The sequence below is a fragment of the Allobosea sp. P5_A5 genome (genome assembly GCF_056400625.1).
Genome location: NZ_JBFUKY010000002.1, coordinates 500,804 through 668,060, shown reverse-complemented (window position 1 = coordinate 668,060; position 167,257 = coordinate 500,804). Strand labels below are relative to the sequence as shown.

Below are 167,257 nucleotides of genomic sequence, written 5' to 3'. Positions count from 1 at the left end.
GCAACGCCATCCGCCGGCAGGTCGAGGAGAACGGCACCATGCCCAACATCCCGCCCAAGGCCAACCGGCGCTGGAAGAACTGCTTCTCCCCGGTCCTCTACCGCGACCGCAACGCCATCGAACGGATGTTCTGCCGCCTCAAGGATTTCCGCCGCGTCGCCACGCGATACGATCGAAACGCCGTCAACTTCCTCGCAGCAGTCTGCATCGCAGCGACCGTCAGCTACTGGTTATGAGTCCAGACCCTAGGGCGAATTCGTCCCGCGCCAACGTCCGTAACGCCAGGGCAGATACCATTTCGTCCGCAGCGGTAATTGCTCACAAACGATGTCGACACCTTGCGTACCCCACGGATGGCAGCGGCAGATCCGGGCGACCCCGACCCAGCCGCCGCGCCACAGCCCAAAGCGCAGGATCGCCTCGTCGGTATAGGCCGAACAGCTCGGCCAATGGCGGCAATGGCGGCCGACGAGCATGGAGAGGCTGAGCTGATAGGTACGGATAAGAAGATGCGCGGCACGACGCGGCAGCATCGCGATCATTCGCGGCAGCGAAAATCTTTGCTTAACAGAGACATGATCGAATAGATCGTCCAGCTTGTTTTGCCCTGCCGTCACCGCACCCGCTTCCGTGGCACCCGCTTTCCTCGATCGAACCAGAATATGATGCGCGCCTCAACTCTTCGCCATGCCCTCGCCGGCTGCGGTCTTCTGCTGGGTCTCGGCCTCGCCACAGCGGCAGGCGCGCAGCAGCGCGCTAATCTTTTGTGGCTCGATGGCGCCCATCTCGACGTCGCCAAGATCATCGGTCTGCCTCCGGCGCAGAATACGCCCGAAGCCAAGGCCGAATACGAGCAGGTGTTGAAGCTCAGCCTCGAACGCACGCCGGAGCGCGAGAAGCAGGCTATAGCCGACCAGCGCCAGGGCCTCGTCAACTTCCTCAGCGGCATCGACACGCGATATGTCGATAACACCCATCGCGAAGCCCGGCTTCTGTTCAAGGAAGCGCAGATCGAGCTGACGATCCTGCTGAAGAGCGTCCATCGCCTGACAAGCAGGCCTCGTCCGTTCAGCGTCTGGAACAAGGTCCGCGTCAAACCCTGCCCCGGCGCTCGTCCGGACGGGACGTCTTACCCTTCCGGCCATGCCGCCACCGCTGCGCTTTATGCCGATCTGTTGACGGCTGCAGCGCCCGAGCGGAGCGAGGCGCTGGAAGAGCGGGTGAAGAGCTATGATGAAAGCCGCCTGATCTGCGGTTTTCACTACCAGAGCGATCTCGCTGCCGGCGACAAGGTCGGCCGGGCGGTCGCCAAGGCTCTCCTGGCGGACAAGGCGTTTCAGGTTCGCTTCAAGGAGACGATCCCTGAGATCAGGGTCGCGCTCGGCGTGAAGTGATCAGGCTGCGGCTTCGCGCCGTTTGGCCTCGATCTGGTCGATCGCATCGACCACCGCGTCGAAGGTCAGCATGGTCGAGGCATGGCGGGCCTTGTAATCCCGCACCGGCACGAGCACTGCGAGATCGGCCCATTTGCCGTCCGGCGGCTCACCATTCTCCTTCAGGATCGCGCGCGCCTGCTCGCGAACCGCCCGCAATTCATCCGCCGTCGAGCCGAGGACATGGCTCGCCATGATCGAGGATGAGGCCTGCCCGAGCGCGCAGGCCTTCACCTCATGGCCGAAGCCGGTCACGACATCATCGGCCATGGTCAGGTCGACGGTCACGGTGGAGCCGCAGAGTTTCGAATGCGCCCGCGCGGTGGCATCCGGTTGCGGCAGTCGCTCGAGCAGCGGAATATTGGCCGCGAGCGAGAGAATGCGCTTGTTGTAGACGTCGTCCAGCATGGCAGGGCCCTGGTTGCGGGCTGGCAAGCCCGGCTTCGTCTCCCAATATAGGCTTGATCGCCGCGCTGCGGGAGGGCATGGACGCTTTCCTCTCGCCGCATGGCGGCGTGCCGCCGCGAGCGCCCGATTTCCAAGGCGCGACCGGCATCGAATACGAGGCGAAACGTGACCTCAGTGATCAAGACCCTGCCGCTCGACCGGGCATCGCCCGCCGCCGACAAGATCATCGGCCGGCGGCCGACGCGCGAAGAGGCCGAGGAGGCCGTGCGCACCCTGATCCGCTGGGCCGGCGACGACCCGGCGCGCGAGGGTCTTTCCGAGACGCCGCAGCGCGTGGTGAAAGCCTATGGCGAATTCTATCGCGGCTATGGCGAGGATGCGCGCGACATCCTCGACCGTGTCTTCGAGGAGGTCGAGGGCTATCGCGACATGGTGCTGGTGCGAGACATTCCATTTCATTCGCATTGCGAGCATCACATGGTGCCCTTCGTCGGCAAGGCGCATATTGGATATTACCCCTCGGACGGCGTGGTCGGCCTCTCCAAGCTCGCCCGCGTGGTCGAGGTCTTCGCCCGCCGCCTGCAGACGCAGGAGACCATGACGGTGCAGATCGCCGATGCGATCGAGGATGGATTGAAGCCGCGCGGCGTCGCCGTCCTGATCGAGGCCGAGCATATGTGCATGTCGATGCGCGGCGTGCAGAAACAGGGCTCCTCGACAATCACCAGCCAGTATCGCGGCCTTTTTCGCGATGACCCTGCCGAACAGGTCCGGTTTTTCACGATGGCGAAGGCAGCGGGACTGTGACGGATCGCTTCCCCGCCGCGGCCGACAAGCAGGCACTCGAAGAGGGCGCGGTTCTGAGCCCGCGCTTCGATGCCAGCGGGCTTGTCACCTGCGTCACGACCGACGCCACAACCGGCGATGTCCTGATGGTCGCGCATATGAACGCCGAAGCCCTCGCGCGCTCGATCGAAACCGGTGAGGCCTGGTACTGGTCGCGCTCGCGCCGCGAGCTTTGGCACAAGGGCGCGACGTCCGGCCAGGTCCAGACCATCGTCGAGATGCGGGTCGATTGCGATCAGGACGCGCTTTGGCTCAAGGTCAAGGTCGCGGGCGATGGCGGCTGCTGCCACACCGGGCGGCGCTCCTGCTTCTACCGCGTCCAGCCCCTGCGCGAGCAGGGCTCGGAGCCGCTTCGTTTCGCCTGACTCTTGTCTCACTTTCCAGAGATTTGCGATGTTCCCGCGCGCCTTCACCGGATCGTCAAAGGGTGGCGATAAGCGATGGTGCCCGGCGTTCACCATTCACTCATCCGGCTCTGCGATCCTGCTTGAACGAGCGGAGGGCACGAGCCGATGTTCTGGGACGGTGTCGCGAGGCGGGCTTTTGGTCTCGGCGGAGGCGGCGGTACCGCGATGAACGATATCCACGCGGTCAAGCCGGCCGAGCCGTCCCGTGCGTCCAATCGGTCGAGCCGGCCCCGCATCGGCCTCGCTTTGGGCGGCGGCGCGGCTCGGGGCTGGGCCCATATCGGCGCGCTCGAGGTCCTGATCGAGGCAGGCTTCGCGCCGCAGGTCATCGCAGGCACCTCCATCGGGGCGGTGGTCGGCGGCTGCTACGCCGCCGGAAAGCTCGATGAACTCAAGCAATTCGCCGTTGGACTGACCAAGCGCCGCGTCGTCGGCCTGATGGATTTCCATATCGGCGGCGCCGGGCTGATTTCCGGCGGCAAGCTCAAGCGCCTGCTGGAGCGCGATCTCGCCGAAATGCGGCTGGAGAACCTGCAGCAACGCTTCGTCGCGATATCGACCGAGCTCGGCACGGGGCACGAGATCTGGTTGACGCATGGCCCGCTGATCGAGGCGCTCAGTGCATCCTACGCCTTGCCCGGCATCTTCGATCCGGTAAAGCTCGGCGGCCGCTGGTTGATGGACGGCGCGCTGGTAAACCCGGTTCCCGTGACTGCTGCGCGCGCGCTCGGCGCCGATATCGTGATCTGCATAAACCTCAACAACGATCTCGCCGGTCGCGGCACCGTCATCCAGAACCATGGCTCGGAGCCCGATATCGAGCCGGTGGAGGAACTGGTCGCGGAGCTGGAGACGCGCCCTGCGTCGCATTGGTTCAACGGCCTCACCGGCGCCGCGAGGCGGGTCCGCAATCTGGTCGGCAGACCTAGCCAGAGCCGTCCCGGCCTGGCAGGCGTGATGATCGACGCCTTCAACATCACGCAGGATCGGATTTCCCGCTCCCGCCTCGCCGGCGATCCGCCCGACGTCATGCTGGGCCCGCGGCTGGGCCGCGTCGGCCTGTTCGACTTCCATCGCGCTGCCGAAACGATCGCGCTCGGGCGCCAGGCGGCCGAGCGCGCGCTCGACGAGATCGAGGCGGTGGTCGCCGCCAACCACCTGCCCCCGGGCTGAACTTCGTCCGGCGGCGTTAAGCCATCGCGATATATTCGCGCATCGCCTGGCTTTCGGCCTCGATCGACGCGACGCGATGCTTCACCACGTCACCGATCGAGACGATGCCGCTGACGCGGCCGTTCTCCACCACGGGGACGTGCCGGAAGCGGCCGGTCGTCATGATCTCCATCAGCTCGTCGACGCTGGTCTGGGGCCGGCAGGTCACCACTTTGGCGGTCATCACGCTCGACACCGCATGGTCCAGGGCGGCCCCACCCTTGGCCCCGAGTGCCCGGATGATATCGCGCTCGGAGAGAATGCCGACGAGCGCCCCGTCGGCGCCCATCACCACCACGGCACCGATGCGCTTTTCGCTGAGCGTCTTGATCGCCTCGGCCAGCGTTCGATGCGGCTGCACCGAGACGATCTCGTGCCCCTTGTCGTTGAGAAGCTGCTCGACATGCATCGAAGGATCCTCCTGTCAGACGCAGCCGTTGACCGGCGCGTTTTCCGCGGATGCTTCCCAGTCTGCCGGCGAACTCACGATGCCGGGCAGGCTCGGAAACGCGTCGCAATACGCATGAGTGTGGGCGAAGACGGCGGCGCAGGCAAGGCGCTAGCCGGCGTCAGACCTGCCGTTGCCCATGGTCCAAAAGGGGGAAAAGCAGGAGCCCGACGACGAAGCCGCCGATATGGGCCTGCCAGGCGATGCTCGTCTCGTCTCCGAAGATCGGCACCAGCCCGGCGCCGAATACGATGTTGGTGACAAACCAGATCGCGGTGAACAGCATCGCGCGCGAATTGCGCCAGAGCTGGCCGAGAGGCTCGATCGGGATGGCGCGCACGACGGCGTCGTTGCCGAGCGCGCCGAAGCGCAGGCCGGGCGCGAAGACGAAGCGGATCGCCGCCGCCGTCGCGCCCGAGATCCCGGCCGAGGCCCCTACGAGGGGCGCTACGTCGAGATCGCGAGTCCACCAATGCAGCAGCGCGCCGCCAATCGTCGAGAGCGCGAGCAGGTTGAGAAAGCGAACAGGCCCGAGACGTCTGGCGACGGGGCTGCCGAAGGCGGCAAGCCACAGCCCATTGGAGGCCAGATGCAGCCACGAGCCATGCAGGAACCCATAGGTCAGCACGGTCCAGAGCCGCACACCACCATCCGCGAGCAGCAGTCGCACCAGTTGCAGCCGGTCGGCGACGTCCTGTCCTGCGGTCGACTGGGCGATCGCATTGACCACCTCGTTCAGGCGATCCGGCGAAAGCCACAGCGTCAGCCGAGCCGGCACGAAGGCGAGCCAGGACATCACGACATAGTCGTCATAATCCGACAGGAGGCCCCTGGCGGCCTGGATCGCCGCGAGGATGGCCAGCAGCCAGACAATGACGGAGGGCAGGTTGAGCGCGGGCTCGCGTGCCGGCGGGCGGGGATCGTAAGGGGCCATCGGGTGCAACAGTTGCCGAAGCCGGGAGGTCGCGCAAGGTCAATCGAGCAGCACTCGCCGACGGCCATTGCGATGCATTTTATCGATCATCCACAACGTTAACGCGGGATTAACCCTAACGATCCGCTCGCCTCCTCCGACTTGCCCTGTGGTGGCAAGACGGCATGGCGAATGCGTCCTCGATTCCCTGAAGGACTGATTCGTCCCCCGATCGAACGATTCTGCACCGCTACGGTACGCAGGGCCGAACAGGAAGGAGGACGCTGGCTGAATTGGGCGATGATGAAGAATACAAGCACAAAGCTGGTCTTCGACTATTGGGACAAGCTGCGCGGAGAGCGCTCCGCGCCCGAGCGCGGCGAAATCGAGCCTGGCGAGCTGCGCCACGCTTTGGCGGACACGTTCGTGCTGGAAAACGAGCCGATCGGGCCGGTCTTCCGTCTCGCCGGCACGCGGCTTTGCGCGCTGATCGGCCATGAGTTGCGGGGCCGCCCCTTCACCGCGCTGTGGCCGGACGTGGAATCGCAGGCCGACATGCGCCGGCTGGTCCAGACGGTGATGGATGAAAGTGCCGGCGCGGTTGCGGGGCTTTCGGGCGAGACTGCTGCGGGCGTCCCTGTCTATCTCGAGCTGCTGCTCCTGCCGCTGCGCTATCGGGGCAGGACTCACGCACGCGTGCTCGGCTCGCTTTCACCGGCCTTGTCGCCGCACTGGCTCGGCCTCGACACCGTCGCGGGCATGCGGATGATCTCGCTGCGGATGCTGTGGCCGGCCGCGTCGTCGCGCCCTGCCAACCCCGAACCTCAGCGCGCCGGGCCTCCCCGGCTGGTGGTTTTGCCCGGCGGCCGCGCCTGATCGTAAACGCAATCGACGGCAACCACACGTTCCGTTAACCGCGAGTTCCTAGGATCGGCCTTGAATTCAGGCTGGTCATGATGTTGAGCGCGCTCCAAAAGCCCCGGACGACGGCCGTCCCGGCCGAACGCAGGCGGCACCACCGCATGAAGGTGGTGCTGCTCGGCCGCTATATGCTGCCGAATCGGATGGAGTATCCCTGCCAGAGCGTCGACATTTCTCCCGGCGGCCTTCATGTCGCCGCGCCGGCCAAAGCCGCACCGGGCGAACGCGTCATCGTCTATCTCGAACATCTGGGGCGCATCGAGGGCACCTGCGTGCGCACCACGATGGAAGGCTTCGCGATGACCATCACCGCGACCAGCCGCAAGCGCGAGAAATTCACCGCCCAGCTGACCTGGCTCGCCAATCGCGAGGAACTCGGCCTGCCCGAGGACCGTCGCCACGAACGCATCGTCCCGCGTAACCCGCGCACGACCCTGTTCATGGAAGACGGCACGGAGCTTGTGGTGCGGGTGATCGACATCTCGCTTTCGGGCGCGGCGATCTCGAGCGATGTCGCGCTTCCGATCGGCGCGTCTGTCCGCATCGGCTCGACTCCGGCACGCATCGTGCGTCCCTTCGACGGCGGGTATGGCCTGGAGTTCCGCTTCCCGCTCTCGCCCGATCTCCTGGACGAAAATCTCGAACTCTGAAGGTCGCTCCAGCGCGGCCTGAGCCTTCATGCCAGGGCGAGGTTCGTCTCGCCGGCGTTCCGGACGCTCGACGCCTTCCCGCTATCCTTCGACACGTGCTCAGGCAGAGGCTGCGCGGATAAGATCCGTTGAGGGCTCCTGAGCGCTCACGCATGCCCGAGCCGGCAGCTCCTGCAATCCTCACCGATAGCCGATGACCTGACCTGACCTGACTGACCTGAGCCTCAGGTCGGGCGACTGCCGCCCTGCGGCCAAATCCGACGGCTCCGAAAGCTCTGGACAAGTTCCGGAAATCCGCGTCCGCCTCTCGCCCTGTCGGTAACGATCAAGTAACTTAATCAAACCCTAAGGCGAAACCGATCCTCAATCGTTAATTTTGTATTGCGCGTTCGTCGAAAATCGTTACTTCGCGATTTGAAGCAGGTTGATGCTGATCGTCTTCTACGCATGACCAGCGGCGAATACAGACAATTTGATGGTTTCATTTCAAGTGAAGTCCATCGGCATCGCGCCATCGTCTCCCCGGGACAGAAAGGGGACGACATGTTTTCAACTGGATTTGAACGCCTCCGCAGCTTGGCCGGGGCTGCTCTTGCGGTGGTACTGGTCTTCGGTTCGACCGGCAGCGCCCAGGCACAGAGCGCGCCCGGCATCCCGGTCGCCAGCGCGCCGGCCACCGCCGTCGGCGAGGCACGCGCTCCTTATGCCTGGGTCGATTTCTGCAAGCGCATGCCGGCCGAGTGCCGTCTCGACACCCGCGAGGCCGACCGCATCGAGCTGAATGCGAAGAGCTGGAAGGCGATCGTCGCCATCAACGGCAAGGTCAACCGTGAGATCGAGCCGGTCACGGACGAGGAGCATTGGGGCGTCGTCGACCATTGGGATATCCCGACCGACGGCAAGGGCGACTGCGAGGATTACGTGCTCCTGAAGCGCAAGCGTCTGGCCGAGGCAGGCCTGCCGCGCCGCGCCATGCTGGTCACGGTCGTGATCGACGAGGAGAACGCCGGTCACGCCGTACTGATGATCCGCACCGACAAGGGCGACTTCATCCTCGACAACAAGCGCAACGCCATCCTGCCCTGGAACCAGACCGGCTACGTCTACGTCAAGCGCGAGTCGCAGTACCAGACCGGCTGGACCTCGCTCGGCGGCCAGCAGTCCCCGACGGTGGCATCCGTCCAGCGCTGACCGAATTATCCCGCTGTGCCCACGCGCTGCGAAACGAAAAGGCGAGACCGGGTCACGTCCCCACCCACCCGTCCCAGATCGGGTCTCGCTTGAAGGGCCGGCTTTCCACCGCAGGAAAGCCGGCCCGCTTCTTTTAGATCAATCGATTCGCCTCAAACCGGCCGCGAACTGCCGCCAGCGCGCCACATAGCCCCGCGCCGAAGCAGCGATCCCCTCAGTGGCTTCGGCGTCGAGTGTCCGGATCGCGCGGGCCGGAGAGCCGACGATGAGCGAATTGTCCGGAAAAACCTTGCCTTCCGTCACCAGCGCATTGGCGCCGACCAGGCTGTTGCGGCCGATGCTGGCACCGTTCAGTACCGTCGCTCCCATTCCGACAAGGCTGTTCTCCCCGATCGTGCAGCCATGAAGGATGGCGCGATGCCCGATGGTACAACCCGGACCGACCGTGAGCGGAAACCTCATATCGGTGTGCAGCACGCAGCCTTCCTGAATGTTGCTGTTCTCGCCGATGTCGATCCATTCATTGTCGCCGCGCAGCACGGCCCCAAACCAGATACCGACCCCGGCTGCGAGCCGCACACGACCGACGACATGAGCGTCCGGCGCCAGCCACCACGTTCCCTCAGTCGGCGTCTCGGGCCCCAGTCCGTCGAGCGTATACAGTGGCATGAGAGCGTCCCTTCAGAGCCGGAAAATGCCAGCTCGGCCCAGAGGATGGGCCGCAGCCGGCAGGCTCAGGATTGAAGCAGCCGCCGCGCCCTCGTCAAGCAGCGATGACTTGAAGCAGGTCTAGCACCACGCGGCCCGAGGCCATGCTCCATGCCCCCGCGATCAGGCTCGCCAGCATCACGAATAGGAACGGCCGCCCTTCGATACGGCTGCCCCGCACGGTGTTGCGCAGGATCAGGAAGGGCGCGCTGAAGATCACGACCGGTACGCTGGCGACGGCCGCCAGCCCTCCCGCCTGCAGCAGCTTGAAATCGGCCCTGCGCTCCGTGAACAACTCGAAGGCACTGGCGAGCAGCCCCGCAAAAGCGAATCCGATAACCAGCGATTTCAAAGCTTCGAACGCGGCGGGCTGGATGATCACGAGGCGGCCTTTCGCAGCGAACGAACGCCGGCACCCTGCCTCATGGTTTACAAGGAATGAAGCCAAGTCTTAACGAATGGTAAACGAACATCGTTAACGAATTCTTGGCAATATCGCGCCAGCGGCAAATAATCCTTTCGCGGATGCACTTCAAACGTGTTCGCGGCATCACAGTCGATTGCGAAATGCGGGGTTGTCGGTCTAGGTGCTTGACGAGCAAGGCGGTTCTGGTCCCGTAGCGTAAGGATCGCCACTGACTGATCAACAATGTCCGGCATCACGCTGCTTCTGGCTCAGGCCTTGATTTATTTCTCCGTGATGGCCGGGCTGTTTCGCCTGCGTCACGCGATGGGCCTCGGCGCGTTTCTCTGCGCGCTCGGCGTGATGCACTTCCTCGAAACCTACCTCGCCGCCGTCTTTTTCATCCAGTTGCCTTTCGGGCTGATCTCGCCGGGCTCGACCGTCTTGTTTTCCGGCAAGCTCGCGATCATCCTGCTGTTTTATATTCGGGAGGACGCGGAGATCGTCCGGCAGCCGATCTATGGCCTGCTGATCGGCAATTTCCTGATGGTCGCGCTGGTCCTGACGCTGCGGCTTTACGGCGCTCCGGTTTCCTTGCCCGGCTACAATCCCGATCTCGTCCTGATCGACCAGATGGGGGCCCTGATGATCTGGGGCACCTCGCTTCTGTTCGTCGATTCGATCGCGATCATCCTGTTGTACGAGAAGCTGCATGTCTGGCTGCCGCGCTCGGTCGTGATGCGGGCGGCGATCAGTCTCGCGCTGATCCTGAGCTTCGATCAGATCGGCTTCTTCATCGGCCTGCACTACATCGCCGGAACGCCTTGGGAAGCGCTCATCGGCGGCTGGATCGCCAAGATGGCTGCAGCTCTGGTCTACAGCGCGTTGATGGCGCTCTACCTGTCCGTCTTCGAGCGCAATGTAGTCGAGGCCCCGCCCTTGCCGCTGTCCGACATCTTTCACAAGCTCACTTATCGCCGCAAATACGAGGAGCTGCTGGGCACAAGCGGACGAGACGCTCTCACCGGCGCGCTTACGCGCGAGCGTTTCGACACGGTCGGCCTTGCCATGCTCGGCCGCGCGGCTGCCATGAAACGGCCGCTGACCTTGGCTCTCGTCGATGTCGACCACTTCAAGAGCATCAACGACCGCTACGGCCATGTCACCGGCGACGAAGTGCTGACACGGATCGTCGAATGCCTGCGCGCCGAGATGCGCAGCGAGGACCGGATCTTCCGCTATGGCGGGGAGGAGTTCGTCATCCTCTGCGAGAACATGCCGCACCCGGCCGCGATCGCCTATGCCGACCGGCTGCGAGCCTCCGTCCAGCGCACGCTCGCAGCCGAATTCGCAGCTGCGCCCACCGTGAGCATCGGTCTCGCAAGTTATCCGGACGACGCCGGCAATATGCGCGAACTGACCGCCCATGCTGACCGGCACCTTTACGAGGCCAAGCGGCAAGGACGCGACCGCGTGGTCGGGAATGCGGCGTCGTTACCGGCGATGAACGGCTGAGCCGTCGGCTTATGGTTTACGCCGCGTTAAGCGCGGAGTGATTCAGTGGCGGTGTTACCCGTTGCGAGATCTCCGGACATGACCGCGTCGCTTCCCCATCACCTACCCGGGCATCAGGCCGCAGCCCTGACCTCGATGGTCCGGATGCGCCTGCAACGCGCAGCCCCACCGCTGCCGCGCGGCGATAGCGCCCTGTTGAAAGCCGCGCTCCTGATCATGGCGGCAGGCGCGGGAGCAACCGCGCTTGCGGTCTACCTCACCCATCGCCGGCCGGAGCCTGTGGAGACCCTGCAGCCAGCCCGTGTCGGTGATGTCTCGCTGGCCATTCCAAAGGAACTGACCGGTCTCGACGAGAACGACGGCACCGGCAGGCTCGTGGGCATGGCGCGTTTGCGGCTCGACTGGCCCAGCCTCGGACCGGCCCATCCGCAAGACAAGCGTCGCCTGCTGATCACGCTTAGCCCGCCCGACAAGGTCAACGAGCCCGCCCGCCAGCTCGCCACCTATGCCCGCTTCCTGACTCCGACCGTGTGGTCCAATCCCGGCGGGCTCGTCGTGCGCGGCTTTCGCAAGGGCTCGCCGTTCGAGGGCGACGAGTTCTACGTCTCGGTGCCCGATGGGCGTGGCTTCGCGGCACGCTGCCCCGTCGACACCGGCAGCAATCTCGACGAACCCTGTCGCGTCACCTTCCAACATCGCGGCATGGACGTGAACGTCCGCTTTCCTCGCGGCATCATCGCAGACTGGGCAGTGATGCTCGGCGGTGTTCGTCGCACGCTCGACGGACTGATCCGATAGGCCCGCGAGCGCGCCTTAAACCTCGCCTTCGAGGTCGACGTCGAGGATCGCCATGGTGAAGTTGAACGAGCGATCACCGTCCTCGTCGTCGACATGGATGATGCCGATATACTCTTCGCCCATATAGACTTCGGCCGAATCGTTCTTCTTCATCCGCGCGCGCACGCTGATATTGCCGTTGTTGAAGGTCTTGCGGAGATAGTCCTGCAGCTTGGCGAGTTCTGTCTTGTCCACGGTTCAGGTCCCTTTCGATTGGCCGGAGCGATGCCATGCCAAGGCGGAGAGGGCAAGCAAAAGCGGGCAACCGCGCCCTTCGCTGACGCTGCTTGCGCCATGATCCATGACCCTTAGCATGACGTCAGAAACGCGCCTGCATGGATCAGAACCGATGAAGCCCTGGCTCCCTCCCGCCCTCTCCTATGTCGAAAGCTGGCTCGCTTTCCAACGGCGACTCCACGACCAGCCCGGCGTCTCGATCGCCATCACCGAGGGCACAGAGATCGTGCTTGAGGCCGCTTTCGGCAGTGCCGATCTTGCGACGGGCGAGGCTTTGACGCCGCGTCACGGCTTCCGGATCGCCTCCCATTCCAAGAGCTTTACATCCGCCGGCATCCTGCGCCTCGTCGAGGACGGAACGCTCCGGCTCGACGAAAAGGTCGGCACGTTGATCGACGGGCTTCACCCGGAGATCGCGGCCGTGACCATCGGCCAGCTCCTCTCCAACAGCGCGGGTCTCACCCGCGATGGCCCGGATGCCGGCCAGTTCCTCGACCGCAAGCCCTATTGCGAGAAGGCCGAGCTGCTGGCCGACCTCGCTGCGCCCCCGGTCTTCCCCGCCGCCCAGCGCTTCAAATACTCCAATCATGGCTTCGGCCTGCTCGGCCTCGTTATCGAGGCGGTGACGGGGCAGAGCTATCCCGAATGGATCACCGACGAGGTCGTCACCAAGGTGGGGCTGGCCGAGACCAAGCCCGATATCGAGCTCTGGGGCGGGCGCCCGATGGCGAAGGGCCATAGCGGCAGGGAGCCGCTTGGCCGGCGTGTCGTCATCCCCGGCGACAATCCCTGCCGGGCCATGATCTCGGCGGCCGGCTTCGTCGCCACCGCCGCCGATACCGCCCGCTATTTCGCCCAGCTTTCTCCAGAGTCCGAGCCGTCTATTCTCTCTCCGCTCAGCCGGCGCGAGATGAGCCGCCGGCTTTGGCCGGACGAGGAATCGGCGCTCGGCCGTCACTACGGCCTCGGCACGATCTCCGGCGGTGACTGCGACTGGCGCTGGTTCGGTCATTCCGGCGGCTTCCAGGGCTTCATCACCCGCACTTGCGTCTTCCCGAAGCAGGGCCTCGCCGTCAGCGTTTTGACCAATGCGATCGACGGCCTCGCCCATCCCTGGCTCGACGGGATCGCCCATATCCTCAAGACTTTCGCCGAGCGCGGCGCGCCGCCGGCCTCGACCGGCGACTGGCGTCGCCGCGGCTGGTCGATCTGGGGAGCGCAGGACGTCGTGCCGATGTCCGGCCGGATCCTGATCGCGAATCCCGCATTGTTCACGCCCTTCCTGGACGCCGTCGAGGTGACGCTGGAGAGCCCTGACAAGGGCAGCGTCACGCGGGCCTCCGGCTTTAGCAGCCCGGGCGAGCCGGCCTTCCTCGTCCGCGACGAAGCGGGCAAGGTGATTTCCGTCCGGCTCGGCGGCGGCCGTCTGGATGAGGAAGAGGCGATGAAGGCCGAGATGCTGACCCGTTATGGAGCCGCCGCCAACACCTGAAACCGAGGCCGTTCACGGGCTGATCCAGATCGGAGGCTGCTCTCGCGACGGCAAGGAAAGGCACGATCATGGAACACCTGACTGGTGGCTGCCGCTGCGGTGATGTGCGTTTCGCGGCGGAGGGCCGTCCCTATCGCGTCGGGATCTGCCACTGCCTCGATTGCCGCAAGCATCATGGCACGCTGTTTCATGCCTCGGCGATCTTTCCGCAGGATGCGGTGAAGGTCGCGGGCGAGACGCGGGACTATGCCGGCAGGCATTTTTGCCCGCGCTGCGGGTCGCAAATCTTTGCGCGAAGCGGTGACGAGATCGAGCTGAACCTCGGTGCGTTTGACGAGATCGACCTGTTCAAGCCGACCTACGAACTCTGGACTCTCCGTCGCGAAGGCTGGCTGCCACCTTTCCAACTGGCCCGGCATTACGAGCGCGACCGCGAGGGAACGGGCCGTTCCGAGGAATGACCGCGCTTCGGGGGCACGGCTGGCGCACCGCCCCGCCCGGCTGTAAGAGGCGGCAACCACGCCGGACCCGCTCATGACCGCCATCGACGACCTCATCACGCTGCGCGATCTGCTGCGCTTTGCCGTCTCGCGCTTCAATGCGGCGGGCCTCAGCTTCGGCCATGGGACTACCAACGCGCTCGACGAAGCCGCCTTCCTGCTGCTGGAAGCGCTGAAGCTACCGGTCGACGATATCAATCCCTGGCTGGACGCCCGCCTCACGCGCGATGAGCGCCGCCGTCTGCTCGATCTGATCGAGGCACGCGTCACCACGCGCAAGCCCGCCGCCTATCTCGTCGGCCGCGCCTATATCCACGGCCTCGGCTTTCGCGTCGACGAACGGGTCATCGTGCCGCGCTCCTATATCGGCGAATTGCTGATGCGCGGTGCTTTGGAGGCGGATGGGTTCGGCTTGGTGTCCGAACCCGAGGCGATCGGCAGCGCGCTCGATCTCTGCACGGGCTCGGCCTGCCTCGCCATCATCGCCGCCGGCCGCTTTCCGAACGCGACGGTCGATGCCGTCGAGCTGTCATCGGACGCGTTGGATGTCGCGAAGCTCAACGTCGCCGATTACGCCATGGGCGAGCGCGTGCACCTGCATCGGGGCGATCTGTTCTCCCCGGTGGACGGACGGCGCTACGATCTCATCATCGCCAATCCGCCCTATGTGACCTCGCAGGAGGTCGCCGCCTTCCCTCCGGAATATGCGGCGGAGCCCGAGATGGCCCATATCGCGGGCGCCGATGGGCTGGACCTCGTCCGCCGCATCCTCGCGCAGGCCAGCGGCTATCTTCATCCCGGCGGCGCGCTGCTCTGCGAGGTCGGCACCGGGCGCGAGGCGCTCGAAGCCGAATACGACCTCCCCTTCATCTGGCTCGACACCGAAGAGAGCGAGGCCGAGGTCTTCTGGATCACGGCCGAGGATCTGCCGGGCTGAGCGCTTAGCGCATGAAATGCAGCGTGCGGAAGCGCCCGCGAAACGCGGTCACATCCTTGGCCACCGCCTCGGTCGGGCGCGAGCCGTTTAGCCCCTCGGCGATGTAACCCGCAAGCTCGGGCATATCGCCCGCCGTCATGCCGAAGCGGACGATCTCCGGCGTCCCCAGCCGCAGACCGTTGACGTCTCCGGCAATGGGCGGCAGCGGCAACCCGATCCCGCATGACAGGATGTTGATCGCGCGCAGCTTTTTGGCCGCCGCCCGGCCGCCGCCATAAGGTGCAGCCTCGATGGCGAACTGATGCGAGGTCGTCATGCCGCGATCGCGGGCAAAGACCGGAACCTGGCGCTCGGCCAGGCCTGCCGCCAACGCCTTCGCCGTCAGCGCCATCTCTCGCGCGTAGTCTCGACCGAACGCCTTCCAGTCGAGCAGCGAAACCGCGAGCGAGGCCGATTTGGCTGCGTCGAAATTCGCTGTCAGGCCGGGATAGGCGATGGCATCCAGCTTCTCGGCGATGGCCGCGTCGTTGGTGACGATCAGTCCCGAGGGCGGGCCGCCGAGGCTCTTATAGGTGCTCATCGTCATCAGATGAGCGCCCTCCTCCAGAGGCTGCTGCCAGCCATGGCCGGCGATCATGCCCGACATATGCGCCGCATCGAACAGCACGAGCGCCCCGACTTCGTCGGCGATGGCGCGGATCTCGCGGATCGGATGGGGAAAGAGATTGAGACTGCCGCCGATGGTGATCATCTTGGGCCGCAGTCGCAGAGCGTCGGCGCGCAGTCGATCGAGATCGACGGTATAGTTCGTCGCATCGACCGGTGCCGGATGAGTGACGATACCGTAAAGCCCGGCTGCACCGGCGCCGTGATGCGTGACATGGCCGCCGATCTCGCCTGGCGGCGCGATGATGCAATCGCCGGGCTTTGCCGCGACCATGAAGGCATAGAGATTGGCGATGGCGCCCGATGGGACGCGAATCTCGGCGTATTTCGCGCCGAAGACCTCGGCGGCGAGCTCGGCCGTGATGATCTCGATCTGCTCGATCGCCTCCAGCCCCATCTCGTATTTGTCGCCGGGATAGCCGAGCGAAGGCCGCGCCCCGATCCCGGCCGAAAGCAGCGCCTCGGCCTTCGGGTTCATGATGTTGGTGGCGGGGTTGAGGTTGATGCAATCGCGTTCGTGAATGACGCGATTTTCCACCGTCAGGCTCGCGATCCGTTCCGCGATGGCATCAAGCGGCTGGCCGGCGGTCTCACTGGCAACGCGCTGGATAAAATCCTCGCTCGCCTGCGGCACCCAGCCACGTCGTTGAAGTGCCGTCATGCTCATCACCCTCGATCCCCTGCTCAAGTGCATAACAGCCCTTTGCAACACGGCGCGCAAATGAGTAATCGTCACGGGAAGGCTGAGGAATTCTCAGGCTGATCGAGGACCTCACCCTTGGCTGTCAGGCCGCCTGCCCCGCGCCTTCCTTCGCTGAACGGCCTGCGGGCTTTCGAGGCCGCGGCACGGCTCGAAAGCTTTGCCAAGGCGGCTGACGAACTCGGCGTGACCGCAGGCGCGGTGACGCAGCAGATCCGGCAGTTCGAGGCCTGGCTCGGTTTTCCCGTCTTCCGTCGCCTGCCTCAGGGCGTGGCGCTGACGGACGCCGCGCGCGAGGCGCTGCCACGCCTGACGCGCGGCTTCGACATGCTCGGCCAAGGTGTCCGCTCCTTGCGTCAGTCGGAGACGCTGCGCCCTCTGGCCATCGCCGCGCTGCCCTGCATCGCCCAACTCTGGCTGTCGCCCCGCCTGCCCGCCTTGCAGCAGGCTTTTCCCGAGCTTCAGATCTCGGTCACCGCCATGGAGACGCCGCCCGATCTGCGCCGCGAGCCTTATGATCTCGCGATCTTCTACGGCCTCGGTGAAGCGAGCGACGCCATTTTGCCGGTCTGTACACCGGCCCTGGCGCTGCGGCTCGCGAAGCCCGGAGACCTCCGGCACGAAACGCTGCTGCATGATGCGGTTTGGCGCGAGGATTGGGCTCGCTGGCTAGCGTTTGCCGCTCCGGACGAGACTGTCGACGCTGCGCGAGGGCCTGCGTTTTCGCTCTACAGTCTGGCTCTCGACGCCGCTTTGGCCAGCGCCGGCGTGCTGATGGGCCGCCTGAGTCTCATCGAACCGCTGCTGGAAGCGGGCAGGCTGACGGCGCCTTTCCGGCAGGCGATGCCGACACGGGACGCGCTCACGCTCGTTTGCTCCGCCGAAACCGGCGCCCACCGCGAACGCGAGGCGATTTCACGCTGGCTCTCGGCAGCAGGCCGCCCGATGCTCCGCCCTCAGATATAGGCGCCGCGATCCTCGACGATCTGGTCCATCGAGCGCGAGGGCTCGGCGCAACCGGCCTCGCCGACAACCTTGGCCGGGACGCCCGCGACGGTCTTGTTGCGCGGTACCGGCTGCAGCACGACGGACCCCGCCGCGACACGGCTGCACTGCCCGACCTCGATGTTGCCGAGAATCTTGGCGCCTGCGCCGATCAGCACGCCCTTGCGAATCTTGGGGTGGCGGTCGCCGCCTTGCTTGCCGGTGCCGCCGAGCGTGACGCCGTGAAGCATCGAGACATTGTCCTCGATCACCGCAGTCTCGCCGACCACGAGCCCGGTGGCGTGGTCGAGGAAGATGCCCTTGCCGATGATCGCGGCCGGATTGATGTCGGTCTGGAAAATTTCGGACGAACGCGCCTGCAGATAGAGCGCGAAATCGCGCCGGCCGCGCCGCCACAGCCAGTTCGCGAGTCGGTGGCATTGCAGCGCATGGAAGCCCTTGAAGAACAGAACCGGCTCGAGCACGCGGTAGCAGGCCGGGTCGCGGTCGAGCACCGCCGCGACATCCGCCCGCATCCCGGCACCGATGCTCGCATCGTCCGCCAAGGCCTCGCCGAAGGCCTGCTCGATCAGATCCGCCGCGACGGAGGGGTGGCCCAGCCGCGCCGCGACGCGATGGGCGACCGCTGCCTCGAAGCTGGATTGGTTGAGGACCGACGTCATCACGAGCGTGCCCAGCGCGGGCTCGGCAACGATGGCCGCCTCAGCCTCGTTGCGCAGCCGCGACCAGACCGGATCGACACGATCCAGCTCCTGAGCGGGGTGACGGAATTCTGCGACGGAGCGTCCGGCCGGCATGGTTGTTCTCCGATACGCGCGTTCGGCGGAACGGCACTCTAGCACCGCTTCGCGCCCTAGGGCCAAACACAAGTCGAGTTTGGCCTCGACTACAGATGATAACGTTGAATCAGATTGAAAGGCCGCCGCGACAAGGCTTTGCGGATTTTGACCTTTCGGGCGTCGAAAGAACCGATCTCACAGCTGCGCGAGAAAGGCGAGCACCGCCTGCTTGTGGCTCTTGTCGCCAACAGCGAGGTTGTGGTCGCGGCCTTCGATCGCGAAGGATTCGGCGTCCGGGATCAGCTTTGCCAGTTCCGGTCCGGAGCCTGAAACCTCGTCCGTGGTGCCCACACTGACCAGCGTCGGCATGGAGATCTGGCCGACCTGTTCGGCCGTCAACGTCTGGCGCGAGCCGCGAATGCAGGCCGCGAGTGCCTGAAGATCGCCGCCGGTCTGCTCGGCGAAGGCGCGGAACATGCGCTGCATCGGGTCGCTCAGCGTGGCCAGCGAAGGCGCCTCCATCGCGTCGGCGATGCCAAGCGGCAGGCCCACCCCTTCGACCAGATGAATGCCGAGACCGCCGAGCAGAAGCGCGTCCAGCCGCCGCGGATGAGACAAAGCGAGATGGGCGGAAATGCGCGCCCCCATCGAATATCCCATCACCACCGCACGCGGAATATCGAGATGGTCCATCAACCGGCGCACATCCTCGGCCATGATGTCGGAGGAATAGGCTGCGGGATCGTAGAGTTTTTCGCTTTGACCATGGCCGCGATTGTCGAGCGCGACGACGCGGTAGCCGGCATGGGTCAGCGTCTTCGTCCACTGCGTATTGACCCAGTTGACCGCGTGATTGGACGCAAAGCCATGAACGAGCACGACAGTCCGGTGCTGCGATATCTCGCCGGTCGGTGCCAGGTCGAGATAGGCGATCTCCACACCGTCGGAGGAAAAGCTCTTCATGGGTCGATCCGATCTATCGTTCGCGGATCTCCCTGCCATGGCGAGACGCCTTTGGGTAGCGGTGTCGGCGCGCCTTGCTTATGAGGCCGCCCCATGGGATCGACAGGCGATGACCGAGCCTGCACTCTCACCGCCCGCAGCGGCCTCGACGCCCCTCGTCTCCGGCGGGCGCTTCGCGATCGTCGATCTGGCGCGGGGCATCGCGCTGTTGGCGATGTTCGTCTTTCACTTCGCCTATGATCTCTCGAATTTCGGGTTCATCGAAACCGACATCGCGTTCGAGCCCGGCTGGCGCTGGTTTGCCCGCTGCATCGCGGGCTCCTTCCTGACCCTCGTCGGGGTGAGTCTGGTCCTGGCGACGCGCCGAGGATTGAACCGCGCCGCGTTCTTGAAGCGGCTCGCGATGGTCGCCGCCGCGGCCGCTCTCGTCACCATCGGCACGTTCTTCGCGATGCGGGACAACTTCATCTTCTTCGGCATCCTGCACCATGTCGCTGTGGCGAGCGTGCTGGCCCTGCCCTTCCTTCGGATCCCGATCGTCGCGGTCGTCGTTGCAGCCGCCCTCGCCTTCGCGCTGCCGGCCCTGATCGACACGCCGTTTCTCGACCAGCCTTGGACGGCCTGGCTCGGCTTCTCGCACGCCTCCATCCAGACGGCCGATTTTGTGCCGGTCTTTCCCTGGTTCGGCTGCGTGCTCAGCGGCATGGCGCTTGCGCGTCTCGCCTTGCCACGCGTCGAGGGCAGCGCGGCAGTGCGCTGGCGGCCGCGCCGCCTTCCGGCCCGCATCGTCGCGTGGGGTGGGCGCCATAGTCTTCTGGTCTATCTCATTCACCAGCCCCTCTTCATCGGGGCGATCATGCTGGCGACGCAGGTCATGCCGCCGGTTCCGCGCGAGGAGAGCCGCTTCCTGAGCGACTGCCAGGCCAGTTGCACCCGTTCGGCGGTGGCGGAGCAAATCTGTCGCGACGCCTGCAGCTGCACCGTCGCCGGGCTGAAACGGGAAAGCCTTTGGCAGAAAGCCCTCACCGATCAGCTTTCGACCGAGGACAGCACCCGCATGAGCCGCCTCGCACAGGCTTGCCTTCGCGAGCCCTGATGGCGGCTCGGGAATGGCGACGCTGGCGATCGCCTCTGGAATCCCGCATCGCAACACGCTAGGTTGCGCGACATTTCAGCCTGAAGAGCGATGACCATGGCCGAGCACGGCATTCCGCATTTCCAGAACGATTCCGGCGTCTCCACGATCAAGATCGGTGCGCATGAATTCATGTGTATCGGGGCCAAGCCGCCCTTCGACCACCCGCATGTCTTCCTCGACATGGGCGCGGATACCGAGATCGTCTGCCCCTATTGCTCGACGCTTTACAAATACGACTCAGGCCTGAAGGGCGACGAGACCAGCCCCGCCGGCTGCGCCTGGCACGACACGCCGAAAGCAGCCTGAAACGACCCTTTCGATCCGCAGGCGTCGGCGTTGAGGGGCGCTTGCGCTCCATAAATCCGCAGCGCCCGACGGCTGCGAACTGGAAAGCTCCCCGCCGTGTCCCCTCCTCATCTCGTCATCGCCGGCGCCGGCATCGGCGGCCTGACGACGGCTTTGAGCCTTGCGCGACGCGGCATCGGCATCACCCTCGTCGAAAAGCGCACCGGCTTCGGCGAGCTCGGCGCAGGTCTCCAGATTTCGCCGAATGCCGGCCGTGTCCTCGACGCGCTCGACCTGGCCTTGCCGCTGAAGCGCATGGCCGTGTCGTCGCGGGACGTGCGGATCAAGCGCTGGCGCAGCGACGCCGATCTGCTGACCATGCCGGTGGTGCCCGAGCCTGGCGCGCCGCCCTTCCGGCTGATCAAGCGCAGCGACCTGCACACCGTGCTGCTCGACGCCGTCCGCGCCATGCCGAACATCCGCCTGCTGGTCGGGCGCGGCGTGCAGGATGCGTCAGAGCATGATGAGGGCATCACCGTCACTCTCGACGGCAAGAGCGGTGAAAGCCTTCGCGCGCTCGCCCTGATCGGCGCCGATGGGAGCCGGTCCCGCATTCGCGAACTCACGGGGGACACCGCCCTGCCGAGTTTCACCGGATACGAAGCCTGGCGTACCGTCTTGCCCAATACGGGCCAGATGCCCGCCGGCGTGACGCTCCATCTCGGCGCCGGCCGCCACGCGGTGCATTATCCGGTCGCGGCGGGGCGAGAGATCAATCTGGTCATCGTCCGGCAGGCGAAGGACGCGCGCGAAGGGTGGTCCCGCGAAGGCGACCCCGCCATCCTGCAAAGCCATGTCGCGGGGGCATCGCCGGCCCTGCGCGGGCTTGCAGGCTCGGCGCCCGGCTGGCTGGTCTGGTCGCTCTTCGACCGGGCCCCGGCGGCGATGGCGAAAGGCCGGCTCGCGCTTATCGGCGATGCCGCCCATCCCGTCCTGCCTTTCCTCGCTCAAGGTGCTTCGCTTGCGATCGAGGATGCCGCGGTCCTGGCGCGCCATCTCGCCGCAGCCCTGGCCAGCGAAGGCAATGCCGGCGTAGCGCCCGCATTGTCAGCTTATGCATCAGTGCGCGCGGCTCGCGTGGCGCGGGTGCAGGCGGAGAGCCGCCGCAATGGCCGTACCTATCACCTCGGCCTGCCGCTCAGCCTCGGGCGCGATCTGGTCCTGCGCCATCTGGGACCGCAGGGCATGCGGACGCGCTATCGCTGGCTCTACGACTGGCGCGACGAAAGCTGATCTCGCACTTGCCGCAATTGATCCCTATCTCTCATGCGAGGGAAGGGACCGAACGCACATGATCCGCGCCAATCTTTTCGAGCAATTCAGCCGCCGCCAGGCCGGCATGCCCCGCTGGGCAGCCTGGCTTGCCATGGCCGCGAGCTTCGCCATCGGCATCACGCTGTTTCTCGTGGCGGCAAGCCTCGCGCTGATCCTGATCCCGGTCGTCGCGCTGGCCGGAGCCATCACCGTCTGGCGCCTCAAGGCGAAGCTCAAGGCGGCCGGCTTCGACCGCCGCGCAGGCCCTTTCGCCGGACAGGCCAGGTCACAAGAGCGCATCGAGATCATTGACGCAGAATATCGCATCATCGAGCCCGGCGAGCCGCCCCGGCGCTGACCCGTCCCGCAGGGGGCGCTCAGTCGATCCGGCTGAGCAGAATCTTGTCGATCCGCCGACCGTCGAGATCGACGATTTCGAAGCGCCAGTGATCTTTCTCGAAGGTTTCGCCGACATTCGGCAGACGGTTCATCTCGGCCAGGATGAGGCCGGCCACCGTCTGGAAATCGGCGTCGCGCGGCACCGGAATGCCGAACTCGTGCGAGAATTCGTCGACCTGCATCCAGCCGGCGACGAGATAGGAGCCGTCTTGCCGCGCCACGACGGCAGGCTCGCTCTCTTCCTCTTCCTGAAACGCCCCAGTGATCGCCTCGAGCACGTCGCCCGGCGTGATGATACCTTCGAAATGGCCGTATTCGTCGAAGACGAGAGCCATATGGACGCGGCTGACGCGTATCTCCCGCAGGACGACCAGCGAACTGGCCGTGTCCATCACGATAGGCGTCTCGTGGACATGCCCTCGCAGCGTCTTGCTATCGCCCTGCCCGGCCAGAAACGCGAGCAGTTCCTTGACGACCAGCACACCGACGATCGTATCCGATTCGCCATCCTGCACAGGCAGTCGCGAGCGGCGGGTCTCGCGCAGCTGGGTCCTGATCTCCTCGACGTCGTCGGAGAGATCGATGGTCTCGACTTCGCGGCGCGGCGTCATCAAAGCACGGGCCGACCGGTCGGCGAGCCGCATCACGCCCGAGATCATCTGGCGCTCGTCACGCTCCAGCACGCCGGCCGTCTCGGCTTCCGCGATGATGGTGCGGACCTCTTCCTCGGTGACTTTCTCGTCCGATTCACCTCTCTGGCCCAGCAGCCGCAGGACGGCCTTGCCCGAGATGTCCAGCAGGAAGACCACCGGTGCCCCGACCTTCGACATCATCGCCATGGTCGGCGCGGCGCGAGCCGCCACCTTCTCCGGATCACGCAAAGCGATCTGCTTGGGCACGAGTTCGCCCAGGATCAACGAGAGATAGGTGATGATGACGACGACAATGCCGACGCCGAGCGTATCCGAAACCGACTGCGAGAAACCGTGGCCGGACAGATATTCGGAGAGCCGCGCGCCGAGCGTGGCGCCCGAAAAAGCGCCCGACAGCACGCCGACGAGGGTAATTCCGATTTGTACGGTGGAGAGGAAGCGGCCCGGATCCTCGGCGAGTCGCAGCGCGGTCGCGGCTCCGGTGTTGCCCTGATCGCTAAGAACCTTGAGCCGGGCCGGTCTCGATGAGACGACCGCGAGTTCCGACATGGAGAGCAGACCGTTGATCACGGTCAGCGCCACGACGATCAGGATTTCGGTTAACAAGACCAGCCTGTATGCTGCGAAAGCCGCAACATTTGGCAGCTCGCTTCCGCGTCCCTTATACTCTATCGCCGCCCTGACGCGATGGTGTCGGCCACGAATCTTCGCGAGTGTTACCCTTTGAGCGACAAACCGACATTCTGGCACCCTGCCGAACAACCCCACGCCGACCATCCGGCCAAGCTGCGGGCGCCCGCAGCGGAACGCAATCGCGACGCGATTCTGGATGTGCTGCGTCAGGTCCTGCCGGCTGAAGGGCTCGTCTTGGAGATCGCCAGCGGCTCCGGTGAGCACGCCGTGCATTTCGCACGCGCTTTTTCCGCCCTCACCTTCCAGCCGAGCGACCCCAGCCGCGAAGCCCTCGCCAGCATCGCCGCCTGGACAGCTGAGACGGGGCTGAAAAATCTCCGCGCGCCGCTCCTGCTCGATGCAGCCAGCGAGACCTGGCCAGAGCTGGCAACCGATGCGGTCCTCTGCATCAACATGGTCCATATCGCGCCCTGGAGCGCGACCGAGGGGCTGTTCCGCAATGCCGGCACGCGACTGCGCGGAAACGCGCCGCTCTATCTCTACGGGCCGTTCCGCCGACCGGGGCGCCTTCTCGAGGAGAGCAACGAGGCCTTCGATCGGAGCCTGCGGGAGCGCGATCCGCGATGGGGGCTGCGCGATCTGGACGACCTCACCGCTCTTGCTGCCCGAAACGGCTTCGGCCCGCCTGACATTATCGAGATGCCCGCAAACAATCTGAGCCTGGTCTTCCGCAGGGGCTGACGGCCCTTGCATCGGCGCGCCCGCGCCGGTACCGCTCGAACTCATGCGGACGTGGCGAAACTGGTAGACGCAAGAGACTTAAAATCTCTCGGCCTCTGGCCGTGCGGGTTCGATCCCCGCCGTCCGCACCAAAACCGGGGCCCGCAGCCCGGTTTGCCTCGCCTCGACGGAACGACCGCCTGGGTTCGGCGTTCGAACCTCGACGCTCTCGGGCGGAGTCCGAGCAGCAACGGGGAAGCGAGCCGATCATGATCAAATCATCCTTGACCAGCCTCGCCGGCGTTTTCGTCGCGCGGGAAGTTGAGAAGGGCACGTTGCCGGAAATGCTGTCCGTGCCGCTGACGCTCTTGATAGCGCGCTTGCCGGCCCCCGCGCTCCTGCTCGGCGCAGCCGGCTACGGCGCCTATCGCCTCGTGACGGCGTCGCGCACCCCGCGCAAAGCCGCGCCACGCGCGAAAGCGAAACCGAGGCCCAGCCGGACGAGATCCGCTGCCGCTATCGCCAAACGCTGAGTTCGCCCTCTCCGATATCCGAAGTTCGAACCGGCTTGCGTCACGCGCGGGCCGGTTTTTTGCGCTCTATGGGCGATGGCGCGTCGATGTGATCCGGTCGCGCGGCTCGGATATGCCCTGGCCCGATGGTTGCTGAATCGTTATCGACGCAACCCAGGATGTCCACGGATGGCACAGAACTCTTCCAAAACGATCCCCGCCCCGTTGGGGGATCGCTCGCGCCGCATCGCGTCGCACCCGAAACGGAGCGCGCTGGCAGGCGGCGTTTGCGCGGTCGCCCTGTTGCTGTCGTCGGAAGGCCAGGCCGATTTCCAGTTCGACACGCGCTACCATCCAGACGGCCGCACGACGGTGGTTCGCCGCATCAAGCCGCTGAACTTCGCGGTGACGCGGACGCCGGACGGGCCCTCCCCGGCCAATGATTGCCCCGGTAGCGCTTTCGAGATCGTCAACCCGCGCTATTGGGAAGCCGCTTGCGTGGGCTACGTCGTACCCCGGCGCTGAACAGCCTGCAGCCTCAAGGCCAGCGCGCGCGAGGCGCTCAGTGCTTGTGCGCCGGCTTGTACCATTCGACGCCGTCCGGATCGACATAGAGCCCCGGCGGCACGTCGGCTCCGATCGATTCTTCCTTCATCGGCACCCGTTCGGTGTCGTCATGAATGCCGGCCGGGCTCGTCGCGGTCTCGGGCGTGTCGATGACATGGCGGCGTGAGCTGCGAGAGGCGTGGCTGGCAACGCCGATGACGGTCGCCTTGCCGTCGACTTTGTCCTGCAGCTCGCTGACGGACCGCACTGCGAAGGCAATCTTCGTAGCACCCTCAACAACCGGCAGCGCCCGTAGCGCGGAGCCTTCGCCGGTCAGCCGCACACCAACGAATCGCGGCACATAGCTCGCCCCGCCCTTGCCGAAGGATTCCCATCCGCCAGCGGAAACGATTTGCGCCGCGCAAGCTTTATGACGCGCTTCGCAGGCCGCTCGGGAGGCATAGCGCGGCGCCTTCTGTAAAAATTCGGCCCGCGCGTTGCGGTAGGCGAATTCGCATTGCGCGGCGGTAAGCTTGCCCGACGCGACGCATTCGTCACGCCTGACATAAACCGCGCCGGAAGCCTGCGCCGCAAGATCGGAGGGGCCAGCCATCGACAGGGCCGGCGCGAGCGTCGCGACACGCAGGACAGTGAGCACGGAAGCCGGGATCATCATCCGGCGCAACAACATCACGAATATGGCTTTAAAGCAGCGAGCGCCGTGACGCCGCGAGCTCGCGCGTCGCGCCATAGTCGATCTTGCCATTGCCGAGCACCGGGATGGCCTGTGTCACCAGGATCGCGCGCGGCACCCACAGTTCCGGAAAGCCCTGTTCCTTTGCCGCCTCCTGCAAAGCGGCGCGGTCGGCGTCCGGCTTCTCGGTGACGAGCACCAGTTGCTCGCCCTTGCGGACATCCGGCAGCCCGACCACGACATGGTTCTGGTCGGGCCAGAGCTTGGCGACCATCGTCTCCACGGCAGCCAGCGAGACCATTTCGCCGCCAAGCTTGGCGAAGCGCTTGGCCCGCCCGCGGATGGAGACGAAACCATCGTCGAGCACCACGATGTCGCCGGTGTCGTGCCAGCCCCCTTCCGGCGCGACGACGCGGCCGGGCTGCTCCGGGTCGAGATAGCCCGCCATGATATTCGGGCCGCGCACGGTGAGCCGGCCGCCCTCGTGGATGCCCTCGACCGGCCTCAGCTCGGCCTCGATGCCGGGCAGGAGCTGACCGACGGTGCCCTCGCGGATGGCTCGCGGCGTGTTGACCGCGATGACGGGGGAGCACTCGGTGCAGCCATAGCCTTCCAGAATGGTGGTTCCGTAGGGCTCCCACATCCGCTTCGTTTCGGCCTTCACCCGCTCGGCACCGGCGACCACGTAGCGCACGCTGCGCAGATCGTCCGGGTCAGCCGCGCGCGCATAGCCCTGCAGGAAGGTGTCGGTCGCCAGCAGGAAAGTCGCCTTCATGTCGCCGATCAGCTTCGGCACCTGCTTGTAGTGCAGCGGGCTCGGATAGAGCACCACCTTCATCCCGTGCAGCAGCGGCACCAGCAGCCCGGCCGTCAGCCCGAAGGAATGAAACGCCGGAAGCGGGTTCATGAACACGTCGTGCTCGGAAATCGCGCCGGCGGCATGCGCGAACACCTGTCGCGCATTCGAGACGAGATTGGCGTGGCTCAGCACGACGCCCTTGGGCGTCCCCTCGGTGCCGGAGGTGAACAGGATCACCGCCGGATCGTCCGGCTTCGCCTCGTAGCGCCGATGCACGGCTCCGGCGGCGAAGCTGCTCAGAGCGCCCCACGCCTTGTCGAGGCTGGTGATTTCCTTGCGCACGTCTTCAAGGTAGACCACGCGTCGCCCCTCGCCGAGGGCCGCGATCTCGTCGTCGAGCTCGCCCTTCTCGATGAAGCGGCGCGAAGTCACGATCGTCTTGAGCTGGGCCAGGTCGCCGGCCGCGCGCAGATTGCGGACGCCGGCCGTGAAGTTCAGCATGGCCGGCACGCGCCCATAGGCCGCAAGCGCAAACAGCGTCACGGCCATGCCCTGCATATTCGGCAGGAGCACGCCGACATGCTCCCGCTCGGCGGTGAGCGCGGCGAGCTTGCGCCCCAGCACCAGTGAGCCCAGCACCAGCCGGCCATAGGTGATCGGCTGTCGCTCGGGGTCCTCCAGCGCGATCCTGCTCCTGCCGTGGCGCGAAACGCTCTGCAACAGCGCGCGGAACAGGCTGATGCGTGCAGCCGCAGCGTCGAAAGTGGTGGCGGCCATGTTTGGCACGTCTCCCGTCGGCGTTTCCTTGGGCGGTCAACGTAGTCGCATGGCCGGAGGTTGCAATGAGTGCTGCCATCGTCATCAGGTCATCGGGATCAGGGCCGGCAGGTCTGAACGCCGATGGGCATTGCATCGGGAGCCATTGCCACCGGTCGGGGCGCCGGGCATAGCCGCGCTCCCCGCTTCCTGTCTATCAGGCTCCTCGATGTCTCGCCGTTCGCCGTGGCTCGGCATATTCAGCGGTCTCGGCTGCGCCCTGATCTGGGGCGTTCAGGCCGTCGTCTCCCGCCACGCCATGCTGTCTGGCCTGTCGCCTGCCGATGTCGCGATCCTGCGGTTCGTCGCGGCGTCCGTCGTGCTGTTGCCCTGGGCCCTGAAGCATATGCGCCCGTTCCCGGTCGGCAGGCTAGGCTGGCGGCGCGCCTGGGTGATGGCACTGCTGATCGGCCCGCTCTACAGCCTGCTTCTCGTCGGCGGCGCCTCTTTCGCGCCCGCGCTGCATTCCTCGATCATCGCGCCCGGCCTGATTCCGGTCTTCACCGCACTGCTGGTCGCGCTCATCATCGGCGAGCGGCCGGGCCGGATGCGGATGGTGGGTCTGGTCGTGATCGTCGCCGGCATCGGCGTATTTTCGCGGGACGCGTTGCTGGCGGTGCCCTCGCGCCCCGACGCCTGGATCGGCGACGTGCTGTTCGTCCTGATCGCCGTGCTGTGGTCGCTCTTCGGTCTGCTGGCGCGGCGCTGGGGCGCCAGCTCGATCGAGATCACTGCCGCGACCTGCATTCTCTCATTGCCGCTGCTCGGCGTCGTCGCGGTGGCGCTGCCGGTGCATTTGCTGGCCGTACCGCCGGGCGAGTGGCTCTTGCAGGCGCTCTATCAGGGCGTACTCGTCGGTGTGGTCGCGCTTTATCTCTACGCCCGCTCGGTCGAGACGCTGGGCGCCGCCAAGGCAACACTTTTCCTGCCGCTCGTGCCCGTGGTCACGGCGACGTGCAGCGCGCTGCTGCTCGCGGAAACCCCCACCGGGACTGAAATCGTCGGCATGGCGATCGTCGTCGCCGGCATGCTGCTGGCGTTCCGCTCACCTTCGACCGGCTGAAGCGCTGCCTCAGCCCTGGTGCCCCTTGGCGATCGGCTCGACATAGGTGAGCGCCATGTCCCAGGGAAAATAGATCCAGGTATCCTGGCTGACCTCGGTGACGAAGGTGTCGACGACCGGCACGCCAGCCGGCTTGGCATAGACCGTCGCGAAATGCGCATTCGGCAGCATCTCGCGCACGACGCGGGCGGTCTTTCCGGTGTCGGTCAGATCGTCGATGACGAGGACGCCGCGGCCCTGACCGTCGCCGATCGCCTTGATGCTGGGCGAAATGTCCTTGAGCACCTTCAACTCGGACTGGTTCTTGTAGTCGTGATAGCTCGCGATACAGACGGTTTCGATCAGCCGCAGGCCGAGCTCCCGGCAGATGATCGCGGCCGGCACGAGCCCGCCGCGCGTGATACAGACCATCGCCTCGAAGGGCCCCTTATCCGCCAAACGCCAGGCCAGCGCCCGCGCATCGCGATGAAATTGGTCCCAGGAGACAGGGAAGGCCTTGTTCGAGGTCGGTTCGGCCATGGCGGAGCACTCCGGGCTGCAAGCGGCGTAAGAAGCGCCTTGACGACCGAAGACCGCAAAGAGGCGCGGCTGGCAAGGGACGAATATGTCCGTCCCCAGCACGCTGACCGTGTTTCCGGTAAATCAGAACTCCGCCCAGCCATCGCCCCCGCCGCCTGCGGCGCGGCGCATCGGCCGCGAAGCGACCAGGCTCGGGCGGGGTTGCCGGGCGGCGGCATGGACCAGGCGTGGCACCGGGGCAGCATCAGCGTCGTCGAGCCGGAAGGCGGCCACCATGGCGGCGAGCGCTTCGGTCTCCTGCGTCAACGCGAGCGCGACCTTGGCGCTCTGGTCGGCCAGCAGGGAATTCTGCTGTGTCATCTCGTCCATATGCGCGACGGTGCGCGCCATCTCGTCGATGCCATTGGCCTGTTCCGTCGTCGCCTGGGAGATTTCACTCACCGTCGACGCCACGCGAGACGACGCATCGACGATCTCGTTCAGCGTCCTGCCGGCATCCTTCACCAGCCCGACACCGGCTTGAATCTGCTGCGTAGAATTCGCGATCAACGCCTTGACGCCGTTGGCAGATTCGCTACAGCGCGCGGCAAGCGCTCGCACTTCCGTCGCCACCACCGCGAAGCCCCGCCCGGCATCGCCCGCCCGCGCCGCCTCGACAGCCGCGTTCAGCGCCAGGAGATTGGTCTGGAAGGCGATCTCGTCGATCATCGCGATAATCTCGGAGATGCCGGAAGACGCCTGCTCGATCCGCCCCATCGCCTCGATCGCGCTCGCCACGATGGTTCCGCCCCGCGCGGCGACGCTGCTGGCCTCGTTGCCGAGATCGACGGCCATGCGAGAATTGCCGGCACTGTGCTTGACGGAGGCCGCGAGTTCCTCGGTCGTGGCCGCCGTCTGCTGCAGGCTCGCGGCATTCGCCTCGGTTCGCTCGGCCAGCTGCCGGCTGTCGTCGGTGATCCGCGAGGAGGCCTGGTCGATCCGCGTCGAGATTCCGCGCACGGAGGCCACCACCGCCGCGAGCGTATCGAGCAGATCGTTGACCCCGCCACAGAGGCTCGCCACGTCGCCGCTCTTGCCTTCGAGGGAGACGCGCCCGGTCAGGTCGCTGTCCTTCGCACGGCCGATCACATCCGCCGTTTCCTTGACCGCCGCCTCGAGCTGCTTGCCCTTGAAGGTGGCGGTGATGTCGGTCGCGAATTTCACCACCTTGTAGGGGCGTCCCTGGGCGTTCAAAATCGGGTTGTAGCTCGCCTGGATCCAGACATCGCGGCCGCCCTTGGCCAGCCGGCGATACTGCCCCGCATCGTATTCGCCGCGCGCCAGCCGCTCCCAGAACGCGCGATAGGCGACACTGTCCCGCTCCGTCGGATCGACGAAGATGCGATGATGCTGTCCCTTGATCTCACCGAGCGAGTAGCCGGTGACGGCCAAGAAGTTCTCGTTGGCGTGCAGGATCGTGCCGTCGAGGCTGAACTCGATCACCGCCTGCGCCTTGTCGATGGCCGCGCGCTGACCTTCCAGATCGGCAAGGCGGTTCGTCTGCTCCGTGACGTCGTAGGCGTATTTGATGACGCTCGTCGGCTTACCCCCGGCGCCGGGGACGGGGTTGTAGCTGGCCTGGATCCAGACATCCCTACCGCCCTTGCCGAGCCGCAGATATTGGCCTCGCGAAGCCTTCCCGGCGGCGAGATCCGTCCAGAACTGCTTATAGGCTGCGCTGCCTTTTTCCTCGGGAGTCACGAACAGGCTGTGATGCTGGCCTTTGATTTCAGCCAGGGAATAGCCGGTCACCGCGAGGAAATTCTCGTTGGCATCGAGGATACGCCCGCTGGGATCGAACTCGATCACCGCCAACGAGCGGTTTATCGCCGCGAGATGTCCCGCCGCACGATGGCCGGGAAACAGGCTGGAAAGCAGCGACATCGAGACCTCCTGCCCGCCGTCCTCCTGCCGGAAACGACCGCGCGGCGATGATAGCCGTCATGGGGCCAACCTCCCCCAAGGCCGGCGCGACCCTTCAAGGCCACCTGATCATCATCGCAGAAACGGGTTTATGAACGGTTTATGAATAGAGAAAGGCAGATATCAACAAATATACCAATTCATCTAAAACTAAAAATACGCCTGAGAAGAATATTCGGATTTTTCGAACTGTATTCTAGACTTTACAGAGAGAATAATGATATCAAAAGTTGTAAAATAAAATCTAAAGTTGTAAACTATAGTAGAAGATACTACGATCCCGATGCGAACGCTGCGATCATGGCCTTCACATCCGCCATCGCAGCTTCGAGCTTCTGCGCATCTCGCGAGCGCACAACGATATTGGTGTCCGGCCCCGTCTCGCTGAAAAACGGGTACGAGCCGATCGACACGCCCGGATGGCTCTTGGCGACGTTCGCCAGCGCCCCCCCGATATCCCCCTCGCGCAAGCCCGCGCGGACCGTGTCGGACAGGATTTTGGTGCCGGTCTGCAAGGTGGGGCCGATGACGTCGAGCATCGCCTGCATGATCGAAGGCACGCCCGCCATCACGTAGACGTTGCCGATATGGAAGCCCGGCGCCTTGGAGATCGAGTTGGCGACAAGCTCGGCGCCCGCCGGAATGCGCGCCATGCGCATCCGCGCCTCGTTGAGCTCCTCCTCCGAAAACCGTTCGCGCAGCATGGCGACGGCACGCGGATCATGGTCGATCGACACGCCGAAGGCAGCGGCGACCGAATCCGCCGTGATGTCGTCATGCGTCGGCCCGATGCCGCCGGTGGTGAAGACATAGCCGTAGCGCCCGCGCAACGCGTTCAACGCGGCGACGATCTCGTCCGTCACGTCCGGGACGACCCGGACCTCGCGCAGCTCGACGCCGATATTGGTGAGGTATTCGGCGATGTAGCCGATATTCTTGTCCTTGGTCCGCCCCGACAAGATCTCGTCGCCGATGACGAGGATCGCGGCGGTGACGATCGACTTCGGCGTTGCGGTTTCGCTGGCGGACATCAGGCACTCCTGGCACGGCGGCTCGCGCCTGAAACATGGCAGCGATGCCTCACAGCTAGTTCATCGCCGGGAAAAGGCAATGCACAGCCGGCGTCGACAGCGAATGCGCCGGGCGCCTGCTGTTCAGGCGGCGGCGCGCTCGAACAGCAGGTTGAGCCGGGTCTGCAAAACCAGCTTGTAACCGGAGCGTTCAAGCAGGCCGACGAGATCGCTCTGCCAGCGCTGGCGCGAATCCTCGATGACGATGAAGCCCGGCCACAACGCCGGCGGCGCGTCGCGCAGGAAGGGCTCGAGGATCAGGTCTTCGGCGCCCTCGACATCGAGTTTGACCGCGTCGATGCGCTCATACCCTTCGCTTGCGACCAGGCTCAGCAGCGTCGTCGCCGGCACCTGGACGCTGCGCCCCATACTCGAATTCAGGATCCGCACACTCGATTCGCCCCTGTTCACAGGATCGATGAACAGCGTCAGTTCACCCTCCTTGTCGGCGAGCGCGCAGGCCACGGCTTTGACCGTCCCGAAAGGATTGAGGGCAATGTTGAAGGCGAGCCGCGCGAAAACGTCCGGCTGAGGCTCGACCGCCAGGATGCGCGCGTTGCGACCCGCATGGGCCGCGACGAAAAGCGAATAAGCGCCGATATTCGCGCCGATATCGATGAAGGTGAACCCGTCGCGCAGCCGCTGCAACAGCATCTCGCGCTCGACCGGATCGAAGTACTGCGGCGTGAAGAGCACCCGCTTCTCGCAGACATTGCCGTCCGGATAGAGCCGCATCCGGGCGCCCAGCGATTCGATATCCACCGGCGCCCCGTCGAGCGAGCGCAGCCCGATGCGCCGCAGCGCATAGGCGATCTTGCGGCCGAGAAAACTGTCGGACGCGACGCGGGTGCGGGCGATGATCTTGGCGAGGAAGGCTTTGGGCGCAAACGCGCCGAAAGGCCGGTCTTCCGCGGTGGATTGTTCGGTGATGGCCATTGCGCCAGCCTGATACACCGCCCCGCCGCCGAGCACCAGCCGCCGCCGGGCTCGACCGTCGCTCAAGCGGCTTGCCTCGTTTCCCAAACCCAATAGATATGGGGATCAGGAGTGGCCCGCGCGCGATGACATTCGAAGATTCGGTCGGACGGGTGCGCTCGCGCGAACCCGTGATCAAGATCCACGGACCGCAGGCTTTCGCCGCCATGCACAAGGCCGGCCGGCTGACGGCGGCGGGGCTCGACATGCTCGGCCCCTACGTCAAGCCCGGCGTAACGACCCAGCGCCTGGACGAGCTTGCCTTTCAGTTCGCCATGGACAACGGCGCCTATCCGGCGACGTTGTTTTATCGCGGCTACACCAAATCGATCTGCACCTCGATCAACCACGTCGTCTGCCACGGCATTCCGGACGACAAGCCGCTGCGCGAGGGCGATGTCCTCAACATCGACTACACCCTGATCGTGGATGGCTGGCACGGCGATTCGAGCCGAATGTACGGAGTCGGCGAGATCTCGCGCAGAGCCGAGCGGCTGGTCGAGATCACCTATGAAAGCCTGCTGCGCGGCATCAAGGCCGTTCGTGCCGGCGCCCACACCGGCGATATCGGCTTCGCCATCCAGCGCTATGCCGAGGCCGAGCGCTGCTCGGTGGTGCGCGATTTCTGCGGCCACGGCATCGGCCGGCTGTTCCACGACGCGCCCAACATCCTGCATTACGGCAGCCCGGGCGAAGGCGTGCAGCTCAAGCCGGGAATGGTCTTCACCATCGAGCCCATGATCAATATCGGCAAGCCCGGCGTGAAGATCCTGTCCGATGGCTGGACGGCGGTGACGCGGGATCGCTCGCTGTCGGCCCAGTTCGAGCACCAGATCGGCGTCACCGAAACCGGCTGCGAGATTTTCACCCTGTCGCCCGGCGGCCTCGACAATCCGCTCGCGCCGAAATGAGCCGGCGGGCGGGCAAGGGGCAACAGGCCGAGCCCTCGCCTGCCGGGCTGTTTGCCGAGGCGGCCCCAGCGCTCACTATCGATGCTGTTCCGCTGCCGAAGGCTCTGGTCGGACAAGCCACGCCGCCGCCTGCCCCGCATTATCACGGCCACCGCGACCGACTGCGCGCGCGTTTTCAGGACGCCGGCGCGGATGCCCTGCCCGACTACGAGCTGCTGGAGCTTCTGCTTTTCCGCTCGATCCCGCAGCGCGATGTGAAGCCGCTGGCGAAACAGCTGATCCAGCATTTCGGATCGTTTGCGGAAGCCCTTGCCGCTCCGGTGCACCGCCTGACCGAGATCAAAGGGGTGGGCGAAGGCGTCGCGCTCGACCTCAAGGTCGTCGAAGCCGCGCTGAAGCGCATGGCGAAGGGCGCCGTCGCCAAGCGCACGGTTCTCTCCTCCTGGAATTCGGTTCTGGATTATTGCCGCATGGCGATGGCCTTCGCCGAGCGAGAGCAGTTCCGCATCCTCTTTCTCGACAAGAAGAACGCCCTCATCGCCGATGAGGTGCAGCAGACCGGCACCGTCGACCACACACCCGTCTATCCGCGAGAGGTGATGCGCCGGGCGCTGGAGCTGTCCGCCTCGGCCATCATTCTGGTCCACAACCACCCCTCGGGGGACCCCACGCCGTCCGGCGCGGACATGCGGATGACCCGCGAACTGGTCGATATCGGCAAACCTCTGGGGATCGCGATCCACGACCACCTCGTCGTCGGCCGCGACGGCCATGCGAGCTTTCGTAGCCTGGGACTCATCTGAAGACGGCAGGCTGCTGTCTCTCGATGCCGGATGCCATTGCCCCGACCTGCCTAAATAAAAGGCGCATGGCGACAAAAGGCGGATCACGACGCCTCTTCCCCAACGATAGCGAATACGCTTAGGCTCAAGGAAACAGGGGATGTCAGCCTAGATGGTCGCGTTCGACGAGATGACCGGCTCCGGCGCCGATTTGAGGCCCGCTTATCAAGCGCTCGAACGTTGGCTCAAGGAGACACCCGCCGATCAGCTCGCCTTGCGCCGTTCGCAGGCCGAGCTGTTCTTCCGGCGGATCGGGATCACCTTTGCCGTCTACGGAGACGAGGAATCGACCGAGCGGTTGATCCCGTTCGACATTATCCCGCGCGTGCTGACCAAGCCGGAATGGACCAAGCTGGAAGCCGGCCTGCGCCAGCGCGTGACCGCGCTCAACATGTTCCTGGCCGATGTCTACGGCCCGAAAGAGTGCCTCAAGGCCGGGATCATTCCGCCCGATCTGGTCTACCGCAACGCCTGCTACCAGCTCGAAATGGTCGACTTCAAAGTCCCGCACGGCGTCTATTGCCATATCGCGGGCATCGACGTCGTTCGCGTCGACGCCGACACTTTCTATGTGCTTGAGGACAATGCCCGCACGCCGTCCGGCGTCTCCTACATGATGGAGAATCGGGAGGTGATGCTGCGGCTCTTTCCGGAGCTGTTCTCCACGCACCGCGTCGCACCGGTCGATAACTACCCGGACCAGCTCCTGGCCACCCTGCGCTCGGTCGCGCCCCGGAGCGCGCCCTCCGATCCGACGATCTGCTTGCTGACGCCCGGCCAGTTCAACTCGGCCTTTTACGAGCACTCCTTCCTGGCGGACAAGCTCGGCGTCGAGCTGGTCGAGGGCTCCGACCTCACGGTCAAGGACGACGTCGTCTACATGCGCACGACGCAGGGACAGAAACGGGTCGACGTCATCTATCGGCGGATCGACGACGATTACATCGATCCGCTCGTCTTCAGGGGCGACTCGGTGCTCGGCGTGCCCGGGATCATCGGCGCCTACAAGGCCGGCAACGTCACGCTCGCCAATGCGGTCGGCACAGGCGTCGCCGACGACAAGGCCGTCTACAGCTACATGCCCGAGATCGTGAAGTTCTTCACCGGCGAGGAACCGATCTTGAAGAACGTCCCGACCTACCGCTGCCGCGAGCCCGAGGCGAACGCCTATGTTCTCGACAATCTGGAGAAACTCGTCGTCAAGGAGGTGAACGGCTCGGGCGGCTACGGCATGCTCGTCGGCCCGCACGCCAACAAGGCCCAGATCGAAACCTTCCGCCGCAAGCTGAAAGCGAGTCCCGAGGGCTTCATCGCCCAGCCGACGCTCGCGCTGTCGACATGCCCCACCTTCGTGGCCTCGGGTGTCGCGCCGCGCCATGTCGATCTGCGCCCCTATGTTCTCTCCGGCGCGAACGGCATTTCCTGCGTGCCGGGAGGCCTCACCCGCGTGGCGCTGCAGGAAGGCTCGCTCGTCGTGAATTCGAGCCAGGGCGGCGGCACCAAAGACACGTGGGTGCTCGATGCATGATCTGCCTGGATTTTCCCCGCCAGCCCCATCCGGAAGCGCGCCGCGAGACGTCGCGAAAAGGCCCGATCTGACCATGCTTTCGCGGACTGCCGACAGCCTTTATTGGGTCTCCCGATATGTCGAGAGAGCCGAATATCTCGCGCGTATCCTCGACGCGACGATGCGCTTGAGCAATCTGCCCCACGCCTATGGCGGCGCCGGCACCGAGTGGCACAGCGCCGTCTCGACGGCCGGCTGCGAGGATACCTTCGCGAAGGCTTATGGCGAGGCCAATGAGCGCAACGTCTGCGACTTCCTGACCTTCAACCCGGATAATCCGTCCTCCATCCGCAACTGCCTGGCGCAGGCGCGCTCCAACGCGCGGGCGGTTCGCACCGCCCTCACCTCCGAGATGTGGGATGCGATCAACGGAGCGTGGCTCGAATTGCAGCGCTTCGAGAAGAAGCGCATGGATCGGGAGGAATTCGCTCGGTTTCTCGATTGGGTGAAGAACGTCTCGCTGGTCTTCGACGGCTCGGCCTATCGCACCATGCTGCGGGACGACGGCTACTGGTTCTCGCGGCTCGGGGTCTATCTCGAGCGCGCCGACAACACGGCGCGCATCCTGGACGTGAAATATCATGTGCTGCTGCCCGCCAATGAGCAGATCGGCGGCTCGCTGGATTATTTCCAGTGGACCACGGTGCTGCGCGAGGTCTCGGCCCTGACGGCTTATCACTGGGTTTATCGCGAGGCGGTGAAGCCGATCCTGATCGCGGACCTGCTGATTTTGAACCGGCGCATGCCGCGCTCGCTCGCCGCCTGCTACGAGAGCATTTCGCGCTTCCTGGATTCGCTCGGAGACGCCTACGGCCGGCAGGGCGCGTCCCAGCGTCAGGCACGCAAGACGCTGGCGAACCTCACCAGCACGCGTATCGACGACATTTTCCAGCACGGGCTGCACGAATTCATCGAGGACTTCATCACCGAGAACAACCGTCTCGGGAACACCATCTTCGAGCAATATCTACAATGAACCACTCGCGTCGCGGCTCTGCCCGGCGTAGAAGGCGGGCACGATAGGCCGGACCGGACGATGCGGATCAGGATTTCTCACGCGATCAGCTACGACTATGCCGACCCGGCGCGGCATATCACGCAGATCCTGCGCTTGACGCCGCGCGACCATGACGGACAGCACGTCATGTCCTGGCGCATCGAGCCAAGCATCGATGGGCGCCTGCGCGCAAGCCAGGATGCCCATGGCAATATCGTCCATTCCTTTTATGCGGACGGCCCGATTTCCTCCATGTCGATCCAGATCGACGGTCTGATCGAAACGAGCGATCTCGCCGGCGTGGTGCGCGGCGGCAGCGATCGCGTACCCTGCGAGGTCTATCGCCGCGATACGCTGCTGACGGGGCTGAACGATGGGCTTCGCAGCTTCACGGCCAAGGCCGTCGCCGGCGCCGGAAGCTCTTTGTCCCAGATGCATGAGCTGATGGCGGCGGTGAACGATCGCATGGTTTGCATCGATGCGACCGGCCGGACCGGCGTCGGCGCCGCGGCTGCTTTCGAGGCCCGGGAAGCGATCCCGCAGGACATCGCCCACGTCTTCATGGCTGGCGCTCGCCATCTCGGGCTTCCCGCCCGTTATGTCTCCGGCTATGTCGCGCAGGACGATACCTTGCCGCATGGCAATGGTGCCCATGCCTGGGCGGAGGTCCATTTCGACGATTATGGCTGGATCGGCTTCGATTGCGCCAATGCGATCTGTCCGGTCGACAGTCATGTCCGTGTCGCCGTGGGGCTCGATTTCACGGACGCGGCGCCCGTGCGCGGCGCCCGACAAGGCGGTGACGGCGAAACGCTGAACGTGCTGGTCAGCGCAAGCCAGGCCGAAGACCGCCTCGCAAACCAGTGATCCCCACTCCGGGATCGCGACAACAGGATAATGCCCCGTGACCTATTGCGTCGGAATCCTCGTGCAGGACGGTCTCGTCATGATCGCCGACACGCGCACCAATGCGGGGCTCGACGACATCTCGACCTTCCGCAAGCTCCATGTGTTCAACTGGCCAGGCGATCGCAGCTTCGGTCTGATGACGGCGGGCAATCTCTCGATCACGCAATCGGTCGTCAGCCTGCTGCAGGAAGGGTTGCCCAATGCCGAGACGGGCGAGCTCGAGACGCTGCAAAGTGCCTCGTCGATGTTTCGCGCCGCACAGTTCGTCGGTCGCTGCATCCGTCATGTCCGTGAATTCGACGGGCCGGCGCTGAAGGATGCGGGCGTCAAGTTCGAGGTATCGATGTTGTTCGGCGGCCAGATCAAGGGGCAGCCGATGCGACTGTTCATGATCTACGGCGCCGGCAATTTCATCGAATGCGGTGCGGATGCGCCGTTCCTGCAGATCGGCGAGCACAAATACGGCAAGCCGATTCTGGATCGCGCTGTCACCTTCAAGAGCCATCTCTACGACGCGCTGAAAGTCGGCCTGATCTCGATGGATTCGACGATGCGGTCCAATCTGGGCGTCGGGCTGCCGATCGACCTGATCGTCATGCGCCGCGATGCGGACGATCTTGAGCTGAACCGGCGGATCGAGGCGGGCGAGCCCTATTTCCATGATCTGCGCGAGCGCTGGTCGGCCGCGTTGCGCGCCGCCCACACCGCCATCCCGCGCCCGCCTTATGGGCCACCGCCCGGCTAAACGCCGTGCTGGCAACAGGATGTCAATCTTTCGCGGTCTAGGTCTAGGAGACGAATCAGCCCTGGAACCGGTATGCCCAAGTCTGCCGCCGCGAAGATGACGAATGCGGGTTCGTCCGCACGCATGTTCGCGAGTTCGGTCGCGACGCTCGGCATAGCCTTTCTGATCCTGATGGCCGCGGGCGCCAGCGTGGTCATCGCGATCACGCGGGAGGCGAACCGGCTGGAAGCGCAGCGGCAATACGAGCGGGTCGAAGCCGCGCTGCACAGCCAGATCGGCTTCGAGGAGCAGCGCCTCGAGAAGCTTGCCATCGCCAGCGATCTGCAGGAAGCGCTGGACGATCCAGCGCCCTATACCAAGCTCCAGACCGCCTTCGCACAGCTGCGCGGCCGGCTTGCCGATATCGACGGTGCCTATCTCGTCACGCAGGATGGCGATGTTCTGGCCGGGCTGGAGGGCGGCACCCTGGCCGGGCATCTCGGCTACAAAGGCCTCAGCCGCTTCAATGCGGCTCTTCCCGGAGCACAGTCGCTTGACCCTAGTCAAAGGGCAAGGACGAGCGCATCGAGCTGGTCGACGATAGCGGGTAGCGGTAACGACGCGATTCTGCTCATCGTCATCGATCTCTCGACCATCGCGACGCCGATCGCCTCTCCGCAATTCGGGCAGCTTTCCTTCGTCGCCTATCGTCGGATCACCGACGCGATGCTGGCCGAATTCACCGCCAACTACCGCATCGGCGACATCAGGCTGACGACCTCCCCGCCGACGGATGCTCGAGCAAGCCTGCCCGTGCTCGCGGCGGATGGCTCCGTCAACACATGGCTCGCCTGGACGCCCTCGCGGCCCGGCGATGTCATGCTCGAGCGCTTCCTGTGGGCGATGATCGCGGTCGCGCTGCTGTTCTCGGTCATCTTCGTCTTCGTCGTGCAACGCCTTCGCGCCTCGGCGATCCAGATCGCGCTGCGCGAGCAGGAGATCCATCGCCTGGCAGGGCAGGACGAGCTCTCGGGCCTGCCCAATCGCCGCAGTTTCGACGCCGCCCTCGATTCCGCCCTCTCCGTCTGCGCGCGCGAAGGCGAGGGAATGGCCGTGATGCTGGTCGATCTCGACCGCTTCAAGGCGGTCAACGACACATACGGCCACACCGCAGGCGACGAGCTGATCCGGCAGGTCGCCAACCGCCTTCTGGCCCTCACCGGACCCGGCGACATGGTTTCGCGTTTCGGCGGCGATGAATTCGGCATCATCCAGGCCCGGTCTCCGGGTCCGGCCGAGACCAGTGCGCTCGGCGCGAAGATCCTGGCGAGCCTGACCGAATCGTTCCGCGTCCACGACGTCGAGATCGGCATCGGTTGCTCGATCGGCGTTGCCGTGGCGCCGCGCGACGGCAACGACCGGCCGACCTTGCTGCGCCTCGCCGACACCGCCCTCTATGAAGCCAAAAACGGCGGGCGCAATCGCTTTGCGATCTTTGAGCCGCAGATGAACCGCTCGCTCCTGGTCAAGCGCATGGTGGAGGACGATCTGCGCCTCGCCATGGAGCAGAACCTGCTCGAACTGCATTACCAGCCGCAAGTCTCCGTCGACGGCACCACGATCACGGGCGTCGAGGCGCTGGTACGCTGGCCGCACCCGGAACACGGCATGATCCCGCCTTCGGAGTTCATCGGCATCGCCGAGGAACGCGGCCTGATCATGCCACTGAGCGAATGGGTGCTGCGGCGCGCCTGCACCGAGGCACAGCGCTGGCCCGGCCTGAGGCTCGCGGTCAACGTCTCGCCGATCCAGTTCCGTCACAAGGACTTCGTCGCCAACGTCCTGCGCATCATTTCTGAAACCGGGTTCGACCCGACAAGGTTGGAGCTCGAGCTGACCGAAGGCGTGCTGATCGAGGATGCCGATGCGGCCGAGGCCGCGATGATGGATATCCGCGCCCAGGGCGTCGGCCTGGCGCTGGACGATTTTGGGACGGGCTATTCCAGCCTGATCTATCTGCGCCGCTTCGCCTTCGACAAGATCAAGATCGACCGCATCTTCCTCGAATATATGGAAGCGACAGGCGAATCGGCCATCCTCGTGCATTCGATGGCGCATCTCGGCCGCGCGCTCGGTCTGCGCGTCTGCGCGGAAGGCGTCGAGACCGCCGAACAGCATCGTTTCCTGCAGGCGGTCGGATGCCACGAACTGCAGGGCTTCCTGTTCTCGAAGCCGGTGCCGGCATCCGAGATCGACCGGTTGGTCGGCATCTCCAACCCATTTGCCATGACGCTCGCCGCCTGAGACGGCCGAGCACCCGCTCGTCTCAGAACAGCAACCCGTGGATGCCGCTGAAGATGGCGTAAGCGAAGCCCGCACTCAATGCCAGACCGACCGCGCCCACGACCGCGCCGGCGATGATCACGACCCCGTCCCGTTCGACCAGCCCGAGCCCGACGAGGCAGACCGCAATGCCAAGCGGGATCTGCCCGATGAACGGCGCGGCGACGATGAGCCCGAGCGCCAGGACCAGAATGAGCAATCCGAGCACCGGGACGGCATAACCGCCCCCCAGCATCGTCAGACGCGGCTTCGAAAACCGCTCCAGCCAGACCAGGGGCGGCAACGCCCGGCCGATCGCACGGTTGAGTTCCGGCTTGCCGATGCTGCGGGCCAGCAATGCTTGCGGCAGCCAGGGAATGCTCCGCCCGAACAGCATCTGTAAGGCGACGAAAGCGAGCACGAGGCCACAAACTAGCGGGATAGGCGGCGGCATCGGCAGGCAATTCGGCAGGCCGAGCAGCACCACCAGCAGCGCATAGGCGCGGTTCTGCAAGGCGGCGACGATGGTGCCGACCGCCACCCGCTCGCCAGGCAAGTCGGCGAGGGCTCTCAGAAGACCGGACGTGCGCAGAGGAGATGACAACCGAAGGGCCGCTTGGAAGACAGCGCCCTTGCAAACCCAGAACCGCCTTCGCGCCGGTCGTGCGCGACCGCTGACGAAACCGTCTGGACCCGCGATGGAGACGCAAGGACCGGCCGATCACATGTGACCGGCCGGCGCGTGCTCTAGCATGGTGGCCCGCGATGCAACAAGCGCGGCCCGCGCAAGGCTCAATGCAGTGTCAGCACGCCATTGATGCTTTTGATCTCGGCGGGGCCGATAAGACCCGAGTGAGCCACGATCACCGAGTGCAATGGGCCCTCCAGCTCCCGACGCCAGAATTCGAGAAACTTCCGAAGGGTCGGGAAGCGCGGAGCAAGATCGTATTGCTGCCAGACATAGGTTTGCAGCACGCTCTGGTGATCCGGTATTCGGTAGAGGATCGTGGCCGTCGTCAGGCCATAGCCTTCCAGCTGCCGGATGAAATCCTTCGAAACCATCGCCAACTCCCACCAGTGAAGAACGAAAGCTTAGCCGGCCATTTCGTGAGGCTGCGCCCCGCTGGTTAACAAAGGCTTGCCAAGGATCGGGCAAGCTGATGCAATCAAACCGTGCGTTTCAGGCAGCCGGATTTCGGCGGTTGCAGGCGGAGTCGGGCGTGGCGTTTGGATGGTTGAGGGCTGGAAGGATCGGGCTCGCGATCGCCCTCGCCGCCATTTCGTTGAACGTCGCGCGGGCGGATACGGAAGAGCCGGAAGCTGAGCCTTCACCCATCTCGATGGTGATTTTCGGCTCGATGGATGCCGGGCCTAACAAGACTTTTCTCTCTGTCGGGATGAAGCGAGCGATCGGCGGCGGTGGCCTGGCTCGTGAAGGCTTCCGCCTTTTCCTCAAGGCGGGCGGTTCACAGGAAGCCACCCGGCGGTTGCCACCGCATGGCACGACCTACAAAGCCGAGAGCCAGGGGATGCTCGGCTATGAATGGCGTTTTGGCGACACCTTCGTCGCGCTCTATGCCGGCTCGGATACCGAGAGCGTCCAGCGCCGCGAGCCCCTCGGCATGACGGCGGCGTTCACCCGTTATGGCGGCCGCGTCCAGGCCGATCTCTGGGCGACCCCTTGGGATGGCGTGATGCTGCAGGCCGGCGCTTATGTGTCGTCGCTGAATGCACGCAGCTGGGGGCGTCTCGCGACCGGCTGGCAGCTTCCCCTCGGGTTCTATGTCGGCCCGGAAATCGAAGCGTATCGGGAGCGCGACTACAATAAGCTGCGGCTCGGGCTTCATCTCACCGGCTTACGCCTGCTCGGCCTCGAATGGCGCCTTTCGGGCGGCTGGCAGCGCACCAGCGACCGCCCTTCCGAAGCCTATGCGACGCTTGGCGTGCACTGGTTGCGCTGACCGCTCAGCCTCGTACCGCCCGCAGGGCCTCCGGCGTGTCGACATCGATCGCGATTGCGGGATCGTCGAACGGAACCTCGACGACACGCTCGCCGGCGTCTTCCAGCAGACGTCGCGCGCCGCGGTCGCCCGTCAGCAAGGCGACGGCTGGAAACAGCTCGCGCACCAGCAGGACCGGATTGCCCCGGTTGCCGAAGAGCGTTGGCACGACGGCAAGCGCCTCCGGGTGCTGCGCGAACGAGGCGGAGAGTTTCGCGATCACTCCGGCGGTCACATTCGGCATGTCGCCGAGCGAGATCAGCGCGGCCGGCGCCTCGATAGGGACCGCCGCCACGCCGACGCGCAACGAGCTGGCGAGCCCTTCGGCATAATCGGCGTTATGAACGAAGCTGACCGGCAATCCCTGGAGACCCGCCTCGATCTCGCCGCGTTGGTGCCCGGTGACCACGATGACCGGTTCGAGGCCCGCCTGTAGCTGGGCTTCGACGGCATGACGGAGGATCGAGCGGCCACGTAGCGGTTCGAGCAGCTTGTTGCTCGCGCCCATTCGGGTCGAGCGGCCGGCCGCCAGCACGATGCCGGCGATGGCTCCCGATGGCGCTTTGGCCGGGGCCCGTGGCTGCGGGCGAGAGATGATTTCCATCAACAGCCCGCCCACGCCCATGCGCTGCGCATCCGCTCGCGTGACTGGAATGCCGGCAAGATGGCGCTGTAACACCCAGTCGAAACTATTTTCCTTCGGCGAGCGCGCGCAGCCGGGCGCCCCGATCACCGGCTTGCCGGCGAGTTCGCCCAGCATCAGCAGATTGCCAGGATCGACCGGCATGCCGAGATGAGCGACCGTACCGCCGGCATCGACCACGGCCTGCGGGATGACGTCGCGCCGGTCGGTGATCGCGGAGGCGCCGAAGACGACGATGATGTCGGCATCGCCCGCCGCCTGCTCGGCCAGCGCCGCCGTCAAGGGCGCGATGTCGTGGGGAACCCGCTGGTCGGCCGAAAGGATCGCCTCGGCCGGCGCCAACCTGTCCCGCATCACCCGCAACGTCTTGTCGACGACGCTGGGTTTCAACCCCGGCAGCAGTGTGGAAATCACGGCGACCTTGGAGGGGCGATAGGTCGCGACCGAGACCGCCACAGCCCCGTTCAGGGCCGCCAGCGCCGCGTTCAGTTGCTCCTGCGGGACCGCGTAGGGGATGATCTTGACGGTCGCGACCAGTTCGCCCGCCACGACAGCTTTCAGCGCCGGCAGCGTCGCGACGGTGATGGCTTCGTCCACGGCATTGAAGGCATCGATCGCGGCGACGTCGATCTGCAGCACGCCGGCGGCCTCGGCGAACATGTTGACCCGGCCGGTAAACGCTTTTTCGGCGGCGATCGCGGTCCCGGCAAGCCGGGCCGCGAGCCTATGGGCGGCGGCGTTTTCGTCGACATCGCCGGCTTCCAGCCGCACCGCGACGATCTCGTCGATGCCGGCATCAGCGAGCTTTGCGGCGATCTCGGCCGTCACGACCGCGCCCTTGCGCAGGGTGATCTCGGGCGTGCGGATGCTATGCGCCGCCACGACCCCGACAGCACCGGCGATCGCAACCGGACCAAACTTCATCGCCAACCCCTCACGCCGGTTTACGGCGCGGCCCGCGCAGCGTGGAAACGATTTCGGCCAGGATCGCGAGGGCAATCTCGGCCGGCGAAACCGCGCCGATATCGAGCCCGATCGGCGCGTGGATACGCGCCGTTGCAGCCTCGTCGAAACCGGCCTCCAAAAGCCGCTCCAGACGCTTGCCATGGGTCTTCCGGCTGCCGAGCGCGCCGACATAGAAGCAGTCCGAGCGCAGCGCAGCCGTCAGGCCGGGATCGTCGATCTTGGGATCATGCGTCAGCGCGACGAAAGCGGTATAGCCGTCGAGCCCGATCCGCGAGATCGCTTCATCCGGCCATTCCGGCAGCAGCGTCACGTCGGGAAACCGCTCGGGCGTTGCGAACGCGCTGCGCGGATCGATGATGACGAGATCGAGATCCAGCGCCTTCGCCATCGGCGCCATCGCCTGCGAGATATGCACCGCGCCGGTCACGACGATGCGCGGATGAGGCGCCTGTACCGTCAGGAAAAACGGCGCGCCTTCAACCTCGACCATGCCGCTCTTGCCCATGCGCAGCTGTTTTTCGAGCAAGGGAGCCAGCGGATCGGCTTCGATGTCGCTCTGCTTGACCAGACGTTGCACGCCCACTGCCATCTCGGTCACCAGGATGGTGGCGCGGCGCGCCTGTCGCTCGGCGTTGAGAACCGTCAGGAGAGAAAGGTCCACGTCAGCCCCTGTCGGTCGCGAGCTTGAGGCCGAGCGCGATCATCAGCGAGCCGCCGATCCAGCGTCCGAAGGTGAAACCGGCCTTCGTCTTCTTCATCGCGCCCATGACGAACGACGCGCCGAACACCGTCACCAGATCGGCCGATGAGAAGGCGAAGTTCACGAGCGTGCCGAGCGCCAGAAACTGCACCCAGACCGGCAACGAACCGGCCGGATCGACGAACTGCGGCAGCAGCGCGATGAAGAACAGAGCCACTTTCGGATTGAGGATTTCGACCATGAACGAGTCGAGCAGCGCCCGCTTCACCGTCTTCGGCGGCGCAAGCAGTTGGTCGGGCGCCGCGAGCCGCGAGCGGATCATGCCGACACCGATCCAGATCAGATAGAGCGCCCCGGCGATCTTCACCGCCACGTAAAGTTCCGGCACATGCTTGAACACGGCCGAAAGCCCGAAGGCTGCGGCAAAGACATGGACGTAGCAGCCCAGATGAATACCAAGCATCGCCATCAGGCCTGCCCTGCGGCCGTGGCTGATCGTCTGAGCGGCAGTATAAAGCAACGCGGGCCCCGGAAAATACGCGACGAGGATCGTCACCGTCGCGAAGGCCAGCAATGTTTCCCAGGATGCCATCAGCCTTGCGCCTTCGGGTTGCCGGCCGCGACCTGCACCGGCTCGACATAAACCTTGATGCGTCCGCCGCAGGACAGCCCGACCTGCCAGGCGGTCTCATCGGCCACGCCGAATTCGAGCATGCGGGGCTTGCCGTCGGCGATCACGTCCGCAGCTTCGGCCACGACCGCCCCCTCGACGCATCCTCCGGAAACAGACCCGGCGAAATTGCCTTCCCCATCGATGATGAGATGCGAACCGACAGGACGCGGTGCCGAACCCCAGGTCTCGATCACGGTCGCGACCGCAACGCCGCGCCCGGCCCTGGCCCACTCCTCGGCCGCACGAAGGATGTCGGTATCGGTGCTGATCATGATCGAGCCTTCCGGTATCGGACCAACGTCATTGCGAGCGAAGCGAAGCAATCCAGGAAGGCTGGGTGACACCGCTGAGCCCCGCCCCCCTGGATTGCTTCGTCGCTTCGCTCCTCGCAATGACGACGACGCATATCATGCCTCAACCGGCCTTCTTCAACCACAGGCGCGGATCGCTCTCCCGCTCTGCGTCACGCGAAAGCACGCTGCAGAGATCGGCCATCGCCGCGAGGTTGTGGATAGGTCGGAATGTGTCGACATGCGGGAGCATCGCCCGGATGCCGCTGGCCCTGGCCGCGAAGGCGTCATAGCGCAAAAGCGGATTGAGCCAGGTCAATTGCCGGCATGAGCGGTGCAGCCGGTCCATCTCGAAGCCGAGGCTGTCGTCGAGATGCCGCTCCAGCCCGTCGGTGAAGAGCAGGACGCTCGCGCCGCCCGCCAGCACCCGCCGCGACCAGACGCGGTTGAAGTCATGCAGCGCCGTGGCGATGCGCGTGCCGCCTTCCCAGTCGGGCGCGGCACGGCCGGCGAGTGCCAGCGCCTCGTCGGGATCGCGCGCCTTCAGCATGCGGGTGATGTTGGTCAGCCTCGTCCCGAAAACGAAGGAATGAACCCGCCTGCGCTTTTCCGTCAGCGCATGCAGGAAGTGCAGGAAGATCCGCGAATATTCGGCCATCGAGCCGGAAATATCGACCAGCGCGACAATCGGCGGATGCACCTCCCGCCGCTCGCGAAAGGCGAGGTCGATCGAGCCGCCCCCGCCCCTGAGCGAGCGCCGAAACGTCCGGCGCGGGTCGATGCGCTGGCCCCGCAGTGCCGGGACGAAGCGCCGCGTCGTGACGGCGTCGTCAGACAACCGGAGCTCGCCGATCAGCTGTTTCGCCCGCGCGATCTCGGCCGCGCTCATCTGGGCGAAATCCCTCGATTTCAGCATCTCGCGATCGGAAACCGTCAGCCGTGCCGTCAGCTCGGTCAGTTCGACAGGCGGTTCGTCGTCGCGCGGCGGCGGGGCGAAGGCCTCCGCGACGCGCAAAGCGCCGGCCTCGGCCTTCTGCGGCTCGCTGTTTGCCGGCGGAGAGGACGGCGACATCTGCGCCATGATCTTTTCGATCAGGTTGCGCCGGCGCCAGAACAATCGGAACGCCTGATCGTAGATCGCGGTGTCCTCATGCTTCTTGACGAGGATCGCGTGGAGCGTCCAGTAGACGTCGTCACGGCCGCCCAGAGCGCCCGCGCCTAGAGCGTCGACAGCCTCCGCGATTGCTCCCGGCCCGACCGGCAGCCCCGCCGCCCGCAAGGCCCGGGCAAAATAGGCGACGTTCTCCGGGAGCTTACCGGTCACGCGCCGGTCGTCTCGGTCATGAAGACCTTTTGAGCGATCTGCCAGCGGCTTTCGACTTTCAGCAGCGAGAGCAGATCGGTGAAGTAACGCGGCGGAATCTGGCACTTGACCTTGACCAGCGCGAGCGTCGGCCCGACGAGGTCCAGCGTCAGGATATGATCCTCGCGATGCAGCCCCGAAGCCTTCGGGGATGGCCGGTTGCGGACAAGGTCCAGCCACTCGTCGCGCGGAAGGATCTGGATGGACCCGTCCTCGCGAACCGTCGTCAGCGCGCTTATCGGATGGAAGACGTGGGAAAGCTTGTCGGCATCCCCCTCATAGAGCCCGTCGAGATAGGTCCGCACGGTGGCCTCGACAGCCTTGGTGTCGGCATTCATGACGTGTCCCTTTCAACTCGTCGGCGGGCCGCCTCGCATGCGCGGGCGGCTAACGCCCCACATCGCCTTTCGCCCGGTCCAGAAGTTCCTTCACCTTGGAGCCCTGCATCGCCTGGATGTCGTCCTGGTACTTCAGCAACGCGCCCAACGTGTCGGAGACCATCGCCGGATCGAGCGCCACGGCGTCGAGTTCGACCAGAGCGGTCGCCCAATCCAGCGTCTCTGCGACACCGGGGGCCTTGAACAGTTCCTCGCTGCGAATCGCCTGAACGAAAGCCACGACCTGCTTGGAGAGCTTGGCCGGAGCATCCGGCACCTTCGCCTTTAGAATCGCAAGTTCGCGCGGCGCATCGGGGTAATCGACCCAATGATAAAGGCAGCGGCGCTTCAGCGCATCGTGGATTTCGCGCGTGCGGTTCGAGGTCAGGATCACGATCGGCGGCTCGGCCGCCTTGATCGTGCCGAGTTCCGGGATCGTCACCTGCGAATCCGCCAGCAGTTCGAGAAGAAAGGCCTCGAACGCTTCGTCCGTCCGGTCGAGTTCGTCGATCAGCAGGATCGGCGCCCCGCCCTGCTGCGGCTCCAGCGCCTGCAACAAGGGCCGCTTGACCAGGTATTTTTCCGAGAAGATGTCGCCTTCCAGCCGATCGCGGTCCGCCGCCGCTCCACCGGCTTCCGCGAGCCGGATCGCCATCATCTGCCCGGCATAGTTCCATTCGTAGACGGCGGAGGAGAGGTCGAGACCCTCATAGCATTGCAGCCGGATCAGCCGGCGTCCGAGCCCCGCCGCAAGCACCTTGGCGATCTCGGTCTTGCCGGTGCCGGCCTCGCCTTCCAGCAAAAGCGGTCGCTTCATCCGCAGCGCAAGGAACAGCACGGTCGCGAGCGGGCGGTCGGCGACATAGCCCTGTTCCTGAAGGAGGGTGAGGGTTTCGTCGATCGAGGATGGGACGGATGTGGGCATGACAACTCGCGTCATGCTCGGGCTTGACCCGAGCACCTCGTGGAATGAGCCATAGCTAGCGTTGCGGGAGATGTCCGGGTCAAGATGCTCGGGTCAAGCCCGAGCATGACGTCCGACGACCACCCGGCGCAGGCGCGTCCCTACTTGCCCACCGCCTGCGCCACGGCTTGCTTGGTCATTACGCCGATCAAATGGGCGCGGTATTCGGGGTCGGCGTGCATGTCGCCATTGATGCCGTCCGGACCATGCTTCAGCCCGTCGAGCGATTTTGGCGCGAAGCGCATTTTCAGCGCCGACTCGGCTTCCGCCCAGCGGAACACGCCGCCTTCGCCTGCACCCGTCACCGCGACGCGCACATCAGGTCCCCGCTTGGCGACGAACACTCCAACCATCGCGTAGCGCGAGGCGGGGTTGCGGAATTTGGCATAGCCCGCCCGGGACACCAGCGGAAACGAGACCTTGGTGACGATCTCGCCTTCTTCCAACGCGGTCTCATAGAGACCGGTAAAAAATTCCTCGGCCAGAAGCTTGCGCTTGTTGGTCGTGACGGTAGCGCCCAACGCCAGCAAGGCCGCCGGATAATCCGCTGCCGGATCATTGTTGGCGACGGAGCCGCCGATCGTGCCGCGATGGCGCACATGCGGGTCGCCGATATGCCCGGCCAGATAGGCAAGCGCCGGAATGGCCTCGCGCACCTCCGCCGAGGCAGCCACCTCGGCGTGGGTCGACATCGCGCCGATGACGACGTTGCGGCCCTTGCGGACGATGCCCTTGAGGTCGGCGCAGGCGCCGAGATCGATCAGCGCGGACGGCGCGGCGAGACGCTGCTTCATCGTCGGCAGCAGGGTGTGCCCGCCTGCGATCAGCTTCGACTCCTCCTTCTTCGACAGGATCGTCGCCGCCTGCCGGGCGCTGGTGGGTTTGTGATAGGTGAAGGCGTACATCGTCGGTGTCCTTTCAGCTCACTCTGCCGCCAGGCGGCTGATCGACTTCTGCGCCGCGCGCCACACCGCCTGAGGCGTCGCGGGCATCGCGATGTCCTCATGGCCGAGCGCGTCGGTGATGGCGTTGATGACGGCGGGCGGAGAAGCGATGGCTCCAGCCTCCCCGCAGCCCTTGATACCGAGCGGATTCGACGGACACGGCGTCACCGTCATGCCCACATCGAAGGATGGCAGATCGTCCGCACGCGGCATGCAATAGTCCATGAAGCTCGCGGTGACGAGTTGCCCATCGGCATTATAACGCGCGCCTTCCAGCAACGCTTGGCCGACGCCCTGGGCGATGCCGCCATGGACCTGCCCCTCGACGATCATCGGATTGATGATATTGCCGAAATCGTCCACCGCCGCCCAGCGCTCGATGCGGGTGACGCCGGTCTGCGGGTCGATTTCAAGCTCGCAGATATGGACACCGGCCGGGAAGGTGAAGTTGGTCGGGTCGTAGAACGCCCCCTCCTTCAGCCCCGGCTCCAGCTCCTGCCCGTTGAACTTGTGGGCAACATAGGCCTGCAGCGCGCAGGAGCCGAAATCCAGCTTCTTGTCAGTGCCCTTAACAGTGAAATTCCCATCCGCGAAGTCGATATCCGCCTCGTCGGCCTCCAGCACATGGGCGGCAACCTTCTTGCCCTTGGCGATGACCTTGTCGATCGCCCTGAAGATCGCCGACATGCCGACCGCGCCCGAGCGCGAGCCGTAGGTCCCCATGCCCATCTGCACCTTGTCGGTGTCGCCATGGATGATCGAGACGTTGTCGATGGGAATGCCGAGCCGGTCGCTGACGAGCTGGGCGAACGTCGTTTCGTGACCCTGCCCATGGCTATGCGAGCCGGTCAAAACCTCGACGGTGCCGACCGGATTGACCCGGACCTCGGCCGATTCCCATAGGCCCACGCCAGCACCAAGCGAGCCCACCGCCGCCGAAGGCGCAATGCCGCAGGCCTCGATATAGGAGGAGAAGCCGATGCCACGCAGCTTGCCGGCACGGGCGGAGTCGCGCTTGCGGCGCCCGAAGCCGTTATAGTCGATCATCTCCAGCGCCTTCTTCATCGAGGCGCCGTAGTTTCCCGCGTCGTACATCATGATGACCGGCGTCTGATGCGGGAACGTCCGGATATAATTCTGCATCCGGAACTTGGCCGGGTCCTTGCCGAGCTGGCGCGCGGTCACTTCCATCAATCGCTCGATGACGAAGGTGGCCTCGGGCCGCCCGGCGCCGCGATAAGCATCGACCGGCGCGGTGTTGGTGTAGACCGCATCGACTTCGCAATAGATCGCCGGGATATCGTAGGAGCCTGAGAGCAGCGGCGCGTAGAGATATGTCGGCACTGACGAGGAAAAGGTTGAGAGATAGGCGCCGAGATTGGCGGTGGTATGCACCCGGAGGCCCAGGATCTTGCCTTGGGCGTCGGTCGCGAGTTCGGCATGGGTGACGTGGTCGCGCCCATGCGCGTCGGAGAGGAAAGCTTCCGTGCGATCGGCCGTCCACTTGACCGGCCGCCCCACCTTTTTGGCCGCCCAGACGCAGACCGTCTCCTCGGCATAGATGAAGATCTTCGAGCCGAAGCCGCCGCCGACATCCGGCGCGATCACCCGCAGCTTGTTCTCCGGCGCGATGCCGATGAAGGCGGAGAGCACCAGCCGCGCCACATGCGGGTTCTGGCTGGTGGTGAACAGCGTGAAGACGCCGTCGCCGGCATCATAGTCGCCGACCGCCGCGCGCGGCTCCATCGCATTCGGCACCAGGCGGTTGTTGACCAGGTCCAGCTTGGTGACATGCGTGGCCGCGCCGAACGCCTTTTCGGTCGCGTCCTTGTCGCCGAGATGCCAGTTGAAGACCGTATTGTCCGGCGCCTCGTCATGGATGACGGTCTTGGCTCCGGCGGCCGAGGCGGTGTCGACCACGGCCGGCAGCTCCTGATAATCCACGACGATCGCTTCGGCGGCGTCCTTCGCCTGCGCCAGCGTTTCGGCAACCACGACGGCGAGATGGTCGCCGACATAGCGGACCTTGCCCACCGCCAGAGCCGGATGCGAACCGGCACGCATCGGCGAGCCGTCTTTGTTGTGGATCATCCAGCCGCAAATCAGCCCGCCGATCTTGTCGGCGGTGAGGTCCGCGCCGGTGAAGATGCCCAGCACGCCGGCCATGCTCGCTGCAACCGCGCTGTCGATGCCCTTGATGGTCGCATGGGCATGCGGCGAGCGGAGGAAATAGGCATGCACCTGGCCGGGACGGTTGACGTCGTCTGTGTAGCGCCCCCGGCCGGTGATGAAGCGATGGTCTTCCTTGCGCCGAACGGAGGCGCCGATTCCGGTTGCTGACATGGTGTTCCCTCCAAGACGCCTCTTAAAGGGCGCTTCAAGCCATGGGACTCGGACAGACCGTACGCACGGAAAGACCTGCCGGACTCGCTGCCGCGAGGCTGGCAGGCAGGATCATTCGGCCGCCTGGCGCACCGGCGCGTCAGCCCGGCCCATCGCCTCGGCCCCTGCGGCCACCGCCTTGACAATGTTGTGGTAGCCGGTGCAGCGGCAGATATTGCCGTCGAGATCCTCACGGATCGTCTTTTCGTCGAGCGTGTGTCCGCGCCGGTTCACCATATCGACGGCGGCCATGATCATGCCGGGCGTGCAATAGCCGCACTGCAGGCCGTGGTGCTCGCGGAAAGCCTCCTGCATCGGGTGCAGCGTATCGCCATTCGCCAGCCCCTCGATGGTGGTGACGGTCGTCCCTTCGCAGGCGACGGCGAGTGCCGTGCAGGATTTGACCGCCTTGCCGTCGATCAGAACGACGCAGGCACCACATTGGCTGGTGTCGCAGCCGACATGGGTGCCGGTCAGCCGCAGATTCTCGCGCAGGAACTGCACCAGCAAGGTGCGAGGTTCGACATTCGCGGCGACGGGTTTGCCGTTCACCGACAGCGAAACAGTGGTCATGAGCACATCTCCTGCGATCCTCCCCCCGGACGCGCATGAGCAAGCACGCGCGCCGGCTCCCTTCCGGAAGCGCTTGCCTCATCAGGCAGCTTTTCCTTGGAATGGATCAAAACGGAATGTGGACCCGGCTTTTCGCGGGGTCAAGCGGAAGGCGCTCGAAGAAACCACGCGGTTTTTTGCCTTCCACGGCGGATTTCCGCGATGGGTGACGCTGCAGCCCGCCAGTTTTCAGCCTTCGCTGACGGCTTTTGCGAAGTTCGAGAAAAACTCGTCGGCGAGCTTTTTCGAGACGGAATCGATCAGCCGGGAGCCGAGCTGCATCAGCTTGCCGCCGACCTGCGCCTCGACCTCGTAACGCAGCAGCGTCTGCCCGCCTTCGGCATCCGACAGCATGACCTTGGCGCCGCCCTTGGCGAAGCCGGCGATGCCGCCCTCGCCCTCGCCTTGGATGCGGTAGCCGTTGGGCGGGTCCAAATCGACCAGCTCAACCTTGCCTTTGAAGGTGGCTTTCACCGGACCGAGCTTCACCTTCACGACCGCCGACATATGGGTATCGTCGTCCTTGGTCAGCTGGTCGCAGCCCGGAATGCAGGCCTTCAGCACCTCGGGGTCGTTCAGCTTGGCCCAGACGACGTCCTTGCTCGCCGGCAAGGTCGCCTCCCCGCTCATCGTCATCGCCATCGCGTTTTCTCCGTCTTCCGCAGCCGGGACGAGCCGCTTGCGCAGCGCGCGACCCCGGCGTTATCCAGTGTTTATCCATGGTCGCAAACCGCCCCCCTGCCAAGGGGGCGCTGGCGATGGCCAATGCGGAGCGGGCTGGCATCATGACGAGGTTCGATGGTCGCGCTCTCGGCAATTGAAGCCAGCACCGCCAACGGCGAATTCGGTGCGGGTGCCGCGATGGCGATGCGCATCGTGGCCGAGGCCGCGCGGTTGATGGGCGCGCCGCGCCTGATCCCGATCGCGTCCGCGCATATCGACGGCGCCCTCTACCATGGCGATTCCGGCACGCTCTTCGCCGAGGCGCTCATTGCGGGGCAAGCGCGGACATCGGTGCGGGCGACATTGAATGTCGGCTCGCTCGCCCCGGCCGGATGCGCAGCGGTGCACTTGGCGCCGCATGAGCGCGAGATGGCGCGCCGCATGATGCGCGCCTATGAGGCGATGGGCTGCGAACCGAGCTGGACCTGCGCGCCCTACCAGGCAGGCCACCGCCCCGCGAAAGGCAGCGACGTCGCCTGGGGCGAATCGAACGCCGTCGTCTTCTGCAATTCGGTCCTCGGCGCGCGGACCAACCGCTATGGCGATTTCCTCGACATCGCCTGCGCGATCAGCGGGCGCGCGCCCGATTACGGGCTGCACCGCCCGGAGAACCGCATCGCCACGATCCTGCTCGACGTCGGCGGCCTGTCGGACGAACTACGCCGAACAGCCGTCTTCTACCCTGTCCTGGGGACGTTCCTCGGACGAAAAGCCGGCAGTGCCGTCGCCGTCATCGAAGGGCTGCAAGGCTGCACCGACGAGGACAAGCTCAAGGCGCTCGGCGCGGCGGCGGCCTCGGCCGGCGGGGTCGGCCTCTTTCACGTCGCGGGCGTCACGCCGGAAGCGCCGGATGCGGCGACCGCTCTGGGCGGCCTGCCGCCTCATGAGCGGATCGCCATCACCCCGACCGACATCGCCGCCACGCTTGCGACTCTCTCGACCACGGAGGCCGGCGAGCGCGTCGACGCGATCGCGATAGGCTCCCCGCATCTCTCGCTTTCGGAGATCGACGAACTGGAGCGGCTGATGGCGGGGCGGAACCTGCTGCGCCCGATCTACGCCAACACCGGCCGGCATGTGGTGTCTGAACTCGAGAAGCGGGACCGGCGCCGGGCGCTGGAGGCGGCGGGCGTCGTCTTCGTCGTCGACACCTGCGTCGTCGTCACGCCGATCCTGCCCGAGATCCAAGGCGCGGTGCTGATGACCAACTCCGGCAAATTCGCGCATTACGCGCCCGGCAACACCGGCTACGCCGTCGTCTATGGCTCGCTTGGCGAATGCGTCGAGAGCGCCGTGGCCGGCCGTCTGGTGCGGGAGCCGCGGCGATGGAGCTGACAGCGGAGCCTCTGATTCCGGGCCCGGAGGTCGTGGCGCCCTGCCTGGCTTTGACCGCGCCAATCAGCTTCTGGGGCGGCGTCGATCCCGCGACCGGCACGATCATCGACGCCCGTCACCCCGAGCGCGGCCGCAATATCGCGGGCATGATCCTGGCGCTGCCCGGCACGATCGGCTCCTCATCGGCCTCGGCCGTGCTCCTCGAACTCGTTCATTCCGGCCGCGCCCCCGCCGCGCTGCTGATGGACGCGCCCGACGCGATCCTGCTGCTTGGCCTCGTGGTCGCGCGCGAAATGGGCTGGCCGAGCCCGTCAGCCTTCCGCCTGCCGGCTTCCGAGCAGACCGGCCTTGACGGCCGATGGCTGGCGATTTCACCGATGGGCTCGATCACGCTTGACGCGAACCCGCTTCCCTGTCCCTCACGGGCGGACAAGACGATCACCGACGCTAGAGGTTGAAATCGATGGACGAGCAGAGCCGTTATGACGCTGGCATGAAGACCCGCAGGGCCGTACTGGGCGACAGCTATGTCGACAAGGCCTCGCAGGGCGTCACGCCGTTCAACAGCGATTTTCAGGCCTTCATCACGCGTACGGCCTGGAACGACATCTGGAACCGGCCCGGTCTCGACCGGCGCACCCGCTCGGTCATCGTTCTCTCGGTCGCCTCCGCACTCGGCGCCTGGGGTGAATTCCGCATTCATGTGCGCGGCGCGCTGAACAACGGCCTGACCCGTGAAGAGATCGCGGAAATCCTGATTCAGGTCGGCGTCTACGCCGGCGTTCCCGCTGCCAACCATGCCTACAAGGAAGCGGCGGCGATCTTCGCGGAGATGGACGCGGAAAGCGCCGGCTGATCCGGATCAGATCGCTTCGAACTGGCGGCGGCGGTAGATCAGGCTGCCGCCCTGCCCCTCACCGCCCAACGCGACGACTTCGCCGATGAGCACACGGTGGCTGGCGATATCATGCGTCGCAACCAAGCGGCAGTCGAAGGCGGCCAGCGCGTTGCGCAGCGCCGGCGCACCGGTGACGAGACCGTCCCATTGCGCGGTCGCGAAGCGGTCTTCGCCGAGCAGCCCACGGCGGCTGGCAAAAATCTCCGCGAGATCGACGTCATGCGCGGGCAAGGTGTTGATGCAGAAGATGCCGCTTTCGAGGATCGACGCCAGCGTCCGGCTGGAACGCTCGATGCAGACCAGAACGGTCGGCGGCGCATCCGAAACCGACGCGACGGCGGTGGCGGTCAAACCGAAACGCCCGGCAGCCGTCATCGTCGTGACGACATGCACAGCGCTGGCCACATGCGCCATCGCCTCCCGGAACGAAGGTCCCGCGGATTGATCGATCTCGGGCGGCATGGGATGAACCGTCTTCGTCATGGCCTCGGTCGCAGCGCCCGCGACAGTCGCGGACCGTCCCTATGTAGGGCTTCCATGTTAACGGCGCCATACGAGCTTGGGCGGGGCTCAAGTCCCGCCTCAGTACGACGGACCCTATCCAGATATATCACGCCCGTTCAAGGGGCCGTCAGTGTCGCCAGAAGCCCCTGGCGCAGATGCGCCATCAGGGCGTCGCACGCCTTGGCCGCCGCATTCGCGTCCGAGGCTGCAATCGCCTGGGCGAGCGTCGCATGAAACTGCGCCGCGGCAACGAGATCGTCCTGTCGCTCGAAATGATACCAGGCCCGACGGATCAAGGCCTGTAGCGGCTCCACCGCGCGCGAGGCGTAGGGACTGCGCGCCGCAGCTGCAATCTCGCCATCGAGCTGCTTGTCGAGACGCATATAGGCGGCAGCGTCGCCTTGCTCGGCCGCGACGCGCATCGCCCGCGCCTGGGTCACGATCGCGGTCCGCTCGGCCGGGCTGGCGCGCCGTGCCGCATCCGACACGACAAGCCTTTCAAGCACCTCGCGGGCATCCAGCGCCGCCATGATGTCGATCGCATTGATATCGGCAACGACGACGCCCTTGCGCGGCAGGATTTCCACCATACCGTGCTGCGAGAGCCGGATCAGCGCCTCCCGAACCGGAGTTCGCCCAAGCCCGACGAGAGCGATCAGCTGTGCTTCGGTCAGCGCCGAGCCCGGCTCGAGCTCCAGCGTGACGATCGCCTCTTCCAGCCGGCGATAGGCCGTTTCGGTCAGGCTCTGGGTAGTATCGCGCCGCGCTTCGTCCACAGTGCCCTCATCGGCCCGAACAGGCCCGTTCAACCCATTGACTGACGCAGCAATGCTGATATATCAAGATCTGCATATCAGCGTAACGTTAATTCGCGATCTCGCTCGCCCATCGCGCAACAGGAGCATCTCATGACCAAGTGGACAGGCGTTCTGCCCGCCGTGACGACCAAGTTCACGGCCGACGACAAGCTCGACATTGCCGAGATGGAGCGTTGCTTCAAGCTTCAGCTCGATGCGGGCGTACACGGCCTGATCGTCGCCGGCTCGCTGGGCGAAGCCTCCACGCTTGATCCCGGAGAGAAGATCGAGGTCCTGAAGATCGCGTTGCGCGTCGCCGGCGGCAAGGTCCCGGTCTTGCTGACGGTCGCGGAAAGCTCGACGCGCAACGCCTGCAAGCTTGCCGAGAACGGCGCCAAGGCCGGCGCCGACGGCTTCATGATCCTGCCCGGCATTCCCTACAAATCCGAGCCGCGCGAGACCGCCGCGCATTATCGCACCGTCGCCAAGGCCGGCGGCCTGCCGGTGATGATCTACAACAACCCGGTCGGCTACGGCGTCGATATTCCGCCTGCGATGCTGGCCGATTTCGGCGACGAGCCCCTGTTCACGGCCATTAAGGAATCGTCGGACGATGTGCGCCGCATCAGCGAAATCAAGTCGCTGTGCGGGGATCGCTTCGCGGTGCTGACCGGCGTCGACAATCTCGCGCTGGAAAGCCTCGCGGTGGGCGCTGATGGCTGGGTCGCCGGCCTCGTCGTCGCCTACCCGAAGGAGACCGTCGCGATCTACGAACTCGCCAAGGCCGGCCGCATGGCCGAAGCCGTCGCGATCTACCGCTGGTTCCGCCCCCTGCTCGACCTCGACGTCTCGACCCGGCTGGTGCAGAACATCAAGCTGGTCGAGGCGGTGACGATCGGCTCGAACGACCGCTGCCGCGCCCCGCGCATCGCGCTGGAAGGTACCGAGCGGGCGCGCATCACCGCGATCGTCGAGGCCGCCAACGCGAAACGCCCCGCCCTGCCCCAGCTCTGAAAGGACGACCGATTTGGTGCTCGCCGGCTCAACCCCGCCCATGATCCGGAACCGGTGCGACGCAACGGCGACGCGCCGGGCCGGCTGGCGGAGGCGCGGCCTTGGTCCAAGGCAGATGGCGATATGAAGATCGCCATCGTCGGAGCCGGCATCGTCGGCGTCGCCATCGCCCATGCGCTCCTGGACGAGGGCCACAAGGTTTTGATCGTCGATCGCGAGGGGCCGGCCTTCGGCCCTTCGCGCGGCAATGCAGGCTGGATCGCCCACACCGACATCCTGCCAATCGCAAGCCCCAAGATCCTGCGGCAGGTGCCGAAGTTTCTGGCCGATCCGCTCGGTCCCCTCAGCATCCGCCCCGCCTATCTCCTGAAGCTCCTGCCGTGGCTCGCTCGCTTCGCCCTGGCATCGCGCCCGGCAGCCTATGAACGTTCGATCGTCGGGCTGGCGGCCCTGCAAGGGCTCGCTTTGCCAGCATGGCAGGCGCGGGCGGAGCGGACAGGGCTCGGCCATCTCATTCACCGGAATGGCGGGCTTTATGCCTTCACCGACGCCGGAGCGATGGCTGCGGCCTCGGAAATCGCAAAACGGCAGGCCTCGTTCGGCATCGAGGTCGAGATGATCGACTCCCGGTCCCTTCGGCAGCTGGAACCGGCGCTGTCCTCGCGTTTCGTCGGCGCAGCCCTCCACCCGGGGACTGCCCATATCAGCGACCCGCTCGAGCTGACCATGGCGCTGTTCGAGGCAGCGCTGGAGCGCGGCGCAATCTTCGAGCGCATCGGGGTCGACACCGTCTCGACGGGTGAACGCCCGGCTCTGATGGCGCGGCATGGTTGGCGGCACAGTGCCGACCGGGTCGTCATCGCGGCCGGCGCCTGGTCGAAGCCGCTCGCCAAGGCCTTGGGCGACGACGTCCCGCTCGATACCGAGCGCGGCTACAATGTCAGTTTCCCCGGCAAGACAGGTCTGTTTTCCCGGCCAATCGCCTTCGAAGGCCACGGCTTCGTCGCGACACCGCTCGATTCCGGCTTGCGGATCGGCGGCGCTGTCGAGTTCGGCGGGCTTCAGGCCCCGCCCAACCATGCGCGCACGCGCCGGCTCTACGACAAGGCAGCCAGTCTGGTGGATGGCCTGCCGGCATTCGAGAGCGGCCAGACATGGATGGGCTTTCGCCCTTCGATGCCCGATTCGCTGCCCGTGATCGGCACGGCGCGGCACAACCCGCATGTGCTCTACGCCTTCGGCCACGGCCATTACGGGATGACCCAGTCTCACGCGACGGCAGATCTCGTCGCCGCCCTCGTCGCGGGCCGGCCGCCGGCGATCGATCTCGCGCCGTTCAGCCCGCGGCGCTTCTGAATCAGATTACCAGCAGGCAGGACCAAGCCCATGGCGACACACACCTTCTTCTGCGTCGACGGCCACACCTGCGGCAATCCGGTTCGCCTTGTCGCGGGCGGTGCGCCGCCCTTGAAGGGCGCCACGATGGTCGAAAAGCGCGCGCATTTCCTGGCCGAATACGACTGGATCCGCACCGGGCTGATGTTCGAGCCGCGCGGCCACGACATGATGTCCGGCGCGATCCTCTACCCGCCGACGCGGCCGGACGCCGACATCGCTTTCCTCTTCATCGAGACCTCGGGCTGCCTGCCGATGTGTGGCCACGGCACCATCGGCACGGTGACGATGGCGCTGGAGCGCGGGCTGGTGACGCCGCGCGAGGACGGCGTGCTGAAGATCGACACGCCGGCCGGCCTCGTCACCGCAACTTACGTCCGCAACGGGCCCTATATCGACAGTGTCCGCATCACCAACATCGCCTCCTATCTGCACGCGACCGGGCTGACGGCAAACGTCGAGGGATTGGGCGAGGTTGTCGTCGATGTCGCCTATGGCGGAAATTTCTATGCGATCGTCGATCCGCAGGAAGCCATCCGCGACATCGCCGACGTGAACCCCTCCGACCTGCTGCGCTGGAGCCCGAAGCTGCGGGCCGCGCTCAACGCGAAATACGACTTCGTCCACCCCGAAAATCCGGCGATCAACGGTCTGTCGCATGTTCTCTGGACGGGCATCCCGACCCATCCCGAGGCCCATGCCCGCAATGCCGTCTTCTACGGCGACAAGGCGCTCGATCGCTCCCCTTGCGGCACCGGCACGTCGTCACGCATGGCGCAATGGGCGGCTCAGGGGAAACTCGGTGTCGGCGACGACTTCGTCCATGAGAGCATCATCGGAACGCTCTTTCGCGGTCGGGTCGAAGCGAAGGCGCAGGTCGGCCCCTTCGAGGGCATCATTCCCTCGATAGAGGGCTGGGCCCGGATGACCGGCTACAACACCATCTTCATACACGATCGCGACCCGCTCGCGCATGGCTTCCAGCTGGCGGATCGCGCGTGACCGGACATCGCTGGCTCGAACATGCGCCGTTACGGGCTGACAGGATGTTGTCCTCCGGCTGCTTCCAGCGGCTTGCGACGCAATCATCATGCGTGAAAAGCACGCTTGGGCGCAAAGAGTTCTGCACATTTGAGAGGCACTTCGCGCCAAATTGCTTTTGACAGAATTTGACGGCGGAGTGATTGTCGCCGGCGTTAACCGTTGGTAGCTCTGCAAGGTAATCGCATCCCGCATGCGCCGACGTCATGTCGGTGACGAGAACGGGAGCTGGTTCGAGGGGTCGGCGTCGTCCATGGAAGTATTTCTCCAGCAGCTCATCAACGGGCTGACGCTGGGATCGATCTACGGTCTCATCGCCATCGGCTACACGATGGTTTTCGGCATCATCGGCATGGTGAACTTCGCCCATGGCGACATCTTCATGCTGTCCGCCTTCATCGCGCTGATCTTCTTCATGCTCGTGACCTCCGTCCTGGGCACCAGCGCCGCCATGGTGATCATCGCGCTGGTCATCGTGCTGGGCCTCGCGATGTTCTTCACCTCGCTCTGGAACTGGGCGATCGAGCGCGTCGCCTATCGCCCGCTGCGCGGGTCCTTCCGGCTGGCGCCGCTGATCTCGGCGATCGGCATGTCGATCTTCCTGTCCAACTTCGTGCAGGTGGTTCAGGGCCCCCGCAACAAGTCGATCCCGCCGATCCTGAACAAGTCGATCACGCTGATCGATAGCGCCGTCTACACGGTTCAAATCTCCTACAAGCAGATCGTCATCGTGGTCACGACGGCCGTGCTGCTCGCAGCCTTCTGGTACATCGTGCAGAAAACCCCGCTCGGCCGCGCCCAGCGCGCCTGCGAGCAGGACCGCAAGATGGCCGCGCTGCTCGGCATCGACGTCGACCGGACGATCTCGATCACCTTCGTGATGGGCGCCGCGCTCGCCGCCGTCGCCGGCGTCATGTACCTCGTCCTCTACGGCGTCGTGAATTTTTCGGACGGTTTCACCCCAGGCGTGAAGGCCTTCACCGCGGCTGTTCTGGGCGGCATCGGCTCGCTGCCGGGCGCCGTGCTCGGCGGGCTTCTGATCGGCCTGATCGAGGTGATGTGGTCGGCCTATTTCACCATCGACTACAAGGACGTCGCCGCCTTCTGCATCCTCGCCATCGTGCTGGTCTTCATGCCCTCGGGCATTCTGGGCCGGCCGGAAGTCGAGAAGGTCTGACGCCATGGCGACCGCGACACCAGCAAAGCCTGCCGGCATCGACATGAAGGCGGCACTGAAGGAGGCCGGCTTCGCCGCCCTCGTCACGCTCGGCCTGTGCATCCCCATCATCGCTTGGGGCACGCGCCAGAACATGGACAACGTCCTGGTCCTCGATCCGCGCTGGGACGCGGTGGCCTGGGCGATGGCCATCGTCTTCGTCGGGCGCTTCCTCGTGGTGCTGCGCCAGCAGCAGAAGCGGGGCAGCGACAAGCCGGCGATCCGCATCCTGCCGCACGGCACGATCGCCTTCTTCCAGCGCCATTCGCGCCTGTTCTCGTTCTTCGGCCTCGGCTTTTTGGCGGCCTTCCCGGCTATCGCCATAAGCCTCGCGGGCTGGGGCGGCGCGCTGAAATGGGTCGATAATTTCGGCGTTCAGATCCTGATCTACGTCATGCTCGGCTGGGGGCTGAACATCGTCGTCGGCCTCGCCGGCCTGCTCGACCTCGGCTACGTCGCCTTCTATGCCGTGGGCGCTTATTCCTACGCGCTGCTCGCCAAGAATTTCGGCCTGTCCTTTTGGCTGCTGCTGCCGCTCTCAGGAATTCTCGCCGCCTTCTGGGGCATGCTGCTCGGCTTCCCCGTCCTGCGCCTGCGCGGCGACTATCTCGCCATCGTGACGCTGGCGTTCGGCGAGATCATCCGCCTCGTCCTGATCAACTGGACCGAGTTTTCGAACGGCTATGCCGGCATTTCCGGCATCCCGCGCCCGACCTTCTTCGGCATCCCGTTCACAGCCGCCGATAACGGCTTCGCCGCTGTCTTCGGGCTGGAATTCTCGCCGCTCTACCGAACGATCTTCCTCTATTACCTCATCTTGTGCCTCGCATTGCTCACGGCCTTCGTCACGCTGCGGCTACGGCGTTTACCCGTAGGACGCGCCTGGGAAGCGTTGCGCGAGGACGAGATCGCCTGCCGCTCGCTCGGCATCAACACCACTAACACCAAGCTCACGGCCTTCTCGCTCGGCGCCATGTTCGGCGGTTTCGCCGGCGCCTTCTTCTCGGCGCGACAAGGCTTCATCTCGCCTGAATCCTTCACCTTCATGGAATCGGCTGTCATCCTCGCCATTGTCGTGCTGGGCGGCATGGGCTCGCTCTGGGGGGTCGCCATCGCCGCGATCGTAATGATCGGCGGCACGGAACTCCTGCGTGAACTCGAGTGGATGAAGGCGATCTTCGGCGCCGATTTCGACCCGACCAAATACCGCATGCTGATCTTCGGCTTTGCCATGGTCGTGATCATGATCTGGAAGCCGCGCGGCCTGATCTCGACCCGCGAACCGACAGCCTTCCTCAAGGAAAAGAAACAGATCTCCTCCGATCTCGTGCAGGAGGGGCACGGCTGATGAACGCTGTCGCGACCTCCTCCGTGGCGGCCCATGGCCGCCCGCTGCTCCAGATCGAGCAGCTCACCATGCGCTTCGGCGGCCTGACCGCCGTCAACGCCCTCTCCTTCGAGGCCCGCAAAGGCGAGATCACGGCGCTGATCGGGCCCAACGGTGCCGGCAAGACGACGGTATTCAACTGCATCACCGGCTTCTACAAGCCGACGCAGGGCATGATCACGCTGACGCAGGACGACGGATCGAGCTACCTGCTGGAGCGGATGCCCGATTTCCGCATCTCCTGGAAAGCCAAGGTAGCCCGGACCTTTCAGAACATCCGCCTGTTCGGCGGCATGACCGTGCTGGAAAACCTGCTGATCGCTCAGCACAATCCGCTGATGATCGCGTCGGGCTTCTCCTTCCTCGGCATCCTCGGCCTCTCCAGCTACAAGGCGCGCGAGCAGCAGGCCGTCGAGAAAGCCAAGTTCTGGCTCGACAAGATCAACCTCACCCACCGCGCCGACGATCCCGCGGCCGACCTTCCCTATGGCGACCAGCGCCGGCTCGAGATTGCGCGCGCCATGTGTACCGATCCCGTCCTGCTCTGCCTCGACGAGCCAGCGGCGGGCCTGAACCCGCGCGAAAGTCTCGATCTCAACGCGTTGCTCCTCTCGATCCGCAAGGAGCTCGGCACGGCACTGCTTTTGATTGAACACGACATGTCGGTGGTGATGGAAATCTCGGACCATGTCGTGGTGCTCGATTACGGCACCAAGATCGCCGACGGAACGCCGGCGCAGGTTCAGGCCGATCCGAAGGTCATCGCAGCCTATCTCGGCGTCGACGACGAGGAGGTCGAAGAGGTCGAAGCGGAGGTCGGTATCTCGTGACGACGGCTCAGCCTCAATCCCAGCCTCTTCTGGCCGTCCGCGGCGTCAAGGCCTATTACGGCAAGATCATCGCCCTCAAAGGCGTCGATGTCGACGTCAACCCCGGCGAGATCGTCACCATGATCGGCGCCAACGGCGCCGGCAAATCCACATTGATGATGACGATCTTCGGCGCCCCGCAGGCGCGCGAGGGCTCGATCACCTATGCCGGCCGCGACATCACGCGCCTGCCGAGCCACGAGATCGCCAGGCTCGGCATCGCCCAGTCCCCAGAAGGCCGGCGCATTTTCCCGCGCATGACCGTCTACGAAAACCTGCAGATGGGCGCATCGGTGAATAACTTCGCCCATTTCGACGAGGATCTGGAGCGGATGTGCACGCTCTTCCCCCGCGTGAAGGAGCGTCTTCAGCAGCGCGGCGGCACACTCTCGGGCGGCGAGCAGCAGATGGTGGCGATCGCGCGTGCGCTGATGGCGCGCCCGAAGCTCCTCATGCTGGACGAGCCCTCGCTGGGCCTCGCGCCTCTGATCGTGAAGCAGATCTTCGAGGCGATCCGTGAGCTCAACCGGACGCAGGGGCTCACCGTCTTCCTGGTCGAACAGAACGCCTTCCATGCGCTGAAGCTCGCCCATCGCGGTTACGTCATGGTCAACGGCGTCATCACCATGAGCGGCACTGGCAAGGAACTGCTCGCCAATCCCCAGGTCCAGGCGGCCTATCTCGAAGGCGGGAGGCACTGACGATGCAGGGCATCCTTTACGAAGAACCGACGATTTGGCTGTTCCTCCTGGTCTCTGTCGTCATGGGCGGCTGGCTCGCCTGGATGGCGGGGCGCGCGATCGCGCTGACCTGGCGGCCAAACTGGCAGCTCGTCGTCTACATGCTGGTGCTGGGGCTGTTCGTGCGCTTCATCCACTTCGCCCTGTTCCAGGCGACGCTCCTCACTCTGCACTACTACATCGTCGATACGCTCGTGCTGCTGATCGTCGGCTTCGCCGGCTGGCGCTACACCCGCGCCCGGCAGATGACGCGGCAATATCACTGGCTGTTCGAGCGCGCCGGCCCCTTTGGCTGGAAGCCGCGCCCCGGCGCCGTGATCAAGCCGGAACTGCTTTAGCCTTGGCCTGATGGCCCAGAAATGTCGCAGAAAGTTGCATGAGCTTGCCGCGTGACACCCTGCCGAAAAAGCGCGAGACTGCGGTTTCCGGTGGCCTTACGCGCCGAGACGGGCGGTCCGTCCAGCCCGTTTTTAAAATCAAGACAGGGGAGTTTCAACGCATGAAGAAGTTGCTTTTGGGCGGCATCGCACTGGGCGCGGTTCTCGCGTTCTCGAGCATCGCCAACGCCCAGATCAAGCTCGGCGTCGCCGGGCCGATCACGGGGCCGAACGCCGCCTTCGGCGCACAGCTGAAGAACGGCGCCGAGCAGGCTGCCGAAGACATCAATGCCGCCGGCGGCGTGTTGGGTCAGAAGATCACGGTCAGCGTCGGCGACGACGTGTCCGATCCCAAGCAGGGCGTGTCTGTCGCCAACAAGTTCGTCGGTGACGGCGTGAAATGGGTCGTCGGCCCGTTCAACTCCGGCGTCGCGATGCCGGCGTCCGAAGTCTACGCCGAAAACGGCGTGCTGATGATCTCGCCTTCGGCCACCAACCCGAAGATCACCGAGCGCGGTCTCTGGAACACCTTCCGCACTTGCGGTCGTGACGACCAGCAGGGCGCCGTCGCCTCGGCCTATCTCCTGAAGAATTTCAAGGACAAGAAGATCGCCGTCGTCCACGACAAGACGACCTACGGCCAGGGCCTCGCCGACGAGACGAAGAAGGGTCTCAATGCCGGCGGCGTGAAGGAAGTGCTCTACGAAGGCGTCAACGCCGGCGAGAAGGACTTCTCGGCGCTCGTCTCCAAGATCAAGGCCTCCGGCGCCGACTATCTCTATTGGGGTGGCCTGCACACCGAAGGCGGCCTGATCGTGCGCCAAATGCGCGACCAGGGCCTGAAGACGGTCATGGTGTCGGGTGACGGCATCACCACCGACGAGTTCGCCACCATCGGCGGCCCCGGCGTCGAAGGTACGCTGATGACCTTCCCGCCGGACCCGCAGAAGCGCCCGGAGGCGGCCACCATCGTCCAGAAGTTCGCCGCCAAGAACTTCAAGCCGGAAGCCTATACCCTCTACAGCTACGCCGCGGTCCAGATCATGGCCGAAGGCGCCAAGCGCGCCAACTCGGCCGATCCCAAGAAGATCGCCGACGCGCTGCATGGCGGCCAGCCGGTGAAGACCGTGATCGGCGATATCGGCTTCGACAAGAAGGGCGACATCACCCGTCCGGACTACACGATGTACACCTGGAAGAAGGGCGCCGACGGCAAGATCAGCTACGTCGAGAATTGATCTCGTAATCTGATCGTCGTGCGATGAAACGAGCCCGTCCCGGTTAGCCGGGGCGGGTTTTTTGCGCCTAGCGATCCGGAAGGGCCTTCTCGCCAGACGCGGTGCTGGGCGACGATTTTACGCCCACTCGCGAAACTCAGGAGCCCATCGCTCCGCGCAGCCATGGAACAGTTGCTTTCGCGGCCGCCAGCGCGGCCGGGTGATCGGCGAAACTCTGCGAAGCGTAGCCGCCAATGGCTGACCAGCCTCGGTTATCTTCGAAATCACGCCGGAATTCCTCGAAACCCACCGTGCCTTCCGGCCGCAGGAAGATGTCGACGCACAGCGACGCGTCTTCGTTGTTGATCGACTGCAGGACCCGGTTCGCATGTGCCACGATGATTGCCTCTGTCGTCGATGAGCCCGGTATTCGGCTAAACGTCCGGTCAGGCGAGGTCCGACGCATGAGGGGCACCAGACCCTCCGGGGACACTATTGAATCACCTTCTCCGGAACCGCGCCCAACCCTCTGAGAAACCCGCCGAAACGCAGCAGGCCGTCCGGCCACGGCCCGTGACCCGATTCTGTATTCAGATGCCCGCTGTCGCCGGCGTCGACGAACTCAGAGCCCCAGGCTTCGGCCAGCGCCCTCGCCTCTTCAAGCGTGCAGTAGGGATCGCTTGCGCTCGCGATCAACACCGACGGAAACGGCAATGTCTCGCGCCGATGCGGGATGAAGTCCTCACCCATGCCCGGCACGGCGCGCTTCGCGCGTTCGGAGGCCGGCGCGACCAGGAAGGCCCCGGCCACCTCGCCATGCTTCAGATGCTCGGCCGCGTGCGCAACGGCACTGCAACCGGCCGAATGCGCGACCATTACCACCGGCCGTGTCGCCGCGCGCACGGCAGCGATGATCTGCTTGGACCAGCCATCGCGCGTCGGCTTGTACCAATCCTCCTGCTCGACGCGGCGCGCCGTCGGCAGACGGGTTTCCCAGCGAGTCTGCCAATGGTCGGGCCCGGAGCCCGACCAGCCGGGGATGATGAGGATGTTCGCGTCGACGGTTTTCATGACGCCTAGGCCTCGCCGAACACCCGCTCGAAAATCGTGTCGACATGCTTGAAGTGATAGCCTTCGTCGAACATCGCCTCGAGTTGCGCGGCACTGAGCTTCGCAGCGACATCCTGGTCGGCGAGCAGGTTCGTCAGGAAGTCCTCGCCATGCTCCCAGGTGCGCATCGCGTTGCGCTGCACCATCGAATAGGATTCCTCGCGGCTGGCACCGGCCTGCGTCAGCGCCAGCAGGACGCGCTGCGAATTGTGCAGTCCGCCGAGCTGGTCGAGGTTCTTGCGCATGTTCTGCGGATAGATCAGCAGCTTGTCGATGACCCCGGTGAGGCGAGCCAACGCGAAGTCGAGCGTTACCGTCGCATCGGGTCCGATCATGCGTTCGACCGAGGAATGCGAGATGTCGCGTTCATGCCAGAGCGCGACGTTCTCCAGCGCAGGCGTGACCATGCCGCGGACCAGGCGGGCAAGGCCGGTCAGGTTCTCGGTCAGCACCGGGTTGCGCTTGTGAGGCATCGCCGAGGAGCCCTTCTGGCCCGGCGAAAAGAACTCCTCCGCCTCATAGACCTCGGTGCGCTGGAGATGGCGGATCTCGATGGCGAGCCGCTCGACGCAGGACGCGACGACGCCGAGCGTGGCGAAATACATCGCATGCCGGTCACGCGGGATCACCTGCGTCGAGACAGGCTCGACCGTCAGGCCCATCTTCTCGGCGACATAAGCCTCCACGCTCGGGTCGATATTGGCGAAGGTGCCGACGGCGCCGGAGATGGCGCAGGTCGCAATCTCGGCGCGCGCCGCAACGAGCCGCGCCCGGCAGCGATCGAACTCGGCATAGGCCTGCGCCAGCTTGAGACCGAAGGTCACCGGCTCGGCATGGATGCCGTGCGAACGCCCGATGGTCGGCGTGAACTTGTGCTCGAAAGCGCGGCGCTTGATCGCGGCCAGCAGCGCATCGACATCGGCAATCAGGAGATCGGTGGCGCGCGCCAGCTGCACCGACAGCGTCGTGTCGAGAATGTCGGACGAGGTCATGCCCTGATGGACGAAGCGCGCCTCGGGGCCGACGATCTCGGCCAGGTGCGTCAGGAAGGCGATGACGTCGTGCTTGGTCACGCGCTCGATCTCGTCGATGCGCGCGACATCGAACTCGACATCCCCCGCCTTGGCCCAGATCGTCGCGGCGGCCTCTTTCGGCACCACGCCAAGCTCGGCCAGCTTGTCGGTGGCGTGGGCTTCGATCTCGAACCAGATCCGGAACCGGGTCTGCGGCTCCCAGAGCGCGACCATGTCGGGGCGGGAATAACGGGGGATCATCGGCGCGCTCGGGGACGGGTGTCAGGGATCGCAGGCTGGCTAACATGAGCCGACGCCGAGGGAAACCGCCGGATGGGCGAAGATGCGCTCATGTCACGGCTTGGCCGCGGGATCAGGCTAGGATCGGCTTTGCGCAGAGCGCTACAGGAGCAATGCCATGTCCTATATCAACGGATTCGTCGTCGCCGTTCCGGCCGCGAACAAGGAAGCTTATCGGGCCCATGCGGCCAAAGCCGCGCCGCTCTTCAAGGAGCATGGTGCGATCACGGTAACGGAATGCTGGGGCGACGACGTCAAACGCGGCCAGCAGACCGACTTCTTCCGTGCCGTGGCGGCGAAGGACGATGAGATCGTGGTCTTTTCCTGGATCGAATGGCCAAGCAAAGAAGCGCGTAACGCCGCCTGGGCCAAGCTGATGCAGGACCCGCGCATGCAACCGGACGCCAATCCCATGCCTTTCGACGGCAAGCGGATGATCTATGGCGGCTTCGAGTCGCTGGATCTGGGCGTTTAGCGGCGATTGCGGAAAGTCGTCATTGCGAGGAGCGAAGCGACGAAGCTATCCAGGGGCAGCAGAACGCTTACGTCTCCCGGATCGCTCCGCTCCGCTCGCAATGACGGCGACACATAGGCCGTATTCAGACCCAGTCGCCGCGAGCGGCTTCAGCCGCCTTGCGGATCGCCGCGATATTGCCGGCATAGGCCGAAGGCCCGCCCTTGAATACGGCGGAGCCGGCGACGAGCGTGTCCGCACCGGCTTTGGCGACCAGCGGCGCGGTTTCCGGCGTCACGCCGCCATCGATCTCGAGGGCGATCGGCCGCCCACCGATCAGCGCCTTGACCTGCGAAACCTTCTCGACGACCGAGCGGATGAAGCTTTGCCCGCCGAAGCCGGGATTGACGGTCATCAGCAGGATCAGGTCGACCTCGGCGATCAGCGCCTCGACCGCGCTCGCCGGCGTGCCGGGGTTGAGCACGATGCCCGCCTGTTTGCCTTGCGCCTTGATCGTCTGCAGCGTGCGGTGCGGATGCGGGCCGGCCTCGACATGGAAGGAAATCAGGTCGGCACCGGCCTTGGCGAAAGCTTCGATGTACGGGTCGACGGGAGCGATCATCAGATGCACGTCGAAGAATTTGGTCGTGTGCGGGCGGATCGCCTTGAGCACATCCGGCCCAAAGCTGATGTTCGGCACGAAATGCCCGTCCATCACGTCGCAATGGATCCAGTCCGCACCGGCCTCGTCGATCGCGCGCACCTCCTCGCCCAGCTTCGAAAAATCGGCTGAGAGGATCGACGGGGCGATGCGGATGGCGTGGGTCATGCCGGGCGGTTTAACCCCACGCCCGCAACGCTGCAATCAGGCGGAGCGCAGTTTCACCGGAAACGACATGCGCCGGTCCGCCTCCGCGATCTCGGCCGCAACCTGCACGAAGGCCGGCCGCTGCCGGAGCCGCGAGAACCAGGCCGACAGCCAGGGGAATCCATCGAGCGGGGGCCCGCCGAGCCGCAGCGAAAACAGCACGCTCATGAACAGCGCGATGTCGGAGTTGGCCAGTTCGCCGCCGAAGAAGGCGCGCGCCGCGAGCTTGCTCTCCAGCACCTCGTAATGCCGCGAAAGCTCGCCCTCCGCGATCAGCGCATCCGCCTCTTGCGCGATGCGCCGGTCACGCTCGGACGCTGGCGGCCCGGTGCGATGCATCAGCGGCTTCAAGGCCGGCAGCATCACCTCGTCGGCATACAATTCGTCGAGCCGACAGCGCGCCCTCTCAACCGGCGTCCGAGGCATCAGCGGCGGCTGCGGATAGGCCTCATCGAGATATTCCAGGATGACGGTGGAATCGTAGAGCACCAGGCCGCAATCGCTGAGCACGGGCACCTGCCGCTTCGGGTTCAGCGCCACGACTTCGGGATGGCGCGGTTCGTAGCCCGTCGTCTGGTTGAACGGCACGATGACACGCTCGAAAGCCAATCCCTTTTCCCGCAATGCGATCTCGACCTTGCGCGAAAACAGGCTCAACGGCCCGGAATATAATGTGATCAAGGCGCCAACTCCTGCGACGAGGCCGTGTCGCAGGGCGTAACGTCAGGTGTCGTCAGCAGCCGGAGGCGCCCGGTCGATGCGCGCCGTGACATCACCTCTGGGCCCTTTGAGGGAAGCACAGTGGCGCCGAGCCGCCAGGGCATCAGCCCGAGCCAAATCGAGCCGGCATAAAATTGCAACCAAGGAGCTATTTCGATGGCTCAGCAGCGCGATTGACGCCCAACGGCTATTGCTTCTGCGAAATATCCGTTAAATCACCGCAGAAATGCGCACTGCCGCTGACAAACCGAACCAATCCTTTATCCTGATACCATTGGGACTGTCAGGAGCAGGTCATGCGGGCGGATACGATCGTTCTCGGCGCGGGCATCGTCGGCATCGCGGTTGCGCTCCACCTGCAAAAGGCGGGCCGCTCGACGATCCTGGTCGACAAGCGCGCGCCGGGCGAGGAAACCAGCTACGGCAATGCCGGCCTGATCCAGCGTGAGGGCGTCTATCCTTACGGCTTCCCGCATGATTTCGGCGCCCTGCTGCGCTATGCGCGAAACAACACCATCGACGCTCACTACCATTGGCAGGCGATCCCGAAGCTGGCGCCGTTCCTGTATTCCTATTGGATGCATTCGCGCGCCTCGCAGCATGAGGCGATCGCCCACAAATATGCGACGCTGATCGAACACTCCGTTACGGAACACGACGCGCTCGCCGAGGAGGCCGGCGCGCTTGACCTGTTGCGCCGCAATGGCTGGATGAAGGTGTTCCGCACCGAGAAGGAACGCGACACGCGGCTCGCCGAAGCGGCGCGCTGGAAGCGCGACTTCGGCGTGAACTATCGCGCCCTCGACATGGGGGCGCTCAAGACCGAGGAGCCGCATCTCGACCATGGCAGCCTGATCGGCGGCCTGCACTGGACCGACCCGGTGACGGTGGTCGATCCGCACGGTCTCTCGAAGTCCTATGTCGCGCTGTTCGAGAAGCTCGGCGGCCAGCTCGCGCTCGGCGATGCCGGCACGCTGAAGCAGGATGGCGACGAATGGAGCGTCACGCTGGCGGACGGCACGAAGGCTGAGGCGAGGGATGTTGTGGTGGCGCTTGGCCCCTGGGCCGACGTGCTGACGCACAAGCTCGGTTATCATCTGCCGCTCGCGGTCAAACGCGGCTACCACATGCATTACAAGCCGCAGGGCAATGCGGTGCTCAACCATCCGGTGCTCGACACCGAACGCGGCTATTTCCTCGCGCCGATGCTGCAGGGCATCCGGCTGACGACAGGGGCCGAGTTCGCAGACCGCGATGCCGCCGACACGCCAGTCCAGCTCGGCCGGGCGGAGCCGATCGCGAAGAGCCTTTTCCCGCTGGGCGAACGCCTCGACCCGCAGCCCTGGCTCGGGCGGCGCCCCTGCACGCCGGACATGATGCCGATTATCGGCCCGGCGCCGAAGCATAAGGGCCTCTGGTTCTCGTTCGGCCACGCCCATCACGGCCTGACGCTGGCGGCGGTCACCGGCCGGATGATGGCGGAGATGGTGACGGGCCAGAAGGTCTTCGTCGACCCGGCTCCTTTCGCCGCGTCGCGCTTCGGCTGAACACCGCGTCATTCTCGGGCCGCGCTGGCGCGGACCCGAGAATCTCTGGACGACAAAGGCGCCTCTTCTGGACGAGATGCTCGGGTCAAGCCCGAGCATGACGCACGGCGATGGTCAGCCCTGCACTGTGCCCTCTCGCTTGCCGCACCCGGCCCTGCCAGAATGGCCTCCCGATTCCCGACCGAGACTTCGCCATGGCCCTCGCCAAACCGCCCGTCCAGGACAATGCCTACGCTGCGGCACTGGCGTTGCTCGACCGTGTTCCGCTGATCGACGGGCACAACGACCTCCCTTACGTGATCCGCAACGATGCCAGGGCAAAGGGGGATGTCGGCGCTTATGACCTGACGAAGGTTCATGCCGAGGTCGATACCGACATCCCGCGCATGAAGGCCGGCAAGCTCGCCGGCCAGTTCTTCGCGGCCTATGTGCCGCCGAACCACGCCAAGCCGGCGGGCTTCGCGCTGGCCCAGATCGCCCTGATGCGCGACATCCTCAAGCGCCATTCCGACGCCTTCCGGCCGGGCTTGTCGGCGGGCGATGTCGAGGCGGCGAAGGCGGAAGGGCGGATCGCCCTTTTCATGACGATTGAGAACGGCTCGGCCATCGACAACGAGCTCGACGCGCTCGACGCTTATTTCGACCTCGGCGTGCGCCTGATGACGCTCTGCCACAACGGCACGCATGATTGGTGCGATTCGGCGACCGACGCCCCTCGCCACAACGGCTTGAGCGGCTTCGGCAAGGATGTGATCCGCCGCATGAACAGGCTCGGCATGGTCGTCGACCTCGCCCATGTCTCGCCCAAGGTGATGCACGATACGCTCGACATCGCCACGGCTCCGGCCGTCTGGTCGCACTCCAACGCCTTCACCCTGTGCGACCACCCGCGCAACGTTCCCGACGATGTGCTGGATCGGGTCGCGGGCAATGGCGGCGTGGTGATGGCGACCTTCGTGCCCGACTTCATCAACCAGGCCTCGCGCGACTGGCATCGCCCGGCCAAGGACCAGTACGGCAAGACGCCGGACGGCATGGATCATGCGAAGGTCGAGGGCGAGATCGAACGCAAGGTCGGGCCGCGACCGAAGGCGACCATCGCGCAATATTGCGATCATCTCCACTATCTGGCCAAGCGCATCGGCCACGACCATGTCGGGATCGGCTCGGACTTCTTCGGCTGGGTCAATCCGGACGGGCTGGAGGACACAACGACCTTCCCCAATGTGATCGCGGAGCTGATTCGGCGTGAGTGGAGCGAGGACGACCTGGCGAAGCTTGCGGGAGGCAACACGTTGCGCGTCCTCCGCTCGGTAGAGGCCGCCGCTCAGCGCTGAGCGCGCTCACGGGCGCAGGGTGTCGCCGGGTTCCGGCTCCGGTTCATCCCCTGCTGCCGGATCGGCTTTGCTGCCGTCGAGGCGGACCGCGCCGGACGCGCGGGCCTTCGCCCAATACCGCGACATGGCCAAGCCGATCGGCACGGCGAGAAACAGCAGACTTGCCAGCCACACCACTCCATCGTTCTCCACCCGCTTGCTCTCCAGCCTGTTGCGCTTGACCGGGCGCCTCGCTGAGCCGAGAGGACAGGTCGCACCACAGTTCCAGCAACGGCTTCCGCAATGACCGGTTCCGGCACCGACCGTACCAAGCCCGCCATCGCGGCCCCTGCCCCTGTCGTCATTCTCGTCGAGCCACAGCTTGCCGAGAATATCGGCATGTGCGCTCGGGCCATGGCGAATTTCGGCCTTTCCGAGATGCGCCTCGTCGCGCCTCGCGATGGCTGGCCAACCGGCAGCGGCCTGAAAAAGGGCGCGACGGCGGCCGCCTCCGGCGCGACCCACATTCTGGAGAATGCCCGGCTCTACGACACCGCCGCCGAGGCTGTGGCCGATCTCGACCACGTTCTGGCGACCACGGCGCGCGAGCGCGGCCAGATGAAGCGCGTCTTCACCCCTGCCGAAGCCATGCCGGACCTTGCGGGACGCGTCGGTGCCGGCGAGCGCATCGGCATCTTGTATGGGCGCGAGCGCATCGGATTGACGAACGAGGAGATCAGCCTGGCCGACGCGATCCTCACCTTCCCGGTCAATCCGGCCTTCGCGTCGCTCAACCTTGCCCAGGCGGTCCTGCTCAATGGCTACGAATGGTTCAAGACCACGAACGGCCAACCGCCCTTTCGCGAATCCAACGCGTCTCCGCCGGCCAAGCGCGAGACGGTCTTCTCGATGTTCGACTACCTCGAAGCCGAGCTCGACCTCTGCGGCTTCTTCCCGCCGGGCAAGAAGGCGGTCATGACGGCCAATCTCCGCGATATCCTGCACCGTCTCGAGATGACCGAGCAGGAGGCACGCACGTTGCGCGGCGTCTTCAAATCGCTGACTGAGGGGCCGCGGAAGGCGCGGCTGCTGGCGCGACAGGCGGAAGGCGAACCCGGCGCATAAAAAAGGCCGGCCCCGAAGGGCCGGCCATGCTGGACCGGGAGGGTCTCGAAGCGACCCGGTCAGAATTGATACTTCAGCGTCGCCTTCACCGTACGGCCGGGTTCGCTGTAGTAGTCCCGAGCCTGCGCCAGAACGCCGACCGGCACGTTGACCGCATCGAAATACTTGCGATCGAAGATATTGTAGACGCCGACCTGCAGTTCAAGATCGGCGATCTGCGGCATCGGGCGCCACCAGGCCGAGGCATTGAAGATCGCGTAACCCGGTGCGCGGATGGCCTGATTCGAACCGGTCGTGGCGGCGACGTCATCGCGCTTGCCAGCGAGCTTGGTCGAGACCTCGGCTCCCCAGCTTTCGGTGCCGTAGGCGATCGCGACAATGCCCTGAACCGGTGGGATCGAGTTCAGGAAGACATGGTCCGTCTGGTTTTGGCCTCTCGTATAGGCGAAGGAGCCGCGGACCAGCCAGTTCTGCGCGAAGGCATATTGCCCGTTGACCTCGACGCCCTGGATTTCGGCCTTGGGGATATTGCGGAAGGTCTGGATGCCGCCCTGCGGGTATTGCCCGCCGACGCCGGGCGCCTGCGACTGGTAGCTTTCGATGAAGTTGCGGTAATTCGAGTGGAAATAGGTGACCGAACCGCCGAACTGCTTGTCACCGAAGCGCATGCCGACATCGATGCCGTTGCCGGTCTCGGAGCGCAAAGTGGGATTGCCGGCGCGCAGATAGGTGGAAGGCCCGCCGAAGCGCCCGTAGAGTTCGTCGGCGGTCGGCGCCCTGAAGGTCTTGGCCCATTGCGCGAAGACGGTGACGTCCTTCACCAGGGGAGCGTTCTTCAGAATGTCGTATTCGAGCCGGACGCGGGGAGAAACTGCGTTATCGCTCGATGACGGCGGCAAGCCGACCGGGCGCGAGCCGCTGAGCGTATAGGCTGGCGTGTCCTGCGGCTTCTCCTGATACCAGTCGAAGCGCACGCCCGGCGTCACCCGCAGGCGGTTGTCGAGCATGCCGATCTCGTCATGCGCGTAGATGCCGACGAGCTTGCCGTCGACCTTCGGCTGGTCCGACTGGTTGCTGAACAGGTTGTTGCAGGTGGCGAGCGCACCCGTGAACGACCCGGTGGCCGGGCGCGCCGGGCAATTATCGACGCCTGACGAATACTGCTCCAGCGTCGAGGTCCGCAGTTCCGTGCCAAGCGTCATGCGATGGCTCAGAACGCCGGTCTGGAAATTCTTGATGACATGGGCATTGAAGCCGTAGGCGTTTTCCTCGTTCTCGTTGTCGCGCACATACGGCCCGACGATGCTGGTGTAGCGGTAGCCTCTGACCAGATCGTCGCGCTTGAGGCGCTGCCAATAGGCGATGGCGTGGGCCTCGTCGAAGAACGAGCCGGGCACCACATAGTCGTAGCTCAGCGAGACGCGATTGCGCTCGACGTCCTCACCCGTCTGGTAGGAGCCGGGGCGGAAATTGCCGGTCAGCGAAACCGTGCTCGTGCGGGTCTGTATCCGGTCGGCGCGCTTGAAGATTTCGCCCTGGATGCCGAAGCGGTGGTCTCCGACCTGCTGGTAGAGCTTGGCCAGGAAAGAGTACTGGTTGAAGTCGTCAGGGTTCGGCGCCGTGCGGCCCGCACCGATCGTCTTCAGGTTGCCCTTGGTGTCGCTCTCGTGCCCGTCGCGGAAGCCGCCCTGAAGCAGGACGGAGGTGTTGCCGACGCGGGCAGCCGCCGCGGCGCTGCTGAACCAGGCGCGGTCCGTGCTGTCATAGCCGGTCTTGGCTAAGGTTCCGTAAGTGCGGCCGTTGCGGATCAGGTCCTCCGGATCGAGCGTGCGCACCGCCAGCGCGCCGCCGAGCGCGCCGTTTCCAAGCGTCGCGCCGCCACCGCCACCGCGCAGCAGGTCGAGCGTCGAAAGCGAATCGAAGTCGAAGGCGTTCTGCGCCCCGCGGCTGATGCGCGTATCAACCATGAAGGGCTGCCGGATGCCGTCGACCGTCGTCAGGACACGCGCGCCGTCGAGCCCGCGAATGTTGAGCGAATTGGTCGTGCGGTTGAAGGTGATGCCGGCCTCTGTCCGATTCGCCAGGTCGCTCAAGCTCGTCACCTGTTGCCGGTCGAGCTGCTCGCGCGTCACCCGCGTCGTCGTCGGGCCGTTCAGCAGCGCGCCGCCGGGCTGCCCTTCGCCCTGCACGGTAATCTGGTCCAGCACCACCGGCGCGTCAGTGCCCGGAGTGGTGGCAGCTGCGCCGCGCGCTGGGCTCTGCTGCGCCTGCGCGGCCGAGGCCAGGAGGGTCAGCACGAGGCTCCCCAGCGCCACGCCCCCGCGAAACTTGTCCAAATGTCCGCCCATCGCCCAGTCCCGTCTTCGCCGCCGGGGTCAAAGCCCGTCGGCAAATTTAAAATGAGTATAAACAATGCCTTATGGATCAACATCAGGCTGATTTGCCATATTGTGAGCAATATTCACTGTCAATTACTGAATCAACCAAAGCATAACTATAGAATCTCTCTAGTAAATAACTATTCTAATGTAGAACTACAGCGCGGATGCTTCGGCCGGAAGCCGCTCCCGATCTCGTGATCGGAAGAAACGCGCGCAGATCGACGATCCTCATTGTCAGGCGGCCGGCAAGGCGCATCTTCCCGTCATGATCGATCGCGATATCCCGCTCAGCAGACGCACGCTTTTGGCCGGAGGAGCTACCTTGGCGGCTGGTTTTTCGATCTCCGGAGCCGCGCAGGCCGCTGCCGATGTCGACGTCGTCGTGATCGGCGCCGGCGCCGCCGGCCTCGCAGCAGGCCATGCCTTGAAGGCTGCCGGCCGCAGCGCCGTCATCCTGGAGGCGCGCACCCGCATCGGCGGACGCGCCTGGACCGATACCTCGCTGGGTCCATCCTACGACGCAGGCGCGATGTACATCCATTGGGCCGAACGAAACCCGTGGGTCGATATCGCGCGGGGCTTCGGCGTAGCGACGGCTTCGGAGCCCTGGGGCGGCGGCTTCCGCTCCTTCGCCGACGGCAAGCCCATGGGGACGGCAGATCGCAACCGCCGGCGCGAGGCCTTCGACCGGATCGACAAGCGTCTGGAGACGGCCGATATCGCCACGCGCGATCTATCGGTGGCCGAGTTGTTGGGCGATCTCGGCCCGGACATGGCGCCTGTCGCGGCGTCCGGACTGCTTCTCTCGATCGGCGAGGAATCGAGCCGCATCTCTTCGCGCGACTATCAGCGCCTCTGGTCCGGCGACGACCTCGTGGTACCCAGCGGTTACGGGAACCTCGTCGCCCGCCAAGGCGCGGGGCTGGACATTCGCCTTGGTCAGCCGGTCCAGTCGATCAGTTGGGGCGGGCCGGCCGTGATCGTCACCACGCTGTCGGGAACCGTCACGGCCAACGCCTGCATCGTCACGGTCCCGGTCGGCGTGCTGAAGGCCGGTGCGATCCGGTTCGAGCCGCCCTTGCCTGCGGCGACGCAAGATGCACTGGCCGGACTGCAGATGGGGGCGCTGACCAAGATCGCCCTCAAGGTGGAGGGCGACCGCTTCGGCATCGAGCCTGGAACCACGCTGATGGAATCCGGCGCGCCCGAAGAGATGATCAGCTTCGACATGTACCCGGACGGAACAGACCTCGTCATCGGCTATTGCGGCGGCGATTTCGCCCGCGGGCTCTCGGAAGCCGGCAGCGACGCGGCCAGAAGCCATGCCACGGAGCTGCTCGGACGAATGATCGGCAGCGGCTTTCGCGCGACGGTGAAGGCGGCGTCCTTCCCCGCCTGGTGGACCGATCCCTTCGCCAAGGGCTCGTACTCCGTCTGCAAGCCCGGCCATGACGGTGCTCGCGAAGCGCTGGCTCTGCCGACCGCCGGCAAGCTCCTGATCGCAGGTGAGGCGACCGCCGGCGGCGGGGCCATGACCGTCGGCGGGGCAACGCTGGCCGGGCGCGCCGCGGCCGCCGCGTTGCTAAAGCTGAAGGCGTAACCGGATCGGCCGGCTCTGCTCAGAAAGCCAATTCCCAGTTTTGGCCGACGAGATCCTGCCCGAAGGAGTGGTGAGGCTCCTCGAGAACCAGGCGAAAGCCCTCAGCGACATAGATCGCGCGGGCCGCATGCAGGATATCGTTGGTCCAAAGCACCATGCGCGCATAGCCGGCGGCGCGGGCGAAGGCGACGGCCTCAGTCACCAGCCGCTTGCCGAGACCGAGCCCTTGAGCCCTCTTCTCGACGATCACGAGCCTGAGCTTCGCCGTCTCGGCATCCTCAGTGATGACAAACGCCGAACCCACCGGCTCGCCGCCGAGTTCGGCGATGAAGCAGCGCTCCCGACCGGGCTTGAATTCGCGCAGAAATGTCGCCGCGATCTCCGCCACCAGGGCCTCGAAGCTGTCATCCCAGCCATAATCCTCCGCATAGAGCTTGCCATGCGCGCCGATCACCCAACCCATATCGCCCGGCCGATGCGCCCGGATCGAGACCTCAGGCTTGGTGCGAGAGCCGCCGAGCAGCGCCTCGGTATCGGCCAAGGCGGCGGCCAGCCGCTCGCGCTCCGCCCTCGACAGCCGCGCGAGCACCGCCTCGGCCTGCTGCCGCGAAGCCCGGTCCAGCGACCCGAACACGACGCGCCCCTGCCCGGTCAGCCCCAGGACGAAGGCGCGTCCATCTGCCATCGAGCGCTGCCGGGCAAGCCAACCTTCTTTCTCGAAACGCTTGAGCATGCGGGAAAGATAGGCCGGGTCGAGCCCCATCTCCTGAGCCAGTTCGCCGGCCTGCCAGCCCTCGCGCTGCGCCAGCTCATAGAGAACGCGCGCCTCGGTCAGCGAGAAACCAGAGCCGTGAAGGTTTGCACCGAAAGCGCCGACCCAGTGCGTGTGGAAGCGGTTGAAGCGGCGGATCGCCGCGACCGCTGGAGTATCGACTGTCGTCACGGCGCCTGCCTCCATGCTTCCATCCTCATGGACAAAACATTTAGTGGACAGAGTCAACTAAATTCAGAACGTGATTTGGCGGGTCGTTGACCGTCGCTTAACCCCTCTCAGGCGCAATCACGCTTTGACGTTTCGCGGCGCACTCATGCAGGTCGATCTCCTCGCGGGGACGGGATACCACCCCCTGGCCCTCCCCCGGACACAGCCGACGATCCTCGTCTTCGATTCGGGCCTCGGAGGTCTGACCGTGCTCGCGCGCACGACGCAGGCCTGCCCCGGCGCGAATATCGTCTATGCCGCCGACGACGCCGGCTTTCCTTACGGGCGTCTTAGCGAGGTCGAATTGGTCGGCCGTGTCCTCGCCGTGATGGAGCGCCTTATCGGACGCTTCCACCCCGACCTCGTCGTCATCGCCTGCAACACCGCGTCAACACTGGTGCTGCCCGCCTTGAGAGCGCGCTTCGGCATCCCTTTCGTGGGCACCGTTCCGGCGATCAAGCCGGCTGCGGCCTTGACCCGCACAGGCCTCATCTCCGTGCTGGCGACGCCCGGCACCGTCGCGCGCGACTACACACGGGGGCTGATCGAAACCTATGCGGCCGCGCATCACGTCACGCTCGTGGGCGCGACGCGGCTCGCCGGCCTCGCCGAAAGCGCGCTGAGGGGCGAGGCGGTGGACGATGACATGGTCCGTGCCGAGATCGCGCCCTGCTTCGTCGAGATCGATGGGCGCCGCACCGATGTCGTCACCCTGTCCTGCACGCATTATCCGCTGCTGCTGGAACGGATGAAACGTGTCGCGCCCTGGCCCGTGACCTGGATTGACTCTGCGCCGGCCATCGCTCGCCGCGTGGCGGATCTGCTGCGCCCTGCCGCGTCCCTGTTGCCCCCGGAGTCCACCGCAGTCTTCACCAGCGGCAGCGGCCTGAGCGATCCGTTGCGGATCGCGCTGGCCGGTTACGGCCTTGCGCAGGTCGTGGCCGAGCCGATGCCGCTCGGTGTCTGAGGAACAGGCCGCGCGCCCGGACGTTCTCCTGCCGGCGACAGTTCCAAGGAGAACCAATCGATGAAGAAACTGCTTTTGCTCGCGACGCTCGGCCTCGGTCTGGCTTTCGGCGGTTTCGGCGGCGCGTCGGACGCGCAGGCCCAGCCGCGCCCCGATGGCTGGCATCGCGGCCATGGTCCTCACGCCATGTATCGCCACGGCCCCCGCCGCCATCCCGGCTGGGATCGCGGACACCATCGCGGCTGGATGAAGCATCGCCCGCGCCCCCACTATCGTCACCGCGGCTACTGAGCGCGCCGCAAGCACTGAGGCCGACAACACCTTAGCCGGCCTCGTCCGAATTTGACTTCACGAATGGCTTGCGCCATATCGCCATCCATCACGCGGCTCCTCACGGGGCCGCGTGACTTTTTCCGCACCCGCGATCCGCTTTCCTTCGGGAGCCGGATCTGTCGCCTGGACCTTATGTCTGGGAGCAGGAGGGCGCGGTCCTCAACTCGCGAACCACAGAGGACACGCGATATGTCGAAGCGCCATGAGGCGAAATACAAGATTGACCGTCGCCTCGGTCAGAACATCTGGGGCCGCCCGAAGTCCCCGGTCAACCGCCGCGAATACGGCCCCGGCCAGCACGGCCAGCGCCGCAAGGGCAAGCCGTCCGACTTTGGCACGCAGCTGCGCGCCAAGCAGAAGCTCAAGGGCTATTACGGCTCGATCTCCGAGAAGCAGTTCCGCCGCTATTACGCCGAGGCGATCCGCCTCAAGGGCGACTCGGGCGAGAATCTCGTCGGCCTGCTCGAGCGTCGTCTCGATGCGGTGATCTACCGCGCCAAGTTCGTCCCGACCGTCTTCGCCGCCCGCCAGTTCGTCAACCACGGCCACATCACCGTGAACGGCAAGCGCGTCAACATCGCCTCCTATCAGGTGAAGCCGGGTGACGTGATCGCGGTCAAGGACTCGTCGAAGCAGCTCGCCATCGTCATCGAGTCGGCCTCTCTCGCCGAGCGTGACGTGCCCGACTACATCGATGCCGACCACACCAAATTCTCGGCCACCTACACCCGCACCCCGACGCTGACGGACGTGCCCTACGCGGTGCAGATGGAACCCAACCTCGTCATCGAGTTCTACTCGCGCTGATGAAGTCTGGGGTCGCTGCGGCGGCTTCCAGATAAAATTCAAGGGGACGGCGGTCATCCGCCGTCCCCTTTTTGTTGTGTCAGCCCGGGGTCCGTTCGCTGTCGCGGTCGACCGCCGCTAGAGATGCGACCCCGCCTCGTCGCGGAAACAGTAGCATCCGAGCCCCAGACAACCGATCAGGATCGACAGTCCATAGGGCCCGAACAGACAGAGCACGAAAACGGCGCCGATGAAGGCCCGCATGCCCCACGTCAACCAATGCTGCCTCATGCTTCGCCCCTCGCATCGCAGTTTCCTGCCGAAAGGTAAAAACGAAGGTGTGAATCCAAGTTGAATCATTATGGTAAACCCAGGCTTGTCTGGCACGCCTGTCTCTGAGGCCAGCCCGCGTTGGTCAGGCGCCCATTCGACTGTTCACAGCCTTGCCGGAATGCCCTAGCGTCAAGGGCCCGTGGTTCTCGCAAGAGAGATTCGCTATGACCAAGACCCTGTTGCTCGCGCTCGCCCTCTCCTGCTCGGCGAGCTTCGCCTATGCGCAAAGCTGCACCTTGCAGGCTGGCGACAAGAAGCTCGCCGGCGCTGCCAAGACCAGCTTTCTGACGAAGTGCCAGAAGGATGCCACGGCCTCCTGTGACAAGCAGGCCGCGGACAAGAAGCTCGCCGGCGCCGCCAAGACGAGCTTCACCAAGAAATGCGTGACCGACTCCGTCGGCGGCTGATCGGCCCGAAACTGTGACGGTCGACAGCCGACGCTAGTCTGCCGTGCTGCTTTCCCATGTCGCGTGGGTGACGGCCGGCAAGCGGGCCAGCTTATCCACGACGTGGTCGAGTTCCTTGCGGTCGATCGCCGTGCTGATCAGCTTGGCGACGATCGCGACGGCATCGTCGCCACGGTCTTGCGTGGTCACGTCGCTGACCGGATATTGCGCGGCCTCCAGATAGTCGACCAGCGTCTCGCGAACCGCCGCAAGAGCCGCCGTACTGGTGGTGACGACGACCTCATAGGTCGCCTCCAGCGCCTGCTCGTTCAGCGGAATGCGATTGATCGCGTTGACCAGCGGCCGCAGCAACGTGTTGCCGGCGATGACGAAGAGCGTGATCAGCGCACCTTCAGCCACCATGTCGGCGCCGGTGCAGGCTCCGACCGCAGCCGAACACCACAAGGTCGCGGCCGTGTTGAGGCCGCGCACATTCATGCCTTCTTTCATGATCACGCCGGCGCCCAGAAAGCCGATGCCCGAGACCACATAGGCGATCACACGGATCGCGCCGTCGGCATTGCCCAGCCGCATCGCGAGATCGACGAACGCCGCCGCACCGACCGCGACCAGCACCGTCGTCCGCAAGCCAGCCGTTCGCTGGCGATACTGCCGCTCGGCGCCGATCAGGACGCCCAGCACGAAAGCCGACGCCAGGCTGACCAGCGAATCCAGAAACGGCAGCAATTCGAAGGTGTGAATGAAGCGCATGGCCGCTGGCTCGCGTGAAGGCGGCGGTCAGTCGCACGAAGGCCCACTTCCGGCAACAACCGAAAGCGGGCGTCGTAAGAATAGAGCTGTTTGCTAGGCGAAAACTAAGGACGACGCCTACTCGTCGTCGTTTCCGTCATGTCCCTGGTTGCCCTGGTTGCCGCGGCGCTCGTCGTTAGAACGATACCCGCTCTGGCCGTCCTGGCCGCCGCGCCGGTCGTCGCGCCAATCCCGCGACCCGCGATCATCGTTTTCGCGATCGTAGCGGTCGCGCCCGCCGCGCATCTCTCGGTCGCCGCGCATCTCCTGACCTCGCATGCCCTGACCTTGCATGCCCTGGCCCCGCTCGTGCCCGGCCGCCATCGCGTCGCGGACAGAGCGGCGCAGCACGGTCTTCTGCTCGTCGCTCAACGTCGTCCAGAGCGGCCGCACCGTATCGGCGAGCTCCTTGGCGGTATTGGCACGCTCGCCCAGCCGCTGCGCGCGGGCGTCGATGCGCTCCATGATGTCGGCATGGCGCAGCTTCTCGCGCCCTTCCCGCATCTGCGACCAGTGATCGCCGCGCTCGGCCGAACGCTGCCTGATCAGGGCTTCGAGCTTGTCCCACATCGGAACCTGCTCCGGCCTGAGCTTCAACTCGTCGCGGACATGGCCGAGACGCTCGTCGAGCCTTGCCTTCATGCGCTCGGCGCGCTTCTCGCGCCATTCGTCGCGGCTGTCGGTCTGCTGCTGCGGCTTGTCGCCACCGACCGGAGGGACCGGCTGGGGCTGTGCGAGCGCGAAGCTGCTCGCCAGTACCGCGATCGATGAGGCCGCGATGAGCGCAATGCGTTTCATGAAACTCTCCTTGAGGGCAATTCGGGCTCGCCCGACGGATTTCGGAGCCAACTGGCGATGTCGCCACGATCGGCCTTTGGCCGTGACTCCCGAATGGCCCCGGCATGAAAAGATCGTAATGTCGAATCCAACGTGCCCGGCACGATTCGGTTCGGCTGTGGATTAGCGGCATGCGCAACCTCATCACCGATGTTCGCGGCGTGCTGGTCGGCAACGCCGATGATGCCGCTGCGGCGACCGGCGTGACGGCAGCGCTGTTCGAGCGTCCGACGATCGCTTCTGTCGCGATCCTCGGCGGCGCCCCCGGCACGCGCGACACCTCGCTGCTGGAACCGGACATGACGGTCGAGCATATCGACGCGATCGTCCTGTCGGGAGGTTCGGCCTGGGGCCTCTCGGCGGCGGACGGTGCGATGAGCGCATTGGCGGCACAGATGCGCGGTTTCCCGGTCGGCCGGCTGCGCGTGCCGATCGTGCCGCAGGCGATCCTGTTCGACCTCGACAATGGCGGCGCCAAGCCTTGGGCCTCGGGAAACGGTAACACGCCTTATCGCTCGCTCGGCCGGCAAGCATTGGAAGGAGCCGGGGCGGAGTTCGCGCTCGGCACGGCCGGCGCCGGCTATGGCGCCACCACGAAGACCTTCAAGGGCGGCCTTGGTTCGGCAAGCGCGCGCGCTGCGACGGGACACGTCGTCGGAGCTCTTGTCGCGGTCAACGCGGTTGGCTCGGCGACGATCGGCGACGGTCCGCACTTCTGGGCTGCGCCCTACGAACAAGACGCCGAATTCGGCGGGCGCGGCTGGCCGGATCGGATCGTGCCGCATGATCTCGCTTTGCGCTTCAAGGGCGGGACGGGCCAGAATACGACGATTGCAGTCATTGCGACGGACGCGGCGCTGACCAAGGCGCAATGCAGAAGGCTCGCGCTCGCAGCCCATGACGGGCTGGCCCGCGCGCTGCGCCCCGCGCATGCGCCGCTCGATGGCGACATCGTTTTCGCCGCCGCGACCGGTCGCGCCGGCGCTCCCTCCGACGCCTTTGCACTGACGGAGCTCTGCGCCACGGCCGCCGACGTTCTCGCTCGTGCGATCGCACGGGGCGTCCATGCCGCGACGGCGCTGCCTTTCCCTAATGCGCGGCCGGCCTGGAGTGACCGCTTCGGCAGCTGAACCCTGGCAAGTCGCAGCGACGTCTTAACGAGCTGGAAACCCGAATCTGCAATCTATACGAGCATAGCAGATGCGGATGGATCAGCTGGTGCGCGAAATCGGCTTTGGCCTGGCAGTTGCCGTCGCGATGACGTTCGCCGCGCTTTTCATGGCATCGAGGCCGGTGACGGGACATCCGGTGCTCGCCGTCTTCGTGCCGGGCAGCCCCGTCAGCACCATGTCGAGCGCCATCGCTCGGGCTGGTGGAAGCCTCCTGGAGATCGACCAGGCATCGTCCTGGGTCGTGACGGTCGCCGACGATCCGAACCTGCCTCGAAAACTCTACGCCGCCGGCGCCTGGCTCGTTCTCGACGGCTCGTTTGCGCCGCTTTGCGCCAGCATCGGCCGATGGAGCGGGGCATGAACAACGTCGAGCTGTTCCGCCGCCGCTTCGCCGGAATGCTGATCCCGCTTTTGTGGGCGAACGCCGTCATACTCTGTTTCGCGCCGACGGCCGATGGCGCCATCATCGCGTTTGGCTGCGGGCTGGCGATGCTGACCACCCTGGTATGGAGCGCGAGCCGGACCGGTTGGGTAACACATCAGATCAGCAGCTGCGCGGCGGTCGCGCAGGTGATGTTGCTGGTCTACGGCTTCAAGGCTCACGCCTACCAGGTCGACATCCACATGTATTTCTTCGCCATGCTCGCGGTTCTGGCGGGCTGGCTCGACTGGCGCATCTTTCTGCCGGCAACGGTGGCGATCGCCCTCCATCATCTCGTGCTCAGCTTCCTTTATCCGGCGGCGGTCTTTCCGAACGGCAGCGAGAGCGAGATGAGCCGTGTCGCGCTTCACGCGGTCATCGTCATCATCCAGGCCTCTGCTCTGAGCTGGGCGGTGCACGCGCTCAAGCACGCGATCCGGTCCTCTGAATCCGAGCAACGGCAAGCCAACGAGGCCCGCGAAGCCGCCGACGCTGCGCGCCGGGAATCGGCCGACACGACGACGCGCGCCGAAATCGAGCGGCGCCAGACCCTCTATGGTCTTGCCACCGATTTCGAACGCACGGTGGCCGGAATCGCGCGCGATCTGATCGCGTCGATCCAGTCGCTGCGCGATTCCTCGCAGCAGATGAGCAGCGGCGCAGCCGAGGTTTCCGCCCATTCGCAGGCCGCCTCGGCGTCGTCGCGCCAGACGACGGCGAATGCACGCGCGATCAGCCACGCGACGGCCGAGCTCGCCCGCTCTTTCGCCCAGGTCGATCGGCAGGTTGAGGAGGCGACGCGGGTGGTCGCACAGACGACCGAGCAGGCGGCTGCAGTTCTCGCGAAAGTCTCCGATCTCTCCCGCAAGGCCGACGAAATCAGCGATATCAGCGGTGCGATCTCGGCGATCGCCCAGCAGACCAATCTGCTCGCACTGAACGCCGCGATCGAGGCGGCACGCCTGGGCCAATCCGGCGGCGGCTTCAAGGTCGTCGCGCAAGAGATCAAATCGCTGGCGACGCAGACCTGGAGGGCGACCGAGGATATTCAGGGCCAGGTCGATGCGATCCACCTGTCCGGCCAAGAAGCCGCTGTGGCAATCGACGCGATGAACCTGACGATCGGCTCCCTCAACGCGATCTCGGGCAAGGTCGCGGCCGTGGTCGAGCAGCAGAACGCGTCGGCTGCCGATATCGCCGACTGGATCGACCGCGTGGCCGGCGAAACCGCTGCGGCGGGCGAGCACATCGAGCATGCCAGCACCGTCGCCGGCGATACCGGCAAAGCCGCCCAGCATGTCGCCCATTCCGCCGACGCCTTGTCCTCCCAGTCACAACAGCTCGACTGGGAAGTCGCACAGTTCGTCGGGCATATCCGGGCATCTTGAGATGCGGCCCGGAAGCGACTTCCGGCGCGAGCCCGATCTGCGCTAAGGCTTGCGCATGTCGACCGATGATTTCCTCGCCCGTTTCGGCCAGCCTGGCGCGCGCCAGCCTGACCCTGTCGCCGCTGCCCAGCAGGCGATGCACAATCCGCTTCCGACCCGCTTCTACAAGCAAGCGGGTGTGATCGAGCGCGATGGGCTGCTTCATATCTCCTTGGATGGGCGCACGGCCAGAACCCCGGCGCGAAACCCGCTTGCGGTCAGTTCGCGTCCCGTCGCGGATGCGCTGGCGGCCGAATGGGAGGCGCAGGGCGAGAAGATCGATCCCGCGGCGATGCCGCTGACCCGCCTGGTCAATTCGGCGCTGGACGGGGTCGTCGATCAGCAAGCCGCCGTGCGGGCCGAGATCGTCCGCTACGCCGGCTCGGACGCTTTGTGCTATCGCGCGGGCGAGCCCGAGGAACTCGTCGCCCGCCAGAACCAGCTCTGGCAGCCGATCCTCAGCGCGGTCGAAGGCCGGATCGGCGCGCGCTTTCTGCTCTCGGAGGGCATCGTCTTCGTCGACCAACCCGCTGGTACGCTGGATGCCGTGGCCCGCAGGGTTGCCGAGATATCGGCCCCGGTTGCGCTCGCCGGCGCCCATAACGTCATGACGCTGACCGGCTCGACCATCCTGATGCTGGCGCTCGCGGAGGGCCTGATCGACCCCGATGCCACCTGGCAGGCCGCGCATCTCGACGAGGATTATCAGATCGAGGTCTGGGGCCAGGACGAGGAGGCGGCCACGCGCCGCGCCATTCGCCGGCGCGAATTCGATTCCGCCGTGCTGTTGTTGGCCGAAGGCTAGCCGAAAGCCGCACGGCCAGCCCGTGGACTTAGGCACGGGCTCCGCTTAATCCGAAAACGATCGATCCAGCCAGGGTGCCCGCGATGAAAACCGTTCTCGAGCAGCTCGATGCCCGCCGCGAAAGCGCGCGCAGAGGTGGCGGCGAGAAGCGCGTCGAGGCCCAGCACAAGAAAGGCAAGCTGACGGCGCGCGAACGCGTCGAGCTGCTGCTCGACCGCGACTCCTTCGAGGAGTTCGACATGTTCGTGCAGCAGCGCTGCGTTGATTTCGGCATGGACAAGGCCGAGAAGATCCCCGGCGACGGCGTCGTCACCGGCTGGGGCACCGTCAACGGCCGCACGGTGTTCGTTTTCTCGAAGGACTTCACCGTCTTTGGCGGTTCGCTTTCCGAGACACACGCGCAGAAGATCATCAAGATCCAGGACATGGCGCTGAAGATGCGCGCGCCGATCGTCGGCCTGTTCGATGCCGGTGGCGCCCGCATCCAGGAGGGCGTGGCGGCACTCGGCGGCTATGGCGAGGTCTTCAAGCGCAACGTCCAGGCGTCCGGCGTCATCCCGCAGATTTCGGTCATCATGGGCCCTTGCGCCGGCGGCGACGTCTATTCGCCCGCGATGACCGACTTCATCTTCATGGTCCGCGACACCTCCTACATGTTCGTCACCGGCCCCGAAGTGGTGAAGACCGTGACCAACGAGACCGTGACCTCCGAGGAGCTGGGCGGCGCGAAGGTCCACACCTCCAAATCCTCCGTCGCGGACGGCTCGTTCGAGAACGATGTCGAGGCGCTGCTGCAGGTGCGCCGGCTGATCGACTTCCTGCCCGCCAACAACACGGCCGGCGTGCCCGAATGGCCTTCCTTCGACGTGCCGGACCGGGTCGACATGAGCCTGGACACGCTCGTCCCGGACAATCCCAACAAGCCCTACGACATCAAGGAGTTGATCCTGAAGACCGTTGACGAGGGCGACTTCTTCGAGATCCAGGAAGCCTACGCCAAGAACATCGTCACGGGCTTCGGCCGGCTGGAAGGCCGCACGGTGGGCATCGTCGCCAACCAGCCGATGGTGCTGGCGGGCGTGCTCGATTCAGACGCGTCGCGCAAGGCCGCGCGCTTCGTGCGCTATTGCGACGCCTTCGAGATCCCGATTGTCACTTTCGTCGATGTGCCGGGCTTCCTGCCGGGCACGGCACAGGAATATGGCGGCCTGATCAAGCACGGCGCCAAGCTGCTTTTCGCCTACAGCGAATGCACCGTTCCGCTCGTCACCGTGATCACCCGCAAGGCCTTTGGCGGCGCCTATGACGTCATGGCCTCCAAGCATGTCGGCGGCGACGTCAATTATGCCTGGCCCTCGGCGCAGATCGCCGTGATGGGAGCCAAGGGCGCGGTCGAGATCATCTTCCGCGGCGGCGACCCTGAAACCATCGCGAGGCAGACGAAGGAATACGAGGAGCGCTTCATGTCGCCCTTCGTCGCGGCCGAGCGCGGCTATGTTGACGAAGTCATCATGCCGCATTCGACCCGCCGTCGCATCGCCCGCGCGCTGGCAATGCTGCGGACGAAGAGCGTCGAGCGGCCCTGGCGCAAGCACGACAATATTCCGCTGTAGGTGATCGGACGGCGCTGGCGATGACTCGCGTCTGATAATCCGCTAAGGCGGCGATCATTCCTGCCGCCCGCCAGTCTCGATGCTGTTCAACTCCTTCATCTTCCTTCTCGCTTTCCTGCCTTTGTCTCTTGGACTGCATGGGCTGGCGGAGCGCTTCGCGCCAGCCTGGCGGCTGCCGGTGCTCGTTCTTTTGTCCTTCGCTTTCTATGGCTGGTGGGACTGGCGCTTTCTGCCGCTGCTGATCCTTTCGATCGGCCTGAACTGGTTGATTGCGGAGGCGTTCCAGAAGACCAAGTCGGGGGCTTTGATCACGCTGGCCATCGTTCTCAATCTCGCGGTCCTGGCGCTCTTCAAATACTTCAACTTCTTCGCCGATCTCGCTGGAATGATTCCCGGTCTGCCGGCGCCGAAGCTCGAGCTCGCGCTGCCGCTCGGCATCTCGTTCTTCACCTTCCACCACATCATGTACCTGACGGATCTGCGGCGCGGGCAGGCGCCGCGCTACGATCTCGTGCGCTACGCGCTCTACATCGCGTTTTTCCCGCAGGTGCTCGCTGGCCCGCTGGTGCGCTGGCGCGAGATCATGCACCAGTTCGACGAGCGCCCTTACCTCAGGCCCGACGCGGCCGAGCGTTTCGGGCGCGGCCTGATGCTGCTGACCTTCGGCCTCGCCAAAAAGGTGCTGCTCGGCGACCCGCTGGCGGAATACGCCAACCCCGTCTTCGCTGCCGCGGCCGTGGGCAAGGTCGTCAGCATGGCCGAGGCCTGGCAAGGCACCCTCGCCTTCACCTTCCAGATCTATTTCGACTTCTCCGGATACACCGACATGGCGCTGGGGCTGGCGCTGCTGTTCGGCATCGTGCTGCCGCAGAACTTCGACGCCCCCTATCGCTCGCTCTCGATCCAGGATTTCTGGCGGCGCTGGCACATGACGCTGTCGCGCTTCCTGCGCGATTATCTCTACATCCCGCTCGGCGGGTCCCGCTCCGGCCTGCCGACACAGATCTGGGCGCTTTTCGCGACCATGGCGCTCGGCGGCCTCTGGCACGGCGCGGGCCTCACCTTCGTCGCCTGGGGCGTGGCGCATGGGCTCGCGCTGATCGTCGCCCTGTTCTGGCGCCGCGCGGGCTGGCCGATGCCGGCGGCGCTCGGCTGGCTGCTCACCTTCCTGTTCGTGGTGCTGTGCTGGGTGCTGTTCAGGTCCGGCCATTTCGAGGCGGCGCTGACGATCTACAAAGGCCTCTTCGGATGGGCGCCCGTCGGGAACGGGTTCAAATGGCGCGCTTTGCTGCCGGCGGCCGTCTTCGCCATCGCCGGCCCGACCGCCTGGAGCCTCGTCCACCGGCTGCCGCCTGCCCGCTGGCTTGCGGTGCTGCTCGGGCTGCTCTTCGTCATCATCCTGCTCAAGATCGGCGAAGACGCCAATTATGAGTTCATCTATTTTCAGTTCTGAGCCGCGCGGCATGGCTGAAAACAGGGTCCGGCACCGTTTCGCGACGACGGCGACCGCGCACAGGGATGGTCGACGGGCACCTCGACCGGCCGGAGTTGCACGATCCGAATCTGTTCTTCGACCACGGCCATGACCGCCAGCCGATCGTGCGCCTGCTCGAGCGAGAGGTCGCCGAAACCCTCCGCCGAATAGCGCCCTGACCTTGCAAAAACCCGGGATCGAACACGGAGATCGACGCGTTTCTCCAGAGTTCAATGGAACGTGACCGGAGACCTCTCGAAGCGATTGTTCCGCTTGAGACTGATCGCTATAAGGGCGCCAAATCGGCTCACCCTCTCCGGCAAAGCCGAGGGCGCGTGAGGCCGACAACGCAAGAGAGCGCGCCATGTCGAAGCAGATCATTCTCGATGCGGACTACAAACCGGCCGATGACGAGCCGTTCATGAACGAACGGCAGCGCGAGTATTTTCGCACCAAGCTGATGGCCTGGAGGGACGAGATCCTCAAGGAGGCCAGGGAGACGCTCGTCACGCTGCAGAAGGAAAGCGAGAACCACCCGGATATCGCTGACCGGGCCTCCTCCGAGACCGACCGCGCCATCGAGCTGCGCGCCCGCGACCGGCAGCGCAAGCTGATCTCGAAGATCGACGCGGCCATCTCGCGCATCGACGACAACTCCTACGGCTATTGCGAGGAAACCGGCGAGCCGATCTCGCTCAAGCGCCTCGAAGCCCGCCCGATCGCGACGCTCTCCCTGGAAGCCCAGGAGCGGCATGAGCGCAACGAGCGCGTCTTCCGCGACGATTGATCGAGTCGGGCGATGGAGAAAGAAGCGATGGCGGGACGGACGGTCGTTCAGGCGGCCTGCCATTGCGGGCAGGTCCGCTTCAAGGCGGCCTTGACCGACGGCTTGAAGACGGCCCGTCGCTGCGACTGCTCCTTCTGCCGTATGCGCGGAGCGGTCGTCGTCTCGGCCGAAAGCGATGGCGTGACAATCCTCGCGGGCCAGGATGCCCTGGCCGAATACCAATTCAATACGAAGACCGCGAAGCATTATTTCTGCTCGTCCTGCGGGATCTACACCCATCATCAACGCCGCTCGAATCCCCGCCAGTTCGGCGTGAACGTCGCCTGCATCGCGGGTGTCAGTCCGTTCGACTTCCGCGAGGTGCCGGTGAATGACGGCATCAACCACCCCAGCGACCGGCCGGCCGGCTCCAATGGCGGCATAGCCGGCATCTTGCGATACGAGCCGACCTCACACGACTAGCACCGCGACGATCGCCGGGTATTGGCGGTCCATCGAACAGAGATACTTCGCGCGTGGCAGGCCATTGGCCGCGACAGGTCGTGAAAAAGCCCCGCGTCGGGAGAACGCGGGGCTTTTGGCCGCCAGCTTTGATAGCTTGGGGAGCGTAGCGGGCGGCCGGAAGCGGCGGCTCGGGAGAGACCGCCATCGAGGCCGGAGCGGAGAAAGCGGGGAGCGTTCCGCGCCGGCCGGATTTCAGAGTCGGGGCTGTCCGTTCGTCCCTTCGCTCCAGCCGGCCGCCGAAGTGAAGGGTCGGGCGTACGGATTAGAAGGGCAGCAGGATGTCCATCACCTGCTGGCCGTAGCGCGGCTGCTGAACGTCCGTGATCTGGCCGCGCCCGCCATAGGCGATGCGGGCCTGAGCGATCTTGGTCGAATCGATCGTGTTGTCGCTCTCGATATCCTCCGGGCGGATCACGCCGGCGACAATCAGCTCGCGCACTTCGAAATTCACCCGGATTTCCTGCTTGCCCTCGATCACGAGATTGCCGTTGGGCAGGTTCTGGGTGACGACCGCGGCCACGTTCGTAGCCAGGGTTTCGGAGCGGTTGATCGACCCGGTTCCCGCGCTCGACGAGTCTGAGTCCAGCTTCAGCAGCGAGGAGGCGGAGGCCCCCGTCGGCAGGAACTTGTCGAGCTTGTTCTCGAAGCCGAGAACGTTCGGCGCACCGGCATCCTCGGCATTCTTGCGCGAGCGCTGGGTCGAGTTGTTGAGCTGAGCCTTGTCCGTGACCTTGACCTTGACCGTCACGAGGTCGCCGACATTGCGGGCCCGCTGATCCTTGAAGAAGGCGCGGGAACCGGTGCGCCAGAGCGAGTTCGGCGCGTAGGAGGCATGTTCCATCGCGGGCATCGGCATCTGGACCGGCTTGTAGCCCTTCGCGGCGGTCGGATCCTCGATCGCCGAGAGGTTCGGAGCCTGCCCGACATTGGCAAGCCGGTCGCCGACGCCGCAGGCGCCCAGCGAGGCGGCGACGAGCAGCAGGCCCGGGAGTCCGGCAAGGCGGCGGGCGTTCGAAAGGGTTTTCACGGAGAGACGCATGTCGACACTCACTGGGCGCTGGCGATGCGGCCGATGGCCGGCTTCACGGAAACACGGCCGGGCCCGCTGATCGTGCCCTGGAGCGTGCGCTTGGACTGTGGGTTGGTGACGGAGACGACATCGCCCATCGCGCCGGATTCGTTGACCCGTCCACGCATGGTGATGAGGATGCCCGGCGCCTCGTAGACGATGGTGACGAGCTCGCCCTTGGCGACGATCTCCTCGCGTTGGACATCGCCGGTGCGCAGCGGCACGCCGGCCATGAGCGCCCGGCGGGCGACCTTGTCGACGGCGCCACGGGAATCGCTGACCAGCTCGGTGCCCTGCCCGTCGCGTGGCCGGCGCTCGATGGTGACATCGCCTGCCGTTAGCGTCTCGCCGCGCGCGATGGCACGCTTGGGAATGACCACCTCGACGGTCTCGACCAATTGCCCGGAAATGCGCAGGGGCTTCAGTCGCATGGCGGCACTGCCGGGCACGGCGAGCCGCGCCAGGATGCGCCGTCCCCTTGGGTCGTAGGACAGATCGACGACGGCAAGATCGCCGGTGAGCTCCGGTTCGATCGCGATGGTGGGAGATCCGCCATCCACCGAGAGAGCAAACATCCGCGCATCGACGCCGAAGCGCTCCTGAAGGCCGCGCTTCACGGCGCCCTCCATGTCGCTCGCGGTCACGCGGCGGGCGGCACGGGTAACCACGACCTGAGCAAAACCCTGGCTTTCGAGTTCTCCCGCATCGCGGATGATGCCGGCCTCGCGCGCCGCCTCAACGATCCGCGCGACCTGGATGGTGCCGGTATCGCCCAGCGCAGGGCCGCGAAAGGCCGCGATCTTCGCCGCCTCTCCGCCAAGGCCGGCGATCAGGTCGCCATAGGTGACCAGATCCTGGGTGAGGTAGATTTCCGGCCGAAGTTGCAGCTTCGCACTCGGCAGCAGCGCGGGCGCGCTTGGCGGTGCGGCGACCTGCGACGGCAGCGCTGAGGCGACCGCGACCGACGCGGGCTTGGCGCGTGGCGGCTGCGCGCCGGCCGGCATAGCGACCATCAGTGCGGCGGAAGCAAGCGTAGCGGTGAAAGCGATGCGGATCATCAGCCTGCCCCTCAACCGCGGAACATCTGCGTCGTCGCCGACATCATGCTGTCGGCGGCCGAGATGACCTTGGAGTTCATCTCGTAGGCGCGCTGCGCGGCGATGAGCGTCGTCAGCTCGGTCACCGCCTGCACGTTGCCTTCTTCGAGATAGTTCTGCTGCAGCGTGCCGAAGCCTTCGCCCCCGCCGAACCCGTCGATCGGCTGGCCGGAGGCAGCCGTCTCGATGAACAGGTTGTCGCCGATCGATTCCAGGCCCGACTTGTTGACGAAGCGCGTCAGCTGGATCTGGCCAAGCGTTTGCGGCGCCGTCTGGCCGGGAATCGTCGCCTCGACCGTGCCCTGCGCATTGATGCTCACAGCGGTCGAGTTCGTCGGCACGGTGATGCCCGGCTCGACGATGTACCCGTCGCGCGTCACGATCTGGCCCTGAGAATCCAGATCGAAGGAGCCGTCGCGCGAATAGGTCGTGCGGCCGTCAGGCATGCGGACCTTGAAGAGCCCCTCGCCCCGGATGGCGAGATCGTAAGGCTTCTCGGTCGGCGAGATGTTGCCTTGGCTCATCACACGGCCGGTCGAGGCCACCTTCACGCCGGAACCGACGAAGGTGCCGGCCGGCGCCTGCGTGTTCTGGTCGGAGGTTGACGAGCCGGCGCGGCGGAAGTTCTGGTAGAGCAGGTCCTGGAAATTGATCGTCTGCCGCTTGAAGCCCGTGGTGCGGACGTTGGCGATGTTGTTGGAGATGACCTGGACGTTCATCTCCTGGGCGGCCATCCCGGTGGCCGCAGTCTGCATGGCGCGCATGGCGTCGGCTCCTTTTCGGGTCAGGCCTGCTGGTCAGCGAGGCGCGAAATCGCCTTGCTGCGCAGGTCGTCGTTTTTGCTGATCATGTTGGCGACGTCCTGGTAGGCGCGTTGCACCTCCATCAGTCGCGTCAGTTCGCTGACGGCCTTGACGTTCGAGCGCTCGATCGCGCCGGTCTCGAACTTCGCGCCCGGCAGCGGCGGCTGCGGTGCGCTCGCCGAAGAGACGAGGTTGTTGCCTTCGCTGATCAGCGCAGTCGGGTCGGCGAAGCGCACCTGCCGCAGCTTGCCGCGCGTGCCTTGGTCGCTGGTGACGGTGCCGTCGGCGGCGATGCGCATGTCGAATTCGCTGGAGCCGAAGTTGATCGGCCCGCCCTCGCCCATGACGGGCTGGCCGAGTTGCGTCACGAGCTGGCCCTGGCGGTTGACCGTCAGCGAGCCAGCGCGGGTGTAGCGGTCGCCGGCGGGGGTCTGGACGACGAGGAAATTGTCGTCCTTCAGAGCGACGTCGAGCGGATTGCCGGTGAACTCGATCGTGCCCTGCGAGAGGTCGATCGGCGTGCCCTTGTCGATGACATAGGACAGGGCCTGGTCGCCGGGCTTGAACGCCTCGGCCTTGGCCTTCGGCATGACGAATTCGTTGAAGCGCGCGCTGCGTGCCTTGAATCCGTTCGTGCCGACATTCGCCATGTTGTTGGCGATGACATCCAGCTCCCGCGTCAGGGCGACCTGTCGCGAAAGGCCGACGAGAAGCGCGTTCTCCACGGCGAAACTCCCGATCCTGTTCCGCGGCGACCTCGACGCTCCCCAGCGCAGTCACCACGGTCCAACCCTCGCAACCGCCATGCCAACATGGTTAATCCGCATAAATATCTGAAATATCTATCGAAAAACAGTTTTGTGGGCAGCCCGGTCGCCCGGCAGCCACCATGCCCACGGCAAGAACGACCCGGCAAAAACTGCCGCCTTAACGACGCGTTAACCGTGATTGGCGAAGGTACCGAGAGGCGGCAGAACGCCGTTCGCACGGCCGGGGCAGAACATGGCGAAGAAAGCCAAGACGGTAGAGGAAGGCGTCCCTGAAGAGGCGCCGAAGGGCGGCAAGAAAAAGCTCATCATGATCGTCGGCGCCGTGGTCCTGCTCGCCGGCGGCGGCGGTGGCGCCTGGTTCTTCCTCAAGAAGCCCGCTCAGGACCCCCATGCGGAGGAGGCGAAGGTCAAGCAGCCCGCCACCTTCCTCGACATGAAGGATATGATGATCGGCATGTCGAATGGCGGCCAGCAGGAGCGGCCGGCCGTGATGAAGATCAAGGTTGCGCTGGAAATCGGCGATCCGAAGGTCGCCGAGGAGGTCAAGCCGCTGCTGCCGCGCGTCGAGGACGCCTTCCAGATCTTCATGCGGGAATTGCGCCCGTCCGACCTCGAAGGGTCCGCAGGCATGTACCGCCTGAAGGAAGAGCTGCTCCGACGCGTCAACATGACGGTCTATCCCGCCAAGGTCGATGCGGTGCTGTTCAAGGAACTGCTGGTCCAATGAGCCTCGACCGCGACAAGACCGGCCGGCCGGGATCCGACGAGCCGCTGACGCCGGAAGGCATGGCGGCCGAATGGGCAAGCGTTCCCGATATCGTCGATGAGGACAGCGAACAGGAGGGCGGTACAGACCGCCTGATGTCGCAGGACGAAATCGACACGATGCTCGGTTTCTCCGCTGGCGACGATGCGGCGTCCCGCAACGGCATCCAGGCCATCGTCGATTCCGGTTCGGTCGCTTACGAGCGGCTTCCGATGCTCGAGATCATCTTCGAGCGTCTGGTGCGTCTGCTCTCGACCAGCCTGCGCAATTTCTTCACGGACAATGTCGAAGTCACGTTGGAAAGCATCCGCTCGGTGCGTTTCGGCGACTACGTCAACTCGATCTCTCAGCCCGCCATCCTGTCAGTCTTCAAGGCCGAGGAATGGGACAATTTCGGTCTGATCACGATCGAGTCCGCGCTGATCTACTCGGTGCTGGATACCATGTTCGGCGGCAAGCGCGGCCAGCCGGCCCCGCGGATCGACGGGCGACCCTTCACCTCCATCGAGATCCGGATGGTGCGGCGCGTGATCGAGCTGGTGCTCAGCGACGCGCAGGCTGCGTTCCGCCCCCTCTCACCCGTCAATTTCACGATCGACCGCGTCGAGTCCAACCCGCGCTTCGTCTCGATCTCCCGCCCTGCCAATGCCGCCATCCGCGTCGAACTCAAATTCGACATGGAAGGCCGAGGCGGCTCGCTGCACCTGATCCTGCCCTATGCCACCATCGAGCCGATCCGTGAATTGCTGCTCGAAAGCTTCATGGGTGAAAAGCTCGGGCGCGATCCCACCTGGGAGAACCACCTCGCGACCGAGGTCTGGCAGACCGATGTCGACGTTACCTGCGTGCTGCACGAAACGCAGATGCCGCTGAAGCGTATCCTGAAACTCGAGATCGGCGACACGCTGATGTTCGACGCGAGGCCCGATTCGACGGTGTCGCTCCGCTGCGGAGACTTCATCGTCACGGAAGGCCGCATCGGCCGGGTCGATGGCAAGATCGCCGTCCAGGTGGTCCAGCCCTTGCGGCGCTCCAAGACCACGCTGTCCGCTTTCGACAGCCTTTCCAGTCACCTCAGCGCGTCCAACTGAGCAGGCCAAGTATGACCATCAATCTCATCGCCGATGCTCTCGTCGCCTGCCTGCTCGTGGCCACGATCATCACCTGCTACATCCTCGCCAAGCGAATCGAGCGGCTGAAAGCGGACGAGGCGGGCATGCGCCAGACGGTGGGAGCGCTGATCACCGCGACGGACAGCGCCGAGCGCGCCATTGCCGGTCTGCGGAACACGCTGGGCGACTGCGACCGCACGCTGGACGAGCGCCTGCGCACGGCCGAGCGCTATGCCGCCGACCTCGCAGCCCAGGTCGAGGCCGGACAATCCGTGATGGAGCGCATCAGCCAGATCGTCAGCGCCGCCACGCTCATCGCCAAGCCCGCCGCCCCTGAGCCTGCACCGCAACAGCCGACGCCGATGTCGCGGCTGGAAAGCGCGGCGCAGTCCGCCGCTGGCATCCGTGCCCGCGCGGCGCGGCGCCTCGAAGCGCAGATGGAGGGCCAGGCTGCGTGATCGAGAGGCCTCGCCTCCTGCCAGCGGTCATTCTCGGCGCCATGGGTCTCCTGGCGCTGAAGCTGCTTGCGTGGACGGCGGAGCCCTTCCCCGGAACGATCCCGGCCAGCGGCCCGGTCTTCGCTGCCAGCACGACGGGCACATCGAAGGACGGCCGGGCCAGGACCATTGCCCGCACCAACGCTGCCGACAATTTCGATCCCGAGACGACCGGCTCCGTACCGGCTCCCGATCCAAACAAGGACAAGGAAAAAACCGAAGCGGACGCCAAGGCGGAGGCGGCCCGTGCCGCCAACCCCGCCAACAAAGCCTCCTTGATCAACGGCACTAAGGAAGCGGTCTCGCCCGCCGAGAAAGCGATTCTCGAACGGCTCGGCGAGCGGCGCGAGGAACTCGACGGCCGCCTGCGTGAGCTGGAAATGCGAGAGCGGCTGCTCGGCACGGCCGAAAAGAAGCTCGACGGCCGGCTCGGCGACCTCAAGACCATGGAGGAAAAGGCGGTCCCTGGCGCAAAGGCCGCCGCCGACGAATCGAAGGCGATCAAAAACCTCGTCATCATGTACGAGGCGATGAAGCCGAAGGATGCAGCCAGGGTCTTCGATCGGCTCGGCCTCGATGTGCTCGTCCCCGTCGTGCAGCAGATGAACCCTCGCAAGATGTCCGAGGTCCTCGCCTCCATGGCGCCCGACAAGGCCGAGAAGCTCACGGTCGCGCTGGCGACCAGCGGGCGGTCGCCGACGATCGACCGTGTCTCGAACGACGGCCCCCTCGGCAGCAACGAACTGCCGGCGATCGCGCCCCCGCAGCGATAACCTAAGTCGGGAGCCGTCCCGATCGCACCCCCCCATTAAGCAGCTGTTATGCTTGACGCCCTAGCGTGAGCGCGAGCTTTCCTGCGCGGTCGTGCAGGTGAGCCTTTGTCGCGTTGAGTCGGGTTTTGGGTCTTGCGTCTGTCGCGTTCCCTCGCATTCGGTATCGGGCTGGCCGCGCTCGCGCTCGCCGCCGGTCTCGGCGCACCTGCGCTCGCAGCGAGCGCGAAGCTGCGCGGTGAGGCGATGCCCGCCGGCTTCGGCCGCCTCTCGATCGCCTTCGACGAACCGACGCAGACCCGCATCACCGTTACCAACGGCGTGCTGATCGTCGTTTTCGCCTCGCCCGTCCAGGTCGACATCGCCAAGATCGCCCGCGAGCTGCCGAACTATATCTCGGTCGCCCGCGTCGATCCCGACGGGCGCGGCATGCGCTTCGCCCTGACGCAGGGATACAAGGCCAACCTGATCGAAGCCGGCGACAAGGCCTTCATCGATCTGCTGCCGGAAAGTTGGAAAGGCCTCCTGCCCGGGCCGCCGCCGGAAGCCATTGCCGAACTGACGGAGCGTTTGCGTCTGGCGGAGATCAAGGCCCGCGAGAGCGCGAGCCGACCGTCAGCGCCGGTGTTGGTGCCGGCGCTGACCTTGCGCCGCGCCAGCCTGCCGACCCTGGAACGCTTGACCTTCACGACGCCGGCGGGGACCGCTCTGAAGACCGAGCGAGACGGTTCCACCCTGAAACTCACCTTCGACAAGCCGATGAGCGCCGATGCCGCGCTGCTGCGCGCAGCTCTTCCCGAAGGCTTCGGACTTGTCGCGCTCGAACCGGGCAAGGGCGCGCTCAAACTCTCCCTTTCCATGCCACCGGACTGGCAGGCACGCGACTTCAGCGACGAAACGGGGCTGGTGGTCGATCTGCTGAAGCCGGCCAAGCCTCCGTCCGTCGCTCTTACTGATCTCGAAAAACCACCCGTCACGCCGCAGGCGGCCGCCGGCAACGATGCGAAAGCGCCCCCCGAGCCGAAACCGGCCACCGACGCTAAAAGCGCCGAGGCGAAACCTGTCGAGACAAAGCCGGTTGCGGCCGCGCTGACGCCAGTGCCCGACCTGCCTCCCTCCAAGGTGCAGATCGCGGCCGTCGACAAGCGTCTCGATTTCCGTTTTCCCCGGCCGACGGGTGCTGCGGCCTATCTCGATGCCGGCACCATGACGCTCGTCTTCGACACGCGCGACACGATCGACCCGGCCGACCTGACCGGCCTCCTACCGAAGGCGATCGCGCAGACCACCGTCTCGCGCGAAGGCAAGGTCACGCTGGTCAGGCTGCGCCTCGCCGGGCAGCCATTGGCGCGCCTTTTTGCCGACGGCAACAACTGGTCGCTCGACCTCGGCGAAGACGCCGGCCGCTCGGCCGCTGCCATCGACCCGCATCGCGGAATGGACGATCGCGGCCAGACTAATCTCGCAGTGCCAATGCCGGGGCTGACCGGCGTGCATTGGCTCGAAGCCGGGCCGGCGGGCCTGCCGCTCGCGGTGGCAACCGCCATCGGCCCGGCGCGGCTGACGCCGAAGCCCTATCGCTTCGTCGAATTCGAACTGCTCCCCACCGTTCAGGGTCTCGCGATCCAACCGCGGTCGGACGATCTGGTCGCCCGTGCCGAGACCGAACAGGTCGCGATCGGCCGCAATGGCGGCCTCACCGTCTCGCTCGACGCCGCATCGGAGGGCAAGCAGCAGGACGAGGCGAAGGTCGCGGCACGCCCCGCGCCGCTGATCGATGCCGAGCGATGGGAAAAGTTGAAGTCAGGCTTCGCCCGCGATCAGGGCCGCGAATTGGCCCGCGAGGCTGCCGGCGCGTCCCGTAACCGGAAATCGGAAGCGCGTCTGGCGTTGGCACGGCTGGACCTGGCGAACGGACTCGCCGTCGAGGCACTGGGGCCGATCAATGCAGCCCTTGCCGACGATCCGGCCATGCGAGGCAATCGCGAAGCTCTCTTTCTGAAGGGGCTGGCCACAACGCTGATGCATCGCAACCAGGAGGCGCTGATCGCGTTCAATGCGCCCCCGCTGAAGGAGGACGCCGAGACCGGACTTTGGCGAGGGCTGGCCGAGCAACGTCTCGGCCGCAACGTCCCGGCCCTGCTGGCCTTCCGCCGGGGCGAGACTCATCTCGACCACTACCCGCCGGATATCCAGGCCAAGTTGCGCGAAGCCATGGCTCGGGCAGCTTTGGCGACGCAGGATCTAGGCGTCGCCGAAAAGCAGATCCAGACCTTGTCCGAAAATCTGCATGACGAGATCGACCCGGAGCGGCTGGCGCTTCTGCGGGCGATGCTGGACGATGCCAGCGGCCGCGCCGATGCGGCGATGGCCGGATATCGCCCTCTTTTTGCGGCGACCAGCCGGCCGGTCGCGGCGGAGGCGCAGTTGCGGGCCGTCAAGCTCGCCGATACCGAGAAGCGTACCGACCTGAAGAGCGACGAGGCCATCGCCCGGCTGGAAACCGTCGCCATCACATGGCGCGGCGGAGCGCTCGAGATCGAGGCACTGGCTGAGCTCAACCGCCTCTATACCGACCAGAACCGCTGGCGCGACGCCTTCCTGATCGCGCGCCGCGCCAACGAGACCTTCCCGGACGACCCGCTGACGCGCCGCATGCACGACGAGACGGCCCAGCGCTTCGCCGAGCTTTTCACGGAAGGCGGCGCCGACAAGTTGCCGCGCATCGAAGCGCTGGCCTTGTTCTACGATTTCAAGGAATTCCTGCCGATCGGCCGGCGCGGCGACGAGATCACGCGCCTGCTCGCCGACAGGCTGGTCGAGCTCGATTTGCTCGACCAGGCATCGGAAATCCTGAATTACCAGATGGAGAAACGCTTGACCGGCGCCGCCCGCTCCACGGTCGCGGCGCGTTTGGCCATGATCAACCTGATGAACGGCAAGCCGGCCGACGCGGTCCGTGCGCTCGCCTCCACTCGCCTGGTCGAGCTGCCTGCGGACGTGAAGCGGGCCCGCCTGCTGCTCGAGGCCAAGGGGCTTTCCGACCTCTCCCGCACCGACCAGGCGCTGGAGCTGCTGGAAGGCGAACAGGGCAACGAGGTCGATCGGCTGCGCGCCGACATCGATTGGACCGGCCGCCGCTGGCGTGAGGCCGGCGAGGCCTATGAGCGCATTCTCGACGAGAGCTGGCGCGGCACCACGCCGCTGAGCGATGGCCAGCGCGCCGACGTGATGCGCTCCGCCGTGTCCTATGTGATGGCGAACGAGGGCCTGTCGCTGGACCGGTTGCGCAGCAAGTTCGCGCAGAAAATGGCGCAGAGCGCCGATGCCCGCACCTTCGCCTTCGTCACAGGGGCCAACCGCAGTCGCCCTTCGGACATCCGCGAAATGGCCCGCGCCGCAGCCAACGCCGACGCGATCTCGGAATTTCTCAAGGCCTATCGCGAGCGCTATCCGGCCTATGCGGCGCCGGTCCGCACGCCGTCGGCAGCAAAACCGCCGGCGCAGGGCGCGGCGGCAGAAGGCGCTGCGCCTGAACCGGCCGCGCCTCAGAAAAGCTGAACAGGCCCGCCGTCATTTCTGGGTGACGCAAAACGCTGACCCAGGAGCTCAGACTGAGCGATGCCCCTGCCGCCTCGCCGCGAAAGGTTCAGGTCGGGCCCGAGCCGCGAGGGACGCGTCAGCCCGGTCCGGAATTCGTGTCCTCGCCGCGTGCCTTGGCGAGCAGCACGAACTGCAGATTGCGGACATAGACGAACACGCCGAAGGCCTGCCCGACAATGAAGACCGGATCGCGCCGGTAAAGCGCATACATCAGCAGCAGGGCGCCGCCGCCGATCGAAAACCACCAGAACGTCATTGGCACGACCGAGCGCTTGGCCTTTTCGCTCGCCCACCACTGCACCACGAAGCGCATGGTGAAGAGCGCCTGCGCGACGACGCCGAGCAATACCCACCAGTCGATGTTATTGACGAAGACGTCGTGCAGATACCCGCCGACCCGGTGCTGGAGATCGATCAGCATCAGAGCCCGTCCCCGCCGCTTTGGAGCTGTACGATCCGCGGCACGCGCTTGCGCCGGCGGATCAACCACCACACCCCGGCCAGATCGAGGATGCCGACCCAGAGCCGGTCGAAGAAGCCGTAATTCGAGACGCCGGTCAGGCGCGGCCGGTCGCGCACGTCGACATGCAGCACCGTGTAACCCTCGCGCGCCATCAACGCCGGCATGAAGCGATGCAAGGCATCGAAATAAGGCAAGGCCAGATAGGCCTCGCGGCGAAAGCATTTCAGCCCGCAGCCGGTATCGCGGGTCTCGTCCCGCAGCACCTTGACGCGCACCGCGTTCGCGACCTTGGACTGCCAGCGTTTGAACCCGGTGTCCTTGCGCCCGACACGCTGGCCCTGAACCAGCCCTGCCTCGAGCCCGCCCCTTTGCAGCGCCTCGACCATGGCCGGCAGGAAGGCGGGGTCATTCTGGCCGTCGCCGTCGAGGGTGGCGACAACGGCCGAACGGGCGTGTCGGACCCCGCTGCGCACCGCCGCGCTCTGCCCACAGGACTGTGCGTGCGTGACGATCCGCAGCCAAGGCTTGGAAGCGCCCAGTTGCGCCAGCGCAGCCGCCGTTCCGTCGGACGAGCCGTCATCGACATAGACCACCTCGAAGGCCCCCAGCACGGCGCAAGCAGCTTCGATATCCGCGATCAGCGGCGCGATATTGCCCTGCTCGTTGCGCACCGGCACGACGACGCTGAGCAGCGGTTGGGTGGAGGAATTCTCGGTCAACGTTGCTTTATCCGAAAACGATTGGCGCATTGCTCTAAAGCATCGGTCGGAAAAGGAGAACGCAGATTTTGAGGACCCGGCCCGCGCGATCCGCGTCCCACCGCTCAGCCCGGCGTCTTGGCGAACACGGCGATCGAGAGCAGCTTGCCGCCGTTGAGGTTGAAACCGTCGATCGTGGTCACGAGACGCGGCTTGCCCGGCAAGGTTGCGAGCGCTGTCTGAAACGCCTCGCTGAAGCGCGCTTCGACGAAGGCGACCCGGCAGCCCGGCTGGTTGAGGAAGTTGGCGGCCTCCGCCCCGGTCGAGGCCATGGCGAGATCGGTTCCGGTCAGGAAAACGAGGCTGGGCTCGCGATAACCCAGCGTCATGACGGCGGGATCGGCGCAGCCGGCGGCTCGCGCAGCTTCTGCGAGACGCGGCGAGATCTTCAGCGAGCGCAGGCTCTCGATCGCGAAAGGATAGACCGCGAAGGTCAGGAACAGGCTCGCGATGACGCAGCGCCAGAGCGCGCCTTCCAGATCCAGCCGCCTGAAGGCCGCAACGACAGTGATACCGGCCACAAGCATCACCGCGAAGAACGGCAAAGCCAGCCACGGCACGGCATGGTCGAGCCGCCAATTCCCGCCGATCAGCACCGCCATCAGCGCAAAGGGCACGATGACGACGAGGCAAGCGGTCGCGACAGCCCCGCGCCGCCAGCGGTCGATGCCGCCATTGATCAACGCCAACAGAAGCAGCGCCGTGATCGCCGGATAAAGCGGCAGCACGTAATGCGGCAATTTGGTCGGAACGGCCTCGAACAGCAGCCAAGACGGCACGATCCAGGCGAGCAGGAACAGCACCTGCGGTTCCTTGCGGCGCGCCCATGCGAAGGGGATCGCCATGGCCGCGAAGGCCGCCGCCGGCCAATAGGTCGCGAAGAAGAACAGCAGGTAGAGCCCCGGCGGCCCCCAATGCTTCTCTTGGCCCTCCGCGACCTTGCCGAGCATGTCCTGCCCTACGCTCTCGGCGAAGAAATGCCCTTGTGTCTTGATCATGATCGCGACGAACCAGGGCAACACGACGATGAGGCACAGCAGCAGTCCCGGCCCGAACCGCAGCGGCTTCAGCCACCGGAAGGAGCGCTCGCGAATGCTGAGCACGAGGATGGCGAGGCCCCAGACCATCGGGACGATCGGCCCCTTGATCAGCAGGCCGATGGCGGTCGCGATCCAGAACACCAGCCAGTTGCGCCGACCGGGCACGAAGGCGAGCGAACGTGTCCAGTCCAGCCAGACCCGCGCCAGCGCCCCCATGCTGGCGACGGCGCAGGCGGCGAGCACAGCGTCGGTCTTGGCGATTCGCGCTTCGACACCGAGCAGAACCGCTGTCGCCATCAGGGCCGCACCCAGCAGCGCGTAACGTCGCGCCAGAAACGCCAGCAGCGCCCAATAGCTCAACAGCACGGTGGCGATCGCGCCGAGCAGCGAGGGAATGCGATACAGCCAGATCTGCGTGCGCGCCTGCGGCACGCCAAGGGCCTCGCCGGCCTTCACCGCCCCGGCCTGCAGCCAATAGATGCCGACCGGTTTCTTGTGGCGGGCCTCGTCCTGAAAGCGGATATCGACGAAATCGCCGGTCTCCAGCATCTGCTTGCTGGCTTGCGCGAAGCGCGGCTCGTCACGGTCGATCGGCTGGAGCGTCGTCAACCCCGGCAGGAACGCCGCCAGCGACAGCAGCACCAGAAAGGCGCAAGCCCGCGCATGGCTCGCTGTCAGGAATTCACTGAGCCGGTCGATGGCGGGCGTGAGCGAGAACATCATTCATCCTTGCGGGCATAAGGCCGCATGCGAGCCGGAGCCGGCAAGGCTCTCGAGAGCCCGATGAGACGTCTTTCCGGCACGAGCAAGGCGCCGAAAGACAGAAGAACTGCAAGAACGGCAGCAGAAGGATGGCGAGCCCGGCTGGATTCGAACCAGCGACCTACGGATTAGAAGTCCGTTGCTCTATCCAACTGAGCTACGGGCCCGGAAACGATGGCGATCAGCCCTCGCCCGCCGGCGTCAGTGCGTCCACTGGCCGACGCGCGAAAACTTGAAATTATCGGAATAGGATAGCGAGCGGCGCTTGGCTTCGTTCGGTTGCTCGACACGATAGGCGATGCCGTTGCGGGTGGCGTAGGCGACGGCCTCGGCCTCGCTGTCGAACCAGAGCTTGAGCTGGCTCTTCATGTCGGAAGAGGAGGTCCAGCCCATCAGCGGCTCGATCTCGCGCGGCTTTTCCGGCTCGTATTCGAGCAGCCAGCGTTCGGTCTTGGCCGTGCCGGACTGCATGGCCGTGCGGGCGGGACGATAGATGCGTGCGGTCATGGAATGCGCTCGGCCGTCACCAAGGTTTTCAAGAGCGGTTCGAATGGTCGGGGCACCAGGATTCGAACCTGGGACCCTCTGCTCCCAAAGCAGATGCGCTACCGGGCTGCGCTATACCCCGACGACATTCGAAACGCTACGGTTGGCTATCATGCCAGCCCCTCGCCCCGCAAGCAAAAGGCAGGCAAACGTTCTCAATGTTTGAACAACGCGTGCTCGACCTTGTCGCCCGGCTTGATCCCGAGCTCCTTGGCAACCCCGCCATTGATCTCGAGCACGGAAAGCACGGGTTCGCCCGAGGGGATCGTCCGCGTCGACAACGGCTCTGTGTTCTCCGCGATCCGCGCGATCGTGCCGTCCTTGCGGATGAAAAGCATATCGAGCGGAATGTAGGTGTTCTGCATCCACATCGCGACGGGCTCGCTGGCGGCAAAGTCGAACAGCATGCCTCGATCCGGCGGCATATAGCGGCGGTACATCAGCCCCTTGGCGCGCTGCTCCGAGCTGCGCATCACCTCGACCTGGAAGGCGCTGCGCTTGCCGCCGCTCACGATGACGAGCGATTCGAGGCCCGCCTCCTGAGCCGCCGGCTGAGCTTGTGCCCAGGCGCCCCCCCCCGACAAACCGAGCAGCGAAAACGCGATTGCGGTAAGAGCGGCGCGGATGGCGGTCATCGCTGGTGGTCTCCGAAGGCTTTATCGCCCCTTGCCCGATAGCTGGGCCGGATGGCGAATTTTCGACAGATGGCGCCTGTCGTCACGGCGCCGTCAAGATTTCCGTCAGGATCATTTGTGTCCGCACCGCCCGTCTGACGGGAATGGCTTCCCTTCCCGGCCGTGTTGCGGCAGTTTCCGGCTGCATCGAACAGGAGAACTTCATGACCGTTGCGCGCTCGCGCCGATCGGCCTCTCTCGCAGGCACCGCTCTCGTCGGCCTTATCGTCTTCGCAGGCGCGCCCGCCCGCGCTGCCGATTTCCAGATCGACGATGTGCGCATCGACCTCGGCAAGATGGCGCTGCGCATCCCCAAGGTCACGGTCAAAGGCTCCAATCTGGAGAAGGACGCCTTTCTCGCCCTGTTCGCTCCAACAGCGAATGAGCCGGCTTCCGTGCGTGCCGCAAAGCTGACGGCCGCCGAGATCAGCGCGCCGGAGCTCACGATGGAGCAGAGTTTCGGCGATCAGAAGCAGAGCACGACCTATCGCGATATCCGCCTGACCGATATTCGCGACGGTAAAATCGGCCATGGCGAATCCGCCAGCGGCAGTCTGACCGCAACAGGCGGCAAGACCGGCGCGATGAAAGGCACGTTGAAGCGCACCGCCTTCGATGCGTTCGACCTGAAGCAGACCGTGCGCGTCCTGACCGAAAAATCCGCACCCGGTGCCAGCGAACCCTACCTGCCGCTCATCGGCAATTTCGAGCAGGAGGGCTACGACATCGACCTCGGACAGGCCGGCACGATGTCGATCGGCCGGGCCAATGGCCGCAATTTCGCGGCGAAAGTCGGCCCGGAGCCGATGCTGGAGGTGATCGACAAGCTCGGCAAGGCCTCGGCCGAAGTCGAGAAGAGCCCCGACGTGGCCCCCGGGGACAAGGCCGCCAAGGCGCTCGACGACGAAGCGCATAAGCGACTCGCGCTGTCCGGCCTGGCCCTGTTCGACACCGTCGAATACGGCAGCGGCGAGGTCCGCGACATCGTCATGCACCTCGTCCCTCCGGCCCGGCCCGGCCCGGCCGCCGGCGAAAAGCCCCGCGCGGAAGACAAGCAACGTCCTGAAGACCCAATCGACCTGAAGATCGCGCGCATGGCCTTCGGCGAGAACACGCCCGAGAAATCGGGCTTCGCAATGGAAGAGCTTCAGTTCTCCAGCGGTGCGGTCAAGGGCCGCTTCGATCTGATCGGCTATTCGGGTTTCTCCTTCGCCGATACGTTCCGCGAACTGAGGATACTGCTGGCTCAGCCAAATCCGGACCTCGACACCATCGATTACCGCCGGTTCGTCCCGAAGATCGGCACGGTGCGGGTCAGCGGTATCGCGATCGAAGCGCCGCCCTCGCCCCCTGCCAAGGAGCCGATCAAGGTCGCGCTCGGGAGTTTCGAACTGCGCGGCGGCGAGCAGTTGAACGGCGTCCCCACCAGCATGGGCCTCACCATCGACAAGCTCGTCGCGCCCATCGTCGCGACCGATGCCAACCCGGCGGTGAAGGACCTCATCGCGATGGGCATCACGTCGATCGATTTTTCGGCGAAACTCGACCTCGCCTGGGACGCCGTGAAGAACGAACTCGGCATCAAGCCGCTCTCGTTTGGCGCGGCCAACCTGGCCCGCATCGACGCCAACGCAACCCTCGGCAACGTCACCAAGGACCTGTTCGCCAGCGATCTCGCTCTGGCTCAGGTTGCGGCGCTCGGCGCCACCGCGCGTAGCGTGGAAATCAAGCTGCAGAACTTCGGGCTGGTCGAGAAGCTGATCGAGAACGAAGCGCGCAAATCCAAGCGCAAGGTCGAAGAGGTGCGCCAGCAATACGCCATGATCGCGAGTATGGGACTGGCCGCCATTCTGGGCCCCTCGGACGGCGCCAAGACCCTCGCCAGTGCCGTCTCCCGCTTCGTCGCCAAGCCGGGCACCCTGACCGTGCAGGCCAGCGCCAAGGCAGCATCCGGGCTCGGCCTCGCCGACGTGCTGACGATCACCCAGCCGGCCGAGGTGTTCGACAAGATCGACATCAAGGCCGATGCGCAGTGAGGTCGGCGGCGCGGTCACCGACGACCGCGACTGGCGCCCCACGACCCTTCAAGCCTGGTGGGCGGGCCTGCCGCCCACCGCGCGCGGTCTGCTGCGCAAGCATCTGAACCGCGACAACCAGACAAGGCTGCATCTGGCGCATCTCGTCGCCAGACGGCCCGGCCAGATCGCAGTCGGCGCCTACACCTATGGGCGACCGAAGGTGCGTTTTCCGGAGAGCGGCGCACGCCTCGTCATCGGGCGCTACGGTTCCATCGCTGACGGCGTCGAGATCCTACTGGGCGGCAATCACCGGCTTGACTGGGTGACGAGCTACCCTTTCCCCGCGCTGCCGCGCCTGTGGCCGCAGGCCTCAGGCCTCACCGGGTTCGACGCGACGCGGGGCGATGTCGTCATTGGCCACGATGTCTGGCTCGGCTCGCAGTGCATGATCCTGTCCGGCGTTACGATCGGCCACGGCGCGGCCATCGCCGCTCGTTCGGTCGTGACGAAGGACGTGCCGCCCTATGCCATCGTCGCCGGAAATCCGGCGCGAGTGGTGCGCCTGCGCTTCGACGAGACGGCGGTCGCCTCGCTGCTCGAAACCCGCTGGTGGGATTTGCCGAAGGATCGGATCGACACCCTGCTCCCGCTGCTCCTGAGCGAGCGCGTCGCGGAATTCACGGCTGCGGTCGCGGCATCCCGAGCAGCCGCCGTTTGAGACCCAGCGCCGGCTTTTCCACCCAGAACCACGACAGTGCGGCGACCAGGAGCGAAAGCAACATTGATGGCAGCAGCAGCGCGGTCGCCGTCAATGTCGGCATCAGCGCATGCAACGCCTGCTGGATCGGCCAGCCATAAAGATAGACGCCATAGGACAGATCGGCGCCCGGCTCGGCCAGCCGCCCCGTCAGGACAGGCGAAAGGGAGAGAACAAGGACGCCCCAGGCCGTCACGAGATAAAGCGCCGCCTTGTAAAGCGGCGTGAACGATAACGGCACCAGCAAAACGAGCGCGAGCGCCAACAGCGGCAGCGAGGTCGGCACCTTCTCGCGAAAAAGATAGACCAGCCCTCCGGCGAGGAACATCAGCGGCAGTCGCAAAGCCGTCTCGGTTCTCTTCGCCCCATGCGGCGCGACGATCTCCCGCGCGACGACCGCCAGCACCAAAGCCGCGCCGATACCAAGCGCGAGACGCGGCCGGGCCAGGACCCCTGCAAAGCCGGCCGCAATCACACCGAGATAGCACAGCGTCTCGTATTTCAGCGTCCAGACCGTTCCCATCGGGAACTGCAGCGGGTTGGCCTCGAAAACGCCGGGCAAGGCCGCCGCGCTCTTGAAGCTCGTCAACGTGCCCCAGATGAAGCGCCAGAGGCGCGGGTCGCTGAAATAAGCGCCGCGATCCAGCGTCGTCATCGCTGCGCCCAGCAGCAGCGCCACGACCAGAGTCGCCGCGACCAGCCCCGGCGCGATCCTGAGCAGGCGGGCCACGACATAATCGCGCCACCCGCGCCGCACGAAGCTCATCGTGACGAGGAAGCCCGAGATGGCGAAGAAACCGTTCACCGCATGCTCGCCGAGCGTAAAGCCGGTTGTCAGGAACCAGGGCTCCTGCTCGACCCGGCCATCGGTCACCGAATAGGCATGCGAGACGACGACGGCGAGCGCCATACCCAGCCGGAGCCAGCCGAAATTGTTATGCGGGCTGCGCAGCGCCTGATCGACCGTCGGTGCCTGGCCGATCAAGGCGCCTCCTCCAGCCCTTCCTGAGCCAGTGCCGTCTCGCCGCGCGCCCAGGCCTGAGCGCCGGCGACGGAGCCGAGATGCGCGAACATCTTCTCGCGCTTGAACAGCAGCCCATAGCCGAAGGCCTTCGCCATGTTCCGCCAGACCCCGCTCCTGCCGGGCTCGGGCAGCCCGTATTTCCGGGAGACATAGCGCTCCGACCAGGCGAGGTGCCAGCGCGCCTTGAAGCGACGTTGCGGTGACGGCGCGGAGGACCGCCCTCGCCCGTGCTGCACCTCGGCCTCATGGACATGAACCAGCCCATGGCCGGCATCGCGCATGCGCCGGCAGACATCGTCATCCTCGTAGAACAGGAAGATCGACGGATCGAAACCACCGAGAGCCAGGAACAGCTCGCGACGAACCAGCAGGCAGGCGCCGGACAGGAAGGGAAGGCAGGCATCGCCATCAGGGATGGGCATCGCGCCGCTGCGGTTGAGATGGCCCGGCGACAGCAACGAGCGTGGCTGGAGAAAGACACGCCCCGATGGCTCGACGATGCGCGGCGCCAGCATGCCAGCCTCCGGATAGCGCCTGGCGGCATCGAGCAGCGCAGCTGCGGCCCCTGGCTTGAGTTCGAGGTCGGGATTGACGATCAGGACGAAAGGCGTCTCGGCCGCCGCGATGCCGATATTGTTGCCCCGGCCATAGCCCTCGTTGCGGAGGTTGGCGATAACACGAGCGCCCCGCGCCGCCGAGATGGCGCGGCTGTCGTCGCCGCTCGCATTGTCGACGACGATCGCCGGCACGCCCTCCCTAGCCAGCGCATCGAGGCAGGCCGGCAGGACGTCTGCACTGTCGTAGCTGACGACGATGGCGGTGATCGAGGCGGCGAGCATGGCCGCGTTCTGGCCATCGGGCCGGCCGGAATCAAGCGAATTCAGCGTCGCGACAGTGCTGTCAGCTCGCCTTCGACCCTGACGCGTTCAGCCGCTCCGCAGGCATGCGGCGCCTTGTAGGATCTCACGGCGTAGCTCGCGTTGGCGGCGATAAAGGCCGGCCGCTCCTGCCTGTCGAGCTTGGCCAGCACGCGGCCGCGGTCGACGCGGAGCCCGCAATCATAGGCGCGGGAAACCGTCGCGGCCGCGTATTCCACCGTTCCAGGGATCGGGCCTGCCATCTGGCTGCAGCCGGCGGCCAGAAAAGCGGTTGCACCGACGAAAAGCTTGGCTGACATGGCGCAGGCTCGATCCGCTCAGCGCGCCTCGAAGTTTCCGGCGCGGATGTCGGTCATGCGCAGCTTCAGCGCGGCCCTCTCCTCGGCGCCGCAGGCTTGCGGCCGAACGCCCTGGTTGATCGTCTCAGCCTCCGACACCGTGACATAGGCCGAGCGGGCGGCCGCCAGTTGGTCGCTCGTCGCACCGCGCGCGGTCTCGGCCGCGAGAAAACGGTCGAGCGTTACGCGTTGCGGCGCACCGGCCCGGCATGCGCTCGCGCGCGAGATCGTCGTGGCAAGAGCCGAGGCTCGGGCGACGCTGTCGCTGCCGGCCGAGACACAGGCGCCCAGCGGCAGCACGAGGAGGCAGGCGAGCGCCAGCGCGCGCCGCGAGTTGCAGGGTGTCATGCCGGCTCAGCCGTTCTTTTCGGGCGCGTTGATGCGCAGATGTGCCTCGCGAAGCTGCTTCGGCGAGGCCTCGGCGGGAGCGCCCATCAGGAGGTCGACGGCCTGCTGGTTCATCGGGAACAGCGCCACCTCGCGCAGGTTCGTCGCGCCCGCCAGCAGCATGATGATGCGGTCGACACCGGCCGCCATGCCGCCATGCGGCGGCGCACCGTATTGGAAAGCGCGATACATGCCGCCGAAGCGCTCGACCACCGTCTCCTCGCCATAGCCGGCGATTTCGAAGGCCTTCACCATCGCCTCGGGACGGTGGTTGCGGATGCCCCCCGAGGCGAGTTCGTAGCCATTACAGGCGATGTCGTACTGGAACGCCTTGAGCGAGAGCGGATCCTGCGTCATCAGCGCCTCCAGCCCGCCCTGCGGCATCGAGAACGGGTTGTGCGAGAAATCGACCTTCTTCTCGTCCTCGTTCCACTCGAACATCGGGAAATCGACGATCCAGGCAAAGGCAAAGGCGTTCTCGTCGATCAGCCCGAGTTCCGAGCCAACCTTGTTGCGGGCCGCACCCGCGAACTTGACGAACTTGTCCGGATCACCAGCCGCGAAGAAGCAGGCGTCGCCGCCCTTCAATCCCATCTGCGCGATGATCGCCGCGACGCGATCGGGCCCGATATTGTTGGCGATAGGCCCCTGCCCCTCGCCGTCCTCCTTGACCATCAGGTAGCCGAGCCCCGGCTGCCCTTCGCCCTGTGCCCAGGAGTTCATCCGGTCGCAGAAAGCGCGTGAGCCGCCCTTCGGCGCGGGAATCGCCCAGACGCGGTTCTTCTCGCCCTCGAGAATACGGGCGAAGACCTTGAAGCCCGAGCCGCGGAAATGCTCGGAGACATCCTGCATAACCAGCGGGTTACGCAAATCAGGCTTGTCCGAGCCGTATTTCGCCATCGCCTCGGCATAGGGAATGCGCGGCCAGTTCTTGGTCACGGACTTGCCGTTGCCGAACTCCTCGAAGATTCCGCCGATGACCGGCTCCATCGTCGCGAAGATGTCCTCCTGCTCGACGAAGCTCATCTCGACATCGAGCTGGTAGAACTCGCCCGGCAGGCGGTCGGCGCGCGGGTCCTCGTCGCGGAAGCAGGGCGCGATCTGGAAATAGCGGTCGAAGCCCGCCATCATCATCAGCTGCTTGTATTGCTGCGGCGCCTGCGGCAGCGCGTAGAATTTGCCCGGGTGCAAGCGGCTCGGCACCAGGAAGTCGCGCGCCCCCTCCGGCGAGGAAGCGGTCAGGATCGGGGTCTGGAACTCGGAAAAGCCCTGTCCCTTCATCCGCGTGCGCATCGAGTCGATGACTTTGGTACGCAGCATGATGTTGTTGTGCAGCTTCTCGCGGCGCAGATCGAGGAAGCGGTATTTCAGCCGCGTATCCTCGGGATATTCCAGGTCGCCGAACACCGGCAGCGGCAGCTCGGCCGAAGGGCCGAGAACCTCGATGCCGGTCGCGAACACCTCGACGGCGCCCGTCGGCAGATTGGCGTTCTCGGTGCCTTCGAGACGCGCCTTGACCTTGCCGTCGATCCGCACGACCCATTCCGACCGCAGCGTCTCGGCATCCGCGAAGGCCGGCGAATCCGGGTCGATCACCACCTGTGTCATGCCGTAATGGTCGCGCAGGTCGATGAACAGCACGCCGCCATGGTCGCGGATGCGATGGCACCAGCCGGAGAGACGCACCTGCGAACCGATGTCGCTGTCGCGGAGCGCGCCGCAGGTGTGGGAACGGTAGCGATGCAGGGTCACGGGATCGGTCTTTCGGAAAATGCGTCGAGGGCCGGCCTAGAGGCTGCTGTGAACCAGGAAAGGCCAGCCGAACTTGGGGCTAACCACACGCGCGGGCGCGAAATGTCAAGAACGCCCGCGACATCGCGCCGAGGCGCTGCTATGAGCCGAAGGCCATGCATCTGATCGTCGATACCGCCGAGCTCGCCACCGTCTGCGAGCGCCTTGCCGCCCATCCGTTTGTCACGGTCGACACGGAATTTCTGCGCGAGACGACCTATTATCCCAAGCTCTGCCTGATCCAGCTTGCCTCGCCCGACGAGGCCGTGCTGGTCGACCCGCTGGCTGCCGGGCTCGATCTCGCGCCGTTCTTCGCGCTGATGAGCAACCAGGCGGTGATCAAGGTCTTCCATGCCGCAAGGCAGGACCTCGAAATCATCTGGATGCTTGGGCGCGTGCTGCCGGTGCCGCTCTTCGACACCCAAGTCGCCGCGATGGTCTGCGGCTATGGCGACTCGGTCGGTTACGAACAACTGGCCAATGACCTCGCCAAGGCCCGAATCGATAAATCCTCCCGCTTCACCGACTGGTCGCGCCGGCCGCTCAACGACGCGCAACTCGTCTATGCCGAGGCCGACGTCACCCATCTGCGCGACATCTACCTCGCGCTGAAGGCAGACCTCGAAGCCACCGGGCGCGAAAGCTGGGTCGCCGAGGAAATGGCGGTGCTGAATTCGCCAGCGACCTACGAGGTCAAGCCGGAGAACGCCTGGATGCGGCTGAAGGGCCGCATACGCAAGCCCAAGGAGCTGGCGGCCCTGATGGAAATCGCCGCCTGGCGCGAGCGAGAGGCGCAGACGCGCGACGTGCCGCGCCAGCGTGTGCTCAAGGACGATGCGATGATGGATATCGTCCAGCGCGCGCCCCGCTCCACCGAATCGCTCGCCGAATTGCGGTCGGTCCCGAACGGCTTCGAACGCTCGCGCAACGGCGCCGAAGTGCTGGCCGCGATCGAGCGTGCTGCCGCAATCGATCCCAAGACCCTGCCTCGGCTGGAACGCGAACGCGGCCGGCCCGCCAATGGGGCCGTTCTCGACCTTCTGAAGGTGCTGCTGAAATCAGTCGCCGATGCCGAGCGCGTCGCTCCCAAGATCATCGCCACCAGCGACGATCTCGAAGCAATCGCCTCGGACGATCTTTCCGACGTGCCGGCGCTTAGCGGATGGCGCCGCGAGGTCTTCGGCGAAAAGGCTCTCGCGTTGAAGAACGGCGAACTCAGCCTCCGGATCGAGCGTGGCCGGGTGATTGTGGGCTGACGAATATTTCGGTCCTGCCGGCCAAGACACATCCAAGACACATCCAAGTGCTTCGAATGAACGTATTGGGATAACCGGAGCCTGAATGGCCATGACGGCCGACCAGGTATATTCGGCTAAGCGACTGTTTTCGTCGCGAATCCTGGAGACGATTTCATGAAACGCACAGTAAACGCGGCGCTCGGCGCCGTGATCAGCCTTGCCGTGCTTGGCGGAACGGCTCTTGTCGCTCCGGCTTTCGCACAGGCCCCGGTCACGGTCGGCGGCGCACCGATGTATCCGAACAAGAACATCGTCGAGAACGCAGTCAACTCACAGGATCACACCACGCTCGTCGCTGCCGTAAAGGCGGCCGGTCTCGTCGACACGCTGATGGGACCCGGCCCGTTCACCGTGTTCGCGCCGACGAACGCCGCTTTCGCCAAGCTCAAGCCAGGCACGGTCGAGACTCTTCTGAAGCCTGAGAACAAGCCCACGCTGACCGCGGTCCTCACCTATCACGTCGTGCCGGGCAAGCTCAGCGCCGCAGACCTGATGGCTGACGCCAAGGCAGGCGGCAAGAAGGCGATGCTGAAGACGGTCGAAGGCGGAACCCTCAAGGTCGCGATGGCCGGCAAGGCGCTGGTTCTGATCGATTCCAAAGGCCGCAAATCGACGGTAACCATTGCGGACGTCAATCAGAGCAATGGCGTCATCCACGTCGTGGATACCGTCTTGCTGCCCAAGTAAGACGACCACCCTTCGTGGCCATGACCGGGGAATTCCTCGCGCCGTGGCCACGAATTCCTGAGAACGGGATCGGGAGTCGAACCGACGCCGATTGACCCTGGCCTTTGTGGGGGCTCATCCCCCGCCATAGCTCTTCACCAAAGAGCCCGCGACGAGCCCCCAGCCGTCGACCAGCACGAAGAAAATCAGCTTGAACGGCAGCGCGACCGTAACCGGCGGCAGCATCATCATGCCGACCGACATCAGGATCGAGGCCACCACGAGGTCGATGATCAGGAACGGCACGAACAGCAAAAAGCCGATTTCGAAAGCTCGCCTCAACTCCGAGATCATGAAGGCCGGGATGACGATTTCGATGCCGATATCCTGCGGCGTCTGCGGGCGCGGCCCCTGCGACATGTCGAGGAAAAGCTGCAGATCCTTCTCGCGGACATTCTTGAGCATGAAGGCCCGGAACGGCACCACACCGCGATTATAAGCCTCCTGCGGCTGAATCTCCCCCGCGATCAGCGGCTGAACGGCGTTGGTGTAGGCCTCGCGCAACGTCGGCGCCATCACGAAGCCGGTCAGGAACAGCGAAAGCCCGATGATGACGGCGTTGGGGGGTGCGGTCTGCGTGCCGAGCGCCGAGCGCAGCAGCGACAGCACCACGACGATCCGGGTGAAGGATGTCACCATCACGATGATCGACGGCGCTAACGAAAGCACCGTGATCACGGCGATGAGCTGCAGCGCCCGCTCCGCGACGCCTCCGCCCTGGCCGAAATCAAGTGAGAGCGTCTGCGGCATCGCCGGCGTCGCGATCAGGCCGATGACGAGCAGCGCGCCCGCGAGAGAGCGGCCGAGCCGTCGCCGTCCTGCCATGCCGATTGGGAAATTCACAAGCCGTGCCTCAAGCCCGACTCACATGGCCTGGCCGGACGACGCTAGCTGGAGGCGGGAGCAGCGCAACCGCTCAGCGGGCGAAGGCCCACCCGCCAGCGTCATTTCTGTTGATGGGATCGCCCGGACTGGGTCAGTCGAATCAGCAGTAACGACGGCTCAGCCCTTCTTCGGGTCGCGTCCAAGGAGCCGCGCGAACTCGGCCTCGATGGCATCGACCGAGAAGGGATCCAACTCCTTGACAGACTCGGACGCCTTTTCAGGCTCCACCTTGGCTACATCGCTCTTGGCAGGCTCGGCGGCGGGCTCCGGCAGAAGCGGCTTCGCTGGGACTGCGGCAGCGGGAGCCTCGACGGGCTCTGGCTTCGACGCCGCCGCCGCTGGCGGGACGTCGGCCGGTTTCGCGACCGGCGGTGGCACGTTCTCCGCGCGCTTCGGCTCCGGTGCAGGGAACGGCGGCTGGACAGGCGCGGGCGGCGGCAGATTGATCGCTGCCGGCTTCGGCTCGCTGGGGCGCGCGTCTGTCGCCTTTGGCTTGAGTCCGAGGGCCGCTTCGAGCTCGGCTTCCATATCGAGCATCGATTGGGGCTTTGTCGGTGCGGAGACCGGCGCGGACGCGGGCTCGGGCATTTTGGGCGGCGCGACAGTCGGCGGCATGATAGTCTTGGGTTCGACCGGCATCGGCGCGACGGCCTTGGGCTGCACCGGCACAGGCGCCGCGGGCTTGAGCTCCTCGGCCGGGCCCGCATTAGCCGGCTTGGGCGGGGACATGATCGGCTTTGCCGGCGGGGTCGCCACCGAAGCGGGAGCCTGTGCGGGCTCGCCAAGTGCCGCATCATGAAGATTGGCGGACCGGACCGCCGAGAAGGGCCGCTTCAACGCCGCTTCCAGCTGGCGCGTCATATCGTCGAGCTCGCCCGGGCTGACGGCCGGCGCCGGCGCGTGTTCGCGCGCGAAGCTCGGCGCTAGGCCAGGCAACGGCGGAGTGGGGTTTGCAAGGGGCTGCGTTGGAGCTTTGGTCGGGGCAATCGCCTCGAGGCCCAGCGCGGCGGCAAAGCCCGCGCTGGCAGCGGAGGCCGTCTCGACAGGGACCTGAACCGGTCGCATCGGCACTGCCGGCAGAAGCTCGGTCGGCTCCTGAGCCGCCACGCTGCGCCGCAGCTCCTCGCCCGCGCGCAGCGCCGGCTCGCTCGGCGGCACCAATGTCTCGAAAGGCGGCAGCGGGCGATCCTGAGGCGCGGCCTCGTTGAAAATCGGCGTCGTCGAGCGCGAGCCGCCACGCACGATATGGCTCTCGACGACGACATCGGACGCGCCGCCCACCATCAGCAGGTGTTCGACATTGTCGCGCCGGATCAGGATGAGTTGGCGCTGCCTGTCGAGGTCGTAGGTATCGACAACGCCGAGTCGCGGCTGGCGCTGGCGTCCCCCGGCTTGTCCTGGCACCCGCAGTCTCCCGCCCTGGATCTGCCGCACGACGAGACCAAGCAGCGCGAGAAGCACCAGGATCACCACCGAGGCGACGATCACCTTCTGCGCGGTCGTCAGTTCCATTCCGAACAAGCTCTGCAAGGTACGCCCTCATCTCGCGACGGCTGTCCCGGATCGGTATCCGACCGGGAAGTTTCGCCCAAGGTTCAACACCTTGCCTATAGCACATGGCTTTCCCGATCGGGAAACGTGGTGAACGCGTGGTTAACGCGTTCCGCGAAACATCCACACCTTAACTCTCCGTTAACCATGAACCCGGCAAGAATTGCCCAGTGATGCGGGTCCGACGGCCCGCCCCTCTCGGGAGCCGATGCCATGGCGAATGACGGAGCGAGCATCGGCGGCGGTCTTCTGCAGGCGCTGAAGACGCGCATGCATTACCAGCAGGCACGCCAGAAGGTGCTGGCGGAGAACGTCGCCAACGCGGACAGCCCCGGCTTCCGCCCGGTCGATCTCAAGGCCCCGAAGGCCGACGGCGGCTTGGGCGTTTCCTTGGCCCGCACCAGCGCCGGCCATATGAGCCTCTCCGGCGGCAATGGCGGCTTCGACAACACTGGCGCCCCGCGCTTCGAGACGACGCCGAACGGAAACGCGGTCAGTCTCGAGGACGAGATGATGAAAGTCGCCCAGAACCAGTCCGATTATCAGCTCGCCGCCTCGCTCTACAGCAAGGGCCTCGGGCTGATGAAGATCGCCATCGGCCGAAGCAGCGGTTGAAGGAGCGCCTCATGGACCTGATCAAGAGCATCGCGGTTGCAGCGTCAGGCCTGCGTACCCAGTCCGGGCGCATGCGGGTCATCGCCGAGAATATCGCCAACGCCGATTCCGGCCCCGAACGCGCGGGCGCGGACCCCTACCGCCGCAAGGTGGTCAGCTTCGAGCGCCATCTCGACCGCGGACTCGACGCCCAGCTGGTCGCGCTCGGCAAGGTCCAGCGCGATCCGAGTGCCTTCAGGACCAAGCACGAGCCGGGCAATCCGGCCGCCGACGCCAATGGCGACGTCAAGATGCCGAACGTCACCCAGCTCGTCGAGATGGTCGACATGCGTGAGGCCCAGCGCAGCTACGAGGCCAACCTCAACCTGATCTCCTCCACCCGGCGGATGATCCAGCGCACCATCGACATCCTGCGCGCCTGACGCGCCTCCAGAAGGAGACTTAAGCCATGGCCACGCCGAGCTTCGCCGCAGGAGCCTACGCCAACATCAAGGGCATGGGCGCCGGCAACCTGATGCGCAAGCCGCCGATGAGCGGCGCAAGCGAGACCGGCGGCGCGGACTTCTCCGCCATGCTCGGCAAGGCGCTCGACGCCACCGCCGAGGCTGGCCGCAAGGCGGATATGCAGACCGCAAGCGTCGCGGCCGGCCGCGCCGATGTGGTGGATGTCGTGACCGCCGTCGCCGAGAGCGAGACCGCGATCCAGACACTGGTCGCCGTGCGCGACAAGGTGATCGCGGCCTACGAAGAAATCATGCGGATGCCGGTCTGACGGAACGGATACGCATCATGACCTCCGGAGCCATTCTCGATTTCGCTCGCGACGGCATCGTCACCTTTCTCAAGGTCGGCGGGCCTCTGATGGCGATCGCGCTCGCCGTCGGCCTCGTCGTCTCGCTGCTGCAGGCGCTGACCCAGATCCAGGAGCAGACGCTCGTCTTCGTGCCCAAGCTTCTTGCCGTTTTCGCCGGGCTGCTGTTGCTTCTTCCGTTCATGGGAGACGCGCTTGCAGGCTATATGGGGCGGGTCGCCGTGCGAATCGCCACGGGCGGATGATCCTGCCGCAGTCGCTGCCGGCCCTTTCCGGCTGGGGCGACACGCGGCGCCCGTCCTGGCGCGGAACCGGCCCCGGCCCGATGCAGATCGCGATCCTGCCCCAGATCGGTGCGCTGTTCGTGCTGGTCTTCGCGCGCGTCGGCACCATGGTGATGCTGATGCCGGGCATCGGCGAACGCTTCATCTTCTCCCGTGCGCGGCTCTCGCTCGCCTTCTTCATTGCGCTCGTCATTTTGCCAATGGCACGCCCGTCCCTGCCGATCCCGCAGGATCTCGGCGCTCTCGTGACGCTGCTCGTCGGCGAAGTTCTGATCGGCCTGATTATCGGTGTCTGCGCGCGGCTGGTCATGGCCGCGCTGCAGACCGCCGGCACCATCGTCGCCCAGGCCATGGGGCTGGGCTACGCCATGACGGTGGACCCCACCGGCGGGGCGCAGAACCCCTCGATCGGCAACTTCCTGACGATGCTCGGCATCACGCTGGTGCTGACCAGCGATCTGCATCACCTCGCCATCGCCGCGATCCATGAGAGCTACCGGCTGCTGCCGCCGGGTGGCGCGCCCGATCTTACCGATGTCATGACGCTGGCTGTCCGCTCCGCGGCGCAAGGCTTCGCCATCGCGGTGCAGATCTCGGCGCCCTTCATCGTCTTCGGGCTGCTGTTCAATCTGGGGCTGGGCGTGCTGGCTCGCATGATGCCTCAGCTGCAGGTCTTCTTCCTCGCTGTGCCGGCCTCGATCTTCGGTGGCATGTTGATGCTCGTCGTCGTGCTCGGCGTCATGATGAGCGTCTTCACGAACGACCTCGGCACCTTCCTGCGCCAGTTCTCGGGAGGCTGACGGGCCATGTCCGAGGAAGCTGACAAGGAAGACAGGACAGAAGACCCGACCCAGCGAAAGCTGGAGCAGGCCACCGAGAAGGGCGACGTTCCCAAATCACAGGAGATCGGCACGTTTTTCGTGCTCTGCGGCTTCACGCTGGCTTTGCTGGTGTCGGCCGGCTGGGCAGCGGGGGACGCGATGGTCTCGTTGCGCTCCTTCCTGATGAACGCTCACCAGATTCCTGCCGATGGCGCCGGCTTCATGCTGGTCACGCGTCAGGGCGTCATCACCGGTTTCATGGCGCTGGGCATGCCGTTCGCCTTCATCCTTTGCGCCGGGCTGGCCGGTGCCATGCTGCAGCACAAGCCGCTGTGGACCTTCGAACCGCTGATGCCGAAATTCGACCGGATCAACCCGTTTTCGGGGATGAAACGGCTGTTCGGCAAGGAGGCCTGGGTCAACTTCGCCAAGGGACTCGCCAAGACCGGGCTGATCGGCATGGTTGTCTGGATCACGCTCTGGAACCAACACGACCGCATGGAGAACTTCGCCGAGATGGATGTCTCGGCGCTGATGCCGGCGACATTGTCGCTGGCGATCCGACTGATGGGCGCGGTGCTCGGGCTGTTCGCGATCATCGCAATCGGCGATTTCGTCTGGCAACGCTTCTCCTGGTACCAGCGCCAGAAGATGACCAAGCAGGAGATGAAGGAGGAGTTCAAGAACTCCGAGGGCAATCCCGAGGTCAAGGCGAAGCTGCGCCAGATCCGCGCCAGCCGCGTGCGCAAGCGCATGATGGCTGCCGTGCCGAAGGCCACCGTCATCATCACCAACCCGACCCACTTCGCCGTCGCGCTGCAATACGAGCCCGGCATGGCCGCGCCGCTCTGCCTTGCAAAGGGCGTCGACACGATCGCCCTGAAGATCCGCGAGGTCGCCGGCGAACACCGCGTCCCGATCGTCGAAAACCCGCCGCTCGCGCGTGCCCTTTACGCAACTGTCGACATCGACGGAGAAATTCCTGTCGAACACTACAAGGCGGTGGCGGAAGTCATCGGATACGTCTTGCGCCTGAAGGGCCGGCGCGCCTAACTCGACCATAGGGACAAATGATACGCCGCCGGGCAGAGCATCAGGCTAGGAAGGGGAAGCCACTTCTTAGGGAATCTGGTGTTGAGACAAAGGACTTGATCGCGGTTTCACGTCCTTCAGGACGCGTGGCGATGAAGGCAGCCAGGAAACGGGTTTGACCGCAATGAGCGGAAGCACGGCCACCAGCGCGATCGACCGGTCCGACAAGCCCGGCCATATCGGGCTCATCCTGCTCGTCGCCGGCCTGTTGGTCGGCGCGGCGATCGGACTCGGATTCCTCGCCAACGAATGGGCGCAGCCGCTGATCCTCGGCCTGCTCGCCTTGCTTTCGGTCGTCGGTGTCTTCGGCCTGTTCGCCTATGCGATCGGCCTCGTCCAGTTCGCAGGCCGCGCCGCGCGCAACGATCTGACCAAGCTCGTCGTGGACGGCGCCGACGACGGCATCGTCGTCACCGAGGGCGAAAACGACATCGTCTATGCCAACGAAACCTATCTGCGGCTGGCGGGCGCCACCGGCGCCAACGATCTCAAGCCGGTCGGGCGCCTGCTGACCGGGCGCGCCGACGTCTCGGAAGCGATCTACCGGCTCGCCACTGCCGCCCGCGAGCATCGCCGTCTGGTCGAGGAGGTTCGGCTGGAGCCGGCCCTGAGCGGACGCGGCGAGGTCGGCTGGTATCGCGTCCGCGTCTCGCCCGTTCGGCGCGAGAACGCCACCGCCACGCTCTGGACCGTGTCCGACATCACGCCGGAGCGCGAGCGTCAGGAAAACGCCTTCCAGGAGCTCCAGCACGCGATCGACTATCTCGACCATGCACCGGCCGGCTTCGTCTCGATCGATGCCGACGGTGAAGTCTCCTATCTCAATGCGACGCTGTCCGGCTGGCTCGATTTCGACCTTGCTCGCTTCGGCTCCGGCGGGCTTCAGCTCGACGATATCTGTACCCCGGCCGCCGCTGCGCTTGTCCAGGCGATCCGCGGCCAGCCCGGTGACGTCCGGATCGAGATCCTCGACGTCGATTTAAAACGCCGCAACGGCGCCCTGCTGCCGGTGCGGCTGCATCATCAGGTCGCTTTCGGGCAGGATGGCCGCGCCGGCCCCTCCCGCACGCTCGTCCTTAACCGCACCGCCGGGGAAGCGGGCGCCGACAGCGGCAGCGACGCCGAGGTCCGTTTCGCGCGGTTCTTCCATTCGACCCCGATGGCAATCGCGACTGTCGACAAGACAGGCGCCATCCTGCGCTCCAACGCGGCCTTCGCCCGACTGACCCCGGCCGGCATCAAGGCGGCGGGCATCCAGAACCTGGTGACGCCCGGCTCCGGCCTGGACAAGGCGCTGGTCGAGACGATGGAGGGCCGCTCCGCCTCAGCGCCGCTCGACGTTTCGCTCGCAGGCGAGGACGGCCGCTCGGCCAGGCTCTACCTCTCCCCGGTCGCAGCGAGCGAGGATGGCGACGGCGAGCGCGCCATCGTCTACGCGCTGGAAACCACTGCCGAGCGCAAACTGCGCGACAACATGGACCAGGCCGGCAAGATGCAGGCTGTCGGCCAGCTCGCCGGCGGCATCGCGCACGACTTCAACAACGTGCTGCAAGTCATCATCAACGCATCCGAATTTTTGCTGGCGAGCCACCGTCCGACTGACCCGTCCTTCCCGGACATCATGCAGATCAAGCAGAACGCCTACCGCGCTGCCGCCCTTGTCCGGCAGCTGCTCGCGTTCTCGCGCCGCCAGACCCTGCGCCCGCAGGTGCTGGAACTTGGAGAGGTCCTGTCGGATCTCTCGCTGATGCTGAAACGGGTCGTTGCCGACAAGGTCACGCTCGACGTCCGCCAGGGCCGCGACCTGTGGCCGGTCAAGGCCGATCTCGGCCAGCTCGAGCAGGTCATCGTCAACCTCGCGGTCAATGCCCGCGACGCGATGCCCAATGGCGGCAAGCTCGCCGTGCGCACCCGCAACGTGGCCCGCGAAGATTGCGCCTCCTTCGCGCATGAGGCGCTGCCGATCGACGATTATGTGCTGCTCGAGGTCGAGGATAGCGGCACCGGCATCGCGCAGGAGCATCTCGACAAGATCTTCGAGCCCTTCTTCACCACCAAGGAGGTTGGCAAGGGCACCGGCCTCGGCCTTTCGATGGTCTACGGCATCGTCAAGCAGACCGGTGGCTTCGTCTTCGTCGACTCGACCGTCGGCAAGGGCACGGCGTTCCAGATCTTCCTGCCGCGGCATGTGCCGAGCGCCGAGGAGATTGCCGCTGAGGCCGCGGCCAAGGAAGCGCCGAAGAAGCTCGCGGCTGACCATACCGGCGCCGGCATTATTCTGCTGGTCGAGGACGAGGACGCGGTGCGCGCGCTCAACGCCCGCATGCTGGTTTCGCGCGGCTATACCGTTCACGAGGCGGCATCGGGCGTCGAGGCGCTGGACATCTTCCTGCAGAATGACGGCCGAATCGACCTCGTCGTTTCCGACGTAGTGATGCCCGAGATGGACGGCCCCACCCTCCTCGGGGAGCTTCGCAAGCGCAATCCCGACACCAAGGTCGTCTTCGTCTCCGGCTATGCCGAAGAAGCGTTCCGCAAGAACCTGCCGGAAGGCGAGAGCTTCCAGTTCCTTCCCAAGCCTTTCACGATGAAGCAGCTGGTGGAGACGGTGAAGGCCGCCATGGGCTGACGCCAGGCAGGAACTCGATGAAACGCTGCGAAACGGCCGTCTTTCCCGGGCGGCGCGAGGTGGCGGCGTGAGCCCCGGGGCCAGGATAGAGGCCGCACGAGACCGCTCGACGGGTTACCGCTGGCGACCCGACCCCGGCCGCCAGGCTCTCCTGACACAAACTGACATGGAGAACAAAAAAAGAACTTGCTGACAGGAACAAAGCATGACCATTCTGGTGTCAAGACGCATTGTGATGTCCCCGTCACGCTGCCATAAGGAGCCGAACACGTGAATCAAGCGAATCTCAAGCTCGTGGAAGGCTCCTCGATGGACAAGACCAAGGCGCTCGATGCAGCGCTCTCCCAGATCGAGCGCGCCTTCGGCAAGGGCTCGATCATGCGGCTGGGCAAGAATGCGCCGTCGATCGAGATCGAGACCATTTCTACCGGCTCGCTCGGGCTGGATATCGCCCTTGGCGTCGGCGGACTCCCTCGCGGCCGCGTCATCGAGATTTATGGCCCTGAATCCTCCGGCAAGACGACGCTCGCGCTGCACACCATTGCCGAGGCCCAGAAGAAGGGCGGCGTCTGCGCCTTCGTCGATGCCGAGCATGCGCTCGATCCGGTCTATGCCCGCAAGCTCGGCGTGAACCTCGACGACCTCCTGATCTCGCAGCCCGACACCGGCGAGCAGGCGCTGGAAATCACAGACACGCTCGTTCGCTCCGGCGCCATCGACGTGCTCGTCATCGACTCGGTCGCGGCCCTGACGCCGCGCGCCGAGATCGAGGGCGAAATGGGCGATGTCCAGCCCGGCCTGCAGGCGCGTCTGATGAGCCAGGCGCTGCGCAAGCTCACCGCCTCGATCTCGCGCTCGAACTGCATGGTGATCTTCATCAACCAGATTCGCATGAAGATCGGCGTGATGTACGGCTCGCCCGAGACCACGACAGGCGGCAACGCGCTCAAGTTCTACGCCTCGGTTCGCCTCGACATCCGGCGCATCGCGACTTTGAAGGATCGTGAGGAGGCGACCGGCAACCAGGTTCGCGTCAAGGTCGTCAAGAACAAAGTCGCGCCGCCCTTCAAGCAGGTCGAGTTCGACATCATGTTTGGCGAGGGCATTTCCAAGGTCGGCGAACTGATCGACCTCGGCGTCAAGGCCGGCATGGTGGAGAAGGCTGGCGCCTGGTTTTCGTTCGACAGCCAGCGTCTTGGCCAGGGCCGCGAGAACGCCAAGACCTTCCTCAAGAACAATCCCGATATGGCCGCCAAGATCGAGGCGACGATCCGTCAGAATTCGGGGCTCGTGGCCGATCGCATTCTGGATGAGGCGGCACCGACCGCCGACGATCTCGATGAAGGCGAAGCCTGAGCCTCGCGCATCGATGCTGAACCCGAAGGGCGGCCTCGCGGCCGCCCTTTTCTTTGCCGCCGAGATCGCCCCCTCGAACCGGCCGCCAGCTTTCTGGACAGGCGCCGGCCGCCTGACTAGAACCGGTCCTTCCCGCCGGGCTCACCCGGCTTGTGCCTGATTGTAGAGCCCAGATAGCGATGAGCGGCGTCAACGAGATCCGGTCGACCTTCCTCGACTACTTCAAGTCAAACGGCCATGAGATCATGCCGTCGAGCCCGCTCGTGCCGCGCAACGATCCGACGTTGATGTTCGCCAATTCGGGCATGGTGCAGTTCAAGAACATCTTCACCGGCCAGGAAAAGCGTCCTTCCGCCCGCGCCACTACCGCCCAGAAATGCGTCCGCGCCGGCGGCAAGCACAACGACCTCGACAATGTCGGCTACACCGCTCGTCACCACACCTTCTTCGAGATGCTCGGTAACTTCTCCTTCGGCGACTATTTCAAGGAGCAGGCGATCACCCATGCCTGGACCCTGATCACGCGCGAATTCGGCCTGCCCAAGGACAAGCTTCTGGTCACGGTCTATTCCGAGGATGACGAGGCTCACGGCCTCTGGAAGAAGATCGCCGGGCTGACCGACGACAAGATCATCCGTATCCCGACCTCGGCCAATTTCTGGCGTATGGGCGACACCGGCCCATGCGGCCCCTGCTCGGAAATCTTCTACGACCATGGCGACCACATCTGGGGCGGCCCGCCCGGGTCCCCGGAAGAGGACGGCGACCGTTTCATCGAGATCTGGAACCTCGTCTTCATGCAATATGAGGAAGCGGCGGGCGGCGTTCGCACCGACCTCCCTCGTCCCTCGATCGATACCGGCATGGGCCTGGAGCGCGTCGCGGCGGTCCTTCAGGGCACGCACGACAATTACGAGATCGACCTCTTCCGTGCCCTGATCGGAGCCATCGCCGATTTCACGTCGGTCGACCCCCATGGCCCGATGAAAGCCAGCCACCGCGTCATCGCAGACCATCTGCGCTGCTCGGCCTTCCTGATCGCCGATGGCGTGCTGCCGTCCAACGAGGGGCGTGGCTATGTGCTGCGCCGTATCATGCGCCGCGGCATGCGCCATGCGCAGCTCCTCGGGGCAAAGGATCCGCTGATGCACAGGCTCGTGCCGGCGCTGACGCGCGAGATGGGCCGCGCCTATCCCGAGCTGCTACGCGCCGAGGCCTTGATCACCGAGACGCTGAAGCTGGAGGAAACCCGCTTCCGCACCACGCTCACGCGCGGGCTTTCTCTGCTCGACGAGGCGTCGAAGGAGCTGACCGCCGGTCAGAGCCTGAAAGGCGACGTCGCTTTCACACTCTACGACACTTATGGCTTCCCGTTGGATCTGACCCAGGACGCGCTGCGCGCCCGTGAGATCACCGTCGATGTCTCGGGCTTCGACGCGGCGATGCAGCAGCAGAAGGCCAAGGCGCGTGCCGCATGGTCCGGCTCCGGCGAGGCCGCGACCGAGACGCTCTGGTTCCCGCTGCGCGACAAGCTCGGCGCCACCGAATTCCTCGGCTACGACACGGAGAGCGCCGAAGGCGTCGTCACCGCTCTGATCCGGGACAATGCGGAAGTCGCCTCGCTTAAATCCGGCGAAACGGGCCTGATGCTGGTGAACCAGACGCCGTTCTATGGCGAATCCGGCGGTCAGGTCGGGGATGCCGGGATCGCTCGGGCGCCGGGCCTCGTGGTGACCATCTCCGATGTTCAAAAGAAGCTGGGCGATGTCTTTGCCCATAGCGTCACCGTCAAGGAGGGCGAGCTTTCGCTTGGCCAGGCGGTCGAGCTGAGCGTCGACCACGATCGCCGCACTGCCATCCGCGCCAATCACTCGGCGACGCATCTGCTGCATGAGGCCCTGCGCCTCGTCCTCGGCGATCATGTCGCGCAGAAGGGTTCGCTGGTTTCTCCCGATCGCCTGCGCTTCGACTTCTCGCACCCCAAGCCGATCAGCTCCGAGGAGCTGCGCGAGGTCGAGGAGATCGCCAATGCGATTGTCCTGAGAAACGAACCGGTCACCACCCGTCTGATGAGCGTTGACGAGGCCATCGCATCGGGAGCCCGGGCGCTCTTCGGCGAAAAATATGGCGACGAGGTTCGCGTGGTGGCGATGGGCACGAACCCTGCCGGCCGGGCTTATTCGGTCGAGCTTTGCGGCGGCACGCATGCCGCTCGCACCGGGGATATCGGGCTCGTCAGCGTTGTCGGTGAAGGCGCGGTCGCGGCTGGTGTGCGCCGGCTCGAGGCGATGACGGGCCATGGCGCCCGTCTGCGCCTCAACGAAGATTCGCGCCTGCTCGACGGTCTGGCGAGCCTGTTGAAGGTGCCCGCTTCCGAGGCCGGGAACCGTCTTGCCGCGCTGATCGAGGAGCGCCGCAAGCTCGACCGCGACTTGACCGACGCCCGCAAAAAGCTGGCGATGGGCGGCGGTGGCGAGGCGGGCGACCCGATCCGCGAGATCGGCGGAGCCAGGCTTCTGGCGCGCGCCGTCACCGGCATCGAGATGAAGGATCTGAAAAGCCTCGCGGACGAAGCCAAGGGCCGCGTCGGCTCCGGTGTCGTCGTTATCGTCGGCGTCGCCGATGACGGCAAGGCGGGCGTCGTCGTCGGCGTCACGCCCGACCTGACGGAGCGCTTCGACGCGGTCGCCTTGGTGCGCGTCGCCTCCGAACAACTCGGCGGCAAGGGCGGCGGCGGGCGGCGCGATATGGCTCAGGCCGGCGGCCCGGATGGCAGCAAGGCGGAGGCCGCGCTCGAGGCCGTCGCTGCCGCAATGGGCTAATGACAGGTCAGGGTACCGGCTGCCATGCGGCTCCTCTCACGCGCCGCGTGGTCGTTCTGACGGCGGCCCTGTGGTCTGCCTCTGCCCTTGCCCAACCGAAAAAGCCGGCTCCAACCGTCGCTCCGAGGATGTCGGCAGCCCGCACCATCATGGCCGGCGCGCCGCTCAGTGTCTTCCTGACGAGCCCGCCTGCTGGAGCGAGGCTGGCGATCGCCAGACCGGACGACCCGGCCGACAGGGCGATCGTCGTGCTGCAAGACACAACGACGGTGCCGGTTTTGCAGACGCCCGGTGTGGCGGGCGCCTTTGAACTCCGGTTGATGGTAGATCGCGACGGCTCCCCAACAATCGAACTCAGGCAACCGCTCTCGACGACAGAACCGGCTGCAACCTTGGCAGCGCCCGATCGCGGCCGCCGCGGCAAGCCTGTGCCGATCCGCGCCATCGGCCCCAATGGCGAGCGGGACAGGGTGATGATCGCTCTCCCGAATGCACCAGCCGATGCTGACGGACCGCATTTTTTCCCGGCGGAAAACGCGGAAGCGACGCTGGAAGCGCCGGAGCAGCCTGGGGCCTACGAACTGCGCTACGTCCTGGATGCTCCGGTCAGCGGCCTGCGCGTCATCGCAAGGCGCCCGCTGATCGTGGAATGAGCGGCCGGCGGACTTTCAGCCCTGCCCTGTCCCGTCGCGCTGCTTCAGCAACGCGTCCAGCGCGTCCTGCTGCTCGTTCAGCCGTTCCGCAATCGACTCCTCCGTGCCAGCCCCGGACGCTCCTGCGGCCTGCTCCATCAGGTCGGAGATATTGTTGCGGATGAGCGCGATCCGCGCGTCGAGGTCCATCTGCGATGCGGTATCGGACATAAGCGTCTCCATGGGTCAGCGATAAAACGGTCTCGCGGTGTCTCGTTAGCCGGCCAGGACAGCCGTTGCGCCGAAATATCTCGCCCGCCCGAACCAGCATTGCGGCGCCTCCTTCAAACGTCGTCTCGCAGCCAACGTTCCGCAGAGATCGTCGCACCAGAGCATCGGACCGAAACGAAGAGACAGATCGCCGCCATGCGCGCGACAGGGCGCGCGGCGATCCAGACGAAAAAGCCCGGCCTTTCGGCCGGGCTCGATGGTCGCGTTGGAACTGGCCGACTTAGGCAGCCATCGCCGTGCGCATGTTGTCGCTGACCTTTTCGAGGAAGCCGGTCGTCGATAGGAACTTCTGGTCGGGGCCGACCAGTAGCGCGAGGTCCTTGGTCATATCGCCGGCCTCGACCGTATCGACCGTGACCTTCTCCAGCAGCTTGGCGAACTTTGCCAGATCCTCGTTGCCGTCGAGCTTGGCGCGATGGCTGAGGCCGCGCGTCCAGGCGAAGATCGAGGCGATCGAGTTGGTCGAGGTCTCGCGGCCCTTCTGGTGCTCGCGATAATGGCGGGTGACGGTGCCGTGAGCGGCTTCCGCCTCGACAGTCTTGCCGTCAGGCGTCATCAGCACCGAGGTCATCAGACCGAGCGAGCCGAAACCCTGCGCCACGGTGTCCGACTGTACGTCGCCGTCATAGTTCTTGCAGGCCCAGACATAACCGCCCGACCACTTCATCGCGGAGGCCACCATGTCGTCGATCAGGCGGTGCTCATAGGTGATGCCGACTTCGTCGAACTTCGCCTTGAATTCAGTCTGGTAGATCTCCTCGAAGATGTCCTTGAAGCGCCCGTCATAGGTCTTGAGAATGGTGTTCTTGGTCGAGAGATAGACCGGGTATTTGCGCAGCAGACCGTAATTCAGCGACGCCCGGGCAAAATCGCGGATCGATTCGTCGAGGTTGTACATCGCCATGGCGACACCAGCCTCGGGAGCCTTGAAGACCTCCTTCTCGATCACGGCGCCATCCTCGCCGACGAACTTGATCGAGAGCGTGCCCTTGCCGGGAAACTTGAAGTCGGTAGCGCGGTACTGGTCGCCATAGGCGTGGCGGCCGATCACGATCGGCTGCGTCCAGCCCGGCACCAGGCGCGGAACGTTTTTGCAGATGATCGGCTCGCGGAAGATCACGCCGCCCAGGATGTTGCGGATCGTGCCGTTGGGCGACTTCCACATCGACTTGAGGTTGAATTCCTTCACGCGCGCCTCGTCCGGCGTGATCGTGGCGCATTTCACGGCGACGCCATGCTTCTTGGTGGCGTTGGCGGCATCGATCGTCACCTGGTCGTCGGTGGCGTCGCGGTTCTCGACGGAGAGATCGTAATATTCCAGCTCGAGGTCGAGATAGGGGAAGATCAGCGTGTCCTTGATCTTCTGCCAGATGATCCGGGTCATCTCGTCGCCATCCATGTCGACGACCGGGTTTGCGACCTTGATCTTGCTCATGCGATGACCCCTGCTCTCTTGCGATAGGACGATCCGAACCCGTCGGCCTTCGCCCGGTTCGCAGCTGGTCGCTTCCTAGAACATCGGGCCGGAAAGTGGAAACCACTTTTCCAAAGCCACGATGCCCGCAGCAAAATGCTGCACTGCCGCAAAATGAGCACCTTCACCGGCCACGTTCCAGTTCCCACTCGCCCCGGACAGAACGAACGCCGTGCCTTTATCCCTTCACTCCGGTCAAACCCGCTTGGTGCCGGCGCTCGTCATGGCTTGGGCCGCTTGTGCACCGATGGGCGCATTCGCCGAACAGGCGGCGCAGGATTTGGCGGTTCAGGAATCGACCATCCAGCCGTTTCAGCAGCTTCCGATCCCGCAAGCCGCGCTCGTCGAGGACGGGGTCTATGGACTGGCTTCCGTACCAGAGCAGGGCGACGCCAGCGCGGTGGTCTTCGATCCCTCGTTGGTTGCCGCAGGCCGGGCCGCAGTCGCCTCGGGCGCCCACCTGAAGGCGCGTTCGGCCATCCCGATCGACATCATCCGCAACGGCTTTGCCTCCCGCGACGATATGGCGACAGCAGACCGGGATCGCTCGGTCGGGTTCAAGCTCGGACAGGACATCTTCTCGCTGTCGACCACCCTGACCAGCCCCGCTCCGCTGGGAGCATCGCGCAATGCCAGCGTCGGCTGGCGTCTGGCACAGCCGGTCTCGTCAGGCAGCGGCCTGATCTGGGGTGTTTCGACGGCGGGAACGAGCTCGACCGGTGCCTCTCCCGAACAGAATGGCGATGCGCTCATCGGCTATAGGCAGAAGTTGCTGCCTCATCTCACGCTCACCTCGCAGCTCGGCGTCAACAGCAACTACGTCTTCGCGCCTGGCGGCGAGTTGCGCTCGGCCCTGACGCCTGAGGTCAAGCTTTCCGTCGATCTTGCAAAGGCGGCGGACCTGCCATGGCAGGCATCGGTCGATCTCGGTCTGGCACGCAAGCTGCCACTGGTCGCCAGCGACTATCAGACCACGGGAACGGCGATGTTTTCGCTGAAATACAAGCTGCAATAGCCCGGGAGCGATCCGCGCTACGCCTCGGCGTCACCGACCGAGCTTGGCCAGCTCCACGGCAACTCGAAGCTCGATATGGCCCAGCACATCGTCGAGGCGGGGGTCGTCGGTTGTTTCACGGCGCAACGCGAGCGCGTTCTTGAGCCGGTCCAGCTCGGACGGCAGGACACGCCCGGACAAGAGCGCCGCCTTGAGCCGATCCAGGCCGTCCAGCAGGTCGTGCCCACGCCGCGCCTGTTTGCGCTTGCGCTCCTGCTGATCCCCATCGGCCTGCACCGCCAGCAAGGTGTCGAGCGGGCCGGCCGTCGCGACACCCGCGCCGCGCGTTGGCGCTTCGCTGTCGGCTGTCGGAAGCGTGAAGGCGGAACCGCCCGTGCGCCTCGCCGAACTTGCCGGGCCGACGTTCGAGACGGGCGCGCGCTGGTCGATCCTGATCATGGCGGCCTCGTGAGGATGGATGGAAGGTGCGCCGGCATGGTTAACGGCCGGTAAACCACCCGGCAGAAACTGCCGCCCCGGCAGGAAAGGCCGTCCGGTTGGCGTGCCCACAAAAGGACACGCCCGGTCCAAACAACTGAAAAACAACATCTTTCAAATGCGAGCGGAATGGCACGCCCCTCGCAAGGCGAAACCGACCGCAGTCACCTTTGGTGCCCAAGAATGTTCCGCAAGCCTGCCCTGACGAAACTGCTGAAGCCGATGGCCGCGATGCTGGCCATGGTCGTCGGCCTGTCGTCGCAGCCGGTCTTCGCTCTTTCCCGCATCAAGGACCTCGCCTCGGTCGAAGGCGTACGCACCAACCAGCTGCTCGGCTACGGCATCGTCGTCGGTCTCAACGGCACCGGCGACACCCTGAACAACGCGCCTTTCACCAAGCAGTCGCTGACCGCGATGCTGGAACGGCTCGGCGTCAACACGCGCGGCGCCAATATGCGCACCGCCAACGTCGCCGCCGTGATGGTGACGGCGAATCTCCTGCCCTTTTCCACCCAGGGCACGCGCATGGACGTGACCGTCTCCGCGATGGGTGATTCCAAGTCTCTCCAAGGCGGCACGCTCCTGGTCACACCGTTGTTGGGCGCCGATGGCGAGGTCTATGCGGTGTCGCAGGGCCCGGTCGCGATCGCCGGTTTCTCGGCCGAGGGCGAGGCCAGCAAGGTCACGCGAGGCGTCCCGACCGTCGGCCGCATCGCCAATGGCGGCGTCGTTGAGCGCGAGATCGATTTCGCCCTGAACAAACTCTCCACCCTGCGGCTCTCGCTGCGCAATCCGGATTTGACGACCGCGCGCCGCGTGGCTGCGGCGATCAACGATTTCATCGGCGGGGATTCCGCCGAGCCGACCGACCCCTCGACCATCGCATTGCAGATTCCGGCGCGCTTCAAGGGCAACATGATCCGGCTGCTCACCGATATCGAGCAGCTCAAGGTCGAGCCGGACCAGCTGGCCCGCGTCGTCATCGACGAGCGCTCCGGCATCATCGTGATGGGCAAAGACGTTCGCGTCTCCACCGTCGCCGTCGCGCAGGGCAACCTGACTGTGACGATCAGCGAGCAGCCCCAAGTCTCGCAGCCCGAGGCTCTTTCGCAGGGCCAGACCGTCGTCACCCCCCGGACCAACGTCAAGGTCGACACGGGCGGCGGCAACAAGCTCGCACTGGTCAAGGAGAGCGTCACGCTCGCCGAACTCGTCGACGGTCTGAACGCTCTCGGCATCGGTCCACGCGACCTGATCTCCATTCTCCAGGCCATCAAGTCGGCCGGCGCCCTCCAGGCCGAAATCGAGGTGATGTGATGACCGCCGCTCTCGCACTTCCCGCCGTCAACCTTGCCATCGGCGTCGCCGGAAAGGTCGTCGATGGCATCGCCAGTGCGCTCGACCCTGCCAAGGCCAAGGCGAAGAAACAGGCCGACGACTTCGAGTCGATGTTTCTCGAGCAGATGACGCAGCACATGTTCTCCGGCGCAGGCGCCGAGGGCCCCCTGGGTCAGAACGGTGCCGGCGGCGATGTCTGGCGCACGCAGCTGACCAATCAATATGCTCAGCAGATCCAGAAATCCGGCGGCATCGGCGTATCCCAGCAGATCATGCGGGAAATGCTGAACATCCAGTCCGGCGGCAAGGACGCGTGAGCATGTCGGCCGCCGAAAGAATCCTCGACGAGCGCCCGCGTATCACAAGCCCCGGAGATGCACGGGCGCTCATCGAAAAGGTGCTTGAGACGCTGGGCACGCTGTCGCATCTCGTCGGTGAGGAAACGGAGCTCGTGCGGGCCGGGCGCCTGCCCGAGGCAATGACGCGCGAGCCGCGCAAAACCGAGCTCGCCGGCATCTATATGCGCGGCGTCGAGCAGGTGAAGCTGAATGCGGTGTCGCTCGCCCGCTTCGCGCCGGAACTGGTGCGGCGCCTGAAGGAAGCTCACCTCGCCTTTCAGATCCTGATCGAGACCAACCAGATCGTGCTGGCAACCGCGCGCGCGGTGTCGGAGGCGGTCATCCGCGATCTCGCGAACGACGCCAACAAGCCGATGCGGCCGGCAGGATACGGCCCGGCCGCTTCGGTAGGCGCCGGACTTTACGCGCGTCCCAATGCCGGCCCGCTCGTCGTGTCGCGCAGGCTTTGACGGCGCGTTTTCCGAGATCGCGGCGGCTGCCATGGCAAGCCTCAACATTTACCTAATTTTCTAACGTCGGATTCAAGTTTCGCTGGCATCCTCGCGGGCGTCGGGTGCCATGCCCGTATCTTGTCTATGTCGACGAGGCGGCGCGACGGGCGCCGTTCGAGCTCCAGAAGGAGTGCAAACATGGATTTCGGCAGCCCCCCGAGGGTCGCGGCTCTCAGCGGCGCGCCGGCGGTCACGCGTTCGGACGTCACGGCCCAGCCCGGCGGCGTCGCCGTCGACCTGCCGCCGGAAAAGACGGTCCAGTCTGCCAGCGCTGGCGGCGCGGTCAAGCTAGATATCGGCCCCGACGCGAGGCGCCAGGTGCGGCCCGACGCACAGCCCTCCCCGCCTGCAAGCGATGCAGTGAAACAGACTGGGCAGGATTCGCTGCAGCGCCGTATCGTGATCGAGCAGAGCACGCACACCGTCGTCACGCAGGTGCGCGATCCGCATACCGGCGACACGATCAACACGATCCCGGACGAGGCCACTCTGAAGCTGCGGCTCTTCGCCCGCGCCATGGCCGAGCGTCGCGACGCCGCAGCTGCATCGACCCCTTCGGTGCAACGAACGGCCTGAGGTTTGAGGAACGTTATCGCCACCTCGCGTGGCGGATTTCGAAAGGCCCGCTCCGAGCGGGCCTTTCTCGTTTCGGCCGCCCGGACCACGCTTAACAGCTCGTTGACCATGGCCGCAGCTGCCGGCCGCTGCCACGCATTCTAGCTCCGAAATTTACCTCTCGTTACGACCCCGCTGCGCAGTGTCCACGGGTCGCGGCCAGGATGGCTACGACGCCAGAAGGCACCATTCCCAGAAGGGTTTCACGCACATGTCCACGATTTCTCTCTCGTCTGGCGTCCGCGCCGCGCTCGGCTCGCTCTCTTCCGTCAAGGCCGACGCCTCGACCTCCCAGTACCGCCTCTCGACCGGCAAGAAGGTCAATTCGGCGGTCGACGATCCGGTTAACTTCTTCACCGCTGCCGGCCTGAACGACCGCGCTTCGGCCCTGACGAAGAACCTCGACGGCATCTCCAACGGCATCCAGACGATCACCGCTGCCTCGCAGGGCATCGACGCGATCACCAAGCTGGTGTCGTCGCTGCAGTCGACCATCAAGCAAGCCCAGGCCGACAACGCCGCCAACCGTCCGACCAAAGCCGGTACTGCTCTTTCGACAGCGGCAGAATCTGCTGCGACCGGCAAGAGCCTCAAGGACACGTCGCTGGACAAGGCGCTCGTGGACGGCAACGCGACGACGACCGACAACGCCGCCACCGCTTCCGCCAACGGTAACATCGGCATCGCCAACACAGCCACCAACCTGGCTTTGACGATCACCGCCGGTAATACGACCTTCACCTCGACCTCGCTGACCGCCACTTCGACGGTTCGCGATCTCGTCAACGAGATCAACAAGTCCGGCATCGCGACCGCCTCTGTCGACGACTCCGGTAAGTTGAACGTCACGGGTTCTGGCTCCGACACGCTGAAGGTCGGACTTGGCGCCGGCACTTCGGCGGCCGCCGCTCTGACCGACGCCCAGACCGGCGGACAGAACACCGCGCTCGGCCTGGCTGCGACGGACTACACCACCGGCGTTTCCGCCTCGGGCAACTCGACCGTCCGCTCGAATCTCGTCAACCAGTTCAACGATCTGACCTCTCAGATCGATCAGCTGGCCAAGGACTCGGGCTTCAATGGCAAGAACCTGCTCACCGGTGATAAGCTCTCGGTTGTGTTCAACGAGAAGACCGGCGCCAACCAGTCGAAGCTCGACGTCCAGGGTCAGACGATTACCTCGGCGAACCTCGGCATCGGCCAGGCTGTCAGCGGAACGGCAACCACCGGCCAGTTCAACATCCAGGACGACGCCTCGCTCTCGACCGCTGCGGACGGGCTGACCAGCGCCCTCACCTCGCTGCGCTCGACCTCCTCGTCGCTCGGCGCCAGCCTTTCGACGGTGCAGACCCGCCAGGACTTCACCAAGAACCTGTCGAACACCCTGACGGCCGGCGCGGACAACCTCGTCTCCGCCGACACCAACCAGGAAGCGGCCAACCTGCTTGCCCTGCAGACCCGCCAGCAGCTGTCCCAGACCGCTCTGTCGCTGTCGAACCAGGCCGACCAGGCGATCCTGCGCCTGTTCTGATCCTTCGTCCGCAGAAGCGGGCAGCCTGCAGAAGCGGGCCGAAGAACCGAAACGGCGGGGCGAAAGCCCCGCCGTTTTCGTATGAGCGACGCCGCATAGCCAACGGCCCGCCCCGTTAACCAATTATTATCCTTAACAAAGCATTTTCGGTCGAGATCAAACCGCAGGCGCCGAATCGCGCCGTAGGGGACCGAACGATGGCTAATCCCATTCTTACCAGCGGCGTCAGGCAGAACCTTCTGACCCTTCAGCAGACCCGCGATCAGCAGTCGGTCATCCAGAACCGGCTCTCGACGGGCAAGAAGGTCAACTCGGCCATCGACAACCCGGTGAACTACTTTACCTCGCTGGGCCTCAGCGACCGCTCGAACGCTCTGACGGGCCTGCTCGATGGGATCTCCAACGGCATCCAGACCATCACGGCTGCCTCCCAGGGCGTCGACGCGATCGCCAAGCTCGTCCAGTCGCTCCAGTCGACGATCAAACAGGCGCAGGCGGATGCTGCCGCGAACCGGCCGACCAAGGTCGGCACCGCGCTCTCTACTGCGGCGGAAGGTGTCGCGACCAACAAAAGCCTGAAAGACGTTACGCTTGACAAGGCGCTGATCGACAACGACGCCACCACGACCAACAACGCCGCTCAGGGCGCCGGCGCGGGAACGCCCGCAGGCTCTACGGCCAACGGCAACATCGGCATCGCCTCCACGACGACGAACCTCGCGCTGACCATCACGGCCGGCAACACGACGTTCACCTCGACATCGCTGGGCCCGACCGCGACGGTGCGGGACCTCGCCAACGAGATCAACAAGTCGGGTATCGCCACCGCCTCGGTCGACGACTCCGGAAAATTAAACATTACCGGCAACGGCTCCAGCACCCTCAAAGTCGGTCTCGGCGCCGGCACCTCGGCCGCCGCTGCCCTGACCGACGCCCAGGCTGGCGGCCAGAACGCCGCCGTCGGCCTTGCCGCCACAGATTATACGACCGGCCTCAGCGCAACCGGCAGTTCGACGGTTCGCTCGAACCTGATCAGTCAGTTCAACAGCCTGACGAGCCAGATCGATCAGCTCGCCAAGGATGCCGGGTATAACGGCAAGAACCTGTTGTCGGGCGATCTGGTGTCGATCGTCTTTAATGAGAAGACGGGCGCCAATCAGGCCAAGCTCGATGTCCAGGGCCAGACCATCACCTCGGCCAATCTCGGCATCACCCAGGCTGTCAGCGGCACGCCGGTTACCGGCCAGTTCAACATTCAGGACGACACCTCGCTGAACAATATGGCGGATACGCTGACCGGAGCGCTGACCTCGCTGCGGTCAATCTCCTCCACGCTCGGCTCCAACCTCTCGGTCGTGCAGACCCGTCAGGATTTCACCAAGAACCTGGCGAACACGCTTACCACCGGCTCGGACAATCTCGTCGCAGCGGATTCGAACGCCGAAGGCGCCAGCCTGCTCGCGCTCAACACCCGCCAGCAGTTGTCCCAAACCGCGCTGTCGCTGGCCAACCAGGCCGACCAGGGCGTGCTGCGGCTCTTCCAGTAAGCCGCAGCAAGACACCCWCTCCTCCCGCCAGAAGGCTAAGGTCAGATATGGCTCTCAAGGTCGAGCTCAAGCCGCGTGAACGGATCATCGTCGGCCAGGTGGTGATCCGCAACGACGAGCAGCGCACGCGCTTCTTCATCGAGGGCGACGCCCCGATCCTGCGCGAGAAGGACATCCTCACCGCGACGACGTCGGACACCCCGGCGAAGAAAATCTATTTCGCGATCCAGCTGATGTATCTGGCGCAGGATCCGACGCATCAGCACGAAATGTTCTTCACGCTCGTGCGCGAATTCGTTGAGGCCGCGCCGAGCGCTCTGCCGCATATTCACGAGATCAATAACCGCATTTTAAGTGGCGACCTCTACAAGGCTTTGAAGGCAGCCAAGAAGCTGATCGTCTACGAAGCGGATCTGATCGAGCATGCAAAACGCGTTTAACGCCTACGCCGCCGCCGCCAAGACCGCTCAGTCCGTCGTCACGCCGAGAGATCTCGAAGCCTCGCTCCTGATCAAGGCCGCGACCCGGCTCCAGATCGTTTCCGACGACTGGGAGGTCCGCAAGCGCGAGCTGGACGAGGTGCTGACCTATAATCGGCGGCTCTGGATGCTGCTGGTGACCGCTGTGACGGCGGAGGACAACCCCCTCCCCGTCGGCATCAAGCAGAACATCCTCGCGCTGGCGAACTTCATCTTCAACCACACGATCCAGTTGACGATCGCCCCGCAGGCCCAGGGCCTCGGCGTGCTGATCGGCATCAACCGCGACATCGCCGCCGGCCTGCGCGGTCGCTGAAACCCGCCTTCTGATACGAAATAAAAACGCCGCCCTGATCCGGGCGGCGTTTTTCGTTTGCGGCAACCGATCAAACGCGACGGCTGTCAGAGGTAGCTGGTCAGCGTCAGCTTCGAGAGCATCGCGGTGACCTGGTAGCTCGCCTGCAATTGGGTTTGCAGCGAGAGGATCTGCGTCGCGACCTCCTCCGTCGATACGTTCTGGACGTTGCCGAGCGTGGTCGTCAGATAATCCTGGGTGCTCTGGTGGCGCGTCTTGGCGGCGTCCATCGCGGTCTGCGCCGCGCCCATTTCCGTAATGACCTCGGTCGGGTTCTGGGTCGTGCCCCCGAAGCCGAGCTTGTCGTTCACCCGCGCCGCCATCGCGTCGTAGCGAGCCTGAGAGTTCGGATCGCTGGCCGGAAACGTCTCAGCCGACATGATCGCAAACTGTGCCAGCCCAACCTGGAACACCTGCTCGTTGGCGCGCGCGCCGACCCCGACCCGCTGTCCCTGATCGACCTGGACCGTCGAAGTACTCCGCGCCGGGTCGGAACCGTCATCGCCCTTGTACCAGATCACCGTCGCCGTGGCGGCCGCGCCCGTATTGGCCGGCGCGGCGGTCGCGGGTGCAAATGGAGGGCCGGGCACGCGCTTGGGCGGATTTGTGGTGCTTCCAGCGAAGAAGTCATTGGCCGCCACTTGCGAAGAGGCGGCCGACAGCGTGGTCTGCGCCTCAGTTCCAAGGGCGCTGGTGATGGCGGCCCGCAGATTGGCCGCCGTCGCATTGGCGTCGGCCCCGATCTCGAAGGTGCTGGACGATGAGCCGTTCGAGCCGGAAGCCCGCGCCGTCAGCGTGATCTTGGTCGTCGTGCCGTCCGGCAGGTTGAGGCCGACCGTCAGCGTGTCGCCCGCAAGCGGCTGGCCCGTCACGTTGATCGCGACATCGGCAGGCGGGCCTGCGTTCAGGGCCGCCGTAATCGCCGTCCCGGTCGCGGTCGCAGTGGAGAGCTTGAAGCCATAGGGATGAACAGTCGCCTCTTCCGCAATGGTCGCGCTCGTTCCGGTGCCGGCGGCGGTGAGCCGACCGAGCCCCGAGCCGAGATCGGCCTGGCGCCGCTCGTCGATCAGTTGCTTGACGCCGGCTTTGCCCGCGCCGTCGCCATTCATGATCTCGTCGAAGCTCGCCGTCGGCTCGACATCCGAGGTCTTGCCCGAGAACAGGTAACGGCCATTGACCGACGTGTTCAGAATGTCGAGCGTCTGCTTGATCTTGTCGGTTGCGAGCACCTGCGGCCCCGTCTGCCCGGTCGAGCTCGGCAGATAGGTGTTCGCCGTCATGTTGTTGCGGCTGTCGGTCGCAAGCTTCGCAAAGCTGCTGACCCCATCCGACATCAACTTGAGATTGGTACTGGAGAGCTGGATGCCGTCCAGCCAGGAATCCAGCGTCGAGATCTTGGCGTTGAGGTCGAGGCTGACAGTGCGGTCGCTGCCAAGCCCGCCATAGCTGGTGCTCTTCTCTTTAGTGGCAAGCTGGCGCTGCAGATCGTCGAACTGCGCGCGCTGACCGACGAAGCTGGCGCCGCTGACGGCCCGATAGGCTCCACTGCCATAGGAATTTATGGTCATCGCGACCTCACACTCTCATCAGCACGTCCATCATCTCCTTGACCGTGGAGATGATGCGGGCGTTGGCGGCATAGGCGTTCTGCAGCTCGATAAGCTGCGACATCTCCTGGTCGACGCTGACCTGGGACGTTGCCTGGAAGCGGCTCTGGATCGCGGCAAGCGCGACCTGCTGGCCTTGATCGAGGCTTTTGGCGGTCTCGACGGCCTGTCCTTGCGAGGAGACGACGCGCTTCACATAGGCCGAAACCGACATGTTCGAGCTGGCATTGCTGCCGTCGAGCCCGACCGCGTTGGTGAAGGAGCGCTGGCTCTGCGTCAGCCGCTGCAACATCAACTGCGAGCGTGTCGCGTCGCCCTGGGCGGTGGTCGGCGTGTAGGTCGTCAGCAGGGACCGGTCGGCGACCAGCCCGGGATTGACGGTGATGCGGCCGGCATAGCCGATCGCCTGCGATCCGCCGTCGTAGGAGCCCGTGAATGCCTTCGAGGCCGAACCATCGACGAAGAAAGGCAGCTCGGGCGTGCCGCCGACGGACGAAAGGGCCGTAGCCGTCGGCCGGGCGGTCAGGCCCGTGACGTCGCGCGTGCCGGCCGCGCCATCATCGAGGATCTGAAGCGTCGAGCCGCTGGCGGACACCGAGAAGCCGCTGCCGAGCGCGGATTGGATCTGGGAGGCGACCGAGGCCGTGCCCCCGGAGAAGTCGATGCCGACGACCTGATTGTTGACATCGCCCTGCGACGAGGCGGGCAGCGGCAGCGAGGCGGCGGAATCGACCCGCACGAAGGTGAAACGACGCGTCTGCCCGCCGGGCGTGATCTGGTAGTCGAGCGTAACGCTGTTGCCGGCCTGAAGGCCTGTCAGGTCGACGCCGAAGCCGCTCGCAGCGCCGCTCGTCGCGGCGGTGCCCGAGACCTCGCGGTCGGACAAGGCCTTCGACATCTGCGCGGCGATTTCGTCGAGCTGCGCCTGCGACTGCACCAGCGACTTGTCGCGAAGCTCGATATTCGCGGCGATCGAGCCCGAGCGGAAGACGTTGTTGGCGATCGCGTCCGATCTGTTGCCGGACGCATCCTGCATGGTGATCGTGCCGACGCCGCGCTTGGTCGGGTCGGAGCTCCAGCGATCGCCGGGCTGCAGGTCGGAATGCTGGTCGAAGCCGAAGGTGACCGCGGCCTGCCCGTCGAAGAGCTGCACGCCGGAGCCGGTGACGACGCTGACCGCGCCGCGCGCATCCTCCGTCGTCTTGATGTCGACGTATTGCGACAGCTCGGACAGGATGGAGTCGCGCTGATCCTTAAGCGAGGCGGTCGCATTGTCGCTGGGCGCGGCCACGACCCGCGCATTGACCTTGCCGAGAGAGGTCAGCAGGTCGTTGACCTTGGTGACGGCGGCCCCGATGCCGGCTTCCGCCGAGGTTCGCAGGGTCTGGACGCCGCTCGACAGGGTGTTGAGCTGCCGGGCCAGCGTCGTCGCGGAATCCAGAACCTGCGAGCGCAGGCTGTAGGATGACGGGTCGTTCTGCAGCCCCTGCAACTGGCTGGTGAAATTGTTGTAGATCGTGTCCAGCGCCGTCGCGCTGCCAGGCGCGCCATAGAGCTGGTCGAGGTTCGACAAGGCGCTCGCGCGGGTGGAGGTGTAGCCGGCGCCGGCGGATTCCTGCCAGAGCTGGCTTTGCACGATGGTGTCGAGCAGGCGCTGGACCTGCGTGTTGTTGACGCCGATCGTCGAGCCCGAGAGCGTGTCGGAGCTCGAGACAGTGCGGCGGACATAGCCAGCAGTGCCGGCATTGGCGACGTTTTGCGAGACGACGCCGATGCCGATTTGGGTGGCGTTGAGCCCGTTGATCGCTGTGCCGAGAGAGGTACTAAGGCCCATTCCCAACTCCTGTCGTTATCCGCAGCCCGTCCTGGACCGCGTGACCCGCCGCCTCAGCGGATGATGTTGAACACGGAGGTCAGCATCTCCTGGGCGGTGCTGATCACCTTGGTGTTGGCCGAATAGGCCTGCTGGGTGACGATCATCTTGGAAAACTCGTCGGCAATGTCGGTGTTGGATTGCTCGACGCTGCCGCCCACCAGCTGCGAGGTACCGAGTCCGATGATCGGCGCGCCCGATTCGATGGTCTCCTCATAGGCGCCGCCGTCGAGCCGCTTCAGCGAGTTGTCGGCGTTGAAGCGAGCGACCGAAACCTGCGCCAGCGCGACCACCTGGCCGTTCGAGAAGGTGCCGACGATCTGGCCCTCGGCCGAGACCGCGACCTTGTCGAGCGTGCCGGCGGTGTAGCCGTCCTGCCGGATGCTGCGGGCGTTGATCTGCCCGCCGACATCGCCGTTCTGCGTCAGGCCGTTGCCTCCGGTGGTGAGGTTGATGGTGGGAAGCGAGGTGGTGCCGACGACGATATTGGTCAGGGGGATGTTACCGTCCGCCGGCGTCGTCATCTTGCCCGTCGAGTCGAACTGCACGTCGACATTGGCGTTCCGATAGGCCGTCGCAGTCCCCGTCGCGCCCGTGTTCTGCGCGACGAACAGATTCCATGTGTCGGCGACGGCCGGCGGTCCGGCGGCGGCATTCGTCGTCTTGGCCCAGCGCAGCTCGACGCTCGTCGCCTTGCCGAGCGCGTCATAAACCGTCACCGAGCCGCCGGGAATCGACTGGTTCAGGAAGTTCGTCATCTCGCTGCCGGCGACGAGGCCGGTGCCGCCCTGCGTGGTCGAGAGCGGGTTGCTCGCGGTAAAGGTCGAGGCTTTCAGCAGCTCCGAGCCCGGCACAGTGCTGTCCGCATTATTGGTCTTGGGATAGGCTGGAACGTTGGCGCGGTAGTCGATCGATGTCGTCGCCTTGGCCGGAAACTGCTCCTTGGTGATCTGCAACACCTCGGGCTGCGTGCCGACGAGCTGGCCTGTGGCCGCATCGATCTTCAGGCCCTTGAGATAGTAGCCGGCGCCGTTGACGAGATAGCCGTTGGCGTCGAAGTCGAAATCGCCGCGGCGGGTGTAGAAGTTCTTGTTGGTGAAGCTGGTGTTGGCGCCGACGCCGCTCTGGCGCTGATCGACCACGAAGAAGCCGTCGCCGTTGAGTGCAACGTTGGTGTCGATCTTGGTCGCGTTGAGATCACCCTGGATGGTGTTCGTCGCCTGGCTGTAGGCCGCGACCGAACCCGCCGTCTGCCGGTTCAGCGCCGAATCCGGCACCAGGTCGGAGAAGGTCGTATCGACGCGCTTGTACCCGGTCGTCCGCGAATTCGCGATGTTCCCGGAGATGTTCTCGAGCGCATAGGATTGCGCCTGCATGCCCGAAACCGCTGTCGTCAGCGCGCTGAAAACACCCATGGAACCCTCACCTCGACCAGCGCGCCCAGCAGGGCCGCCCACAACTCGAGGCGAAAATCTGCACGCGCCGTGCCATGGCGCGAGGTGAGGGATTTCAACGACTTCGATGCTTTACGAAATCTTTCGCGGCAGGATGCGCAGGGCAACATCTGTCGAGCCCCGGCAGTTTCTGCCGGGTCAGGGCGTGTCGTTCTTGTCACCGCGCCAGCTCGCGAGATCGCCCGCCACCTCCGACAGAGTGGGCGCCCTCGCCTCGACGAAGGGCAGCGGCCGGCACACCGCCAGGGCGGCCAGACCGATACGCGCCGTCAGCATGCCGTTGATCACGCCTTCGCCAAGCTTGGCCGAGAGCCGTGCCGCAAGCCCCTGCCCCAGCACCTGCTGGATCACCGCATCGCCCGCCGCCATTCCGCCGGTCAATACGAGATGATTGAGCACCTGCCGGGCAAGCCGCAGCAGCCCGAGAGCGCCCGGCCGCCCCGCATAGATGCCAGCGATGCTCCTCAGGAGCCGCGCGCAAGCGACCAGCACGAACACGACATCGACGATGGCACGCGGGCTCACCGCCGTGACCAGCGAGACCCGCCGCGCCGCGATCGCGATCTGTGCCTGCGCCTGGATATCGAGCGACGCCAGCAGAGTACGCTCTGTCACGGCAAGCACATCGCGGGATGCGAACAATTGCGGGAGGGCCATGTCCAGTTCGGCCCGGCCCTTCGCCGTTTCGGGACGCCCCCGGTAGAGCCCGCTCAGTTCCGAGGCGAGAGCCTTCGCCTCGTCCAGCGCCCCGCCCGACAGCAGCAGCGTGGCCCGCTCCCGCAGCGCTTCGACCTTGCGCTCGCGCAGGATGTCACGGGCCACGCGCCCGAGCATCACCAGCAGCGCGAAAGCCGCGATCCCCGCGCAGACCAGCGCGGCATAGCCGAGCGCCGGATTCTGGCTCATCAGGCTCGTGATGGTGTTTTCCACCCAGACGCCGGCGGCAAGCGCGAGGAAGCCGGACAGTCCTGCGACGAAAACCGAGCCCCATGAAAAACGCCGCCTGACGACAGGCGCGGCCGCAGGCTCCGCGAGATCGATCGGCTCGCTTTCCGGCAGGATCGCGATCTCGCCTTTGCCAAGCCTGACGTCTCCACCGGGCTCAGTGGAGGGCTCGCCCAGTCGAACCGCGCGTGGCGCCTTGCTCATCCCTGCAGACTCCATGGTCAGGCCAGCTTGTCGCCGATCAGGAACTCCAGCGCCCGGTCGAGCCTGATCTGCGGCGGCGGCGCGGTTCGGCCACCGGCATCGGCCGCCACGAGCGGGGGCCGGAAGCGCGGCGCCCTCACCTGCCAATGCGCCTTCGGATCGAAGATCGCGTCCGGCCTCTCCGGCAGCTCGCCGGGATAAACCGCCGCCTCGGCAACGCCGTCGAAGATTTGTCCGTCGATCGCCTCGCCGGCTTCGGGCACGCCTGCGATGGCCGGCAGCTCCTCGCGGCCTTCCCGTATGCGCACCTCATGCGTCGCCCGCACGGCAGCCAGCGCCATCGATTCCACCCGCGCGCCTGCCCCTTGAGCCCGCGAGGCCGCGCGTCCGACGAGATGAGCCATCACCGCCGCGAGCCGGTCATGGCTGCTGTGATGGACGTGATCGGCCTTGGTCGCGGCGAAAAGCACCCGCTCGATGCGCGGCGCGAACAGACTGGACAGCCAGGAATTGCGCCCGACCGAAAAGGCGGCCAGGGCCTGGCCCAGGGCCGTCTCCAAATCGGCCAGCGCAGGCGCCCCTGCGTCCAGCGCAGCCAGCACGTCGACAAGCACGATCTGCCGGTCGAGCCTGGCGAAATGGTCCCGGAAGAAGGGCGTCACCACGACACGCTTATAGGCCTCGAACCGCTCGGCCATCAGCCCGGCAAGCGTGCCGGGACGCGGCTCGCGATCATGGCCGAGATCCAGCGGGGCGAAGGTCAGGGCCGGCGAGCCATCGAGATCGCCCGGCATCAGGAAGCGTCCGGGCGGCGTCACCGCGACTGCCTCCGGGTCGGCCCGCAGCCGTGCCAGATAACCCTTGAACAGCTCGCTCGCCGCCTCGGCCGCAAGCTCGTCCGGCGCCCCGTCCGGATCACGCTGTGTGAGATCGGCGAGCCAGCTTTCAGCCATCGGCCGGCGGTGCGGCTTGCGGGCATCCGCGACGGCCTGCGCGGACCAGGCCTTGTAGTCCTGTCCGATCAAGGCGAGATCGAGCAGCCACTCGCCGGGATAATCGACGATGTCGAGGGTCAGCGTCGCCGGGCCCTTGAACCAGCCGCTAGCACGCTCGTAGTCGATCTCGACCCGCAGTTCGGAAATGCGGCGCGTCGATTCCGGCCAGCGCCGGGCCTCGCCCGCCATCGCGGTGCGATGCGCCTCATAAGGAAAGCGCGGTACCTCGGGGTCAGGCTGCGGCACGAGGCGCACGCGTGCGATCCGCCCCTGCGCCGACGCCTTGAGGACCGGCAGCCGCGCGCTCTCGATCAGGTTCTGGATCAGCGCGGTGGTGAAGACCGTTTTGCCCGAGCGCGACAGCCCGGTCACGCCGAGCCGAAGGCGCGGCTTGGCGAACCCAAGCAGGCTATCGCCGAGCGAAAGCGCCGCGTTTCGCGCCGTATCGAGATAGGACGCGTCACTCACTCGTCCGGGCCTTCGCCCAGCGAGGCCGGCGTTACGAACCGATCGAGCCTGCCGCCACGCCCCGCAACATCGCGCCAGTCGTCGATGCTGAAATCAAGCACCGCGAGCCCGCAGGTCGGATATTTCTGGCTCATCCGCGCCGCTGCATAACGGTCGCCATGGCCCGTCAGGCTCTGCGCCAGCTCCTCGAAGCCCGGATTGTGGCCGATCATCAGCAGCGTCTTCACCGCGGCCTCGGTTTCCTGCACGACATGGAGCAAGACCGACGCCTTCGCCTCGTAGATGCGCGGCTCGTATTGCGTCGCAGGCTTGTCCGGCAACATCGGCAAGACCCGCTCCCAGGTCTCCACCGTGCGCTTGGCCGGCGAGATCAGCACGAGATCCGGCAGCAACAGCTCTTCCGCGAGATAGCCGCCCATGACCGGCGCGGCCTCGCGGCCCCGCGTGGCCAGCGGCCTGTCGCGATCAGCCACGCCTTCAGGCCAGTTCGATTTCGCATGGCGGAGCAGCATGAGGCGAAGCATGGCTGCCATCTAAACACGGATAGATGGTTTTGCGAGAGCCGCTGCCTGACCGTCCTCGCGAGAAGCGAAGCGACGAAGCGATCCAGGAGACCGGTTTGAACGGCTAGGCCAGTCCCCTTGGATTGCTTCGCTACGCTCGCAATGACGAGTGAGCCGTGAGGCAGGGCGGCCGCGCGCCTATCGCCCCTCGCGCCGCGCCATGAAAGCCAGCTTCTCAAACAGGCTGACATCCTGCTCGTTCTTCAAAAGCGCGCCATGCAACGGCGGGATGACCTTGCGCGGGTCGCGCTCGCGCAGCACTTCGGGCCCGACATCGTCGGCGACGAGCAGCTTCAGCCAGTCCAGCAGCTCGGAGGTCGAGGGCTTCTTCTTGATGCCCGGCACCTCGCGGACCTCGAAGAAGAGCTTCAGCGCCTCTTCCATCAGCCGCTTCTTGATGCCGGGGAAATGCACCTCGACGATCTTCTGCATCGTCTCCGCATCGGGAAAGCGGATGTAATGGAAGAAGCAGCGGCGCAGGAAGGCGTCCGGCAGTTCCTTCTCGTTATTGGAGGTGATGATCATCACCGGCCTCCGGACGGCCCTGATGGTTTCGCCGGTCTCGTAGACATGGAATTCCATGCGATCGAGCTCGAGCAGCAGGTCGTTGGGAAACTCGATATCGGCCTTGTCGATCTCGTCGATCAGCAGCACGGGGCGCACGGGGGCGACGAAAGCCTCCCAGAGCTTGCCGCGCTTGATGTAGTTCGCGATATCCGAGACACGCGGATCACCGAGCTGGCTGTCCCGCAGGCGGCTGACCGCGTCGTATTCGTAAAGCCCCTGCTGGGCCTTGGTGGTCGATTTGATATGCCAGGTGAGGAGCGGCGCGCCCAGCGCCGCCGCGATCTCCTCGGCCAGCACGGTCTTGCCCGTCCCCGGCTCGCCCTTCACCAGCAGCGGGCGCTCGAGCCGGATCGCGGCATTGACGGCGACGGTCAGATCCTCGGTCGCGACATAGTTCTCGGTGCCGGCAAAACGCATGGACGATCCTTCTCGGGACAGGGCCCGAAACTAGCCCAAGGGCGGCGCGAGCGGAAATCCCTTTCCCGCCATCATCTCGGAAAATGCGGCTAAGCGCGCTGTCTGCAAGGCGAATTCGTCTGCGACCATAATTCAAAGGTTGTGCGGGGATGCCGCAGGCCACCACAATGAAACGCGCTCCCAACTCGATCGAATCGCAAGGACGGCCCTTGGCCTCATCAGTCGATCTGTCAGCCTACAAGGATGTCGTCGTGGTCCTGGCCACGGCGGGCGTCATCGTGCCGATAGCGAAGAGCTACAAGATCAACTCGATCATCGCCTTCATCGCCAGCGGCGCGCTGCTCGGACCGTTCGGCCTCGGCGGGCTCGGCTCGACGATACCGCTGCTGCGGACGATCACGGTCTCGAATGCCGAGGCGCTGACGGGGCTGGCGGAACTCGGCGTCGCCTTCCTGCTTTTCGTCATCGGGCTGGAGCTTTCGTTCGAGCGCCTGATGACGATGCGCCGCCTCGTCTTCGGCCTCGGGCTCGGTCAGGTCGGCCTGAGCGCGGCGGCCGTCGGCCTCGTCGCCTATGCGTTCGGCCAACCAGCGGCGGCCTCCCTGATCATCGGCTTTGGGCTCGCTTTGTCTTCGACGGCGATGGTGGTCGAGCTGCTCGCTGCGAAGAAACGCATGACGACATCGGCCGGCCGCGCCAGCTTCGCCGTGCTGCTCTGTCAGGATCTGGCGGTCATCCCGCTGCTCTTCCTGATCGGCGTGCTCGATTCGCAGAACGGCGGCGGCTCGCTGCTGGCCGGTCTGGCACAGGCCTTCATCCAGGCTGCGGCAGCCATTGCCGTGATCGTCGTCATCGGCCGTCTCGCGCTGCGCCCGCTGTTTCGTCTGGTCGCCACCAGCAACTCGGCCGAGAGCTTCATGGCGGCGACCCTGCTGACCGCGCTCGGCACCGGGCTCATCGCCGCTGCGGCCGGCCTGTCGATGGGGCTGGGCGCCTTCATCGCCGGTCTCCTGCTGGCCGAGACGGAGTTTCGGCGCGCGATCGAGGTCACGATCGACCCGTTCAAGTCGCTGCTGATCGGCGTCTTCTTCCTCACCGTCGGCATGGGAGTGAACCCCGCCGACATCGCGGCCAACCCGCTTGCGATCCTTGCGGTGGCGCTGGGTCTGGTCGCCGTCAAGACGGCGATCATCTTCGGGCTGGCCCGGCGCTTTCGCCTCTCCAGGGCGACCGCGCTGGAGACGGCGATCATGCTCAGCCCGGGCGGCGAGTTCGCCTTCGTGCTGCTGAACGCCGCCACCGGCGCCAGGCTGCTCGACCAACATGCCGGCAACATCGTGCTGGCTGCGGTCTCGCTGACCATGGTCGCTCTACCCTTTCTGGCGCGCTTCGCCCGGCATATGGCGCAAAAGCTCGCGGCCCCCGTCATCCTCCCCGACGAGGCGAAGATCCTGCCGCCGGACGATCGCGCTCCGCGCGCCATCGTCGTCGGTGGCGGCCGCGTCGGGCGGCTCGTCGCCTCGATGCTGGAGGAACATGGCAAGTCGCATATCGTGATCGATGCCGACGCCTCGTTGATCGCCGCACAGCGCCGTCGCGGCCGCCCGGCCTTCTACGGCGACGCGACCAAGGTCGAATTCCTCAAGCTCTGCGGCCTCGAAGAAGCGACCGCGCTGATCGTGACGATCGACAATGCCCGCGCGGTCGATGACACCGTGCACGCCGCCCGCTCCCTGAGGCCCGACATCGTCATTGTCGCCCGCGCCCGCGATGCGGGCCATGCCAGCCATCTCTACGATATCGGGGTCAACGACGCCGTGCCCGAGACCATCGAGGCCAGCCTGCAATTGTCGGAGGCCGCGCTCGTCGGGCTCGGCGTCCCGATGGGCCTCGTCATCGCCTCGGTGCATGAACGGCGGGACGGGTTTCGTGCGCAGCTCAAGCCGGCTGGTGCTGCCGCCGAACGCGCCCTTCCGCGCCACGCCCGCTCCCGAAGGCTCTGACCGGCGCCTCACTCGGCCCCGCGGCCTCCTGCGACAGGAAGCCGGCGTGCTGCGCGACAGCCCGGATATGACCGTAGAACTGGGCCGCACTTGCCGACCAGCTGTGCCGCGATGCCAGCTCCAGCGGCAGGGCGCTGGGGATACGCAGCGCCTGCATCGCTGCTTTGCGCAGATCGTCGTCAAGGACCGCCGCCTGGCTGCCGGCGAACACATCGCGCGGCCCCTGTACCGGGAAGGCTGCCACGGGCAGCCCGCTCGCCGCCGCCTCGAGCAACACGATCCCGAACGTGTCCGTCAGGCTCGGAAACACGAAGACGTCCGAGGAGGCATAGATTGCTGCCAGTTCTTCGCCCTCCTTGGTGCCGAGGAAATGCGCCTCGGGATAGGCGCGCGTCAGGTCGGCCCGTGCCGGCCCGTCTCCGACGATGACCTTGCTGCCCGGCAGCTTGAGCGAGAGAAAGGCGTCGAGATTCTTCTCCACGGCGACACGGCCGACGCTGAGAAAAATGGGCCGTGGCAGGTCGAGGATGCTCTGCGGACGCGGATGGAACTGTCCGAGATCGACGCCGCGCCCCCAACGCGCCAACCTCTCGAAGCCATGGCCGCGCAGCTCGTCCTCGACGGTCTGGGTCGAGACCATCACCGCCGCCGCCGGCGCGTGGAAGCGGCGCAGCAGCCCGTAGCTCCAGCTTTCGGGAATGGGCCAGCGCGCGGCGACATATTGCGGAAAGCGGGTGTGGTAGCTGGTGGTGAAGGGCCGCTTCTGCACCAGGCAGATTGCCCGCGTCAGCCAGCCGATCGGCCCCTCCGTCGCGATATGGATATGGTCCGGTGCAAAATCGGCAATCCGCTTGGCGAGGGCACGGCGCGTCGCAAGTGCCAATCGGATATCGGGATAGCTTGGCAGGCCTATCTGCTTGAAACCTTCGGGCGTCAGCGCCGCCGCCGTCGCGCCGAAATCGGGCGCGGCCTCAATCATCCGCTCTAGAGAGCGCACGACCCCGTTGATCTGCGGCCGCCAGGCGTCGGTTGCGATCAGGACGCGCATCAGCCTGCTTTCCGGTCGGCTGCCTCGGGCCGCAGGCCGCCGAGCAGACTGCGCGCGGCCTCGACCAGTTCAGGCATGCGCAAGGACCGCGCCGGAATGACGGCAGGAACGGCTGCATTGCCCCCGAGGCCGCCTTGCGGCCAGCGGATCATTTCGAAACGCCCGTCATCATGCTCGACGAAGGCGGTGCAGCTCTCCACCCAGTCGCCGGTGTTGATATAGGTCAGCCCCTCGATCTGGCGATGGGCGGCATGGTGGATATGCCCGCAGATGACGCCGTCGGCATTGTGACGCCGCGCCTCGCTGGCAAGGCAGGTCTCGAACTCGCCGATATAGTTGACGGCGTTCTTGACCTTCTGCTTGGCCCAGGCCGAGAGCGACCAATGCGGCAGCTTGAGAACGCGGCGTACCCTGTTGATAGCCATGTTGAGCGTGAGCGCCGCCGTGTAGGCCCAGTCGCCCAGCAGGGCGAGCCATTTGGCGTTGCGTACCACGAGATCGAACAGATCGCCGTGGATCACCAGCATCCGCTTGCCGTCGGCCGTCTCGTGTACGACCTCGTCGACCAGCGTGATGCCGCCGAACTGCAGCCCGGTGAAGTCGCGCAGGAAGTCGTCATGGTTGCCGGTGACGTAGATCAACCTGGAGCCCTTGCGCACCTTGCGCAGCAGCTTCTGCACCACGTCGTTATGGCTCTGCGGAAAGTACCAGCCGCTTTTCAGCCGCCAGCCGTCGATGATGTCCCCGACGAGATAGATCTGCGGCGCGTCGTAAGCGCGCAGGAATTCCAGCACGAGCTCGGCCTGTGCGCCGCGCGTGCCCAGATGCAGGTCGGAGATGAAGATGGCGCGCACCTGCTGCGCATTGTCATCGTCGCTCATCCCGCCCCAGCCCCAGTCATTGCGATGCCTGGGGCGTGTGACCGATTTGCGTTGCGCTTTGATGACGCTGCCGGCAATCCATGGTCAGATTGAAGCCAATCGCTCGCAGTCGCAGGCAGGCTGTGGGTCATGGGAGATTTCGAATGGATCTGGGAATCGCGGGCCGCACGGCCATCATCTGCGCCTCCAGCAAGGGGCTTGGCCGCGGCTGCGCCGAGGCGCTGGCGGAGGCCGGTTGCACCGTCGTGATCAACGGGCGGAACGCCGAAACCCTCGAACGAACCGCAAGCGAAATCCGCACGAAGACCGGAGCGACCGTGATCGCGGTCGTCGCCGATGTCTCGACCAGGGCCGGACAGGACGCGCTTCTCGCTGCCGCGCCGCAGCCGGATATTCTGGTCAACAACAATGGCGGCCCGCCGCCCAAGCCGTTCCGCGAGGTTTCGCGCGAGGGCCTGCTGGAAGGCGTCGTCCAGAACATGGCGACGCCGCTGGAGCTGGTTCAGCGCGTGATCGACGGCATGATCGCCCGCAAATTCGGCCGAATCGTCAACATCACCTCGGCCAGTGTCGTCACGCCGCTGACCGGGCTCGATGTCTCCTCGGCGGCACGCGCCGGCCTGACCGCCTTCCTGGCAGGCGTGGCTCGCGAGGTGGCAGGCTCGGGCGTCACCATCAACAACATCCTGCCCGGCGTCTTCGACACGGATCGGATCAAGAGTGCCGTCGGCAAGACCGCCGAGATGCAGGGCATCACCGTCGAGGAAGCGACCAAGCGGCGCCTCGCCTCGGTGCCGGCCGGCCGCCTCGGCACGCCCGACGAATTCGGCAAGCTCTGCGCCTTCCTCGCCAGCACGCATGCCGGCTACATCACCGGCCAGAACGTCCTGATCGATGGCGGTGCCTTCCGCGGCACATTCTGAACCGTTCAACCGTCATTGCGAGAAGCGAAGCGACGAAGCAAGTCAGGAGGGCTAGGTGACACTTCAGCCAAGTCTCCTGGATTGCTTCGCTACGCTCGCAATGACGGCACAGGCGCCTTGAGCGGCACCATCATCCCCAACCCAGCCGCCTAGCGGCCCTGCGAAGTCAGCGCTTCGCTGGCTTGCTTCGACATGGTCTAAGGACCAAGGGTCTCGCTCGAGACCGTCGCCCCGCCCTCCCGCCGGCCTGCGCCTTGTCCCCCTTCCTCGGCATCACCTACAAGCTGCTTTCGGCGCTGGCGTTCACGCTGATGTCGGCCGGCATCAAGTCGATCTCGACACGCTATCCGACAGGCGAGATCGTCTTCGCACGGTCGTTCTTCGCGATGATCCCGCTGTTGATCTGGCTCGCCTGGCGCGCCGAGCTACCAGCGGCGCTCAAGACGGATAATCTGCGCGGTCATCTCAAGCGCGGCATCATGGGCTCAACGGGCATGTTCTGCGGCTTCGCGGCCCTGCAGTTCCTGCCGCTGTCGGAGGCGGTGGCCATCGGCTATGCCGCGCCGCTCGCCGTGGTAGTGCTGGCCGCGCTGATCCTAAAGGAGCGGGTGCGGATCTATCGCTGGAGCGCGGTGACCGTCGGTTTCGTCGGCGTGGTGATCATGCTGTCGCCCCATCTCAGCGCCGGCGCCCGCGCGCTGGGCCCGGGCGCTGCTCTGGGCGCCGCGCTCGGCCTCGCCGGCGCCTTCTGCTCGGCTTTTGCCTCGGTCGAGGTGCGGCTCCTGACGCAGACCGAGCGCACAGGCGCGATCGTGTTTTATTTCATGCTGCTGACCAGCGTCCTTGGTCTTTCGACGATCCTGCTTGGCTGGCACGTTCCCGATCTCCGGGACGCTTTGACGATGGTGGTGATCGGCATTCTCGGCGGCTTCGGCCAGATCTTCATCGTGCAGGCCTATCGCTATGGCGACGCCTCTCTGGTCGCCCCCTTCGAGTATTCGACGATGCTGTGGGCCGTCGCGATCGGCTGGTTCTGGTTTGGCGAATGGCCGCCGCAGACCATCGTCATCGGCGCCTTCATCGTCATCAGCTCCGGCATCTATGTGATTTTCCGCGAGCGCCAGCTGGGTCTCGCGCGCCGCGCCCAGCGCGAGGTTGGGCCCAGCCGGATCACCTGAACCTCGAAGTCTTCGACAGCATTTCCGTCATTGCGAGCGTAGCGAAGCAATCCAGGGGCGGCAGTGCTCTATGTCCACTGGATTGCTTCGCTACGCTCGCAATGACGATTACTCGTCTCGATCCGGATTGGAGGCCACTGGTATGGCTATCCGTGAACGGGCTCCCTTGCCCCCAGCTGACCGAGCGGGCATGGTCCGTTCGTTAAAACGATCGTTGGCGAGGGCGGGCGATCCGGGCAGCAGGCAGGACGCGATGGGCATCGAAACCAAAGAGCGCGGCGGGCGGGAGCTGGAATCCGGAGCTCAGGTCATTTCCGGGCAGCTCGGCAAGACCATCCAGCGCCTGCGCAAGGCCTATAACTTCTCGCTCTCGGACCTCGCCGAGCAGTCCGGCGTCGCCAAATCAATCATCAGCCAGATCGAGCGCAACGAGACCAATCCGACGCTGGCGACGATCTGGCGCCTGTCGCAGGCGCTCGACATCTCGATCGAGCGCGTGCTTTCCAGCGCCGAGGAAGAGCCCTTCATCGACAAGACGACCCGCGCCGACACGCCGATCCTGGTCTCGGAGGACGGCAAGCTCAGGCTCGCCATCGTCGGCTGGATCAAGACGGTCGAGTGGCTGCAATGGTACGAGGTCTCCTCCGAGCCCGGTGGTGAACTCGATTCCGAAGGCCACCAGCGCGGCTCGATCGAATCGCTCTCGGTCACCTCGGGCGAATTCGAGGTCGAGGTCGGCGACATCGTCCAGCGCGCCAAGGCCGGCGAAACTCTGCGCTACCGCTGCGACCGCCGCCATATCGTCCGCTGCGTCGGCACCGAACCCGGCACCGCGCTGATGGTCTGCATCCTCAAGGCCGCGGTGATGGAGTAGCGACGGGTTCTCCCGTCCACACTAGGAGCACGACCATGGACATCCGCCGTTCCGGCTCGCAGCCCTCCGGCAAGGGGCCGGCCGAATACTTTACCGGTCAGGTTCGTATCGACCCGCTGTTCAACCCACCCGAGCCGGCGCGGATCGCGACAGCGCTCGTCACGTTCGAGCCCGGTGCCCGCACCGCCTGGCACACCCACCCGCTCGGCCAGACCCTGATCGTCACCGCCGGCTGCGGCTGGGTGCAGCGCGAGGGCGGCCCGGTCGAGGAAATCCGCGCCGGCGACGTCGTCTGGTTTCCGCCCGGCGAAAAGCACTGGCACGGCGCCACCGCCGCCACCGCGATGACCCACATCGCGCTTCAGGAAAAGCTGAACGGCTCGCCGGTCGACTGGTTGGAGCAGGTTAGCGAGCAGGATTATGGCAGGAAGGCGGGCTGAGCAGGGGTGCGGACTTGCGCTATGCGTCTTGTCTGCAAACGACCTATAGTCCCCACTTCTAGCCGCCGCCTGCCCTCACCGGCCCCCGCAACGCCGGCAGCGACTTCAGATACTCACCCATCGCTGCCCGGTCGGCGTCCGAAAGCTGCGCGGTGTTGCGCACGACATCCGCCATGGTGCCGCCGACGCTGTCGAAGCTCGGGGTGAAGCCGGTCTTCAGCAGTTCGGCGATCTCCTCCTTCGACCATTTGCCGAGGCCATTGGCTTCGTCCTGCGTGATGTTCGGCACCGAGCCCTTGCCCTCCGGATCGGGCCCGCCCGCGAAGCGTGTCGCGGGAATGATGGCACCCAAGGCGTTGCGGCTGGAGTGGCATTCGGCGCAGTGGCCTGGGCCATTGACCAGATAGGCACCGCGGTTCCAGGCCTCGCTCTTGGTCGCATCGGGCTGAAACGAGCCGCCCTGGAAGAACAGCAGCTTCCAGCCCCCCACGAGCCTGCGGATATTGAAGGGGAAGCGCAGTTCGTGCGCCGCCGCCTTGCCCTCGACCGGCGGCAAGGTGCGGATATAGGCGAACAGATCCGCCAGCGCCTTGGGCGGGATCAGCCGATAGGAGGTGTAGGGAAAGGCCGGATACAGATGCTCGCCCTGCCGCCCGACGCCGGCCGCCATCGCATCGACGAAGTCCTGAACGCCCCAATTGCCGATCCCGTCCCGCGTATGCGGCGAGATATTCGGCGCGTGGAAGGTGCCGAAGGCGGAGGTCAACGCGAGCCCGCCGCCGAGTTTCGTCCTGTCGTCCTGTCCAGGAGTGGCGTGGCACGAGGCGCAGCCGCCGGCAGCGAAGAGCAGCTTGCCATTGTCGAGGTCAGCCGCCGGCAGCGCCCCGACCTCGGGCGCCGGCGAGACAACGCGCGGATCGGTCAGCAGATAGAAGCCACCGAGCCCGATCGCCGCCAGGACGACAAGAGTAACCAGCAGGCGGCGCAGCAGCAGCATCACGATCTCCGGAAGTGAGGCTGCAGCTTGGACGCTGGGTGGTAGATGGGCAAGGCTGGAATACAAATGCGGCTAGAGCGCCAGGCCAGCTCAAAAGGAGCAGGGACAGCGCGAGGAACCCTCTCCCGGAGGGAGAGGGCAGGGTGAGGGGTCGGCCGTTGGACGCCTAGCCGAGACTGACCTTGGCTGTGGTGAAGCGATGGCAAGCTGGTTCAAAGGCCTACACCTCACCCCTGCTCCTCTCCTTATAGGAGAGGGGGTCCCCGCGCCGAAGCCTCCGAAGGAGGAATCTCTCGGCGCAGGCGCTTTCATTTCTTGATGCGGTAAACCTCGTGGCAGGCGCCACATTCCTTCGTCGCCGCGCCGAAAGCGGTTCGGAAGCTGGCGAGATCGGTCGCCTTCATGCCGGTTTCCGCGTCAGCCTCGAATTTGGCGAAGGCCGCCTTGAAGCCCGCCTGGTCTTCCCAGATTTTCGGCGAGGCGGTGGTGTCGCCGCCGGTCTTGGAGGTGTCCGGAAACAGGCCGGGCATCTTCTGCGCCGCAGCGGCGTAGGTCTTGAAGACGGCTTGCGCCTTGGCAGCATCGAACGGCACGTCGCCCTTGGCCATGGCCGCGCCGTCGCGGGTGGCACCGCCGACGGTCTTCATCGTCTGCTGGCGCTCGGCGATAGGGTTGGACTGGGCCATCACGGCGGTGAGGCCGAGCCCCAGACCGGCGATGACGAGGACGGTGCGGATCATGAAGGCTCCCCTTTTGTGCAGCGGCACTGACCACCGCTTTTGAATACTTCTAAATCATCTCATGATCGCGACAGCGCCAAGTCGCTTTTGCGTGAAGGGGTTTGCGGTGCCGCAAACCCCTCTTTGCGTCAGAGCGGATAGCCCGCTTCCTTGAGTGCGGTGAACACCTTGAGCGGGGTCGCCGGCATGTCGATCGCCTTGATCCCGGCGGCCCGGTCGAGCGCATCGACCATCGCGTTCATGACGGCTGGGCAGGCACCGATCGCACCCGCCTCACCCGCGCCTTTCACGCCGATGGCGTTGGTGACGCAACGGACATTGCGTGTCTCGAAGTGGAAATTCGGCACGTCGATCGCGCGCGGCAAGGCGTAGTCCATGAAGGTCGCGGTCAGCATCTGCCCTTCGGGATCGAAGCGGATCTCTTCCATCAGGGCCTGGCCGATGCCTTGCACCGCCCCGCCATGCACCTGCCCCTGCAGCATCAGCGGGTTCAGGGTCACGCCGAAATCGTCGACGACGACATAGTTCAGGATTTCGGTGTGGCCGGTGCCGGGGTCGATCTCCAGCTCGCAGACATGTGTGCCGTTGGGATAGGTCGCCTCCGGCGGCGTCCAGCTCTGATGCACCTTGAGCAGCTCCGGCGTCGCGCCGGGCAAGGCCGCGATGGCCGTTAGATCCAGCGACTTGTCGGTCCCGACGATCCGCACGGCTCCATCGGCGATCTCGAGGTCGCCGACCGCGGCCTCCAGCTTCTCGGATGCGAGTTGCTTGAGGTTGTCGGTCAGGATCGAGGTCGCCTTGTCGAGCGCAGCGCCGCCAACCGGGATCGAGCGTGAACCGCCGGTGCCGGAGCCGGTCTCCACCCGGTCGGTATCGCCCTGCACCACCCGAATGCGGTCCATCGGAATATCGAGATGCTGCGAGACAAGCTGCGAGTAGGCCGTCTCATGCCCCTGCCCGTTCGACTGCGTGCCGATCAGCACCGTCACCATGCCGTCTTTTTCGAGGATGACGGTCGAGCTCTCCGGACCACCGCCGCCGCAAGCCTCGATATAGCTCGCCATGCCGATGCCACGGATCTTGCCCGCCTTCCGGGCTGTGTTGACCCGCCCTTTGAAGCCCTTCCAGTCCGCCACCTCCATGGCGCGGCGCATGTGGCCCTCGAACTCGCCGGAATCGTAGACTGGCCCGGTCTGCGTCTTGTGCGGCATCTCGGAGGGCTTGACGAAGTTGAGCGACCTGACCGCGTCCGGCGTCTTGCCGGTTTCGCGCGCGATAGCGTCGACCAGCCGCTCGATCAGGTAAGCCGCCTCCGGTCGCCCCGCCCCGCGATAGGCATCGACCGGGGTCGTATGGGTCAGCACGCCGCGGAAATTCACATGCACGGCCGGAATGCTGTAGCAGCCCGGTGTCATCGTCGTTCCGACCCACGGGATGAAGGGCCCGTATTGCGAAAGCCATGCGCCCATCTCCGCCGAGAGATCGACCTTCAGGCCGATGAACTTGCCCTTGGCATCCAGCGCCATCGTCGCTGTCGCCAGATTGGCGCGGCCATGCGTGTCGGCGAGGAAATGTTCGGTCCGGTCGGCAACCCAGCGCACCGGGCGCTTCAGCTTTTCGGCCGCGATCATTGCGAGCGGATATTCGCGGTAGAGGAAGATCTTGGTGCCGAAACCGCCGCCGACATCCGGCGTCACCACGCGGATGCGCTTGGGGTCGACCTTGAGCACATAGGTCGCGATCAGGTCGCGCATGCCATGGCTGCCCTGGCTGCCCAGCGTCAGCGTCCAGCGTTTTTCAGCCTCGTCGTAATCGGCGATGCAGGCGCGTGTCTCCATGTAGTTGGAGGCAAGCCGGTTGTTGACGACGGTGACCGAGACGGTCCGCGCCGCCTTGGCGAAGGCAGCTTCCGTCTTTTCGCGGTCGCCCTGCTCGGCCTCGAAAGCGACATTGCCGGCCCGGTCGTCCCAGACCCGCGGGGCGCCCTCCGTCAGCGCCTCTTCGATGCCGGTCACGGCCGGCAGCGGGTCCCACGCGATGTCGATGGCTTCTGCCGCGTCGCGCGCCTGCGCCAGCGTTTCCGCGACGATGAAGGCGACGGCCTCTCCGACATGGCGCACCGTATCGGTCGGCAGGACCGGCACGGGCAGCGGCTTCACCGGCTCGCCCGAAAGCGTCTTGATCAGCCCCTTGCAGGGAAGGTCGCCATATCCCGCGACGTCCTCGCCCGTCAGGATCAGCTTAACCCCCCTGAGCTGGCGCGCCGCCTCCTTGTCGCGGATGGTGAAGCGGGCATGGCCATAAGGCGAGCGCAGGACATAGGCATGTAGGGCGCCGTCAGCGGCGATATCGTCGGTGTAGCGGCCGGTACCGGTCGTCAGGCGCTGATCTTCCACCCGCCGGACCGGCTGGCCGAAACCGAATTTCATGGGGCGCATGAGGCATATCCTCGATTGGTCGAATGAAAGACTAGGAAAAGATCGCGCCGGCCGCCAGCCCCGGAATCGTGACCGGCTCAAGCGGCAAAGCGGGCCGGGCGTGAAGCCTAGCGCGGGAAGCGCACGGCGGTGTCCGCCAGCGAGATCATCGTGTTGTAGTCGCGCACGATCCAGTTCGCCGCATCGGCCGCGCCACGGCGCACATCGCCTTTGTTTTTGGCGAGCTTTTCCGAGAAATCGCGCAGCTTGCCGAGCCAGGAGCCGGCCTGGCTGTCGAGCCATAATGTTTGGCCCGGGTTCTTGTCCTTGAACTCGTCCATCGCGCGCACCGCCTTGGCGTATTCGGCGGTGGCCGCGTCGAAGGCCTTGAGATCGACGATCGGCTGCTCGTTGCTCGGCATCAGGTCGATGACACCGCGCGCGCCGATCATGACATTGCGCACCTGCCAGCGAGCCGAGCGGCCTTCCCGCTGCTCCAGCGCCGCGAGTTCGCGCTGGTCGATGCCCGTCTTGTAGACACGCATCAGGGCATCGAGCTTGGCGCGTTCATCGAGGAAGGCCTTCGCTGCGGGCACCATCGCCGCGTGCAGCGTCCTGCCCTCGGCGAGGTCGTCGTCGCGGTAGTCCTTGCGGTCGTAATAGCGCTCCGCCTTGGTGATCAGCGGCGCCAGCTCCTGATAGGCCTTGATGAAGCGCAGCACGGTCGCGTCGATCTCCGGCAGCTTGGGTTCTCGCGCGGCCGCGCCTTCCGCTTTCTTGATCTCGCCGGTCACGTCGTAGAGGCTGTAAAGGCCGTAACCGATATAGCGTTCCTTGCCGGTCGGCCCCTTCTTCATGTCGACCCAGCTGGCATAACGCTGCCAGGATTCATTGGCCCTCAGCGTGCGGTTCATCAGCTGCGTATAGGCGTTGGACTTGGAAATGGCGGCCTGGAGGTCGCTTTCTCCGGCCGTGATGGAAGCGGGGCTCTGCGCCGCGGCCCCCTGGGCGATCGCGGACTCAGGCGACAGCAGGGCGAGCGCAAGGGCGCAGGCCGCACCGGCGGATAGATGACGAATGGACATGCTGAAATCCTTGGAAAGGCCCGCTGCGTGACGCTGCGTGGCCAAGACGTCAATCGAATGAAATGGTCTCGCCCCGCATCGCCCAATCCTTGAAGCCACCGACATAGTGGCTGTCGAGATCGAGCCCGGCCGATTGCGCAGCGGCGAGTGCATGGCGCGAGCGGACACCGGCCGCGCAGGAAAAGACGATGCGCTTGCCGGGTTCGTCCGGTAGCGCCGAAGGATCGAACTGCGACAGCGGATGCGAGACCGAGCCCGGAATATGCCCGGCGGCGAATTCATGGGGTTCGCGGACGTCGACGAGCAGGATCTTGCCCTCCGCCAGACCTGTCTTGATCGCGTCGATGTCGAGGTCTTTCACGGTCATGCGAGACTTGGAACTCCTGAAGCTGAAAGGATGGCTGCCGCGCTGACGAAGCCGGCAGTTGCGACGCCGGTGAACAGGCGGCCTCGCTTTCACGACACGCTATCAAGCCCATCCGCCATCGACCGCGCAAGGGCTCCGCCTACGCAATCGCGTTGACCGGCGATTGCGGCGCCCCCCGCACGGCTCATGTCGATATGCCGGCCGGCCGCTTCCCCCGGACACGATAGGCTGGCAGAACACCGAAGCTTACATTGGAGTGACCCCACATGCTGACGCTCGCCCAGGCGCAAACCATTCTCGCGACCGCGCTCGACCACGCCACCGAACAAGGCCTCAAGCCACTCGCGGTCGCGATCATCGATGCCCGCGGTGCGCAGAAGGCTTTCGCGGCGCAGGATGGCACCAGCCTGAAGCGCGCTGAGATCGCGCTCGGCAAGGCCCATGGCGCCGTCTCGATGGGCCTGGGCTCGCGCGCGCTTCACAAGATGGCGCAGGAGCGGCCTTATTTTATTACGGCAGCGGCCCATGCAGTCGGCGGCCTGCTCGTCCCGGTGCCAGGCGGCGTCCTGATCCGTTCCACCGAGGGCGAACTCCTCGGCGCAGTCGGCATCTCCGGCGACACCTCCGACAACGACGAGGCCGCCGCGACGAAGGGCATCGCCGCCGCCGGCCTGCAAGCCGATACGGGCGCGTGAACATGAGCGAAGCAGGCCTGGCTAGCGAGATCATCGAGACCGATGTGGTCATCGTCGGCGCGGGGCCCTGCGGGCTTTTCGCCGTCTTCGAACTCGGCCTGCTCGATATCCGCGCTCATCTCGTCGACATCCTGCCGAAGGTCGGCGGGCAATGCGCGGAGCTCTACCCTGAGAAGCCTATTTACGACATTCCCGGCTTCCCGATGGTCACCGGCCAGGCGCTGGTCGATAATCTGCTGGAACAGATCAAGCCTTTCGGGCCGACTTTCCATCTCGGCCAAATGATCGAGGCGGTCGCGCCGACCGGTACGACGGAGGCGCCGCGCTTCCGCGTCACCACCGATGCCGGCACCGTGTTCGACACCAAGACCGTTGTCATCGCGGCCGGGGGCGGCTCGTTCCAGCCGAAGAAGCCCCCCATCCCTGGCATCGACGCCTATGAGAGCGGCTCGGTCTATTACGCCGTGCGTCGGATGGAGACGTTCCGCGACCGCGACGTTCTGATCGTCGGCGGCGGCGATTCGGCGTTGGACTGGACCCTGAATCTCCAGCCCATCGCGAGACGCGTCACGCTGATGCACCGCCGCGATGATTTTCGCGCCGCACCGCATTCCGTAGAGCAGATGCGGGCCTTGGTCGCGGATGGAAAGATGGACATGAAGCTGGGCCAGGTCACCGGCCTGAAGGGCGATGACGGCAGGCTGGAAGCGGCGGTCTGCCGCGATGCTGCCGGCGAGACCTTCGAGATCGCCTGCGACGCCATGCTGCCCTTCTTCGGGCTGACGATGAAGCTCGGGCCGATCGCCGACTGGGGCCTGAACCTGAACGAAAACCTGATCCCGGCAGGCACCGAAACCTTCGAGACCAGCACGCCCGGCATCTTCGCGATCGGCGACATCAACACCTATCCGGGCAAGCTCAAGCTGATCCTCTCGGGGTTCCACGAGGGCGCGCTCTGCGCCCAGAAGGTCCATCGCTACGTCTACCCCGACAAGCGCCTGACCTTCCAGTACACGACGTCCTCGACCAGCCTGCAGAAAAAGCTCGGCGTGGCTTGAGGGCCCCAAACCGCGCGAGGGTCTGAGAGCAAATTGAGGCAAGCCCTCGTCCTGAGGAGCGCCGCAGGCGCGTCTCGAAGGATGCTCCAGATGGTTCCGGAGCCTCCTGGAGCATCCTTCGAGACGCCGCTTCGCGGCTCCTCAGGATGAGGCGGCGACGGAATGGCCCGCTACGTAGACCCGGTGCTGCTCCTTTACTGCGCCAGCGATTCTCCGGGGATCTGAGCCGCAGCCGTGCTGCTGCGCAGCGCCGCCAGTGCGCCGCCGTTTAAGCCCAGCGAATCGCGCACGCTCGTCGAAGGCCCGGCCAGCGTCGGCCCGCGCAGCGGCGCCGCCGCCACGTTCGGAGCATCGCGCTCGAGCGCCGGCGCGGGCGGCGCGGTGTCGACCGGCTCCTGCGGATCGATGCGCTCGCGCAGTTCCGCCACAGCCCCTTCCAGCGGCCGGAACGTAAACCGGACCTTGTGCTTGCCCGCAGGCACCTGCACGGCGCGGAACAGCACGTTCGCCTTGAGAATCTCGGTGTCGACGCCGTCGACCTCGGCGCGCCACCACGGGTGCCAGATATCGTTGAGCACGACGAAGCCGGCAGCCGGCGTGTCGACATCGATCTCGACGGTCGCGTTGCGATAATGCGTCAGCTTCACCTCGGCCTGCACGACCGCAGCTCCCTCGGGCATCGCGACCGGCGGCTCGCTATCGAGCAGCACGACCTGCTGCGGATCGGCGCTCTCGGGCCAGCGGCCCGACAGTTTCATGCTGTCGAAATCGGCGAACTGCCAGCCGCCGACGAACTGCACGCGCGGCAGGGCGTGCGGGTTCTCGTAGACATAGCCCTCCTTCGTCCGTGCGATCAGGTGGAGATCACCGCCATGCAAGGCATGGTCGACCTGCTCGATCGGCACCGGCGAGGCGATGTAGCGTAGGCCCAGAAGGTTGGCGAGCCGGCAGCGATAGGACGGGAAGAGCGGTGTGAACTTGCGCTCGGACGGCTCGGCGATGCCGTCACGCGTCCCGACGGCCTCGGAAAAATCCTCCAGCCGCAGCGGGTTGTAGCCCAGAGTATGGTCGAAGCCATGGACCATGCTCGCATTGGGCCACTCGAACCCGAGGCCGAGCAATTCCACCCGGTCCCGCCGCGTCGAACCGGCGGGCTGCGCCGTCAGATGCTTCAGCAGCGCGATCGTCTCGTTTTTCGTCGAGGTCTCCAGCACGTCGTAGATCTTCGGCGGCAGCGCAGTCGATTCGTTGGGGCCGTTATTGGCGTGCAGATCGGCCGCCATGACGCCGGCCACGAGCACGACCGAAGCAATCGGCGCCAAGGCACCGCGCCAACGCTGGAGCACGAAGAACAGCAACGCAGCGGCGCCAAACCAGCCCAGCGCCTGCACGATCGGGAGCCAGGCCTGACCAAGATGGCCCTCTCCGCGCGAAACGAGCACCGCCGCCAGCATGGCCGACAACACGATCGCGGCGCCGACCATCAGGTCGCGCCGGAAGGACGTGCCCTTTTCCGCGCCCAGGATGCGATGCAGCACATAGCCCGACAGGATGGCGCCGAGCGCGCCGATCAGGAAGGTCGCATCGGCAGGGCGGCGGAAGACCTTCACGCCCGGCAGGTAGTCATAGGCCAGCTGGAACACCGGCGTGTAACGGCCAAGCGCGAACAGCACCATGAAGGCGAAAGCGATGGTGAACGGCCGGACGGCTTTGTCCCACAGAAAGCCCCGCGTCACACCCGGCGCGATCAGCAGGAGCATCGGCAGGGCGCCGAAATAGACCTGCCCCATGTTCTGGGACAGGAAAAGCTCCTTCGCCCAGCCCGGATTATTGTAGGGGCCCCAGAAGACGACATCGCCGCTCTTGGCGCCGAACAAATCCCCGATAAATGCGGTGAGAAGCGAAGCGGGATGAAGCGAGCCGCGTCCGGCCTCGACGAGATCGATCTCGGGCCTTGTCGTCGCCTCGGCGAAGAGCCAGGTCCAGAGCAGCGGCAGCGCGATCAGTGCAACGCCGGCGACGCAAGCCACGGAAAGCGGCGCCAGGCTGGACCGGAAAGCCGCGCGGCCGCCTGAAATCCAGTGCGCGACGACGATGCCGACGAGCACATAACCGCCGAGCAGCACGATCTGGTCGGGGTCCAGCACCATCAGCCCGCCGGCGAGCCCGGCAAACAGGCCCGACAGCACCGAGTTCCGCTGCAGCATCCGCGCCGTCAGCCACAGCGTGATGGCGAAAAAGGCGAGGCTCGCGATCTGCCCGACATGCTGCACCCGCCACGCCGCCGAGGCGCCGAAGGCAAACACCAGCGCGGCCAGCAGGCCACCGGCCGGGTGCCAATCGCGATCCCTGAACAGCATGATCAGCGCCAGCCCGCCGAACAGCAGATGCGCCAGCACGAAGGCGTCGACCTCGCGGAAGCTCGGATTGGACGAGATCAGCGCCAGCAGGATCGCGGGCGAGAAGATCAGCGATTGCGGATCGGCGATCTGCGGCGAGCCGGCGAAGATGTTGTGATTCCAGAACGGCGACTGGCCGGAATGGATCGCCTGCGCCAGGAACTGGATCTGGGCCTGAAAATGCGCCTTGGCATCGAAGGGAATCGTCACCGACCCCGAAAGCCAGGGCCAGCACAGGATAAGCCATGCCACGACAAAACCGATGGCCGCCGCCCAATAGCCGGCGCGCCTCACGTCCACGCGTTCCAACGGAACCCCCGAGGTCCCGAGGCGTGGACGGCACCATTCTTGGAACCGGTCTCCAGCCTCTAGCAGCCCGGACCCTGTGGTATTTCACCTGAACCAATTCTGAATGGGATCACGCATCCGTGTGTCGGCGCGCGACAGGCTGAAGAAAGGTCGAAGGCGATTGCGGAATGGCAGCGTTGATGGTCGATCCCATCTCCTCAGCCCTCATCCTGAGGAGCCGCGCATGCGGCGTCTCGAAGGATGGTTCAGATGGCTCGTGAGACTGCTGGAGCGTCCTTCGAGACGCCATTCCGG

The 167,257-nt window shown here is 65.5% G+C and carries 171 protein-coding genes, 3 tRNA genes and 1 pseudogene; 96 read left to right on the top strand and 79 right to left on the bottom strand.

The window, feature by feature from the left end:
- Nucleotides 1-236 (top strand): annotated as a pseudogene (locus AC1DR6_RS06865) (IS5/IS1182 family transposase); the annotation flags it as partial.
- A 9-nt stretch (nucleotides 237-245) separates the two neighbouring features.
- Here the strand turns inward: AC1DR6_RS06865 and yidD are convergent.
- Nucleotides 246-533: a membrane protein insertion efficiency factor YidD gene (gene yidD, locus AC1DR6_RS06860; RefSeq protein ID WP_476828425.1), complete on the bottom strand. Its 288-nt coding sequence runs from the start codon at nucleotides 531-533 to the stop codon at nucleotides 246-248.
- A 129-nt stretch (nucleotides 534-662) separates the two neighbouring features.
- On the opposite strand from yidD, the gene AC1DR6_RS06855 reads away from it, so the two are divergent.
- A complete protein-coding gene (locus AC1DR6_RS06855; RefSeq protein WP_476828424.1) occupies nucleotides 663-1,394 on the top strand; it encodes a phosphatase PAP2 family protein in 732 nt (243 codons plus the stop codon).
- On the opposite strand, the gene AC1DR6_RS06850 is transcribed toward AC1DR6_RS06855, so the two are convergent.
- Nucleotides 1,395-1,841 carry an iron-sulfur cluster assembly scaffold protein gene (locus AC1DR6_RS06850; RefSeq protein WP_476828462.1) on the bottom strand — a complete coding sequence of 149 codons (447 nt, stop codon included), beginning with the start codon at nucleotides 1,839-1,841 and terminating at the stop codon, nucleotides 1,395-1,397. It lies immediately after the preceding gene.
- A gap of 174 nt (nucleotides 1,842-2,015) precedes the next feature.
- Between AC1DR6_RS06850 and folE the strand changes: the two genes are divergently transcribed.
- The 3 genes from folE (at nucleotide 2,016) to AC1DR6_RS06835 (ending at nucleotide 4,267) form a co-directional block, all read left to right on the top strand.
- A complete protein-coding gene (gene folE, locus AC1DR6_RS06845) occupies nucleotides 2,016-2,648 on the top strand; it encodes a GTP cyclohydrolase I FolE (RefSeq protein ID WP_476828461.1) in 633 nt (210 codons plus the stop codon).
- On the top strand, nucleotides 2,645-3,052 hold the full coding sequence (hisI, locus tag AC1DR6_RS06840) for a phosphoribosyl-AMP cyclohydrolase (protein ID WP_476828423.1): 408 nt from the start codon (nucleotides 2,645-2,647) through the stop codon (nucleotides 3,050-3,052). Before folE ends, hisI begins: the two co-directional genes overlap by 4 nt.
- A gap of 207 nt (nucleotides 3,053-3,259) precedes the next feature.
- A complete protein-coding gene (locus AC1DR6_RS06835; protein WP_476828422.1) occupies nucleotides 3,260-4,267 on the top strand; it encodes a patatin-like phospholipase family protein in 1,008 nt (335 codons plus the stop codon).
- Nucleotides 4,268-4,283: 16 nt separating this feature from the next.
- Here AC1DR6_RS06835 and AC1DR6_RS06830 read toward each other — a convergent pair whose 3' ends face one another.
- Together AC1DR6_RS06830 and AC1DR6_RS06825 are read right to left on the bottom strand one after the other, a co-directional pair.
- Entirely contained in the window at nucleotides 4,284-4,715 is a 432-nt protein-coding gene (locus tag AC1DR6_RS06830; protein WP_476828421.1) for a CBS domain-containing protein, read from the bottom strand.
- A gap of 160 nt (nucleotides 4,716-4,875) precedes the next feature.
- Entirely contained in the window at nucleotides 4,876-5,688 is an 813-nt protein-coding gene (locus AC1DR6_RS06825; RefSeq protein WP_476828420.1) for a rhomboid family intramembrane serine protease, read from the bottom strand.
- A gap of 279 nt (nucleotides 5,689-5,967) precedes the next feature.
- On the opposite strand from AC1DR6_RS06825, the gene AC1DR6_RS06820 reads away from it, so the two are divergent.
- The 3 genes from AC1DR6_RS06820 (at nucleotide 5,968) to AC1DR6_RS06810 (ending at nucleotide 8,429) form a co-directional block, all read left to right on the top strand.
- Nucleotides 5,968-6,543 carry a PAS domain-containing protein gene (locus tag AC1DR6_RS06820; RefSeq protein WP_476828419.1) on the top strand — a complete coding sequence of 192 codons (576 nt, stop codon included), beginning with the start codon at nucleotides 5,968-5,970 and terminating at the stop codon, nucleotides 6,541-6,543.
- An 80-nt stretch (nucleotides 6,544-6,623) separates the two neighbouring features.
- Nucleotides 6,624-7,238: a PilZ domain-containing protein gene (locus AC1DR6_RS06815; protein WP_476828418.1), complete on the top strand. Its 615-nt coding sequence runs from the start codon at nucleotides 6,624-6,626 to the stop codon at nucleotides 7,236-7,238.
- A 543-nt stretch (nucleotides 7,239-7,781) separates the two neighbouring features.
- Nucleotides 7,782-8,429 carry a transglutaminase-like cysteine peptidase gene (locus AC1DR6_RS06810; RefSeq protein WP_476828417.1) on the top strand — a complete coding sequence of 216 codons (648 nt, stop codon included), beginning with the start codon at nucleotides 7,782-7,784 and terminating at the stop codon, nucleotides 8,427-8,429.
- Nucleotides 8,430-8,567: 138 nt separating this feature from the next.
- Here the strand turns inward: AC1DR6_RS06810 and AC1DR6_RS06805 are convergent, their stop codons facing one another.
- The gene (locus AC1DR6_RS06805; RefSeq protein ID WP_476828416.1) at nucleotides 8,568-9,098 is read right to left on the bottom strand and encodes a gamma carbonic anhydrase family protein; all 531 of its coding nucleotides are present in this window, start codon (nucleotides 9,096-9,098) and stop codon (nucleotides 8,568-8,570) included.
- A 94-nt stretch (nucleotides 9,099-9,192) separates the two neighbouring features.
- Nucleotides 9,193-9,519 carry a DUF6949 family protein gene (locus tag AC1DR6_RS06800; RefSeq protein ID WP_476828415.1) on the bottom strand — a complete coding sequence of 109 codons (327 nt, stop codon included), beginning with the start codon at nucleotides 9,517-9,519 and terminating at the stop codon, nucleotides 9,193-9,195.
- A gap of 267 nt (nucleotides 9,520-9,786) precedes the next feature.
- Here AC1DR6_RS06800 and AC1DR6_RS06795 point away from each other — a divergent pair, with 267 nt between their 5' ends.
- Complete coding sequence (locus tag AC1DR6_RS06795) at nucleotides 9,787-11,055, top strand: GGDEF domain-containing protein (RefSeq protein ID WP_476828414.1); 1,269 nt, start codon at nucleotides 9,787-9,789, stop codon at nucleotides 11,053-11,055.
- Nucleotides 11,056-11,133: 78 nt separating this feature from the next.
- The gene (locus AC1DR6_RS06790) at nucleotides 11,134-11,853 is read left to right on the top strand and encodes a hypothetical protein (RefSeq protein ID WP_476828413.1); all 720 of its coding nucleotides are present in this window, start codon (nucleotides 11,134-11,136) and stop codon (nucleotides 11,851-11,853) included.
- Between the two features lie 15 nt (nucleotides 11,854-11,868).
- Here AC1DR6_RS06790 and AC1DR6_RS06785 read toward each other — a convergent pair whose 3' ends face one another.
- Nucleotides 11,869-12,087: a DUF3126 family protein gene (locus AC1DR6_RS06785; RefSeq protein WP_476828412.1), complete on the bottom strand. Its 219-nt coding sequence runs from the start codon at nucleotides 12,085-12,087 to the stop codon at nucleotides 11,869-11,871.
- A 154-nt stretch (nucleotides 12,088-12,241) separates the two neighbouring features.
- Here AC1DR6_RS06785 and AC1DR6_RS06780 point away from each other — a divergent pair, with 154 nt between their 5' ends.
- The 3 genes from AC1DR6_RS06780 to prmB all read left to right on the top strand — a co-directional run bounded on the left by AC1DR6_RS06780 (nucleotide 12,242) and on the right by prmB (nucleotide 15,058).
- Nucleotides 12,242-13,621, top strand: coding sequence for a serine hydrolase domain-containing protein (locus AC1DR6_RS06780; protein ID WP_476828411.1), 1,380 nt, complete (start codon nucleotides 12,242-12,244; stop codon nucleotides 13,619-13,621).
- A 68-nt stretch (nucleotides 13,622-13,689) separates the two neighbouring features.
- Nucleotides 13,690-14,082 carry a GFA family protein gene (locus AC1DR6_RS06775; protein WP_476828410.1) on the top strand — a complete coding sequence of 131 codons (393 nt, stop codon included), beginning with the start codon at nucleotides 13,690-13,692 and terminating at the stop codon, nucleotides 14,080-14,082.
- A gap of 73 nt (nucleotides 14,083-14,155) precedes the next feature.
- Nucleotides 14,156-15,058 (top strand): 50S ribosomal protein L3 N(5)-glutamine methyltransferase, encoded by a 903-nt coding sequence (gene prmB / locus AC1DR6_RS06770; RefSeq protein WP_476828409.1) that lies wholly within the window; start codon nucleotides 14,156-14,158, stop codon nucleotides 15,056-15,058.
- Nucleotides 15,059-15,062: 4 nt separating this feature from the next.
- Here the strand turns inward: prmB and AC1DR6_RS06765 are convergent, their stop codons facing one another.
- Complete coding sequence (locus tag AC1DR6_RS06765) at nucleotides 15,063-16,385, bottom strand: aminotransferase class I/II-fold pyridoxal phosphate-dependent enzyme (RefSeq protein ID WP_476828408.1); 1,323 nt, start codon at nucleotides 16,383-16,385, stop codon at nucleotides 15,063-15,065.
- 117 nt (nucleotides 16,386-16,502) lie between these two features.
- Between AC1DR6_RS06765 and AC1DR6_RS06760 the strand changes: the two genes are divergently transcribed.
- Nucleotides 16,503-17,390, top strand: a complete 888-nt coding sequence (locus AC1DR6_RS06760) for a LysR family transcriptional regulator (RefSeq protein ID WP_476828407.1) — start codon at nucleotides 16,503-16,505, stop codon at nucleotides 17,388-17,390.
- Here the strand turns inward: AC1DR6_RS06760 and cysE are convergent.
- Both cysE and AC1DR6_RS06750 read right to left on the bottom strand, forming a co-directional pair.
- Nucleotides 17,381-18,226, bottom strand: a complete 846-nt coding sequence (cysE, locus tag AC1DR6_RS06755; RefSeq protein ID WP_476828406.1) for a serine O-acetyltransferase — start codon at nucleotides 18,224-18,226, stop codon at nucleotides 17,381-17,383. The genes AC1DR6_RS06760 and cysE overlap by 10 nt on opposite strands.
- Nucleotides 18,227-18,403: 177 nt before the next feature.
- Nucleotides 18,404-19,171, bottom strand: coding sequence for an alpha/beta fold hydrolase (locus AC1DR6_RS06750; protein WP_476828405.1), 768 nt, complete (start codon nucleotides 19,169-19,171; stop codon nucleotides 18,404-18,406).
- A gap of 109 nt (nucleotides 19,172-19,280) precedes the next feature.
- Between AC1DR6_RS06750 and AC1DR6_RS06745 the strand changes: the two genes are divergently transcribed.
- The 4 genes from AC1DR6_RS06745 (at nucleotide 19,281) to AC1DR6_RS06730 (ending at nucleotide 22,266) form a co-directional block, all read left to right on the top strand.
- A complete protein-coding gene (locus tag AC1DR6_RS06745) occupies nucleotides 19,281-20,267 on the top strand; it encodes a heparan-alpha-glucosaminide N-acetyltransferase (protein WP_476828404.1) in 987 nt (328 codons plus the stop codon).
- A 96-nt stretch (nucleotides 20,268-20,363) separates the two neighbouring features.
- Complete coding sequence (locus AC1DR6_RS06740) at nucleotides 20,364-20,615, top strand: zinc-finger domain-containing protein (protein WP_476828460.1); 252 nt, start codon at nucleotides 20,364-20,366, stop codon at nucleotides 20,613-20,615.
- A gap of 96 nt (nucleotides 20,616-20,711) precedes the next feature.
- Nucleotides 20,712-21,887 (top strand): FAD-dependent monooxygenase, encoded by a 1,176-nt coding sequence (locus AC1DR6_RS06735; protein ID WP_476828403.1) that lies wholly within the window; start codon nucleotides 20,712-20,714, stop codon nucleotides 21,885-21,887.
- A gap of 58 nt (nucleotides 21,888-21,945) precedes the next feature.
- Nucleotides 21,946-22,266: a hypothetical protein gene (locus tag AC1DR6_RS06730; RefSeq protein ID WP_476828402.1), complete on the top strand. Its 321-nt coding sequence runs from the start codon at nucleotides 21,946-21,948 to the stop codon at nucleotides 22,264-22,266.
- A 19-nt stretch (nucleotides 22,267-22,285) separates the two neighbouring features.
- Here AC1DR6_RS06730 and AC1DR6_RS06725 read toward each other — a convergent pair whose 3' ends face one another.
- The gene (locus AC1DR6_RS06725; protein ID WP_476828459.1) at nucleotides 22,286-23,551 is read right to left on the bottom strand and encodes a hemolysin family protein; all 1,266 of its coding nucleotides are present in this window, start codon (nucleotides 23,549-23,551) and stop codon (nucleotides 22,286-22,288) included.
- Between the two features lie 132 nt (nucleotides 23,552-23,683).
- On the opposite strand from AC1DR6_RS06725, the gene AC1DR6_RS06720 reads away from it, so the two are divergent.
- The 4 genes from AC1DR6_RS06720 to AC1DR6_RS06705 all read left to right on the top strand — a co-directional run bounded on the left by AC1DR6_RS06720 (nucleotide 23,684) and on the right by AC1DR6_RS06705 (nucleotide 25,350).
- On the top strand, nucleotides 23,684-24,334 hold the full coding sequence (locus tag AC1DR6_RS06720; RefSeq protein ID WP_476828401.1) for a DUF938 domain-containing protein: 651 nt from the start codon (nucleotides 23,684-23,686) through the stop codon (nucleotides 24,332-24,334).
- Nucleotides 24,335-24,379: 45 nt separating this feature from the next.
- A tRNA-Leu gene (locus tag AC1DR6_RS06715) sits at nucleotides 24,380-24,465 on the top strand.
- A 117-nt stretch (nucleotides 24,466-24,582) separates the two neighbouring features.
- Entirely contained in the window at nucleotides 24,583-24,846 is a 264-nt protein-coding gene (locus tag AC1DR6_RS06710; RefSeq protein WP_476828400.1) for a hypothetical protein, read from the top strand.
- Between the two features lie 168 nt (nucleotides 24,847-25,014).
- The gene (locus tag AC1DR6_RS06705) at nucleotides 25,015-25,350 is read left to right on the top strand and encodes a hypothetical protein (RefSeq protein WP_476828399.1); all 336 of its coding nucleotides are present in this window, start codon (nucleotides 25,015-25,017) and stop codon (nucleotides 25,348-25,350) included.
- Nucleotides 25,351-25,387: 37 nt separating this feature from the next.
- On the opposite strand, the gene AC1DR6_RS06700 is transcribed toward AC1DR6_RS06705, so the two are convergent.
- Together AC1DR6_RS06700 and AC1DR6_RS06695 are read right to left on the bottom strand one after the other, a co-directional pair.
- Nucleotides 25,388-26,062, bottom strand: a complete 675-nt coding sequence (locus AC1DR6_RS06700) for a DUF1190 domain-containing protein (protein WP_476828458.1) — start codon at nucleotides 26,060-26,062, stop codon at nucleotides 25,388-25,390.
- Nucleotides 26,063-26,075: 13 nt separating this feature from the next.
- Nucleotides 26,076-27,641 carry an AMP-binding protein gene (locus tag AC1DR6_RS06695; RefSeq protein ID WP_476828398.1) on the bottom strand — a complete coding sequence of 522 codons (1,566 nt, stop codon included), beginning with the start codon at nucleotides 27,639-27,641 and terminating at the stop codon, nucleotides 26,076-26,078.
- Between the two features lie 208 nt (nucleotides 27,642-27,849).
- Between AC1DR6_RS06695 and AC1DR6_RS06690 the strand changes: the two genes are divergently transcribed.
- Entirely contained in the window at nucleotides 27,850-28,743 is an 894-nt protein-coding gene (locus AC1DR6_RS06690) for a DMT family transporter (protein WP_476828397.1), read from the top strand.
- A gap of 9 nt (nucleotides 28,744-28,752) precedes the next feature.
- On the opposite strand, the gene gpt is transcribed toward AC1DR6_RS06690, so the two are convergent.
- The 4 genes from gpt to AC1DR6_RS06670 all read right to left on the bottom strand — a co-directional run bounded on the left by gpt (nucleotide 28,753) and on the right by AC1DR6_RS06670 (nucleotide 33,230).
- Nucleotides 28,753-29,262, bottom strand: coding sequence for a xanthine phosphoribosyltransferase (gpt, locus tag AC1DR6_RS06685; RefSeq protein WP_476828396.1), 510 nt, complete (start codon nucleotides 29,260-29,262; stop codon nucleotides 28,753-28,755).
- 123 nt (nucleotides 29,263-29,385) lie between these two features.
- The gene (locus AC1DR6_RS06680) at nucleotides 29,386-31,185 is read right to left on the bottom strand and encodes a methyl-accepting chemotaxis protein (RefSeq protein WP_476828395.1); all 1,800 of its coding nucleotides are present in this window, start codon (nucleotides 31,183-31,185) and stop codon (nucleotides 29,386-29,388) included.
- Nucleotides 31,186-31,496: 311 nt separating this feature from the next.
- Nucleotides 31,497-32,255: a competence/damage-inducible protein A gene (locus AC1DR6_RS06675; protein ID WP_476828394.1), complete on the bottom strand. Its 759-nt coding sequence runs from the start codon at nucleotides 32,253-32,255 to the stop codon at nucleotides 31,497-31,499.
- A 123-nt stretch (nucleotides 32,256-32,378) separates the two neighbouring features.
- Complete coding sequence (locus AC1DR6_RS06670; RefSeq protein WP_476828457.1) at nucleotides 32,379-33,230, bottom strand: FkbM family methyltransferase; 852 nt, start codon at nucleotides 33,228-33,230, stop codon at nucleotides 32,379-32,381.
- 125 nt (nucleotides 33,231-33,355) lie between these two features.
- Between AC1DR6_RS06670 and map the strand changes: the two genes are divergently transcribed.
- The 7 genes from map to AC1DR6_RS06635 all read left to right on the top strand — a co-directional run bounded on the left by map (nucleotide 33,356) and on the right by AC1DR6_RS06635 (nucleotide 41,523).
- On the top strand, nucleotides 33,356-34,180 hold the full coding sequence (gene map, locus AC1DR6_RS06665) for a type I methionyl aminopeptidase (RefSeq protein WP_476828393.1): 825 nt from the start codon (nucleotides 33,356-33,358) through the stop codon (nucleotides 34,178-34,180).
- Nucleotides 34,177-34,983 carry a RadC family protein gene (radC, locus tag AC1DR6_RS06660; protein ID WP_476828392.1) on the top strand — a complete coding sequence of 269 codons (807 nt, stop codon included), beginning with the start codon at nucleotides 34,177-34,179 and terminating at the stop codon, nucleotides 34,981-34,983. Before map ends, radC begins: the two co-directional genes overlap by 4 nt.
- Before the next feature lie 151 nt (nucleotides 34,984-35,134).
- Nucleotides 35,135-36,550: a circularly permuted type 2 ATP-grasp protein gene (locus tag AC1DR6_RS06655; RefSeq protein ID WP_476828391.1), complete on the top strand. Its 1,416-nt coding sequence runs from the start codon at nucleotides 35,135-35,137 to the stop codon at nucleotides 36,548-36,550.
- A gap of 73 nt (nucleotides 36,551-36,623) precedes the next feature.
- Nucleotides 36,624-37,565 carry an alpha-E domain-containing protein gene (locus tag AC1DR6_RS06650; protein WP_476828390.1) on the top strand — a complete coding sequence of 314 codons (942 nt, stop codon included), beginning with the start codon at nucleotides 36,624-36,626 and terminating at the stop codon, nucleotides 37,563-37,565.
- Nucleotides 37,566-37,625: 60 nt separating this feature from the next.
- Nucleotides 37,626-38,453 (top strand): transglutaminase family protein, encoded by an 828-nt coding sequence (locus AC1DR6_RS06645; RefSeq protein ID WP_476828389.1) that lies wholly within the window; start codon nucleotides 37,626-37,628, stop codon nucleotides 38,451-38,453.
- 37 nt (nucleotides 38,454-38,490) lie between these two features.
- Nucleotides 38,491-39,240 carry a proteasome-type protease gene (locus AC1DR6_RS06640; RefSeq protein ID WP_476828388.1) on the top strand — a complete coding sequence of 250 codons (750 nt, stop codon included), beginning with the start codon at nucleotides 38,491-38,493 and terminating at the stop codon, nucleotides 39,238-39,240.
- Nucleotides 39,241-39,312: 72 nt separating this feature from the next.
- Nucleotides 39,313-41,523, top strand: coding sequence for a putative bifunctional diguanylate cyclase/phosphodiesterase (locus tag AC1DR6_RS06635; protein WP_476828387.1), 2,211 nt, complete (start codon nucleotides 39,313-39,315; stop codon nucleotides 41,521-41,523).
- Between the two features lie 22 nt (nucleotides 41,524-41,545).
- Here the strand turns inward: AC1DR6_RS06635 and AC1DR6_RS06630 are convergent, their stop codons facing one another.
- Complete coding sequence (locus AC1DR6_RS06630) at nucleotides 41,546-42,145, bottom strand: exopolysaccharide biosynthesis protein (protein ID WP_476828386.1); 600 nt, start codon at nucleotides 42,143-42,145, stop codon at nucleotides 41,546-41,548.
- A gap of 188 nt (nucleotides 42,146-42,333) precedes the next feature.
- Nucleotides 42,334-42,603, bottom strand: coding sequence for an usg protein (locus AC1DR6_RS06625; RefSeq protein ID WP_476828385.1), 270 nt, complete (start codon nucleotides 42,601-42,603; stop codon nucleotides 42,334-42,336).
- A gap of 158 nt (nucleotides 42,604-42,761) precedes the next feature.
- On the opposite strand from AC1DR6_RS06625, the gene bcsS reads away from it, so the two are divergent.
- Nucleotides 42,762-43,502 carry a cellulose biosynthesis protein BcsS gene (bcsS, locus tag AC1DR6_RS06620; RefSeq protein ID WP_476828384.1) on the top strand — a complete coding sequence of 247 codons (741 nt, stop codon included), beginning with the start codon at nucleotides 42,762-42,764 and terminating at the stop codon, nucleotides 43,500-43,502.
- A gap of 4 nt (nucleotides 43,503-43,506) precedes the next feature.
- Here the strand turns inward: bcsS and AC1DR6_RS06615 are convergent, their stop codons facing one another.
- The 11 genes from AC1DR6_RS06615 to AC1DR6_RS06565 all read right to left on the bottom strand — a co-directional run bounded on the left by AC1DR6_RS06615 (nucleotide 43,507) and on the right by AC1DR6_RS06565 (nucleotide 54,097).
- On the bottom strand, nucleotides 43,507-45,108 hold the full coding sequence (locus AC1DR6_RS06615) for an NTP transferase domain-containing protein (protein WP_476828383.1): 1,602 nt from the start codon (nucleotides 45,106-45,108) through the stop codon (nucleotides 43,507-43,509).
- 10 nt (nucleotides 45,109-45,118) lie between these two features.
- A complete protein-coding gene (locus AC1DR6_RS06610; protein ID WP_476828382.1) occupies nucleotides 45,119-45,811 on the bottom strand; it encodes an XdhC family protein in 693 nt (230 codons plus the stop codon).
- Between the two features lies 1 nt (nucleotide 45,812).
- The gene (locus AC1DR6_RS06605) at nucleotides 45,813-46,442 is read right to left on the bottom strand and encodes a LysE family translocator (protein WP_476828381.1); all 630 of its coding nucleotides are present in this window, start codon (nucleotides 46,440-46,442) and stop codon (nucleotides 45,813-45,815) included.
- Nucleotides 46,442-46,795, bottom strand: a complete 354-nt coding sequence (locus tag AC1DR6_RS06600) for an XdhC family protein (RefSeq protein ID WP_476828380.1) — start codon at nucleotides 46,793-46,795, stop codon at nucleotides 46,442-46,444. The genes AC1DR6_RS06605 and AC1DR6_RS06600 overlap by 1 nt, the downstream gene beginning before the upstream one ends.
- A 142-nt stretch (nucleotides 46,796-46,937) precedes the next feature.
- Nucleotides 46,938-48,137, bottom strand: coding sequence for a vWA domain-containing protein (locus tag AC1DR6_RS06595; protein ID WP_476828379.1), 1,200 nt, complete (start codon nucleotides 48,135-48,137; stop codon nucleotides 46,938-46,940).
- Nucleotides 48,134-48,514 (bottom strand): nuclear transport factor 2 family protein, encoded by a 381-nt coding sequence (locus AC1DR6_RS06590; RefSeq protein ID WP_476828378.1) that lies wholly within the window; start codon nucleotides 48,512-48,514, stop codon nucleotides 48,134-48,136. Before AC1DR6_RS06590 ends, AC1DR6_RS06595 begins: the two co-directional genes overlap by 4 nt.
- 49 nt (nucleotides 48,515-48,563) lie before the next feature.
- On the bottom strand, nucleotides 48,564-49,478 hold the full coding sequence (locus AC1DR6_RS06585; RefSeq protein ID WP_476828377.1) for an AAA family ATPase: 915 nt from the start codon (nucleotides 49,476-49,478) through the stop codon (nucleotides 48,564-48,566).
- A 140-nt stretch (nucleotides 49,479-49,618) separates the two neighbouring features.
- Nucleotides 49,619-50,422, bottom strand: coding sequence for an FAD binding domain-containing protein (locus AC1DR6_RS06580; protein ID WP_476828376.1), 804 nt, complete (start codon nucleotides 50,420-50,422; stop codon nucleotides 49,619-49,621).
- Between the two features lie 18 nt (nucleotides 50,423-50,440).
- Complete coding sequence (locus AC1DR6_RS06575) at nucleotides 50,441-52,804, bottom strand: xanthine dehydrogenase family protein molybdopterin-binding subunit (RefSeq protein ID WP_476828375.1); 2,364 nt, start codon at nucleotides 52,802-52,804, stop codon at nucleotides 50,441-50,443.
- Nucleotides 52,805-52,915: 111 nt separating this feature from the next.
- Nucleotides 52,916-53,416 carry a (2Fe-2S)-binding protein gene (locus AC1DR6_RS06570; RefSeq protein WP_476828374.1) on the bottom strand — a complete coding sequence of 167 codons (501 nt, stop codon included), beginning with the start codon at nucleotides 53,414-53,416 and terminating at the stop codon, nucleotides 52,916-52,918.
- Between the two features lie 228 nt (nucleotides 53,417-53,644).
- Nucleotides 53,645-54,097: an SRPBCC family protein gene (locus AC1DR6_RS06565; protein WP_476828373.1), complete on the bottom strand. Its 453-nt coding sequence runs from the start codon at nucleotides 54,095-54,097 to the stop codon at nucleotides 53,645-53,647.
- Between the two features lie 156 nt (nucleotides 54,098-54,253).
- Here AC1DR6_RS06565 and AC1DR6_RS06560 point away from each other — a divergent pair, with 156 nt between their 5' ends.
- From AC1DR6_RS06560 to AC1DR6_RS06550, 3 genes are read left to right on the top strand one after another with little or no spacing between them, the layout of a single operon-like run.
- Nucleotides 54,254-55,513 carry an aconitase X gene (locus AC1DR6_RS06560; protein ID WP_476828372.1) on the top strand — a complete coding sequence of 420 codons (1,260 nt, stop codon included), beginning with the start codon at nucleotides 54,254-54,256 and terminating at the stop codon, nucleotides 55,511-55,513.
- A complete protein-coding gene (locus AC1DR6_RS06555) occupies nucleotides 55,504-55,971 on the top strand; it encodes an aconitase X swivel domain-containing protein (protein WP_476828371.1) in 468 nt (155 codons plus the stop codon). The genes AC1DR6_RS06560 and AC1DR6_RS06555 overlap by 10 nt, the downstream gene beginning before the upstream one ends.
- A 35-nt stretch (nucleotides 55,972-56,006) precedes the next feature.
- Nucleotides 56,007-56,369, top strand: coding sequence for a carboxymuconolactone decarboxylase family protein (locus tag AC1DR6_RS06550; RefSeq protein ID WP_476828370.1), 363 nt, complete (start codon nucleotides 56,007-56,009; stop codon nucleotides 56,367-56,369).
- 6 nt (nucleotides 56,370-56,375) lie between these two features.
- Here the strand turns inward: AC1DR6_RS06550 and AC1DR6_RS06545 are convergent, their stop codons facing one another.
- Nucleotides 56,376-56,894, bottom strand: a complete 519-nt coding sequence (locus tag AC1DR6_RS06545; RefSeq protein ID WP_476828369.1) for a flavin reductase — start codon at nucleotides 56,892-56,894, stop codon at nucleotides 56,376-56,378.
- A 137-nt stretch (nucleotides 56,895-57,031) separates the two neighbouring features.
- Nucleotides 57,032-57,691: a GntR family transcriptional regulator gene (locus AC1DR6_RS06540; protein WP_476828368.1), complete on the bottom strand. Its 660-nt coding sequence runs from the start codon at nucleotides 57,689-57,691 to the stop codon at nucleotides 57,032-57,034.
- Nucleotides 57,692-57,823: 132 nt separating this feature from the next.
- Between AC1DR6_RS06540 and AC1DR6_RS06535 the strand changes: the two genes are divergently transcribed.
- The 9 genes from AC1DR6_RS06535 (at nucleotide 57,824) to AC1DR6_RS06495 (ending at nucleotide 66,989) form a co-directional block, all read left to right on the top strand.
- A complete protein-coding gene (locus AC1DR6_RS06535) occupies nucleotides 57,824-58,726 on the top strand; it encodes a dihydrodipicolinate synthase family protein (protein WP_476828367.1) in 903 nt (300 codons plus the stop codon).
- Nucleotides 58,727-58,780: 54 nt separating this feature from the next.
- Nucleotides 58,781-60,082, top strand: a complete 1,302-nt coding sequence (locus AC1DR6_RS06530) for an NAD(P)/FAD-dependent oxidoreductase (protein WP_476828366.1) — start codon at nucleotides 58,781-58,783, stop codon at nucleotides 60,080-60,082.
- A 30-nt stretch (nucleotides 60,083-60,112) separates the two neighbouring features.
- Nucleotides 60,113-61,123 carry a 4-hydroxyproline epimerase gene (locus tag AC1DR6_RS06525; RefSeq protein ID WP_476828365.1) on the top strand — a complete coding sequence of 337 codons (1,011 nt, stop codon included), beginning with the start codon at nucleotides 60,113-60,115 and terminating at the stop codon, nucleotides 61,121-61,123.
- 292 nt (nucleotides 61,124-61,415) lie between these two features.
- Nucleotides 61,416-62,339, top strand: a complete 924-nt coding sequence (locus AC1DR6_RS06520) for a branched-chain amino acid ABC transporter permease (protein ID WP_476828364.1) — start codon at nucleotides 61,416-61,418, stop codon at nucleotides 62,337-62,339.
- A gap of 4 nt (nucleotides 62,340-62,343) precedes the next feature.
- Nucleotides 62,344-63,726 carry a high-affinity branched-chain amino acid ABC transporter permease LivM gene (livM, locus tag AC1DR6_RS06515; RefSeq protein WP_476828363.1) on the top strand — a complete coding sequence of 461 codons (1,383 nt, stop codon included), beginning with the start codon at nucleotides 62,344-62,346 and terminating at the stop codon, nucleotides 63,724-63,726.
- Entirely contained in the window at nucleotides 63,726-64,595 is an 870-nt protein-coding gene (locus AC1DR6_RS06510) for an ABC transporter ATP-binding protein (RefSeq protein WP_476828362.1), read from the top strand. The genes livM and AC1DR6_RS06510 overlap by 1 nt, the downstream gene beginning before the upstream one ends.
- The gene (locus AC1DR6_RS06505) at nucleotides 64,592-65,335 is read left to right on the top strand and encodes an ABC transporter ATP-binding protein (protein WP_476828361.1); all 744 of its coding nucleotides are present in this window, start codon (nucleotides 64,592-64,594) and stop codon (nucleotides 65,333-65,335) included. Before AC1DR6_RS06510 ends, AC1DR6_RS06505 begins: the two co-directional genes overlap by 4 nt.
- 2 nt (nucleotides 65,336-65,337) lie before the next feature.
- Complete coding sequence (locus AC1DR6_RS06500) at nucleotides 65,338-65,712, top strand: DUF6867 family protein (RefSeq protein WP_476828360.1); 375 nt, start codon at nucleotides 65,338-65,340, stop codon at nucleotides 65,710-65,712.
- A 161-nt stretch (nucleotides 65,713-65,873) separates the two neighbouring features.
- Nucleotides 65,874-66,989, top strand: coding sequence for a branched-chain amino acid ABC transporter substrate-binding protein (locus tag AC1DR6_RS06495; RefSeq protein ID WP_476828359.1), 1,116 nt, complete (start codon nucleotides 65,874-65,876; stop codon nucleotides 66,987-66,989).
- Between the two features lie 136 nt (nucleotides 66,990-67,125).
- Here the strand turns inward: AC1DR6_RS06495 and AC1DR6_RS06490 are convergent, their stop codons facing one another.
- From AC1DR6_RS06490 to purB, 3 genes are all read right to left on the bottom strand, one after another.
- Nucleotides 67,126-67,365 (bottom strand): hypothetical protein, encoded by a 240-nt coding sequence (locus AC1DR6_RS06490; RefSeq protein WP_476828358.1) that lies wholly within the window; start codon nucleotides 67,363-67,365, stop codon nucleotides 67,126-67,128.
- Between the two features lie 95 nt (nucleotides 67,366-67,460).
- Entirely contained in the window at nucleotides 67,461-68,039 is a 579-nt protein-coding gene (locus tag AC1DR6_RS06485) for an RBBP9/YdeN family alpha/beta hydrolase (protein ID WP_476828357.1), read from the bottom strand.
- A 5-nt stretch (nucleotides 68,040-68,044) separates the two neighbouring features.
- Nucleotides 68,045-69,352: an adenylosuccinate lyase gene (gene purB / locus AC1DR6_RS06480; protein ID WP_476828356.1), complete on the bottom strand. Its 1,308-nt coding sequence runs from the start codon at nucleotides 69,350-69,352 to the stop codon at nucleotides 68,045-68,047.
- Between the two features lie 157 nt (nucleotides 69,353-69,509).
- Here purB and AC1DR6_RS06475 point away from each other — a divergent pair, with 157 nt between their 5' ends.
- A complete protein-coding gene (locus tag AC1DR6_RS06475; RefSeq protein ID WP_476828355.1) occupies nucleotides 69,510-69,866 on the top strand; it encodes a DUF1428 domain-containing protein in 357 nt (118 codons plus the stop codon).
- Between the two features lie 124 nt (nucleotides 69,867-69,990).
- Here AC1DR6_RS06475 and rpe read toward each other — a convergent pair whose 3' ends face one another.
- Together rpe and AC1DR6_RS06465 are read right to left on the bottom strand one after the other, a co-directional pair.
- Entirely contained in the window at nucleotides 69,991-70,674 is a 684-nt protein-coding gene (gene rpe / locus AC1DR6_RS06470) for a ribulose-phosphate 3-epimerase (RefSeq protein WP_476828354.1), read from the bottom strand.
- A gap of 36 nt (nucleotides 70,675-70,710) precedes the next feature.
- Complete coding sequence (locus AC1DR6_RS06465; protein WP_476828353.1) at nucleotides 70,711-71,394, bottom strand: glutathione S-transferase family protein; 684 nt, start codon at nucleotides 71,392-71,394, stop codon at nucleotides 70,711-70,713.
- 335 nt (nucleotides 71,395-71,729) lie between these two features.
- On the opposite strand from AC1DR6_RS06465, the gene AC1DR6_RS06460 reads away from it, so the two are divergent.
- Together AC1DR6_RS06460 and AC1DR6_RS06455 are read left to right on the top strand one after the other, a co-directional pair.
- A complete protein-coding gene (locus tag AC1DR6_RS06460) occupies nucleotides 71,730-72,980 on the top strand; it encodes an NAD(P)/FAD-dependent oxidoreductase (RefSeq protein ID WP_476828352.1) in 1,251 nt (416 codons plus the stop codon).
- 194 nt (nucleotides 72,981-73,174) lie between these two features.
- On the top strand, nucleotides 73,175-74,317 hold the full coding sequence (locus tag AC1DR6_RS06455; protein WP_476828351.1) for a dipeptidase: 1,143 nt from the start codon (nucleotides 73,175-73,177) through the stop codon (nucleotides 74,315-74,317).
- 6 nt (nucleotides 74,318-74,323) lie between these two features.
- Here the strand turns inward: AC1DR6_RS06455 and AC1DR6_RS06450 are convergent, their stop codons facing one another.
- Entirely contained in the window at nucleotides 74,324-74,509 is a 186-nt protein-coding gene (locus AC1DR6_RS06450; protein ID WP_476828350.1) for a hypothetical protein, read from the bottom strand.
- 90 nt (nucleotides 74,510-74,599) lie between these two features.
- On the opposite strand from AC1DR6_RS06450, the gene AC1DR6_RS06445 reads away from it, so the two are divergent.
- On the top strand, nucleotides 74,600-75,421 hold the full coding sequence (locus tag AC1DR6_RS06445; protein ID WP_476828349.1) for an RNA methyltransferase: 822 nt from the start codon (nucleotides 74,600-74,602) through the stop codon (nucleotides 75,419-75,421).
- 59 nt (nucleotides 75,422-75,480) lie between these two features.
- On the opposite strand, the gene AC1DR6_RS06440 is transcribed toward AC1DR6_RS06445, so the two are convergent.
- Nucleotides 75,481-77,769: a TonB-dependent hemoglobin/transferrin/lactoferrin family receptor gene (locus AC1DR6_RS06440; RefSeq protein WP_476828348.1), complete on the bottom strand. Its 2,289-nt coding sequence runs from the start codon at nucleotides 77,767-77,769 to the stop codon at nucleotides 75,481-75,483.
- A 355-nt stretch (nucleotides 77,770-78,124) separates the two neighbouring features.
- Between AC1DR6_RS06440 and AC1DR6_RS06435 the strand changes: the two genes are divergently transcribed.
- Nucleotides 78,125-79,402, top strand: a complete 1,278-nt coding sequence (locus tag AC1DR6_RS06435) for a flavin monoamine oxidase family protein (protein WP_476828347.1) — start codon at nucleotides 78,125-78,127, stop codon at nucleotides 79,400-79,402.
- A gap of 19 nt (nucleotides 79,403-79,421) precedes the next feature.
- On the opposite strand, the gene AC1DR6_RS06430 is transcribed toward AC1DR6_RS06435, so the two are convergent.
- Nucleotides 79,422-80,360 carry a bifunctional helix-turn-helix transcriptional regulator/GNAT family N-acetyltransferase gene (locus AC1DR6_RS06430; protein WP_476828346.1) on the bottom strand — a complete coding sequence of 313 codons (939 nt, stop codon included), beginning with the start codon at nucleotides 80,358-80,360 and terminating at the stop codon, nucleotides 79,422-79,424.
- A 130-nt stretch (nucleotides 80,361-80,490) separates the two neighbouring features.
- Between AC1DR6_RS06430 and murI the strand changes: the two genes are divergently transcribed.
- The 3 genes from murI (at nucleotide 80,491) to rpsD (ending at nucleotide 82,491) form a co-directional block, all read left to right on the top strand.
- On the top strand, nucleotides 80,491-81,351 hold the full coding sequence (gene murI / locus AC1DR6_RS06425) for a glutamate racemase (RefSeq protein ID WP_476828345.1): 861 nt from the start codon (nucleotides 80,491-80,493) through the stop codon (nucleotides 81,349-81,351).
- A 60-nt stretch (nucleotides 81,352-81,411) separates the two neighbouring features.
- Nucleotides 81,412-81,642 carry a hypothetical protein gene (locus AC1DR6_RS06420; RefSeq protein WP_476828344.1) on the top strand — a complete coding sequence of 77 codons (231 nt, stop codon included), beginning with the start codon at nucleotides 81,412-81,414 and terminating at the stop codon, nucleotides 81,640-81,642.
- Nucleotides 81,643-81,873: 231 nt separating this feature from the next.
- Complete coding sequence (gene rpsD, locus AC1DR6_RS06415) at nucleotides 81,874-82,491, top strand: 30S ribosomal protein S4 (protein ID WP_476828343.1); 618 nt, start codon at nucleotides 81,874-81,876, stop codon at nucleotides 82,489-82,491.
- 117 nt (nucleotides 82,492-82,608) lie between these two features.
- Here rpsD and AC1DR6_RS06410 read toward each other — a convergent pair whose 3' ends face one another.
- Complete coding sequence (locus AC1DR6_RS06410; protein WP_476828342.1) at nucleotides 82,609-82,761, bottom strand: hypothetical protein; 153 nt, start codon at nucleotides 82,759-82,761, stop codon at nucleotides 82,609-82,611.
- A gap of 206 nt (nucleotides 82,762-82,967) precedes the next feature.
- Between AC1DR6_RS06410 and AC1DR6_RS06405 the strand changes: the two genes are divergently transcribed.
- Entirely contained in the window at nucleotides 82,968-83,210 is a 243-nt protein-coding gene (locus AC1DR6_RS06405) for a hypothetical protein (RefSeq protein ID WP_476828341.1), read from the top strand.
- Between the two features lie 33 nt (nucleotides 83,211-83,243).
- Here AC1DR6_RS06405 and AC1DR6_RS06400 read toward each other — a convergent pair whose 3' ends face one another.
- On the bottom strand, nucleotides 83,244-83,960 hold the full coding sequence (locus AC1DR6_RS06400; protein WP_476828340.1) for an MgtC/SapB family protein: 717 nt from the start codon (nucleotides 83,958-83,960) through the stop codon (nucleotides 83,244-83,246).
- A gap of 117 nt (nucleotides 83,961-84,077) precedes the next feature.
- Nucleotides 84,078-84,797 (bottom strand): Spy/CpxP family protein refolding chaperone, encoded by a 720-nt coding sequence (locus AC1DR6_RS06395; RefSeq protein ID WP_476828339.1) that lies wholly within the window; start codon nucleotides 84,795-84,797, stop codon nucleotides 84,078-84,080.
- A gap of 170 nt (nucleotides 84,798-84,967) precedes the next feature.
- Here AC1DR6_RS06395 and AC1DR6_RS06390 point away from each other — a divergent pair, with 170 nt between their 5' ends.
- The 9 genes from AC1DR6_RS06390 (at nucleotide 84,968) to AC1DR6_RS06350 (ending at nucleotide 92,997) form a co-directional block, all read left to right on the top strand.
- The gene (locus AC1DR6_RS06390; RefSeq protein WP_476828338.1) at nucleotides 84,968-85,966 is read left to right on the top strand and encodes a P1 family peptidase; all 999 of its coding nucleotides are present in this window, start codon (nucleotides 84,968-84,970) and stop codon (nucleotides 85,964-85,966) included.
- Between the two features lie 70 nt (nucleotides 85,967-86,036).
- Nucleotides 86,037-86,369 carry a hypothetical protein gene (locus AC1DR6_RS06385; RefSeq protein ID WP_476828337.1) on the top strand — a complete coding sequence of 111 codons (333 nt, stop codon included), beginning with the start codon at nucleotides 86,037-86,039 and terminating at the stop codon, nucleotides 86,367-86,369.
- Nucleotides 86,366-87,817: a methyl-accepting chemotaxis protein gene (locus tag AC1DR6_RS06380; protein ID WP_476828336.1), complete on the top strand. Its 1,452-nt coding sequence runs from the start codon at nucleotides 86,366-86,368 to the stop codon at nucleotides 87,815-87,817. Before AC1DR6_RS06385 ends, AC1DR6_RS06380 begins: the two co-directional genes overlap by 4 nt.
- A gap of 55 nt (nucleotides 87,818-87,872) precedes the next feature.
- Complete coding sequence (locus AC1DR6_RS06375) at nucleotides 87,873-88,661, top strand: ATP12 family chaperone protein (protein WP_476828335.1); 789 nt, start codon at nucleotides 87,873-87,875, stop codon at nucleotides 88,659-88,661.
- Between the two features lie 83 nt (nucleotides 88,662-88,744).
- Nucleotides 88,745-90,274, top strand: a complete 1,530-nt coding sequence (locus tag AC1DR6_RS06370) for an acyl-CoA carboxylase subunit beta (RefSeq protein ID WP_476828334.1) — start codon at nucleotides 88,745-88,747, stop codon at nucleotides 90,272-90,274.
- A gap of 79 nt (nucleotides 90,275-90,353) precedes the next feature.
- Entirely contained in the window at nucleotides 90,354-91,727 is a 1,374-nt protein-coding gene (locus tag AC1DR6_RS06365) for an MBOAT family O-acyltransferase (RefSeq protein WP_476828333.1), read from the top strand.
- A 65-nt stretch (nucleotides 91,728-91,792) separates the two neighbouring features.
- Nucleotides 91,793-91,927: a hypothetical protein gene (locus AC1DR6_RS06360; RefSeq protein ID WP_476828332.1), complete on the top strand. Its 135-nt coding sequence runs from the start codon at nucleotides 91,793-91,795 to the stop codon at nucleotides 91,925-91,927.
- A gap of 185 nt (nucleotides 91,928-92,112) precedes the next feature.
- Nucleotides 92,113-92,535, top strand: coding sequence for an RNA polymerase-binding protein DksA (gene dksA, locus AC1DR6_RS06355; protein WP_476828331.1), 423 nt, complete (start codon nucleotides 92,113-92,115; stop codon nucleotides 92,533-92,535).
- Between the two features lie 27 nt (nucleotides 92,536-92,562).
- Entirely contained in the window at nucleotides 92,563-92,997 is a 435-nt protein-coding gene (locus AC1DR6_RS06350) for a GFA family protein (RefSeq protein WP_476828330.1), read from the top strand.
- Nucleotides 92,998-93,301: 304 nt separating this feature from the next.
- Here the strand turns inward: AC1DR6_RS06350 and flgH are convergent, their stop codons facing one another.
- From flgH to flgF, 4 genes are read right to left on the bottom strand one after another with little or no spacing between them, the layout of a single operon-like run.
- On the bottom strand, nucleotides 93,302-94,078 hold the full coding sequence (gene flgH, locus AC1DR6_RS06345) for a flagellar basal body L-ring protein FlgH (protein WP_476828329.1): 777 nt from the start codon (nucleotides 94,076-94,078) through the stop codon (nucleotides 93,302-93,304).
- A gap of 8 nt (nucleotides 94,079-94,086) precedes the next feature.
- Complete coding sequence (flgA, locus tag AC1DR6_RS06340) at nucleotides 94,087-95,166, bottom strand: flagellar basal body P-ring formation chaperone FlgA (protein WP_476828328.1); 1,080 nt, start codon at nucleotides 95,164-95,166, stop codon at nucleotides 94,087-94,089.
- A gap of 11 nt (nucleotides 95,167-95,177) precedes the next feature.
- Nucleotides 95,178-95,969 (bottom strand): flagellar basal-body rod protein FlgG, encoded by a 792-nt coding sequence (flgG, locus tag AC1DR6_RS06335; RefSeq protein ID WP_476828327.1) that lies wholly within the window; start codon nucleotides 95,967-95,969, stop codon nucleotides 95,178-95,180.
- 20 nt (nucleotides 95,970-95,989) lie between these two features.
- Nucleotides 95,990-96,733, bottom strand: coding sequence for a flagellar basal-body rod protein FlgF (gene flgF, locus AC1DR6_RS06330; protein WP_476828326.1), 744 nt, complete (start codon nucleotides 96,731-96,733; stop codon nucleotides 95,990-95,992).
- A 277-nt stretch (nucleotides 96,734-97,010) separates the two neighbouring features.
- Between flgF and fliL the strand changes: the two genes are divergently transcribed.
- The 5 genes from fliL to AC1DR6_RS06305 all read left to right on the top strand — a co-directional run bounded on the left by fliL (nucleotide 97,011) and on the right by AC1DR6_RS06305 (nucleotide 103,484).
- Complete coding sequence (gene fliL / locus AC1DR6_RS06325) at nucleotides 97,011-97,505, top strand: flagellar basal body-associated protein FliL (RefSeq protein ID WP_476828325.1); 495 nt, start codon at nucleotides 97,011-97,013, stop codon at nucleotides 97,503-97,505.
- The gene (gene fliM, locus AC1DR6_RS06320) at nucleotides 97,502-98,635 is read left to right on the top strand and encodes a flagellar motor switch protein FliM (protein WP_476828324.1); all 1,134 of its coding nucleotides are present in this window, start codon (nucleotides 97,502-97,504) and stop codon (nucleotides 98,633-98,635) included. The genes fliL and fliM overlap by 4 nt, the downstream gene beginning before the upstream one ends.
- A gap of 11 nt (nucleotides 98,636-98,646) precedes the next feature.
- Nucleotides 98,647-99,114 carry a DUF6468 domain-containing protein gene (locus AC1DR6_RS06315; RefSeq protein ID WP_476828323.1) on the top strand — a complete coding sequence of 156 codons (468 nt, stop codon included), beginning with the start codon at nucleotides 98,647-98,649 and terminating at the stop codon, nucleotides 99,112-99,114.
- Nucleotides 99,111-99,926, top strand: coding sequence for a MotE family protein (locus AC1DR6_RS06310; protein ID WP_476828322.1), 816 nt, complete (start codon nucleotides 99,111-99,113; stop codon nucleotides 99,924-99,926). The genes AC1DR6_RS06315 and AC1DR6_RS06310 overlap by 4 nt, the downstream gene beginning before the upstream one ends.
- A 132-nt stretch (nucleotides 99,927-100,058) precedes the next feature.
- The gene (locus AC1DR6_RS06305; RefSeq protein ID WP_476828321.1) at nucleotides 100,059-103,484 is read left to right on the top strand and encodes a hypothetical protein; all 3,426 of its coding nucleotides are present in this window, start codon (nucleotides 100,059-100,061) and stop codon (nucleotides 103,482-103,484) included.
- Nucleotides 103,485-103,602: 118 nt separating this feature from the next.
- Here AC1DR6_RS06305 and AC1DR6_RS06300 read toward each other — a convergent pair whose 3' ends face one another.
- The 7 genes from AC1DR6_RS06300 to AC1DR6_RS06270 all read right to left on the bottom strand — a co-directional run bounded on the left by AC1DR6_RS06300 (nucleotide 103,603) and on the right by AC1DR6_RS06270 (nucleotide 107,730).
- Nucleotides 103,603-103,947 carry a lipid-A-disaccharide synthase N-terminal domain-containing protein gene (locus AC1DR6_RS06300; RefSeq protein ID WP_476828320.1) on the bottom strand — a complete coding sequence of 115 codons (345 nt, stop codon included), beginning with the start codon at nucleotides 103,945-103,947 and terminating at the stop codon, nucleotides 103,603-103,605.
- On the bottom strand, nucleotides 103,947-104,708 hold the full coding sequence (locus tag AC1DR6_RS06295; RefSeq protein WP_476828319.1) for a glycosyltransferase family 2 protein: 762 nt from the start codon (nucleotides 104,706-104,708) through the stop codon (nucleotides 103,947-103,949). The genes AC1DR6_RS06300 and AC1DR6_RS06295 overlap by 1 nt, the downstream gene beginning before the upstream one ends.
- Before the next feature lie 104 nt (nucleotides 104,709-104,812).
- Nucleotides 104,813-106,507, bottom strand: a complete 1,695-nt coding sequence (locus tag AC1DR6_RS06290; RefSeq protein ID WP_476828318.1) for an ArnT family glycosyltransferase — start codon at nucleotides 106,505-106,507, stop codon at nucleotides 104,813-104,815.
- Between the two features lie 132 nt (nucleotides 106,508-106,639).
- Nucleotides 106,640-106,716: transfer RNA gene (locus AC1DR6_RS06285), tRNA-Arg, on the bottom strand.
- Nucleotides 106,717-106,750: 34 nt separating this feature from the next.
- Nucleotides 106,751-107,056, bottom strand: a complete 306-nt coding sequence (locus AC1DR6_RS06280) for an ETC complex I subunit (protein ID WP_476828317.1) — start codon at nucleotides 107,054-107,056, stop codon at nucleotides 106,751-106,753.
- A 44-nt stretch (nucleotides 107,057-107,100) separates the two neighbouring features.
- A tRNA-Pro gene (locus AC1DR6_RS06275) sits at nucleotides 107,101-107,177 on the bottom strand.
- A 73-nt stretch (nucleotides 107,178-107,250) separates the two neighbouring features.
- Complete coding sequence (locus AC1DR6_RS06270) at nucleotides 107,251-107,730, bottom strand: DUF192 domain-containing protein (RefSeq protein ID WP_476828316.1); 480 nt, start codon at nucleotides 107,728-107,730, stop codon at nucleotides 107,251-107,253.
- Between the two features lie 203 nt (nucleotides 107,731-107,933).
- Between AC1DR6_RS06270 and AC1DR6_RS06265 the strand changes: the two genes are divergently transcribed.
- Nucleotides 107,934-109,805: a hypothetical protein gene (locus AC1DR6_RS06265; RefSeq protein ID WP_476828315.1), complete on the top strand. Its 1,872-nt coding sequence runs from the start codon at nucleotides 107,934-107,936 to the stop codon at nucleotides 109,803-109,805.
- Nucleotides 109,795-110,505 carry a CatB-related O-acetyltransferase gene (locus AC1DR6_RS06260; RefSeq protein WP_476828314.1) on the top strand — a complete coding sequence of 237 codons (711 nt, stop codon included), beginning with the start codon at nucleotides 109,795-109,797 and terminating at the stop codon, nucleotides 110,503-110,505. Before AC1DR6_RS06265 ends, AC1DR6_RS06260 begins: the two co-directional genes overlap by 11 nt.
- Here the strand turns inward: AC1DR6_RS06260 and AC1DR6_RS06255 are convergent.
- The 5 genes from AC1DR6_RS06255 to aspS are packed head-to-tail and all read right to left on the bottom strand — an operon-like array spanning nucleotide 110,465 to nucleotide 114,917.
- Nucleotides 110,465-111,529, bottom strand: coding sequence for an acyltransferase family protein (locus AC1DR6_RS06255; RefSeq protein ID WP_476828313.1), 1,065 nt, complete (start codon nucleotides 111,527-111,529; stop codon nucleotides 110,465-110,467). The genes AC1DR6_RS06260 and AC1DR6_RS06255 overlap by 41 nt on opposite strands.
- Nucleotides 111,526-112,407 carry a glycosyltransferase family 2 protein gene (locus tag AC1DR6_RS06250; protein WP_476828312.1) on the bottom strand — a complete coding sequence of 294 codons (882 nt, stop codon included), beginning with the start codon at nucleotides 112,405-112,407 and terminating at the stop codon, nucleotides 111,526-111,528. The genes AC1DR6_RS06255 and AC1DR6_RS06250 overlap by 4 nt, the downstream gene beginning before the upstream one ends.
- Nucleotides 112,408-112,448: 41 nt before the next feature.
- Nucleotides 112,449-112,745: a hypothetical protein gene (locus AC1DR6_RS06245; RefSeq protein WP_476828311.1), complete on the bottom strand. Its 297-nt coding sequence runs from the start codon at nucleotides 112,743-112,745 to the stop codon at nucleotides 112,449-112,451.
- 18 nt (nucleotides 112,746-112,763) lie between these two features.
- Complete coding sequence (locus AC1DR6_RS06240; RefSeq protein ID WP_476828310.1) at nucleotides 112,764-113,132, bottom strand: hypothetical protein; 369 nt, start codon at nucleotides 113,130-113,132, stop codon at nucleotides 112,764-112,766.
- 6 nt (nucleotides 113,133-113,138) lie between these two features.
- The gene (gene aspS / locus AC1DR6_RS06235; protein ID WP_476828456.1) at nucleotides 113,139-114,917 is read right to left on the bottom strand and encodes an aspartate--tRNA ligase; all 1,779 of its coding nucleotides are present in this window, start codon (nucleotides 114,915-114,917) and stop codon (nucleotides 113,139-113,141) included.
- A 161-nt stretch (nucleotides 114,918-115,078) separates the two neighbouring features.
- On the opposite strand from aspS, the gene rnd reads away from it, so the two are divergent.
- Both rnd and AC1DR6_RS06225 read left to right on the top strand, forming a co-directional pair.
- Nucleotides 115,079-116,218, top strand: a complete 1,140-nt coding sequence (rnd, locus tag AC1DR6_RS06230; protein WP_476828309.1) for a ribonuclease D — start codon at nucleotides 115,079-115,081, stop codon at nucleotides 116,216-116,218.
- Nucleotides 116,219-116,374: 156 nt separating this feature from the next.
- The gene (locus AC1DR6_RS06225) at nucleotides 116,375-116,947 is read left to right on the top strand and encodes a fasciclin domain-containing protein (protein ID WP_476828308.1); all 573 of its coding nucleotides are present in this window, start codon (nucleotides 116,375-116,377) and stop codon (nucleotides 116,945-116,947) included.
- Nucleotides 116,948-117,061: 114 nt separating this feature from the next.
- On the opposite strand, the gene fliP is transcribed toward AC1DR6_RS06225, so the two are convergent.
- Both fliP and AC1DR6_RS06215 read right to left on the bottom strand, forming a co-directional pair.
- A complete protein-coding gene (gene fliP, locus AC1DR6_RS06220) occupies nucleotides 117,062-117,811 on the bottom strand; it encodes a flagellar type III secretion system pore protein FliP (RefSeq protein WP_476828455.1) in 750 nt (249 codons plus the stop codon).
- A gap of 177 nt (nucleotides 117,812-117,988) precedes the next feature.
- Nucleotides 117,989-119,383 carry a hypothetical protein gene (locus AC1DR6_RS06215; protein WP_476828307.1) on the bottom strand — a complete coding sequence of 465 codons (1,395 nt, stop codon included), beginning with the start codon at nucleotides 119,381-119,383 and terminating at the stop codon, nucleotides 117,989-117,991.
- A gap of 252 nt (nucleotides 119,384-119,635) precedes the next feature.
- Between AC1DR6_RS06215 and flgB the strand changes: the two genes are divergently transcribed.
- From flgB to AC1DR6_RS06165, 10 genes are all read left to right on the top strand, one after another.
- Nucleotides 119,636-120,037, top strand: a complete 402-nt coding sequence (flgB, locus tag AC1DR6_RS06210) for a flagellar basal body rod protein FlgB (RefSeq protein ID WP_476828306.1) — start codon at nucleotides 119,636-119,638, stop codon at nucleotides 120,035-120,037.
- Nucleotides 120,038-120,048: 11 nt separating this feature from the next.
- Nucleotides 120,049-120,459, top strand: coding sequence for a flagellar basal body rod protein FlgC (gene flgC, locus AC1DR6_RS06205; RefSeq protein ID WP_476828305.1), 411 nt, complete (start codon nucleotides 120,049-120,051; stop codon nucleotides 120,457-120,459).
- Between the two features lie 26 nt (nucleotides 120,460-120,485).
- The gene (gene fliE / locus AC1DR6_RS06200) at nucleotides 120,486-120,809 is read left to right on the top strand and encodes a flagellar hook-basal body complex protein FliE (RefSeq protein WP_476828304.1); all 324 of its coding nucleotides are present in this window, start codon (nucleotides 120,486-120,488) and stop codon (nucleotides 120,807-120,809) included.
- 17 nt (nucleotides 120,810-120,826) lie between these two features.
- Nucleotides 120,827-121,093: a flagellar biosynthesis protein FliQ gene (gene fliQ / locus AC1DR6_RS06195; RefSeq protein ID WP_476828303.1), complete on the top strand. Its 267-nt coding sequence runs from the start codon at nucleotides 120,827-120,829 to the stop codon at nucleotides 121,091-121,093.
- Between the two features lie 80 nt (nucleotides 121,094-121,173).
- Nucleotides 121,174-121,932 (top strand): flagellar biosynthetic protein FliR, encoded by a 759-nt coding sequence (gene fliR / locus AC1DR6_RS06190; protein ID WP_476828454.1) that lies wholly within the window; start codon nucleotides 121,174-121,176, stop codon nucleotides 121,930-121,932.
- Nucleotides 121,933-121,938: 6 nt separating this feature from the next.
- Entirely contained in the window at nucleotides 121,939-123,006 is a 1,068-nt protein-coding gene (gene flhB, locus AC1DR6_RS06185) for a flagellar biosynthesis protein FlhB (RefSeq protein ID WP_476828302.1), read from the top strand.
- 163 nt (nucleotides 123,007-123,169) lie between these two features.
- Nucleotides 123,170-125,674, top strand: coding sequence for a cell cycle histidine kinase CckA (gene cckA / locus AC1DR6_RS06180; RefSeq protein WP_476828301.1), 2,505 nt, complete (start codon nucleotides 123,170-123,172; stop codon nucleotides 125,672-125,674).
- A 270-nt stretch (nucleotides 125,675-125,944) separates the two neighbouring features.
- Nucleotides 125,945-127,030 carry a recombinase RecA gene (recA, locus tag AC1DR6_RS06175; RefSeq protein WP_476828300.1) on the top strand — a complete coding sequence of 362 codons (1,086 nt, stop codon included), beginning with the start codon at nucleotides 125,945-125,947 and terminating at the stop codon, nucleotides 127,028-127,030.
- A 179-nt stretch (nucleotides 127,031-127,209) separates the two neighbouring features.
- On the top strand, nucleotides 127,210-129,852 hold the full coding sequence (alaS, locus tag AC1DR6_RS06170; protein WP_476828299.1) for an alanine--tRNA ligase: 2,643 nt from the start codon (nucleotides 127,210-127,212) through the stop codon (nucleotides 129,850-129,852).
- A 128-nt stretch (nucleotides 129,853-129,980) separates the two neighbouring features.
- Nucleotides 129,981-130,505, top strand: a complete 525-nt coding sequence (locus AC1DR6_RS06165; RefSeq protein ID WP_476828298.1) for a hypothetical protein — start codon at nucleotides 129,981-129,983, stop codon at nucleotides 130,503-130,505.
- Between the two features lie 15 nt (nucleotides 130,506-130,520).
- Here AC1DR6_RS06165 and AC1DR6_RS06160 read toward each other — a convergent pair whose 3' ends face one another.
- Nucleotides 130,521-130,715: a hypothetical protein gene (locus AC1DR6_RS06160; protein WP_476828297.1), complete on the bottom strand. Its 195-nt coding sequence runs from the start codon at nucleotides 130,713-130,715 to the stop codon at nucleotides 130,521-130,523.
- 280 nt (nucleotides 130,716-130,995) lie between these two features.
- Entirely contained in the window at nucleotides 130,996-132,210 is a 1,215-nt protein-coding gene (locus AC1DR6_RS06155) for an NADP-dependent isocitrate dehydrogenase (RefSeq protein WP_476828296.1), read from the bottom strand.
- 262 nt (nucleotides 132,211-132,472) lie between these two features.
- Here AC1DR6_RS06155 and AC1DR6_RS06150 point away from each other — a divergent pair, with 262 nt between their 5' ends.
- The gene (locus AC1DR6_RS06150; protein WP_476828295.1) at nucleotides 132,473-133,264 is read left to right on the top strand and encodes a hypothetical protein; all 792 of its coding nucleotides are present in this window, start codon (nucleotides 132,473-132,475) and stop codon (nucleotides 133,262-133,264) included.
- 30 nt (nucleotides 133,265-133,294) lie between these two features.
- Here AC1DR6_RS06150 and AC1DR6_RS06145 read toward each other — a convergent pair whose 3' ends face one another.
- Complete coding sequence (locus tag AC1DR6_RS06145) at nucleotides 133,295-133,702, bottom strand: flagellar assembly protein FliX (protein WP_476828294.1); 408 nt, start codon at nucleotides 133,700-133,702, stop codon at nucleotides 133,295-133,297.
- A 261-nt stretch (nucleotides 133,703-133,963) separates the two neighbouring features.
- Here AC1DR6_RS06145 and AC1DR6_RS06140 point away from each other — a divergent pair, with 261 nt between their 5' ends.
- The 8 genes from AC1DR6_RS06140 (at nucleotide 133,964) to flaF (ending at nucleotide 140,417) form a co-directional block, all read left to right on the top strand.
- Nucleotides 133,964-135,058: a flagellar basal body P-ring protein FlgI gene (locus AC1DR6_RS06140; RefSeq protein WP_476828453.1), complete on the top strand. Its 1,095-nt coding sequence runs from the start codon at nucleotides 133,964-133,966 to the stop codon at nucleotides 135,056-135,058.
- Nucleotides 135,058-135,396 carry a rod-binding protein gene (locus AC1DR6_RS06135; RefSeq protein WP_476828293.1) on the top strand — a complete coding sequence of 113 codons (339 nt, stop codon included), beginning with the start codon at nucleotides 135,058-135,060 and terminating at the stop codon, nucleotides 135,394-135,396. Before AC1DR6_RS06140 ends, AC1DR6_RS06135 begins: the two co-directional genes overlap by 1 nt.
- Before the next feature lie 2 nt (nucleotides 135,397-135,398).
- Nucleotides 135,399-135,887 carry a hypothetical protein gene (locus AC1DR6_RS06130; protein WP_476828292.1) on the top strand — a complete coding sequence of 163 codons (489 nt, stop codon included), beginning with the start codon at nucleotides 135,399-135,401 and terminating at the stop codon, nucleotides 135,885-135,887.
- Between the two features lie 180 nt (nucleotides 135,888-136,067).
- Complete coding sequence (locus tag AC1DR6_RS06125) at nucleotides 136,068-136,505, top strand: hypothetical protein (RefSeq protein WP_476828291.1); 438 nt, start codon at nucleotides 136,068-136,070, stop codon at nucleotides 136,503-136,505.
- A gap of 250 nt (nucleotides 136,506-136,755) precedes the next feature.
- On the top strand, nucleotides 136,756-138,075 hold the full coding sequence (locus tag AC1DR6_RS06120; RefSeq protein ID WP_476828290.1) for a flagellin N-terminal helical domain-containing protein: 1,320 nt from the start codon (nucleotides 136,756-136,758) through the stop codon (nucleotides 138,073-138,075).
- Between the two features lie 197 nt (nucleotides 138,076-138,272).
- Nucleotides 138,273-139,622, top strand: a complete 1,350-nt coding sequence (locus AC1DR6_RS06115; RefSeq protein ID WP_476828289.1) for a flagellin N-terminal helical domain-containing protein — start codon at nucleotides 138,273-138,275, stop codon at nucleotides 139,620-139,622.
- 47 nt (nucleotides 139,623-139,669) lie between these two features.
- The gene (gene flbT / locus AC1DR6_RS06110; protein WP_476828288.1) at nucleotides 139,670-140,062 is read left to right on the top strand and encodes a flagellar biosynthesis repressor FlbT; all 393 of its coding nucleotides are present in this window, start codon (nucleotides 139,670-139,672) and stop codon (nucleotides 140,060-140,062) included.
- Nucleotides 140,046-140,417 carry a flagellar biosynthesis regulator FlaF gene (flaF, locus tag AC1DR6_RS06105; protein WP_476828287.1) on the top strand — a complete coding sequence of 124 codons (372 nt, stop codon included), beginning with the start codon at nucleotides 140,046-140,048 and terminating at the stop codon, nucleotides 140,415-140,417. Before flbT ends, flaF begins: the two co-directional genes overlap by 17 nt.
- Before the next feature lie 86 nt (nucleotides 140,418-140,503).
- Here flaF and AC1DR6_RS06100 read toward each other — a convergent pair whose 3' ends face one another.
- The 7 genes from AC1DR6_RS06100 to AC1DR6_RS06070 form a co-directional block, all read right to left on the bottom strand.
- Nucleotides 140,504-142,024 (bottom strand): flagellin, encoded by a 1,521-nt coding sequence (locus AC1DR6_RS06100; protein WP_476828286.1) that lies wholly within the window; start codon nucleotides 142,022-142,024, stop codon nucleotides 140,504-140,506.
- A gap of 7 nt (nucleotides 142,025-142,031) precedes the next feature.
- Nucleotides 142,032-143,897, bottom strand: a complete 1,866-nt coding sequence (gene flgK, locus AC1DR6_RS06095) for a flagellar hook-associated protein FlgK (protein ID WP_476828285.1) — start codon at nucleotides 143,895-143,897, stop codon at nucleotides 142,032-142,034.
- A 53-nt stretch (nucleotides 143,898-143,950) separates the two neighbouring features.
- Nucleotides 143,951-145,351: a flagellar hook protein FlgE gene (locus AC1DR6_RS06090; RefSeq protein ID WP_476828284.1), complete on the bottom strand. Its 1,401-nt coding sequence runs from the start codon at nucleotides 145,349-145,351 to the stop codon at nucleotides 143,951-143,953.
- Between the two features lie 177 nt (nucleotides 145,352-145,528).
- Nucleotides 145,529-146,539, bottom strand: coding sequence for a YcjF family protein (locus AC1DR6_RS06085; RefSeq protein ID WP_476828283.1), 1,011 nt, complete (start codon nucleotides 146,537-146,539; stop codon nucleotides 145,529-145,531).
- Nucleotides 146,540-146,556: 17 nt separating this feature from the next.
- The gene (locus AC1DR6_RS06080) at nucleotides 146,557-147,942 is read right to left on the bottom strand and encodes a YcjX family GTP-binding protein (protein WP_476828452.1); all 1,386 of its coding nucleotides are present in this window, start codon (nucleotides 147,940-147,942) and stop codon (nucleotides 146,557-146,559) included.
- 56 nt (nucleotides 147,943-147,998) lie between these two features.
- Entirely contained in the window at nucleotides 147,999-148,526 is a 528-nt protein-coding gene (locus AC1DR6_RS06075; RefSeq protein WP_476828282.1) for a SixA phosphatase family protein, read from the bottom strand.
- Between the two features lie 177 nt (nucleotides 148,527-148,703).
- The gene (locus AC1DR6_RS06070; RefSeq protein ID WP_476828281.1) at nucleotides 148,704-149,549 is read right to left on the bottom strand and encodes an AAA family ATPase; all 846 of its coding nucleotides are present in this window, start codon (nucleotides 149,547-149,549) and stop codon (nucleotides 148,704-148,706) included.
- Between the two features lie 209 nt (nucleotides 149,550-149,758).
- Here AC1DR6_RS06070 and AC1DR6_RS06065 point away from each other — a divergent pair, with 209 nt between their 5' ends.
- Nucleotides 149,759-151,552 carry a cation:proton antiporter domain-containing protein gene (locus AC1DR6_RS06065; protein ID WP_476828280.1) on the top strand — a complete coding sequence of 598 codons (1,794 nt, stop codon included), beginning with the start codon at nucleotides 149,759-149,761 and terminating at the stop codon, nucleotides 151,550-151,552.
- Here AC1DR6_RS06065 and AC1DR6_RS06060 read toward each other — a convergent pair.
- Both AC1DR6_RS06060 and AC1DR6_RS06055 read right to left on the bottom strand, forming a co-directional pair.
- Nucleotides 151,488-152,600 carry a glycosyltransferase family 4 protein gene (locus AC1DR6_RS06060; protein ID WP_476828279.1) on the bottom strand — a complete coding sequence of 371 codons (1,113 nt, stop codon included), beginning with the start codon at nucleotides 152,598-152,600 and terminating at the stop codon, nucleotides 151,488-151,490. The two genes, AC1DR6_RS06065 and AC1DR6_RS06060, sit on opposite strands and share 65 nt — an antisense overlap.
- Nucleotides 152,600-153,481: a UDP-2,3-diacylglucosamine diphosphatase gene (locus tag AC1DR6_RS06055; protein WP_476828278.1), complete on the bottom strand. Its 882-nt coding sequence runs from the start codon at nucleotides 153,479-153,481 to the stop codon at nucleotides 152,600-152,602. Before AC1DR6_RS06055 ends, AC1DR6_RS06060 begins: the two co-directional genes overlap by 1 nt.
- A gap of 143 nt (nucleotides 153,482-153,624) precedes the next feature.
- Between AC1DR6_RS06055 and AC1DR6_RS06050 the strand changes: the two genes are divergently transcribed.
- The 4 genes from AC1DR6_RS06050 to AC1DR6_RS06035 all read left to right on the top strand — a co-directional run bounded on the left by AC1DR6_RS06050 (nucleotide 153,625) and on the right by AC1DR6_RS06035 (nucleotide 156,896).
- Nucleotides 153,625-154,404 (top strand): SDR family oxidoreductase, encoded by a 780-nt coding sequence (locus AC1DR6_RS06050; protein ID WP_476828277.1) that lies wholly within the window; start codon nucleotides 153,625-153,627, stop codon nucleotides 154,402-154,404.
- A 254-nt stretch (nucleotides 154,405-154,658) separates the two neighbouring features.
- Nucleotides 154,659-155,582, top strand: a complete 924-nt coding sequence (locus tag AC1DR6_RS06045; protein ID WP_476828276.1) for a DMT family transporter — start codon at nucleotides 154,659-154,661, stop codon at nucleotides 155,580-155,582.
- A 253-nt stretch (nucleotides 155,583-155,835) separates the two neighbouring features.
- On the top strand, nucleotides 155,836-156,456 hold the full coding sequence (locus tag AC1DR6_RS06040; protein ID WP_476828275.1) for a helix-turn-helix domain-containing protein: 621 nt from the start codon (nucleotides 155,836-155,838) through the stop codon (nucleotides 156,454-156,456).
- Nucleotides 156,457-156,491: 35 nt separating this feature from the next.
- Entirely contained in the window at nucleotides 156,492-156,896 is a 405-nt protein-coding gene (locus tag AC1DR6_RS06035; protein WP_476828274.1) for a (R)-mandelonitrile lyase, read from the top strand.
- Nucleotides 156,897-156,954: 58 nt separating this feature from the next.
- On the opposite strand, the gene AC1DR6_RS06030 is transcribed toward AC1DR6_RS06035, so the two are convergent.
- From AC1DR6_RS06030 to AC1DR6_RS06010, 5 genes are all read right to left on the bottom strand, one after another.
- Nucleotides 156,955-157,887, bottom strand: coding sequence for a c-type cytochrome (locus tag AC1DR6_RS06030; RefSeq protein ID WP_476828451.1), 933 nt, complete (start codon nucleotides 157,885-157,887; stop codon nucleotides 156,955-156,957).
- Between the two features lie 314 nt (nucleotides 157,888-158,201).
- Nucleotides 158,202-158,633, bottom strand: coding sequence for a c-type cytochrome (locus AC1DR6_RS06025; RefSeq protein ID WP_476828273.1), 432 nt, complete (start codon nucleotides 158,631-158,633; stop codon nucleotides 158,202-158,204).
- 128 nt (nucleotides 158,634-158,761) lie between these two features.
- The gene (locus tag AC1DR6_RS06020) at nucleotides 158,762-161,071 is read right to left on the bottom strand and encodes a xanthine dehydrogenase family protein molybdopterin-binding subunit (protein ID WP_476828272.1); all 2,310 of its coding nucleotides are present in this window, start codon (nucleotides 161,069-161,071) and stop codon (nucleotides 158,762-158,764) included.
- A gap of 107 nt (nucleotides 161,072-161,178) precedes the next feature.
- Nucleotides 161,179-162,135 (bottom strand): DUF3829 domain-containing protein, encoded by a 957-nt coding sequence (locus tag AC1DR6_RS06015; protein WP_476828271.1) that lies wholly within the window; start codon nucleotides 162,133-162,135, stop codon nucleotides 161,179-161,181.
- A 49-nt stretch (nucleotides 162,136-162,184) separates the two neighbouring features.
- Nucleotides 162,185-162,502: a rhodanese-like domain-containing protein gene (locus tag AC1DR6_RS06010; protein ID WP_476828270.1), complete on the bottom strand. Its 318-nt coding sequence runs from the start codon at nucleotides 162,500-162,502 to the stop codon at nucleotides 162,185-162,187.
- 266 nt (nucleotides 162,503-162,768) lie between these two features.
- On the opposite strand from AC1DR6_RS06010, the gene AC1DR6_RS06005 reads away from it, so the two are divergent.
- Together AC1DR6_RS06005 and AC1DR6_RS06000 are read left to right on the top strand one after the other, a co-directional pair.
- The gene (locus AC1DR6_RS06005; protein ID WP_476828269.1) at nucleotides 162,769-163,197 is read left to right on the top strand and encodes a GlcG/HbpS family heme-binding protein; all 429 of its coding nucleotides are present in this window, start codon (nucleotides 162,769-162,771) and stop codon (nucleotides 163,195-163,197) included.
- Nucleotides 163,198-163,199: 2 nt separating this feature from the next.
- Nucleotides 163,200-164,255, top strand: coding sequence for an NAD(P)/FAD-dependent oxidoreductase (locus AC1DR6_RS06000; protein ID WP_476828268.1), 1,056 nt, complete (start codon nucleotides 163,200-163,202; stop codon nucleotides 164,253-164,255).
- Nucleotides 164,256-164,449: 194 nt separating this feature from the next.
- On the opposite strand, the gene AC1DR6_RS05995 is transcribed toward AC1DR6_RS06000, so the two are convergent.
- Nucleotides 164,450-166,948: a hypothetical protein gene (locus tag AC1DR6_RS05995; protein WP_476828267.1), complete on the bottom strand. Its 2,499-nt coding sequence runs from the start codon at nucleotides 166,946-166,948 to the stop codon at nucleotides 164,450-164,452.
- Nucleotides 166,949-167,257: the final 309 nt, after the last annotated feature.

Bases quoted from the DNA above. Each gene is read 5' to 3' on its own strand.
- yidD (WP_476828425.1), bottom strand. From the start codon at position 533: ATGCTGCCGCGTCGTGCCGCGCATCTTCTTATCCGTACCTATCAGCTC.
- AC1DR6_RS06855 (WP_476828424.1), top strand. From the start codon at position 663: ATGATGCGCGCCTCAACTCTTCGCCATGCCCTCGCCGGCTGCGGTCTT.
- AC1DR6_RS06850 (WP_476828462.1), bottom strand. From the start codon at position 1,841: ATGCTGGACGACGTCTACAACAAGCGCATTCTCTCGCTCGCGGCCAAT.
- AC1DR6_RS06835 (WP_476828422.1), top strand. From the start codon at position 3,260: ATGAACGATATCCACGCGGTCAAGCCGGCCGAGCCGTCCCGTGCGTCC.
- AC1DR6_RS06830 (WP_476828421.1), bottom strand. From the start codon at position 4,715: ATGCATGTCGAGCAGCTTCTCAACGACAAGGGGCACGAGATCGTCTCG.
- AC1DR6_RS06825 (WP_476828420.1), bottom strand. From the start codon at position 5,688: ATGGCCCCTTACGATCCCCGCCCGCCGGCACGCGAGCCCGCGCTCAAC.
- AC1DR6_RS06820 (WP_476828419.1), top strand. From the start codon at position 5,968: ATGATGAAGAATACAAGCACAAAGCTGGTCTTCGACTATTGGGACAAG.
- AC1DR6_RS06815 (WP_476828418.1), top strand. From the start codon at position 6,624: ATGTTGAGCGCGCTCCAAAAGCCCCGGACGACGGCCGTCCCGGCCGAA.
- AC1DR6_RS06810 (WP_476828417.1), top strand. From the start codon at position 7,782: ATGTTTTCAACTGGATTTGAACGCCTCCGCAGCTTGGCCGGGGCTGCT.
- AC1DR6_RS06805 (WP_476828416.1), bottom strand. From the start codon at position 9,098: ATGCCACTGTATACGCTCGACGGACTGGGGCCCGAGACGCCGACTGAG.
- AC1DR6_RS06795 (WP_476828414.1), top strand. From the start codon at position 9,787: ATGTCCGGCATCACGCTGCTTCTGGCTCAGGCCTTGATTTATTTCTCC.
- AC1DR6_RS06790 (WP_476828413.1), top strand. From the start codon at position 11,134: ATGACCGCGTCGCTTCCCCATCACCTACCCGGGCATCAGGCCGCAGCC.
- AC1DR6_RS06780 (WP_476828411.1), top strand. From the start codon at position 12,242: ATGAAGCCCTGGCTCCCTCCCGCCCTCTCCTATGTCGAAAGCTGGCTC.
- AC1DR6_RS06775 (WP_476828410.1), top strand. From the start codon at position 13,690: ATGGAACACCTGACTGGTGGCTGCCGCTGCGGTGATGTGCGTTTCGCG.
- prmB (WP_476828409.1), top strand. From the start codon at position 14,156: ATGACCGCCATCGACGACCTCATCACGCTGCGCGATCTGCTGCGCTTT.
- AC1DR6_RS06765 (WP_476828408.1), bottom strand. From the start codon at position 16,385: ATGACGGCACTTCAACGACGTGGCTGGGTGCCGCAGGCGAGCGAGGAT.
- cysE (WP_476828406.1), bottom strand. From the start codon at position 18,226: ATGCCGGCCGGACGCTCCGTCGCAGAATTCCGTCACCCCGCTCAGGAG.
- AC1DR6_RS06750 (WP_476828405.1), bottom strand. From the start codon at position 19,171: ATGAAGAGCTTTTCCTCCGACGGTGTGGAGATCGCCTATCTCGACCTG.
- AC1DR6_RS06745 (WP_476828404.1), top strand. From the start codon at position 19,281: ATGACCGAGCCTGCACTCTCACCGCCCGCAGCGGCCTCGACGCCCCTC.
- AC1DR6_RS06740 (WP_476828460.1), top strand. From the start codon at position 20,364: ATGGCCGAGCACGGCATTCCGCATTTCCAGAACGATTCCGGCGTCTCC.
- AC1DR6_RS06730 (WP_476828402.1), top strand. From the start codon at position 21,946: ATGATCCGCGCCAATCTTTTCGAGCAATTCAGCCGCCGCCAGGCCGGC.
- AC1DR6_RS06710 (WP_476828400.1), top strand. From the start codon at position 24,583: ATGATCAAATCATCCTTGACCAGCCTCGCCGGCGTTTTCGTCGCGCGG.
- AC1DR6_RS06705 (WP_476828399.1), top strand. From the start codon at position 25,015: ATGGCACAGAACTCTTCCAAAACGATCCCCGCCCCGTTGGGGGATCGC.
- AC1DR6_RS06700 (WP_476828458.1), bottom strand. From the start codon at position 26,062: ATGTTGTTGCGCCGGATGATGATCCCGGCTTCCGTGCTCACTGTCCTG.
- AC1DR6_RS06695 (WP_476828398.1), bottom strand. From the start codon at position 27,641: ATGGCCGCCACCACTTTCGACGCTGCGGCTGCACGCATCAGCCTGTTC.
- AC1DR6_RS06690 (WP_476828397.1), top strand. From the start codon at position 27,850: ATGTCTCGCCGTTCGCCGTGGCTCGGCATATTCAGCGGTCTCGGCTGC.
- gpt (WP_476828396.1), bottom strand. From the start codon at position 29,262: ATGGCCGAACCGACCTCGAACAAGGCCTTCCCTGTCTCCTGGGACCAA.
- AC1DR6_RS06680 (WP_476828395.1), bottom strand. From the start codon at position 31,185: ATGTCGCTGCTTTCCAGCCTGTTTCCCGGCCATCGTGCGGCGGGACAT.
- AC1DR6_RS06675 (WP_476828394.1), bottom strand. From the start codon at position 32,255: ATGTCCGCCAGCGAAACCGCAACGCCGAAGTCGATCGTCACCGCCGCG.
- AC1DR6_RS06670 (WP_476828457.1), bottom strand. From the start codon at position 33,230: ATGGCCATCACCGAACAATCCACCGCGGAAGACCGGCCTTTCGGCGCG.
- map (WP_476828393.1), top strand. From the start codon at position 33,356: ATGACATTCGAAGATTCGGTCGGACGGGTGCGCTCGCGCGAACCCGTG.
- radC (WP_476828392.1), top strand. From the start codon at position 34,177: ATGAGCCGGCGGGCGGGCAAGGGGCAACAGGCCGAGCCCTCGCCTGCC.
- AC1DR6_RS06655 (WP_476828391.1), top strand. From the start codon at position 35,135: ATGGTCGCGTTCGACGAGATGACCGGCTCCGGCGCCGATTTGAGGCCC.
- AC1DR6_RS06650 (WP_476828390.1), top strand. From the start codon at position 36,624: ATGCTTTCGCGGACTGCCGACAGCCTTTATTGGGTCTCCCGATATGTC.
- AC1DR6_RS06645 (WP_476828389.1), top strand. From the start codon at position 37,626: ATGCGGATCAGGATTTCTCACGCGATCAGCTACGACTATGCCGACCCG.
- AC1DR6_RS06635 (WP_476828387.1), top strand. From the start codon at position 39,313: ATGCCCAAGTCTGCCGCCGCGAAGATGACGAATGCGGGTTCGTCCGCA.
- AC1DR6_RS06625 (WP_476828385.1), bottom strand. From the start codon at position 42,603: ATGGTTTCGAAGGATTTCATCCGGCAGCTGGAAGGCTATGGCCTGACG.
- AC1DR6_RS06615 (WP_476828383.1), bottom strand. From the start codon at position 45,108: ATGAAGTTTGGTCCGGTTGCGATCGCCGGTGCTGTCGGGGTCGTGGCG.
- AC1DR6_RS06605 (WP_476828381.1), bottom strand. From the start codon at position 46,442: ATGGCATCCTGGGAAACATTGCTGGCCTTCGCGACGGTGACGATCCTC.
- AC1DR6_RS06600 (WP_476828380.1), bottom strand. From the start codon at position 46,795: ATGATCAGCACCGATACCGACATCCTTCGTGCGGCCGAGGAGTGGGCC.
- AC1DR6_RS06590 (WP_476828378.1), bottom strand. From the start codon at position 48,514: ATGAATGCCGACACCAAGGCTGTCGAGGCCACCGTGCGGACCTATCTC.
- AC1DR6_RS06585 (WP_476828377.1), bottom strand. From the start codon at position 49,478: ATGCCCACATCCGTCCCATCCTCGATCGACGAAACCCTCACCCTCCTT.
- AC1DR6_RS06580 (WP_476828376.1), bottom strand. From the start codon at position 50,422: ATGTACGCCTTCACCTATCACAAACCCACCAGCGCCCGGCAGGCGGCG.
- AC1DR6_RS06575 (WP_476828375.1), bottom strand. From the start codon at position 52,804: ATGTCAGCAACCGGAATCGGCGCCTCCGTTCGGCGCAAGGAAGACCAT.
- AC1DR6_RS06570 (WP_476828374.1), bottom strand. From the start codon at position 53,416: ATGACCACTGTTTCGCTGTCGGTGAACGGCAAACCCGTCGCCGCGAAT.
- AC1DR6_RS06565 (WP_476828373.1), bottom strand. From the start codon at position 54,097: ATGGCGATGACGATGAGCGGGGAGGCGACCTTGCCGGCGAGCAAGGAC.
- AC1DR6_RS06560 (WP_476828372.1), top strand. From the start codon at position 54,254: ATGGTCGCGCTCTCGGCAATTGAAGCCAGCACCGCCAACGGCGAATTC.
- AC1DR6_RS06555 (WP_476828371.1), top strand. From the start codon at position 55,504: ATGGAGCTGACAGCGGAGCCTCTGATTCCGGGCCCGGAGGTCGTGGCG.
- AC1DR6_RS06550 (WP_476828370.1), top strand. From the start codon at position 56,007: ATGAAGACCCGCAGGGCCGTACTGGGCGACAGCTATGTCGACAAGGCC.
- AC1DR6_RS06545 (WP_476828369.1), bottom strand. From the start codon at position 56,894: ATGACGAAGACGGTTCATCCCATGCCGCCCGAGATCGATCAATCCGCG.
- AC1DR6_RS06535 (WP_476828367.1), top strand. From the start codon at position 57,824: ATGACCAAGTGGACAGGCGTTCTGCCCGCCGTGACGACCAAGTTCACG.
- AC1DR6_RS06525 (WP_476828365.1), top strand. From the start codon at position 60,113: ATGGCGACACACACCTTCTTCTGCGTCGACGGCCACACCTGCGGCAAT.
- AC1DR6_RS06520 (WP_476828364.1), top strand. From the start codon at position 61,416: ATGGAAGTATTTCTCCAGCAGCTCATCAACGGGCTGACGCTGGGATCG.
- livM (WP_476828363.1), top strand. From the start codon at position 62,344: ATGGCGACCGCGACACCAGCAAAGCCTGCCGGCATCGACATGAAGGCG.
- AC1DR6_RS06510 (WP_476828362.1), top strand. From the start codon at position 63,726: ATGAACGCTGTCGCGACCTCCTCCGTGGCGGCCCATGGCCGCCCGCTG.
- AC1DR6_RS06500 (WP_476828360.1), top strand. From the start codon at position 65,338: ATGCAGGGCATCCTTTACGAAGAACCGACGATTTGGCTGTTCCTCCTG.
- AC1DR6_RS06495 (WP_476828359.1), top strand. From the start codon at position 65,874: ATGAAGAAGTTGCTTTTGGGCGGCATCGCACTGGGCGCGGTTCTCGCG.
- AC1DR6_RS06485 (WP_476828357.1), bottom strand. From the start codon at position 68,039: ATGAAAACCGTCGACGCGAACATCCTCATCATCCCCGGCTGGTCGGGC.
- purB (WP_476828356.1), bottom strand. From the start codon at position 69,352: ATGATCCCCCGTTATTCCCGCCCCGACATGGTCGCGCTCTGGGAGCCG.
- AC1DR6_RS06475 (WP_476828355.1), top strand. From the start codon at position 69,510: ATGTCCTATATCAACGGATTCGTCGTCGCCGTTCCGGCCGCGAACAAG.
- rpe (WP_476828354.1), bottom strand. From the start codon at position 70,674: ATGACCCACGCCATCCGCATCGCCCCGTCGATCCTCTCAGCCGATTTT.
- AC1DR6_RS06460 (WP_476828352.1), top strand. From the start codon at position 71,730: ATGCGGGCGGATACGATCGTTCTCGGCGCGGGCATCGTCGGCATCGCG.
- AC1DR6_RS06455 (WP_476828351.1), top strand. From the start codon at position 73,175: ATGGCCCTCGCCAAACCGCCCGTCCAGGACAATGCCTACGCTGCGGCA.
- AC1DR6_RS06445 (WP_476828349.1), top strand. From the start codon at position 74,600: ATGACCGGTTCCGGCACCGACCGTACCAAGCCCGCCATCGCGGCCCCT.
- AC1DR6_RS06440 (WP_476828348.1), bottom strand. From the start codon at position 77,769: ATGGGCGGACATTTGGACAAGTTTCGCGGGGGCGTGGCGCTGGGGAGC.
- AC1DR6_RS06430 (WP_476828346.1), bottom strand. From the start codon at position 80,360: ATGGAGGCAGGCGCCGTGACGACAGTCGATACTCCAGCGGTCGCGGCG.
- murI (WP_476828345.1), top strand. From the start codon at position 80,491: ATGCAGGTCGATCTCCTCGCGGGGACGGGATACCACCCCCTGGCCCTC.
- AC1DR6_RS06420 (WP_476828344.1), top strand. From the start codon at position 81,412: ATGAAGAAACTGCTTTTGCTCGCGACGCTCGGCCTCGGTCTGGCTTTC.
- rpsD (WP_476828343.1), top strand. From the start codon at position 81,874: ATGTCGAAGCGCCATGAGGCGAAATACAAGATTGACCGTCGCCTCGGT.
- AC1DR6_RS06410 (WP_476828342.1), bottom strand. From the start codon at position 82,761: ATGAGGCAGCATTGGTTGACGTGGGGCATGCGGGCCTTCATCGGCGCC.
- AC1DR6_RS06405 (WP_476828341.1), top strand. From the start codon at position 82,968: ATGACCAAGACCCTGTTGCTCGCGCTCGCCCTCTCCTGCTCGGCGAGC.
- AC1DR6_RS06400 (WP_476828340.1), bottom strand. From the start codon at position 83,960: ATGCGCTTCATTCACACCTTCGAATTGCTGCCGTTTCTGGATTCGCTG.
- AC1DR6_RS06395 (WP_476828339.1), bottom strand. From the start codon at position 84,797: ATGAAACGCATTGCGCTCATCGCGGCCTCATCGATCGCGGTACTGGCG.
- AC1DR6_RS06390 (WP_476828338.1), top strand. From the start codon at position 84,968: ATGCGCAACCTCATCACCGATGTTCGCGGCGTGCTGGTCGGCAACGCC.
- AC1DR6_RS06385 (WP_476828337.1), top strand. From the start codon at position 86,037: ATGCGGATGGATCAGCTGGTGCGCGAAATCGGCTTTGGCCTGGCAGTT.
- AC1DR6_RS06380 (WP_476828336.1), top strand. From the start codon at position 86,366: ATGAACAACGTCGAGCTGTTCCGCCGCCGCTTCGCCGGAATGCTGATC.
- AC1DR6_RS06375 (WP_476828335.1), top strand. From the start codon at position 87,873: ATGTCGACCGATGATTTCCTCGCCCGTTTCGGCCAGCCTGGCGCGCGC.
- AC1DR6_RS06370 (WP_476828334.1), top strand. From the start codon at position 88,745: ATGAAAACCGTTCTCGAGCAGCTCGATGCCCGCCGCGAAAGCGCGCGC.
- AC1DR6_RS06365 (WP_476828333.1), top strand. From the start codon at position 90,354: ATGCTGTTCAACTCCTTCATCTTCCTTCTCGCTTTCCTGCCTTTGTCT.
- AC1DR6_RS06360 (WP_476828332.1), top strand. From the start codon at position 91,793: ATGGTCGACGGGCACCTCGACCGGCCGGAGTTGCACGATCCGAATCTG.
- dksA (WP_476828331.1), top strand. From the start codon at position 92,113: ATGTCGAAGCAGATCATTCTCGATGCGGACTACAAACCGGCCGATGAC.
- AC1DR6_RS06350 (WP_476828330.1), top strand. From the start codon at position 92,563: ATGGCGGGACGGACGGTCGTTCAGGCGGCCTGCCATTGCGGGCAGGTC.
- flgH (WP_476828329.1), bottom strand. From the start codon at position 94,078: ATGCGTCTCTCCGTGAAAACCCTTTCGAACGCCCGCCGCCTTGCCGGA.
- flgA (WP_476828328.1), bottom strand. From the start codon at position 95,166: ATGATCCGCATCGCTTTCACCGCTACGCTTGCTTCCGCCGCACTGATG.
- flgG (WP_476828327.1), bottom strand. From the start codon at position 95,969: ATGCGCGCCATGCAGACTGCGGCCACCGGGATGGCCGCCCAGGAGATG.
- fliL (WP_476828325.1), top strand. From the start codon at position 97,011: ATGGCGAAGAAAGCCAAGACGGTAGAGGAAGGCGTCCCTGAAGAGGCG.
- fliM (WP_476828324.1), top strand. From the start codon at position 97,502: ATGAGCCTCGACCGCGACAAGACCGGCCGGCCGGGATCCGACGAGCCG.
- AC1DR6_RS06315 (WP_476828323.1), top strand. From the start codon at position 98,647: ATGACCATCAATCTCATCGCCGATGCTCTCGTCGCCTGCCTGCTCGTG.
- AC1DR6_RS06300 (WP_476828320.1), bottom strand. From the start codon at position 103,947: ATGCTGATCGATCTCCAGCACCGGGTCGGCGGGTATCTGCACGACGTC.
- AC1DR6_RS06290 (WP_476828318.1), bottom strand. From the start codon at position 106,507: ATGTTCTCGCTCACGCCCGCCATCGACCGGCTCAGTGAATTCCTGACA.
- AC1DR6_RS06280 (WP_476828317.1), bottom strand. From the start codon at position 107,056: ATGACCGCACGCATCTATCGTCCCGCCCGCACGGCCATGCAGTCCGGC.
- AC1DR6_RS06270 (WP_476828316.1), bottom strand. From the start codon at position 107,730: ATGACCGCCATCCGCGCCGCTCTTACCGCAATCGCGTTTTCGCTGCTC.
- AC1DR6_RS06265 (WP_476828315.1), top strand. From the start codon at position 107,934: ATGACCGTTGCGCGCTCGCGCCGATCGGCCTCTCTCGCAGGCACCGCT.
- AC1DR6_RS06260 (WP_476828314.1), top strand. From the start codon at position 109,795: ATGCGCAGTGAGGTCGGCGGCGCGGTCACCGACGACCGCGACTGGCGC.
- AC1DR6_RS06250 (WP_476828312.1), bottom strand. From the start codon at position 112,407: ATGCTCGCCGCCTCGATCACCGCCATCGTCGTCAGCTACGACAGTGCA.
- AC1DR6_RS06245 (WP_476828311.1), bottom strand. From the start codon at position 112,745: ATGTCAGCCAAGCTTTTCGTCGGTGCAACCGCTTTTCTGGCCGCCGGC.
- AC1DR6_RS06240 (WP_476828310.1), bottom strand. From the start codon at position 113,132: ATGACACCCTGCAACTCGCGGCGCGCGCTGGCGCTCGCCTGCCTCCTC.
- rnd (WP_476828309.1), top strand. From the start codon at position 115,079: ATGCATCTGATCGTCGATACCGCCGAGCTCGCCACCGTCTGCGAGCGC.
- AC1DR6_RS06225 (WP_476828308.1), top strand. From the start codon at position 116,375: ATGAAACGCACAGTAAACGCGGCGCTCGGCGCCGTGATCAGCCTTGCC.
- fliP (WP_476828455.1), bottom strand. From the start codon at position 117,811: ATGGCAGGACGGCGACGGCTCGGCCGCTCTCTCGCGGGCGCGCTGCTC.
- AC1DR6_RS06215 (WP_476828307.1), bottom strand. From the start codon at position 119,383: ATGGAACTGACGACCGCGCAGAAGGTGATCGTCGCCTCGGTGGTGATC.
- flgB (WP_476828306.1), top strand. From the start codon at position 119,636: ATGGCGAATGACGGAGCGAGCATCGGCGGCGGTCTTCTGCAGGCGCTG.
- flgC (WP_476828305.1), top strand. From the start codon at position 120,049: ATGGACCTGATCAAGAGCATCGCGGTTGCAGCGTCAGGCCTGCGTACC.
- fliE (WP_476828304.1), top strand. From the start codon at position 120,486: ATGGCCACGCCGAGCTTCGCCGCAGGAGCCTACGCCAACATCAAGGGC.
- fliQ (WP_476828303.1), top strand. From the start codon at position 120,827: ATGACCTCCGGAGCCATTCTCGATTTCGCTCGCGACGGCATCGTCACC.
- fliR (WP_476828454.1), top strand. From the start codon at position 121,174: ATGCAGATCGCGATCCTGCCCCAGATCGGTGCGCTGTTCGTGCTGGTC.
- flhB (WP_476828302.1), top strand. From the start codon at position 121,939: ATGTCCGAGGAAGCTGACAAGGAAGACAGGACAGAAGACCCGACCCAG.
- cckA (WP_476828301.1), top strand. From the start codon at position 123,170: ATGAGCGGAAGCACGGCCACCAGCGCGATCGACCGGTCCGACAAGCCC.
- alaS (WP_476828299.1), top strand. From the start codon at position 127,210: ATGAGCGGCGTCAACGAGATCCGGTCGACCTTCCTCGACTACTTCAAG.
- AC1DR6_RS06165 (WP_476828298.1), top strand. From the start codon at position 129,981: ATGTCGGCAGCCCGCACCATCATGGCCGGCGCGCCGCTCAGTGTCTTC.
- AC1DR6_RS06160 (WP_476828297.1), bottom strand. From the start codon at position 130,715: ATGTCCGATACCGCATCGCAGATGGACCTCGACGCGCGGATCGCGCTC.
- AC1DR6_RS06155 (WP_476828296.1), bottom strand. From the start codon at position 132,210: ATGAGCAAGATCAAGGTCGCAAACCCGGTCGTCGACATGGATGGCGAC.
- AC1DR6_RS06150 (WP_476828295.1), top strand. From the start codon at position 132,473: ATGGCTTGGGCCGCTTGTGCACCGATGGGCGCATTCGCCGAACAGGCG.
- AC1DR6_RS06145 (WP_476828294.1), bottom strand. From the start codon at position 133,702: ATGATCAGGATCGACCAGCGCGCGCCCGTCTCGAACGTCGGCCCGGCA.
- AC1DR6_RS06140 (WP_476828453.1), top strand. From the start codon at position 133,964: ATGGCCGCGATGCTGGCCATGGTCGTCGGCCTGTCGTCGCAGCCGGTC.
- AC1DR6_RS06135 (WP_476828293.1), top strand. From the start codon at position 135,058: ATGACCGCCGCTCTCGCACTTCCCGCCGTCAACCTTGCCATCGGCGTC.
- AC1DR6_RS06130 (WP_476828292.1), top strand. From the start codon at position 135,399: ATGTCGGCCGCCGAAAGAATCCTCGACGAGCGCCCGCGTATCACAAGC.
- AC1DR6_RS06125 (WP_476828291.1), top strand. From the start codon at position 136,068: ATGGATTTCGGCAGCCCCCCGAGGGTCGCGGCTCTCAGCGGCGCGCCG.
- AC1DR6_RS06120 (WP_476828290.1), top strand. From the start codon at position 136,756: ATGTCCACGATTTCTCTCTCGTCTGGCGTCCGCGCCGCGCTCGGCTCG.
- AC1DR6_RS06115 (WP_476828289.1), top strand. From the start codon at position 138,273: ATGGCTAATCCCATTCTTACCAGCGGCGTCAGGCAGAACCTTCTGACC.
- flbT (WP_476828288.1), top strand. From the start codon at position 139,670: ATGGCTCTCAAGGTCGAGCTCAAGCCGCGTGAACGGATCATCGTCGGC.
- flaF (WP_476828287.1), top strand. From the start codon at position 140,046: ATGCAAAACGCGTTTAACGCCTACGCCGCCGCCGCCAAGACCGCTCAG.
- AC1DR6_RS06100 (WP_476828286.1), bottom strand. From the start codon at position 142,024: ATGACCATAAATTCCTATGGCAGTGGAGCCTATCGGGCCGTCAGCGGC.
- flgK (WP_476828285.1), bottom strand. From the start codon at position 143,897: ATGGGCCTTAGTACCTCTCTCGGCACAGCGATCAACGGGCTCAACGCC.
- AC1DR6_RS06090 (WP_476828284.1), bottom strand. From the start codon at position 145,351: ATGGGTGTTTTCAGCGCGCTGACGACAGCGGTTTCGGGCATGCAGGCG.
- AC1DR6_RS06085 (WP_476828283.1), bottom strand. From the start codon at position 146,539: ATGAGCAAGGCGCCACGCGCGGTTCGACTGGGCGAGCCCTCCACTGAG.
- AC1DR6_RS06075 (WP_476828282.1), bottom strand. From the start codon at position 148,526: ATGCTTCGCCTCATGCTGCTCCGCCATGCGAAATCGAACTGGCCTGAA.
- AC1DR6_RS06070 (WP_476828281.1), bottom strand. From the start codon at position 149,549: ATGCGTTTTGCCGGCACCGAGAACTATGTCGCGACCGAGGATCTGACC.
- AC1DR6_RS06060 (WP_476828279.1), bottom strand. From the start codon at position 152,600: ATGCGCGTCCTGATCGCAACCGACGCCTGGCGGCCGCAGATCAACGGG.
- AC1DR6_RS06055 (WP_476828278.1), bottom strand. From the start codon at position 153,481: ATGAGCGACGATGACAATGCGCAGCAGGTGCGCGCCATCTTCATCTCC.
- AC1DR6_RS06050 (WP_476828277.1), top strand. From the start codon at position 153,625: ATGGATCTGGGAATCGCGGGCCGCACGGCCATCATCTGCGCCTCCAGC.
- AC1DR6_RS06040 (WP_476828275.1), top strand. From the start codon at position 155,836: ATGGGCATCGAAACCAAAGAGCGCGGCGGGCGGGAGCTGGAATCCGGA.
- AC1DR6_RS06035 (WP_476828274.1), top strand. From the start codon at position 156,492: ATGGACATCCGCCGTTCCGGCTCGCAGCCCTCCGGCAAGGGGCCGGCC.
- AC1DR6_RS06025 (WP_476828273.1), bottom strand. From the start codon at position 158,633: ATGATCCGCACCGTCCTCGTCATCGCCGGTCTGGGGCTCGGCCTCACC.
- AC1DR6_RS06020 (WP_476828272.1), bottom strand. From the start codon at position 161,071: ATGCGCCCCATGAAATTCGGTTTCGGCCAGCCGGTCCGGCGGGTGGAA.
- AC1DR6_RS06015 (WP_476828271.1), bottom strand. From the start codon at position 162,135: ATGTCCATTCGTCATCTATCCGCCGGTGCGGCCTGCGCCCTTGCGCTC.
- AC1DR6_RS06010 (WP_476828270.1), bottom strand. From the start codon at position 162,502: ATGACCGTGAAAGACCTCGACATCGACGCGATCAAGACAGGTCTGGCG.
- AC1DR6_RS06005 (WP_476828269.1), top strand. From the start codon at position 162,769: ATGCTGACGCTCGCCCAGGCGCAAACCATTCTCGCGACCGCGCTCGAC.
- AC1DR6_RS06000 (WP_476828268.1), top strand. From the start codon at position 163,200: ATGAGCGAAGCAGGCCTGGCTAGCGAGATCATCGAGACCGATGTGGTC.